Consider the following 226,256-nt stretch of genomic DNA (forward strand, 5'->3'; position numbering starts at 1 on the left):
AGGTTTGCTTAGAATGTTCGCCCCCGCCTTGCAAACCTTGTTGCGCCTTGTCTACCCGCCGCGCTGTTTGATGTGCGGCGGTCTTGTTGAGCAGGACTTCGGACTATGCGGCACCTGCTGGGGGAGCACCCCCTTTACCGCGGGGCTGTCCTGCACCACCTGCTGCGCGCCTCTGCCGGGCGAGTCTGATGAGCTTGAGTTCTGTGATGCCTGCCTGCAGAGACCTCCGCCGTGGACCCGCGCTGTGACGCCTCTGCTCTACCGCGACAATGCCCGCGTGCTGGTGCTCAGGATGAAGCACGGCGATCGTCAGGACATTGCCGCCGCCGGGGCGGTCTGGATGGCCCACAGGGCGCGCGGCGTGGTCGGACCCAGGACCATCGCCGTGCCGATCCCGCTTCACCTGCGCCGCCATCTGAAGCGCCGCTACAATCAGGCGGCCCTGTTGGCCCGGGGCATCGCGCGCGAGCTTGATATCGACTGGTGCCCCGATGCTCTGCGCCGTGTGCGCCATACGCCCAGCCTAGACGGCCTTTCGCGCGAGGAACGGTTCCTCACGCTGGGGGATGTGCTCGTGGCGAACCCGGCGCGCACGCGGCTACTGGAGGGGCGGCAGGTGCTGCTGGTGGATGATGTGATGACCTCGGGGGCGACGCTCTGGGCAGCGACCGAGGCTTGTCTTGATGCCGGGGCCACCGAAGTTTGTGTTGCGGTGCTGGCACGCGTTGCAAAGGATGCCTAGATCCCTTCTGATACTTTACGACATATGAAGGGCCTGACGATGCAACCGATCGAAATCTACACCACCCAACTTTGCGGTTTCTGCCACGCGGCAAAGCGCCTGCTGAAACAGAAGGGCGCCGAGTTCACCGAAATCGACGTGGGCGCCGAACCGGACCGCCGGGCCGAGATGACCCAGCGCGCCAACGGCGGGCGCACCGTGCCGCAGATCTTCGTAGGCGACACCCACGTGGGCGGCTGTGATGAGCTTTACGCTCTGGATCGGGACGGCAAGCTCGATACGCTGCTGGCGGGCTGATGCGGGCGGCGCTGCTTCAGATCACCTCGTCGGACGATCCGTCCGAGAACCTTGCCATGGTGCGCGAGGCGCTGCGCGGTGCGGTGGCCGAGGGCGCAGGATTTGTCCTGACGCCCGAGGTGACCAACTGCGTGTCCTCCTCGCGCCGCCATCAGGCCGAGGTGCTGCGCCCCGAGGCGGAGGATGTCGTCCTTGCCGGCCTGCGGGACGAGGCGGCGAAGGCGGGGATCTGGGTGCTTCTGGGTTCGATTGCGCTGAAATCCGAGCCGCCCGAGACCCGCTTTGCCAACCGGTCGATCATGATCGGCCCCGATGGCGGGATCGTCGCGCGCTATGACAAGCTGCACATGTTCGACGTGCAGGTGACCGAGACCGAAACCTACCGCGAATCCGAAGGCTTCGCGCCGGGGGATCGCGCGGTGATCGCCGATTGTGAGTTTGCCAAGGTCGGTATGACCGTCTGCTACGACGTGCGCTTTCCCGAACTGCACCGCAGCCTTGCCAAGGCTGGGGCGCAGATCCTCACCGTGCCGGCCGCGTTCTCTCCCGCTACCGGTCCCGGACACTGGGAGCCACTGTTGCGTGCCCGCGCCATCGAGACTGGCGCCTACGTGCTGGCACCCGCTCAATGCGGACAGCATTCGGTACGCGAGGGGCGCCCCCGTGCCACTCATGGTCATTCTCTGGCGGTCGATCCTTGGGGGAAGGTGCTGGCCGATGCCGGGGAAAGGCCCGGCATGCTGCTGGTTGACCTCGACCTTGCGCGCGTCCAGAAGGCTCGCAGCCAGATCCCGGCGCTTCAACACGATCGACCTTTCGCACCGCCGACATGACCGACAATCGCAATGCCATCGCCATCTCGCTGTTCAGTGAACTGCTCATGGCAGAACAGATGTTGCGCAACCGGCTGACACGAGTGCTGCCGAATCGCATGGAAATCTCGCATTTTTCGGTGCTCAATCACCTCGCCCGCGTCGCCGAGGAAAAGAGCCCGGCCCAGCTGGCGCGGAGCTTTCACGTCACGCGTGGGGCGATGACCAACACGCTCGCCAAGCTTGAGATGGCCGGTTACGTCCATATTCGGCCGGACTGGGATGATGCCCGGCGCAAGATGGTCGCTATCAGCCCCGCAGGAAAGCGCGCCCGCGAGGACGCGCTTCAGGCCATGGCCCCGGTGATCGAGGGCATGGTCGCCGAACTGGGCAACGACAAGGTCAAGGCGGCCCTGCCAGTGCTGCGCGAGCTGCGTATCAAGCTCGAGGCTGACTGAGCTTTACTGGGACGCCTCGGCGCTGTCTTGTTTGGCCTCAGGATGGTCTTCAGTCTCAGCTTCGGGTTCCGGCTCAGCCTTGGCCTCGGCAGAAAGGCTGTCGCGCATTTTCGCCGCCTCTTGTCCCAGCGCTTCGAGGTCCACGAGGGTCAGTGTGCCGTCCTGCTTGTGGATGTCGCCTCCGATCATGACGAAGGTCACGTCGTCGGGGGACACTCCGTCGATGATCCGCGCAGCGAGCCCTTCGCCCGAGCCCAGCCCGTCGGGCGAGATGGCAATGATGTCCGCAAGCCCGCCTTCGACCAGCTCTCCGGTGCCATCGGGTGCCTGCACCGAAACGCCGCCCAGCCGGGTTGCCCAGTCGAGCACCGCTTCCGCGGGTGGGGCAGGGTGATCGCCTGCATCCTTGCGACCGGCGGCAGCAGTCTTCCGCATGGTTTCAAACATGTCGACCGTTCCGTCCGGCAGCGCGTTCTCGACGGCAAGGCCCAGCCCGAGATCGGTTTCCGCCAGCAGCGCGGTATCATGGAAGGGTCTGTCGCCGGTGGCAGGGTCCAGCATCAGGGCCGCACCGCTGTCCGCCAGAGCCTGCAGGTCCTCTATCGGCGCCGCGCCCATGCCGACCACCTGAACGTTCGGTCCCAGCATATCGTCTGCGGCAATCGTGAGCACGTTGTGCAGACCGGCGGCTTCCTCGGTTTCGGCCATGTGAAAGGTCATTGGTAGCCCGAGCTTGTCCACGCTGGTCGCCTCGTCCTGCCAGACAGCGGGTTCCGACCGGTCAGGCCCACGTAGGGCCACCCCGAGGCCGATGCGCCCGAATTCCCAGCCTTCCTGCGTGGCGCGCAGATCCTCAAGATCCATTGCCGCGTCACTTTCGGCGGTTTGTGAATACCCGTAGGAGAAACGCCCCCGCACGCCGCTGTCGCGCATCGCGGTGATTTCGGCCCGTGCATATTCGGGTCCCTGCAGGTTGGTGGCGGCGTTGTTCACCCAGGTGATGCCGGAATTCACCGCCTGCGCGAGACCGAGCTTCACCGCAAGCGTCGCGGCCTCGGGGGTCCAGCCCCCGGCCATAGCATCAATGTCCTCTCCCTGCGCCAGCGAGGTCCACAGATGGCGGTGGGTGTCCACAAGCCCCGGCATCAGAAGCTGCCCCGACAGGTCGATGACCTCGGCGTTCGCACCGTCAACCTCTGGGCCCATCTCGATGATGCGGTCGCCTTCGACCAGAAGGTCCAGCCGTTCGGGCTCTGTCCATCCACCTTCCATGGTGACGACCTCTGCACCGGTCAGTAGGATACGTTTCGCATCATCCTCATCCTGCGCCAGCGCAACGGCGGGAGAGAGACCGAGCGCAAGGGCGACCGGAGCAAGCGTGGAGAGACGGTTCATGTAAAATGGCCTTTCAGGAGCGCGTTGCAGACCGAACCGGCAGGGGCAGTGGATGGTTCCCGCCGCCTCACTGCCGGGGCGCCGCTCCGGGATGCCATAAGCGGAGTTCAGCGCAGGGCGTCCGCCATGTTGGAGACGCCGAATTCCGTGATGGTCACGGTGACAACGCCTTCGGTGCAGAACGGATCCCCTGCGATCAACGCCTCGATCGCGGCGCGGTCCGGTGCAGTGGCGATCACGACACCGCCCGAGCGCGGGGTCTTGGGCCCGGAGACAAGGAAATGCCCCTCGGCAAAGCAGCGCTTCACAAACTCCATATGCGGGGGCAGCACCGGCTGCACCTCTTCGAAGGGCACCGCGTATTCGATGTCCACCACGAAGAGGACATTGCCATCGGGGATCACGCTCATGCCTGCTCTCCCGCGCCTTGCTCTTCCATGGCCCGGTCCCCGGGTGCCAGCGCGGCGGTGACGTAGTTCACCGACAGGTCGCGCTCCGAGATGCGCCAAGACCAGCTGACCGGGTTGAAGACATAGCCTTTGCGGTCCACCGGGGTCATTCCCGCCTGCCGAAGCAGGTCGTAAAGCTCGTCCGGGGTGATGAACTTGGACCACTCATGGGTGCCCTTGGGCAGCCAGCGCATGACCCACTCGGCCCCGACGATAGCCATCGCAAAGCTTTTCGCATTGCGGTTCAGCGTCGAACAAAGATGCAGCCCGCCTGGCTTCAGCAGCTCGCGGCAAGCGGTCAGGTAGGCCAGCGGATCTGCCACGTGTTCCACCACCTCCATGTTCAGCACCACGTCGAACCGCTCGCCACTGGCGGCAAGCGCTTCTGCGGTGGTGTGGCGGTAGTCGATGTCGATGCCTTCCTGCTCCGCATGAAGCTGCGCCACGGGGATGTTGCGCTCGGCCGCGTCGACGCCCACTACGATGGCGCCAAGCCGCGCCATGGGTTCGCACAGAAGGCCACCGCCGCACCCGATATCGACGATGCGCAGCCCCTCGAACGGGCGGTCCGCGTTCAGATCGCGCGAAAACTCACCGGCGACCTGCTTCGTGATGTAATCGAGCCGCACAGGATTCATCATGTGCAGCGGCTTGAACTTGCCATGCGGGTCCCACCATTCCGCAGACATGGCCTCGAACTTGGCAATTTCGGACGGATCGACGGTCACGCTCATCGGATCAATTTCCTCATGGTCTTTCGGGTCTTCATGCCAATATAGTTCGGTCATGGACAAGTTCTCGGGCCAAAAAAGCGCAGTGCATCACCTTTACCCGCCAATCGACCCGTTTGATCAACGCATGATCGACATGGGAGATGGGCACAAGATCTATATGGAGCAGTGCGGCAACCCGCATGGCGTGCCGGTGATCGTGCTGCATGGCGGACCGGGGGGCGGCTGCTCCCCCACCATGCGCCGCTATTTCGATCCGCGGGTGTTCCGCGTGGTGTTGTTCGACCAGCGCGGCTGCGGACGCTCGCGCCCCCACGCTTCGGTCGAGGACAACACCACCTGGCACCTCGTGCGCGACATCGAACGCATCCGCGAGATCCTCGGGATCGACAAGTTCGTCGTCTTCGGTGGCAGCTGGGGCGCGACGCTGTCGCTGATCTATGCCATCAGCCATCCGGACCGGGTGCGTCACCTCGTGCTGCGCGGCGTCTTCATGATGACCCGGGCGGAGCTTGACTGGTTCTACGGCGGTGGCGCGGGGCAGTTCTGGCCCGAACCCTGGGCGCGGTTTACCGACCTTATCCCCGAAGACGAACATGATGACTTGATCGGCGCCTACCACCGTCGCCTGTTCTCGGGGAATGCGAGGGATGAAACCCGCTATGCCCGAGCCTGGTCGTCGTGGGAGAATGCGCTGGCGTCGGTCTATTCCAACGGCAACGGCGGTGAGGCCCCCGGCGATTACGCCCGGGCCTTCGCCCGGCTGGAGAACCACTATTTCGTCAACGAGGGCTTCCTCGAGGAAGACGGCTGGATCCTGAACAACGTGGATCGTCTGCACGGCATCCCCGGTGCCATCGTGCAGGGACGTTACGACATGATCTGCCCGCCCCGCCGCGCGTGGGAGCTGGCGCAGGCCTGGCCCGACGCCGAGCTGCGGATGATCCGCAACGCCGGCCACGCCCTGTCCGAGCCGGGGATCAGTGCCGAACTTGTGCGCGTGATGGATCAGATCGCCAAGGCCACGGGTTTACAGGATGAGCAGGACGGTTACATTCGTCCGGTCTGATTTCGCAGCCCCAGAGCTCAGGAGAGCCCGAAGATGAGCGGCTTTGCCCGACGTCGCCTGATCCAGTCCGCCCTCGCGGCCGCCGTCCTTGGCGCGTCGGGGCTTGCCGCCGCACCCGCGCGGTCGGGTGGCACACTGCGCGCGGGGCTGAGCGGGGCGCATCCCTCGGACAGCTGGGATGCACGCAGGCACATGGGGCTTTTCATGCTGGCCGCCGGGCATGGCGCCGTCTTCGACACGCTGACCGAGGTCGCCGCCGACGGCAGCCTCCGTGGAGAGCTGGCCACCGACTGGCAGGCGTCCGAGGGCGCGCTCGTCTGGACCATGAGCCTACGCAAGGATGTTCGCTTCCACGATGGCACGCCCTTCGTGGCGGATGACGTCATCGCATCGCTGCGCCTTCACGTGGAACCGGGATCGGTGTCGGGGGCCCACCCGCTGGTGGCCGGCATTGCCCAGACCGAGCGTCTGTCGGATCATCGCCTACGCTTCACCCTTGCCGCGCCGAACGCGGATTTCCCCTGGCTGCTGGCCGATCCGCGGCTGGTGATCTACCCCTCTGGTCAGATGGTGCGCGCCATGGCCGAGGGTATCGGCACCGGCCTCTACCGGGTCGAACACTTCGAGCCGGGCCGCCGCTTCATCGGCCGCAGGGTCGAAGCGCATTACAAAGACGGTCAGGCGGGATGGTTCGACAGGCTCGAGTTCACCGCGCTGGGTGATGGCGCGGCACGGGTGTCGGCGCTGCGGTCGGGGCAGGTGGATACGGTGGACCGGGTGGGTGCGCACCGCGCTGCGCGGCTTGCCACGGACCCGAACCTGCGCTTGCAGGACATCGCCGGAAACCAGAGTGTCGGGTTTGCCATGCGTACCGCCACCGCGCCCTTCGATGCGCTGCACGTCCGCAAGGCGCTGCGCCACGCCATCGACCGCGAGGCGATCCTCGCGCAGGTGCTGAAAGGTCATGGCCGCATCGCGGCAGACAGCCCCATCGGCCCCGGAAACCAATACGCCGCCGAGCTCTCGCCTGCGCCCTTCGACCCGGATCTTGCCCGCCATCACCTGCGCATGGCCGGCCTCGAGGGTCTGAGCCTGCCCTTGTCGGTCTCTGACGCCGCCTTCGACGGGGCCGAGGAGGCCGCAGCTCTCTTCGCTGCTTCTGCGGCCACCGCCGGGATTGAGATCACCCCACAGCGCGAGCCCTCCGAGAGCTACTGGCAGGAAAGCTGGCAACGCCGCCCCTTCGCCGCGAGCGCATGGTCGGGCCGGGTGACCGAGGACTGGATTTTGTCAACTGCGCTGCAGCACGGTGCCCCGTGGAACGATACCCAATGGGGCATGGAGCAAAGCCCGCGCTTCCAGTCTCTCCTGTCCGAAGCCCGCTCGGAACTCAATGGCACCCGCCGCCGTGGGCTTTATGCCGAGATGCAGCAGATCCTGTGTGACGAGGGTGGCCTGTTGCTGCCGGTCTTTGCAAATCACCTGCAGGCCACCGGCGAGCGGGTGGCAACCCCGGCCACCATCGGCAGTGCCATGGCCATGGACAATGCCCGTTTCGCGGAACGTTGGTGGCGCGCCTAGAGGCTGCCGCCGGACCGCTTCCGGCGGGCGTATTTTTCAAGAGAAGAAGACTAGGCGTGTCGCCTCCTCCGGCGGCAGCGCATTAAGTTTGGCTTAACCTAGGTGGCCGATCCCGCCGCCGCGACCACTGCGAGCGGCCTGCTTCAGCACATCAGGGCGGCTTGCACTGATCGAGGGGGCTCGGGGCCTGTCCTCGATACAACGCTCGTTGGTTGAACACAGGCTGCAGGTCTTTCAGCTCCGGCTTGCCGCGTCTTGAGCATGTGGCTTTGACGTCTAAGAAGGATGTCCGTGGGCCTGCCGATAGCTGTCGGTCAAGGCGCATGGCCTTGTTTTCATCCTTCTGGCCAAGCACCGCCTCGGTTTTTTGGGTGATGACAGGATCACGGCGACCGGTGAAGAATGGTGTGGGCCCGTCAGCTGCATGTCATGCTCGGCGGTGCTTTCTTTTAACCTTCATGTGAACAAGCAAGCCATTGGCGGGTTTAACCTTGGTGTAACCCTGAGTGGCCACTAAGACTCGGTTTTGGTGTAATGAAGCAAGTCGACACCGAAATTTAACCTTGTTGTAACCAACTGGTTCGCGCCAAGGCTTTAACCTTGGCTTAACCAAGCGCAGTTTAACCTTCGTGTAACGAAAAGGGGCAGGCACCGAGCCCGCCCCTTCTTCTTTTACCAACTACGCCGGGGAGCGCGAGGGGCTGGCCCCTCGTCTTGGCGACATCACAGCACGTAGCGGCTGAGGTCCGTGGATTTCGTCAACTCTCCCAGATAGGTCTCGACGAAGGCCGCATCGACGACGATCTCCTCGCCAGCGCGATCCGGCGCGTTGAAGGAAAGCTCTTCGAACACCCGCTCCATCACCGTGTAGAGACGGCGGGCGCCGATATTCTCGATGCTATCGTTGACCTCGGCGGCGATGCGGGCCAGCGCGTGGATGCCGTCGTCTGTGAAGGTGACCGTGACCTCTTCGGTGGCCATCAGCGCCGTGTACTGGCGGGTGAGGGCGTTGTCCGTTTCGGTCAGGATGCGGACGAAATCATCCTCGGTCAGTGCCCGCAGGTTCACCCGGATCGGCAGGCGACCCTGAAGCTCCGGCAGCAGGTCCGACGGCTTGGCGATGTGGAACGCTCCCGACGCGATGAAGAGGATGTGGTCGGTCTTTACCGGCCCATGTTTGGTGCTCACGGTGGTGCCTTCGATCAGTGGCAGCAAGTCGCGCTGCACGCCTTCGCGGGACACGTCGCCGCCACGGGTTTCCTGCCGCGCCGCAACCTTGTCGATCTCGTCGAGGAAGACGATGCCATTCTGCTCGACCGACTCCACGGCGGCCTTCTTGACCACCTCGTCATCAAGCAGCTTGTCCGCCTCTTCCTGGATCAGGATCTCGTAGCTTTCGGCTACGCGCAGTTTCTTGCGGGTCGTGCGCCCGCCAAAGGCCTTCCCGAAGATGTCACCGAGGTTCATCATCCCCATCTGACCGGGCTGGCCGGGGATCTCCATTCCGCCAAGGGGGTTGGTGGTGTCGGCCACCTCGAGCTCGATCTCGGTGTCGTCCAGTTCGCCGTTGCGCAGCTTCTTGCGGAACATCTCGCGGGTGCTCTCGCGGGCGTCGGAGCCGGCAATGGCCTCGATCACGCGTTCTTCGGCGGCCTTGTGGGCCGAGGCCTTCACGTCCTCGCGCATGTATTCACGGGTGAGTGCAATGGCGCTGTCCACGAGATCGCGCACGATCTGTTCAACATCACGGCCCACATAGCCCACTTCGGTGAACTTGGTGGCCTCGACCTTGATGAAGGGGGCGCGGGCGAGTTTTGCGAGGCGGCGGGAGATCTCGGTCTTGCCGACGCCGGTGGGGCCTATCATCAGGATGTTCTTGGGATAGACCTCTTCACGCAGGTCGGGACCGAGCTGCTTGCGGCGCCAGCGGTTGCGCAGGGCCACGGCCACGGCGCGCTTGGCGTCCTGCTGGCCGATGATGAACCGGTCGAGCTCCGAGACGATCTCGCGGGGGGTCAGGTCAGTCATGGGGTGTCCTCTCAGGCCGAGATCTGTTCGACGGTCAGCTTGCCGTTGGTGTAGACGCAGATGTCCGACGCGATGGCCATGGCGCCACGGGCGATGTCCTCGGCGCTCTTGTCGCTGTCGTACATGCCGCGCGCGGCGGCGAGGGCGAAGTTGCCGCCCGACCCGATCGCCGCGATGTCATGCTCGGGTTCCAGCACGTCGCCGGCGCCGGTGATGACGTAGAGATCCTTGCCGTCGGTGACGATCAGCATCGCCTCGAGCTTTTGCAGATACTTGTCCGTGCGCCAGTCCTTGGCCAGATCGACGCAGGCGCGCTGAAGCTGGCCCGGCGTCTTCTCAAGCTTGCCCTCCAGACGCTCCAACAGGGTAAAGGCGTCGGCGGTGGAACCCGCAAAGCCGCAGACCACGTCATAGCCGCCGGGGGACAGGCGCCGCACCTTGCGGGCGGTGCCCTTGATGACGGTCTGGCCAAGGCTCACCTGTCCGTCGCCCGCGACCACCACTTCGCCACCCTTGCGGACGCCGATGATCGTGGTGCCATGCCAGCCGGGGAATTCCTTGTCGGCCATAGTGTCGTCTCCTGTGTTCGTGTCTGCCGCCATATGGGGGCGCATCAGCTGCGCCACAACCCGAGGGGTCAGATAGGTCGCCGCAGACATATGGGAAACGGGCGGCTCCGAAAAGCAGAAGGCCCCGCCGAAGCGGGGCCTTGCAGTCGTCCGAGGTGGACGAGAATTAAATGGATTCCTTGATCCAGCTTTCCAGCGAAGCCTTGGGCGCCGCGCCGGTGCGGTTCGAGATGACTTGGCCGTCCTTGAACATGAACAGCGCCGGAATGCCGCGAACGCCCAGTTGGGCGGCCATCACCTGATCCTTGTCCACGTCGATCTTGGCAACCTTGATCTTGCCTTCATACTGTTCGGACAGCTCTTCCAGAGCCGGGCCGATCTGCTTGCAGGGGCCGCACCATTCGGCCCAGAAATCGACCACTACGGGGATGTCGGAGTTCTTCACTTCTTCGTCGAATGTCGCGTCGGTGACGGGAACGGTGGCCATTGGGACTCTCCTGGAGGTTGGCAGCTTGTCTTGAGTGTCGGGGCGCAAACCTAGGTACGCCCCGAGGAGACGTCAAGCAGTCGTAGATCTTTCGAGGGCGGACGACACAAGATCGTGTGGCAAAGCCATCCATTCCTGCGTTGCAGTCCAGATTATCCCGGTTTCGATGCGCTTGTCGGGCCATACCTGCGCCAGTGCAGCGGCATAGGCGCCCATCTGCCGCAAGAGGCCGTCTGGCACGTCCTCGGGGCGTCGGGGCACCGTGCGGTTGGTCTTGAAATCCGCCGCGATCACGGTGTCCTCGGTGACGATCAGCCGGTCGATGATGCCGTTGATCCGGCCGACCGGCGTGATGTCGGCAGACACCGGGATCTCGGCCAGCGTGCCGGGGGCAAAGACATGCGCCAGCGGCGCGGCGGCCAGCACCGCAAGAGCCTCGGCGGCGATCTGGTCCGCGTGTTCCGGCAACTCTTCGGCCAGTGCCAGTACATGGGGCACCGTGGCGGCGCGCCGGTCCTCGGGCAGGGCGGCAAGATGTTCCAGCAGCAGGTGCAGGATGGTGCCGCGCAGCATCGCCTCTTCGGTGTCGTCCCCGGCCTCGCCCGCTAATGCCTTGGCGCCTCCAAGGTCGGACGGGGACCGCGCACCGGGCAGTGTCTCGGGCGCGTCTGCAGGCACCGAGAACACCTGCGGCAGGGGCGTGTCTGGCACCACCACGACCTCGGGCACATCAAGCGGCAGGTCGTCCCAGTCGGTGCCGATGCGCAGGCCTTCATCGCTGCCCCATTCGCCCCAGCGATACTCTTGCGCGGCGGCGCCGGATTTCTTCAGACCCTGTTCCACCTGCTCGAACCAAGACGCGCCGTCCTTGCCAAGATCGCCGGCGGCGCTGACCACAAGCCATTTCTCGGCCCGGGTGAGCGCGACATAGAGCAGGCGGTCCCGCTCCCGTTCGCTGGCGCGCTTCACCTCGTCTGCGGCGTCGATCTGGGCCTGCGGCTGATCGGCTGCCGAGCTTTTCCAGACCACGCCGCCCTCCGTGGGCAGCAGATCCTCACGGATGCGGGCATCGGGCTTGGCGCAGTCAGGCAGGATGACGATGGGCGCCTCGAGACCCTTGGCCCCATGTACCGTCATCACCCGGATACGCCCGCCGGCACTGTCGGGAGCGCGCTTGATCTCGAGATCATCGGTCTGCATCCATTCGAGGAAGCCGGTGAGCGACGGCACCTCTGTCTGCTCGTAGGCCAGCGCCTGCGACAGCAGCGCGTTGATGCCGTCCTCCGCCTCCTGCCCGAGCCGCCCGAGCAGGCGGGCGCGGCCCTTGTGTCGCGTAAGGATGCGTTCGATCAGGTCGAAGGGGCGCAGGAAATCGGTCTGGCTGCGCAGATCGTCCAGCATGGTCATGGTGGCGGGATAGGCATCCCTGTTGCGGCGCAACTCGGGCCAGAGGTGCCCCTTACGGTGATGCGACAGGGTAAAGAGCTGCTGTTCCGACAGGCCGAACAGTGGCGAGCGCAGGGCAGTGGCCAGCGACAGGTCATCCTCGGGCGTCGACAGGAAGGCGAGCAGCGCGCCGATGTCGCGCACCGCAAGCTCCGACATCACCTTGAGCCGGTCGGCCCCGGCGATGGGCAGATCGAGTTGCTTGCAGGCGCGGATGATCTCGGAAAACAGCTGCCCCCGCCCGCGCACGAGGATCAGAAAGTCGCCCGCGTGGATCGGGCGGGCGCGGTAGGTGCCGCTGTGACCGACCTCTTGCGGAAGCGGCGTGCCGATGGTGTCCGAGATGAACCGTGCGATGCGATTGGCCAGCACGACGCGGTGGTGCGTTTCGCCCACGCGGTCGACGGGTTCGAACCAGTCGCCATCGTCCTTTTCCGGCTTCGCAGGCTCGATCGCGGGCCAAAGGTCGACCCGGCCCGGCATGGCGGACTTGAAGGCGCGGTGCTTCTGATCCTCGGAGAACCCGGCCTCTTCGCGGCTTTCGAAAGTGTTGTCCACAAGCCTCAGGATCGGCTCTGCGGAGCGGAAGCTGTATTCCAGCATCATCCGGGACAGCGGCGCTTCGGTGCGCTGCAGGCGTTCCGCGAACTCGTCGCACATGCGGTCGAATTCGCGCGGATCGGCGCCCTGGAAGCTGTAGATGGACTGTTTCTTGTCGCCCACGACAAAGATGGTGCGTCGGACCTCGGCGCGGGCCCCTTCGCCGCTGGTGAATTCCTGCGCCAGCCGTTCGATCACCTGCCACTGCACTGGCGAAGTATCCTGCGCCTCGTCCACGAGGATGTGGTCGATGCCGCCATCCAGCCGGTAGAGCACCCATTCCGCGACCCTTTCGTCCGACAGAAGATCCCGGGCGCGGGTCACGAGGTCGTCGAAATCAAGCCAGCCACGGCGCTGCTTTTCCACCTCGTAGGCCGGCAGGAAGGCGGCCGCGAAACGATGCAGCGCCTCCTCGCGTTTCAGGGCGGCAAGGGCAAGGCGGGTGCTGCGAGCATCCTCGACCCGCATGGCCAGCTGATCGAGCTCATCGAGCGCCGGCCCCAGCGCGGTCTTCACGTCCTTGGTTGGAAAGCGGCTGCTGCGGGTGCCCTTCTGGGTCAGCACCGTCGCCTCGAGCGCCATGAGGCTCTCAAGGTTGCGCCCGGTGTAGGCTGCAAGCTTGACGGCGGCCCCCTTGTCGGTGCTCTTGCCCGCCTGCAGCAGCGGCAGAAGCTGCGCCACCAGCGCGTCCTCGGACCCGAGGAAAACGTCCCGCAGCACGGTCTCTTCGCTGGCATCAGCGGGGACGCCGTAGAGGGCCCGCAAGTCGGCAGAGCTGCGGGCGGGAACGAAAGCGTCCTTGTTCCGGCACAGATCGGCCATGAGCGCCGAGTAGTCTTCGGGCATCCAAGGCGCGAGCCCGGCCACCAGATGCGCCTGCGGGCCTTCGGACATGCGGTCGAGGATTTCGGCCCGCAAAAGCTGCGCGGCGCGGTCCTCCATCTCGTGAAACTGCGGGGACACTCCAGCCTCAAGCGGGAAGCGCCGCAGCAGCGAGGCGCAGAACGAATGGATTGTCTGGATGCGCAGCCCGCCCGGCGTCTCGATGGCACGGGCAAAAAGCGTGCGCGCCCCGGCGAGCCGCTCCTGCGGGAGCGGGCCGTCAAGGCCGAGTTGCCGCAGCTCATCGCGCAGGGCGTCGTCGTCCTTCATCGCCCAGTCGCCAAGGCGGCGGAACAGGCGGTTCTGCATCTCGGTCGCGGCGGCCTTGGTGTAGGTCAGGCACAGGATATGTTCGGGCATCACCCCATCGAGCAGCAGCCGCGCCACCCGGTCGGTCAGCACGCGGGTCTTGCCCGAGCCTGCGTTGGCCGACAGCCAGGTCGAGGTGTCGGGGCGCGCGGCAGTCACCTGCGCTTCGGTTGCCTCGTCGCGCTTCATTCGAGGATCTCCCGCTCTGCGGTGTCGATCACGTCCCATTCGCCGAAGCGCGAGAGGTGATCGTAGTTCGAAAAGTCACTGTCCCGGAGCAGGGCGGCGCGAGCAGTAAAGCCGCGTTCCGGTTCGAACCAGCGGGTGATGAGCTGCTCGAATTCGGCCCAGACCTGTTTCGCGGGCATCTCGTCAAGGGGCGCGGGCACCTCCTTGGGATTGGTCGCAACCGACACGAAGACGGCCCGTTCCGTGTGCCTCGGGGCGAGATCGGGGAAGGCGCCGTTTTCCACCATCGCGGCCTCGAGCAGGAGCTGCTTGTCGAAATGCCGCTGCTGGTCGGCGGTGGGGGCGGCTCCGGTCTTGTAGTCGTAAAGATGCGCAAGGCCCCGGTCGTCGATGTCGATGCGGTCTGCCTGTCCCTTGAGGCGGAAGCCAAGCGCGGGCAAGTCCGCGTGGCCGCGCACCTCGTAGCGGGCGGGCCGTGCGATGGCCTGCCGGGCGCGTTCGGTTTCGGTGAACCAGTCCGCGATGCGCCCCAGCCGCGCCTGCCACAGGTGGCGGATCGTGGGGAACGGCACCTCTTCGGGGTTGCCGACGATCTCGGCCCCCTTCGCCAGAAGCGCGGACACACTGAGCTGAGCGGGATCAGAGACGGAGTCCTTCACGAATTCCTCAAGCACCCGGTGGATGATGATCCCACGCAAAAGCGCATCGGGCGCCCGTTGCAGCGGGTTCAGCGGGTAGAGCCTGAGCACCCGGCGGGCATAGATGCTGTAGGGATCGCGGATGAGCGTCTTGATCTCGGTCACCGACAGCTGCCGTGGCCGCGCGGCAACGGGCGGCGCGGGGGACGGGCGCGGTGCAGGGGCTAGAGGGGTGGGCTTTTCCAGCGCGCGGACCAGCCGCAGGTAGTGCCTGCCGCGCTCGCGCATGGCCTTGAGTGCCTCGGGGCCGCCTTGATCCGGCAGGCCATTCATCAGGTTCGTCAGGCGGTTGAGCCAGCGCGACGGCACGGTTTCCGCGTCGTCGGATTTCAGCGCGCGGGTCAGCACCACCTCCTTGGCGGCGACAGCCTGCTGGAAATCATGCGCCGCGAGGCCGATGCGCCGTTCAGGCACCAGCAGCCCCGCCTTTTGCCGCATCCGGCGGTTCAGCCACGGATCCGCGCCGGGCAGTTCGGGCCACGAGTTCTCGTTGAGGCCGCCGAGGATCAGAAGGTCCGCGCCCATGACGCGGGCCTCGAGCGTGCCCCAGATCAGGATGCGCGGATGCGGGGCATCGCGGTCGCGCAATTCCTCGCGTTGCAGGATCGCGGCGAAGAGGTCGGCGTAGTCACGAGCGTCAAGGTCGGTGCCATGGGCGGCCTCCTCGCGCAGGCCCTCGACGGTGGCGCGGGCCGTGCGCCCGGCGGCCTCGCGCCAAAGCTCGGAGTCCGCACCACCGGGGCCGGCGGCGATGGCCTCGGCGCGGGCGATGTGATCCTCGAGCCAGTCCATAAGGGGCCGGGGGCCACGCACGGGCGGCTGGCAGAAGCAGGCGATGATCCACTCGGCCCAGGCCTCGCGGTCCGTCGCGGCGCCCCAGCCGCGCAGCTGGTCGGGCCGGGGGTAGGGCCACGACTTGTTGCGCATGTGCAGTTCCAGCTCATGCGTGGCCAGAAGGTGCGGCCCGCGATCCTCGCCGCTGTGGGTGAGCGGGTGCTTGAGCAGGGTCAGCAGCGCCTCGGCGGTCAGATCATGCTGAAACAGGGTCGAAACATGGCGCAGGAACCGGCCCGGAGGGGTCAGCTGCAACGGTGTGCCGGCGCTGTCATCGGGCAGGATGTTCCACCGGTCGAGCGCCGCGGTCACCTGCCGGGTGAGCATCCTGTCGGGGGTGATGAGCGCGGCGGTGACGCCGGTTTCCGCCGCCTCGCGCAGGCGCATGGCGATGGCGGTGGCCTCGTCACGGCGGGACTGTGCCTCGATCAGGGTGAGGCCGTCGGTGGCTTCGGCGAGGCTCGGCAAGGTCGGTCCCTCGGCGCGCCACTGGTCGGTGACCGGCGCGGGCCGCAGGGCGAGGGACACCAGCCGGTTGCGGCCCGGCGCGGGGGCGGCCTCGGTCGTCCAAGGGGTGATCTGCGATGGGGCCATGTGCAGATCGTGCATCAGCCGGGCAAAGCGGAACTGGGGGTGGTCCTCGCCGGTCAGCGCATCGGTGAGCCCGTTCCACACCGCATCCGGGGTGTCGAAATCGAAGCCCGGAAGCACCAGCGCCCCCTGCGGCAGGCGCGACACCGCCATCATCAGCCGGTGTGTCATCCCGCGCGAGCCGGTGGAGCCGGCGAGGATCACCGGGTGTTCCGGCGGGGCCTTGTCCCAGTCGATCAGTCTCTGTTCCAGCGCAAGACGGCGGAACGCATTGGTGTCGGGCGCGTCCTCGGCGTTCTCGAAATAGCGCTGCACGATCTGGAAGAACGACAGCGCGCGCTGCCAGTGACCGGATTCGTCACTCACGTCGAGGTCGGCAAGATCATCGGGCGACACGCCTTCGTCCTGCATCTCGTCCATCAGCGTGGCGAGGCTGTCCGACAGGTCGAACAGCGCCGTGCGCGGTGCCAGGTCAGGCTGCGCCTCGAGCAATTTCGACACGAGCCCGGTCAGCTCCAGCCGCCGGCGCAAAGGCGACACGGGCGCGGGCAGGTGCGCGAGCGCCAGCGGGTCCGCCACGCCGGTCAGAAGGCGGATGCGCGGCAGCAGCGTCGCCGGGCCGTCGTCGAACACCGCGCGGATGCGGCGCGCCATGCGGGTCGTGTTCACGATCAGCTCGACCCGGGCCATGGCCTCCGGCGGCTGGCCGGCCATGCGGGCGCGCAGGCCATCGACCAGAGCCTTGGGAAAGTCGACGCCGGGCGCGAGCGCAAAGACCCTTGGGTCGGTGGAGGGATCAAACATCGGCGCCGATCATCTCTTCGGCGAGCCGGATGCCCTCGGGATGGCCCACATCGGCCCAGCGGCCGGGGAAGGGCAGTCCGAACAGTCGCCCGCGCGCCGACATACGGTTCCACAGGACATTGAGCGAGAACGCCTCGTCCTCGATCTCGGGCAGTTCTTCGGTGCGGATGATCTGCGCGCCAGTGTAGACGAAATCGCCCTCGCGGAACAGCTGGCCATCCTCGGCGATGCTGAAATCCCCCGCGCCCTTGCGCCCCACCGCGCGGGCAAGCGGCACGCAAAGCAGCAGGGCGTCCATACGCTCTGGATCCCATGCGTCTGCAAGAAGTTGTAGCGGGTTTGGCCCTGACCACACCATGTCGGTGTTAAGTGTGAACACCGGCCCGTCCCCAAGCAGCGGCATCGCGGCCCTCAGACCGCCCCCGGTGTCGAGGATGCGTGGCTCTTCGTGGCTGACCGCCACATCACGCCCGGCAAGGTGCGCCTGCAGCTGGTCGGCACGGTAGTGGCTGTTGGCGACCCGGCGCAGGGGGCCGTAGCCGTCCGCGAGCGCGAGCGCGTGGTCGATGAGCGGCTTGCCGGCCACCTCGATCAGCGGCTTGGGGCGGTCCTTGGTCAGGGCGCCCATGCGGGTGCCGAGGCCGGCGGAGAACAGCATCAGGGAGTCTGGCATGGGGCCTTCAGTCTTTGCAGGATGGCATGGTCCGGGGCTGGCAGCGCGTGGCTCAGGATGTCCGATACCTCGCGCAGGGCGGGGAAGGACAGGTCGTGCATCAGGTGGCCCCAGACTCTCGGGATCAGGTCGATGTAGCCAGGCTTGCCCCGCGCCCGCGCCAGACGGGCAAACACCCCGAGAATGCGCAGGTTGCGCTGGGCGCCTAGCACCGCGAGGGCGATGCGGAATGGCATCTCGTCAAGGCCGGTGGCGTCCAGGTAGTGATGGATCACCGCCTCGGCGGTGATGGCAGACACATCGCGGCGGGCGTCCTCGATCAGTGAGACAAGGTCATAGCCCCGGTGCCCCACCAGCGCGTCCTGGAAATCCAGAAGACCGGCACGGGCAGCGCCGGTGCGCTCGGGCAGCCAGAGGATGTTCTCGGCGTGGTAGTCGCGCAGGATCATCACGTCTGCATCGGGGGCGTAGAGGCTCAGCGCCTCGCGGAGGGCGTCGGTCGCCTGCTGCACGACGCGGGGGGCCACAGGGTGGCCCGCATTCTCGGCGTAGCAGGTGAAGGCGAGGTCGGTCATCTGCGCAAGGTGATCCGGCGTTGCGGTGACAAGCCCCGGCGGCGGCGCGTGGCGGTGCAGTTCGACCAGCGCGTCGGTGGCGCAGAGATACAGTGGCAGTTCGGCCTTCACATCCTGCGACAGCCTTGCGATCAGCCCGTCGCCCAGATCTTCGAGCAGCAGCAGTCCCGGCGCTTCGGCAAGGATGCGCGGGGCGCTTAGGCCAAGGCCAGACAGGTGCCGCGCGAGGCGGGCGAAGAGGGCGGTGTCGCCCTCGGGATCCTCCATTAGGATGGCAGTGTCGCCTCCGCGCTCAAGGCGACTGTAGCGGCGGGCCGAGGCATCGCCCGCCAGCGGGGTGACCGCGGCGGCGTTCCATTGCGCGGTTTCGAGGAAGGCCATGGTCATGCGATCAGCTCCGGAAGAGTGTCCCAGCGGGCATCGGTCCAGTCCATCTCCAGCTCGCGGCTGTCGTCCTCTGTCCCTGCATCGAATGTGAGAGAGAGCGCTCGTTCGGGGGCCAAGTCGGCCAGTCGGTCGGGCCATTCCACAAGGCAGATGGCGGTCTCGAACGCATCGGCGAGTCCCAGCTCGACGCACTGGTCGGGATCGGACAGGCGGTAGAGATCCGCATGCCACAGCTCGCTCTTCGGCGTGTCGTAGACCTGCACGAGCGTGAAGGTGGGCGAGGGCACATCTTCGGGCGGGTCCTGCAGGGACTGGATCAGGCAGCGAGCGAAGTGGGTCTTGCCTGCGCCGATACCTCCCGACAGCAGCAGCACGTCACCGGGCCCGAGCGTACCGGCAAGGCGCGTGGCGAGGGCGCAGGTAGCCTCGGGGGAGGGCAGGGTGACGGACAGGCGCGAGGAAGTCATGCCCGCGAAGATACCTTGCGCCACGGCCGGCGCAAGCGGGATCAGGTGCAGCTTTCGCGCAGTTTGATCATGACGTCTGCCGGCGTGTCGCGCAGCGGGGAGAACCGTACCATCGTGGCACCGCCAAGCAGGGGCTCGGCCCGGCACAGAAGGGGTTTGCCAGAATTGGTGATGATTTCTGCATCCCAGGAGGCACGGTCTCGCAGGGTCAGCACGAACTCGCGCAGGTCGGCCCAGATCGGGCTTGGGTGACAGGCGACCTGCCAGTCGCGGGTCGACTCCATGATGCCGTACTGCACCGGATCATCATGGGGATTGCTTTCCCACAGGGCGCGGTAGGCCTTGTTGCAGAAGGTCATCGCACCCAGTTGCGAGAACACAGCGATGGCATCATCGAGCTGGTCGAGCACTGATCGCGTGATCTCGATCTCCTGCCGGAAGCGCCGGGTGAGTGAGATCTCGGAACTGATGTCCTCGAACAGGAATGCAATGCCGCCATCGGGATGGGGGCGGCCGGTCATCTTGTAGGTCAGACCTGACGGAAGGCTCCATGTCTCGGTGTATAGATCGTTGGAGGCGGCGGTGATGAGGTCACGCAGCTTGCTGCGCCACGAGCCGTAATCCTTGGGCTCGGGCATCATGTGCCGTTCGCGCAGGACGTCGAAGAAGCTCAGCAGGTTCGGCCGTCCGCTGAGAAACTCCGCCGGCAGGCCCGTCAGGTCCAGCAGCGCTGGGTTGAATAGCACCAGCCGCCGGTTGCGGTCGAACACCGCGAGGGCGATGGGCAGGTGCGCGAAGATGCGTGTGAGGGTCTGAAGGAAGTTGCGCTGGGTGGCTTCGGCATGGATGAGGGAGTCTATGCTCTGGGCAAAGTGCAGCCAGCCCTGCGGCACCCGGAAGGACTGCACCTCGAACCAGGCCTGGGTTCCGGTCTCGCGGTTTCCAACACTGGCACGGGTGGTGTGCATGTCCTGCGCTTCGTCCGGGATCAGGGCCAGTGGCGGCTGGGACTGCCCCCCTTGGTCAAGATCGCACACATCCGCGTAGGCCGCGTTCGACCAGATCACCGCATGTTCCGGGCTGGTGAGCCATATCGGGTTCGGCGCCCGGTCCATGACCGTGCGCAACAGCTCTGTCTCGCGCAGGTCGCAACGCATGCGAAGCCCTTCGCCAAGCCCGATAGGCGTGCCGGTCAGGGTCATCCGCAGGCCGTGATCTTCGGGGCGGTAGGACAGCACGCTCTGGGTGTCATCCACGGCCTGTGAGCTTCCGGGGGTTTCCGGCTGATGCATGGGAAGCTGGCCGAAAATCGGCTCGAGCGCGGTGGTAATGTCGGTCCAGTTGAGCTTATCCCCCGGGCTGCAGTCCAGGAGGCGCTGGGATTGCAGCGTGCTGACAACCAGCTGCCCGTCCTTCACCAGCATCTCGGTCCGGTCGCTGGTGGGGGCGCTGGGGCGGGGCGGCGCCTGAGCGCCGCGCCGCGCAACACCGAGCAGGAACCCTCCGAGCAGGGCGGCGGCACCGGCTCCTAAACCCGACGTGATCGCCATTACCATATCAACCAAAGCTTGCACCCTTAGTTTAGGATTCGCTTTTTTGATAGTATTGGAAAGTTAAGAGCTTGTTAAAAACTTGTTGCCGCGCGTGGGTTAGGGTCGTGTCCAGCGGGACGTCAGTCGTCGAACTTCCGGTTCTCTCCCAGTGCCTTGCGGGAGGGAGCCTCGACGCTGGACCGTGGCCAGACCACTTCGACGATGGCCCCTTGCCGCGTCCCTTTCAGTGCCTGCTGTGGGTCGGGCGAGCCATTGGCAAAGCCCACGTCGGCACCACTGCGTTCCAGCAGGGTCTTGGCGATGAAGAGCCCAAGGCCCATGCCTTCGTATTCCGGACGGGTGCGTTTGTCCGTCTCGCTGCGGCGGCGGCGCATCAGCGGATCGCCAAGGCGTCCGATCAGGTGCGGCGGATAGCCCTGCCCGTCGTCGATGATGCGGATGGTGATGCTGTGCGGGCTCCAGATCGCATCCACCCAGACGGTGCTGCGGGCGAAATCCACCGCGTTCTGGATCAGGTTGCGCAGCCCGTGGATGACTTCGGGGCGGCGCAGGACCTCGGGCGGCTGGCCATCGGCTCCGGCGCTGGCGCGGCAGGTGACCTCGATGGTTTTGCCGCGCCCCTCGTGGGGTTCGGCGGCCTCGCGGATGACCTCGGTGAGGGGCGCGCTGCGCATGTGCAGGTCGTCCTTCCCGGCGCGGCCCATGCCATGCAGGATGTCGCGGCAGCGGTCCGCCTGCGCCCGGATCAGCCGCGCGTCCTCCTGCAGGTCGGGGTGGTCGTCGAGCTCGTCGATGAGCTCGGCGGAGGCAAGCTTGATGGTGGCCAGCGGCGTGCCAAGCTCGTGCGCGGCGGCGGCGACGACCCCGCCGAGATCGCTCAGCTTCTGGGCGCGGGCGAGCGCCATTTGCGTGGCCGAAAGCGCATCGGACATGGCACCCATTTCGGCGGCCATGCGGCGGGCGTATACCGAGATGAACACGAGCGCGATGGTGATCGCCGTCCAGCTGCCGAAGATGAAGACGCGCGGCAGCTCCAGCGTTTCGCCATCGTTGGTGACCAGCGGCATGTGAAAGGTAGACATCACCGAGATCAGCAGGAAGGCGGTGACATTCAGAAGGACGGTGGACCGGACAGAAAGCACCGTGGCCGAGGTCACCACGGGCCCCAGCACCATCAGCGAGAATGGGTTGTTGAGGCCGCCGGTCAGGAATAGCAGGAAGCACAGCTGCAGCAGGTCGAACATGACCATGAGCAGGTTCTCGTATTCCGTGAGGCGCTTGTTCTCGGGGAAGACGAACATCGCCACGAGGTTGCCGATCACCGACACCCCGATGGCAAGGTAGCACCATCCCAGCTCAAGTTGCAGGTTGTAGAGCTGTTGGGCCACGAGGATGGCAATGAGCTGGCCGCCGATGGCGACCCAGCGCAGCAGGGTAATGGTGCGCAGCCGGATGGCATGGTTGCGCCGGCTGTCGTCCAGCAATCCGAGGTCGGTGGGGCTCATGCTGCGCGCTTTCGTCACTTGTGGTCCGTGTGCACGGATTGATAGGTCTGGGGCACAGCTTTCGCAATCAACTCGGGAAAATGCCGCCATGCGCTGGATCGCCGTCGCCGCCTCGTCTCTTGCCCTCGTGGCCGCCGTGGGCGGGGTCTGGGTCTACACCAGCATGGCGGGCGGCTCGGGCGACCGGTTCGAGCCCTGCCGCACCGCTGCCGTTGCGGGCGGCGCGGGGTCCATCGGCGGGCCGTTCGAGCTGCTGAACTCCGAAGGCGATACGGTGACCGATGCGGATGTGATCACCGAGCCGTCGCTGGTCTATTTCGGCTACACCTTCTGCCCGGACGTCTGCCCGCTGGACATGGTGCGCAACGCCCAGGCGGTGGATGCGCTGGCCGAGCGCGGTTACAGCGCGCAGCCGGTGTTCATCTCGATCGACCCGGAGCGGGACACCCCCGAGGTGGTCGGCGATTTCGCGTGGAACATCCACGAGAAGGGTGTCGGCCTGACCGGATCGCCCGAGCAGGTGAAGGCGGCAAGCCAAGCCTACCGGACCTTCTACCGCAAGCAGGAGGGGGATGACGAGTTCTACCTCGTTGACCATTCCACCTTCACCTACCTGGTGCTGCCCGGCGAAGGCTTTGTCGAATACTTCCGCCGCGACCTGCCGCCCGAGGAAATCGCAGACCGCGCGGCCTGCTTTATCGACGCAATGTGAGCTTGGCCGGGACGCCATCGGATTGTGATCCGGGGACATTTGACGCTCCCCGGGGGGCGTTATATCACTGCCGCGACAATAACCACGAACGGGGTAAGCGCGTGTCGGACACTGCGATCGAAGGGCTGGGCGAGGATCGCTCGTTACTGCTGGTCGACGATGACGAGCCGTTCTTGCGCCGTCTCGCCAAGGCCATGGAAAAGCGCGGCTTTGATGTCGAAACCGCGCAATCGGTCGCTGGCGGCAGTGCCATCGCCAAGGCGCGGCCCCCGGCCTTCGCTGTGGTCGACCTGCGGCTCGAGGATGGCAACGGGCTCGACGTGGTCGAGATCCTGCGCGAGACCCGGCCCGACAGCAAAGTCGTCGTGCTGACCGGCTACGGTGCCATCGCCACCGCGGTTGCCGCGGTCAAGATCGGCGCCACCGACTACCTGTCGAAGCCCGCGGACGCCACGGACATCACCAATGCGCTGCTGTCGAGCGCCGAGGCGCTGCCCGAGCCGCCCGAGAACCCCATGAGCGCCGACCGCGTGCGCTGGGAACACATCCAGCGGGTCTACGAGCAGTGCGACCGCAACGTTTCGGAAACCGCGAGGCGGCTGAACATGCACCGGCGCACCCTGCAACGCATTCTTGCCAAGCGCTCCCCGCGCTGAGCGCACCGCACAAACTTCTCTGAAAGAAATTTGCCCGCCCGCAGGGGCGTTAGGGCAGGGCCGCCAGAAGCGCCTCGTGCCGGGCGGTAAAGGCGTTCCGCGCCTCGACCGGCGGGCGCAGGTGTATGTCGAGCCCCTCTGTCAGCGCCGGCTCGGGCTGACCGAAGAACCGCTTCGCCTCTGCCGGTGAAAACCCCGCGATCTGCGTCGCCTCCATGTAGGCCGACACCATGTCCGCCCTCTTGATCCGTTTCTTCAGCGCGGGCGGGAGTGTGGCGGGCAGTCCGAAGCGCAGGTGAATCGCCGCCTCGAGCCGCTTGTCGAGCTCTTTGTAGGCTGGCCCAACAGCCGCCTTCACCGGCGATATCATGTCGCCGATGACGTATTCCGGTGCATCGTGGAGCAGCGCCGTCAGCTTCTCGGCCTCCGTGGCGCGTGGGTACATGCGGGAAAACAGCGCCTCGACCAGCAGGGAATGTTCGGCCACGGAATAGGCGTAATCCCCCATGGTCTGACCGTTCCAGCGTGCCACGAAGGCAAGTCCGTGGGCGATGTCCTCAATCTCGATGTCCATCGGGGTTGGGTCCAGCAGATCGAGCCTGCGGCCCGACAGCATGCGCTGCCATGCACGGGTCTGTTTTGTCATGGCTCAGACCTCGATCGACTTCGGCGCAGCCACGCCAGTCCGGTGCCGCGGCCCGGAGGGCTGGCCGCTGGCAGGCGCGTTTACGGCCGGGCGGGCCCCGCAGCGGCGGCGATGCTGGATGTCGGGATGGCTGGTCTGCAGGTCTTCCACCGGCATGCCTCGTCCTGGTGTGTTATCATTCTGTTCGGCCTGAAGTCTGATCCACGTTGCCGGTCTATTCAAGGGATGCTACCCCAACCCCAACCCGAAAATGGATGAACGGAGCGCCGAAATGGCTCAGGACTACATCGTCAAGGACATCGCCCTTGCAGCTTACGGCCGCAAGGAACTCGACATCGCCGAGACCGAGATGCCGGGCCTCATGGCCTGCCGCACCGAGTTTGGCGACAGCAAGCCGCTGAAAGGCGCGCGCATTGTCGGCTCTCTCCACATGACGATCCAGACCGCCTGCCTGATCGAGACCCTCGTGGCCCTCGGCGCCGACGTGCGCTGGGCGTCCTGCAATATCTTCTCGACCCAGGACCACGCCGCCGCTGCCATCGCCGAAGGCGGCACCCCGGTCTTCGCGATCAAGGGCCAGAGCCTTGAAGAGCATTGGGATTACCTCGACCGCTCGTTCCAGTTCGAGGACGGCCCGAACATGATCCTCGACGATGGCGGCGACGCGACGCTCTACATTCTGCTCGGCGCCCGTGCCGAGGCGGGCGAGGACATCATCCCCGTGCCGCAATCCGAGGAAGAGACCGTCATCAAGGCGCAGATCAAGAAGCGCATGGAGCAGTCCCCTGGCTGGTTCACGAAGGTCCGCGATCAGATCAAGGGCGTGTCCGAGGAAACCACCACCGGCGTGCATCGCCTGTATGAGCTGCAAAAGAACGACCAGCTGCCCTTCCCGGCGATCAACGTGAACGATTCCGTCACCAAGTCGAAGTTCGACAACAAGTACGGCTGCAAGGAATCGCTGGTGGATGGCATCCGCCGCGCCACCGACGTGATGATGGCCGGCAAGGTTGCCGTGGTCTGCGGCTACGGCGACGTGGGCAAGGGCTCGGCGGCTTCGCTGGCCGGTGCCGGCGCGCGCGTGAAGGTGACCGAGGCGGACCCGATCTGCGCGCTGCAGGCGGCCATGGACGGGTTCGAGGTCGTGCTGCTTGAGGATGTCGTTGCTTCGGCGGACATCTTTATCACCACCACCGGCAACAAGGACATCATCCGCATCGAGCACATGCGCGAGATGAAGGACATGGCCATCGTCGGCAACATCGGCCACTTCGACAACGAGATCCAGGTCGCCGCGCTGAAGAACCACAAGTGGACCAACGTCAAGGATCAGGTGGACATGATCGAGATGCCCTCGGGCAGCCGTATCATCCTGCTGTCCGAAGGCCGCCTGCTGAACCTCGGCAACGCCACCGGCCACCCGTCCTTCGTGATGTCGGCGTCCTTCACCAACCAGGTGCTGGCGCAGATCGAGCTGTGGACCCGTGGTGACGACTACGACAACAAGGTCTACATCCTGCCCAAGCATCTGGATGAAAAGGTCGCGCGGCTTCACCTTGACCGGATCGGCGTGAAGCTGACCACCCTGACGTCCGAGCAGGCCGCCTATATCGGTGTGACCCCGGAAGGTCCGTTCAAGCCGGAACACTATCGCTACTGAGGCAGGTCCGGGCCCGCAGATCAACGCCCCGCCATTCGGCGGGGCGTTGATCTGCGTGGTCAGGGGGCCGTTGGGCAAAAGCGCGGTAGGCCCATGGAGATCTGCGCAGAGTGCTTGCACTTTGTGACGAATGCGGGTGCCTTTGGCACAAGATGACAGGAAGGATCGAACCATGCGCATCATCATTCATGGAATAGGGGCCATCGGCGGTGTCGTGGGGGCCGCGCTGGTCGAGCAGGGCAATGACGTGCTGGGCATTGCGCGCGGCCGGATGCTCGAGGCGCTGCAGTCGGCCCCCCTGCGGTTGATCAGCCCCGGTCGGCGTATCGAGGTGACACTGCCCTGCGTGAGCCATCCTTCCGAGATCGATTTCCGGTCCGACGATATCGTCCTGCTTTGCGTGAAGGGACAGGATACCGAGGCGGCCCTGCGTGATCTTCGTGCGGCGGGGATGACGGACCAGCCGCTGTTCTGCCTGCAGAACGGCACCGCAAATGAACGGGTGGCGATGCGCTATTTTCCCAATGTCCACGGCGTTACCGTGATGATGCCGGCCACCTACATGGAGCCGGGCGAGGTCATCACCCATGGCGCCCCGTGCTTTGGACTGTTTTATGTGGGGCGTTTCCCGAATGGCATCGATGCCGCTGACGAAGCGCTTCAGGCGGTTCTCGATGCCGCGAATATCAAGACGATCCTGTCGGAAGATGTCATGCAGTCGAAATACGGCAAGCTGCTGATGAACCTTGGGAACATCGTCGACGCGCTGCTGCCGCTCGAGGCAGATCGCACCGGGTTCACGTCGCGGCTGACCGCCGAGGCCGAAGACGTGTTTCGCGCCGCTGGCGTCACCTGGGAGGATATGGGGCTCGAGAACGCGCAGCGCAAGCAGTTCATGGAGATCACCGATATCGAGGGCGTGCCCCGCGCCGGGTCTTCGACACGGCAGAGCCTGTCGCGCGGGGCCGGCAGCGTCGAGACCGACTATCTCAACGGCGAAGTTGCTTTGCTGGCGCGCCTGCACGGACTGAAAGCTCCGCTCAACGCCGCGCTTGTGGATCTGGCGGCGCGCCGCATGGCCGAAGGCCGAAGCGCCGGGGAGATGACGGAAGCGGAGCTTGCCACGCTCCTCGGCTAGCCGTGGGCGGCGCGGGCCTGCGTCACCCTGTGGCCTGAGGTGGCCGCAGACCGACCATGGGTTAGGGGGCGAGGCCTGCAGGCCGCCCCCGTCCCGGCAGTGTACGCCTCGCTTTGGGAGCGCGCTCTGCCAAGGACGGCAGCCAATGAGCAGCCCACGAGGTCAGCGCCAGCCCGTGACCGGGCCCGTCAGGCCAGGCTTGCCAGGACCGTCGCCACAGCAGCCGCAACGCAGGCTCCACCAAGAGCCCAACCAATCCGCCCGCGCCACTTGGACGCCCGACGGCACACTTCCTCTTCCGCCTGCCTGACCAGCGCGGCCTCCACGAGGGTTGGCAGACGGGGGCCAAAGCGGGCCAGAACCCGCGCGGTCTGCATGAGGTCACGGATGGCGGCGCGTGGGCCGATCGAGGTCTTGATGTAGTCCTCGACCACGGGTTTGGCGGTGTCCCAGATGTTCATGTGAGGGTTCAGCGACCGCGCCACCCCTTCGACTACGACCATGGTGCGCTGAAGCAGGATAAGCTCGGTCCGAGTCTCCATCCCGAACCGTTCGGTGACCTCGAAGAGGTAGGACAGCAGGCGCGCCATGGAGATGTGGGACGCGTCCATCCCGAAGATCGGCTCACCCACCGCGCGCAGGGCGCGGGCGAAGGCGTCCACGTCGCGGTCGGCGGGCACGTAGCCTGCCTCGAAATGAACCTCCGCCACGCGCTTGTAGTCGCGGCGAATGAAACCGTAGAGAATCTCGGCGTAGACCCGGCGCGTGTATTCGTCGATATGGCCCATGATCCCGAAATCATAGGCGATGATATCTCCGTTCGCGGCGACCTTGAGGTTCCCTTGGTGCATGTCCGCGTGGAAGAAACCGTCGCGCAGTGCGTGGTTCAGGAAAAGCTGCAGGACCCGTTCGCTCAGCGCGACGCGGTCATGCCCGGCGGCGTCGAGTTTTTCGTTGTCGCCAAGCGAGATCCCCTCGGCCCAGCTCATTGTCATCACGCGGCGCCCGGACAGGCCCCAGACGATGGAGGGCAGCTGGAAGCCGTCATCGCCTGCGGTGTTGGCGGCAAATTCACTGGCCGCGGCGGATTCGAGCCGCAGGTCCAGCTCGCCCATCACCACGCTTTCGAAATGCGCGATCACATCCCGCGGCCTCAGCCGGCGCGAGGCGGGCGACAGCGTCTCGATGGAGTGGGCCATGAAGTAGAAAGCATCGATATCGGTGCGGAACGCCCGTTCAATGCCGGGGCGCAGCACCTTCACCGCGACGAGCTGGCCATTGTCGGCCCGCCGGGCCCGGTGGACCTGCGCGATGGAGGCGGCGGCGACCGGGGCACTGAACTCCGAAAACACCTCGTCCACAGACAGTCTGAGTTCGGATTCGATCTGGGTCTTGGCCTTTTCGATCCCGAAGGGCGGCAGCTTGTCCTGCAGCACGCGCAGCTGGTTGGCGATCTCGATGCCCACCACGTCAGGACGGGTCGACAGGATCTGGCCGAACTTGATGTAGGCCGGCCCAAGCGCCGACAGAGCGCGCGGAGCAGGAGGCATGGTCGGGTCGCCCTCGATTCCCAGCCAGCGGAAGGGGTAGACCAGCGTGCGGAAGGCGATGCGCACCGAGCGCGGCGCCTCGAGCGCGTCAAGGATCACGCCCATGGCGCCGGTCCGCTCGAAAGTGGCGCCGGTTCGGATCAGCCGCCAGATGTTGTGGGGACCACGCATCTCAGATCTTCCAGCCTGAATGCAGGCAGGCGATTCCCATGGACAGGTTCCGGTACTTGGCCTGTTCAAAGCCCGCCGCGCGCACCATCCCGAGGAAGGTCTCCTGGTCCGGGAACTTGCGGATCGATTCCACCAGGTACTGGTAGCTGTCGCTGTCTTTCGCGATCACCTGCCCCATGCGCGGGATGATGTTGAAGGAATAGAGATCATAGACTTTCTGCATCATGTCATTCGGAATCTGGTTAAATTCCAGTACCATGAGCCGACCGCCGGGCTTCAGAACGCGAAACGCTTCGTTCAGCGCCTCCTGCGGTCGGGTCACGTTCCGGATCCCGAAGGAGATGGTGTAGACATCGAAGCTGTTGTCAGGGAAGGGCAGCGCCATCGCGTCGCCCACCACCCAGTCGAGGCTGCCCGACATGGCGTCCGCCTCTGCCCGCTGCCGACCGGCGACCAGCATCGGCTCGGTCAGGTCGAGCACGGTGGCGTGTCCCGATCCCGCGCGTTTGAGGAAACGGAACGAGATGTCGCCGGTTCCGCCAGCCACGTCGAGCAGCTTCTGCCCGGGGCGCGGTGCCAGCCAGTCCATCATCGCATCCTTCCAGATGCGGTGGATGCCAAAGGACATGGCGTCGTTCATCACGTCGTATTTCGATGCAACGGAGCCAAAGACACCCTGCACCTTGCCCGCCTTCTCGCTTTCAGGAATGTCAGTGAAGCCGAAATGCGTGGTCCGGGACGTGTCATCGGTCATCGGGCTGGCCCTTTTGGTCTTGTGATCGTGGCGTTGCATCTCCTTATAGAGCCCGCAGGCCGCGCTGCAATGCGGCCCATGGTCAAGGAGATGTCATGCCGGAACTGCCTGAGGTGGAAACCGTGCGCCGCGGCCTCGCCCCGGTGATGGAGGGAAACACCATTGCGCTTGCGCAGGTCAACCGCCCGGATCTGCGCTGGCCTTTCCCTGAGCGGATGGCCGAACGGCTGACCGGAGCGCGGATCGAGCGGCTGCGGCGGCGGTCAAAATACATCCTTGGAGATCTCGATACGGGCGAATCCCTGCTGATCCACCTTGGCATGACCGGCCGGATGCTGGTGTCGGGCGATGCGCTGGGGCAATTCGTGCATGATCATCCGGCGCCGGAAAAGCACGATCACGTGGTTTTCGACATGGCCGACGGCGCGCGCGTCACCTTCAACGATCCGCGCCGCTTCGGGGCCATGGACCTGCTGCCCACCGAAACCGCCGAGGCGCATCCACTGCTGGCCGCGATCGGGCCGGAACCGCTGGGCAATGATTTCCACGAGGCGCATCTCGTGGCTGCGCTGAAAGGGCGCAGCATGCCGGCCAAGAGCGCGCTTCTGGACCAGAAGATCGTCGCTGGCCTTGGCAACATATACGTGTGCGAGGCGCTGTTCCGGGCGGGTATCCATCCGGGACGTCGCGTCAACCGCATCTCGGAGCGGCGCATCGCGTCGCTGGTGCCGATCATCCGGCAGGTGCTGGAAGAAGCGATCGTCGCTGGCGGCTCCAGCCTGCGCGATTTCCGCCAGGCCGATGGAGAACTTGGGTATTTTCAGCACAGCTTCGACGTGTACGGCCGCGAGGGACAGCCCTGCCGGACCGACGATTGCGGGGAAACCGTGCGGCGGATGGTGCAGTCGGGGCGGTCCTCGTTCTACTGCCCGGCCTGTCAAAGATAGCTTGATCGGAGGGGCCAAGCTGGTAAGGCTGCGGTTTGACGCTAACGGACGGGAGCCCGAAGTCATGGCCTATGAGACGATCATCGTCGAAGTAGAGGACCACGTCGCAACAATTGCCCTCAATCGCCCTGATGCCCTGAACGCCCTCAACAGCCACCTGCTGGCCGAGCTGGCGCAGGCGCTGACCGAGGCCGATGCGAATGACAAGGTGCGCTGCATCATCCTGACGGGCTCGGCCAAGGCGTTCGCCGCCGGGGCCGACATCAAGGAGATGTCAGAAAAGACCTTCGTGGAGATGTTCCTCGGGGACTTCTTCGAGCCGGCCATCGAGGCCACGGCCAAGGTGCGCAAGCCGGTGATTGCCGCGGTGTCGGGCTATGCCCTGGGCGGTGGTTGCGAGCTGGCAATGATGTGCGACTTCATCATCGCGAGCGACACCGCCAAGTTCGGCCAGCCCGAGATCAACCTCGGCGTCATCGCCGGGATCGGCGGTACACAGCGCCTGACCCGTTACGTGGGCAAGTCCAAATCCATGGACATGCACCTGACCGGACGCTTCATGGATGCCGAAGAAGCGGAACGCTCGGGCCTCGTGAGCCGCGTTGTTCCGGCCAAGAAGCTGATGGAAGAGGCGCAGTCCGCTGCCTCCAAGATCGCCGAGAAGTCGATGATCGCCACCATGGCGGCCAAGCAGGCGGTGAACCGCTCTTATGAGACGACGCTCACCGAAGGCCTGCTGTTCGAACGTCGGCTGTTCCATTCGCTGTTCTCGACCGAAGACCAGAAAGAAGGCATGGCCGCCTTCCTCGAGAAGCGGACAGCCCAGTTCCGCGACCGCTAAGCTGCGTCCCATGGAATCACTCTCGGCCCGCCCCTCGAGGCGGGCCGTTTTCGTTTGGGTGGCATCGAAAATGCAGCGGCGTCTTTTCAGAAACGGCTGCCTGTTTCGACGGCAGATTCCCTTTGCGACTGCAGGGGCTTTGCAAACCGCCCTCATGCGTGTATATGCCGCCTCCACATGCGCGTGATGCCCGCTCAGGCAAGAATCGGTCCGGCTATAGGAGTTCGGGTCTGAGTGCGTTTGCGCCCTAAACAGATCCACCCCGAAGCCACTGGCTTCGACAGCCCAGATACAGGAACGATCATCATGGCAAACACCGTTCAGTCCAAAAAGCGCGCCCGTCAGAACGAAAAGCGCTTCGCCGTCAACAAGGCACGCCGTTCGCGCATCCGCACCTACCTCCGCAAGGTCGAGGAAGCGATCGCGTCGGGCGACAAGGAAGCCGCAACCACCGCTCTGCGTGCCGCTCAGCCCGAGCTGATGCGCGGCGTGACCAAGGGCGTGTTCCACAAGAACACCGCCTCGCGCAAGGTCTCGCGCCTGGCGTCGCGGGTCAAAGCACTGGGCTGAAAAGCCACAGTCCAAGATTCTGCCAAACGAGAGAGGCACCACAGTCTGTGGTGCCTCTTTTTGATTCCGGCACCAGATTTTGTCTTCAGAGATTCTTTTGGAGGATTCCTTTGAGTCAAGTTGCAAGATCGGTTGCCGCCGTTCACCCGAAATTGGTAATTTCTCCGAGCGAGTCACATTGCTTGGGGGGACAGGCAAGCGGACACGGAATCGACCATTCGTTCGGTTCCAGATCCGCAGTTCCGAGGTCTGCTGCTACGGACACCGGGAAAGGGCGTTAGGCCCTGTCGGTCCAACACTGATCATAAGCGCGGACGGCGCCACCCGTAACCCATGCATGGGGTGCATGGGTACGGTTGTCTTTTGTCCGCTTCAGGGGTGCATGCCACTCCCGCCCGAATCCGTCTGGACCGGGGTGGGACAGCTGTTTGCTCTGGATGGGTCTCGACCGGACGTCACGCGCAGGGGCGTCCGGAGCACACAGGACATGCGCACGGACAGAACATGCTTTTGGAGCGGGGACAGATGACGAAAGACCAGTGGGGCGCGTTGCAGGGTGAACTGAGCGACACGATCGGGGAAAACAACTACAAGACCTGGATCGAACCCATAGACTTTCATGGAATGGAGCCGGGCGGCGTTGCCGTCTTCAACGTTCCTACGAACTTTTTTGGCAGCTACGTGTCGCAGAATTATGGGGATATTCTGCTGGCCAAGCTTTCGCTTTTCGGAAACGAGGTGCGCCGCCTGAAATTTCAGGTCGCCAATGTCGACAACCGCCCGGCTCAGGCTCCCCGCCCGCAGCCCACGGCCGCTTCGACCCCGGCACCTCAGCAGGCCGATGTGCTGCCCGGCGCACCGCTGGACGGGCGGTTCACCTTTGACAGCTTCATCGTCGGCAAGCCGAACGAGCTGGCCCATGCCGCGGCCCGCCGCGTGGCCGAGGGCGGTGTGGTGACCTTCAACCCGCTGTTCCTTTACGGCGGCGTGGGCCTCGGCAAGACGCACCTCATGCACGCCATCGCATGGGAGCTGTCGCGCTCGCGCCCGGATCTCAACGTGCTCTACCTTTCGGCAGAGCAGTTCATGTACCGCTTCGTGCAGGCGCTGCGCGAACGCCGGATGATGGACTTCAAGGAGCTCTTCCGGTCGGTCGACGTTCTGATGGTCGATGACGTGCAGTTCATCGCGGGCAAGGATTCCACGCAGGAGGAATTCTTCCACACGTTCAACGCGCTGGTGGATCAGAACAAGCAGATCATCATCTCGGCCGACCGCGCGCCGGATGAGATCAAGGATCTCGAGAACCGCATCCGGTCGCGCCTGCAGTCGGGCCTCGTGGTCGACCTGCACCCGACGGACTACGAACTGCGCCTCGGCATCCTTCAGGCCAAGCTGCAGACCTACCGCGAACAATACCCGACGCTGGAAATCGGCGAAGGTATCCTCGAGTTCCTGGCGCACCGGATCTCGACCAACGTGCGCGTGCTCGAAGGGGCGCTGACCCGCCTCTTCGCCTTTGCCTCGCTGGTGGGACAGCCGATCACGATGGAGCTGACGCAGGATTGCCTGGCGGACGTCCTGCGGGCCTCGGATCGCAAGATCTCGATCGACGAGATCCAGCGCCGCGTGGCCGAGCATTACCACATCCGCCTTTCGGACCTCATCGGGCCAAAGCGCGTGCGCAACTTTGCCCGTCCGCGCCAGGTGGCGATGTATCTGTGCAAGCAGTTGACCGCCCGGTCCCTGCCCGAGATCGGCCGCCGCTTTGGCGGGCGTGATCACACCACCGTCATGCACGGGGTAAAGCGGATCGAAGAGCTGCGCAGCCAGGACAGCCAGATCGCCGATGACGTGGAATTGCTCCGCCGGTCGCTTGAGGCCTGAGTTGTCGGCACCACAATTCTTGACGGGGCTGCCTTCGGGTGGCCCCGTGGCCTTGACGCCACAGCGAAACAGTCGGATCAATCACGCAACACAAAGGCTTGAGAGCGGCCGTCGTCAGGCGCTAACCTGCGTCTCCGGTCAGCGGAAGAGGTGAGGGAATGAAGGTCAGCATCGAACGGGCAACACTGCTCAAGGCAGTGAGCCAGGCGCAATCCGTGGTCGAGCGCCGCAATACCATCCCGATCCTCGCCAACGTGCTTATCGAAGCCGACGGCGACACGGTCACGTTCCGCGCGACGGACCTCGATATCGAGGTGCTCGACCGCGCGCCTGCCATGGTCGAACGCGCCGGGGCCACGACCGTTTCGGCGGTCACCCTGCACGAGATCGTCCGAAAGCTGCCTGACGGTGCCATGGTGCAGCTGGCCGAGGACGGCGCGGCGGGTCGCCTGACCGTTGCGGCGGGCCGGTCGAACTTCAACCTCGCGACGCTGCCGAAGGAAGACTTCCCGGTCATGGCGTCGTCGGAATACACGACGAACTTCTCGGCCAAGGCCGAGGTGCTGCGCCGGCTCTTCGACAAGTCGAAATTCGCCATTTCCACTGAGGAAACCCGTTATTACCTCAACGGCGTCTACATGCACCTTGCGGACAGCGAAGAGGGGCGCGCCTTGCGCTGCGTTGCCACCGACGGTCACCGCCTGGCCCGCATCGACGCACCGCTGCCCGACAGCGCCGAGGGCATGCCCGGCGTGATCGTGCCACGCAAGACCGTGGGCGAGCTGCGCAAGCTGCTCGACGAGGACGACATGGACATCAATGTGTCGGTGTCGGAAACCAAGGTTCGCTTTGCCACGCCGAACATCACCCTGACCTCCAAGGTCATCGACGGCACCTTCCCGGACTATTCGCGTGTGATCCCCATGGGCAACACCCGCCGCCTCGAGGTGGACGCCAGCGAATTCGCCAAGGCGGTGGACCGGGTCGCCACCGTATCCTCGGAACGCTCGCGCGCGGTGAAGCTGCAGCTTGATGAAGACCGGCTGGTCCTGTCCGTGAACGCCCCCGACAGCGGCGCCGCGGAAGAAGAGCTTGCCGTGGCCTACGGTGACGAACCGCTCGAGATCGGCTTCAACGCCAAGTACCTGCTCGAGATCGCATCTCAGGTGGATCGCGAGAACGCGGTGTTCATGTTCAACTCCTCGGGCGATCCGACCCTGATGCGTGAAGGCTCCGACACCTCCGCCGTCTACGTCGTGATGCCCATGCGGGTGTGACGGTCCAAGGTGAGGGCGGCCTCGCGCCAGACAGTTTCGCAACGTGAAGAAGGCCGGGGCTCGTTCCCGGCCTTCGTCATGCACAAACCCCTCGAATTCCCTGCCGTTCGTCGCTAGGCCAAGTCCTCATGAGCTTGTCGCTGCAAACCTTGACGCTGTCGCATTTCCGGTCGCATCGCCGCGCCTCGGTCGAGGTGGACGCGCGGCCCGTGGCAATCTGGGGGCCCAACGGCGCGGGCAAGACCAACCTCATCGAGGCGGTGTCGTTGCTGTCGCCGGGCCGGGGCATGCGCCGCGCCTCGGCGCAGGAGATGACGCGCCGCCCTGAGGCCATTGGCTGGAAGATCGGCGCGCTGGTGGCCCGGACGGGCGCGATACAGGAGGTCTCGATCCGCTCTGAATCCGGCGCGTCCCGCGTGGTCGAGATCGACGGCAAGCCCGCACCGCAGGTGGCGTTGGGACGGCTGGCGCGGGTGCTGTGGCTGGTGCCCTCAATGGACCGGCTGTGGATCGAGGCGCCTGAGGGCCGGCGGCGGTTTCTCGACCGCATGACGCTGTCCTTCTTTCCCGACCATGCCGAGGCCAGCCTGACCTATGAAAAGGCCATGCGTGAACGCAACCGGCTGCTGAAAGAGCAGGTGCGTGACGCCCATTGGTACGCCGCGCTCGAGCGCCAGATGGCGACCAGCGGCGCGGCGATACAAGTTGCACGGCAGTCGGCGCTGGCGCGGCTTGCGCAGGCGCAGGATGGGGCTGAGACGCAGTTCCCTGCCGCGGATCTGGAACTGACCTCGACCGAGGCGGTCATCCCGGACACCGAGGACGGTCTGCGCGCAGCCCTTGCCGAGGGGCGCTTTCGCGACATGGCCGCCGGGCGCACCCTGGTGGGGCCGCACCGGTCCGACCTCTACGGGGTGTTCGCTGCCAAGGGCGTTCCTGCGTCGGACTGTTCCACGGGCGAGCAGAAGGCGCTGCTGATCTCGCTGATCCTTGCCAATGCACGGGCGCTTGCGGCAGATGGCGAGACGCCGATCCTGCTGCTGGATGAGGTCGCCGCCCATCTTGATGCGGGCCGTCGTGCAGCGCTTTATGACGAGATCTGCGCGCTTGGATCGCAGGCGTGGATGACCGGCACGGGCCCGGAACTTTTCACTGAGCTGGGCGCACGGGCGCAGCAGCTGGAGGTCACCGAAAAAGACGGGGAATCGGTAGTCGAAAAGCGGGCCTGAAAACCCTAAATATGGTGTCATAGGCGTGACATTCCCCCCAAATCCCCCTATAAAATCGTCAAACAAGACAGAGGATGGCTACATGGCCGAGCCCGCAGGCGCTCCGCAGGAATACGGCGCGGATTCCATCAAGGTTCTCAAAGGCTTGGAGGCGGTTCGCAAACGCCCCGGCATGTATATCGGTGACACCGACGATGGCTCGGGCCTGCACCACATGGTGTATGAGGTCGTGGACAACGGCATCGACGAGGCACTGGCCGGCCACGCGGACTTTGTCCGGGTGAAGATCCACGCCGACAACAGTGTCTCCGTGCGCGACAACGGCCGTGGCATCCCCGTCGACATGCACCAGGAAGAAGGCGTCTCTGCCGCCGAGGTCATCATGACCCAGCTGCACGCGGGCGGGAAGTTCGACCAGAATTCCTACAAGGTTTCGGGTGGTCTGCACGGCGTGGGCGTATCGGTGGTGAACGCGCTGTCCGTCTGGCTCGAGCTGCGCATCTGGCGCAATGGCAAGGAACACTACGCCAAGTTCAGCCATGGTGAGACGGTGGAACACCTGCGCGTCGTCGGCGATGCGCCGGGCGAAAGCGGCACCGAGGTGCGCTTCCTTGCCTCGACCGAGACGTTTAGCAACTTGGACTACGTGTTCGAGACGCTGGAAAAACGCCTGCGCGAGCTGGCCTTCCTGAACTCGGGCGTGCGCATCATTGTCGAGGACGAACGTCCGGCGACCCCGGTGAAGTCGGAACTGCATTACGACGGCGGCGTGAAGGAGTTCGTGAAATACCTCGACCGCTCCAAGCAGGCGTCGATGGAAGAGCCGATCTACATGATCGGCGAACGCGACGGCATCGGTGTCGAGATCGCCATGTGGTGGAATGACAGCTACCATGAGAACGTGCTGCCATTCACCAACAACATCCCACAGCGCGACGGCGGCACTCACATGGCTGGCTTCCGGGGCGCGCTCACGCGCTCGCTGACCCGTTACGCGGCCGAGCACAACCTTGCCAAAAAGGTCGCCTTCACCGGGGATGACGCCCGCGAGGGTCTGACCTGCGTTCTGTCGGTGAAGGTGCCAGATCCCAAATTCTCGAGCCAGACCAAGGACAAGCTGGTTTCGTCCGAGGTGCGCCCGGCAGTCGAGAACCTGATGAACGAGAAGATGATGGAATGGCTCGGGGAGCACCCGAACGAGGCCAAGCTGATCGTCTCGAAGATCGTCGAGGCTGCCCATGCCCGCGAGGCCGCCCGCAAGGCGCGCGAACTCACGCGCCGCAAGAACCCGATGGACGTCAACTTCCTTGCCGGCAAGCTCAAGGACTGCTCGGAAAAAGATCCGTCCAAGACCGAATTGTTCATCGTCGAGGGTGACTCGGCAGGTGGTTCGGCCCAGACCGGCCGCGACCGTGGCACGCAGGCGATCCTGCCGCTCAAGGGCAAGATCCTCAACGTGGAGCGCGCGCGGTTCGACCGGATGCTGGGCAGCCAGGAGATCGGCAACCTAGTGATGGCGCTTGGCACCGGGATCGGCCGTGACGAGTTCAACATCGACAAGCTGCGCTATCACAAGATCATCCTGATGACCGACGCCGACGTGGACGGCGCACACATCCGGACGCTGCTTCTGACGTTCTTCTATCGCCAGATGCCCGAGCTGATCGAGGGTGGCTATCTCTACATTGCCCAGCCGCCGCTCTTCAAAGTGGCGCGCGGGAAGTCCGAGGTCTACGTCAAGGACCAGGCCGGGCTTGATCACTACCTGATCGAACAGGGGATCGACGGCGCTCAGATGAGCCTTGGCAACGGCGAGGTCATCACCGGGCAGGACCTGCGCCGCGTGATCGAGGAAGCGCGCCAACTCAAGCGCGTGCTCGATGCCTTCCCGACCCATTACCCGCGTCACATTCTCGAACAGGCGGCGATTGCTGGCGCGTTCGAGCCGGGCGCGATCGAGGCCGACCTTCAGGGCGTTGCCGACAAGGTGGCGCAGCGCCTCGACCTCATCGCGGTGGAATACGAGAAGGGCTGGCAGGGCCGCATCACGCAGGATCGTGGCATCCGCCTTGCGCGCATCCTGCGCGGCGTCGAAGAGGTCCGGACGCTGGACGGCCCGATGCTTCGCTCGGGCGAGGCGCGCAAGAGCGGCAGCTTTACCGATGCGTTGCAGGCCATCTATTCCACCCCCGCGTTCCTGACGCGCAAGGATCGGCGCCAGTCGATCTACGGCCCGCTCGGCCTGCTCGAGGCGATCCTTGAGGAGGGTGAAAAGGGCCTGTCGCTGCAGCGCTACAAGGGGCTGGGCGAGATGAACCCCGGCCAGCTGTGGGAAACCACGCTGGATCCGGACGCGCGGACGCTGCTGCAGGTGCGTATCGACGACAGTGCCGAGGCGGACGACATCTTCACCAAGCTGATGGGTGACGTTGTGGAACCGCGCCGCGAGTTCATCCAGAGCAACGCTCTCAGCGTGGAGAACCTCGACTTCTAAACGGCTGTAGGCGGGACCGTTGCGCGATCTGCAGAACCACAGGGCAAGCAGAAGCGCCTCCAGGGCCGTGCGCATCATGAACTTCCTCGTGAGAGGGCCCTTCAGCTTCAGCGCCAGAGAGGCTGACCCTCAGGCATAGGTAGTCGATGTGGACATCCGGGTGACCCCGTTCTGCAGTGGTTCCCGGGATGGAACTGCTGGTTAGATTGCCCGGCGCAGCTCTCTTGCGGCGGCGCTTACCTCGGGCGACACGGGGTCGCGCGGATGGCTCAGCGTCAGTGGAACGATGTCCTTCATGCGCCCGAGGCGCGAGTGCAGGACTACGAGTTCGTCGGCGAGGAACGCGGCCTCTTCAATGTCATGGGTCACGAAGACGACAGTCACCGCGCGTTCGGGGGCAATGCGGACAACCTCGCTTGCATCTGGCTGCCGATCGACGGGTCGAGCTTGGAAAACGGCCTGTCCACCAGCAGGGTCTGCGGCTCAGGGGCAAGGCTGCGGGCCAACGCCACGCGGCTGCGCATGCCGCCCGACAGCTCGTGCGGGAAGGCATCGGCGAACTCGGCAAGCCCCATGAGGTCGAGCATCGCGCGCACCCGGCTGTCCTGTTCGGTGCGGGGCAGGCCCAGCGTCTCGATCCCGAAGCGGACGTTGGCCGCGGCGGAGCGCCAAGGCAGCAGCCGATCATTCTGGAACATGTAGGACATGGGCGCATGGGGCCGGTCGGGGCGCTGCTCCCTGCCAGAGACAAGCACCTGGCCCGCGTCGCTCGGGATCAGCCCGGCAATGATGTTGAGCAGGGTACTCCTGCACGACCCGGAGGCCCCGACGATGGCGACGGACTGGCCGGAGCCGACGACGAAGCGGATGTTCGACAGCACGTGAAGCAGCTCGTTGTCGCGCCGGGCGATCTACTTGCTGACGCCGGCGATGTCGATCCGGCTCATGTGTCCGCCCCCTTCACCACGTTGGCGAGGTTGAGCGCGTCCGCGAGGCCGCTGGCCTTCAGCGAGGCATTGACCGTGGCAAGGACATCCTGCCGGAACACTTCCACGTGGCGCAGCGCGACCTCTTCGGCCTTCACGCTGTCGCTGGTCTTCATGGCAACGATCAGTTCCACGTGGCCGCCCTCAATGTTGGACCGCGTGCCGGGGTCGCCAAAGCCGAGCGACACGAGGCGGCCCATCTCGCCTTAGATCTCGTCAAGGCGGTGCAAAGCTGGCCGTTGCCGGCACCTGCCGTGATGGTCATGTGGAATCCGCGGTTGCCCCCGAGGACGTAGTCGATCTGGTCCCCGATATCTTGGGACGGATGGTTGCGGCACATCTCTTCAAAATGTTCGAGCCGCGCGATATCGCAGCCGCCGGTCTCAGCGGCAAGGCGGGCAGCAAGCGGCTCTAGCTGAAGACGCGAGGCGAACAGCTCTTCTACGTCCTTCAGGGTCACCGACACGACTCGATAGCCCTGCCGGGGGAAGGGCCTGCACCAGTCCGCTTGCCGCGAGCTGTTGCAGCGCCACGCGGCAGGTCGTCTTGCCAAGGTCGAACTTTGCCAGGACCTCGGGTTCGCTGAGCGTCGAGCCGGGTCGGGCGCAGCACGAGATGATTTCGCGGCGAAGGGTTTTGAAGGCGGCATCTCCCTTGGGAGCCGTTGGCATCTTCGTCACCTCTCCGGTCGTGGCGTCTCTCCTGAGCTTCTCTTGAGTGTCTGTGAGTAGCCTACGGTTGGCATTCAAAGCATCCCAAGGAGAATGTGTCTTTGTTGGAGTATCTTTGCCTTTCTCTGTCTTTTGCTGAACTCAGTGATACGCAGCCAGGCGGAGTCACAGGTTCAACCGGGGAGGGCCGCCGGTTGGCGATGACATCAACGCATCGTCGGGCCTGCCCCAAAGGAGACTCCGACGAGGTCAACCGCACGGCTCCGCCTGATTCCCATGACCCCGGATTCGCTCTGTCCTCATCTGGGACGGCCCGCTCACTCTCGAAGCGCCCGACCCTGGACATGCGAAGGCCCGCCCCGCTGTCACCTTTGGCGCTGCACCTTTTGCCGTTGTGCCGGAAGGCCCTTGGCCCCGGAACGGCGCAGTATGAGACGCAGACGGTTGAACGCCGCGCTCGCACCGGCGGGCGAGATTTCTCCGACGAAGCCGTCGAGGTCCGGCCAGGCCCGGATGGCCTGATCAAGCACGGGATCTTCGCCTTCGCGGTACAGGCCTGCGCGTATCATCGTTTCTGATCTCGCATAGGCACCAAGAAGCTGTCGCGTCTGAAGCAGAACCTCGTTCTCCTCCTCGGTTGCGGCCTCGGGCAGGCTGCGGGACACGGATCGCAGCACATCGATCGCCGGGAATCGACCCCGTTCCGCGATATCGCGGCTGAGCACCACGTGTCCGTCGAGGACGCCGCGCAGGATATCGGCGATTGGCTCGTCCATGTCCGAGCCCGCGACAAGAACGCTGAACACCGCGGTGATGTCTCCCGAGCCCGGCAGGCCGGGCCCGGCGCGTTCGGCAAGCCGCATGATCTGGTGCGCGGTCGAGGCGGGAAAGCCTCTTAGTGCAGGCATCTCGCCGGCAGCGACGGCCACCTCGCGGTGGGCCTCCGCAAAGCGTGTGATCGAGTCGGCCAGGAACAAGACATGTCGTCCCTGGTCCCGGAAATGTTCGGCAATCGTCATGGCCGCAAGGGGGCACCGGCGGCGTTCCAGCGGTGAGCGGTCGGAGGTGGCGGCAACGACCACGGCGCGTGACATGCCTTCACGTCCCAGTACAGTGTGGACGAAATCATGTACCTCGCGCCCGCGCTCTCCGACCAGCGCGAGCACCACCACATCGGCGGACATGCCGCGCGCAAGCTGCGCCAGCAGTCGCGATTTACCCACGCCGGAGCCTGCGAAGAGGCCGACACGCTGGCCACGGACCACGGGCAGCAGCGTGTCGAAGGCAGCAAGCCCGGTTTCCAGCCGCTGTCCCAGTCCTCTGCGCTGCGCGGCAGGAGGGGGGCTCGTCCGGAAAGGGCGTCGATGCGGGCCCGGGCTGAGCGGGATCTCGTCCAGAGGCTTGCCATAGGAATCGATCACCCGACCGATCCAGCCATCGGATGGCGCGAGGGTCGGGGCGCCCAGCACCGCGACCCGGTCGCCCTGCGCCACGCCTTCAGCGCCTTCGTCGGGGAGCATCGCCACCAGGTCCTCTCGGATGCGCAAAAGCTCTCCGTCCAGCGTGTCGCCTGCCCGGTAGAGCCGCATGCGATCCCCGATGCAGGCAGTATGGGCAAGACCCTTCACCCACACCACCGTTCCGTCCACCGACCGTACGCGCCCGACCGCGCGCACCGGTTGGATCTGCGATAGCCGCGAGCGCAGCCCAGTGATGTCGCCTTCGTCCATGCGGTCGCCCCGTTCAGTACGTTCAAACCATTTCTAAAGGAATCACCGTTAAGCCTTGATTGAAGCCAATCGAGGGAGAAGCCCCGATGTTCCAGAACTTGGACGTTTTCAGAAATGCCATGAACCTCGCCCGCCACGCGGGCCTTCAGCAGGCCGTGAGTTCTCAGAATATCGCGAATGCCGATACGCCGGGTTATCACGCGCTCGAAATTCCGGATTTCGCGGAAACGCTGAAGGGCGAGATGATGACCCAGAAGGCGACGCGACCCGGCCACCTCAACGGTCGTATCGCCGATCCGCTCCCGAGCCCCAGTGAACGCCGCGACAGCGTCGATCCGAACGGGAACGCCGTCTCTCTTGAGACGGAGATGGTGGAGGCGGTCAATGCATCGCGGGCACACAACCGTGCGCTCAGCATCTACCGGTCCAATCTCAACATCCTGCGCGCCAGCCTTGGCCGCTGATCAAGGGGAGCAATGCCATGAGCGCCTTTTCCGAAAGCCTATCCGTCGCTGCGAGCGGTCTGCGTGCCCAGGCCAGCCGCTTGCGGGTCGTGTCCGAGAATATCGCGAACGTCGACACGCCCGGCTATCACCGCAAGACCATCCCGTTCGAGACAAGGGGCACCGGCTCCGACGCGGTGCAGCGGGTCGAGGCCGGCCAGGCCACGCTCGATCGCAGTGACCTTGCCCAGATCTACGACCCCCAGCACCCGCTCGCCAACGAGAACGGTGTCTACGAGGGCAGCAACGTCGATCTCATCATCGAACTGGCCGACGCCCGAGAAGCACAGCGCAGCTACGAGGCCAATCTCAAGATGTTCGAACAGACCCGGCAGATGTCCAGCAACCTCATGGACGTATTGCGCCGATAACCTCGCACACCACAGCGTGAAAGGAGACCAGAATGGACGTCCGATCGCTTTTTGCCGCACAGAAATACGCGGCACAGCGCCCCGCCACCGATCCCCAACCGGGGACAGGGGATATACAGCAGAAGTTCATCGAAGCTGCGGGGGATTTCATCTCCACGCTTCAGGATACCGAGGAGACCGCCGCCAAGGCGATGGTCGGCGATGCGGATCCCCATGCGCTTGTTCAGGCGCTGTCGCAGTCCGAGCTGGCGGTCGAAACCGTGGTTGCCGTGCGCAACAAGGTGGTTGAGGCCTACCAGGAAATCCTGCGGATGCCGGTATGAGCCATGCTGACCGAAGCAATCTTCTACGACACGCTCCGGCAGGGGCTGTGGATCGCCACGATTACGTCGGTACCCATCCTGACCGCGGCGCTGGTCGCGGGCATCGGCGTGGGACTCTTTCAGGCGCTGACCTCGATCCAGGAAATGACCCTGACCTTCGTGCCGAAGCTGCTCGCCATCGTTGCGGTGTTCTGGATGTCCATGAGCTTCATGACCGAAACGCTCGTCTCGTTCTTTCAGGATCGGATCATTCCGATGGTCACCGGAGGCTGACATGAGCATCACTGACTATACTACATTGTCGCGCCAGCAGGGCCTCACCCGCGAGATGCAGATGATCGCGAACAACATCGCGAACGCCGCCACCAGCGGTTATCGCCAGCAGGGGGTCGTGTTCTCGGAATACATACGCCAGACCGATGAGGCGGGCAGCGTTGCGATGTCCGCGGCCCATGTGCGGCAGACGTCCTATGCACAGGGCACAGTGACCCGCACTGGCGATCCGTTCGATCTGGCAATCGAGGGGGACGGCTTCTTTCTTGTGCAGGCGCCCCAGGGGGAACGCCTGACCCGCGCCGGCGCCTTCGCGGTCAGCGCCGCCGGCGAGCTGGTGACACCCGATGGCTACACCGTGCTCGACGCCGGAGGGGCGCCGGTGTTTGTCCCGTCCGGCTCGGGCGAGATCGCCGTGGCGCAGGACGGGACCATCAGCGCCGATGGGGCGCCCGTGGGACAGGTCGGCGTGGTTCAGCCATTCGACCAGGCATCCTTGATCCGTGAGGGGGGCGTGTTGTTCCGAGCGGATGACGGCTTTGAACCCGTTCCTGATCCCAAGGTGCTTCAGGGCTTCGTCGAAAGCTCCAACGTCAACCCGATCCTGCAGATTGCGCGGATGATCGAAGTGCAGCGCGCCTACGAAGCGGGCCAGAACTTCCTTCAGCGCGAGGACGAACGCGTCCGTGACACCATCAAAGCCATGATCAAGTAAGAGGAGCAGGCCATGCGCGCCCTCAAGATTGCCGCGACCGGAATGAGCGCCCAGCAGATGCGGGTCGAGGTCATTTCCCAGAACCTCTCGAATATGAGCACGACGGGCTACAATGCGCGCCGGGCCGAGTTTGCCGACCTTCACTATCAACAGGTGGCGCGCGCCGGGGCGATCAACGCCTCCGACGGCACCATGTTGCCCACCGGCGTCCAACTGGGGATGGGCGTGCGACCGTCAGCGGTCACGATGAAGCTGGCACAGGGGGCGTTGTCCGCGACAGGCGGTGATCTCGATATCGCAATCGAAGGGAAGGGATACCTCGAGGTCACGCTGCCGAACGGGCAGGCCGCCTATACCCGCGACGGGGCGTTGAAGCGTGACGGAGAGGGGCTCATCGTGACGAACGACGGTCTGGCCGTGTCTCCAGACATCACCATTCCCGATGATGCCATCAGCATTTCCATCAACCGCTCCGGGGAGGTCTATGCCTACTTTGATGACGCGGTCGGGGCGCAGCTGCTGGGGCAGCTGACCATGACTGGGTTCACGAACCCCAAGGGACTTGAGGCGATAGGCTCGAACTTGTTCACCGAAACCGAAGCTTCCGGCCCCGCGGTCCAGAGTACTGCCGGGCAGGATGGGCTGGGGACCCTGCGGCAGGGCTACCTCGAGGATAGCTCTGTCGATGCGGTCTACGAGATCACCGAACTGATCGAGGCGCAGCGGGGATACGAGCTTAACTCAAAGGTGATTTCCGCCGCGGATCAGATGCTTGGCGCGACCGTACAGGTGCGCTGATGCGAAAGTTCCCTCTTGTGATGCTTGCCTTGCTGTCTCAGCCGGCCTTCGCGGAAACCGTGGTTGCGACGCGCACCATCCGGGCTCTCGAGGTCATAGAACCCAACGCCATCCGCCTCGATCCGGCCCGTCTCGAGGGCGCTCACAGCGCGCTCGAGGAGGTGGTCGGCATGGAAGCACGGATCGCGATCTACCCCGGCCGGGCCATCATGAAGACCGCCATCGGAGTGCCCGCCCTGATCGACCGCAACCAGGTGGTCGAGCTGATCTTCGAACGCGCCGGGCTTCGGATCGTGACCGAGGGGCGCTCCCTTGATCGCGGAGGTGCCGGTGACCGTATCCGCGTCATGAACCTGTCCTCCCGAGCCACCCTTTTCGGCAAGATCACTGAAACCGGCACCATCATCGTCAATTGAAAGCTGCCCATGCGTCTGCGTCCTGCCCTTATCCTCATGCTTCTGCCAGCCATGGCCTGTTCCAGGCTCGACCACGTTGGCAAAGCGCCAAGTTTCACACCACAGACCCAAAGCGCTGAACGGGTCGCCATGGCCTATTCCGATGTCCCCACAATCGCGAGGCCAAGGCGCACAACGGATCAGGCATCGCTCTGGAGCCATCAGAAAAGTTCTCTGCTGGGGGACAGGCGGGCGATGCAGCAGGGGGATATCCTGACCGTCGTGATCGAGATCGACGATTCCGCGAATATCTCGAACACGACATCCCGGTCCCGGTCGGGATCCGAAAGCATGGGGATTCCGTCCCTTCTCGGGATCCCGCAGCGGATCGACCCTGAGCTTCCAGTGGGGGCAACGCTTGCCGATGCCGTGGATCTGAACAGCCAGGCGACCTCTTCGGGCAATGGGCAGGTCGCTCGAAGCGAACAGCTTACGCTGCGCATCGCCGCAACGGTGACGAATGTCATGCCGAACGGTGTGCTGGCCATTCAGGGGGCTCAGGAGGTCCGGGTCAATTTCGAGATGCGCGAGCTGCTGGTTTCCGGTTTCGTGCGACCCGAAGATATCAGCCGACAGAACGAAATTGGCTACGACAAGATCGCCTCGGCCAAGATCTCCTATGGTGGGCGAGGCCAGATCACAGATGTTCAGCAACCCCGGATCGGGCAACAGGTGCTCGACGTGATCCTGCCCTTCTGAAGAGGTTCCGATGAAGAAGCTTCTGCCAATCCTTCTTGCCCTGCTTGGCACCGGCGCTGGTGTTGGCGCCGGGATTTTACTCGCTCCTGCGCATGAAGCCTCTTCCGCAACGGAGCAGCACACCGCCGACGAGGGGGAAGGCAGCCACGCAGGGAACGGCGATGGGACCGATCATGCGGCAGCCGACGAGCACTCAGAAGGCGATGCCGGTCAGAACCAGTATGTGAAGCTGAACAACCAGTTCGTCGTACCGGTTATGGCGGGGGACGAGGTCAAGTCACTGGTGGTCCTGTCCCTGAGCCTTGAGGTCAGGCTGGGCGGTCAGGAACTGGTCTATTCCCTGGAGCCCAAGCTTCGGGACGTCTTTCTGCGGACGCTTTTTGATCATGCGAACCTCGGAGGGTTCGAGGGCAACTTCACCGAAATCCACAGGCTCGATCTGCTGCGGCGTGCCCTCTACGAGTCTGCCCGCAATGTCATGGGCCCCACCGTGTTGGATGTTCTGATCACCGAGATTGCGCGTCAGGATCAGTGACAGGCGGGCTGCGGACCCGGACGGCCCGCGGGAAGGCAGGGAGCGCCCTTCGGGCCGTGAAAGCGAAGAGCGGGTAATCCGGGAAGTTATGCGGCCTTTAGAGCAGTCTGCCGCAGCCCGATTGCATCGCCACCGACCTGCTTGAGGCCCTCCACGTTCATCCCTCAAAGCGGTTCAGACCGTATGCTGCATATGACAATGTTCGGAAACAGGGGCATGGCCTTGTCTGCCGTGTTGCATGATGTTGGGCATCTGGGCATCTGGGCATCTGGGCATCTGGGCATCTGGGCATCTGGGCATCTGGGCATCTGGGCATCCCGATCCCCTTCAGACTTTACAGGAACGTTGCAGTCGACAAGCTGGTCCACCCGGGGCCGCAGGTTGATTTGGCCCGCGCTCAGGTCGCGTATCTTGGGAGACCTGAGCAGCTCGACCCGGCTTTCCTTGGAACCCTCGCTCGCTTCAGCGCCACAAAATCCTTCCGGCGGCGCGTGGTCCGTGCGGCCGTTTTCCGCCGGGTCTTGGCGGAAAAGGCTTCCGATCCTTGCTGCTCTAAAGAGGTCAGTCGGCATGAAATGCGGGACCCTTCCAGTCGCTTGAGTGTTCGACGCTCGTCATTACCAGTGTCTTCGAGGACGTGATCAATCAATACCTGACTGAAACACTTGACAAATCGTGGTGCGCCCCCGATACCGGCCACATAGGCGCCAGCCGACCCCAGATCCTGCCCCGTGTGCCAACGCGATGCCCCACGATCCGGTCCGCAAGCGAAATCCCCAATACCCGAGGATGCTCCGTGCCGCTGGCGGTCGTCCTTCGTGATTTCGCCGCGGCTTGGAAACGAGGCACGGGCTGCAAGCGCGGCCCCTTGCCCATGGGACAAGGACATCTTTCATGACACTCGCAGGGACGCTGAGGGGCGCGACCGCGCTCGCGCTGGTTCTGGGTGGGGCACAGTCTGCCGGAGCGCAAGAAACCGCCGGGACGCAGGATGCGGACAGCACCTACCTCGGGCGGATCGTCATCGGCTACACCGAGGACGGCACCCCGCTTTATGCCGGTGAGAACACCACCCGGCTCGAGGGTACGGCCATAACCGCACAGGGTGGCACCGCAACGGTGGACGATGTGCTGCGGCAGGTGCCGGGGGTGTCGACCCGGCTCAACCCCGGGCAGCCGGGGGTCGCGGTGTCGATCCGCGGCCTGCAGGGGCAGGGCCGCGTCGCCATGGCGGTCGAGGGCGTGCCGCAGACCTTCCGCTTTAACGGCCATGCCTCTGAAGGGTATGCCAATTTCGAACCGCTGTTCCTACAGGGCATCGACATCACCCGTGGCGCGGTGGTCACCGCCGGGGGCAGTGGGCTTGCCGGTGCTGCCAACTTCCGCCTGATCGACGCCGAGGACGTTGTGCAGGGCAACGGCGCCGGTGGCGTTGCCAAACTGACCTACGGCGACAATGGTGACAGCTTTGGGCGGATGGCTGCGGCGGGGTACGTGGACGAGCGGTTCTCGATGCTCGCGGCCTATGCGCGCACCACCGCGGATGCCTACGAGGACGGCGCGGGCGATGAGGTGGCCAACACCGACCGTGACACCGAAAGCTACATGCTGCGCGGCAGTTACGAGCTGACAGACACACAGAGCCTCGAGCTTCTGGCGACCCGGCAGAATGCCGATTACGCCTCGAACTCCTATTTCCAGGAGATGACCACCGATCTGTTCAAGCTGGGCTACCGGCTGGATTACAGCCCGGCGATCAATCTTCGCGCCAATGTTTACCGTTCGGTCACCGACAACGAGTACACCGGATCCATCACCGGCACCGGCAGCTATGTCGGCCGGTCCATGGAAACGATCACCACCGGGCTCGACGTCACCAACGTGAGCGAGCTGAGCCTTGGCAACTGGATGCTGACCTCGACCAACGGGTTCGAGTATTACGAGGATGCGCTGGGCGGGGCCGATGGCGGCGCCAATCCGACCTATGGCGAAAGCAGCAAGCTGGGCGTGTTCACCGAGAACGTCTTCAGCAACGGCCCATGGGAAATCACTGCCGCCCTGCGCTACAGTGAATACAGCCTGCACGGCGAGCTGAACAATGCACTGGAAAGCGGGTCGGTGGACATCGACGGATCGTCCGTCGATCCCAAGCTGACCATCGCCTACCAGGCGAACGACTGGCTGCAGCCCTATGTTAGCGTCTCGCGCACCACCCGCGCGCCGTCTCTGCAGGAGACCCTTCAGGAAAGCTTCCACGGGTACGGGTTCTTCAACCTCTACCTCGGGCCGAACCCGGATCTCGAGACCGAGACCTCGGAAGGCGGAGAGATCGGGGTGAACATCGCTCATGACGGCCTGTTCTCCGCGGGTGACCGGTTCACCGCACGGGCGGCGCTGTTCAAGATGAACATCGACAACTACATCGCCTATGTTCAGGAAGACGGATATTATCCTTCGGTGGGTCCGGTCACGCTGTCTTACTACGACAACATCCCCGGCACCACGGTCACCAAGGGCTTTGAGCTCGAGGCCGCTTACGAGGCGGACCTGTGGTCCGGCGCACTGTCCTACACCAACTCGGACTCGACGCCGCCGTCGGGCTCCGAAGGCTACGAGTTGCAGCCGCCGGACACATTCTCGCTGACGCTCGCACGACACTGGCTGGACGGAGACCTGACCACCGGGGCGACCTACAGCCACACCTCGTCCGGCGTGTCCATCGACAGTGAAACAGGCAGTGACGACTATGGCCTGTGGGACGTGTTCGCCAGCTACAAGGCAGGCGACAACCTCTTCATGACCGCCAAGGTCGCCAACGTCGGGGACGAGGATTACACGCCCTGGGCCTCGACCAGCAAGGGACCGGGACGCAGCTACCACCTTGGCCTTCAGGTCAACTTCTGAACGGGCAGGCGGTGGGAACCGGAAGGCACGCCGGACCCTCGCCGTATAACGCGCGGCCAGCCTATCCCTCGGGTCAAAGCGCCGCGCATGACAGGGGCACGGAAAAGGGGCACCCCACGGGGTGCCCCTTTGGTCGTTCTGGCGGGCAGCGGATCAGACGAAGCGCTTGATCTCACCGGTTTTCAGGCGCCGCGAATAGCTGATCATCTCGCCCTTCACGATGGGCATCAGGAAGTAGAGCCCGACGATGTTGAACAGGGCCATGGAGAAGATCGCAGCATCCGAGAAGTCAATCACTGGGCCAAGGTTCATTGCCGCGCCGATGACGACGAAGATGCAGAACAGGATCTTGAATGACAGCTCCTGCACCTTGCCTTCGCCGAACATGTAGGTCCACGCCTTGAGGCCGTAGTAGCTCCAGCTGAGCATGGTGGAGAAGGCGAACAGGATCACGGCCAGCACCAGTACATAGGGGAAGAACCCGAAGGCCGAGCCGAACGCCGCTGATGTCAGTTCGACCCCCGACACGCCGCCTTCGGTGACGATCTGGCCCGAGTCCGCATCCCACAGGTAGAGGCCCGTCTCTGGATCAATCTGAAGCACGCCGGTGATGACGATCACGAGGGCGGTCATGGTGCAGATCACCACCGTGTCGATCAGCGGCTCGAGCAGGGACACGAAGCCTTCGGTGATCGGCTCCTTGGTGCGCACCGCCGAGTGGGCGATGGCGGCAGAGCCCACGCCCGCCTCGTTCGAGAAGGCAGCGCGGCGGAAGCCCTGGATCAGTGCGCCGACCATGCCGCCGGCGACGCCCGCGCCGGTGAAGGCGCCTGCAAAGATCTGACCGAAGGCCCAGCCGATCTGGTCGGCGTTCATCAGGATGATGATGATGGCGGTGCCCACGTAGAGGATGCCCATGAAGGGCACGATCTTTTCGGTGACCTGCGCGATGGATTTGAGGCCGCCAACGATCACTGCAAAGACGATGGCGGCAAAGATGATGCCGGTGATCCAGCCGGGGTAGTCACCGGCGATGCTGGCAATCTGCGCATGGGCCTGGTTGGCCTGGAACATGTTGCCGGCCCCCAGTGCGGCCAGCACGCAGAAGATCGAGAAGAACACTGCCAGCACCTTGCCAAGCCCGCCGAAGCCACGTTGGGCCATGCCCTTGGAGAGGTAGTACATCGGCCCGCCGGAGACGCTTCCGTCAGAGTATTCATTGCGGAATTTCACCCCGAGGGTGCATTCGGTGAACTTCGTGGCCATGCCCAGAAGGCCTGCGAGAATCATCCAGAACGTGGCGCCCGGCCCGCCAATGGACACGGCAACCGCGACGCCCGCGATGTTGCCAAGGCCCACGGTGCCAGACAGCGCCGTTGCCAGCGCCTGGAAGTGGCTGACCTCGCCCGCGTCGTTGGGGTCGGAATACTTGCCCGACACCAGCGCAATGGCATGTCCGAAGAAGCGGAACTGTACCACCGAGAAGTAGATGGTGAAGATCGTCGCCGCGATCACCAGCCATAGAACGATCCATGGAAAGTTGGTGCCCGGCAGTGACGAGAAGATGAAGCTCACGAAGGGGCCGGTCGCGGTTCCGAAGGCGGTATTGATGGCCTCGTCAACGCCCTGCGCCGCGGCGCGGCCCGTGTCGAGCATCAGCGCCAGAAGGGCCACAAGAGCCAGGGTGAGTGTCTTTGGATGGAACATGTATGTCTCTCTCCTTGGCTCAGGGAACGATGACGGTGGGAATGGGCGACAGTTGAGCAAGGCCCAGCGGCACCGACCCGAAGATTCGTGTCGCCATGGATTGCTGCCCTGATCGGCCGACAAAGATCAGTGTGGCTCCGGCCAATTTGGCTTCTTCGAGGACCAGCTCGATCACCTGCCCATAGCGGATGACGGCGGTGGCGCTGACCCCTGCCGTGTCGCAGGCTGCGAGCGCCGGGGCCATGACCACTTCGTCCGCCCGCGCGAGTTCCCTTTTCCGGCGTGAATGCCGCTCTTCGACTTCCTGAGGGGTCAGGAAGGAATAGGGCGACCATTCAAGCACATGCACCAGCACCAGTGACGCGCCTTCGGCCTTCGCCCGCGTGATGGCATAGTTTAGGACGCCGCTGTCGCTTGGCTCTCCTTCATAGGCCACGATGAAAACGTTTGAAGTCATTCGGACTATCCCCTTACCTTGCTCATCTCTTTTTTGGATGAAAGGCCGCGATCACCGCCGCGTACCGGCCAATGGTGAGCGCTCTGTCGGGGGGCTGTCACGAAAAATATGCAAATTGCCCGGAATTATTCCCGCGCTGGACGAGGTTTTGCCGCGATCCGCAGGCGCCGGGCGCATTTGTCCCTTTTGCTCTGCAGGAGCTGCGCTAAGCTTCCGGTCATCGCGGGGGGCAACCCTCGGGCGATCATGCAGTGCAGATTGGATACCGGAGAGACGCCATGGGCAAGAGAGACGAGCTGATCGAGAAATATGCCGAGGACCTGAAGTCCAAGTGCGGCATGGAGCCGGACATGGACCTGCTGACCAAGGTGACCATCGGCTGCGGCCCGGCGATCTACAACGCCGACAGCTCGACGGTGGCGTCGTCCCAGCCGGGTGAGCTCGAGACGGTGAAAGAGAAGTTCCTCGTCAAGAAGCTGGGCCTTGCAGATGGTCCCGAACTGATGGACGCGATCCACGCGGTTATCGAGACCTACGGTCAGTCCGAGCGCAACAAGTATCGCGCCGTGGTCTACTACATGCTGACCAAGCATTTCGGCAAGGAAGCGGTCTACGGCTGACCGGTCTTCGGAGCGCCCGGTTTCCTAACCGGGCGTTTCTTTTGTAAAGCGGGTTTTAGGCATTCGGCTTTTGCATCGAATGCGCGCCTCTTATATAACGTTTTTGGGGCCAGAACGGCCGAAACCGGATCTTTCCAAGCGTGGTGTGGGACCACTCATGGGGTGAGAACGGGGTTCGGCTGATGGCCGGACCCCGTGCCGCTGTTCCTGGAACGGCTGCTGCCGGATTGGTCATGGTAAACCAGCTTCGCTCAGTTGCTCTTGCTCAACCTTACTGTGGTCCGTCGGTCGTGTTCAGGCAGCAGTGTTGAGGCAACCTTTCCCAGCAGGCTGGGCAGCCAATCACACGCACTGCTGGCTTTGGCCAGCCGCGCCACGCCCCGGATGGCTTGAAGTCAGTCGAGGCCTGCCAATCCGCAAACGATGGCCCATTCCTCTTCGGTGACAGGCTGCACCGACAGGCGCGCGCGGTTGACCAGCACCATGTTGGCCAGGCGCGGGTCGGCCTTGATCTCGTCGAGGGTCACCGCGCGGGGCAGGGGGCGGATGGCCTTTATGTCCACGCAGTCCCACCGGGGATCATCGGCCTTGCTGTCGGGGTGGGACTGGGCGATCACCTCGACGATGCCGACGACCGCCTTCTCCTTCTGCGAATGGTAGAAGAAGCCGCGGTCGCCCACTTTCATCTCGCGCATGATGTTGCGCGCGTGATAGTTGCGCACGCCGTCCCATTCTTCGCCCTCATCGCCCTTGGCGACCTGGTCCTCCCAGGACCAGGTCGAGGGTTCGGACTTGAACAGCCAGTGGTTCATCCGATGACCTTCTTCCACGCGGTCAGCTCGACGCTCTCGAAGAGGTCCGCCTTGGCGTAGGGGTCGTTCGCCGCCCAGTCCTGCGCCGCGGTCATGTCTGCCACGTCGAGGATCACGAGGCTGCCGCACATGTCGCCGGCCTCGTCCAGAAGCGGGCCGGCCTGCGTGACGACGCCGGTCGCCTCGATATAGGCGAGGTGCGCGTCACGGTTGTCCTTGCGGGTCTGGAGCGCGCCTTTGCGGTCCTTGGCGATCAGGGCGATGAGCATGGTCATTCTTCCTTTAGCGGTCGGTTGAGAAGATAGGTTATGGCCTCGGCGACGCTGGTGTCCCCGGTCGACACTTCGTTCACCATGGCGCAGATCGGCAGGTCGACGCCAAGCTTCGCTCCCAGGCGAGTCACTGCCTCGGCGGTCTTCACGCCCTCGACAGTCAGCGCGTTGTCAAACGGCTCGCCGCGTCCCAGCGCAAGGCCGAAGCGGTAGTTGCGCGACAGCTCGGACGAACAGGTCAGCGCCAGATCCCCAAGCCCCGAAAGCCCGCCCAGCGTCTGCTGCTGCGCGCCAAGCCGCACCGCAAGGCGCGTCATCTCGGCAAAGCCGCGGGTCATGAGGGCGGCGCGGGCGCTGTCGCCTAGCCCTTCGCCGATGCACGCCCCGCAGGCGATGGCGATGACGTTCTTGAGCGCGCCGCCAAGTTCCGCCCCGGTGGTGTCGGTGGTGCGGTAGAGGCGCAGGGTGGTGCCGGACAGCTCGGCCTGGATCTCGGCCCCGGTGGCATCATCGCCGCAGGCCAGCGTCAGCGCCGTGGGCAGACCGCGCGCGATGTCGTCGGCAAAGCTGGGGCCGGTGAGCACGGCGGGGGTTGCCTCGGGCTTGGCGCTCGCGATGACGGCGGTGGGGCCGGTAAGCGTGGCAAGGTCGATGCCCTTACAGCAGGCCACGAGGCGTTTGCCGGCCAGTGGGGCGTCGATCTGAGCCAGCATCCCCGACAGCGCCTGCATCGGCACCGCCAGCAGAAGCGTCTGCGCCTGCGTGACCTCGGCAAGGTCTGTGGTGGCGGTCAGCCCCTCTGGCAGGCGAACGCCGGGCAGGCGCGGTGCCTCCTTGCGGGTGTTTATCGCCTCGACCGTGGCGGGATCGCGGGCCCATATGCGCACCGGGGTGCCCTTGCGCGCCAGCGTGATGGCCAGCGCCGTGCCGAAGGCCCCCGCGCCGATGACGCCGATCATGCCTTGGCCCCCTTCTTGCCCGATCCCAGAAGCGGCGCAGCAGAGCGGTCCAGCGGCCAGCGCGGACGGGCTGAAAGCGACATGTCCGACAGCTCACCGGCTTTCAGCAGCTCGCCCCCGGCATAGGCGATCATCGCGGCATTGTCGGTGCAAAGCCGCAAGGGCGGTGCGGTGAAGCGCACGTCATGGGCGGCGCAAAGCGTGGTCAGCGCCTCGCGGATGGCGCCGTTGGCGGCAACGCCCCCGGCGATAGCAAAGGCGGGCATATCGGGTGCTTCGGCAAGATAGAGCGCCAGCGCCCGGCGCGTCTTTTCCGCAAGCACATCGCGGATCGCGGCCTGGAACCCGGCGCATAGGTCGTTCCGGTCCTGCTCATAAAGCCCGCCTTGCGCGGCGACGATCTGATCGCGCATGCGCAGCAGCGCGGTCTTGAGGCCGGAAAAGCTCAGGTCGCAGCCTTCGCGGTCCAGCAGTGGCCGGGGGAAGCGAAAGCGTGTTTCGTCCCCCATCCGCGCCGCCTGCTCCACCGAGGGGCCGCCGGGCTGGGGCAGGCCCAGCAGGCGGGCGGTCTTGTCGAACGCTTCTCCGGGGGCATCGTCGATGGTGCCGCCAAGGCGGGTGAAATCCTGCGCGCCGCGCACGATCAGGAACTGGCAATGCCCGCCGGACACCAGCAGCATCAGGTACGGATAGCTCAGGGCGTCGGTGAGGCGCGGCGTCAGTGCATGGCCTGCAAGGTGGTTCACCCCGATCATCGGCTTGCCGAGGCCGGCGGCGAGCCCCTTGGCCATCATCACCCCCGAAAGCACTCCGCCGATAAGGCCAGGCCCGGCGGTGACCGCGATTGCGTCGATTTGCGGCAGGGCGATGCCAGCCTGCTCGATGGCCTGCTCGATGGCAAGATCCAGCTTTTCCGCATGCGCGCGCGCGGCGATCTCGGGGACCACCCCGCCGAAGGCTGCGTGCAGCTCCGCTTGCCCCATGACCACCGATGACAGCACCTCCTGCCCGCGCAGGACCGCGGCGGCGGTGTCGTCGCAGGAGCTTTCCAGCCCGAGGATCAAGGGATCGGCCATCTGGGGTGTCCGTTGCAATGGGTCTGGCAAGGAGCTAACACCTGCCAAGCCGCCTCACAATGCCGGAGCGTCCATGGCCCAGCCCCCCGTCCTGCTGCTGACCCGCCCGCCGGGTGCATCGCGTCGGATGCTCGAGGAGCTGGAGGCCGATGGGGTTTCCGGTTTCACCGCCATCGAAAGCCCCCTGCTGGGGATCGAGCACACCGGGCCTCTGCCAGATCTTGATGGCGTGGGCGGTGTCATCTTTACGTCCGCCAACGGTGTGCGGGCGTGGCTGTGCTTAGGCGGGCCGGTGCTGGGGCTGTGCTACACGGTGGGTGATGCCACGGCCGCCGCCGCCGCCGGGGCGGGGTTCGACCCTCGCAGTGCCGGGGGTGATGCGGACGCGCTTGTGTCGTTGATTGCCGCTGATGCGCCCGAGGTGCCTCTGGTCCATGCGCGCGGCACCCATGCACGCGGTCGGGTGGCGGAGCGCCTCTCGGCCCAGGGCATCGAAACGCGGGAAACAGTGATCTACGATCAGCCTGCACAGGAATTGAGCGCCTCCGCGATACAGGCCCTCGATGGTAGCGCGCCCGTGATCGTTCCGCTTTTCTCTCCCCGCAGTGCGGCCCAGTTTGCCAGCTGTGGACCGTTCCGCGCGCCGCTACAGGTTGCGGCGATGAGCGCAGAGGTGGTCGCGGCGCTTGGGGCGCTATATGTGTCAGGAATGGTTATTGCGGACCGTCCAAATGCAGCCGCCATGCGGCGCGCCGTGATAGGTCTGCTCGGGGACTCCGGGGCGCTTGTGCATCGTCACGGGTCTGTGAAAGGTTAGCATGGCACCGCAGACGTGCCGACTCAGGAATTGAAAGGGTGGAGCGTGGCCAAGAAGAAGACGCCGGTGGATGGAACCGAGGACAAGGCCGTGACCGACGCGGCGAAGACTCCCGAAGGCGGCGTGACGCCCGAGGTCAAAGGCGACGACACCCTGACAGGTGGGGCCGACACGGTATCGTCCTCTGCCGATGATGACGTGGCCGCTGGCGGTGCCTACACCGTGTCCGCTGCAAGCGACGACACGATCGCTGCATCCGGCGAGGACACTATCGACGACAGCGACACCCTGGGCGCCGAGGCCGATGACACCATCGCCGCCGCCACCGCCGAGCCCGATGGCGACGACCAGATCCACTCGGCCGGCGAAGCGTCGCTGATCTCGGAGGACACGGTCGGGTCGACATCCAGCGATATGCCCGGCTTTTCTTATGGAAAAGACACTGTCTCCTCGTCCACATCCAGTGCCACGGCCGCCACCCCCGTGGTCACCGAGAAGGCGGTCGAACGGCGCGGCGGCGTGCTGCCCATGGTCATCGGCGGCGTGATTGCCGCCGCCATCGGCTACGGCGCGGCCTCCTACCAGGCGGGCACATGGCCCTTTGGCTCGGACAACGGTATGCAGGCGGCGTTCGATGAGCAGACCGCCCGCATCGACGCGCTTGCCGAAGAGGTGCAGACCGCGACCGACACTGCCAATGGCATCGACCTCACGGACCTTGAAGGGACGGTCGAGGGACTGCAGGGCCAGTTCGACGCCGCCACCGGCACTTTCGACGAACTCTCCACCCGTCTCGACGCGCTGACACAGCGCATCGACGACATCGAACGCCGCCCGGTCGAGGAATCCGTGTCCCCCGAGGCCATGGCCGCCTACGAGAACGAGCTCAACATGCTGCGCGACGCCATTGCCGCGCAGCGGGCCGAGGTCGAGGAGATGACCCGGCAGGCGCTCGACGCCGAGGCCAATGCCGAAGGTCAGGCCGCGCTGGCCCGGTCCCGTGCGGCGCTCGCCGATGTGACCACCGCGCTTTCCGAGGGCACCCCCTACGCCGAGCCGCTGTCGGTCATGCAGGAAAACGGCACCACCGTGCCCGACGCCCTGTCCGGCCCCGCCGAAGAGGGCGTGCCGACGCTGGCTGCCCTGTCCGAGGATTACCCCGAGGCCGCGCGCGATGCGCTTTCGGCGGCCCGCAACGCCGAATCCGGAAACGAGAACACAGCCTCGCGCGTGGCGAACTTCTTCGAGAACCAGATCGGCCTGCGCTCGGTCACGCCGCGTGACGGAAACACCCCCGACGCGGTCCTGTCCCGTGCCGAGGCAGCGCTGAAGGGCGGTGATCTGCCCGGCGCGCTGTCGGAACTCGATACCCTCCCCGAGGTGGCGAAAGAGCCGCTCGCGGACTGGATGGCCCGGGCGCAGACCCGTGCCGATGCGGTCGCCGCGGCGGAGAGCGTCTCCCAGGAACTGAACAAGGAATAAGGGTCCCACAATGCTCTGGTCACTCCTGAAGATCATTCTATTCGTCGCAGTCGTGGCGGCCCTGACCCTTGGTGCCGGTTACATCATGGAAAGCCAGGGGGGCGTGCAGGTCACCGCTGGCGGCTACGAGATCAACCTTGGGCCGCTGCAGTCGGTGATTGCCGTCATCGCCCTCGTCGTGGCGCTTTATGTCATTTTCAAGCTGGTCGCCCTGCTGGTGGCCGTGCTGAAGTTCATCAACGGCGATGACACCGCGATTTCGCGCTATTTCGACCGCAACCGTGAACGCAAGGGCTATCAGGCGCTTGCCGAAGGTATGCTGGCCCTGTCCTCGGGCGAGGGCAAGCTGGCCATGGCCAAGGCGCAGAAGGCGGACCGCTACCTGCACCGTCCGACGCTCACCAACCTGTTGACTGCGCAGGCCGCCGAGATGAGCGGCGATACCCGCAAGGCCGAAGAAATCTACAAAACCCTGATCCAGCACGACGACACGCGGTTTGTCGGCATTCGCGGCATGATGAAGCTGAAGCTGGCCAAGGGCGACACAGACACCGCGCTGCAGCTGGCTGAACGGGCCTTCAAGCTCAAGCCGAAGCACCCCGAGATCCAGGACACACTGCTGCAGCTTCAGGCCGCCAAGCACGACTGGAAGGGGGCGCGGCAAACCCTCTCCGCCAAGCTCAAGGGCGGCGATATACCGCGCGACGTCTACAAGCGCCGCGATGCGGTTCTGGCGCTGTCCGAGGCCAAGGACATCTTTTCCGAGGACAAGCCGATCGAGGCCCGCGAGGCGGCGATTGCCTCTGCCAAGGGATCTCCCGACCTCATCCCCGGTGTCTGCATGGCGGCCCGCGCCTACATCGCGCGCGGCGAGCCCAAGAAGGCGGCGCGCCTGATCAAAAAGGCCTGGAGCGTAGAGCCCCATCCCGATCTTGCCGCCACCTTCGCCGAGATCGCTCCGAACGAGACCCCGGCAGAGCGCATGAAACGCTTCCGTGCCCTCACTGGCCTGCGCACCTCTCACCGCGAGACGCGCCTGCTTGGCGCAGAACTGGCGCTCGTGGCCGAGGACTTCCCCGAGGCGCGCCGTGCCATGGGCAACCTCGTGGACAGCGATCCCGACGCGCGCGTGCTGACCGTCATGGCGGCCATTGCCCGCGGCGAAGGCGCCCCCGAGCAGGAGGTCCGCGGCTGGCTGGCCAAGGCGCTGGTGGCACCGCGCGGTCCGCAGTGGGTCTGTGACGCCTGTGGCCATGCCCACGCGGAGTGGGAGCCCATCTGCGAGAACTGCGGCGGCTTCGACACCCTCAGCTGGACCACGCCGCCCCATTCCGACCGGCCTGCGCCGGGCTCGGATATGCTGCCGCTGATCGTCGGCGTTCTCGAGGAAGACAAGGGCGCAGCCCCTGCTGCGGACCCCGACACTGCCCCCGAGGTCCTGAGCCCGAACCCGCCGACCCCCGAAGGGAAAGCGGCGGCAGAGGCCACCCGGGCCGAGGTCGAGGATGCCGAGGAAGTCCCTGCGGACAATGCCGACGAGCCGAAGAAAGAAGCGGCAAAATAGCCCTTCCCTACGGGCGGCCTCGGTGCTATGAGGCCGCCCACCAGTGCCGGTGTAGCTCAGCTGGTAGAGCACGTCATTCGTAATGATGGGGTCGTAGGTTCGAGTCCTATCACCGGCACCACTGGTCCCCAGGCCACGATCCTCGGGTGGTCTTGCCTTCGCGGTCGAGGCTCTGACCTCATCCACACATTTTCATTTCATTGCCTTGCTGCCCCATGCAGGCCTGATGCGACTCGCGCGGGGGCTACCTCGATGCGACGATCCGGCACCCGCCCTGCAAGGCACGCGGCTGACCGATCAAAGATCCGGTGCCGTGCTTTCCATGAAGGCCCGCACCACATCGGTTGATGCGCGGGTGGCAAGGCAGAAGGCGTATTCGGGAAATTCGCCGGGGATCTCGTGGATAGGGACGCGGACCACGTCGTCGCTGCGCCCGGTGGCCGCGTCGAACATGAAGCCGATGCCAAGCCCCTGCGCCGCCGCCTCGTAGACCGCCTCACGCGATTCCAGCCAAAACAGCGGCTCCAGCGTCAGTTCATGTGCCCTGAGTGCCGCGTTCAGCTCGCGCTGGGTCTGGGACCGGCCGCTGCGAAACAAAAGTGGCTGATCCTGCAAATCCGCCAGCCTCAGCACGCGGTAGCGCGCAAGGGGGTGCGCGGCTGGTACGAGGGCCACCAACGATTGCATCAGAAGTGGGCGGCGTAGGATGGTGCTGCCCGAAGGCGCTTCGGTCAGGATGCCGAGGTCCACCTGCCGGTCACGCACCGCCGTCACCACGTCCTGCCAGTTGCCGAACGAGATATCGATGCGCACCCCGGGATAGCGCCGCCGGAAATGCGCCACGTGGCGCATGGCCGGGCCGGGCGCGCCGGCTGCGATGGACAGCTCGCCCACCTCCATGGCGCGGGAGGATAGAAGGATCGCGGCAGCATCGCGTTCGGTGTCGCGCAGCTCTGCGGTGCGTTGGAACAGCCGGTCGCCCAAGGGCGTCAACTCGGCCCCGGTGGAGGTGCGTTCGAACAGGCGCACCTCGAACCCCTCTTCCAGCGCCTTGATCTGCGCGGTGATCGCTGGCTGCGAGATGCCCAGGGACCGGGCCGCGCGGGAAAAGCTGCCGGTGGACGCCACCTCGTTGAAGGCGCGCAGCTGGGTTGGTGTGGGTCGTTTCATCGGCATGGGCCTTCGCGTCGCCTCGGGTTTTCCGGGCCATAACCTAAAGTGATAATGTGTCACGCAGGCTACAAGAAACTGGCCTAGGTCCGCCTCGACCGCTTAGCAGAAGAGGACGGGATCTTGGCCACAGTCACCCTCAGGGACATCCACAAGAGCTTTGGCGACACGGACGTGTTGCGGGGCGTCAGCCTCGACATCGCCGATGGCGAGTTCGTGTCCCTCGTGGGGCCGTCGGGCTGCGGCAAGTCGACCCTGCTGCGCATCATCGCCGGGTTGGAAAGCCAAAGCTCGGGGCAGATGGCCATTGGCGGCACGCCGGTGGATGGCGTGCGCGCCGCCGACCGCAACCTGTCCATGGTGTTCCAGTCCTACGCGCTTTACCCTCACCTGACCGTGGCCGAGAACATCGCCGTGCCCCTGCGCATGCGCCAGCTGAGCACCGCACAGCGCCTGCCGGTGGTGGGGTCGTTCCTGCCGGGGGCCAGTGCGGCGAACAACGCGATCTCGGCCCGCGTGGCCGAAGCGGCCGAGACGCTGGAAATCGGCGCGCTGCTGAACCGCAAGCCGGGGCAGCTGTCGGGCGGGCAACGTCAGCGCGTGGCGCTGGGGCGGGCGCTGGTGCGCAACCCCGCCGCCTTCCTGCTGGACGAGCCGCTGTCGAACCTCGACGCCAAGCTGCGGGTGCATACACGCCTGGAGATTGCGGAACTGCACAAGCGCCTGGGCGCGACCTTCATCTACGTGACCCACGATCAGGTCGAGGCGATGACCATGTCCGACCGCATCGCGGTGATGATGGGCGGCGAGATCCTGCAATGCGACACGCCGGACCGCATCTACGAAGACCCGTCCGACCTGCGCGTGGCGGAATTCATCGGCTCGCCCAAGATCAATGTGCTTCCGGCAGAACGGGATGCGACAGGGCGTATCAGCGTTCTCGGCGCGCGGCTGGCGATGCACCTTCCGGGGCCGCGCGGGCCATTGCAGCTGGGCCTGCGCCCCGAGGCAATCAGCATCGGCAATGACGCGCCCATGCTGATGTCGCGCAGCGTCCACCTCGAGAACCTCGGGCCGGAGTTGCTGCTGCATGTGGCGCTTGATGGCATGGACCAGCGGCTGACGCTGCGGGTGGACCCGTCCCTGCGCGGTCAGCTTGCGCCGCGTCAGGCCATCGGGCTGCGGTTCGACCCCGCCCGCGCGCTGGTCTTCGACGCCGAAGGTCGCCGCCTGCGGGCGGACGCCCCCGTGCGCGAGGCGGCCTTCGCATGACTGCCCTTGCCGCCTCCGTGACCGCCGCCCCGATGCCCGCCGCCCACGCGAACCCCGAGCTGCGCCAGAGCCGCGCCGCTTGGGCCATGACCGCGCCCGCGCTGGCGCTGATGCTGACCATCCTCGTGGCACCGGTGCTGCTGGCCTTCGGGCTGAGCTTTACCGACTATTCGCTGGGCAACCCGTCCTTCAACTGGGTGGGTTTTGACAATTACGAGCGGATCTTCACCCGCTCGACCTATGCCAAGATGCTCTGGGCCACCTTCGTATACGTCATCACCGTGGTGCCGCTGTCGCTGGGGCTTGGCCTCGGGGCGGCGCTGCTGATCCAGTCGGTGGGGCGGGGGGCCGCGTTCTACAAGGCGGTCTATTTCCTGCCTGTGATGGCGACGCTGCTAGCCATGACCATCGTCTGGCAGCTGATGCTGCACCCGTCCATCGGGGTGGTGAACCGCACGCTCGAGGCGATCTGCGCGCAGCCCGCGCTGCATGGCCTGCTGACCTTGCAGGCCTTCGGGGCCTCGCCGCAGGCCACATGGCTGGGCCGCGTCTGCACCGAAGGCCTGCCGGTCTGGCTGGGCGATCGGGACTATGCCCTTGGCATCGTGTGCTTCATCGGCATCTGGCAGGGTTTTGGCTTCAACATGGTGCTCTACCTTGCGGGCCTCACCGGCGTGCCACGCGATCTTTATGCCGCGGCAGAGCTCGACGGTGCCCGCAGCGCGTGGGAGCGGTTCCGGCTGGTCACTTGGCCCGCGCTGGGGCCGACCACGGTCTTCGTTGTCACCATCACCTGCATCCGCGCCTTCCAGTCCTTCGACACGGTGGAGGTGCTGTTCTCGCCCGGGGGCGGCCCCGGAAAATCCGCCTACGTCATGATGTTCGCCATCTACGAGAAGGGCATCAGCCAGAACCTCGTGGGCATCGGCGCGGCGATCACGGTGCTGTTCCTCGTCTTCGTCATGATCCTGACCCTGATCCAGCGCCGGATCACCGAACGCAAGGTGCATTACGCATGACCCGAGCTTCCCAGTTCCGCCTTTCGGAACTCCTCAAGCACGCGGTGCTGCTGCTGGGCGCGCTGGTGGTGCTGGCCCCCTTCGCGGTGATGATCAGCACCTCGCTCAAGTCCCCCGGCGAGATCGAGCGTGGCACGGGCGGCTTCTTCGGCGCCCAGGCGCCCATGGTGAACGAACGCTGCGCCATGGCGAATGCGCCCCGCCGCGATGACCTTGACGCCGCGCGGGCCGCCGATCCCGGCCTCACCGATGCCCGCCTGATGGAGGCACTGACCGCCGAGGTGCGCGAGGCCTGCACCACCAGCCCCATCGCCTTCAACTACGGCTCGGCCTTCTCCGAGGCGCCACTGCTGCGCTACCTGCTGAACGGGGTGATCGTCACCGGGTCGATCTTTTTGCTGCAGATGATCGTTGCACTGCCCGCCGCCTATGCCCTGTCCAAGCTGCGCTTCTGGGGCCGGGACGCTGTGTTCGGCATGGTGCTGTTCTGCCTGCTGATCCCGGTCCATGCCATCGCACTGCCGATCTACCTTGGCCTTGCCAAGATGGGGCTGACCAACACCTATGCCGCGCTGGTGATCCCTTGGGTGATCTCGGCCTTCGGGATCTTCCTCATGCGGCAGTTCTTCATGACCGTGCCCGATGACCTCGTGGATGCCGCCCGCATGGACGGCATGTCCGAGCTGGCCATCGTCTGGCGGGTGATGCTGCCCACCGCCATCCCGGCGCTGCTGGCCTTCGCCATCTTCTCGGTGGTGGCGCATTGGAACGACTATTTCTGGCCGCGCATCGTCGTCACCGGCGACCGCAGCCTGTTCACCCCGCCGCTGGGCCTGCGCGAATTCCAGGCCGGGTCCGACGGCAACCTCTACGGCCCGATGATGGCCACGGCGACGGTGATCGTCGTGCCGCTGCTGGTCGCCTTCCTGCTGGCACAGCGCCGTTTCATCGACGGCATCACCCTGTCGGGCATGAAGTGACCCCCTCTCCCTCTTTTTCGCAAATCAACCCACGGAGCGATCCAATGACCAGCCTTCCCACCCGTCTCGGCCTTGCCGCCGCCCTCATGTGCGGTGCCTCCACCGCCGCCCTCGCTCAGGACAAGGTGACGATCGAGTTCGCCTATCCCTACGCCGCGCTCTTCGACGTGACCTACGAGGCGATCCTGCCTAAGTTCTACGAGGCGCACCCGGACATCGAGGTCAAGTTCCGCGCTTCTTACGAGCAATACGAGGACGCCTCGAACACCGTGCTGCGCGAAGCCGTGTCGGGCAACCTGCCCGACGTGACGATGCAGGGTCTCAACCGCCAGCAGATCCTCGTGGAGAAGGGCATCGCCAACTCGCTCCAGCCGTTCATCGCCGATGAGGCCGATTTCCAGCAGGACGGCTACCACGAGGCGATGCTGTCGCTCTCGACCTTCGATGGCGATGTCTACGGCCTGCCGTTCTCGGTCTCGCTGCCGGTGGGTTATTACAACATGGACCTGCTGGAAGTGGCGGGCATCGACGCGCTGCCCACCACCTGGGACGACGTGGTGACCGCCTGCGAGGCGCTGAACGCAAGCGGCAGCGGCAATCCGATTTACTGGGACTGGGCGATCACCGGCAACTGGTTCTTCCAGGCGCTGATGTGGGATCAGGGCAAGCCCACGGTCGAGAACGCGCGCATCAACATGGACAGCCCCGAGGCGCTGGTGGTGCTCGAGACCGTGCAGAAGATCGTCGACGGCTGCGAGATGAAGAACCTCAGCAGCGACGAGGCGGTGTCGACCTTCGCCGCCGGTGATCTGCCGATGATGTTCACCTCGACCTCGAACGTGGGCCGTATGATGACCATCAAGAGCGACTTCGACTTCGTCACCGGCAACTTCCCCGGCATTGACGGCACCCCCGAAGGCCTGCCGGCAGGCGGCAATGCGGCGCTGATGACCTCGGCCTCGGACGATCCTCGTGTGCGCGAGGCGGCGTGGCAGTGGATCAAGTTCATCACCTCGGGCGAGGGCGCGGCAGAGGTGGCGCGGACCACCGGCTACATGCCTCCGAACAAGGCGGCGAACGACATCATCCTTGCAGATTTCTACGACCAGAACCCGCAGAAGAAGACCGCCGTGGACCAGCTGCCGCTGCTGTCCGACTGGCAGGCCTATCCCGGCGACAACGGACTTGCGATCACCCAGGTGATCTATGACGGGCTCGAGCGCATCGTCATCGGCGACGCCACCGACATGGAAGAGCTTCAGCAGGAGCTGGTCGAGGAAATCGACGACCTGCTTCCCAGCAGCTGATCAAGGCCCGTGCCGTCCGGCCCCACGCCGGGCGGCACCGATCCAAGGAAGACCCACATGAAATTCATCCATCTCACCGACACCCATGTGATCGGCGGCGACCGCACGCTTTATGGTGGCGATCCGGCGCAGCGGCTTGGCCTTGCGGTCGACAGCATCAACCGCGAACATTCCGATGCGGCCTTCACCGTTGTGACCGGCGATCTGACCCACTGGGGCGATGCTGATGCCTACGCGGCGTTCGAGGCGCAGATCTCGCGGCTGGCGATGCCGCTGGTGCTGATGGTCGGCAACCACGACGTGACCGAGGCGTTCTCGGCCACCTTCCCCGATGCCCCTCGCGACGAGGCCGGTTTCGTGCAGAGCACGCGCCAGACGCCGCAGGGCACCTGCCTGTTCCTCGACACGCACCAGCCCGGCACCCATGCGGGCCACTACTGCGCGACACGGCGCGCTTGGCTGGCGCGGCAGCTGAATCAGACCTCGGGGCCGCTGCTGATGTTCATGCACCATCCGCCGTTCGCCACCGGCATCGCGGCGATGGATGCGATCATGATGCAGGATCACGCCGTCTTCTGGGACGTGATCGAGCCGCACAAACACCGCATCCGCCACCTGTTCTTCGGCCATGTTCACCGCGCCATGTGGGGCAACTGGCGCGGCATCTCGTGGTCCTGCATGCGCGGGCTAAACCACCAGGTTGCGCTGGATCTGACCCCCGGCATGACGTCGATCCCCGGCGATCTTGGTGCGCCCGCCTATGGCGTCGCGCTGGTGGACGAGGATTGCGTCACCGTCCACCTGCACGAATTCGCCAGCACCGCGCCGCGCTTCACGCTGGACGCACCCGATGGCGGTGACAGCGCCGCGTATGCGCTGTCCATGCAGCACGACGGTTACGCCTTTCCATGACCGATCCCGCAGTGACGGTCGGTGACCGTTTCACACGGGCGCGCGCCCAGCTGGGCCGCGCCACCCGCATCCTGTGCGATCTCGACGGTTGCATCGTCTCCGGGGATCGGCTGCTGCCAGGGGCGAAGCGCTTTGCGAAAGCCATGGGTGACCGGCTGGTGATCGTGTCGAACAACTCCAGCGACACGCGCGAAACCCTGTCGCGGCGCCTCACTGCCCTTGGCCTTCCGGTCGCCCCCGCGGCCATCGTGCTGGCCGGCGAGGCCGCGCTCGAGGCGGCGCGGCAGGAGGCACCCGGTGGCAGGCTCTGCCTTCTGGCAAGCGACGCGCTGACGGGCATGGCGCGGGCCATGGGGTTCGATCCCATGGCAGAACGGGCTGAGGCGGTGGTGCTTTGCCGCGATACAGCGCTTTGCCTCGGGCGGCTGGAGATGGCGCTGCGCCACTTGTCGCGCGGTGTTCCGCTGGTGGTCGCCAATCCCGACCTGACCCACCCCGGACCGGATGGCCCCGCCATCGAAACCGGCGCGCTGCTGACCCTGCTGCAGGCCTGTCACGACCCGGTCCGCGTGGTACATGTGGGCAAGCCCGCGCCGCTGCTCTTTCGCCGTGCGCTGGGCGGCGTCGCCCCGGGCGATGCGGTGATGCTGGGCGACAACCCCGCCACCGACATCAGCGGTGCACGCGCCATGGGCATGGCGGCGATCCGGCTTGCCGCGCCGGGCGGTCCCTGCGGCTTTCCCACCCTGCAGGATCTTGCCTGAGGTCGCCGCCCGAACACCCCCGTTGCAAATGTCAGACATTTGCATGACACTGCCGGAAACGGGTCATGGCCACGCCTTTGGCCTTGCGAAGACACACCGGCGATAGGGGAGACTTGCCATGTTCGACGCCATTCTCATCGACAAGACGGACGACGCCCAGACGGTCACCACCAGTCAGCTGGCCCCCGAGCAGCTGCCCGAGGGTGATGTTCTGGTCGAGGTTGCCTACAGCACGCTGAATTACAAGGACGCGCTTGCGATCACAGGCAAGGGGCCGGTGGTGCGCAAGTTCCCCATGGTGCCCGGCATAGACTTCTCCGGCATCGTCCGGGACAGCAGCCACGAGGATTTCAAGCCCGGCGACCGGGTGGTTTTGAATGGCTGGGGCGTGGGGGAAACCCACTGGGGCGGCCTTGCGGGCATGGCGCGGGTCAAGGGCGACTGGCTGGTGCCCCTGCCGGACGGCATCTCGATGCGGCAGGCCATGGAGATCGGCACCGCCGGCTATACCGCGATGCTGTGCGTGATGGCGCTGGACCGCTGCGGCGTCAAACCGGGGGACGGACCCGTCGCCGTGACTGGGGCCGCTGGCGGCGTCGGGTCCGTGGCGACGACGCTGCTGGCTGGGCGGGGCTTCGAGGTGGCCGCTGTCACCGGCCGCGCCTCGGAGGCGGAGTTCCTGCGCGGCCTCGGCGCGTCTGAGATCGTGGACCGCGAAGAGCTGTCGGGCAAGCACCGCCCATTGGCCAAAGAACGCTTTGCCGCCGGCATCGACGTGGCGGGCAGCGGCGTGCTGGCGAACCTGCTGTCGATGATCCGCTACGGTGGCCGCGTCGCGGCCTGCGGGTTGGCGGCGGGGATGGACCTGCCGGCCACGGTCATGCCCTTCATCCTGCGCGGCGTCACGCTGGCGGGCGTCGACAGCGTGATGTGCCCGATGGAGCGGCGGCTCGAGGCGTGGCGCCTTCTGGCGCAGGAGCTGGACCTCGACAAGCTCGGCGCACTGTCGGTGGAGGTGCCGTTCTCCGAGGTGATCGACACCGCGCCCCGCTTCCTCGAGGGGCAGGTGCGGGGCCGTATCGTGGTGCCAGTCGCGCCGGATCTGGCCTGAGGCTGATCGGGGCTGAAACGCCCCCAAGTGCTATCTGAAGGGCACCGGATTTTCAGCTCTGGTCTTGGCCCCCGCCGCCTGCGCCGACATGGCTTGATCGAGGCCAATCCGCGCGGCCCGCGGAACGCAAGGGTGACAGCGCAAGATGCGGATGACACAGGAGGCTGACGAGGCCATTCCCCATGAAAAAGGCCCCCGCCCGAACTGCTCGGGCGGGGGCCTTCCTGTTCTTGGCGCTTACGCGAAGATCGCGTTCAGCGTGGCCGAGGGGCGCATCACCGACGCGGTCTTGTCTGCGTCACCGTGGTAGTAGCCACCAAGGTCCGCCGCGCTGCCCTGCGCCGCCGCCAGCTCACCGGTGATCGCCGCTTCGCCGTCGGCAAGCGCCTTTGCGATGGGGGCGAAGTGGGCGGCGAGGTCGGCATCGTCGGACTGTGCCGCCAACGCTTCGGCCCAGTAGCGGGCGAACCAGTAGTGGCTGTCACGGTTGTCGGGCTCGCCGACCTTGCGTGACGGGCTGCGTCCGTTGTCGAGGATGCCCTGCGTCGCGGTTTCCACCGCAGTGCCCAGCACCCGTGCCTTTTCGTTGTCCTTCTGGTCGGCGTAGAACTTGAAGCTCTCGCCCAGGGCACAGAATTCGCCGAGGCTGTCCCAACGCAGGTGGTTCTGTTCCTGCAGCTGCTGCACGTGCTTGGGGGCCGAGCCGCCAGCGCCAGTCTCGAACAGGCCGCCGCCGTTCATCAGCTTCACGATCGACAGCATCTTGGCCGAGGTGGCCAGCTCGAGGATCGGGAACAGGTCGGTGAGGTAGTCGCGCAGCACGTTGCCGGTGATGGCGATCGTGTTCTCACCCTTGGTGATGGTCTCGAGGCTGGCGATGGTCGCTTCGCGGGGGGCCATGATCTCGAACTTGTCGGCAACGCCCTTGGCCTCGAGGATCGGCTTGACGTAGGCGATCAGCTCGGCGTCATGGGCGCGGCTTGCGTCGAGCCAGAAGATGGCGCGGTAGCCGGTGGCCTTCTGACGGTCGATGGCCAGCTGCACCCAGTCCTCGATCGGCGCCTTGCGGGCCGAGGCCGAGCGCCAGATGTCGCCCGCTTCGACGGCGTGCGAATGCAGCACGGTGCCATCGTCGAGGATCATCTTCACGGTGCCCGCTTCGGGAATCTCGAAGGTGGTCGGGTGCGAGCCGTATTCTTCGGCTTTCTGAGCCATCAGGCCGAGGTTCTGAACCGTGCCCGCGGTGGCGGGGTTCAGCGCGCCGTTGGCCTTGAAGAACTCGATCGCCGCGTCATAGACCGGCGCGTAGGAGTTGTCGGGGATCACGCAGTTGGTGTCGTGTTGCGCGTTGTCCGGACCCCAGCCCTTGCCGCCGTCGCGGATCAGCGCGGGCATCGACGCGTCGATGATCACGTCGGACGGCACGTGCAGGTTGGTGATGCCCTTGTCAGAGTTCACCATGTACATGGGCGGACGGGTGTCGCGCACGTCTTCGATGGCCTTGAGGATCTCGGGCTCGTCCTTGACTCGCTCCAGCAGCGCACCGAGGCCGCCGTTGGGGTTCACGCCGAGTTCCTTCATCTTGTCGCCGTACTGCTCGAAGACCGGGGCAAGCCATGCCTTGACCGCGTGGCCGAAGATGATCGGGTCCGAGACCTTCATCATCGTTGCCTTCATGTGCAGCGAGAACAACGTGCCCTCGGCCTTGGTCTTCTCGATTTCCTCGGCGAGGAAGGCGTCAAGCGCGGCGGCGGACATGTAAGTCGCATCGACCACGGTGCCCTCGGGGTAGCTCACGCCATCCTTGAGGACGGTCTCACCGCCTGCGGTCTCGAGCACGATCTTCGCGGTCGCCGCCTTGGGCAGCGTCGCGGAGACCTCGTTCGAGAAGAAATCGCCGCCGGACATGGACGCAACGCGGGTCTTGGACTCGGAGGTCCACTTGCCCATGCGGTGCGGGTTGTCCTGGGCGAACTTCTTCACGGCAGCCGCGGCGCGGCGGTCCGAGTTGCCCTCGCGCAGGACGGGGTTCACCGCCGAGCCCTTGAGGGTGTCATACTTGGCGCGCGCCGCCTTCTCCTCGTCCGTGGACGGAGAATAGGGGTAGTCGGGAAGGGCGTAGCCTTGGGACTGCAGCTCCTTCACCGCAGCCACCAGCTGCGGCTCGGACGCCGAGATGTTGGGCAGCTTGATGACATTGGCCTCGGGGGTCTTCACCCACTCGCCGAGCCAGGCAAGATCGTCGGACTGCTTTTGCGCGTCGGTCAACACCTCGGGGAAGGTCGCGATGATTCGACCCGCAAGCGAAATGTCCTTGGTGCCGACGGTGATTCCCGCCGCCGAGGCAAAGCTCTGGATGATCGGAAGCAGCGAGGCCGAGGCCAGCTCGGGCGCTTCGTCTACCGTGGTATACACAATATCAGGAGTCTGTTTGTCAGCCATGTTTTCTAAAGCCCCTCCAAGGTCATGGGAAAACGCCGGGATCGGTCACCGGCAGCAGAATACAGGCTTGGCTGTAGCATTGCACGGCCCGGTCTTAAAGCGCCTATCGGTCGCCCTTGGCGGGTGTTTGCGCCGCAACTGGCTGAAAATCGCGCTGCCTTGCCCCCGATGTTGGCGCTTCCGATGGGTCGGGACACCTCCGGCGAGCGTATTATCCGAAGAGAAGAAACAGGGGGCCGCGCCTTTGCACTGCCATGTCATGCCGGTCAGCATCTTGCGTTTCTTCTCTTTCCAAATACGCACCCCTGCGCCCTCGACACCGGCGCGGCGCCCGTGGATCAGCCCTGCCTGCGCCGCCTTGTCATGCCGTAGGCAGGATCGTAGCCCACCACCGCAAGCCCGAAAAACAGCGCGAAACAGGCGGTGACCCAGCCAAGCGCGGGCAGGTTGAGCTCGAGGTAAAGCGCGAAGCGGATCAGCTCCACCGCGTGAGTGAACGGGTTCCAGGCGCAGATGTCGCGCAGAAGCTCGGAGCTTTCGGCCATCTTCCACAGCGGATAGAGCGCCGTGGACATGAAGAACATCGGGAAGATCACGAAGTTCATAACCCCTGCGAAATTCTCGAGCTGGCGGATGGTGGACGAGATCAGCAACCCCAGCGCCCCCAGCATCAGACCCGAGATCACCAGCGCCGGCAGCGCCGCCACGTAGCCCCAGCCGGGGAGGGTGATGCCGAAGCCCGCAGCCACGGCCAGAAACACGTAGACCTGAAGGATCGACACCGCGACCCCGGCCAGCAGTTTCGACAAGAGCAGCCACCACCGGGGCAGGGGCGAGGTCAGCAGCAGGCGCATCGACCCCATCTCCTGATCGTAGACCAGTGACAGTGACGATTGCATCCCGTTGAACAGCTGGATCATGCCGCACAGGCCCGGGACGATGTAGATCTCGTAGGTGATGTAGGTCTGGTAGGGCGGAATGATCGACAGCCCCAGCGCCGCCCGGAACCCTGCCGCGAAGACCACGAGCCACACGAGCGGGCGCACCAGTGCCGCAAGAAAACGCGAGCGCTGGTGGACGAAGCGCAGCGCCTCTCGGCGCACGATTGCCAGCATTGCCGTGATCCAGACCTTCATCGCGCCGCCTCCGTGCCGCCGGTCATCTGCATGAATACCTCGGACAGCGGCGCGCCGCGGTGCAGGCGTTCGGCGCTGTCATGGGCCAGCACGCGCCCTTGGTGCAGCACCACCACGTCGTCGCTGTCGCGAATCTCGTCCACCAGATGCGTTGCCCAGAGCACCGTCAGCCCGTTCCCCGCCAGCCCGTGCACGTGGTCCACGATGGCCTGCCGCGACTGGAAGTCGAGGCCAACGGTCGGCTCGTCCAGCAGCAGCACCTGCGGGCGATGGATCAGGGCGCGGGCGATCTCCATCCGCCGCCGGTGGCCGCCGTTGAGATTGCGAACCTTTTCGGCCGAACGCTCGGCCATGCCCAGCCGGTCGAGCGCATCGGCAGCGCGGGCGTCGGCCTCGCGCCCGGCGATGCCGTGCAACGCCGCGAAATAGCGCATGTTGCGCGCCACCGACATGTCCAGATCCAGCGTCGGCTGCTGGAACACCACCCCGATGCGCGACAGCGCCGCGCGGGGCGCGCGCGCCATGTCGTGCCCGGCCACGGTGATCTGCCCCTCGCGCGTGACGAACAGCCGGGTGAGCAGCGAAAACAGCGTCGATTTGCCCGCGCCGTTCGGCCCCAGCAGCGCGGTGAAGCCTGGCCTCAGGGCAAAGCTCACCCCGTCGAGGGCGCGCTTTGGCCCATAGCTGTAGCCAAGGTCGGTCACCGAAAGGGCAGTCATGCGGGCGAGGTCTCCGGTCATTGGCGCCAGCGCGCGGCGCGGCGCTCCCATGGTTGCAGGATCATCCATTCCACGGCCAGCATTACCGCGATGAAGCTGAAGGCGTAGACCAGCACCATGGTCACGTCGAAGAGCTGGAAATAGAGGTGGATCTGGAAGCCCACCCCGTTCGAGCGCCCGAGGAATTCCACCACCAACACGATCTTCCAGATCACCGCCACCCCGGATCGGGCCGACGCAGTGATGAATGGCATCAGCTGCGGCAACACCACGTGGCGCATCCGGCGCAGCCACGGCAGCCGGTAGGCATGGGCCATGTCCGACAGCCGCGGGTCGAGTGACCGGGCGCCCTCGCGGATGACCGTGGCGACATTGGGGATCTTGTTCAGGGTGACGGCGGCGATGGCGGCGGTCTCGGTGAGGCCGATCCATAGGTAGCACAGCACGATCAGCACCAGCGCGGGCAGGTTGAGGAAGATCACCAGCCACGCATCGAGCCAGCGGTCCACCGCCGGGTATCGCCCCATGACCAGCCCCAGTGCGATGCCGAGGCTCATGGCCAGCGCAAAGGCGGCGATAACCCGCATCAGCGTCCAGCCAAGGTGATAGGGCAGCTCTCCGCTGGCAGTGGCGCGGGCGAAGGGCGCTATCAACTCCCACGGTTGGGGCAGGACGCTGCTGTCGGCGGTCTGCGTGGCGGCGACGATCCAGACGAGGCCCAGCAACAGGATGGACAGCGCGGTGACCCCGAGGCGACCGTTCCGTCGACCGGACGCGCGCGCACCGGCGCGCGGCAGATGCTCTGCCGTCTGCTGCGTGTGCAACATGATCCTCCCTTCCTCCGGGACTGATGCTGACGGCAAGCGGCGGCAAAGGTCAACCGATGCGAAAGGCGCAGGCGACGGATGATACGAAACATGGTGGGGTGAAGAGTGTCTGTAACGACGGTCTCAGGGGCGCGCTGGTTGACCCACTCAATCGGTCGGGCTCGGACGTCCCGGGCCCGATGGGCGGGTCAGGTCACGCGGCCGGCCCTCCCACGGGGCCGCGTGACCGGGTCAGACGTCTTTTTCGCCGGGCCGGAGCGTCTGGCATTTCCAGCCGGTCACAAGGTAGCGGGGGTGCGTTTCGGTCCACTTGGCAAGTTCGGGCTGGGCGCCCATCATGCAGGCCATGGGGGTAACGTCGTTATAAAGAAGGCTGCGTTTCTGACACTGATCCGGTGCCGAGGACAAGCAAGCCATGAAGAGGAGTTCTATCATGATTGCCTCGCTGAGTAGGGATGTGATGCGATCCCAGCTTCTCCACGGAACGGCAAACAAAGCGTCGACGTTCCGCTCCGGTGGATGCTGCAATGCAGCATCTGGCAAAAGTTTTGCCCTTCGATCCGGCGTGTGACTAAATGATGTGCAGAGTTTAAAGGTTTTACTGCCGAATGTCGCGCTTCTTTCCCACGTCTCTCAAGGCCCGGCTGGGCGCCGGGGCTGCCGTTCTGGGAGGAATGACGCTGTTGCTGGCGGCGGTGCTGTGGCTTGGCATGGCGCAGGTGTCACAGCGCCTTGACGCGGCGCTGGCGGCAGAACGGCGGCTGGATCAATACGCGGCGCTGTCGACGCAGGTGTCCACCTTCATCGTCGTCGCCGCCGAGGTGATCCAGACCGCGCAATCGCCGAAAACCCGCGTCGACCGCACGGACAGCACCGCGCAGATGATCGAACGCAGCTTTAGCATCCTGCGCGCCGGACTGGACATGGAGGTGGCCGAGGCGCGTGGCCTTGATGCGCGCAGCCGCCGGGCCTCGCAGTCTCTGCTGATCGCGAGGATGGAGGCGCTGTTCGCCGGGCTGCGCGGGGCGCTGACCTCGGAGCTGACCGACGTACAGGCCCTGCGCGGCCACCTCGACCGCTTTGCCAGCGGATTCGAGCCACTGCTGGCGCAGGCGGTGAACGAGGAAAAGCGCCTGCGGACCGAGATCCTGTCGGGCATCGACGCGCTGCGTGGCTGGCTTGTCACCGCAGCCGCGGTGATGGCGGCGCTGGCGGTGGTTCTGGTTGCGGGGGCCCATCTTGGCCTTGTGCGGCCGCTGGTGCGGCGGCTGGACCTGCTTGGGGATGCGTCGCGGCGCATCGGGGCCGAGGATTTCGCCGTCGCCCTGCCGGAAGGGCGCGACGAGATCGGCCGTCTTCAGGCGCAAACCAACCGCATGGCCGCCACCCTTGCCTCCCGCGCCGATGAGGTCGCCCGTGACCGTGCGCATCTGAACGAGATCATTGCCGACCGGACCTGCGCTCTCGAGGCCGCCAACCAAAGGCTCGAGCGGACGGATGAGGACCGCCGCCGCTTTTTTGCCGACATCAGCCACGAGCTGCGCACGCCGCTCACGGTGATCCTGATGGAGGCGCAACTGGGCGCGAAGGGCGGCGATTTCGCCACTATCGAAAGCCGCGCCCGGCGCCTGAGCCGCCGCATTGATGACCTTCTGCGGGTGGCACGGTCGGAAACCGGGCAGCTTGCGCTTGATCCCGCGGCGGTGTCCCTGCCTTGGCTGCTGCAGGAGGCCGAGGCCGAGACGGCCGCTGAGCTTTCCAGCGCCGGGATGGAGCTGACCCGCGAGGCAAGGGACGCAACGGTGCTGGCTGATGCCAACTGGTTGCGGCAGGTGGTCGTGGGCCTCATCCGCAACGCCATTCGCCACGCCCGCGACGGTGGCACGCTGCATCTTGGCGTGCGGGCAGTGGGTGGCATGGGCGAGATCACCGTCACTGATGCCGGCCCCGGCATCCCGCCCGAGGACCAGGCCCGCGTCTTCGACCGTTTTGCCCAGGGGCAGCCCGGCAGCCAGGGGTTCGGCATCGGTCTTGCCCTGGCGCGCTGGGTGGTGGACCAGCAGGGCGGCACGATTACGGTGCAAAGCCCCGCAGACGATGGTCGCGGCACACGACTTGTGGTTCGACTTCCCCTCGTGGCCGGGTAACCTGTGGCGATGAACAACCCGCCCCGCCTTCTTGTCGTCGATGACGATCCCGAGATCTGTTCGGCCCTCGCCCGAGGGCTGGCCCTACATGGCTACGAGGTCGAGACGGTAAATCGTGCAGACCTTGCGCAGGACCGCCTGCTTCAGCCCTTCGACGCGGCCATTGTCGATGTCATGCTGGGCCGGGACAGCGGGATCGAGCTGGTACGCGCTGCCCGTGCCCGCGGCGCCGCGCTTCCGGTGGTGATGCTGTCGGCGCTGTCGGACGTGGACCACCGGGCCGAGGGGCTTGAGGCCGGCGCCGATGATTACGTGGTCAAGCCGTTCTCCTTCGACGAGCTTGTGGCCCGCATTCAGGTGCAGCAGCGCCGCGCCGCCGATCTGCGCCCGGCGCCTGCCCGGCTCGACCCCGCCAGCAGGAGCCTTGTCCATGGTGCGCGCGAGGTGCAGCTGACCGACCGGGAATATGCCCTGCTGGACCTGCTGGCGGGGCATCCGGACACGCCGATGCCCCGCGCGCAGATCTTCGATGCGCTCTGGGCCGGTGATTCCGGCTCTGAGAATGTGGTGGATGTCTACATCGGCTACCTGCGGCGCAAGCTCGCCCCTGCCTCCGATTTCGGCTTCGAGATCGTCACGGTGCGGCACAAGGGCTTCTGTCTCAAAGGGATCGCACCGCAGGGCGCTTGACCGCTTGACGGCAATTGTGCATCGCCCACCCTAATCCATAAAGCAGGAGTGAGCCATGGACCCCCGCCAACTCGAGATGACCGTATTGATGACGCCCGACATGGCGAATTTCAGCGGCAAGGTGCACGGGGGCGCGCTTCTGAACCTGCTCGACCGGGTGGCGTTTTCCTGCGCTTCGCGGTTCTCGGGGCGCTACGCGGTGACGCTGTCGGTGGACCAGGTGACGTTCAAGCAGCCGATCAACGTGGGCGAGCTGGTGACCTTCCGTGCCGCGGTGAACCATGCGGGCCGCACCTCCATGGAGGTGGGCATCCGCGTCGAGGCAGAGGACATCCGCAACGGCACCCGCCGTCACACCAACTCGTGCTATTTCACCATGGTGGCGGTGGACGATGACGGCAAACCCGCCGAGGTGCCCGAACTCAAGATCCTGACCGAGGTTGAGGACAAGCGTCACCGCGCTGCGGGTATGCGCAAGAAGCTGCGCCGCGAGTTCTCGGAAGAGATGCGCAAGGCGGCGGAGGGCTGATCTTCCCCTGATCGGGCCCATGGTTAACGTAGTGTTACCGACCAAAGTCTGAGGGTTTCACAGAATATAAGACTCGCGCGCGGCCCCTTCGGTTTGGCAGTCTGGTGTTGCTGACAACACGTCACAGACCAACCGGAGGAGGAACCCAAATGGCCTGGAGCAAGCCCGTTATCCGCGAAATCGAGTGCGGCATGGAAATCAACATGTACGGTCCGGAACACGACGACGGCGTCCTGTTCTGATCTGCTCGCGCGCGGGAGGGACCATATGACATTCCGCGCGCGGATACTCGGGGCAGCTGCCGGTGGCGGACTCCCGCAGTGGAATTGCGGCTGCCGAAACTGCAACGATGCCCGTGCCGGGGTGATCCCGGCCCAGTCGCAAAGCTCGCTCGCGGTTTCCGGCAACGGCACCGACTGGGCGATCCTCAACGCCTCGCCCGACATCCGCACCCAGCTTGCCGTCACGCCAGAGCTGCACCCGACCGGACTGCGCGAGATGCCGCTGCGCTCGGTGCTGGTGACCAATGGCGACATCGACCACGTGGCGGGGCTTCTGACGTTGCGCGAAATGCAGCCCTTCCGGCTGCTCGCGACCCCCGGCATCCACGAGGTGCTGGACGCCAATCCGATCTTTTCCGCGCTGCGCCCCGAGGTGGTCACGCGCGAGACCATCGCCCTCGATATGCCCTTCGAGCTGGCCCCCGGCCTCACGGCGACGCTGTTCGCGGTGCCCGGAAAGGTGCCGCTCTACCTCGAGGGCGATGAGGTGCAGACCGATCTCATGGGCGACCAGACCGTGGGGGTGGAGCTGACGGCGGGCGAGGATACCGCCTTCTACATCCCCGGCTGCGCCCTCCTGAACAATGCGCTGCGTAAGCGACTTCAGGGCGCGGCGCTGCTGTTCTTCGACGGTACGCTCTGGCGCGACGACGAGATGCTGCGCGAGGGGCTCGGCCACAAGACTGGCCGCCGCATGGGTCACATGTCCATGAGTGGTGAGGACGGCTCTCTAACGGCCTTCGCCGGGCTGGGGATCGCCCGCAAGGTCTACGTGCACATGAACAACACCAACCCGGTGCTGCGTCCTGCCTCGCCAGAGAGGGCTGAGGCGGAGGCGGCGGGCTGGATCATCGGTAAGGACGGGATGGAGGTGACCACATGACCCAGACACGCGAGGCCTTCGAGGCCCGGCTGCGCCAGATCGGCACCGAACGCTACCACGACCGCCACCCGTTCCACCACCGTCTTCACGGCGGCGACTGCACCCCCGACGAGGTGCGCGCCTGGGTCATCAACCGCTACCAGTACCAGCATTGCATCCCCCTGAAGGACGCCGCGTTCATGAGCCGGGTCGAGGATCCCGACCTGCGGCGCGCCTGGCGTAGCCGGATCGAGGATCACGACGGCACCGACACCAACGAAGGCGGTATCCGCCGCTGGCTGCGGCTGGCGGATGCGGTGGGCCTCGACCGCGATTACGTCGCCTCGCGGCAGGGCGTGCTGCCCGCGACCCGCTTCGCCGTGGAGGCCTATGTGCGCTACGTGCGCGACAAGTCCCTGCTCGAGGCGGTGGCGGCCTCGCTTACGGAACTCTTCGCGCCGAAGATCCACGCGGGCCGGATCGAAGGGCTGCTGAAGCATTACGATTTCGCCGACGACAGCGCCCTCAGCTACTTCCGCAACCGCCTGACCGAGGCTCCCAAGGACGTGGCCTTCGGCCTTGACTGGGTGCTGGGTCACGCGGACACCGCCGAAAAGCAGGACGCGGCGGCGAATGCGCTGATCTTCAAGACAGAGGTGCTCTGGGCCCAGCTTGATGCGCTCTGGGGCGCCTATGTCGAAGGCCGCATCCCGCCGGGCGCGTGGCAGCCGGGCGAAGGCCTCGCCAGCCCGAAGGCGGCATGATGGACCCGCACGCGATCCCGGTCCTGCCGCGCGGGGTGCGCCTGCACCACGACAGGGTGCGCGGCACTTGGGTGCTGCTCGCGCCCGAACGCGCCGTCACCCTCGACCAGACCGCCCACGCGATCCTGTCGGAGGTCGATGGCACCCGCAGCCTGTCGCAGATCACCGCCACGCTCGCCGCCCGCTACAACGCCCCCGAGGCCGAGATCGCAAAGGACGCCGCAGGCTTCCTAGGAGCGCTGTGCGACCGCCGCTTTCTCGACCTCGCGCAGGAGGACGCCCCCCCGCCTGCACGCTAGCCGGGCAGAGCCGCAGGCACCGCGGCCCGAGGGACCGCGCCGCCCCGTCTTCTTCTCTTTCCAAATACGCACCGGCCGGTTCTCGCCAAGGTGCGCCATGCCAAGGAAGGCAGAGCCATGACCCAGCCAAAGCCCCCCATCGCCATGCTGGCTGAACTCACCCACCGTTGCCCGCTGTCCTGTCCTTACTGTTCCAACCCCGTCGAGATGGCCCGCCAAGACAGCGAGCTGGCGACCCAGGACTGGATCCGCGTCTTCCGCGAGGCGGCGGATCTGGGCGTGCTCCAACTGCACCTGTCGGGCGGAGAGCCTGCCTCGCGCCGCGATCTCGAAGAGCTTGTCGCCGCCGCCCGAGACGCGGGGCTGTATACGAACCTCATCACGTCGGGCATCGGGCTCAGCGAACGGAGGCTGAGGGCGCTCGATGCGGCGGGGCTCGATCATGTGCAGCTCAGCCTGCAAGGCACGACCCCCGAGATGGCGGACGAGATCGGCGGCTACACCGGTGGCTTCAAGCGCAAGATGCAGGTCGCCGACTGGATCGGGCAGATCGGGTTTCCGCTGACGCTGAACGCGGTGCTGCACCGGCGCAACCTGCACCAGCTGCCCCGCGCCATCGAGATGGCGGTCGAGATGGGCGCCCGCCGGATCGAGGTTGCCACGGTGCAGTTTCACGGCTGGGCGCTGAAGAACCGCGATGCGCTGATGCCGACGCGCGAACAGGCCGCAGAGGCGACCCGCATCGTGACCGAGGCGCGGCAGGCCCTCAAGGGCACGCTGGTGATCGACTACGTGCCGGCGGACTACCACTCGGACTATCCCAAGCGCTGCATGGGCGGCTGGGGCTCGACCGGGCTCAACGTGACGCCGGAAGGGCTGGTCCTGCCCTGCCACGCGGCGCAGACCATCACGCACCTGACGTTCCAGTCCGTGCGCGACGCGTCTTTGTCCGGGATCTGGCACGATGGCCCCGCCTTCAACGCCTACCGCGGCACCGACTGGATGCCCGAGCCCTGCGCCTCGTGCGAGCGCAAGACCGTGGATTTCGGCGGCTGTCGCTGTCAGGCCATGGCGCTGGTGGGGGATGCGTCCGCGACGGATCCGGTCTGCGTGAAGTCCCCGCACCACGTGGACCTGCAGGCCCGGGCCGAGGCGCATGCCGCAGCCGAAGCCCCCCTGGTCTACCGCACCGCGCCGGGCCGGCGGGTGGAAGAACCTGCGCAGTAGCTACCGGCGCTTGCACCGCGTGGTGCGGGCGGGATGTGCGTATTTTCAAAGAGAAGGATGCCCAAGGCGCGCTCAGGGTGGGACGCGGTACGGGATGTGAGCGGTGGGTCTTGGCGGCCCGGTGGGGCGCTCATCTTCGCGAGTGTCTCATGCATGGTACCGGGCCGGGTTAGCGGTGATTTGGGGAAAGGTGGCAGTGGGATGCTTGGTGCCGTACCCCGCGGCATCTCCGGGAAAGATGTCAAAAGGCTGTCGTGGTCTGATCCGCGAGGGATTTTCCTGTCCTTCCGTGAGCCCGTCCGGAGAGAGCGGCAGATGCAACGTGGGTACATGAATGGGGAAATACGTGGCACGCCTCGTTGGCACTCGGAAGTTTCGTGCCCCTGGCACAGGAGGGACTGGCGCCTTTGCGCAGGAAAGCGACGATCCCAGAGGGGTGTTTTGCGACCACCACGGCAAGATGTCTTGCGACATGGGTCTGTGTTCCGGGACCGGGGTGGCTGGGCTAGGCTGATGGCATAGGGACAGATGAGGCGACAGGGACCATGGGCGAGGGGATCGGGCCATTCGGCAGGCTGTGTGACGAGGCGGGTCGATGACCGCCGCGCTGGATCTTCCCGGTGCATCGGTCACCGTGGCCGAGCTGCAGGCGTTGCGAGATCTCGTGGCTTCGGGAGGGAAGGGGGCAGGCCCGGGCACGGTGCTCGTGGCGGATGTACGGCCCTCGATGCTTTGTGGGCGGACGCGGGCTTTCCGGTCGGTTGCCGCTGCCGAGGTTCTGGCGATGGTCGGCTGGCAGGCGCTGGGCGCTGGCGGGCACATCGGGTTGATGACCGTGGGGACCGGGAGTGCGGTGATCGTCCCGCTCGGCGTTGCCGGGGACGGGGCCTGCGCCATGGACGAGGTGATCGCGGGGCTGGTGCGGGCGCATGAGGCGGCGCTGGCCCATGCCCTTGCGGGGCAGCTGGACGATGTGCCGCTGGAGCGTGGGCTCTCGGACCTCGAGAGCATCGCGCCAGAGGGGGCCACTATCGTCATCGCCTCGGGGTTCTCGGTGCCGGGGGCAGGGCTTGCTGCGCGACTGGCAGGGCTGGCGCGGCGCGGGCCATTGAAGCTTGTGCACGTGGTTGACGGCGCGCGAGCGGCGGGTGGCGCAGAGAAGGAGCTGTTTGGACAACCGGTGCAGGCCATCGACGCCTCTGCCCAGCCGCGCGATACGGCGGCGCACCTGGCTGCGCTTACCGCCGGACCGGACGTGACACGCCTTGCCGCAGACCTCTCAGGGGCGGCCCCGGGTGGGCAAGTCCGACCCTGAGGCCCGATACTTAGGGCTGCCTTGCCAGAGCGGCGGGCGCGGCGCACGGTTCGGGCAGGGTGCCTTGGGAAGGGGGTGGCCCTCGGAGGAGGAACAGCAATGGGAATTTTCGACAAGCTTTTTGGAGGCGGTGATCCCGGCACCGTGGCGAGCTATCGCCACGTGAAGATCCACCCTTCGGTCGATAACGGCATCAAGCCCGCGACCCAGGGATTTTCCGGCGGCACGCTCAAGTGCAAGTGCCCGAGTAACAAGGTGATCGTCACCGTCGAGGCGCAGACTGCCCACAATCACGTTTGCGGCTGCACCAAATGCTGGAAGCCCGATGGCGCGATCTTCAGCCAGGTGGCGGTGGTGTCGCGGGACAAGCTCAAGGTGACCGAGAACGGCGACAAGCTGTCCATCGTCGATCCGTCCGCCGCCATCCAGCGCCATGCCTGCACCGGCTGCGGCGTGCATATGTACGGCCGCATCGAGAACACCGGCCACCCGTTCCACGGCCTTGATTTCGTCCACACGGAACTGTCGTCGCAGGGCGGCTGGTCGCCGGCGGAATTCGCCGCCTTCGTGTCCTCGATCATCGAATCGGGGGTCGATCCGGCGCGCATGGACGAGATCCGCGGCCGCCTGCGCGAGCTGGGACTGGAACCCTACGATTGCCTGTCGCCGCCGCTCATGGATGCCATCGCCACCCATTTGGCCAAACAGAGCGGTGCGCTTCGATAACCCCTTGATCCTGCGGGGTCCGGCGCGCGATGCGAGGGCGCGCATGGCCGGATCCCGGTGCATTGAATACACGCCATGGTACGCTGCACCACAGCATACAATCCCGTTGCGCGAACGAAAGCTTGTGGTCTAGGCTCCTCCTCAGGGAGGACATTTCAATGAAAGACCTGACCGACGCGCGACCGCGCGGCGCGATACGCTCCGTGCTGATCGTGGATGACCACCCGCTCTACAGCGATGCCCTGGCCGCCGCGTTGTCGCTGGCCTTTCCCGAATGCCACTTGGAAAAGGTGTCGACCCTCGGGGCGGCGCTGACGCTGGTGACCGGGGGGCTTGAGCCCGACCTTGTCATGTTCGACCTCAAGCTGCCGGATGTCTCCGGCATCTCCGGATTCCAGTCGCTGCGCAAGGCGCTGCCGGGCAGCCCGGTGCTGGTGATCTCGTCGCTGACCTCGGTGCAGGTGGTGCAGGCGCTGATGGAAGAGGGCGCGGCCGGGTTCCTGCCCAAGGACGCCCCCGCCCCCGTGCTGCGCGAGGCCCTGCGCGAGATCGAGGCGGGCCGTCATTACGTGCATCCGGCCTACCGGACCGAACCGCGCCCCCTGCAGGATGCCTTTGACGGTCACCCAAAGCTCGCCGAGCTGACGCCGCAACAACAGAAGATCATGAAGCTTATCTGCGCCGGCAAGCCCAACAAGCAGATCGCCTACGAGCTGTCGCTCGCCGAGGCGACGGTGAAGGCGCATATCACCGCGCTGCTGCGCCGGCTTGGGGTGCAGAACCGCACCCAGGCGGCGGTGCTGGTCGAGAATTCCCAGCCCGCTACCGGCATTGGCGCCGGCGAGGCGGACGCCCGGGCCTTTCTGAGCCGCTGACGGCATGACGCGGGACGGGGGGGCTCCGCGCTACGTCAGCATCTCGGTCTCGCGAGAGGCCGATGCCCGCGCAGCGGTGGAGGAGACGCTGCGCGGGCTTGATCTGTCCGAGGCCTGCTTCCTGCTGGCCTTCGTGCCCGTGGGGCTTGACCTCGGGGAGGTGGCGGCGGCGCTGGATGCGGGCGCGCAGGGCGTGCCGGTGTTTGGCTGCACCACCGCAGGCACCATCACCACGCAAGGCTACGATTCCGAGGCGCTGCTGCTGCTGGCCTTCCCGCGCGAGCATTTCCGCTGTGCCTCCATGCTCATCACGCCGCTGAACCCGCTGTCCATGAAGACCATCACCCGCGACGTGCGCGCCCATGCCACCCGCTTCAGCCGAACCGCCGGGTGGAACCGGCTGGCGCTGATCCTGGCCGATGGTCTGTCGAAGCAGGAGGACCTGCTGGTCGCCACGCTTGAGGCGGCGCTGGGTGAGGTACCGGTGTTCGGTGGCTCGGCGGGGGACGACCTGTCGTTTCGCGACACGTTCGTGCTGCACGAAGGGCGGTTCCGCCGCGATGCCGCCTTGCTGCTTCTGCTCGAGACCGACCTCGAATTCCGCGGCCTCGGGTTCGACCACTTCCTGCCCACGGACACCCAGATGGTGGTGACCGAAGCGATTCCCGAACAGCGCCTCGTGCTCGAGATCAACGGCGCGCCTGCTGGGATCGAATACGCCCGCATCGTCGGCTGCCCGGTGGATGCGCTGAGCCCGCAGGTGTTCGCCGAGAACCCGATGCTGGTGCGGCAGAACATGAATTACCATGTGCGCGCCATCCACGGCGCGCCGGGGGAGCACGCCTTGAGCTTCCTGTGCGCCATCGACGACGGGCTGATCCTGACGCTGGGGCGGGGCAAGGAAATCCTCGAGACGCTCGAGGCGGGCCTCGGCGTGCAAGGGCGCCGCGGCGAGGCACCGGATTTCGTGCTGGGCTTCGACTGCATCCTGCGCCGCCTCGAGATCGAACAGAAAAACCTTGGCGACGAGGTGTCCGAGATCTTCCGTCGGCACCGGGTGCTGGGCTTCAACACCTACGGCGAACAGCATTGCGGGGTGCATGTGAACCAGACCTTCGTGGGTGTCGCCTTCTTCGAGCCGGGCCGGAGGGACTACGCATGATCGACCCCGACGAGCCGCTCGAACGGCAGGTGCAGCGGCAGGCGCGGATCATCGACGCGCTGATGCGCCGGTCCAACCGCCAGCACGAGGTGGGCGGCACCGCTTATGGCGCCTTCCAGTCGGCCATCGCCCTGCAAGGGCAAGTCTGGGCCAAGACCCGCGACCTCGAACGCACCACCGACGAGCTCCGCCATGCCCGCGACGAGGGCGAGCGCATGCGCAAGAACCTTGCCGATGCGTTGGCGGCGATGGAGGGGGGCGTGGCGCTGTTCACTGATGGGCGGCTCGAGGTGTGCAACGACATCTTCCTCAAGCTGCTGCCCGACGTGTCCGGCCGGTTGCAGCCCGGCACCGGGATCGAGCAGTGCTTTGGCGCGCTGTCGGGCAGCCGCCACGTGGTCACCGTCGAGGGCAACGTGGACGCGGCGCTGGCGCAGGCGCGCCGTGGCGGTGTGGGCACATCGGTGGTGTCGCTGGTGATCGCGCTGACCGGAGACCGCTGGTACCAGATCAACCTTCAGCGCACGAGCGACCGCAACATCGTGCTGCTGCTGACCGAGATCACCACCATCGTGCGCCGCAACCGCTCCGAGAAGGAGCACCTGATCGACCGGCAGGCCGACTACCTGCAGGCGGTGTTCGAGAACATGACCTCGGGGGTGTGCACCTTTTCGCCCGAGGGGGCGGTGATGATGTACAACCAGCAGTTCCGCATCCTGCTGGGACTGCCCTATACCATGCTGCAGAAGGGCACGGACCTGCACCAGCTTCTGGATTTCGTCGCCGGTCACAAGGTGATCGTCGATGCGGGCCTGTTCGAGATTGCCCAGTGGCTCGACCGGCTGGACCGGCAGGGGCGGCTGCGGCGGCGGATGCGTCACGCCACCGGCCGGATGCTCGACCTGCACGCGCACCGGCTGCCCGACGGCGGGGTGATGCTGGAACTCAAGGACGTGACGCTGGAAACCCGCGCCACGGAGATGCTGGAAAACCGCGTGGTGGAGCGCACCGAAGAGCTGACCCGCGCCAACGACCAGCTGCGCCAGCAGTTCGACGAGATGGCCCGCGTCGAAGAGGAACTGCGCCAGGCCAAGGAGAGGGCCGAGGCGGCGGTGTCCTCCAAGACCCGCTTCCTTGCCGCCGCATCGCATGACCTGCTGCAGCCGGTGAACGCGGCCAAGCTGCTCATCGCCACCCTGCGGGAAAGCACCGAGGGCACCGGGGTCGGCGGCATGGTAGAGCGGCTCGATGGCTCGTTCAGCTCGATTGAACAGCTGCTGCATTCGCTGCTGGACATCTCGCGGCTGGACTCCGCGGATCGGGCGCTCACGCCGTCGGACGTGGGCATCGGCAGCCTCATGCGCTCGGTCCGGGACGACCAGCTGCCGCTGGCGCAGCGCAAGGGGGTGACGCTGGACGTGGTGCCCAGCGGGGCTTTCGTGCGCTCGGACCCGGTGTATCTGCTGCGCTCGATCCAGAACCTCGTGGTGAACGCGCTGCAATACACCCCCGAGGGCGGGCGCGTGCTGGTGGGCTGCCGCCCGAGGCGTGGCCGGATCGAGCTGCAGGTCTGGGACACCGGCATCGGCATCTCGCGCAAGGACCAGAAGCGCATCTTCGAGGAATTCGCCCGCGCCGACAATGTGCCGCTTGGCTCCGGGGTGGGGCTGGGCCTGTCCATCGTCGACCGCACCTGCCGCCACCTCGGCCACAAGGTGCGGGTCCGCTCCAAGCCTGGCGTGGGGTCGGTGTTCTCCATCGAGATGGAACTGGCCGAGGGCCGCGTGGCCCAGTCCTCCGAGCCAGCCGAGGGCTGCGCCGGCCCGGTGGTGAGCGAGACCGAGATGGACCATATCGTCCTGCTGGTGGAAAACGACCCCGACGTGCTTTTCGCTTTCACCTCGAAGCTGGAGCAATGGGGCGCCAGCGTGCTGCCCGCCGGCTCGATCACCGAGGCGCTGGGGCATGTGCGTGACATCGGCATGGCTCCGGACATCATCCTCGCCGACTACCAGCTTGATGACGGAGAAACCGGCGACCGCGCCATCGCCGCCGTGCGCGAACTGACCGGGGTACGGGTGCCCGCGATCATCATCACCGCCGACCGCAGCACAGGCCTTGTGAGCAAGGGCGCGGTCGAGGGGTTCTCGGTGCTCACCAAGCCGGTGCAGCTGTCGCGCCTGCGCCCGCTCATCGACTGGAAGATCCGGTGGCAATCTCCCGAGGCGGCGGAATGAAGCGCGTCGTGGCGTCTCTCCGGCAAGGCCGGGGGACGCCCCCCGGACCCCCGCGTGGTCTTTGCCCCGCGTCGCCCCGGCGTGTCACATAAGAAGCCCTGACCGCAGGGCGCAGTACTCGCCCCCGCAGCAGGGCGCTACGGATGGCCGCACCCGGCGAGGCGCTACCAAACGTCCCTCTGCGGCGCGCTACAGACAAAAGTCGGCAATGACAGCCGCGCTGTCGGGGGTAGGCTGATCCACAGGGAGGATTTCACACATGCGCAGGACACTTGTCATTCTCGCGTCGCTCGCCTGCCTGTCGGGCCCGACGCTTGCCGCCACGACCGACGCCGGCCAGACCTACGATCTGCTGTTCCGGCAGGGCACGCTCGACAGTGTCGGGACCGACCGCACGCTGACCTACAGCCGCGAGGTCAGCAACACCGCGAGCGCCGAAGGGACGGAACGGGCGGACAACGACACCGGCACCATCGCGCTCAGCTTCGACGAGGGGGCGGGAGACAGGCCTCTGCAGGCTAACCTGCAGTTCCTGCAGGATGGCAAGCACCGCAACATGGGCAGCTTTCCGGCCAGTGTCGGCAACCCGATGATCATGGTATTCTATGAAAGTGTCATCCGCGACATGGCCCAGAGCGCCGGCGGCTCGCCATACTACATCCGCAACCGGGTGAAGGACGCGTTGGTGCAGCCCGCGCAGATCGAAACCGGCACGGCCGAGGTGGACGGCACCACGGTGGACACCCGCACCGTTACCCTGCGTCCGTTTGAAACCGACCCCAACCGCGACCGCATGGCCGGCTGGGCGGATCTTGAGCTCAGGGTCACCATGTCCGAGGCGGTGCCCGGCTGGTACGTCGCGCTGGAGGCCGAAGCGCCTGATGCCGAGGGAGACGGTCCAGTCTACCTGTCGACCATGCGCTTCGACGGGCTGAGCGCGCAATGATCCGCGTCGCCCTTCTTGCCGGCCTGTTCGCGGGCCTCGTGTCAGGCTTCGTGCCGGGGCCGGCGCTGGCGCAGGACGTGTCGGACAGGCTCAACGACTACCCGACGGAAAACCGCGCGGACTATGTCTTTGCCTGTATGGCCTCCAACGGCCAGACCCGCGAAGCGCTGCGGCAATGTTCCTGTTCCATCGACGAGATCGCGTCGATCCTGCCCTTCGAGGCCTACGTGCAGGCGGAAACGGTGCTTTCCATGCGCCTCACCGGGGGGGAGCGCATGGCGGTCTTCAACAGCGCCGCTGCCGCCAACACCCTTGTTGCGGACCTGCGCCGGGCACAGGCCGAGGCCGAGGTGATCTGTTTCTTCTGAAACCTCGCCCGACAGACACCAGACTGCGCCGCGCCCCCATCCCGGGCACGGCGCGCCCCTTCTTCTCTTCAACAATACGCCCGCCGGAGGCGTTCCGACCCCGCGGTCCGGCGCAAGGGTCAGACACGAGGGGGGGATGCAAGGGCCAGACGCAGAGGTGCGGACGGTCAGCGCCCCTGCATCAGCCCTCGACCTTGGGCAAGGTCTGCTCGAAGTTGTTCCCATCCGTGTCCCGCGCTTTGACGGTCAGCGCCTCGGTGCCATTGTCGGAATAGACGAAGCGGAAGGCCGGGTTCTCTGAGATCGAGATTCCCCCCTCCATCGAGAACAGCATCTCATCCCCCTGCCAGACCTCGAGATGGTCGATGAAATGCGCGGGGATCATCAGCTGGGTGATCTGGTCGCGCTGCAATCCTGAATAGTTGGGATGCCGGATCATGATCTGCGCTTCGCGGCGGGGTGTAGACATCGCGGCAGGAACCTCGTCCCCGAAGAGGCGCAGCTTCATCCGCCCCATCTCGGCCAGTGCCGTCTCGGGATCCTTTCCGGCCGGGGCGGAACAGCCCCCTGAGGCCTTCACGAAGGCCCCGTCCATGCGCAGCCCTTCCGGCGTCTCGGCAATGAAGCGGACGTTGGAATACTGGTTCACCCGCACCCGCAGTTCAAAATCAAGGGGCGCCATTGCAGGGCCGAAGGTGAATTCCCCGGCCACCGGCGCGGGGTTCTCGTCAATCACAAGGGTGGCGGTCTCGATGGGCGGGGCGTCCGGGGCCTGCACGATGTGGATCGGCACCGTCGCCGCGTCCTCGGCCCGGTAGGGGGCGTTCAGCGTGAACAGATCGCCTGCGGGGGCTATCTCGGCCTCGCCGACCACGTCGTAACGCAGGTCCTCCCAGGTGGGACCGTCGATCAGCGGGTTGTCTTGAGCGCCATGCAGCGGCAGCGCAAGGCTGGCGGTCAGTATGGCGGCGGTCAGGATGGTGCGGCCCATGCTTCCCTCCTTCGATGGACAGGGCACCATCATGCAACGAAATCGCCCACGGCCATACCGAGCACATGGTCGGTATGGATCGCGGGTCGGCGGGGCGCGAGCCTTGGGGGGATGGGGCCGCTCCCGAGGATGCGCCGGCCCGGAAAGGACCCGCCATGTTTGAAGTCGTCGTTACCCTTTGCGCGCTGTCGGGCGCCCCCTGTCGCGAGGCGCTGGTGCCCGGTTACGAGACCGCGACCCATTCCGCCTGCGAAGAGGCGCTGGCCACCCACCCGGTCGAGGCCGGCCAGTGCAAGCCGGTCGGCAAGGCGCTGGACGTGACCGAGATCGCCCCCGGCGTCTTCGTTCATGCCGGTGCCATCGCCGAGCCGGACGCGCAGAACCGGGGGGATGCCACCAACCTGGGTTTCATCATTGGCGGCAACGCGGTGGCGGTGATCGACAGCGGCTCGGCGGCGTGGATGGGCGAGGCGCTGTGGCGCGCCATCCGCGCCCGCACGGACCTGCCGGTGGCGTGGGTGATCCTGACCCACATGCACCCGGACCATGTGCTTGGGGCCTCGGTGTTCGCGGACGCCACTGTGGTCGGCCACGAGGACCTTCCACGCGCGCTGGCGGACCGGGCGGCGGGATACCTAGACAGTTACGAGCGGCAGATCGGGATGAAGGGCTTCCTCGGGACAGTCCTCCCCACCATCGATGAGTCGGTTGCGGATGCGCGGCAGATCGACCTTGGCGGGCGGGTTCTGAGCCTCCGGGCATGGCCGGTGGCGCACACGGGCACGGACCTCACGGTGCTGGACGAGTCTACCGGCACGTTCTTTGCCGGGGACCTGGTGTTTGACGGGCACCTGCCGACGCTCGACGGCTCCCTGCGCGGCTGGCAGCAGGTGTTGTCGGAACTTCAGGGGATGACCGCTGAACGCCTCGTGCCCGGCCATGGCGGTCCAGTGCTTGGCATGGCCGAGGCCATCGCGCCTATGCAGCGCTACCTGGATGTGTTGGCGCAGGACACGCTGGCGGCCATCGACAGCGGAGAAAGGCTGAGCGAGGCCGTGGGCCATGTCGCGGCCCAAGAGGCCAACCAGTGGCACTTGTTCGACGCCTACAACCCGCGCAATGCCACCGCCGCCTTCACGGAGCTGGAATGGGAATGACCCCCGAGGCAGCCCTCAGCCCTCGGTCCGAGCGGCCTCGGAAAGGATCTGAGCGATGGAATACAGCCGCTTTTCTAGCAGGGTCGGGGTTTCGCACAGGTAGGTGATGGTCTTCTGACGGTCGGAGAAGATCCGGCTGTCCCAGTCCAGCTGTTCTTCAATCGCATCGACGCGGTCGAAATCCGGCTCGGGCACGTCCATGGCGCTGTCCATCTCGGCCCGCGCCTCGTCGATACGCTTCGAGAGGGCGATCTGGCCAAGCGAGAAGTCCCCGATCCCGTCGATGATGCGGGTCCGCCGTTTCGACAGCGAATCGAAGACGCGGGCAAAGACCTCGCCCATCACCGCCTCGTCATGGGGGTTGGCGGCGGCGAACTCGGCCACCGCCGCGCGCGCCTCGTCCAGCGTCACCCGGCGCAGCGCCAGAAGCTGCGACAATTCATCCACGGCAGGCTCTAGCGTGTCCGGAACCGGGGTTTCGGGCAGGGGTGCGGGCCACATCAGACCGGGCGACAGCCTGTCCACCTTGCGCTGGATGCAGGGCCATTCCGGGTCGGAGAAATCTGCAGATGCGGCCGGCGTTGCACAAGCGATGACCAATGCAGCCAGCACATGAAATTTATGTTTATACATGCACTTTCCTCCCCTTCATGAGTGTGGAACAGGGTGCCTGCGGAGTCCACGCCGAGGAATACACACCATTGGATGTATTGTTCGGTATGCCGCTGCGCACCCATACTCCGGAGCAAGCGCCGGAGTGCGTTATTGAAACGAACGTACGAGAAAGTACATTGGAGGGAGACTGCATGCGTACCCGTGCAGCCGTGGCTCTGGAAGCCGGCAAACCGCTCGAAATCATGGAAGTTGAACTGGAAGGCCCGAAGGCCGGCGAAGTTCTTGTTGAGATCAAGGCCACCGGCCTGTGCCATACCGACGAATTCACCCGCTCGGGCGATGACCCCGAGGGCATCTTCCCGGCGATTCTCGGCCACGAGGGTGCGGGCATTGTGATGGAAGTGGGCGAAGGCGTCACCACGCTCAAGCCCGGCGATCACGTGATCCCGCTTTACACCCCGGAATGCCGCGAATGCGCCTCCTGCCTGTCGGGCAAGACCAACCTGTGCACCGCGATCCGCAACACCCAGGGCAAGGGCCTGATGCCGGACGGCACCACGCGCTTCAAGATGCTCGATGGCACGCCGATCCACCACTACATGGGTTGCTCGACCTTCGCGAACCACACCGTGATGCCCGAGATCGCCCTCGCGAAGGTCCGCGATGACGCGCCCTTTGACAAGATCTGCTACATCGGCTGCGGTGTCACCACCGGCATCGGCGCTGTGATCAACACTGCGGGTGTCGAGATCGGCTCGACCGCGGCGGTCTTCGGCCTCGGCGGCATCGGTCTCAACGTGATCCAGGGCCTGCGCATGGCGGGCTGCGACATGATCATCGGTGTCGACCTCAACGACGACAAGGCGGAGATGGCGAAGAAGTTCGGCATGACCCACTTCGTCAACCCGTCCAAGGTCGACAGCACCGTGCAGGAGATCGTCAACCTGACCAAGCGCGGCATCGACCAGATCGGCGGCGTGGATTATTCCTTCGACGCGACCGGCAACGTCAAGGTGATGCGCGACGCTCTGGAATGTTCGCACCGTGGCTGGGGCGTGTCGGTCATCATCGGCGTGGCACCGGCGGGCGCGGAAATCAGCACCCGCCCGTTCCAGCTGGTCACCGGCCGGGTCTGGAAGGGCACTGCCTTCGGCGGCGCCAAGGGCCGCACCGACGTGCCCAAGTTCGTCGACTGGTACATGGACGGCAAGATCGAGATCGACCCGATGATCACGCACAAGCTGACGCTGGACGAGATCAACCACGGGTTCGAGCTGATGCACGAAGGCAAATCGATCCGGGCCGTGGTGGAGTTCTGATGGAAACCGTCTCGGAAAACGCAAGCTTCGGTGGCGTTCAGGGCGTGTACAAGCACGCCTCCGAGGTGACGGGCTGCGACATGACCTTCGCGGTCTACATGCCGCCGCAGGCCAAGGACGGGCCCGTTCCCGTCCTGTGGTACCTGTCGGGTCTGACCTGCACCCACGAGAACGCCATGACCAAGGGCGGCTTCCAGGAGCATGCCGCGAAGCATGGCATCGCCATTGTCTTCCCCGACACGAGCCCGCGCGGCGAAGGTGTGGCCAACGATGACGCCTACGATCTGGGGCAGGGCGCGGGGTTCTACGTGAACGCCAAGCGTGACCCGTGGAAGCCGCATTTCCAGATGTACGATTACATCACCAAGGAACTGCGCGGCATCGTCGAGGGCATGGATGGCATCGGTGGCAAGCACGGCATCACCGGGCATTCGATGGGCGGCCACGGCGCGCTGACTATCGCGATGCGCAACCCGGACATGTACGACAGCCTCTCGGCCTTTGCGCCCATCGCCAACCCCACCGGGTCGGACTGGGGCCGCAAGCAGTTCAGTGCCTATCTTGGCGATGACGAAGGCTGCTGGGCCGAGCATGATTCCACCCTTCTCATGGAAGAGAAGGGCTGGAAGGGTGACCTACTGGTGGACCAGGGGGCAGCTGATCAGTTCCTCGACCTGCTGAAGCCCGAAGCGCTGTCCGCCGCCATTGCCCGGAAACGCCAGCCGGCGACCTTCCGGATGCAGGACGGCTACGATCATTCGTATTTCTTCGTGCAGAGCTTTGCGGGCGATCACGTCGCCTGGCATGCGGCACGGCTGAAGTGAGAAAAGGTTCCGGGCGCTGAAGGCTAACACTCAGCGCCCGGCACACCACCAGGCCCGAGGCCCCGCAAAAGCGGGCGCAGGGCAGCCGGGGAGGGGGAGACTCCCCGTAGAGGAGGACATTACAGATGCTCGACAAACTGCTCGCCACGGCCTGCCTGACGGTTCTGACCGCCGGTGTCGCCTTTGCGGACGATCACGGCGACATGGCCGGCGACCCCGAAAAGGGGGAACGGACGTTCCGCAAGTGCATGGCCTGCCACGCGGTTGGAGAGGACGCCAAGGTCAAGACCGGCCCGGTGCTGAACGGCATCGTCGGCAAGGACATCGCGTCGACCGAAGACTTCGATTATTCCGACGCGCTGATGGAGCTCGAGGGGGAATGGACCCCCGAGGCCCTCGCCGGTTTCCTCGAGAAGCCGCGTGATTATGCCAGCGGGACCAAGATGTCCTTTGCCGGCCTGCGCAAGGAAGACGAGCGCGCCGACGTGATCGCCTACCTGGCGCAATTCAACGCCGACGGAACCATGGAGGGCATGTAAGGCATCGCGATCTGAGGAGAGGATTTCCGGACCCGGCGGGAGGAAAAGAGGCGTCGGATCCGAACTGACCAACGGCACGTGAGCCGCCAGTGGAGGGCGGTGTGCCGGGGGCAAGCCAGGCGGGGAGGCCCGCCGTTTATCCAAGGGAGAAGGAAATGACGAAGCTGACGTTGATGACGTCGGGTCTGGCACTGTGTGCCGCGACCATGGCCATGGCCAACGACGATCTCATGACCCAGATGGACAACCCCGCGCAATGGGCGATCCAGACGGGCGATTATGCGAACCAGCGCTATTCCGAGCTTGATCAGATCAATGCCGAGAACGTGGGCGACCTGCAGGTCGCGTGGTCGTTCTCGACCGGGGTGCTGCGCGGCCACGAAGGCTCGCCGCTGGTGATCGGCGACATGATGTATGTCCATACGCCGTTCCCCAACACCGTCTATGCGCTCGACCTCAAGGAAGAGGGCAAGATCGTCTGGCGTTACGAGCCCAAGCAGGATCCGGACGTGATCCCGGTGATGTGCTGCGACACGGTAAACCGTGGCGTTGCCTACGCGGATGGCAAGATCTTCCTGCACCAGGCCGACACCAAGGTCGTGGCGCTTGATGCCATGACCGGCGAAGTGAAGTGGGAAGTGATGAACGGTGACGCCTCGAAGGGCGAAACCAACACCGCCACCGTCATGCCGGTGAAGGACAAGATCATCGTCGGCATCTCTGGCGGGGAATTCGGCGTTCGCGGCCATGTCACGGCCTACAACATGGAAACCGGCGAACAGGAATGGCGCGCCTGGTCCATGGGTCCCGACGAGGACATCCTTGTTGATCCCGAAAACACCACGCATCTGGGCGAGCCTGTGGGTGAAAACTCGGGCACCAACACTTGGGAAGGCGATCAGTGGATGATCGGCGGCGGCACCACCTGGGGCTGGTATTCCTACGATCCCGAAGCCGATCTGATCTATTACGGCACCGGCAACCCGTCGACCTGGAACCCGGCGCAACGCCCGGGCGACAACCGCTGGTCGATGACCGTGATGGCCCGTGACCCCGACGACGGCATGGCCAAGTGGTTCTATCAGATGACGCCCCACGACGAATGGGACTACGACGGCGTCAACGAGATGATCCTTACCGATCAGGAGATGGACGGCGAAGTGCGCAAGCTGCTCACCCACTTCGACCGGAACGGCCTTGGCTACACCATGGACCGCATCACCGGCGAACTTCTGGTGGCCGAGAAATACGACCCGGCGGTCAACTGGACCACCGGCGTGGACATGGACCCGGAGTCGGAAAACTACGGTCGTCCGGCGGTCGTGGCGGAGTACTCGACCGAGCAGAACGGCGAAGACGTGAACTCGACCGGCATCTGCCCGGCGGCGCTTGGCTCCAAGGACCAGCAGCCGGCGGCCTATTCGCCCAAAACCGAACTCTTCTACGTGCCGACCAACCACGTCTGCATGGATTACGAGCCGTTCCGGGTAAGCTACACCGCCGGACAGCCCTATGTGGGTGCGACTCTTGCGATGTACCCGGCGCCGGACAGCCACGGCGGCATGGGCAACTTCATCGCTTGGGACAATATCAACGGCGAGATCAAGTGGTCCCTGCCCGAGCAGTTCTCGGTCTGGTCCGGTGCGCTGGCCACTGCCGGTGACATCGTCTTCTACGGCACGCTCGAAGGCTACCTGAAGGCGGTCTCGGCCGAGACCGGCGAAGAGCTGTACCGCTTCAAGACCCCCTCGGGCATCATCGGCAACGTGATGACCTATGAACAGGGCGGCAAGCAGTACATCGGCATCCTGTCGGGTGTCGGCGGCTGGGCGGGTATCGGCCTTGCGGCCGGTCTTACCAACCCCAACGACGGCCTCGGCGCCGTGGGCGGCTACTCGGCCCTTTCCGACTACACCGCGCTTGGTGGTCAGCTGACGGTCTTCACCCTTCCCGACTGATCAGTTGTCATCAAGGGGCCGGCGCACTTCCCGCGCCGGCCCGCATCCCCCATTTCGTCATACCCAAGGACACCCCCCATGAAGTTCCACCTCACCCTTCTTGCGACGGCGGCCCTCCTGGCACAGACCGGCACGGGCCTGGCTGCGGACGACGTCTCGATGGACGATCCCAACATCGCCGTGGATTACGAGGAAGACGGGCGCTACTTCACCGAAGACGGCGTGCCCACCTTCAACGTGGCCGAAGACGGCACCGTGGACTGGCCAACCTTCTCGGGCTTCCGCCGCTACCACGCCGAATGCCACGTCTGCCACGGCCCCGATGGTGAAGGCTCGACCTATGCACCGGCGCTCAAGAATTCCGCACTCGACATGGATTACTACGATTTCGTCGACGTGGTGGTGAACGGTCGCAAGAAGGTCGGTGCCTCCGAGAATTCGGTGATGCCCGCCTTCGGCACCAACCCCAACGTGATGTGCTACCTCGACGACATCTACACCTATCTCAAGGCGCATGGCTCCGGCGCGATCGGCCGCGGTCGCCCCGCCCAGAAGGAAGCCAAGTCCGATGTGTTTGCCGAGAACGAAGATGCCTGCATGGGCTCCTGATCTGCGCCGCCTGACGTGCCTGCCAGGGCTGGTCCTGGGGGCCGCGCTAGCGGTCTTCGGGCCGCCGGGGCAGGCGCAGACCTCGGACCTCGTGTCGGACGATGCACTGAGGGTCTGCGCCGATCCGGCGGGTGATCCGGCCTCGATGCAGGACGGATCGGGCTACGAGAACGCACTGGCCGAACTGGTGGGCGAAAAGCTCGGGCTGCCGGTGCAGTACACTTGGTACCCGATGGCCACCGGGTTCATTCGCAACACCCTCAAGGTGGGCAAGTGCGACGTGGTGATGGGCTATGCCCAGGGCCACGAGCTGGTGTTGAACACCAACCACTACATGACCTCGACTTATGTGCTGGTGGTGCCCGAGGGCGATCTGTCCGGCGTCACGCAGCTGTCGGACGAGGCGCTGAAGGGCCGCCGCATTGGCGTGATCGCAGGGTCTCCGCCGGCAAACCACATGGCGCGGTATGGTCTGATCGGAGGGGCCAAGCCCTACAACCTCGTGGTCGACCGCCGTTACGAGAGCCCCGCTCAGGTCATGCTGGACGATCTGGCGACGGGCGCCATCGACGCGGCGGTGATCTGGGGGCCCATCGGCGGTTCGCTGGCGAAACGCGATCATCCGGAGCTGAAGGTCATTCCGCTTCTGAACGAAGCGGCCTTCCCCAAGCTCTTCTACCGCATCACCATGGGGGTGCGTCAGGGCGAGAAGGTCTGGCAGCGCAAGCTCAACTCGCTGATCCGCCGCAACCAGTCCGAGATCAACGCGCTGCTGGCCGATGCTGGTGTGCCGCTGGTGCGTGACATGGGCGACGGGATGCTTGAGGTGACGCAATGAACCGTGTGGCGGCGGTGCTGCTCGCGCTGCTGCCGCTCGCCGCCTTCGCGGCCCCGCCCGAGCCTGATGGTTACCGGATGGAGGACTACCGCGCCCCCGTACCCGCCACGCTGGAGGGCGCCAAGGTTGTGGACACTGCGGGTGCTTACGGTCTGTGGGAAGAGGGCGGAACGGTCTTTATCGACGTGCTGCCGCAGCCAGTGAAGCCCGCCAATTTGCCTGAAGGCACGATCTGGCGCGACAAGCCCCGCGACAGCATCCCCGGCGCAACCTGGCTTGCCAACACCGGCTACGGCGCGCTGGATCCCGCCACCGAAGCCTACTTCCTCGATAGCCTGTCTACCCTGACCGACGGAGACACGGCGCGCCCGGTGCTGTTCTTCTGCCTTGCAGACTGCTGGATGAGCTGGAACGCCGCCCGCCGCGCGATTGCCAATGGTTACAGCGCGGTGCATTGGCTGCCCACGGGCACCGATGGCTGGATTGCGGCGGGCCACCCTGTAGAACGCGTGACCCCGGCTGCCGCACCTTGACCTGAAAACCGCCCAAGCTGAAACGGACGGCCTGCCTCCGGCGGGGATATTTTCAGGTCAAAGGAAACAGGGCGCCGCACCGTGTCTTCTTCTCTTTCCAAATACGCCGGGGGAGCCTCTTCAGGAGACGGGGGCAGCGCCCCCTCTGCCCTCCGGGCTAGGGGAGATGGCCGGGATAGAGAAATGCGCCAAAGGCGCGCGGGCCGTCGGCGGTGGCGGGGCCTTGGGTCACCTTGAGCGTGGCGGCGTCGATGAGGCTCAGCGAATTGTCGAACCAGTTGGCAACCACGATGGTGCCGTCTTCGGTGGCCGCGATGCCTTCGGGGTATTCGCCCACGTCAAGCGTGGCGACAGGGCCGAGATCCTCGAGGCTGAGAACGCTCACGCTGTTCTGGTACTGGTTAGTGACAAAGGCGCGGCCAGCGGCGAAGGCGACGCCGTAGGGGCGCTCTCCCACGGGCACGGTGGCCAGAACCTCACCGACGCCAGGGTCGATCACCGTCACGTCGTTGCTGCCCACGTTGCCCACGAACAGCCGTCCGTCCGGCGCGAAGCTGAGGCCGAAGGGGCGGCTGCCCACGGCGGCGGTGTGCAACACCGCGAGGCTTTCCGTATCGAACAGACTCACCCGGTCTGCATCCCGTTCTGCCACGGCAAGGAGCAACCCGTCAGGCGATAGTGCCAGCCCCGCCGGGGCGGCGGCGGTTGGCAGGGTGGTAATCACCTCCAGCGCCACCGCATCGAGCACGAAGACCCGGGCATTGTACCAGTCGGACACGAACAAGCGATCCCGGGCTGCGTCCAGCGCCACGCCGATAGGGCCTCCGTCGAGCACCGCCTCGGCGGTGACTGTGCCGGTCAGGTCGTGGCGGCGCACTGTTTTGCTGTCCGGAGACACGGTGTACACCGCGCCGCCGGGATCCACCGCCACCCCCGCCGGTTTGCCGGGCACGGACCAGCGTGCGCGCTCAAGCCCTGTGTCGAGGTCGATCACGCTCACCGTGTCGGCGTTCTGGCAGGTGACGAAGGCGATGTCCGCAGCCGCGGGCACCGCCAGCAGGGCGGCAAGAAGCGCCCCGATCAGGTCAGGACGACGGCGCACCGAACATCTCGACCAGCGCATCGAGCCCCGCTTGGTACACGCCGGACACGGCTGCGATCGCTGCCTCGTCGTTCAGCTCTTCGGGGGGATCGTTGTTGGGATAGCCGCGGTAGAACGCCCCGCGCCATTCCACCACCGATCCGCCGCCATCACGCGGCTTGACCGTAAGATGGGACGAGTAGTTGGTTACGGGGAGCACCTCGACCGCGACCTCGGTGATGCGGTAGCTGTAGGTCATCTTGTCCGCGTCATACTTGTATAGCACCTCCGAGATCATCGGCCCCTCGGCCCCCTGTTCCGACAGGTACAGATCTCGCGTCGCGTCGATCTCGTTGCCGCCCTGGCCTTCTTGCGAGACCACCGCCGGGTGCCACGTCAGGTCCTGAAAATCGCCGATGGCGGCCCAGACCTCGGACGGCTCGGCCGCCACCTCGGTGGTCAGCGTGACCTTCTGGCGGGTCGGCCCGTGGGCCAGAGCCATTCCCGGAAGCAGCGCAAGCGCCGCCGTCATTGTCATAAAGGAACGTCGTTTCATTCTTCCTCCTCCCTGAAGAACGCGGTTTTCAAGATATACGCCATGCCCCGCCGCCAGCTGTCATCGGTGTTCGACCGGATGTCGACGACGCGGCCCCGCACCATGTCGCCGCTGGCGGCATCGCGCATCTGCAGGTTCATGGTCAGGATCAGGTTCGAGACCTTCTGAACCTCGCCCACCAGTGAATAATCGGCCCCCAGCCTTGTCGCCATACGGGTGTCGCAGCCGTAGCACTTGGCCGGGTTGACGATGCGCGCACGGTCCTCGGCCACCGGGGAAAGATCCACGAGCGTGTAGCCTTCGGCCTCGAACCGCTCGGTCACCAGCGCCTTGAGCATATCGATCCGGGCGGCCTCGGCGGGGTCCGCCCCCAGCTCAGCGGTTTGCAGGCTGGAGTCCAGAAGAGTGATCCCGAAGAAGGCGACAGACCCTTCCTGCGCCCGTGCAGCGGGTGCCGCGCAGAGTGTCAGGCCAAACAGGATCGCTTTGCCAAGCATCGGTGCCTTCTCAGAAAATAAGAGTCGCAGTGAATGGTGCCGCCGTTACCATCCTTCTCGCAACCGCTCCGGAAGTATAGGTTTCGCGTCTGGCGAAACGGGTCTCAGGATCGGGGCGGCCCGCAGGGAGAGCGGGCCATGGGAGGAGACGATGCCGATACCAATGAAGCCGCTCATGGCAGCGGCTGCCTTGCTGATGAGCAGCGCCATGGCGCAGGCGCTGGACGTACGCGCCGGGGTGCTGCGGGTGGATTACGACGCCCTGCTGCCGATCTCGCGCTACGATGTGCGCCCCGATGATCTGGCCTTCGCCGGGGCTGCCCTCGCGGACGAGGACAACGCCACCACCGGCAGCTTCCTTGGCCACACCTACGAGACGGTGACCCGCGCCGCGCCCCCCGAGGAGGCCGCCGCCGCGATGGAAGCGCTGCTGGCGGATGGTATTCGCTTCATCGCTGTGGACGCCAAGGCGTCCGAACTTACGGATCTTGCGGACAAGGCCGCCGAGGCGGGGGCGCTGGTCCTGAACACCCGCGCGCCGGACGTGGGCCTGCGCAGCGACCAGTGCCGCGCCAACCTGCTGCACATCGCCCCGAGCGATGCCATGAAGGCCGAGGCGGTGGCCCAGTTCGCGGTCTGGAAGCAGTGGAAGCGCTGGCTTCTGATCACCGGGTCGAACCCCGAGGACCGCGCGCTGGCCGATGCCTACCGCCGCGCCGCCACCAAGTTCGGCGCCACCATCGTCGAGGAGCGCGAGTTCGAGGACACGGGCGGCAGCCGCCGCACCGACAGCGGCCATGTCATGGTGCAGCGCCAGTTGCCGACCTTCATGCAAGGCACCGAATCCCATGACGTGGTGATCGCCGCCGATGCCACCGACTATTTCGCCGCCTACCTGCCCTATCACCTCTGGACCCCGCGCCCGGTCATGGGGAGCGCCGGGCTGCGCCCGGTCACCATCCACGCCGCCCACGAGGCCTGGGGCGCGACGCAGTTCCAGAACCGCTTCGAGGCGCTCACCCGCCGCCATGTGCAGGAGGAGGACTACAACACATGGCTTGCCCTGCGGGTTCTGGGCGAGGCGGTGACCCGCGCGAACACCACCGATCCGGCCGAGCTCGAGGCGTTCATCCTGTCGGATGCCTTCGAGTTGGCCGCCTTCAAGGGGCAGAAGGTCACCTTCCGTCCGTGGAATGGTCAGCTGCGCCAGCCGGTGCTGCTTCATGACGGGCGCATCACCGTGAGTGTCAGCCCGCAGGAGGGGTTCCTGCACCAGACCTCTCCGCTCGATACGCTGGGGCTCGATGAGCCTGAATCTGATTGCACCGCTTTCCAGTGAGGACCGACATGAAACACTTGGCTCTGACGACCGCCCTTCTGATGTCCGCAACCGGCGCCATGGCCGGCAAGGCCTTTGTATCGAACGAGCGGGGCAACACGATCACCGTGGTCGATACCGAAAGCTGGGAGGTGCTGACCGAGTTCGACGGTGGCAACCGACCCCGGGGCATCACCCTGTCGCCGGACGGATCGCTCCTTTACGTCTGCGCCAGTGACGATGACACGGTGCGGGTCTTCGACACCGAAACCTACGAAGAGCTCTATACGCTGCCCTCAGGCCCGGACCCGGAGCTGTTCGTCATCCACCCCTCGGGCAGCCCGCTTTATATCGCCAACGAGGACGACAACCTCGTGACCGTGACGGATACGGAAAGCCATTCGATCCTTGCCGAGGTGCCAGTGGGGGTGGAGCCCGAGGGCATGGCGATCTCGCCGGACAGCCAGTGGGTGGTGAACACCTCGGAGACCACCAACATGGCGCATTTCATCTCGACCGAGGATTACCAGATCAAGCACAACATCCTCGTGGATCAGCGCCCGCGCTATGCGCAGTACACCTCGGACGGCAGCCGCCTATTCGTCAGCTCCGAGATCGGCGGCACGGTATCGGTGATTGACGTGGCCGAGGATGGCACACCGACCCTGCGCCAGAAGATCGAATTCGAGGTGCCGGGGGTGCTTCCGGAATGGCTCCAGCCCGTCGGGGTGAAGATCACCGAGGACGCCAGTCGCATCTTCGTGGCGCTTGGGCCCGCCAACCGGGTGGCGGTGATCGATGGCGCGAGCCTCGAGGTGGTGGATTACATCATGGTGGGCCAGCGGGTCTGGCAGATGGATTTCACCCATGACCAAAAGTACCTCGTCACGACCAACGGCAACTCCAACGACATCACGGTGATCGACGTGGAGAAGGAAGAAGCCATCAAGTCCGTGCAGGTGGGGCAGCAGCCCTGGGGCGTGGCGATCACGCCGTACTAAGGAGCGCGTGGCCATCACGCCCTACTGAAGGTGCGCGTGGCGATCACGCCGTACTGACGAAGGGCGTGGCGATCTCGCCCTGCCGAGAAGAAGCAGCCGTGCCACACGTAACCATTCCAGGCGGGGCTGCCGCAACGTGAGGAGCGTCACCCCTCCTTTGGTCGGGTCGACAGCGCAGGGGGGCAGCACCCAGGATGCAAGAGCGGCCCACGTGGCCGCAGGGAGGAAAGACCATGAAGACACTTGCACTTGCCGCCATCGCTGCGGTCCTTGCCGGGCCGGTTCTGGCTGATGACCACGAGGTCAGCGAAGAGGCCAAGGCGACCATCGCCGAGATGATGACCGAGATGAAATGCGAGGTTGATCCGGACGACATCGAAATGACTGACGAAGGCGGATACGACCTCGACGACGTGATCTGTCAGGGGCAGGGCCAGTTCGACATCGAACTTGACGCGGAATTCCAAGAAGTGAACCGCCGCGCTGAGTGAGCCAGCAGCGCCGCCACGGGAGAGGCGGCGCATCCTTGGGAGGGGACCATGAAACGATTTCTGACCGCGCTTGCGGTAAGCGCCGTGGCCGCGACCGGCACCATGGCGCAGGATTTGCCGGTGATCCGGGCGGCGACGCTCAAGATCGGCACGGTGAATTGGGAGCTTCAGACCATCGTCGATCAGGGCTTTGACGAGGCCCACGGCTTCGAGCTGGAACTGCAGCCCTACGCTGACAACGGCGCCACGCGCATCGCGGTCGAGGGCGGCGAGGCGGACATGGCCGTGGCCGACTGGATCTGGGTCGCCCGCCAACGCGCGGCGGGCAAGGACTACACGGTCATCCCCTATTCCCGCGCCGTGGGTGGCGTGGTGGTGCCTGATGGGTCGGACGCGAAGACCCTCGCGGATCTCGAGGGCGGCAAGATCGGCATCGCGGGCGGGCCTCTGGACAAGTCATGGCTGATCCTGCGGGCCTACGCGGAGCAGGAGGAAGGCTTTGACCTCAAGGCCGGGACCGAACAGGTCTTCGGCGCGCCGCCACTGATCTTCAAATCCGCGCTGGGCGGGGATTACGCCGGCGCCATCAACTTCTGGCACTTCCTTGCCAAGATGAAGGCCGAAGGCATGCGCGAGCTGATCTCGGTTGAGACCGCCGCCACGGCGCTGGGCCTCGATCCGGACGTGCCGCTGCTGGGTTACTACTTCAAGGACAGCTTCCTCGCCGAACATGAGGGTCTCGCGCAGGCGTTTTTCGATGCCAGCCGCGACGCCAAGGAGCACCTGTCGGACCCTGCCGCATGGGAGGCGATCCGCCCGATGATGAACGCGGGCAGCGACGCTCAGTTCGATCAGCTCCGTACCGATTGGCTGGCGGGCGTGCCCGAACGTGCCCCCGTGGACTCCGAGGCGGCAGGCAAGCTTCTGGCGCTGATGGGCGAACTTGGAGGCGAAGAGCTGGTGGGGCAGGCTTCGGTCGTCCCGGACGGCCTTTTCGCGTCGGTGGAATGACCCACGGGAGTGTCTTCATCGGGCAGCCGGTGACGCCGGTGCGCCCCGCCGGGGACGGCGCCGCGGTGCAGGTGAACATCCTCGCCAAGCATTTCGGCCCCACGCAGGTGCTGCGCGACGTGCATTTCACCGTGGCGCGGGGGGAAACCGTGGCGCTTGTGGGGCCTTCGGGCATCGGCAAGTCCACGGTGCTGCGCATCGTTTCGGGGCTTGATACCCGGTTCGACGGCCATGTGCAGCGCCCCGGCACCATGGCGATGGTGTTTCAGGAACCGACCCTCCTGCCGTGGCGCAGCGCCCGGCAGAACCTCACGCTCATTCATGACGGGCTGACTGAGGCGCAGGCCGACGCCGCACTGGACCGGGTCGGCCTTGGCGGGCGCGGCGATGCCTTCCCGCGCGCGCTCAGCCTTGGCCAGCAGCGCCGCCTTGCGCTGGCGCGGGCCTTTGCCGGGCGGCCCGAAATGCTGATCATGGACGAGCCCTTCGTGTCGCTCGACCCGGAGCTTGCAGAGCAGATGCTGTCCCTCACCGAGGAACTCATCACCGAGGCCCGCCCGGCCACGATCTTCGTCACCCATGCCAGAGCCGAGGCAGACCGCCTTGCCAGCCGGGTGCTCGATCTGCGCGGCACACCTGCCACGCTTTCCCCTCATCTCATCTGAAAGGACATGCCCATGAAATCCATCGCTCTTGCCGCCGCCCTGTCGCTTGCAGCTATCCCCGCCGCCGCCCATGAGTTCGGCTTCGCCGGGGTGCTGTCGAACACCAACAAGGGCGAGATGCCTGGCATCACCCTGTCGGTGGGCCAGCCGCTGGCGGACGGGCCGATCACGCTCAAGTCCGGGATGCTCTACGAGCTCGAGATCGAGGCGGACGGCACCGGCGAGCTGGCGGTCGAGGGGCCGGGGTTTTTCCGGGCGATCTGGGTCAACGAGGTGGTGATCAACGGGCTGGAAATCCGGCCCTTCGGGCTTGAGAGCCTCGAGTTCGACGAGGAAGGCACCATGGAAATCGAGTTCCTCGCCATCAAGCCGGGACAGTACCACCTGAAAATCCCGGGCTCGACCGGGGAAAGCCAGCGGGTGGATATTACCATCCAGTAACGCGGGCTTTCGTCGCGACCTGTTGACGAACGCGGCGGCACGGGAAAGAACCGTGGCAACAGGGGCGGCCTTGCGGGCCGTCCTTCCCCGAAAGGAGAGCCCATGAAGTTCCGCTTCCCCATCGTCATCATCGACGAGGATTTCCGCTCCGAGAATTCCTCGGGCCTTGGCATTCGCGCCCTTGCCGGCGCGCTCGAATCCGAGGGCTTCGAGGTGCTGGGCGTCACCGGCTATGGTGACCTGTCGCAATTCGCCCAGCAGCAAAGCCGCGCTTCGGCCTTCGTGCTGTCCATCGACGACGAGGAATTCACCGCCGGCCCCGATCTGGACCCCGCGATCGAGAACCTGCGCCTGTTCATCGAGGAAGTGCGCTGGAAAAACTCCGAGGTGCCGATCTACCTCTACGGCGAGACCAAGACGTCGCGCCACATCCCCAACGACATCCTGCGCGAGCTGCATGGATTTATCCACATGTTCGAGGATACGCCCGAGTTCGTCGCCCGGCACATCATCCGCGAGGCCAAGGGCTATCTGGAGTCCATCCAGCCGCCGTTCTTCAAGGCGCTGCTGGATTACGCCGAGGACGGATCCTATTCGTGGCACTGCCCGGGCCATTCGGGGGGCGTCGCCTTCCTGAAATCGCCCATCGGCCAGATGTACCACCAGTTCTACGGCGAGAACATGCTGCGCGCCGACGTCTGCAACGCGGTCGAGGAACTGGGCCAGCTCTTGGACCACAATGGTGCTATCGGCGCGTCCGAGCGCAATGCCGCACGGATCTTCAACGCCGACCATTGTTTCTTTGTGACCAACGGCACGTCGACATCGAACAAGATGGTGTGGCATCACACCGTCGCGCCGGGAGATGTTGTGGTCGTGGACCGCAACTGCCACAAGTCGATCCTGCATTCGATCATCATGACCGGCGCCATTCCGGTATTCCTCAAGCCCACCCGTAACCATTGGGGCATCATCGGCCCGATCCAACGCTCCGAGTTCGAGCCCGAGGCCATCAAGGCCAAGATCCGCGCCAACCCGCTGCTTCAGGATTACGATGCGGACAAGGTGCAGCCGCGCATCATGACGCTGACCCAGTCGACCTATGACGGGGTTCTCTACAACACCGAAGAGATCAAGTCGCTGCTCGATGGATGGATCGAGAACCTGCATTTCGACGAGGCGTGGCTGCCCCACGCGGCCTTCCATTCCTTCTACGGCCAGTACCATTCCATGGGCCGCAAGCGGGGCCGCACCAAGAAGTCGGTGACCTATGCCACCCAGTCGGTGCACAAGCTTCTGGCGGGCATTTCGCAGGCGAGCCATGTCCTTGTGCAGGATGCCGAGGAGGTGCCGCTGGACCGGCATCTCTTCAACGAGAGCTACCTGATGCACACCTCCACCTCGCCGCAGTATTCGATCATCGCGTCGTGCGACGTGGCGGCGGCGATGATGGAGCCGCCGGGCGGTACCGCGCTGGTCGAGGAGAGCATCGTCGAAAGCCTTGAGTTCCGGCGCGCCATGGCGAAGGTCGAAGAGGAATACGGCGACGACTGGTGGTTCCAGGTCTGGGGCCCCGAGGATTTCGACCATAATCAGGATGGCATGGGCCGCACCCGCGACTGGGTGCTCAAGCGCACCGATGCGGAAGGGGTCGAACCCACCGGGTCGGACAGCTGGCACGGCTTCGGCGACATGGCGCCGGGGTTCAACATGCTCGACCCGATCAAGGCGACGATCATCACGCCGGGCCTGAACCTCGACGGACGGTTCGAGGACTGGGGCATCCCCGCGTCGATCGTGTCGAAGTACCTTGCCGAGCATGGCGTGGTGGTCGAGAAGACGGGGCTTTATTCCTTCTTCATCATGTTCACCATCGGCATCACCAAGGGCCGCTGGAACACGCTTCTGACGGCGCTGCAGCAATTCAAGGACGATTTCGCCCGCAACCAGCCGCTGTGGCGGGTGATGCCCGAGTTCTGCAAGACTCAGCCCCGGTACGAAAGCATGGGGCTGCGTGATCTGTGCGATCACGTTCACGCCCAGTATGCCAAGTACGACGTGGCGGTGTTGTCGACCGAGATGTACCTGTCGGACCTGACGCCCGCGATGAAGCCCGCCGACGCCTTCGCGCATATCGCGCGCCGGACCACCGAACGGGTCAGCATCGACGATCTCGAGGGTCGTATCACCACATCACTGGTGACGCCGTACCCGCCGGGTATCCCGCTGCTGATCCCGGGTGAGGTGTTCAATCGCAAGATCGTGGAGTACCTCAAGTTCAACCGTGAATTCGCCCGCGAATGCCCCGGCTTCGAGACCGATATTCACGGGCTGGTGCAGGAGAAGGGGCCGGACGGCAAGATGGAGTATTTCGCCGACTGCGTGGCCGATTAAGCGGTTTCTGGTGGGCAGGGGTTAGAGCTCTGCCCACGCTGGCAGTCGTTCGTGCATGGCGGTAGTTTCTGGTCTGACTTGCCCCTCTCAGGCGTAATCTTGCACGATTTTCGTCAGCTGCTGATCGGTCCTTTCCCTACCCGCGCGGAAACAAGGCGAAGCCGCCGCGCATCGCCGGCCCGCCCCCTGGGCTGGCGTTTTGGCTGATCTGGGTGAAATCTGTTTAGGTCTTCCGGACGTGGCCGGGATAAATCGAGAGGCTCGAACGCCGCATCGCCATCCCGCGGACCGGCGATGCGCGGCTACCGCTGGATCATGCAGGCCAGCGTTCAGGCAAGAAGAAGCGCCGCCCACTGGGGCGGCGCTTCTTCTTTGAACTTGGGACAGGCTCAGCCTCCGGGGCGCTCGGCCCATCCGGCAAAGATCTTCTCGAGCGCGACCACCGCGTAATAGAGAATGATCCCCAGCACAGCCAAGGCGATCAGCACCGCGAACATCAGCGGGTAGTTGCTGTTGGTCTGGCCCGACAGGAACAGCGCCCCGAGGCCCCGCCCGTGGGGCGAGATGATCTCCACGAGGTTGGTCCCGATGAAGGCCAGCGTCACCGAAACCTTCAGTGCGCCGAAGAACTCCGGCAGGGTCTTAGGCAGTGCGATCTTGCGGAAGATCGTCACCTTCGACGCCCCGAGCGAGCGCAGGATGTCGCGGTATTCCGGCTCGAGCGTCGACAGCCCGATCCCGACGGACACCGCGATGGGGAAGAACGAGATCAGGAAGGCCATCATCACGGTGTTGAAATCGTGCTGCCCGATGAAGAGCAGTGCCAGCACCGGCACCAGCGTCGCCTTGGGCACCGCGTTGAAGCCCACGAGCAGAGGGTAAAGCCCATCCCGCGCGATCCGCGAAAAGCCCATGATCATGCCAAGGCCCGTGCCCGCGACAACCGCAAGCGTGAGGCCGGCCACCGTGCGCCACAGGGTTTGCCAGCTGCCCGTCAGGAACAGCTCCCAAAACCGCGAATATGCCGCCGGCAGGTCCGAGGGCGAGGCCATGACATAGTCGGGCCAGCCGTTGACCCAGACCAGCGCCTCCCACAGGGCAACGAAGATGAGGATCGCCGCGATGGGCACGGCGACTTTCTGAAACCGCTCCATCAGTGCACCTCCGGTCCGGGCTGGCGCCCCTGGGCGATCTGGATCTGCTCGCGCAAGGTGGCCAGCATCTGCGCCGCTTCGGGCGTATAAAGCCCGTCGAGCTTGCGCAGACCCTCGCCGGGATAGTCCACGTTCATCACGTATTGCGTCGTCGCCGGGCGTCCCGACAGTACGAACACCTGATCCCCGAGGTACACGCTTTCGCGCAGGTCATGGGTGATGAGCACGGCGGTGAAGGGCTCTTTGGCGCGCAGTTCGTGCATGGTCTGCCACAGATCCTCGCGGGTGAAGGCATCGAGCGCGCCGAACGGCTCGTCCATGATGAGCACGTCAGGCTTGTGCACGATAGCCCGGCACAGAGAGGCGCGCTGGCGCATCCCGCCCGAGAGCTCGGAGGGGCGCTTGTCCTCGAATCCAGACAGGCCGACGAGGGCCAGCAGCTCTTCGGCACGGGCCACGCGGTCCTTCCTGGGCATCGACGGTGCGACGATTTCCAGAGGCAGGATGACGTTCTGCAGGATCGTCCGCCATTCGAGCATCACGGGGTTCTGGAACGCCATGCCCACGGTTTTGCGCGGCGAGGTCACACGCTTGCCATGCAACCAGACTTCGCCGCTGTCGGGCTTCATCAGGCCCGCGACCAGCCGCGTGAGAGTGGACTTGCCACAGCCGGAAGGGCCGACCACGGCGGCGAATTCGCCCTCGGGGACGTTGATGTTGAGATCGTCCAGAACGGGCAGGGGGCCGTTCGGGGTGCGATAGGCGTGAGTCACGCCTTTGATTTGAATGAGATCGGTCATGTCAGGCAGGCCCCGGCCCGCGCGGATGCGGGGCCGGGGCGGGGCCGCTTACTTCAGCATGCGCGCGTCGGCGTCAGGCAGGTATTCGCTGCTGAAATAAAGCGACGCATCAGGCTCGTTCTGGAACTCGTAGACGGATTTCGTCTGCTCGATCGCGGCGGTCATGCGGTCGTCGTCAATCCCGCCAAGTCCGTTCTCGGCAACGAAATCGGTGTAGACGTTGTCGTCGATCGCCATCTGCAGGCGCTCTTTCTCAAGCTCTGCATTGGCGGCGGGGTTGCGTTCAATCAGCGCCTCGATGGCGGCCTCGGGGTCTTCCATCGCGGCCTTCCAGCCACCGGCAATGGCTGTAAGGAAACCGGTCACCGCCTCGGGGTTCTCGCCGGCGAAGTCGGTGTTGACGATAATCGCGTTGCCGTAAAGCTCCACGCCGTGATCGGCCATCAGGAGGACGCTGATGTCATCCTCTTCCACGCCCAGCCGCTTGAGGTTAAGCGTCGACGAGAACGAGAAGCCGGTCACCGATGCCACCTGACCTTCTGCCAGCATCGGCTCGCGGGTGGGGAAGCCCACCGGCTCGACGGTGATGTCTTCCATGCTGAGGTCGTTCTCTGCGGCGAAGATCGGGAACTGCGCCCATGCGCCATCGGGCGGCGGCGCGCCCAGCACCTTGCCTGCGAGATCGGCAGGGGTTTCCACGCCCAGCGACTTGCGACCCACCACGGCGAAGGGCGGCTTGTCGTAGATCATCATGATCGCGGTCACCGGTGCGCCGGGGTTCTGGTCGAGGAACCGCATCAGGCTGTTGATGTCGGCAAACCCGACGGGGTAGGCGCCGGTTGCCACCTTCGGGATGGCATCGAGCGAGCCCGCACCTTCCGAGATCTCGACGGTCAGCTCCTGGTCGGCGAAGAGGCCATTATCGAGCGCGAGGAAATAGGGGGCTGCGGGGCCTTCGAATTTCCAGTCGAGCGCGAAGGGCATGTCGGTTTGTGCATGAGCGGTGCCGGCGACGGTGCAGGCTGCGGCAAACGCCGTGGCGATGAAACGTTGGTACAAGGGGTGCCTCCGATAACGTGACCCGGCGGGACCCTGCGGTCCCGGATTGTTGGTGCTGAGGTCCTCGGGTCGTTGCCCGGCCTCACGCGCGGCTGGCCGTCAGCCTGCCCGCACACGGGACATGCTGCGCGAAAAACAAGCAGGAGCGCAACGGTGCATCACTTGATTGGACGTAGCGGAGCGATAGATTTTCAGGCAACCGACCAAGGAATAATCATGCTCGACCAGCTGCCCCCTCGTATCGAGCCCGCGACCGAGCCTCTCGGGATGCTGGCCAGCCTCAAGGCCGCGCGCCAGAACGTGCTGCGGATCATCCCCGGCATCGCCTACACCCAGCCCATCGTCACTGGCAGCACTGGCGGCGCGCGCTGGCACATGGTGCAGGGCCCCGAGGGGATGAAGCGGATTTTCCTCGACAACGTCGTCAATTATCCAAAATCCGAGGTGATGCTGCGGATGTTGCGCCCGGCGGTGGGTGACAGCCTTTTCACCTCGGAAGGATCGCAGTGGCGCTGGCAGCGAAGGGCCATCGCGCCGGTGTTTGCCGCCCGCAATGTCGAGGCGCTGGCCCCCATGATGACCGCCACCGCCGAACGCGCCTGCGAAAGGCTCAGCCGCGGCGCGAGCGCCGAGATGGTGGCCGAGATGCTGTCCGCAACCTTCGACGTGATCTGTGATGTCGCCCTGTCCGGGCGGGAGCACTTCGATGCAGATGCCTATGGCGATGCGATCACCAAGTACTTCCTGACGGTAGGACGGGCCTCGCTGCTCGATTTTCTTGAGGTGCCGCATTGGGTGCCGCGCCCGGCCGAGCTGTTCGGCCGGGGAGCGGTGAAGACAATGCACTCCATGGTCTCCAAGGCCATCGAGGCGCGGCGGCGCGAGGCGACGGGCGGCGCGGACGATCTGCTCGATCACATGCTGGCGGCGAAGGACCCCGAGAGCGGGCGCACCATGTCGCCGCAAGATCTGCTGCACAACATGCAGTTCTTCATCGTCGCCGGGCACGAGACCACGGCCCTGTCGCTGGCCTGGGCGCTTTACCTGCTGGCACACGACCAACCCGCGCAGGCCCGCGCCCGCGACGAGGCGCGGTCAGTGCTTCAGGGCGGCCCCTGCGGCCACGGAGAACTGGACCGCATGCCGGGCATCACCGCCATCCTCGACGAGACCATGCGGCTTTATCCCCCCGTGGGGATGCTGGCCCGCAACGTGCGCCAGCCCGATACCATGTACGACCGTGAGATCCGCCCGCGCGAGACGATCTTCGTCAACACATGGGCGCTGCACCGTCATGACGCGTACTGGGACCGTCCTGATGAGTTCGACCCGACCCGCTTCACCGGCCCGCAGGAGCGGGACCGTTACCTGCACCTGCCGTTCGGAGCGGGCCCCCGTGTCTGCGTCGGGGCGAATTTCGCCATGATGCAGGCGGGGATCATCCTTGCCACGCTGCTGTCGCGTTACCGCTTCGCGCCAAAGGGGCCTAAGCCCACACCGATCATGCACATGACAGTCCGCCCAGACCCGGGGGTGGAGCTGACGGTGACGCCGCTTTAGCCGTTCGTGCCGGCTTTTCACCGTTTCGTTGCGGTTTTGCGCAGCGTTGGCTTGCCCAGAGTGACCTTTTTGTGAAAACAGCGGCCAGACAGCTGCAAGAGGGACACGCGGACATGTTCAAGACATCCATTCTGATCTCGGCTCTGACCGCGGGGGTGGCGCTGGCCTCACCGGCGCTGGCGCAGGAGTTCGTGGCCAAGATCGGCCACCTCGAAAGCACCGCCCAGAGCCGCCACGTGCACCTAGAGAAGGTGGCCGAACTGGTGAAGGAACGCACCAATGGCGCGGTGGAATTCCAGATCTTCCCGCAGGGTCAGCTGGGCAACCAGCGCCAGATGACCGAAGGCACCCAGCTTGGCACGCAAGAGGCCACGGTGGCCCCGGCGGCCTTCCTTGGCGGCTTCAACCCGGTGGTGTCGGTGCTCGACATTCCCTACCTCATCCCCGAAGGCGACGCCGCCCTGACGCTGCTTGACGGCCCGTTCGGCGAACAGCTGCTGGACAGCTTCTCGGAAAAGGGCCTTGTGGCGCTCGACCTGTGGCCCAATGGGACCAAGCAGTTCACCTCGAACCAGCCGCTGGATGACCTGGCTGCCTTCGAAGGCCAGAAATTCCGCGTCATGGACAGCTCGATCCTCATCGAGCAGTTCAACGCGCTTGGCGCATCCGCCATCGCGCTGCCGTTTGGCGAACTTTACACCTCGCTCCAGACCGGCGTGGTGGACGGCGAGGAAAACCCGCTCGACACGATCTTCAACATGAAGTTCTTCGAAGTACAGGATTACCTCGTGAAATCCGACCATGGTGCGATGGTGGACGTGGTGCTGTTCAACCCGATGTTCTGGGACAGCCTGCCGGATGAATACAAGACCGTCATCACCGACGCCTTCGCCGAGGTCATCCCCGAACTGGTCGCCCACAAGGCCGAGGCCGTGGATGCCGCGATGACCGCCATCGAGGAGGCGGGCACCAACACCCGCGTGGCCGATGATGCGGAACGCGCCGCCCTGCGCGAGGCGATGTTCGGCCCGGCCTCTGCCGCCTACGTGGAGATGGCCGGCGATGCGGGTCAGGCCGTGCTCGACACCTACGAGACGGAATACGAGACGCTGCAATAAGTGCCTCCGGCGGCGTCTTTCAGGGCGCTGCCAGCACGTGCCTCGGCGGTCTCCTGACGGATGCCGTCTGCCGATGCCCACCCCTGCGGCGCCTGTGATGGGCGCCGCTTGCATATGAAGGTCCGCAAGATGAAAGCCCTCGAAGTCCTGCGCACGGTGGAACGTACCGTGCTGGTCGTGCTCTTCCTGAGCATGGTGGCGCTTTACACCGGCTCTGTGGTGACGCGCGAGATCGGCGGAACCTTCGCCAGCCGTTTCGCGTGGATCGAAGAGGCGGTGCGGATCATGAACCTGTTCCTCGTGTTTCTCGCCCTCGGCCTTGCGCTTGAGCGGGTTAAGCACGTGGGCATCACCAACCTGCGAGACCGTCTGCCCGAGGGCGTGCTGACGTGGGTGCGCCGGGTGATGGACCTCACGGGGCTGGTGTTTTCCGTCTATGTCGCGTGGCTGGCCCTCGGGCTGGTGCAGTTCGTACTGCGCTCGGGACAAAGCTCGCCCACGCTGGGGGTGCCGATGGGGGTGATCTACATGGCGCCTATCGCGGGCTTCCTGCTGCTGGGGCTGCGCTACGGGCTCAGCCTCTTCGGCGTGATCGACAGGTTCTCGGCACAAAAGGAGTCCGAGGCATGATCGTGATCGTCGTCATCCTTGCGCTGGTCCTGCTGGGCCTTGGGTTCGAGATGCTGCTGGTGCTGGGCGTGCCTGCACTGGCCTGGAAGGAACTTGCACACGGCACCCTTCCCGATGCTGCCGTGGTGCAGAAGATCGTCGGCGGCATCGACCATTCGACGCTGCTGGCCATTCCGTTCTTCATTTTCGCAGCGCACCTCATGGGATCGGGGCAGATCGCCCGGCAGCTGGTGGGGGTGGTGAAGGCCCTGATCGGCCACACGCGGGGCGGCATCGGCCACGTGGTGGTGGGCGGTTCCATGGCCTTCGGGTCGGTGTCGGGCTCGGCCCCGGCGACCGTGGCCGCGATGGGCCGCATGGTCTACCCCGAGATGCGCGCGGCGGGCTGGTCAGACCGCACCTCGCTGGGCCTCTTGGTGGCAAGCGCCGAAACCGCGCTGCTGATCCCGCCGTCGATCACGCTGATCGTCTATGGCTGGATCACCGGCACCTCGATCTCGCGCCTCTTCGCGGGCGGCTTGGCGGTGGGGCTGGTACTGGGGCTGGCCTTTGCCGCCTACGTGTCGTGGCAGGCCCGCAAGCAGGGCGTGACCCGTGGCCCGCGTCTTGGCTGGGGCGCGCGGGGGCGGGCGATCTGGGACGCGAAATGGGCGCTGGGGATGCCTGTCATCATCCTTGGCGGTATCTATTCCGGCACCATCACGCCCACCGAGGCCGCCGCCGTGTCGGTGGTCTATGCCATCCTCGTGGAAACGCTGGTGTTCCGCGCGCTTGACCTGCGCGGCCTCGTGAAGGTGACCGAGGACAGCGCGATCAACACCGCCATCATCTTCGTGCTGCTGGCCATCGGCGGGCTCATCAGCTTCTTCGTGACGCTGGCGCAGATCCCGGCAGGCATCATCGCGATGCTTGAGGCGGCGAACGCTGGGCCGGTCATGTTCCTGATCGCGGTCAACGTCTGCTTCTTTATCGCGGGCATGTTCATTGACCCTAATTCGACCCTTTTGGTGCTGGTGCCGCCGCTCTATCCGGTGGCCATGTCCCTTGGCATCGACCCGGTGCATTTCGGCATGGTGGTCACGCTTAACGTCTGCATCGGGATGATCACGCCGCCCTTCGGCCTTGATATCTTTGTCGCAAGCTCGACGCTGGAGAAGCCGGTCAGCGACATCATCCGCGGCGTCTGGCCCTTTGTGCTGGTGAACATCCTCGTGCTGCTGATCATCACCTACGTGCCTGGCGTGTCGCTGCTGGTGCCGAACCTCATCTTCGGCTGACGGGAACGTTTGAGGGCCTCGCGGGTTGGGACGATGGCGGCAGGCCCCCTGCCGTGTCTCCCCATAGCCCGAGAGCCCCCCGATATGTTCGATGTGAAATCCAAGGCCGACCCGCGCGACGTGTCCTTCGACCTCGCCGCCGGCCGCCCCGACCGGCTGGGCGCGCGCCCGGATGCGGACGGTACGAATTTCGCCCTGTTTTCGGACCATGCCGAAAGGGTGGAACTTTGCCTCTTCGACGATGACGGTACCGAGCAGCTGGCCTGTCTCGACCTGCCCCGCAGCGAGGGTGGCGTGTGGTACGGCTACCTTCCCGGCATCCGGCCGGGGCAGGCCTACGGCTACCGCGTGCATGGGCCGTTCGATCCCGAGAACGGCCACCGCTTCAACCCCGCCAAGCTGCTGCTTGATCCCTATGCCATGGCGATGCGCGGATATCTCGAGTGGGACGAGGCGCTGTTTGGCTACCCGGTGGGCGGCAGCGACCTTGAACTCGATGACCGCGACTCCGCGCCCTTCATGCCCAAGGCGGTGGTCGCAGACCCCGATTTCGACTGGGAAGCCACCGAAACCCCGCAGGTGCCGTGGGACAAGACGCTGATCTACGAGGCCCACGCCAAGGGCCTGACCATGCGCCATCCCGGCATCATCGAGGCCGATCGCGGCACCTTCAAGGCGCTGGCGTCCGAGCCGATCATCGAACACCTGCAGAAACTGGGTGTCACCACGATCGAACTGCTGCCGATCCACGCCATGGTGCAGGACCAGCATCTGATCGAGAAGGGGCTGCGCAACTACTGGGGCTACAACACGCTTGGATTCTTTGCACCCAACCGCAGCTACCTTGCGGGCGAGGATGTGCGCGAGGTGCGGCAAGCGGTGAAGCGTTTCCACCAGGCGGGGATCGAGGTAATTCTCGACGTGGTCTACAACCACACCGCCGAAGGGTCCGAGCTTGGGCCGACCCTGTCGTTCCGGGGCATCGACAACGCGTCCTACTACCTGCTGGCCGACGAAAAGCGGCACTGCTTCGACACCACCGGCTGTGGCAACACGCTGAACGTGGCACATCCCATGGTGCTGCGCATGGTCATGGATTCCTTACGTTACTGGGTCGAGGTCTGCCACGTGGACGGCTTCCGCTTCGATCTGGCCTCGACGCTGGGGCGCGAGCCGGCGGGGTTCGAGCGCGAAGGCACGTTCTTCAACGCCATGCGGCAGGACCCGGTCCTGTCACAGGTCAAGCTGATCGCCGAGCCGTGGGACATTGGCGACGGCGGTTACCAGGTGGGCGGCTTCCCCTGGCCGTTCCGGGAATGGAACGACAAGTTCCGCGACGACACCCGCGCCTTCTGGCGGCGGGATCCGGGCAAGACCGGGCGGCTGGCGCAGAGGCTCATGGGCAGCCCGACGCAGTTTGACCATTCGCGGCGGCCTGCAACGTCCTCGATCAACTTCCTGTCGGCGCATGACGGGTTCACCCTGTGGGACACGCTCAGCTACGACGACAAGCACAACGAGGCCAACGGCGAGGACAACCGTGACGGCCACGACCACAACCTGTCGCACAACATGGGCGTCGAGGGGCCCACGGATGATCCCGCCATCGACGGTGCGCGACTGCGCCGGGCCAAGGCGATGCTGGCATCGCTGTTCGCCTCGCATGGCGTGCCGATGATCCTTGCGGGCGACGAGATGGGCCAGACCCAGGGCGGCAACAACAACGCCTATTGCCAAGACAACGAGATCACCTGGATCGACTGGGATGCCGCCCGTCCAGAGCTGGTGCAGGCGGTCAGCGACATGGTGGCCTTCCGCCGCGAGTGGGTGGGCCATCTGGCCCCCGGTGGGTTCTGGCCGCGCCCCGAGGCAACCGAAAGCCACTGGCTGCACCCCGAGGGCCGCGAGATGGACGAGGGCGACTGGAATGACGAAGGGCTTCAGGTCACCGGCCTGCTGCACCGGCGCGAGGATTGCCCGGATCTGCTCATCATCGTGAATGCCGGGGACGATTGCGACTTCGCCCTTCCCGAAGGCGACTGGCAAAGACGTATCGACACCGCTCGGGACGTCGTGACCTGCGACGAGGCCGCCTCGGGCACCGTGGGTGTCGCCGGGCAGGCTGTGACCATCTTCAGCCAGCCATCGGAGGATCTATGAGCGACGGCAAATGGGGCGCCATCCCTCAGGGTCAGGGGATCTGGCGCTTCTCGATCTGGGCCCCGGCAGCGCAGGAGGTGGCGCTGGTCCTCGACGACCAGCTTCTGGCGATGCAGGAGAGCGTCGGCCACTGGACGCTGCTCACCCGGGCCGAGCCGGACATGGCCTATTTGTTCCGCATCGACGGAGAGGACCGCGCCGACCCGGCTTCGCGCCGGCAGGTGCAGACGCTGAACGGCCCGTCAATGACGGTGGACGCGGCCGGCTTCGACTGGGGCGCGCCATGGCGGGGGCGCCCATGGAACGAGGCGGTGATCTACGAGATGCACATCGGCTCCTATACGCCCGAGGGCACCTTCGCCGCTGCCATCGACCGCCTGCCGGAACTGGCCGACCTTGGTATCACGGTCCTCAACGTGATGCCGGTGTCGCAGTTCGAGGGCAAATGGGGCTGGGGCTATGATGGTGTGCTCATCCGTGCGCCGCAGCCCACCTACGGCACCCCAGACGATATGCGCGCCTTCGTCCGTGCGGCGCAGGAACTGGGGATGTCGGTCATCCTCGATCTGGTGATGAACCACTTCGGACCGTGGCACAATTACCTGCCCGGCTACGCGCCCGAGTTCTACACCAAGACCCCGACGCCATGGGGGGCGGGCATCGCCTTTCACCAGCCGATGGTGCGGGCCTTCTTCCTCGAGGCGGCGCTGGGGTGGCTGGACGAGTATCGGCTCGATGGATTCCGGCTGGACGCGGTGCACCAGATCCGTGACCGGTCTGATCCGCATTTCCTGAAGCTGCTGCATGACACCATTCGCAGCACCGACCGGGGCCGGCCCATTCACCTTGTCACCGAGGACGAGCGCAACCTGCCGCATTTGCGTGATCTTGGCTATGACGCGGAATGGAACGACGATTGGCACAATGCGCTGCACGTCGCGCTAACCGGCGAAACCCAAGGCTACTACAAGCGCTTCGCCCCCGATCCGTTCGGAGACCTCGCCCACGCGCTGGCCAACGGGCAGGTCGACGAAGGACAGGACAACCCCATCGAAGAAACCCGAGGGGCGCCCGCCGCGCACCTGCCGTGGACCTCCTTTGTCAATTCGAACCACACCCACGACCAGATCGGCAACCGCCCCCATGGAGAGCGGCTGCTGACCCTCGTGGGCGAGGAAACAGGGCTGGTGCTGCACGCGGCGCTGATGCTCATGCCCTTCGTGCCAATGCTGTTTCAGGGCGAGGAAATCGGCTCTGAAGCGCCGTTCCCCTTCTTCTGCGATCCGCCTGACGAGGCCGCCCGCGAGGCGGTTCGCAAGGGGCGTGCGAAGGAACTGGGGCGGCTCGATTACGATATCACAGACATGCCCGACCCTACCGGCCCCAATGCCATGGACATGGCCTGCCCCTATCCGTCTTCGGACCCGGAGCGGGCCCGGCGCTGGCAGGCCCTGACGCGGCAACTTGCAAGCCTGCGTGCCAGCCACGTAGTGCCGCTGCTGGCCTCGGGCGATACCGGGCCGGGCAGTGTCACCCGCCACGGCGAAAATGCCTTCCACGCAAGCTGGGCCTTCAATGGCGGCACGCTGAACATGCTGCTCTGCCTCGGCGCGCCCGCCACCGGCGCCACCCGGCCGGACACTCCTGTCTTCTCGCGCGGCAACCCGCTGAGCGACGACTTTGCCATCGACGTCTGGATCACCTCATGAAACCGCTGTCCTCCACCTACCGCCTGCAACTGCGCCAGGGCGTGGACTTTGACCGCGCCGTAGAGCTTCTTCCGCATATCGCCGGGCTGGGGGTGAGCCACCTCTACCTGTCACCGATCTTTACCGCCGAGCCGGGGTCGACCCACGGCTATGACATTGCCGACCCGACCGAGATTGACCCCGAGCTTGGCGGGCGCGAAGGCTTCACCCGTCTGTCCCGCACTGCGCGGCATGATTATGGAATCTTGCTGGTGCTGGACCTCGTGCCCAACCACACGGTGCTGAGCCCTGAAAACCCGTGGCTGTTCGATGCGCTGCGGCACGGGGCCAAAAGCCATTATGCCGGGTATTTCGACATCGACTGGAGCCACGGCCTGATCCTGCCGATCCTGCCCGATCCCTTCGACGACATGGTCGCGGCAAAGGCGTTTACGGTGAACCGCGAAGAAGAGCGGCTGGAATGGGAGGGCGGCTGGCTGCCGCTGGCCCCGGGCACAGCAAGCCTTGACTGGGACGAGATGATGCGTGCCCAAAGCTGGCAGCTGCGTTTCTGGGAGCGTGAGCGGCGCAGACTGTCGCATCGGCGGTTCTTCAACGTGACCACGCTGATCGGGATGCGGATCGAAGAGCCGCAGGTGTTCGACGCCATGATGGCCCTGCCGATCCAGCTGGTGCAGGAAGGGCTGGTGCATGGCTTGCGCATCGACCACGTGGACGGCTTGGCGCAGCCCGGCGAATACCTCGGTCGCCTGCGCAAGGCCGTGGGCGACGGCGTGCCCATCTGGGTCGAGAAGATCCTCACCGGTGACGAGGACATGCCTGCGGACTGGTCCACGGAAGGGACCACCGGCTACGAGACATCGGACCGCATCTCCCGGCTGCTCACTGCCCCCGAAGGGCGCGAGACGCTCGACGCCTTCTGGCGCGAGGCTACCGGGGTGCAGGGTGACTACGAGGCGCTGTGCGTCGAGACGCGGGGCCTTATCCTCGACACCGACCTCGGCGCGGAGCTGACCGAAATGACCGCCCGCGCCGCCTCGGCCCTCGCGGAACGCGGCGAGCGGGAGCGTGACGCCGACGCCCTGCGCGGGGCAATCCGCGCGCTGCTGTGCAGTTTCCCGCAATACCGCAGCTATGTGACCCCGGACGGCGCCCGCGCCGAGGACGAGGCGCTGCTGAGCCAGACCTTTAGAGGTGCGGAAAAGCTGGGCTGCGATGACGGTGCGCTGACAGCGCTGCGCGGGCTGTTCGACGGTCCGGAAGGGCCGAAGACCCTGGCCTTCGTGACCCGGTTCCAGCAAGTGACCGGCGCCGTGGTGGCCAAGGCGCAGGAGGATACGGCGTTCTTCCGTTACACTCGCAATCTCGCCGAGTGCGAGGTCGGCTCCGAGCCTGACAGCCCCACGCTGAGCCCCGAGGACCTGAACGAGTGGGCACAGGCGCGGCTGACCCGCTGGCCCGTGGCGATGAACCTGGGTTCGTCGCATGACACCAAGCGGGCCGAGGACGCCCGCGCGCGGCTTGTCGCTATAACTCATCACCCCGAGGCGCTGCGGGCGCTATGGCAACACGCCGCGCCGCTGGCCTGCACCGGTGCGCCGCCCGCGCACCTGCGCTGGTACATCCTGCAATCGGCACTCGCACTCTGGGAGCCGGGGCGTGAGGATCTGGGCGACCGGCTGGCCGCGCATCTTGAAAAGGCGATGCGCGAGGCGCGGCAGCTGTCCACTTGGACGGACCCAGACGAAGCCGCCGAACGGCAGGCCGCCGAGTTCGGCCGCGCCCTTCTTGACAGCTGGGAGACGACGCGCCCGCAGGCGCTGCAAACGCTGGTGGAGGCCGGGCATCGGCTGTCTCTGGTCCAGTTTTGTTTGCGCTGCCTGCTGCCGGGCATCCCGGACATTTACCAGGGAACGGAGTTCGGCAGCTTTGCCCTCACTGACCCCGACAACCGTGACCCGCTGGACCCGGAGCAGGCGCTTTCGGACTTCGGGCAGGAGAAACTGGCCAAGATTCGCTGCCTGCTGCGCCTGCGCCTGCGCGATCCCGAGTTCTTCATGCGGGCCGATTGCACCATTACCGAGGACGGTTCGGAGATCGAGCTGTGCCGCAGGCTGGGCACCGCGTGGCTGAAGCTGCGCTTCCGCCGCGATGGCGGAGCGATCGGGGGCAATTCCCCCGTGGTCGTCGAAAGCGACGGGCTTGGTGCACCGTCATTCAAACGGATGACGGTCTAAGCGTCTGGAATGGTGGCCTCGGCCCCCTGCCGTGCGATGCTTGTCGCGATCAGGCGGGGGGTGTCGGCCCAGGACATGAAGGCGGGCAGCATCGGCCCGTCAAAGCCCGCGGCGGCCAGCCCTGCCGGCACGTCGTCTTCCATGTGTCCCGACTGCTGGGCGAAATAGGGCAGGCAGACCGCCTGTCCCATGCCCTGTGCCACATCCTTGAGGAAAGGTGGCTGTTCGATGAACCCTGTGCGAGTGGTGGTGAACCCCATGGCCGATTGCAGCGTGCGGGCAAAGGCATAGGCGCTGTCGGCGCTGGTGCGCGACACGTTGCTGCCATGGGCGGCCACGATCAGGCCGGTCTTCGACGCCTCCCACCCATGCTGGTCCAGAAGCGCGCCAAGCTCACGCTGCGCGGACACCGCAAGGTCCGGCTCCACCCCGAACGGTTCGAGCATTCGCAGCCCCATGGCCCGCGCTTTCTTGGCCAGAACCTGCCCGGTGAACCAGCCGCGGGCCATGAAGAAAGGGTAGATCACTGGCGATCCGAGCCGCGCCACCTCGGACTCGAGCCTCCCTTTGTCGGCAAGCGTGGCGCTGCCGACCTCCCAATCGTCAAGGCGTTCGGACACGCGGGCGGCAAGATCTGCCAGCGCGGCCTCCTGTTCGGGGGGATCGGAGGGGCTGCCATGAGAGACCAGGACGGCCGAGCGGCTGAACACTGCGCTCTGAGTCATAGGGGGCACGGGCTCCTTGCATTGGGGCGACGGGTCGACGCGGCGCGGCGCCCCGGGGATCACGAGGCTATAACGATTCGCACCGGAAGGTCGCTTTTGGTCATGTAATTATTTGGCGCGTTCGGACAAGCTGCCTTCTGGCGGTCGGCGGGAACCGGCTTCGCAGGACGGGCGTTTGACCTGAATGTCCAGACAGGAGGCATCGGTGCCAGATCTTCCCCGCATGTGCGTGATCCTCAACGAACGCTCCGGCGATCACGCCGAGGGCGAAAGCCGCCGCGACAGGATGCAGCGACTGATGGCCGAGGCCGGGATCGACGCCGAAGTGGTCAGCCCCGGCAAGGTCGACGACCTTGTGGCCACCTCCCGCGATGCCCTGCGCCGCACTGGCGCGGGCATGCTGGTGGCTGCTGGCGGCGATGGCACCATCGCTGCCGTCGCCGCCGCTGCCCACGACGAGGGTGTGCCCATGAGCGTCATTCCCCAGGGCACGTTCAACTATTTCGCCCGGGGTTTGGGCATTCCCGAAGAGATGGAGGGCGCCATCGAGGCGATGGCGGGCGGGCGGTTCATTGAGATGCCGCTGGGCGAGGTCAACGGCGAGGTTTTCCTCAACAACTCCAGCCTCGGGATCTACCCGCTGATCCTGCAGCGCCGAGAAGGCATCTACAGGCGTTGGGGACGGTCCCGCGTGGCGGCTTACTGGTCGGTGCTGCTGGCACTCTTCGGCTTCCGCCGCCCTCTCAGGCTTCGTATGACCATCGACGGCACCCAACACACGCTGCGCACAGCGATGGTCTTTGTCGGTAGCAGCGCCTACCAGCTTGATCTGTTCAAGCTCGACGGGGCGGATGCCGTTCGGAACGGCGGCTTTGCCATCTTCACCTCGAAGGGGCAGAGCAGCATGGATCTTGTCCGCACTGCGCTGAAGCTGGCGGGCGGCGCCGCACGGAAGGGCGAGGATTACGAATTCTGGACTGGCCGCGACATCCGCATCGAGATGAAGCGCAAGCGCGCCCTCGTGGCCCGTGACGGCGAGAAATCCCTGATGCAGCCCCCCATCCACATCCGCATGCGCGACCTGCCGCTGCGGGTGCTCGTGCCGCAAAGCGCCGAGATTTCCGAAACCCCCTCAAACAAGGACGCCGCCGCAGCAGAATGACCCGCGTTGCCCATATATCCGACCTTCACTTCGGTCGCACCGACCTTGAACTTCTCGACCCGCTGATCGAGGCGGTAAACGGTGCGAAGCCCGACCTCGTGGCCGTGACCGGCGATTTCACCCAGCGCGCCCGGCGCAGCCAGTACGAACAGTCGCGCGCCTTTCTCGAACGGCTGAACGCGCCGTGGCTGGCGGTTCCGGGCAATCACGATGTGTCGCTGGACAACCTCTTCCTGCGGTTCTTCCGCCCCTATGGCCGTTACCGTGAGCATATCACCCGCGAGATGTTCCCCGTTCACCATGCAGATGGGCTCGTTGCGGTGGGACTGAACACCGTGGACCGCTTCCGCTGGCAGCGAGGCAAGGTGCGCTGGCGGCAGATGCGCCAGGCGTGCAAGATCTTTTCGGAAACAGATCCGGACACCATCTGCATGGTGCTGGCGCATCATCCGTTCGAACAGGACGATGACGTCAAGAAAAGCCTCATGCGGGACGCGGACAAGGCGATCGAACGGTTTTCGGAATGCGGCGCGCATCTCGTGCTGTCGGGCCACCTGCATCGCTGGCGGGCCGAGCCTTTCCTGTCGCGCAAAAATGGCAGAAAGGTGCTTCAGATCCACGTGGGGACGGGGTTGTCGACGCGTCTACGCGGGCAGGAGAACGATTTCGCAATCCTTGATCTCGAAGGGTCCGAGGCGCGGGTGACGCGCATGGTCGCACGCGACCGCCGCTTCGCGAGCGCCGGCACGAGGCTGTTCCGCTTCGGCGAAACCGGTTGGCGGGAAGACGGTAAAGAAGACAGAGGTGAAGGCGACGGCCAGCGCGCCACCGGCTGATTGCCGGGCCCGACGCGAGGCTCAGAACTGGATGACGCCGGTCGCGAACAGCGGTACAAGAATAGCCCCGCCGATCACGGTGCTGCCAATCAGGGCAAACAGGCCATCGCGCGCCAGAAGCGCGGTGGCCAGAAGCACCACTGCACTGCCCAGCAGAGACGAAGAGAACGGCACGAGTTCAAGGAATGGCATCGCCGCGCCGCACAGGAAGCACAGCAGTTGAAGCCACTTGCGCGCCGGGGCCGAGGTCATCAGCCCGAACCGTGCGCGCGCCTTGCGGTCCAGCCAGTCACTCAGTTTGCGCAGCTTGCCGATGGCGTTGCGGGCTTTTTCGCCATCAATCCTGCGGCGCATCAGCAGGTCGGGCAGCCACAGGTGCCGCCGGGAGACCAGCATCTGCGCAGAGATGAAAGCAATCAGCAGTCCGCAGATCGTCGAGAAGACCGGAATGCCCGACAGTGGTGACACCACCAGCAGAGCGGGAACCATCAGCGCCGGGAGAAAGGAGCTTTCGCCGAACTCCTCAATCACCTCGCGCAGGCTGACGCTGTCGCGCTCGGCAATGCCCGCAAGACGATCGACGATCTCGCCGACCGGGCGGGGCTGTGCCTCCACATCCTGCATTGTCATCTGGTGATCTCCCATCTTCCACGGACCCAATGCACGGTGAGGCTGCCGGGTTCCAGCCACAATCGGCGTCCCTGAGCGATAGATGGGGCGCGGATGCCCACATGGAAGGGGGAGTGCGGTCGTGCTCCGTTCCGCCGCATTGTCGGCGCGGTGTGGGAATGGCCAGGGGGCGATAGACCGCCAAGATGGTCAGAGGGACCAAAAGCGCGAGATATGCGTGCGTGATGTGAGGTTTGCGGAGCCTCCAAGCCTGCGACGCGAACTGCAGGACGGCCGCAGCTTGGGCAGGAAGCCCGGATCGTCGGCATTAAAATGATCTTCAGAGCAGGTCGGGTTTGCCCGGAGCGCGCGGCGGAATACCTTGGCAATTACATTTAAGGTTTCTGAATCTCCTCAGGAACATTCCTCTCTGGAACGGAGTTCCAAAGTAATGAAACGTTCTTCCGTCGTGTCCGATCCCACTGTCCGCATCGCCGCGACGATCACCGCGACTGGCGTGGTGCTTTATACGCTCATGGTCGCGCAGGACGTTTTTGCGCCGCTGGTGCTGGCCATCGTCGTGGGGATCATCTTTGCCCCCCTCGCAGACCGGCTCGAGCGGCTGAAACTGCCGCGCGGACTTGTGGCGTTCAGCCTGATCGTGAGCATTTTCTTCCTTCTGGCGGCGCTGGCCTACCTGATCGAACCCTACATCACCGCAGTCATCGACCGGCTGCCGTCGATCAAGTACGAGATCCGCAAGCTTCTGTTCGAATACCGAGGCCTGATCCAGGGCTTTGATGCAATGAACCGCGAGGTCGAAGAAGCTCTTGGGGCTGCCGCCGACGCCGAGCGCGAGGCACTGTCGGACATGCCCAGCCTCACCGACGCGATCTTCCTCGCACCTTGGATCCTTGCCCAGGCGCTGATCTTTTTCGGGGCGCTGTTCTTCTTCCTGCTGACCCGCAACGACATCTACCACTGGGTGTCGAGCCGCATCGGCAGCGGGACCGACACGCCGATGATCCTGTCGCGCCTGCGCGCGGCAGAGGACACGGTGGCCCGCTACTTCGCAGCGATTTCGGTGGTGAACACGGGGCTTGGGTTCGGTGTCGGCGCTGCCCTGATGGCCATCGGAACGCCGGGCGCGGTGGTCTGGGGCATTGCCGCGACGCTGCTGAATTTCGTACTGTATCTGGGCCCGGTAGTGATGGCAGCGGGGCTGCTTCTGACCGGTATCGTGGCCTTTGACGGGCTGATGACCTTTGCGCCCATGGCCATTTACCTTACCTTGAATATGACCGAAGCACAGTTCGTGACCCCGGCTCTGGTGGGCCGCCATGTGCAGATCAACCCGTTCTTGGTCTTCGTGTCGCTGGTGTTCTGGCTGTGGCTCTGGGGGCCGCTGGGCGGCATCGTTGCCATCCCGGTGACGCTGGTGATGATGCGCCTTCTGGACATCGTGGGGGACCGGTCGGAAAGCCGCGCGGCCATCCGTACGGCCTGACCCGACATTGCCATGCAGGCTATCGATTGGGCGCCTTCGGGCGCCCTTTTTCATGCCCGCTGTCCGAGAGACATCCGCCCGTCACCCCATGTCCGCCGCTCGTCCGCCCAAGAAAAAGCCCCGCTCTCCAGGGAGGAAGAGCGGGGCGACCAGGTGCGTGTCACTGAGGGAAGTCGGGACAGGGACGTGACACGCTTAGGGACAGGACAACAGGCGTCCTTGAGAACAGAACCCATGCGCGGCGGCTCAGTTCCGATTAGCCGAAAATTTTCTGGTTCTTCTTGCGAATGCGCTCGATCTCACCGTTAAGCTGCGCGCCCAGAAGGGTGACCAGCGCACTCACGTAGAACCATGTGAGAAGGGCGACCACGGCACCGAGCGATCCATAGACCTCGTTGAGGCGATCGAAGTTCCGCACGTAGGTGGTCAGCGCCCAGGATCCCGCAGCCCAGCCCAGAAGGGCAAAGAGCGCGCCGGGCGTGAACCAGCGCATGCGCGCATCGCGGCGGTTGGGGCCGTAGCGGTAGAGAAGGGCGATGGCGAAGAACACTACCCCGAGCAGCACCAGCCACTTGACGATGACCACGGCAAGCTCGACCCCGCCGGGAAGCCTCAGCATATTGAGGGCGGCGGGGATGATGACCACCGCGGCGAAGGCGACCAGCGCTACCAGCACGAGCAGCGCGGTGAGCATCACCGCAACGGCCATGCGGCGGATGGCATTGCCCCGGTGAGGCGTGTCGTTGACGGCGTTCAGGCCCCGGATCAGCGCCGCGACCGAGGCGCGCGAGGACCATATCGCCAGCACGATCGACACGACCGAGGTCCATTGCAGGGTGGACCGGTTCGCTGTGATCAGCTGGCCCACTTGGTCCGAAAGCAAGCTGTAGGCATTTTCCGGCATCACTTCCTGCATCATCGCCATCTGATCGGAGATGACCGCCGGATCGGCCCAGTAACCCCAGATGGCGATCACGGCAGACACGGCGGGGAACAGCGACAGGAAGGCGTAGAATTCCACGCCGGCCGCGATCAGTCCGAGGTTGCGTTGGTCCATCTTTTGCCATGTGCCCCAAAGCGCATGCAGCCAGTCCCAGGCCGTAAGCTTGGCCGGGTCGCGGATCTCAGGAGTGAAGGGGGGCTCGGTCGTGTCCGGGCCGGTCGTGCCGGTATCAGTCATGGGCTGCGATCATGGGCCGCGCTTGCCAGCCCGTCAACGCAGGGTCGGGGCAACTGCGCTGATCGCTCCAATTAGCGGCAAATCTGCACCTCAACTGCTCTTTAAAGCGAATCCGGTGCTTTCAGACGGCAGGGAATGCCCCCTGCACCGTTTCTGCACTGGAGCACCTGAGATGCCTTATCCCGTAACGGGGCGCCCCGAGCGCCCTGCGGTCCTGTTCGCCCTGTCCTCATGGCAGTCTTCATGTCTGCGTGCGCAGCTGTGCAGATGTCTGTCCGCGGGTCTCGCGTTTGCCCTTGCGCTATGTTCGGTTCTGGCCGTGGTGCCGCCCGCAAGCGCGCAGGGCTATGCGCCCTATACCGTCGTCGGCGGCACCACGGCGTCCGCCCGGGGCGGCGTGCGGGTGATCGGCAATGACAGCGGTGGCCGTCTGCGCGCCCGGTTTGCCGAGATCCGCCAGATCCGGTCCCGCGGCGACCGGATCGAGATCCGTGGCAGCTACTGCATGTCCTCGTGCACGCTTTATCTCGGCGCAGGGAATGTCTGCGTCAGCCCGGCCACCCGCTTTGGCTTTCACGGCCCAAGCTACAAGCACCGCAAGATCGGGGCCAATCAGTTCGACTACTGGTCACGCCGGATGGCCACCTACTACCCGCCGCAAATCTCGAGCTGGTTCCTGACCCGGGCGAGGTACGTCAAAAAAGGCTACCTCGAACTCAGCGGTGCCGATCTGATCCGCATGGGCGTGCGCGCCTGCTGAGTGGGGCGGGCACGGCTTTGCCCGCGATTGTCTGGTTCCGGTCAGTCGGGCACAGTTGCTCGCTTCTGGTCGCCCGCTCTTTATCCTCTAGCCTGGTTCACTCGGCCTGAAACACTCGGTCTGCGGTCACCTGGCCTTAGACACTCGGCCCGAGTTACTCAGCATGGGTCTATCGGCCTTGGTCACTCGGTTTCGGCGGCAGTGTCCTGAGCATCGGGGCCTGCATCATCCGCCTCAGTGTCAGGGGTGGTCTGCGGGGCGTCCTCATCGGTGGTGAGCACGCCATTGATCCAGTCGCCGGTGACCACCTCTCCGGTGGCATAGGTCAGGGTGCCCTGACCTTGCCGCTTGCCGTCTTCGAAGGTGCCTTCGTAGACGTCGCCATTGGAATAGGTGGCGGTGCCTTGCCCGTTGAATTCGCCGTTTTCCCACATGCCGGTGTAGGTGAAGCCGTCGGGCAGGGTGATGGTGCCGGTGCCGTGGCGCTGATCCTCACGGAAGGCCCCGGTGTAGACAGCGCCATCGGGATAGGTCGCCGTGCCTTCGCCATGACGGCGGTTGTCCTGCCACTCCCCTTCGTAGCGATAGCCGTCGGGGTATGTGATGGTGCCCTGTCCCTCGTAATGCATGTCCGAGAAGCTGCCTTCGTAGACCGCGCCGCCGGGATAGGTGGCCCGGCCTTCGCCCTCGAACACGCCGTCGACGAAATCACCCTCGTAGCTCGACCCGTCGGGGTAGCTGGTCTTGCCGACGCCGTTGGGCAGATCACCGCTCAGCTCACCTTCGTATACAGACCCATCCGGGTAGACCACGCGCCCTTCGCTGGCGATGCGCCCGGCAACCCAATTGCCCTCGAGCCGGTAGCCGTCAGCCCCGATGAGAGCGCCCTGTCCATGGCGCTGGTCATTCTCGAAGCGGCCCTCGTAGACATCGCCGCTGGCATAGGTCTCGCGGCCCTGGCCCTCGCGGCGGCCATCGACGAAATTGCCCTCGTAGGTGTCGCCGTTGGGCAGCACGAGCTTGCCTTGGCCGTCCTGCTGGCCATCGCGCCACATGCCCTCGTAGACGAGCCCGTCCGCCATGGTCAGCGTGCCCTGACCCCCGCGCTTGCCATTGGCGACACGGCCCTCGTAGACTGACCCGTCGGGGTAGGTGATGGTGGCGTTGCCTTCTTCGAGCCCGTTAACCCAGTCGCCTTCGTAACGGTAGCCCTCCGGGGTGGTGAGCACGCCGCGCCCGTGATGGCGGGCGTTGCGGAACGTGCCTTCGTACCGCGCGCCGTTTCCGTACTGGATCGACCCGCGGCCGGTGATCTCGCCATTCTGCCAGCTGCCCTCGTAGATCGACCCGTCCACGTTGACGAGCCGCCCGACGCCGTGGGGCTTGCCCTTCTCGAACTGGCCTTCGTAAACCGCACCGCTGGGATAACGGGCGGTGCCCTCGCCGTTGATCTCGCCGTCAACCCAGGTGCCGGTGTACTCATAGCCGTTGGGCAGGGTGTAGGTGCCGGTGCCGTGGCGCAGCCCGTCACGGAAGGTACCCTCGTAGATGCCGCCGTCGTCGAACTGCTTGGTGGTCACCTCACCGTTCTGCGCGGCGAGCGTGCCGGCAAGTGCGATGAAGGCGGCGGCGATGGCCAACGTCCTTCCGGCCGGCGTCCTGCCTGCCCGATTGCCCGACCGTTTGCCCGCTGTGCTGCCTGCCCGTGTCATGCTGTCCTGTCCTTGCCGGATGGCTCTTGATTGCCTTTGAACCTACCCAAGGCACCGCGACGGGACAATCTCTTTCGGGTCAAATCGGGGTGGGGGTTCTTTCCCTCCGGCGAGGTTCTGCTATGTCGGCACGGGGTTGTGAATGAAAGGACAGGGCCCATGGCCGACCGTTTCCGTCTCACCATCGCGCAGCTGAACCCGACCCTGGGGGATCTCGCGGGCAACGCTGCGCTGGCGAAGGACGCGTGGGACAAGGCCCGCGAGGCCGGAGCCGACATGGTGGCCCTGCCCGAGATGTTCATCTGCGGCTACAACGCGCAGGATCTGCCGCTCAAGAACGCCTTCACGCTCGATTGCATGGAGGCGGTGCGCCAGCTGGCCGCCGACTGCGCCGAAGGTCCGACCCTTGCCATCGGCACCCCGTGGGTCGAGGGCACCGAGCTTTACAACGCCTATGTCATCTGCACCGGCGGCAAGCTGGTGACCCAGATCTTCAAGCACCACCTGCCCAACTACAACGTCTTCGACGAGCTGCGCATCTTCGACAGCGGCCCCGTGGGCGGCCCCTATGCCGTGGCGGGCACCCGCATCGGCAGCCCGGTCTGCGAGGATGCCTGGTACGAGGACGTGTCCGAAACCCTTGCCGAGACCGGCGCGGAATTCCTGCTGGTCCCGAACGGGTCGCCCTACTACCGTGACAAGCAGGAAATGCGGCTCAACCAGATGGTCGCCCGCGTGGTCGAAACCGGTCTGCCACTCATTTACCTCAACATGGTGGGCGGTCAGGACGATCAGGTGTTCGACGGCGGCTCCTTCGTGCTCAACCCCGGTGGCGCGCCTGCGCTGCAGCTGCCGGTCTTCGAAGAGGCCATCGCCCATGTGGACCTTGAACGCACCGCCGAGGGCTGGCGCGCGCTCGAGGGGGATTTCACCCGCCATCCCGACATGATGGAGCAGGATTACCACGCCATGGTGCTGGCCTTGCGCGATTACTGCCGCAAGACCGGCTTCGGCAAGGTGCTTCTTGGCATGTCCGGCGGCGTCGATTCCGCGCTGGTGGCGACCATCGCGGTGGATGCGCTCGGGGCGGAAAACGTGCGCTGCGTGATGCTGCCTTCGGAATACACCTCCGAACATTCGCTCGAGGATGCCAGGGCCTGCGCCAATGCCATCGGCGCGCATTATGACTTCGTGCCCATCGCCGAAGGGCGCGACGCCATTACCGCGACGCTTGCCCCCCTGTTCGGAGACCGCCCGGCGGATCTCACCGAAGAGAACCTGCAATCGCGGCTGCGGGGCCTGCTGCTGATGGCGCTGTCGAACAAGTTCGGGGAAATGCTGCTGACCACCGGCAACAAGTCCGAGGTGGCCGTGGGCTATGCCACGATCTACGGCGACATGGCGGGCGGCTACAACCCGATCAAGGATCTCTACAAAACCCGTGTCTTCGACATCTGCCGCTGGCGCAACGCCAACCACTGCGCCTGGATGAAGGGCAACGAGGGCGAGGTCATTCCGGTGCGCATCATCACCAAGGCTCCCTCGGCCGAGCTGCGCGAAGATCAGAAGGACAGCGACAGTCTGCCCGACTACCCTGTGCTGGACGGTATCCTGCAGATCCTTGTGGACGATGACGGCTCCATCGCCGATTGTGTGGCGGCAGGATATGACCGCGAGGATGCCAAGAAGGTGGAACACCTGCTCTACATCTCGGAATACAAACGCTTCCAGTCGGCGCCGGGTGCGCGGCTGTCGAAACGGGCCTTCTGGCTCGACCGGCGCTATCCCATTGCCAATCGCTGGCGCGACAATGGCTGAGCTTGGCGGGAGCGGGGTCGCTGGCAAGGCGGTGCTTTTCGTGGTGCCGCGCTTCCACACCAATCTCAGTTTTGCGGTGCGCGCGCTGGTGGCGGCTGGGGCGCGCGTGGCGGTTTTCGCCTCGAACTCCGGCGGGGCTGAAGATCATGAGGTGATCGTGCCCCGGGTCTTCAACAAGCAGGACACCGAGGCTCTGGAGCAGGCATGGGCGGACTTCGCCCCCGACATCGCCTTCCTGCGCAACAGCGCCGACCTTCGGGTGCCCGCCGCCCGCATCGGGCGCCGCCACGGCACCGCACTTTGGTCCTATGATCTGCACCCGTTCCACCGCAGCGAGCCGTTGTCCCGCAAGTTCTACCTCTGGCGCAAAGGGTTGCCGGTCAGACGCGTGACCGCAAGCCTCGGCCTGTCGGACACGGTGCCCGACCGCGGGGCGCGCTACCTGCCATGGCCAGTGGTGGGCGATCCGCCCCCGCCGATGCCGTCCCGTAGCGGTGACGGTCCTGTGCATGTGCTCTGCGTCGCCAAGCTGGGCCAGCGGCGCAAGATGCAGCATCTGGTCATCGACGGCATGCGCGAGGCCGGCCGCGCCGGCCGTGCCCGCCTGACGCTCATCGGCTCCGACCGGGTGCTTGACACCCCAGAGGATCGCGCCCATTTCGCCCGGCTGCAGGCCGAGGACGCCGCCGAGCCGTGGGTCGACCTGCGCGGCCCGATCCCCTTCGCCGAGATGCCGGACCTCTACGCCTCCTGTGACATCTGCATCCTTCCCAGCTTCGACGAGCCGCTGGGTTTTGCTCCGGCCGAGTCGATGGCCTATGGCTGCGTTCCGGTGATCTCGTCCGAGGCGGGCTCGGCGGGCTACATCAGGGGCGAGGCGAACGGCCTGATCGTCGACCCGCACCGCCCCGAGACTGTGGCGCAGGCGCTGACCCGCCTCATCGACGATGCGCCGCTGCTGGCGCGCCTGGGGCAGGCGGCGCGGGACACCGCGCTGGGAGAGCTTGGCCCAAAGCGCTTTGTGCAGCGCATGGCCGGGCTCATCGTAGAAGGCTGACAAGGGCGGAGGACCGATCAGGTCCACCATTCATCGATGCTGGCGATGTCGTCGTCGGACCAGCCGAAATGATGCGCGAACTCGTGCACGACCACATGCGTCACCAGATCCTCGAGCTCTTCATTCCCCCGTTCGTGCCATTCCGCAAGGATCGGTTCGCGGAACAGCGTCACCCGGTCGGGCCACGGTGCCGGGTCGCTGAAGGATTTCTCGGTCATGGGCACGCCGGTATAGACCCCTGTAAGATGGAGCGGATCGTCGATTTCCATCTCGTCCAGAAGGTCGTCATCAGGCCAGTCTTCGACCTCGAGCACGACCTCCGCCGCCGCGGAGCGAAACGGCTCGGGAAGGGCGGCGACGGCGCGGCGCGCCATGGCCTCGAAGGCGGCAAGATCGGGATCGCTCATGCCCCTGATATGGCCCGCTTCACAAGCCGCGAAAAGGGTCGTTTTCCGCCCACCTGGTCGCGAATGGATCAGCGCGGTGCGGGCCGTGCGCTAAAGCAGCGCCTCCCTTTCGTTAAGGACTGCCCGCATGATTTCCGTCCATACCGTCGCCGCGGCGTTCAGCCCCGTCGATTGCGACCGCCTGATCGACATTGCCCGCAACGCGCCCGCGTCGGACGCGCGCCTCGTCGGTCGCCAGCGCGACCACAACCAGCGCCGGTCGGATCTTGTCTGGATCGATGACGTGCCCGAGGCGGACTGGGTGATGGACCGCATCATCGACACCGTGCGCCTGGCCAACCGCGAGGTCTACGGCTTCGATCTCAACGCCTTCCATGAAAGCGCGCAGGTCGCCCGCTACGGCGCGGAACGGCAGGGGCATTTCGACTGGCATTCGGATATCGGCGACGGTCGGCTTGCCTCGCAGCGCAAGCTGACGCTGGTGGTGCAGTTGTCGGACCCTGGGGACTACGAGGGGGGCACGCTCGAGATCATGCCCTCGGCCAATCCGATCCCCGCCAGCCGCGACCGCGGCGCCGCCACGATCTTCCCCAGCTACCTGCTCCACCGGGTGACCCCAGTGGAGCAGGGTGAACGCCATTCACTCACCATCTGGGCGCACGGCCCGGCCTTCAGATAGCCCCTGCGTTTGTTCTCTTTCCAAATATTCCGGGGGATGAAATGGCACAGCCAAGAAGGGGGCAGCACCCCCTTCCGCCCTTCGAACTCTCGCAACGTCGGGCCGATGAACCGGACGTCGAGACACTGGTAACCCCGGGGGCCTGCAACCGTCGGCAAAGCAGAGCCCCCGTCCCCCCCATCCTTACCCGAGCATCAGCTGGTAGCTGTGCGGCACGTAGGTGAACCCGTCGCCATCGGCCACGGCGTAGCCGATCGCGGGGAAGGGCATGTGATAGCCGATGAACGGGATCTGCTCTTCGGCCAGCATTGTCAGCACTTCGCGGCGCGATTCCACGGCCTGCGCCTTGTCGGTGTCGAAGGACACTTCCCAGTCCGGGTGCTGAAGCGACCAGATGTAGTGGTTCGCGAGGTCTGCAATCAGCATGAGGCGCTGGCCGTCGCTTTCCAGCATGAAGCACATGTGCCCCGGGGTGTGGCCCGGTGCCATGCGCGCGGTGACGCCGCTGGTCAGCTCGTCACCGTCCGCGATGAACTCGAACGCATCCGACAGTGGCGCGATCTTGTTCTCGAAGGCGTCGCCGCCGGTTTCGGACCAGTAATCGTATTCCACCTGCCCAGTGACATGCTGGGCATTGGCGAAGGTCGGGCCGTCACCGGCGGTGAGGCCGCCTACGTGGTCACCGTGCATGTGGGTAATGACCACGTGCGTCACGTCCTCGGGGGCATAGCCGGCGGCCTCGACCGCGGCGATGATGGCATCGGGGGCAAGGCCGGTATCGAAGAGGATCAGCGCCTCGCCGGTATTGACCAGCGTCGGGGTGAAGAAGAACTGGGCCTTGTCGGTGGGGATCAAGGCCGCTTCGGAGGCGGCGGCGAACTCTTCGTCCGACGCGTTCAGGCCGAAGATAGAGTGCGGATCCTCACGGGTTGCGGTGCCGGCCATCAGCGCGGTGACCTCGAAACCTCCGACCATGACGCGGTTCACCTTCGGAACCTGCTGGCCTTGCTGTTCGGCGGACTGGGCGCTTGCGGTGCCTGCAACGGCGGCGGCAAAGGGCAGGGTCGCGGCCCCGGCAAGGGCGGCCCGGCGGCTGATGTGCTTTTCGGTCGTCATGAGTGGCGCTCCCGGTTGGTTGTACTCTGAAGCGCACATAGCGCTGCGCTGCCTCGGGGCCATCAAAGGCCCATGACTTTTGCGCGACATTAAGGGCTGGCGCGTAAGAGCCGCTGACACTGGAAGGAGAGGCACATGATTCCCGACACATCCGCGCCCTGCTGGCAGCGCGTGCTGACCAGCGAACACGACATCTCCGGCGCGATCCTCGCGACGAAGCTGCTGGTCACGCGCCTGCGCCGCGAGGTTCGCGCCCGCCCCGCGGCCCTCAACAGCAAGATCGCCGAGCTGCGCGCCTATTTCGAAAAGAACACGTTCGCGGTGAAGGACATCGCGCTCTTCTGAAAGGACAGCCCATGAAAAATGCAATGATGTCCGTGGCAGAGGCCGCCGCCCGGATCGACGACGGCGCGGTGCTTGTCATCGCCGGCTCCGAGGCGGCGCTGGCGCAGCTGCCCAGGGGCAACTGGATCGGTGGCACCTCGGTCTATTTCGTCACCGACACCGGTGGGCGTATGGATACGGAGAATGTCTTCGTCACCGAGATCGAGGCCGCCACCGATGCCCGCCCGGTGTTCTACCCTGCCAAAGATCTTCCCAGCCTCACCATGGGCCGCTACGACAACGGTCTGTCGGTCATCCTGATCCCCGCCTTCAGCGCGGCGCACGAGGCCTTCGCGATCCATGGGGCGGAATATCCGGGCCTCTTCGATCAGCCGCTCATGGGCTGGATCACCGGTGTGCCTCTGGACGAGACGGGACGGACCACGCCCAAGGTCTTCGACGGGGCCAGGGGGGAGATGCACGCGGATGGCGCGATGCTGCTGCACGTGGCGCTGCCCGAAACGAAGATGGCCGACCTCGACATCATCAATCTTTTCGAACCGGACACCGGCGCGGACGAGATCACCTTTGCGCACAGCGGTTTTGCCGCGCGCAGGGCGCTGATCAATGGCAAGGAACGGGATTTTGCCGCTTATCTCGCCGAGACAGCAATCGACACCCGCTGCCCTCTGGTTGCCGATTACGCGGGGGCCATGGTCAACGTGTCGGTCCAGTCGGTGGACGCCAAGGACGGGGTGACCTTCTATGCCCCGGTGATCGAAGGGCAGGTCTACCACATCGCAAAAGCCCCGGGTGATTACGCCTCGGATTTCGCGGTGCGGGCGCAAGGCCATGGCGCGCAGGAGTTGTCGTGCAACTGCATCCTCAATTACCTCTACGGAGAGCTCGACACCAAGACCACCGGAGGCTTCACCGGGCCCGCCACCTTTGGCGAAATCGCCTACGTGCTTCTGAACCAGACGTTGGTCCGGCTGGACCTGCGCGCGGTCGAGGCCAGCGCGGTGGCCTGACGGGGGCGGCCCCCATGCGGGGCCGCCGGCTACGGCTCAGGGGATTTGCGATGCGCCGCATTGGGGCAGCATGTCATCGACACTTTGCCGCCCGCACAGGGTCGTGCCCGGCAGAGTGACAGTGGCGCTAGCCGCCGCCGCGCCAAGGGCGAGGGCGTCCGGCGCGGTCATGCCGCTGGACAGGCCATAGGCGAAGGCGCCCACGAAACTGTCCCCGGCGCCGATGGCCGACAGCACCGCGACATTGGCGGCGCTGACCTGGGTCAGCCCCTCGGGGCCGGCCATGACCGACCCGTCGGCGCCGCGCGCCACGATGACGCGGGTGGCGGCCCCCCGGGAGACAAGCTCGGCGGCGAACTCCGCCGACTCGCGGCGGGTGACAAGGGGGCGCCCTGCAAGCTCTTCGGCTTCGTGGCTGTCCATGCGCAGCACCGCAGGGGCAGGGGAGGTTCCGGCGGCAAGATGGGCCAGCGCCTCGCCGGAGGTGTCAGCGATGACCTCGGCGTCGCGCTCGGCCAGCGCGGCGCAAAGCCGGGTGGTGAAGTCGGCGGCAACCCCCGGGGGCTGGCTGCCGCTCAGGATGACGATGCCGCCGCGCGGCACGGCAGCGGCGATGGCCTGCAGCGCCTCTGCCAGGTCCTCTTCGGCCCATGCGGGGCCGGGCAGCACGAAGCGGTATTGCTCGCCGCTCTGGCGGTCATGCACGGCAAAGCTTTCGCGGGTGTCGCCGGGCGCCTGCATCCGCACCAGCGGCAGGCCAAGGCTGGACAGCGTTTCCGACAGGCGCATTCCCACGGGACCGGCCAGCGCCACGAAGGCACGGGCGCGTCCGCCAAGTTCGGCCACCACGCGGGCGACGTTGATGCCGCCACCCCCGGGATCCACGGTGATCGGGGCACAGCGCAGCTTGGGGCCCGGGATGACCCGGTCGCTGCTGGTCGAGATGTCAAGCGCGGGGTTGAGCGTGATGGTCAGGATGTCTCTCATACGGTGCAGAATGTCAGCTTGCCGCAGCCGCGCCAAGAGCCGTGAACTGGACAAAGCGCCGCGCTTGTGGGAAGTGCCAGCTGCGTATGCAGGAGCCTGAAATGACCGTTACCCGATTTGCCCCTTCGCCCACAGGCCACATTCACGTGGGCAACCTTCGCACGGCACTGTTCAACTACCTGATCGCCCGCAAGGCCGGCGGCACCTTCATCCTGCGCATCGACGACACCGACGCCGAACGCAGCAAGGAAGAATATGTCGACGGCATCAAGCGCGATCTGGAGTGGCTGGGCCTTACCTGGGACAAGACGGAGCGGCAGAGCGCGCGGCTCGAGCGCTACCACGAGGCAGGCCAGCAGCTGCGCGACATGGGCCGCTTCTACGAGGCGTGGGAAACGCCGACCGAACTGGACCTCAAGCGCAAGAAGCAGCTCAACATGGGCAAGCCGCCGGTCTACGACCGCGCCGCCCTGTCGCTGTCGGACGACGAAAAGGCTGCCCTGCGTGCCGAGCGTGGCGATGGCGTGTGGCGCTTCAAGCTGAAGCAGGAACGTATCGACTGGACTGACGGCATCCTCGGGCCGATCTCGATCGATGCGGCCTCGGTGTCCGACCCTGTGCTGATACGTGCCGACGGTCAGCTGCTCTATACGCTGGCCTCGGTGGTCGATGACATCGACATGGGCGTGACCAACATCGTGCGCGGGTCCGACCACGTCACCAACACCGCAACGCAGATCCAGATCATCGAGGCGCTTGGCGGCACGGTTCCCGGCTTTGCCCACCATTCGCTGCTGACCGGCCCGCAGGGCGAATCCCTGTCCAAGCGCCTTGGCGTGCTGTCGCTGCGTGACATGCGCGAAGCGGGCATCGAGCCTGAGGCGCTTCTGTCGCTGATGGCGCGGCTTGGCTCGAGCCAGCCGGTGGAGCTGCGTACCTCGCTTGATGAGATCGCGGAAGGATTTGACCTGTCGCAGTTCGGCTCTGCGCCGACGAAATTCGACGAACAGGATCTCTACCCGCTGACCGCCCGCAAGCTGCACGAGCTGCCGTTCTCCGAGGTCGCGGACGAGATCGCCGAGCTTGGCGTGCCCGCAGACAAGGCCGAGCTGTTCTGGCAGGTCGCCCGCGACAACATCACCACTCGTAAGGACATCGCCCCGTGGTGGGCGCTGTTCCGTGACGGGGCAGAGCCGCTCATCGCCGACGAAGACCGCGACTTCATCGCCGAAGCCATGGCCCTGCTGCCTGACGGTCCCTACACGCAGGACACCTGGGGTGAATGGACCAAGGCTGTGAAAGAGGCGACGGGCCGCAAGGGCAAGGGCCTCTTTATGCCATTGCGCAAGGCGGTTACCGGCCTCGAGCGCGGGCCCGAAATGGCCGACGTCATGCCGCTGATGCAGCAGATCCCGGCGCGCAAGCTCGCCGCGGGCTGAACGCCTTTTCCGAATGCAGTTTCAAAAGCGCCGGGCCATTTGGTCCGGCGCTTTTGCATGTCCGGATCGGGACTAGCTGCGCGCCACCGCGTCGCGATCATCGCGCAGGCTCAGCACCTCCTTGGCATGGCGCAGGGCATAGCCGCGCATCGACTTCGCTTCGTTGGCCATCTCGGGCCAGTCGGACCCCTCGAGCTGCCCCAGCGCCTCGACCGCGAGGCCGATGACCTCGGGGTGTTCTCGCCCGGCGCGGATGAGTGATGCAAAGCCGTCCTCGATCAGGTCGGCGGGGTGGAGCACTGGCACCTCGATGCGAGGAAACTCAGGTGGTGGATTGCCGGGATGGCGCAGGTCCGACAGCACCCGGCTCAGCCGATGGATCACATCAATGGCGGTGCCCGGGTCGTTGATTCCCGGCGACAGGGCGCGCACGGCTATCTCGTTCAACACGATCACCCCGAAGCGGGCGTCCTGTTCGGCGGTGCGGATCTCTCCGAAGGTGAAGGCGTTGGCCAGCTGCTCCGGGTTCGCATCTCCAAGGACGTGACCAATGACCGCGCCCTTCACCACATGTCGTCCCGGTGAGGTGGCCAGCACGATATGTGCCGAGGCGTCGCCCAGCATGTCGTTCAGCGCGGCCATGTCGATCAGCTGGACGTAGCCGCCCCTCGGCGCCCGGACCGGCACCGTGCCCGAGGGCATTTCAGCCCCGGCCGCCAGCGGCACGCCGCCAAGCGCGGGACGCTCGAAGATGCGAGCGAGAGTCTCGCGGGCCTGTGCCTCGACCTTGGACAGGGTGTCATCCATGCTGCCAAGGCTGCTTAGGTGGTCAATCCAGCGGATGATGGCAAGGATGATGAGCGCAATCACCACCACCGTCACACCAAAGATCACCACCGCCGCGCTTTCCGAGTAGAATCCGGCGCGGAACATCACGATCGCTGTCAGCGAGAACAGGAAGGCTCCGGTGAAGGTGGCCAGAACGGTCTGCGTCGTGGTGTCGTTGAGGTGCAGCCGGTAGGCGCGGGGGGTGGCGGAATTGGCCGCGGTCTGGAACGCCTGCACCATCACCGACAGAGAGAAGGTGGTGACCGTCAGCATGGTCGACGCAAGGATGCTGAGGATCGGCATCACCGCGTCGCTGCCGAACCGGTCCTGCAGATCCTTGGGGATCAGCCCTTCGAACAGTGGTGCCACCAGCGCCGTGACAAAGGCGACCAGCGCCCCCAGCAGGATGCGGGCCACGAGGTTGCGGCTGACCCGCTTGAGCAGCATCAGCAGCTTGCGGGGCCTCACGCGCGGATCCTCCGCGCACCAAGCGCATCGAGCCGGGTATCGACGAAGGCGCGCTCGTCGTCGCTCAGGATCTGGGCGCGGGGATAACGGGGAGCGTCGCGGTCATCAAGGAAATGCGCCTCCCACCCGCTGGTGGTGGCGAAGAACCGGTCGGCACCCTCGGGGCCGAACTCCTGCAGGTAACCCTGCACCACCACATCGAGGTAGCTCAGCAGCACCGGCGTGTCGGCGCGTGGGGCGATGCGGCGGTCTGGCGCAATCGAATAGATCGCCAACTCGGTGGCGCCGGGGGCCTCGTGGTGGATCGCAGAGCGCGCATCGAGCCGTTCATAGGCGGCCTCGCGCAGGTCGAGCGCCGCCCAGCCATCCTCGGGGACCGGGGCGATCAGCCCCTCGATGGTGCAGTCAGGGTCCGGAACGGCGGTCAGGTAGGCCAAAGGAGAGGAGGGGACCGACTGCCACGCCCGGCGCCAGCCAGTGGCCTTGGCGGGGTAGGGAGGGGTGAAACCATGGGTCTTGCGGTTCACGAGCGAGCCGTAGCCAAAAAAGAAGGATTCCCTTATGGGTGTTTTGGCCCCTGTTTCGTTCGCGCTTTTGTAATTGATGCAAGTCAAATCATTCATATCCAGATCATGTATATCTGCCGGGGTCCCAGCATGTGATTCAAAGAGGTTGGCCCGTGCGCGTTACGAAAAGAACCAATATCGCCATCCGCGTCCTGATGTATTGTGCCGCGAACTCCGACCGTCTGGTGACCAAAGCCGAGATTGCGGAGCGGTGCAACGCCTCGGAAAATCACTTGGCGCAGGTCATCAACCAACTCGCGCAGCTGGGGTTCCTGCACACGCAGCGGGGCCGCAAGGGCGGACTGTCGCTGTCGCGCGGCGCCGGTGAGATCCGCGTCGGCGATGTGTTCCGCGCCCTCGAGGCGCCGGTGCCGCTGGCTGAGTGCTTTGCCGACGTGGACAACACCTGCCCGCTCATTGACGCCTGCCGCCTGCGGGTGGCGCTGACCGAAGCCGCCAACGCCTTCTACGCGACGCTCGATCCCATCACACTGGATTCGCTAATGTGCGACAATGCCGCCCTGATGGACATTCTCGCGCCGAATGGCGGGTGCCGCACCGCCGTCCCCGAGCGGGCGCTTGCAGCAGGCTGAGTTTCATCGTACCCTTGGATCACCGTGATGGGAGAACCGGTGCCGCTGATGTGGCCCGGTGCCGAAGGAGCAACCGCCCCGGAAACTCTCAGGCCACAAGGACCGTCATGGTGACAAGACTCTGGAGAGAGGTGCCCCGCGCACCCGCCGAAGGGATAGCGATCTCAGGCTGACGGACAGAGGGGGCATTCGGGCGCGGGTTACCCGCGCGGAATGTCCGGGGGCTTGGCCAGACGCCACATCCGGGCGAAAGGGATGTGAAGGGCGTATGGACGAGCTGAAATCGACACCACTCCATGATCTGCACGTGGCGCTTGGCGCCAAGATGGTGCCGTTCGCCGGGTACGAGATGCCGGTGCAATACCCCATGGGCGTGATGAAGGAGCATCTTCACTGCCGCGCCGCCTGCGGGCTGTTCGACGTCAGCCACATGGGGCAGGTGTTCCTGCGTCCCCATTCCGGCGACGTGGCCGATGCCGCGCTGGCGCTGGAACGGCTGGTGCCGGTTGACGTGGTGGGTCTGAAACCGGGCCGCCAGCGCTATGCCATGTTCACGAACGAGGATAGCGGCCTGCTCGATGACCTGATGGTCGCCACCTGCGCTTGGGACACCGGGCTGTTCCTCGTGGTCAATGCCGCCTGCAAGGAGGGCGACATCGCGCATCTGAAGGCGCATGTGTCGGACCTTTGCGCCGTGGAGGTGATCGAGGATCGCGCCCTGATCGCCCTGCAGGGCCCCGAGGCCGAAGCCGCCCTGGAGCGCCTTGTGCCCGGCGTTGCCGACATGCGCTTCATGGACAGCCGGGCGTTCGGAGACCTATGGATCTCGCGCTCGGGCTATACCGGCGAGGACGGTTACGAGATTTCGCTGCCCGCCGCCGATGCCGAAGCCTTTGCAAGGCAGCTTCTGGACATGGATGCGGTAGAGCCCATCGGGCTCGGGGCGCGGGATTCGCTGCGGCTCGAGGCGGGGCTGTGCCTTTACGGTCATGACATCGATGCGGGAACGACCCCGGCAGAGGCCGCGTTGCTCTGGGCGATCCAGAAGGTGCGGCGCGCCGATGGCGCTCGGGCCGGGGGCTTTCCCGGCGCAGACCGCATCCTGTCGCAGATCGCCACGGGGCCGGCGCGCTTGCGGGTCGGGTTGCGCCCCGAGGGGCGCGCGCCCATGCGCGAAGGGGTCGTCCTGTTCGACGCGACCGAGGGCGGGGCAGAAGTTGGCCGGGTGACATCCGGCGGCTTCGGCCCCACGGTGGGCGGGCCGGTGGCCATGGGTTATGTGGGCACCCAAAACGCCAAAGCCGGCACGACGCTTTACGGCGAGGTGCGCGGCAAGCGGTTGCCCGTCCTCGTGACGGCTCTGCCCTTCGTGAAACAAAGCTACAAACGCTGACAAAGACACGCTGACAACAAGGAGCCAGCGCGATGAAATACACCGAGGAACACGAATGGCTGGAGGTCGAGGGCGACCTCGTGGTTGTGGGCATCACTGCCCACGCGGCCGAGCAGCTGGGCGACGTGGTGTTCGTGGAACTGCCCGAGCCGGGCACCACGGTAAGCAAGGACGATGAGATCGTGGTGATCGAGTCGGTGAAGGCCGCGTCCGACATCCTCGCTCCGCTCGATGGCGAAATCATCGAGGTGAACGAGGCGCTCGTGGATGACCCCGGCAAGGTCGGTGAGGATCCCGAGGGTGAGGCCTGGTTCTTCAAGATGAAGGTCGAGGACATGTCCGCGATGGACGAGCTGATGGATGACGCCGCCTACAAGGCGTTCATCGGCTGATCCCGGTGGCACGGGGGCAGGGGGCTCTGCCCCCGTCCGCTGCGCGGACTCCCCCGGCGTATTTTGAAAGAGAAGAAACAGCGGGGCGCGGCCCCGGACGGAGAGGGTTTGCCCATGGCATTCGAGCCAACCGACTACCAGCCTTACGATTTCGCCAACCGCCGCCATATCGGCCCCTCGCCCGCCGAGATGGATGAAATGTTCGCCGTGCTCGGGGTCTCGGGCCTTGATGAGCTGATCGACCAGACCGTCCCCAAGGGCATCCGTCAGGCCGAGCCGCTGGATTTTGGGGCGGCGCTTTCGGAGCGCGAGATGCTCTGGCGGCTTGAGGAGGTGGCGGCGAAGAACAAGGTTCTGACCTCGCTTATCGGGCAGGGCTATCACGGCACGATCACGCCCCCGGCGATCCAGCGCAACATCTTTGAAAATCCGGCGTGGTACACCGCCTACACGCCCTACCAGCCCGAGATCTCGCAGGGGCGGCTCGAGGCGCTGCTGAACTACCAGACCATGGTGAGCGACCTGACCGGGCTGCCGGTGGCCAACGCGTCGCTGCTGGACGAGGCGACCGCCTGTGCCGAGGCGATGACCATGGCGCTGCGGTCGTCGAAGTCGAAGGCCAAAGCGTTTTTCGTGGACGAGGGGTGCCATCCGCAGAATATCGCGGTGATGAAGACCCGCGCCGCGCCGCTGGGGATCGAGGTGATCTTCGGCGCGCCGTCCGAGTTGGATGCTGAGGCGGTGTTCGGGGCGATCTTCCAGTATCCCGGCACCCATGGTGGACTGCGAGATGTGTCGGCCGAGATGACGGCGCTGCACGAAGCTAAGGCGGTGGGCATCGTTGCCGCCGACATCATGGCCCTGTGCCTGCTGAAGGAGCCGGGCGCGATGGGGGCCGACATTGCGGTGGGCTCGACCCAGCGTTTCGGTGTGCCTTTGGGCTTTGGTGGCCCGCATGCCGCTTACATGGCCTGCCGTGATGAGATGAAGCGCGCCATGCCGGGCCGTATCGTCGGGGTGTCCGTCGATGCCCATGGCAATCGCGCCTACCGTCTTGCCCTGCAAACCCGCGAACAGCACATCCGGCGCGAGAAGGCGACGTCCAACGTCTGCACTGCGCAGGCGCTTTTGGCGGTGATGGCGGGGTTCTACGCGGTGTTCCATGGGCCCAAAGGGCTTCGGGCCATTGCCGAGCGTATCCACCTCAAGACCGTGCGGCTGGCCGAGGGGCTGGAGGCGGCGGGCTATGTTGTCGGCCCCGAAGGGTTCTTCGACACGATTACCGTGGAGGTGGGGCTGCTGCAGCGCGGCATCCTGCAGGCGGCGGTCAAGGAGGGCATCAACCTGCGCAAGGTGGGGCGCACCAAGGTGGGCATCACCCTTGATGAAACCACGCGACCCGCGACCATCGAGGCGGTGTGGCGGGCCTTCGGCCTTGTGCGCAGGGACGAGGGAGGCGCGCAGGGCTGCCGCCTGCCCGACGCGCTGCTGCGACAGAGCGACTACCTTGGGCACGAGATCTTCCAGATGAACCGGGCCGAGACCGAGATGATGCGCTACATGCGCCGTCTGGCGGACCGGGACCTTGCGCTGGACCGTGCGATGATCCCGCTGGGGTCCTGCACCATGAAGCTCAATGCAGCCGCCGAGATGATGCCGGTGAGCTGGCGCGAGTTTGCCGCGCTGCATCCCTATGCGCCGAAGGATCAGGCCAAGGGCTATGCGGAGATGATCCGGGATCTGTCGGACAAGCTATGTGCGATCACCGGCTATGACGCGATCTCGATGCAGCCCAATTCCGGCGCGCAGGGGGAATATGCGGGGCTTCTGACCATCGCCTCTTGGCAGCGCGCGCGGGGCGAGGGGGCGCGGGATGTGTGCCTCATCCCGGTCAACGCGCACGGGACCAACCCGGCCTCGGCCCAGATGGTGGGCTGGAAGGTGGTTCCGGTGAAATGCGACGCCGAAGGGTCCATCGACCTTGCGGATTTCCGCGCCAAGGCCGAGCAGCATTCGGATCGGCTGGCCGCCTGCATGATCACCTACCCGTCCACGCACGGCGTCTTCGAGGAGACAGTGCGCGATGTCTGCGCCATCACCCATGAGCATGGAGGGCAGGTCTATATCGACGGCGCGAACATGAATGCCATGGTGGGTCTGTCGCGGCCGGGCGACCTTGGCGGGGATGTGAGTCACCTCAACCTGCACAAGACCTTCTGCATTCCCCATGGTGGGGGCGGTCCCGGCATGGGGCCGATCGGGGTGAAGGCGCATCTGGCAGAGCATCTGCCGTCCGATCCCCTTGGCGGCGAGGCTGGGCCAGTTTCGGCGGCGGCCTTCGGGTCTCCGTCGCTGCTGCCGATTTCCTGGGGGTACGTTCTGATGATGGGCGGTGATGGGCTGACACAGGCGACGAGGGCGGCGATCCTGAATGCCAACTACATCGCGGCGCGGCTGTCGGGGGCATATGACGTGCTCTACAAGGGCGGCAAGGGGCGCGTTGCCCATGAGTGCATCCTTGACGTGCGGCCCTTCGAGAAAAGCGCAGGCGTCACGGTGGAGGATATCGCCAAGCGCCTCGTGGATTGCGGGTTCCACGCGCCGACCATGAGCTGGCCGGTGGCCGGCACGCTGATGGTAGAGCCGACCGAAAGCGAGACCAAGGCGGAGCTCGACCGGTTCTGCGATGCCATGCTGGCGATCCGCGAGGAGATCCGGGCCATCGAGGACGGAACGATGGACCGCGAAAGCAACCCGCTCAAGCGTGCACCGCACACGATGGAGGATCTCGTGCGTGACTGGGATCGTCCCTATGGGCGCGAGCAGGGGTGTTTCCCACCGGGGGCATTTCGTGTCGACAAGTACTGGCCACCGGTCAACCGGGTGGACAACGCCTATGGTGATCGGAACCTCGTGTGTACCTGTCCGCCGATGTCGGACTACGCGGACGCGGCGGAGTAAGTGGCATTTGTGGCGCGAGGGAGGGGGGATCGCTCGCGCCAAGGGGTGATGCCTTCGGGGGAAGGGATCACGCCCTGGCCTTGGAGGTCGTGAGCAGGAGACGGCGCGCGAGCGGGACGAAGAGCCTTTGCCATGCGGCCCAGCAGCGGGGTCCCTTCGGGAGCGAGAGGCGCTGCCTCTCGCGCTCTCCGGGATATTTCAAGTCAAAGGAAGCTGGGGGGTCAGGCCGGGGTGGTCTCCTGATCGTCCTGCAGGGCGGTCTCTGCGGGGCTGTCCAGCAGGAAGGAGAAGGCGTCGCGCAGGCGGGTCCATGTGGCCTTGTCGCAGGCGCTGAGCAGGTAGCCGTCGCGGTTGGCGGCGTTGTAGTCGCTGCCGTCGAGCATCGCCGTGTGGCCTCCGGCGCGTTCCGCCAGAAGCGCGCCCGCCGCGTGGTCCCACGGAGTGAGGCCAGTGGCGAGCACGAAGTCCGCGTGGCCCTGCGCCAGCATGCGGAATTCGTGGCAGGAGCAGCGCAGCGACAGCAACCGTTCGAACCGGGGCATGAGCGCGGCCATCTCGGCCTGCTTGTCCTCGGGGAGCATGTAGAGCGGCAGGTAGCCCTGCAGCTCTTCGAGGGGGCCGCCCCTGGACGTGGTCAGCGGGCGGGCGTGGCGCTTGGTGGGCAGGATCATCTCGGCCGGGCCGTCACTGCCGCCGGCGATGAAATCGTCCAGCAGTGGATCGTAGAGCAGGCCGTAGACCGGCACGCCGAAGCGCAGCACCGACAGGATCACGCCGAAGGTGGCAAGCCCATGGGCATAGTTCCAGGTGCCGTCCACCGGATCTATGGTGATGGCAAGCTCGGCATCGGCGACCTTGTCCAGCACCTCGGGGTGCTCGGCGACGTTTTCCTCGCCGACGATCAGCGCATTCGGAAAGAGGCGAAGCAGGCCGCGGGCGATCATCGCCTCGGCGGCGCGGTCCGCTTCGGTAACGAGATCCTGGCGCGAGGTCTTCTGCGCGATGTCCGACGCGTCGAGGCGGCGGAAGCGGGGCAGGATCTCGGCTCTCGCGGCGCGGCGCACGAGGTTCATGATCGAGTTGCGCTGCGCGAGGCTCAGGGTCGAGATCGGCATCGGCAGGGTGTCGGGCATGGGGGGTATCCTCGTATCGGTTCGGCGAAAGGGGTCGGCCAAGGCTTGCCAGCCCCGGCCACCAATCGCAAGGCGGGGTCACTCCCGTGCGCGGAGAACCCGCGCCGGGCGCACGGCAAGTGGACGCCATGCAAAGCCGAGGCCGGCCAGAAGCGTCGCGATGATGCCGCCGATGATGATGCCGAAGGCCGAAGGCCACATCACCGCAAAGCTGGTTTCCATGACGAAGTGGCTCACCGCCCAGCCCCCGAGGATGCCCGCACCAAGCGCCACCACCCCCGCTGCCGCGCCCAGAAGGGCGGACCGCAGGGCAAAGCTTTGCAGGATGCGGGCGCGCGAGGCGCCGAGGGTCTTGAGCACCGCCGCCTCGTAGGTGCGGGCGCCTTCCCCGGCCGAGGCCGCGCCGATCAGCACGAGGAACCCGGTGAGCAGCGTCGCCCCGGCCCCCCAGCGGATTGCGGCGCCGATGCCTTCGAGCAGTTCGGCCACGCGGTCGATGGCGTCGCGCACGCGGATGGCGGTGATGTTGGGGTACTCGCCCGCAAGGTCGCGCAGGATCTGGCTTTCGGCTTCGGGCTCGGCATAGACCGTCGAGATGAAGGTGTGCGGCGCCCCCTGCAGGGCGGCGGGGTTCAGCGTCATGACAAAGCCGATCCCGGCGGTCGAGAAATCCACGTCACGGAAGCTGGTGATCGTCGCGGTGATGTCGCGGCCCAGCACGTTGAAGGTGATCTCATCACCAAGCGCGAGCCCGATCTCCTCGGCCTCCTCGCGGGCAAAGCTGATCTGGGGCGGGCCATCGTAATCCTCGGGCCACCATTCACCGCTCGTGACGATGGTGCGCTCGTCGGGAGTGGCGGCGTAGGTGATGCCGCGGTCGCCGCGCACGACCCAGTGATCGCCTGCCACCTCGCGCGCATTGGTCCCGTTGATCTGGGTGATGACGCCGCGCAGCATGGGGGCGGTGTCGATGCGGCTGACGGCGGGATCGTTTTCCAGCCGTTCCATGTAGCCGTCGATCTGGCCGGGCTGGATGTCGACGAAGAAATAGGACGGCGCGACCTCGGGGAGATCGCGATCGATGGCGTTGCGCAGGTTGCCGTCGATCTGGCCGATAGCCGCCAGCACCGACAGGCCGAGGCCCAGCGACAGCACCACGGAGGCGGCGGTCTCACGCGGGCCGCCGATGGCCCCAAGCGCCCATCTCAGCACCGGGCGCCCACGGGCAGCAGGTGTCAGGCGGTGAGCCAGCGCGCGGATGCCGGTGGCCGCGATGGCAAGGATCACCAGCGCGCCGAGGATGCCCCCTGTGGTCCAGAGCGTGATCTGCGCATTGCCCGAGAACAGCATCGCCACGCCCACCAGCAGCGCCAGCAGCAGCACCGTCGCCACCACGAAGCGGGTGGCGGGCAGGGCGCGGGCGCTGTCCAGTGCATCGCGGAAGAGGGCGGCGGCGCGGACCTCCTCGGTGCGGGCGAGGGGCCAGAGGGTGAAGAGGAGCGCGGTGAGGATGCCGTAGATCGCCGCTTCGAACAGCGGACCGGGGTAGAGCCGGAACAGCGTCGGGATCGGCAGCGAGTCCGCGATGATCGGCGCGAAAAGCAGCGGGATGGCCGCGCCCAGTACGAGGCCGATGGCGATGCCGATGAGGCTCAGAACGCCGATCTGGATGAAGTAGGTCTGGAAGATCACGGCACGGCTGGCACCGAGCGTGCGCAACGTGGCGACGACGGTGGTCTTTCGCGCGAGGTAGGCGCGTACCGCCGCCGACACCCCGATGCCTCCCACCGCAAGGCCCGAAAGCCCCACGAGTACGAGGAAATTCGCCAGCCTGTCGACGAAGCGGGCCACCCCCGGCGCACCGTTGCGGCTGTCGCGCCAGCGGATGCCGGTGTCTTGGAACCGCTCTTCGGCATCGGCGCGCAGCGCGTCGAGGTCGGTGCCCTCGGGCAGGGTCATGCGGTATTCCGTCTCGAACAGGGACCCGGCAGACAGCAGGCCGGAGCCGCGCAGCGCCTCGGTGCGGACCATGGTGCGCGGCCCGAGGCTGAAGCCTCCGCCGGCGTCATCAGGCTCGGTGACGATGATGGCCGACAGGGAAAACTCCTGCGTGCCAAGGCGGAAGCTGTCGCCGGGGGACAGGCCAAGCCGGTCCGCCAGCACCGGCGCCATCACTGCGCCAGGCAGCTCGCCCCCGTCCAGCGCCTGCGCCAGCGGCATGGCCGGGTCGAGCTGCATCTCGCCCAAGAGGGGATAGGCGTCGTCGACGGACTTGATCTGGGTGAGGCCGCGCTCCGGCCCCTCGGGGCCGTCGGCCACCGCCATGGAGCGGAAATCGGTGATCTCGGACACCCCTGTCGATATGCTCTCGAGCCAGGCGCGTTCATTGTCCGAGGCGAAGCGGTAGGTGAACTGCGCCTGCGCGTCGCCGCCGAGCAGGATGGCGCCCTGGTCGGCCAGCCCCGCTTGAATGGCGGTGCGCACCGACCCGACGCCGGCAATCGCCGCAACGCCCAAGGCAAGGCAGGCCAGGAAGATCCGGAAGCCCCTGAGACCCCCGCGCAGTTCGCGGCGGGCAAAGCGGGACGCAATGCGCAGGCTCATTCCGCGTCCCTCGCCTTCGCGGCATCGACCCGGCCATCGGTCAGGCGAACGACCCGGTCGCAGCGCTGTGCAAGGGAGTTGGAGTGGGTGACCAGCACCAGTGTCGCGCCATGGCGATCGCGCAGGCCGAAGAGCATGTCCATGATCGCATCGCCGTTCTTGCCATCAAGGTTGCCCGTCGGCTCGTCCGCGAGCAGGATGTCCGGCCTCGGTGCTGAGGCTCGGGCCAGTGCCACGCGCTGCTGTTCACCGCCAGACATTTGCGCCGGGTAATGGTCCGACCGATGCCCGAGGCCCACGGAGTCGAGTTCTGCCTGAGCGAGATCGAAGGCATCCTTGTGGCCGGCAAGCTCAAGCGGTGTCGCGACGTTTTCCAGCGCGGTCATGGTGGGGATGAGGTTGAAGCTCTGGAACACCACCCCCATGTGATCCCTGCGGAAGCGGGCCAGAGCGTCCTCGTCCATGTCGGTCAAGTCCTGCCCAAGGACGCCGACACGGCCGGAGGTGGCATGTTCCAGCCCGCCCATGACCATCAGCAGAGAGGATTTCCCGCTCCCGGACGGACCGATCAGCCCAATCGTCTCGCCCCGTGCAACGGTCAGCGAGATGCCATGGAGGATTTCGACCATTCCGGCATTGCCGCGCAGGCTGAGCGTGACATCTTCGAGCGTGACGGCGGGATCAGGCATAGGGGTGTCCGGAATTATGATGTGTTTGCAGAAATATGGGGCCTTGGCCCTTGGCAACAAGGTCGCGATTGCGGCGCTTTTGATTTGTGCGGCAACCGGCGCCGCCCGGGCAGAGACCGTGACGGTCCTCGCGTTCGGTGATAGCCTGACCCAAGGGTACGGCCTGCCCGATGGCGATGGCTTCGTGCCGAGCCTTCAGGCATGGCTGGATGATCAGGGGCGCGAAGTGACGGTCATCAATGGTGGCGTGTCCGGTGACACCACCGCTGGCGGGCTGTCGCGGGTGGACTGGTCACTCGAGCCGCAGGTCGACGCGATGATCCTGACCTTGGGTGGAAACGACATGTTGCGCGGCCTGCCCCCCGAGATGACGCGCGAGAACCTCGATGGCATCCTTGAGATTGCTGAGGGCAAGGGCGTCGAGGTGTTGCTGGTCGGCCTGCAGGCTCCTGGGAACTACGGCCCTGATTACAAGGCCGAGTTTGACGCGATCTTCCCAGATCTGGCCAACGAGCATGAGACGCTTTATGCGCCCAGCTTCTTTGCTGGCATTCTGCCCGACGGTGGCACGCCTGAGCAGGCGGCAGGGATGATGCAGGCAGATGGCATTCACCCCAATGCCGAGGGGGTCGACCTCATCGTCGAGGCGCTGGGACCGTCGGTTCTCGAACTGGTCGATGCAGTGGACGCCGGTTCGGACTGACCGGCGTTGCGTTACTGCCGTCGTCGGTGCCGGCTGTCCTGGCAGGCTGCTTCGGACGATTGGCTGTTCTTGCTACGACTACGCTCCGGGAGGGGGGCGTAGGGCTTATCTTGATTGTATCTGGCCAGATTGTTGCGCTGTTTCAGTCCTTCAGCGCGCGGTGTTGACCGGGGCCATCGCCAGCATGGGGGCCGAGCGCATGCTGTTGCCCAGCACAGGAATCAGCCCGAAGCTGAGCGCGGTGGCGAAATAGATGCCGACTGCAGACAGAAAGGACACGTCAAGGGCAAGCCAAAGCAAGGCTGCGCCAAAGAAGCCGAGAACACTACCGATGAAAAGTCCGATGATTGCCATGTGGGTCTCCCGCGCTTTCATGCACCATGACGGTGATGTCCTAAGCCTTCATTAATTTCGGGAGATTCGGGCGTGAATAAGGCAGGGTCACGATGGTCTGGGCAAAGTTCGCGGGACATTGGCTTGGGCCGCAGAACGACTAAGGCCCCGGCGCATGGCCGGGCCAGGGCCTTTAAGCATGGCCGTCTGCTGGAAACTTAAAGTACGGTAACGGGCGTCCCGATCGGCACCCTCTCGTAAAGATCGGTAACATGCTCATTGAGCATGCGGATGCACCCGTTCGACACGGAGCGACCGATGGATTGAGGTTCGGTGGTTCCGTGGATGCGATAGAACGTGTCGCGCCCGTTTTGGAAAAGGTACAACGCACGAGCGCCCAAGGGATTTTCAGGACCGCCGGGCTGGACATAGTCGTTGTCCTTGAAACGCCGGTATGCACCGGGATCGCGTTCGATCATCTCGTTTGTCGGACGCCAGGTCGGCCATTCCTTCTTGACCTCGATGACTGCATCGCCGGTGAACTCGAGGCCCGCGCGCCCCACCCCAACGCCGTAACGGATCGCCTGACCGGGCTGGTCCACGAAATACAGGAAATGTGCCCGGGGCAGAATGAGGATTTGGCCCGGGGCGAGGTCATTCTTGACCCGCACGGGCTGCGGGCGATAGCGGGGGGCAACCTCGAATGCGAGGGCGGGGGAGGCCACGGCAATGCCCGCTCCGGCTGAGGCGGTGGCCATAAATCTGCGTCTCGTGATCATAGGTGTACTCAAATATCCTGGTGCAAGCCTGTTCATTGTCTTCAGCCACAACGCGAAAGCAATGCGAAGTTTCCCAGAAAAACTCTCACGTTGACGTGGGGATGGTGCTTTTTTACAAGAAAGTCTCTTAAAAAGCGGGTCAGATGGCCTTGCCAGGCCTGCCGTCGCCCTGCCGCATCCAGCGTCCCGAGGGCTGGAAACCGAGGTCCGATTCACTGCATCCATGGTGCGTGGCCAAACGATGAGGGGCTCTGCGCCTTCGTGCTCGCCGCGCGGGACGCACTGGTCGGTTTGCAGCCCGCCGCGAATGATCTTCTGCACTGGCCGGGCGATGCGGCGAGGTGAAGCATGGCCACCAGGCACCGCCGGGGGCATCTGCGGCCGGACGATTAAATACCTCAGGCGCAGCAAGACATGAGCGGGAGCCAGGCCTAAAGCCCTGCTTCGTCTGAACCGGCTGTCCCGCAGAGGCGGCATCCCCCGAAGCTACCCGCGTTGGAGGGCAGGACGGGATTGGGCCCCCACCTGCGACGTCCCAAGCGACGGCTCACTCCCGCGGGGCTCCGGCATTGCGACCGGCAAGCATGACGCTGATCGTGTAGGCGGTCTGAGGGTTGAGGCCAGCCATGATCGCCGCAGCCGCGTCCGGGCGCATCTGGCCCAGGAAACCAGCGGCGAACTCGGGGTCCATCTCCTCGAACAGCGCGGCGGCCTGCTTGGGTTTCATCGAGGCATAGACCTCGGTAAGCCGGTCCACGTCCTCCTGTGCGGCGGTCTTGGCGATTGTAAGCGTCGCACGCAGCTTCTTCTCGGCCTCCTCCATAGCCACCAGCCTACGCTCGATCTCTTGCTCGGCGACGGCAAGGGCCTGCATTCGAGAGGCAATGGCTGCCTCGCGTTCTTTGATACGGTCCTCGCGATCCTTCAGGGCCTTCAGAAGGGGGCTTATTTCTCCATCTTTCGGCGGTGCTGTCGAGCCGTCTTCCTGGGGCTGATCAGAGGTTTGCCCGGCCTCCGCGGGCGGGGAGGTTTCAAGCGCAACGGCACTCGAGGCATGGATCCCGACCCGTGCCACCGCCGATGCCACAAGCAGGCCGCCAATGACGGCAAGCACGCCCTTCCCACGCTTCTTCGGTTTGCGGGCGGGGCGTTGTACCTGCACCGGCGTGTTTGCCTCAGCCTTTTTCATCGAGATGCCTCCCGTCCCGGACGGCGGAAGAACATTGGCTCCGCGTCCTCGTGTTCTGTGGCAGCCGGTCTCCCGCTCTCCGGCAGATCGTGCATTGAGGCCAGCATCAGCTCGAGCCGCTTGGCGACCCCCTCGGCACGGGTTGTCAGCGCCTCGAGCGACTTCGAGGATTCGCCTGCGGTGGCCTGCGCCGCCCCAAGTGTCCTGGTCAGGTCATCGACCTGTGCAGAGAGCACGGCGACCGCGCCTCCGACGCCCTTCTCCAAGTCGGTGAACCTCGAAAGTCGGCGAGACAGGATGAAGCAGTAGAAGCCTGCGCCAAGCGCGCCGGCAGCGAGTAGAATGTCTGCGATGACCTCCATAAGGGCCCCCTCGTCAGTTCAGTACGAATTCGATGATCAGCAGGTCCCGCACGCGGTCTTCGCCCGCCACGAGTTGGAGGCGTCTGAGGATTTGCGACCGGATGCTAATCAATGCCCCGGGTGCCTCTATGTCGGCGGGTCGCAGCGCCCGAAGATAGCTGTTGAGCACATCCATGATACGGGGCTGCAGGTCGGCCACAGTCTGAAGATGCTGGGGACGCACTTCTATGCTGGCCTGGAACCGCAGGTGATGCAGGTCCGCGATGGTTCCCATTGAGATGACCAGCGGCGGCAGCTCGACGAAGGCCACGGCGGTGTCCGGAACTGTGAACGGCTCTGAATGATCCGCGCCTTCCTCTGCATGGGAATCAGCGCCCTGGCCGTCGCCCGCTTCCTGGGCCGCCCCGCCGCCGCCGAAAGGCAGCATCCCGGTGAACGCGGCAAAGAAACCGCCTCCTCCCCCAATAAGCGCGAGCACAAGGCCGATGATGAGCGGCAGTTTCGAAGATTTCTTCGGCCCGGCCCCGTCACTGTCCGGCGCGTCTGTCGTGGCATCCGTCATGGGCGCACCCCTTCTTCAATCCGGGATCGTTATAGCCGTACAGGGACTAACCGATTGTTAAGCCTGATGGTCCAAAGATGCAGCTACCGAGCAGAACGGTCGGAACGGAGGTTGGTCTTGTCACAACTCATGCAAATTTGGGATGGTCTTGGCGCCAGGCGGCGCATCGTCGTACTTGGCGCAACCGCTGCCATGGTCCTCGCCGTCCTGGCCATGGCCCGCATGACGGGTGCGCCGACAATGTCGCTTCTCTATGCAGGGCTGGAGAACGGCGCCGCCGGCGAGGTGGTCGAGGCGCTCGAGCAGCGCGGCGTCCCTTACGAGGTCCGGGCGGGCGCGATCTTCGTGCCCGAAACGCAGCGGGATGCCTTGCGCATGACGCTGGCCAGCGAGGGGCTGCCCGCCAACTCCAATCAGGGGTACGAGCTTCTGGACGGGTTGTCCGGATTCGGCACCACGTCTCAGATGTTCGATGCCGCCTATTGGCGGGCCAAGGAAGGCGAACTGTCTCGTACCATCGTGGCGAATCCCATGATCACCTCTGCGCGGGTGCACATCGCAAATTCCACCGCCAACCCGTTCCAGCGCGATGTGACCCCCTCCGCTTCGATTTCCGTGACCACCGCGGGCGAGGTGATATCCGCGACCCAGGCGCGTGCCCTGAAATACCTCATCGCCTCCGCGGTGCCCGGCCTCGTGCCCGAGAACGTGGCGGTCATCGACGGCCAGGGAGGGTTGATCGGGGCTGAGGATGAGACCGGCAGGGGGCCGACCGCCGATGACAAGGCCGCCATGCTGCGCGACAGGGTCCAGCGGCTCGTCGAGGCACGGGTCGGCCTGGGAAACGCGGTCGTCGAGGTCAGCGTGGACACGGTCACCGAAAGCGAAACCATTCGTCAGCGCGAGATAGATCCCGAGGGGCGGGTCATCATCTCGACTGATTCCGAGGAGCAGACCAGTCAGTCGCAGGACAGCGGCGATGGTGACGTCACGGTAGCGTCGAATCTGCCGGATGGAGAGGCGGGCGGTGATGAAAGCTCCTCGAGCCAGAGTGCCGAAACCCGTGAGCGGGTAAATTACGAGGTTTCAGAAACGATGCGCGAGGTGACCCGCGTTCCCGGGGCGATCAAACGGTTGACGGTCGCGGTGCTGGTCAACGGCACCTACGTGGCGGGTGACGACGGGACTCAGGACTTCGTACCGCTTCCCGAGGAGCAGCTGACCGATCTGCGTGATCTCGTGGCCTCCGCCGTGGGGTTCGAGGATGAGCGTGGCGATGAGATCACCATCCGCTCGATGCCTTTCGAACGTCCCGAGGGTCTGGGGACTGGTCCGATCGAACAGGATTGGTTTGCCACGCGCCTTGATCCGATGCTGCTGATCCAGATGGCTGTTCTCGCGCTCGTGGCGCTGGTGCTCGGCCTCTTCGTGGTGCGTCCGATCCTGACCTCCCCGGGCCGGGAGGCGCTTGCTGCCGGGGAGGGGGCGCTTGCCCTGCCGCCCGGAGACCGACCGGCAGGCGCCCTTGATGGAGAGATCGACATGGGAGGAGATGACTTCACCCCCCTTGGCGAACTCGGCGGTGGTGAAGGGTTCGGAGGCATGGGAATGGTCGATTTCGATGCTCCCGTAGAAGAGGATCCGGTCGACCGGCTTCGGGCCCTGATCGAAGAGCGCAAGGCAGAGACCGTGGAGATCCTGCGTGACTGGCTCGACGAGAAGGAGGAGGCACGATGACGGGGCTAGCCGATTTTCTCGAGGACTTCGGCGTGGTGCACCACGCGACAAGTGCCCCGGCCACGGTGTTGCATGACGATACGGAGCTGGAGACAGCGAAACTCGAGGCGTTCGATGGTGGTTACCGCGCCGGCTGGGAGGACGCGATCAAGGCTCAGAAGGACGACCATGCAAGGATTTCCAGCGATTTCGCGCAAAATCTTCAGGATCTTTCTTTCACGTACCACGAGTCCTACGGCCAGGTGATGAACGGAGTCTCCCCGTTGCTCGAGGACGTCGTGGGCAAGCTGCTGCCGGGCATGGTGCGCGAAACGCTGGGTTTGCATGTGGCCGAACAGCTTCAGGCCATGGCCCGCGAGATCGGAGCGCTCGACGTGCTCATTGCCGTGGCACCGGGCTACGCGGACGCGGTGAGGCCACTCCTCGAGACGGACTTCGGCTTCCCTGTGCAGCTCGTCGAGGATGAGACGCTCGCCGAGGGGCAGGCGGACATAAGGTTCGCCGAAACGGAAAGACAGATCGACCTCAGCGGACTCGTGAGCGACGTCGCGCAGGCGGTTCAGGGTTTTGTGCATGACAACCGGAGAAAGACCGCAAATGGATGACCAGACTGACACCGCGCGTCCCGAAGCATCGACGCCATTCACGTCGGTGCCGATTGAGATCACCGTTTCGGTGGGGCGCGCCCGCCCGCTCGTGCGTGATCTGCTGAAGCTTGGAGAAGGATCGGTGCTGACGTTGGACAAGCGGCTTGAAGATCCGGTCGAATTGTATGTCGGGGATCGCCTCATCGGGATTGGCGCGCTCGAAGTCGTCGACGGGGCCGAGAACGGGCAGCTTGCGGTTCGCCTGACCGAGGTCGTGGACCTCAAGAAACCGAGTTGATCATGCGCCTGTCCGCAGCCCTGCTGGCCCCCGTGATCCTCGGCATATTGGCCGGCCCGGCCGTCGCACAGGGGATCACGCTTGATCTTGGAAATGACGGTGGGGCGGTCACGATGGCCAGCGTGCAGCTGATCGCGCTGATCACCCTGCTCAGCCTCGCGCCGGGCATCGCCATCATGGTGACCTGCTTTCCCTTCCTGGTCACGGTGCTGGGAATCCTGCGGCAGGCCATAGGTCTGCAACAATCTCCACCAAACATGCTGATCGTCAGCCTGGCTCTGTTCCTGACCTATTTTGTGATGGAGCCCACGTTCACCGCGGCCTGGGACAATGGAGTGCGCCCCCTCGTGGAAGAGCAGATCGAAGTGGAAGACGCATTCAACCGGACGCTCGAGCCGTTTCGCGGCTTCATGGCCGGTCGCACGGATCCGAACACATTCGCGAACATGGCGGATTTGCGACCCGACGCTCGGGGGCTCGAGCTGGCACCGGAGGCGCCGCTTTCTGTCCTGATCCCGAGCTTCATGTTGTCGGAGATCGCCCGCGCCTTCCAGGTCGGCTTCCTGATCTTCCTGCCGTTCCTCATCATCGACCTGGTGGTGGCGGCAGTGCTCATGTCCATGGGCATGATGATGGTCCCGCCTGCCATCGTATCACTGCCATTCAAGCTGGCTTTCTTCGTAATCGCCGACGGCTGGTCATTGCTCGCCGGATCCTTGGTGCGCAGCTATTTCTAGGCGCGTCACTCGTCGTCGTTGGGCACATCCGCATGCAGGTGGCGTTCACCGCGGGCACGGGCAAGAGCGATCTGCTTCTCGCGTTCGCGGAATCGATCCTTGTCTGCATCGGAGGTCTCGGCGATGCACAGGTGGCAGGAGACACCATGTTCGTATTCGGGACGCTCGCGATCCTCGGGAAGGATCGGCCGACGGCAGGCATGGCAGAGCAGGTGCGGACCTTCGCGCAGCCCATGGCCCACGGACACCCGCCCGTCGAAGACGAAACACTCGCCGTCCCAGGCGCTGTCTTCCTGCGGGACGTCCTCGAGGTATTTCAAAATCCCGCCCTTGAGGTGGAATACGTCCTCAACGCCTTGTCCGAGCAGCCAGTTGGTCGATTTTTCGCAGCGGATCCCGCCGGTGCAGAACATCGCGATACGCTTGTTGTGGAAGCGGTCCTTGTTGGCCTCCCACCATGCGGGGAAATCGCGGAAGCTCGCGGTCTGGGGATCGACGGCACCCTCGAACGTGCCGATGGCCACCTCATAGTCGTTGCGGGTGTCGATCAGAGCCACATCCGGAGAGCGGATCAGTTCATTCCAGTCGGCGGGATCAACATAGTGGCCGACCCGGGCGCGCGGATCTACATCGGGCTGGCCCATCGTGACGATCTCGCGCTTCAGCCGGACCTTCATCCGGGCAAAGGGCCGCTCGGCCGCTTCAGACAGCTTCCATTCAAGATCGGCACAGCCGGGCAGGGCGCGGATGTGCTCCAGGATCGCCGCGATGCCGTCCGCGGATCCGGCAACGGTACCGTTGATTCCTTCGTGGGCAATCAGCAGCGTGCCAGTGATCGCGTTGTCTCGGGCACAGTCCAGCAGCGGCTGGCGTAGCGCGTCCGGCGCATCGAAGCGGGTGAAGTGATAAAGGGCGCAAACCGTATACATGAAAGGCGGGATACGGCGGAAGGCATTGACTGCGCAAGAGGGCCAAGGGGAAACGCCGAAATTGCCGCACCGCGCGATGCAAGAGCCGGTGCTCAGCCAGGTGAAAACGTTTTTCAACTTTTCAGTGAGCGCATCTGACCTAAACTCCCGAGGAAATCACAAGGTCCGGCACAGTTGTCCGCGACCGGGTTCAGGGGGTGAACATGGCTTTCTTCGACACGATCTTCACTGCGGTGAATGATTTCACCTGGGGATGGGCGCTCGTGCCCTTCCTCGTTATCTTTGGTGTCTTCTTCACCATCGCCAGCGGTTTCGTGCAGTTCACCTATTTCAGGCGCATGTTTGGCGTGCTCAGGAAAGGCGGCGAGACGGACGACCCCACCAAGATCTCAGCTCGCGAGGCGTTGTTCGTCTCGGTCGGGGGCCGGGTCGGCGGCGGCAACATCGCGGGGGTCGCCGTGGCGATCACGGCCGGGGGGCCGGGGGCCGTGTTCTGGATGTGGGCCATCGCGCTCATCGGCATGTGCTCGGGCCTGATCGAGGCGACGCTGGCGCAGGTCTACAAACGCACCACCCCCGAGGGCGACTACCGGGGCGGTCCTGCACGGGCGATCATCCATGGGCTCGGGGCGAACTACCGCTGGCTCGCGATCATCTACGCGGTCTGCCTGATCGCCTCGTTCGCCATCGGCTTCAACGCGTTCCAGGGCAACACCGTTGCCGGGGCGGCGCAGGACAGCATGGGCATTCCGCGCGTCGCGACGGGGGCGTTGCTGGCGGTCATTACCGGCCTCATCGTCTATGGCGGCATCCACCGCATCGCAAAGGCCGCGGATGTGATTATTCCGGTCATGGCCTTCGGCTACATCGGTATGGCGCTGCTCATCATCCTGCTCAACCTGACCAGCCTGCCCGGCGTGATCTGGGACATCGTCGCCAACGCCCTTGGCTTCCGTGAGGCGGTCGCCGGCGGTGTGGGCGCTGCGATCTCGAACGGGCTGCGGCGCGGGCTGTTTTCGAATGAGGCGGGGCTTGGGTCTGCGCCCAACGTCGCGGCCACGGCATACAACCTGCACCCGGTGAGCCAGGGCATCACCCAGAGCTTCTCGGTCTTCATCGATACCATGGTGATCTGTACCTGCACCGCCTTCGTCATCCTGCTGGGGGATGTCTACGTCCCGGGGGCCGAGAACATCGACGGCGTGGCCCTCACGCAGCAAAGCATGGTCGACCATGTGGGCAACTGGGCGCAGTACTTCCTGACCTTCGCCATCCTTCTGTTCTCGTTCAGTTCAATCATGTACAACTATTATCTGGGTGAGAACGCGCTGACCTTCATGACGGACAAGCCCATGGCGCTGCACGTGCTGCGTATCGCCATCGTGGGCATCGTCTTCCTTGGGGCGACGGCACCGGGGGCAACTGCGGTGTTCAACTTCTCCGATCCGATGATGGGCATTCTCGCTATCGTCAACCTTCTGGCATTGCTCATGCTTTTCCCGATCGCAATGCGTCTCGTCCGGGATTTCGGCGAGCAGGTGAAGGCGGGTATCGGCAAGCCGGTCTTTGATCCGGCGAAGTTCCCGGATCTGGACGTGGACGCCACCGCATGGCCGGACGCGCCGTCGGCAAAGGCGGTGACACCGGCGGAGTGAGACTGCGCTTGCGGGTTTGTTAACTGAATTGGGTCTAGATGGCCGGGACCTATGTCCGAGGCCAGCTCATGCCGTCCAAGCAGACCCGCGCGCAGTCTCTCGCCGAATTTGAGAGGCGCAACAGCCCCGAGGGGCTGTTGCGGCGCTACGCCGCCGGTCGGGTCCGGCACTTCCTAGCGCGGCAGACGGCGACATTGGCGGGGGCTATTGCCTTGGGGGCATTGGTGTCGGTCGAGATCGGGCTGCTCGTCACTGTCCTCGCTTTGCTCGGCGAGGCCATGGATTGCGCGCTTCTCGCGCGGGTGCCGTTACTGCTGGATCGGGGGGTTGCCGTCGGGCGGCTTCTGAAGGCCACCGCCCTTACTGCCGGGATACAGGCGCTGACCATCGGTGCGACGGTCATCGTCGCGCAATATGCCGTCGAGGGTGGCGAAGCGTCTCTGTTCAGCTTCGCCTTTCTGTTAGCGGCTGTGCTGAACGCGGGCGTGGTGCGGCACTATCATGACCTTGCCATGCGTGTGCGCACGGCGATCTACGTAGCCACGGCGGTGCTTGGGTTCGCGGTCGAGGTTCAGGTGGGCGAAAGTGGCGAGGGGCTGATCTATAACGCCTTCGGTCTCGGAATGACGGGATTCATTTCGTTCATCTTCCTGCGCTTTCTCAACGAGGCGGAGCGACGGCGCAACGTGGACAACCGCCGCCTGCTCGAGGGGCAGGAGGCGGTGGCGCGGGCCAACAACGAATTGCGGGTCTCGCAGGCGGAGGCGCGGCAGTTGGCAATGGTGGCGCGGCACGCCAATGATGCGATCATGTTGCTCGACGCCCGACTCGAGATCATTTGGGTGAACGAAGGGTTCACGCGGATGAAGGGCTACTCCCTCGGCGAGGCCATCGGCTCCACCCCCACTGACCTGTTGTCCGGACCCGAGAGCGATTTCGACGAGCTGAAAAAGCTGTCCGCGCTTGCTCTGAGCGGTGCGCCGATCCGGCGCAAGATTCTGAATTACACCCGCAGCGGCGACAAGATTTGGGTCGAGGCCGCCTTTGCGCCGATCCTGAGTGCGGAAGGTGCGGTCGAGAGGCTGATCGTGATCGAGCGCGACATCACCGGCCACCTTCTCCGAGAACAGGAGCTCGCCGATGCAAAGGAGCGCGCCGAATCCGGGGCTCGCGCCAAGGCAGCTTTCCTTGCCACCATGAGCCACGAGATCCGCACGCCCATGAACGGGATCATCGGCATGGCAGACCTGCTGGCCGAACGACCGCTGGCGTCGGACCAGAAGCTTTACGTGGCGACCATCCGGAATTCGGCCGAGGCCCTGTTGAAGATCATCAACGACATCCTCGACTATTCTAAGCTCGAGGCGGAGAAGGTCGCGCTGGTCAAAGAACCGTTCTCGCTCGCGGCCTGCATCCGTGACGCGGCGGGTATCCTGAAACCGCAGGCACGTGAAAAAGGGCTGTTCCTCGACATTTGCCACGAAACCCCGCTGCCCGAGGCGGTGTGCGGTGACAGTGGCCGATTGCGGCAAATCCTTATCAACCTCATCGGAAACGGGCTCAAGTTCACCACCGCCGGAGGCGTCACGCTCACCACGCGGGTCCGCAGTTCGGATGACATCGTCGATTTGCGCGTTGTCGTTCAGGACACCGGCATCGGTGTGGGTCCGGAACTCGCAGGCCGCATTTTCGAGCAGTTCGAACAGGCCGACGCGCAAACCACGCGGCGCTTTGGCGGGACCGGGCTTGGCCTTGCCATCTCGCGGCAGCTGGCGGTGAAAATGGGCGGCGATCTCAGGCTCTTGCAGGGAAAAGGGCCCGGCGCCTGTTTTGAACTTACTCTGCGCCTCGACAAGGCGGGAATGGCGGTGCCGCAGCTTAGCGACCCACAGCCGGTGGATCATCAGCTCGCCCCCATGCGCCTGCTGCTGGCCGAGGACAATGCCACCAACCGGCTGCTGGTGAAGCGATTTCTAGAAAACCAGATGATCGCCATTTCGGAAGCGTTGAATGGCCATGACGCGGTTGAAAGGGTGCGGCTCGACCGGCCCGAGGTGGTGCTCATGGACATGTCCATGCCGGTGCTCGACGGGCTGTCGGCCACGCGCCGGATCCGCGAGATGGACGGCCCTCAGCCTTGGATTATCGCTCTGACCGCCAATGCCTTCGACAGCGACCGAGAGGCCTGCCTGCGCGCCGGAATGGATGATTTCCTTGGCAAGCCCCTGAGGAAAAGCACGCTGCTGTCGGCACTTGCGCGGGCGCAGGAAAACGGGGCCACCCAGAAAGCGCTTGGACCTCCGGGCCGGGATGACGTATCAGGATCCCCGACCGCATCGGATGGGGCTGAACCTTGGACATCGCCACGAGAGTCTGGAACCACAAGTGGAAGATCGACCCGATCGTCCGCTCGTTGATCGATACCGATTTCTACAAGCTTCTCATGTGCCAGTCGGTCTTCCACAACCGGCCGAACGTGAAGGTTACCTTCAGCCTGATCAACCGCTCCAAGGATGTGCCTCTTGCCAAGCTGATCGACGAGGGAGAGCTGCGTGAACAGCTTGACCACATCCGGTCCCTGTCGCTGACCCGGGGCGAAAGCACCTGGCTGCGCGGCAACACCTTCTACGGCAAGCGGCAGATGTTCCGCCCCGATTTCATGGAGTGGTTCGAGAACCTGCGCCTGCCGCCCTATTTCCTCGAACGCGTGGGCGACCAGTACGAGCTGACCTTCGAAGGCTCGTGGCCCGAGGTCATGCTATGGGAAATTCCCGCCCTCGCGGTGCTGATGGAGCTGCGCAGCCGTGCCGTGCTCAATGACATGAAGCGGTTCGAGCTGCAGATCCTCTATGCCCGCGCCTCGACCAAGCTGTGGGAAAAGATCGAACGTCTGCGCGACACGCCGGGCGTCAGGATCGCCGATTTCGGCACCCGGCGGCGGCACAGTTTCCTGTGGCAGGACTGGTGTGTGCAGGCCATGTGCGAAGGGCTGGGTGAGAATTTTACCGGCACCTCCAACTGCCTCATCGCCAAGAACCGCGATCTTGAGGCCATTGGCACCAATGCGCACGAGCTGCCGATGGTCTACGCTGCGCTTGCGGAAAACGACGAGGCGCTGGCCCGCGCGCCTTATGACGTGCTTGCCGACTGGCAACAGGAGCATTCGGGCAACCTTCGCATCATCCTGCCGGACACTTACGGCACCAAGGGATTCCTCGATCGGGCGCCGGACTGGCTGGTGGGTTGGACGGGCATCCGCATCGACAGCGGCGCCCCTGAAGAGGGCGCCGAAGCCGCCATCGCCTGGTGGAAGGCACGCGGTGAGGATCCGACGCAGAAGCTGGTCATCTTCTCGGACGGGCTGGACGTGGACAAGATCCTTGAGCTCAAGGAGAAATTCCGCGACCGCGTGCGGGTGTCCTTCGGCTGGGGGACGTTGCTCACCAACGACTTCCGCGGCCTCACGCAGGACGACCGGCTGTCACCGTTCAGCCTTGTCTGCAAGGCGGTCAGCGCCGATGGCAACCCAACGGTCAAGCTGTCGGACAACCCCAACAAGGCGATGGGCCCCGCGGACGAGATCGAGCGCTACAAGCGCGTCTTCAACGTCGGCGAACAGCAGCGCCACGAGGTCGTCGTCTGAGAGTGCAGGCAATCGCGGCAGCGGGTCCGCTTGGGCTGGCCTTGCCGCGGTGTGCAAGCTAGAAGGGCGCGGCAAGTTCAGGATAGGTGGCAACATGGCTGGCATCGAACCGCAGCCCGGCATCATGGAAATCGCGCTTTACGTCGGTGGCAAATCCACCGTCGACGGGGTCTCCAACGTCATCAAGCTCAGTTCCAACGAGAACCCCTGGGGCCCGCCCCCCATGGCGCAGAAGGCCGTGCGCCGCGTGGTGCATGAGATGCATCGCTATCCCTCCACCGATCACGCCGAGCTGCGTGCCGCGATTGCCGAGGTCAACGGCCTCGACGCCGCGCGGATCGTCTGCGGTGTCGGCTCGGACGAGGTGCTGCAGTTCCTTGCGCAGGCCTACGCGGGCCCGGGCGACGAGGTGATCTACACCGAGCACGGTTTTGCCATGTACAAGATCCTCGCCCACGCGGTTGGCGCGACCCCCATCGAGGTGGCCGAGACCGAGCGCGTGGTCAGCGTGGACAACATCCTTGCCGCCTGCACCGAGCGTACAAAGCTGGTGTTCATCGCCAATCCCAACAACCCCACGGGAACGATGATCGGCCTCGCCGAGATCGAGCGGCTGGCCATGAACCTTCCGCCGCAGGCCATCCTCGTGCTGGATGGCGCCTACGCCGAGTATGTCGAAGGCTATGATGGCGGCGCACGCCTCGTGGACAGCCGCGATAACGTGGTGATGACGCGCACCTTCTCCAAGCTGTACGGGCTGGGCGGCATGCGCGTGGGCTGGGGCTATGCCCCGCAGGCGATCATCGACGTGCTGAACCGTGTGCGCCAGCCGTTCAACCTGTCGAACATCGCGCTGAAGGCCGCCGAGGCCGCGGTGCGCGACACCGCCTTCGTTCAGAAGTCGCGCGAAGAGAACAGCCGCCTGCGCGCCTGGCTGGCCGAGGCGCTGGCCGAGCATGGCGTGCCGTCGGATGCCTCCACGGCGAATTTCGTGCTGGCCCGGTTCGGCAGCGCCGACGAGGCGGCGGCCTGCGATGCTTACCTGCAATCGCAGGGCATCATCGTGCGCCGAGTGTCGGGCTACGGCCTGCCTGCCGCGCTGCGGATCACCGTGGGGGACGAAGCGTCGTGCCGCCGGGTCGCCCATTGCATCGGTTTGTTCAAGGCAGGTGCCCGATGAGCTACCCCAAGGTTGCGCTGATCGGCCTTGGCCTGATCGCGTCGTCCATGTTCTGGGCGATGCGCCGCGCGGGCATGGACAGCCATGTCACCGGCTATGCCCGCAGCCAAGACACGCGCGATACCGCCCGCCGCATCGGCCTGTGTGATGAGATTGTCGACACCGCCGAAGACGCGGTCCGCGGCGCGGATCTCGTGGTGCTTGCGGTTCCGGTTGGGGCCATGGGCCGGGTGGCGCAGGCCATCGGCCCGTGCCTGAAGCCCGGCTGCAGCATCACCGACGTGGGCTCGGTCAAGGCGGCGGTGATCGAGCAGGTGCGCCCGCATCTGCCCGAGGGCGTGAATTTCGTGCCCGCGCACCCCATGGCCGGGACCGAGCATTCCGGCCCCGAGGCAGGTTTTGCACAGCTCTTCGACAACCGCTGGTGCCTGATCGTGCCCGATGGCGCATCGGATGAGGCGACCGAACGGCTCGAGGCCTACTGGCAGGCGCTGGGGGCCAACACCGAACGCATGGACGTGGCCCATCACGATCAGGTCTGCGCCGTGGTCAGCCACATTCCCCACCTCATCGCCTACACGATGGTAGGTGTCGCGGACGATCTGAGCCGCGTGTCGGACCAGGAGGTGATCAAGTTCTCGGCCGCCGGTTTCCGCGATTTCACCCGGATCGCCGCGAGCGATCCGACCATGTGGCGCGACGTGTTCATGAACAACAAGGACGCCACGCTCGAGATCCTGGGCCGGTTCACCGAGGAGCTCTTCGCGTTGCAACGCTGCATCCGCACCGGCGACGGCGACACGCTTCACGATTATTTCACCCGGACACGCGGCATTCGTCGCGGTATTGTCGAGGCGGGGCAGGACACCGATGCCCCGGACTTCGGACGCGGCGGCAAGAAGGACTAGGGCATGACACGGACACGATCGACGGCATTTCTTGCAACGGTTGCGATCCTGTCCCTTGCCTTGCCCGTGCTGGCCGATGCGCCCGGTGTGTCGCCGAGGCCTCCACTGAAGCAGGTCATCGCGGACGCGCCCAAGCTGGCGCTTCTGCGGCCCGAGGCCCGTCCGATGGCGCTTCAGCAGTCGTTCGAGGATACGCTCGCGCAGGAGCTTCGCGCCGCCGGGGTGCCTGGCTTCGTCCCTGAAGACGCGGCGCTGGATATCGCCAGGGCGCGCGCCTATGCCGCCCGCTCGCCTCAGGCAACGGCGCTGTCGCTGCGTCCGCTGCTACGGCCCAAGGCGATGGTGCAGAAGGCCATGGCCCGCCAGCGTGAGCGTGCCCGTGGCGCCGTCTGCGGGTCGAGCGACATTCAGGGCGAGGTCATCGGCTACGTGCCGGGCCGCATCAACGGCTGCGGCATTGAGGACGCGGTGAAGGTACGCGCGGTGTCCGGTGTGGAGCTCAGCCAGCAGGCCACCATAGACTGCACCACCGCCCGTGCCTTGCGGCAATGGGTGGACAAGGGGCTCAAGCCCGCCGTGGGCCGTACCGGCGGTGGCGTCACCGGCTTGCGCGTCGCGGCACATTACGCCTGCCGGGGCCGCAACAACCAGCCCGGCGCGAAGATCAGCGAACATGGCAAGGGGCGCGCCATCGACATTTCCGGCGTCTTCCTGCGCGACGGGTCCGAGATCAGCGTGCTTGGCGACTGGCACAACGGACGCCGGGGCAGGGCGCTTCAGCAATCCCACCGCGCCGCCTGCGGGATTTTCGGCACAACGCTTGGGCCGGGGTCGGACGGCTATCACGAAGACCACCTGCATTTCGACACGGCGCGTTATCGCAGCGGGTCCTACTGCCGCTGACCTCGCAGATTCGGGCGAAAGTAAGGCGGCCGGCCCCGCTCTATTGATCCGGGCCTCAAGACAGCCTTGCGCAAGTCTGCGCATTGTTGCTCAAGACGCTGATAGTTCAGGGTAAATGTGGTGAAACTATTGCATTTCGCCCGATTTTGGACAAATTTCGATTTCAGCGGTGGGGGCCGCTGAACCGGAGAAACCTGCACATGCGTGCCCTCGTGACGGCCCTTGTGGCCACCCTGAGTGCCACGCCTCTTTTCGCAGATATTGCCTGGCAGACCGAGCGCATGGCGCCCGGCTCTCTCATGGTGATGGAAGATGAACGGGGCGGGGTCATCAGCCACGTGGCGCGTGGCGTGCAGCAGGGGTTTTTCCGCTTCGATACCTATGACGGCAAGGGCAACGTTCCGGTCTACATTGGCAGCTACTACACCAATGACCGGGGCGAGGTGGTGCGGAGCATATCGGCGGATGGAAAGGTGACCCGCTTCGATCCGCACCGATGCGCCCGGACCGTGGGGGCATGCAGTTACGTCATCATCCATTCCGACGGGTTTCGTGAGACCCGCAAGCGGGTAACGCAGGAAATCGCGCTGGGGCTGGCGTGGAAGGAATGGGGACTGGACGGGCTGGTAGCCACGGGCGCGCTCGAGCTCGACGAGCTTGGCGCTGCCAAGACAGGCTGGCGCAAGGACCACCAGAGCGGGCAGAAAACCCGGTCTCGGCGGCTCATGATGGCGCTGCGCTGAACGACACCCATGGTCAGGCCGGCCCGGACACCCCGGTCGGCGTGCCGGAAAAGGTAGGGTAACAAGTGTGCCGGGGCGGGAGAAATCCTGCCCCGGTTTTTTATCTCGCCGGTGTCGGCCAGATGTCAGCTCAGGAGCAGGACCGGCCTAGCTGCCCGCGCCAATCAGCGCGCGGATCACCGCCTTGGCATCCTCGGACGCCCATTCCGCATCGCCGGTCAGTCGCCCCACTTCCTGCCCCTCGGGGTTCAGGATGACGCTGATGGGCAGGCCAAGCACACCCATCTGACGCGCCAGTTTCGAGCCCGGATCGCGGTGCAGCGGCAGGTTGTCCACCTCGATCTCGTCGAAGAACTCTTCCATCGCGGGCGGCGGGTTGCGCCCGGTGGCGATGGTGACGACCTCGAAATCCTCGCCGCCCAGTTCGGCCTGAAGCTCCGACAGGGCGGGCATCTCGTGGCGGCAGGGGGCGCACCATGTGGCCCAGAAGTTCACAAGCACCCATTTGCCCTGCCAGTCCGACAGGTTCAGGGGCGCATCCTCGAAGGTCGAGAAATCCGCTGATCCTGCGTCCTTGGGCTCAGAATGGAAGTTCAGCTTCTTCATGTCGCCGGCCCGCAGGGCCTCGGCCTCGGACACATCCGCAAGGGCCGGATTTGCAAGCGCCGCGGTGGCGGTATAGAGGAGCGCAATCGCCAGTTTTCTCATTGTCCCTCCCGGAGACACGCACATGTCGGACAAGACCTCGAACCAGATGTGGGGCGGCCGCTTTGCCGCAGGGCCCGATGCCATCATGGAAGCGATCAACGCCTCCATCGGCTTCGACAAGCGGCTTGCGGCGCAGGATATCGCCGGCTCGAGGGCCCATGCCGCCATGCTGGCTGCCACGGGCATCATCAGTGATAACGACGCGAAGGTGATCCGGGAAGGCCTCCTCACGGTTCTGTCAGAGATCGAGGCGGGGGAGTTCACCTTCTCGACCGCACTCGAGGACATCCACATGAACGTGGAAGCGCGCCTCAAGGAGATCGTCGGCGAACCTGCGGGCCGCCTGCACACCGCCCGGTCACGCAACGATCAGGTCGCCACGGACTTCAAGCTCTGGACCCGCGACCAGTTCGACGCGTTCGAAAGCGGCCTTCTGGCGCTCATCACTGCGCTGGTGGACCAGGCCGACCGCGGCGCCGACTGGGTGATGCCGGGCTTCACCCACCTGCAGACCGCGCAGCCGGTGACCTGGGGCCACCACATGATGGCCTACGTGGAGATGTTCGCCCGCGATCTGTCCCGCGTCCGGGATGCCCGCAAGCGCATGAACGAAAGCCCGCTTGGCGCGGCAGCGCTAGCCGGCACCGGCTTTGCCATCGACCGCCACATGACCGCCGAGGCGCTCGGCTTCGACCGGCCCGCGGCGAACTCGCTCGACGCGGTGTCGGACCGTGATTTCGCGCTGGAGTTCCTGAGTGTCGCCAGCATCTGTGCCATGCACTTGTCGCGCTTCGCCGAAGAGCTGGTGATCTGGTCCTCGGCCCAGTTCCGCTTCGTGGTGCTGTCGGACCGCTTCTCCACCGGCTCCTCGATCATGCCGCAGAAGAAGAACCCCGACGCGGCCGAACTCATCCGGGCCAAGATTGGCCGGATCTTCGGCGCCAACGTGGCGCTGATGACGGTGATGAAAGGTCTGCCGCTGGCATATTCCAAGGACATGCAGGAAGACAAGGAACAGGTCTTCGACGCCGCTGACAACCTGATGATCGCGCTTGCCGCGATGGAGGGCATGGTCAAGGACATGAACGCCAACGTCCCCGCGCTCGAAGCAGCGGCCTCGGCGGGCTTCTCCACCGCGACGGACCTTGCGGACTGGCTGGTGCGGGAAACCGGCCTGCCGTTCCGCGAGGCGCACCACGTCACCGGCGCGCTGGTCGCCATGGCCGAAAGCAAGGGTTGCGATCTGCCGGACCTGTCGCTCGAGGACATGCAAACGGTCAGCCCCGCGATCACGGCGGGTATCCATGACGTTCTGGGTGTGCATAACTCGGTGGCGAGCCGCCTGAGCCATGGCGGCACCGCGCCGGTTCGCGTCCGCGAACAGGTCGCCCGCTGGAAGGAGATCCTTGCATGAGGCACGCCGCTGCTGTCGCCGTCCTTTCACTGCTTGCCGCCTGTGGCGCCGATGGCGATCCCATCGCGCCCGAACGCGACTCTACCGACCGCCCGTTCAATATCGAGATAAGCGGCGAGGTCGGCATGGGCATCTCGAGCCGCCGGTGACACCGGCGCTGCGCCATCTCTGGCTCTGCATGGCGCTCTGGGGCGCCGTGCATCCAATGGTACATTTCGGGACGTGGTTCGCGCAGAACGGCGTTTCCCTGACCGGCCTTCTTGCAGCGTGGCATGTCAATCCGGCGACCACCGCCCTTACCTGGGATCTCACCATCGCGGCGATCACCCTGACGCTGTGGATCGTCGCCGAGGTTGCCGTGCGCCGCAACTTTCAAGCGCTTCTCGCGATCCCTGCCACCTTCCTCATCGGTGTCAGTTGCGGCCTGCCCCTCTACCTGTGGTTCCGCACCCGCCCGGTCTGACGCGCCGCCCCCATGCTTCTTCTCTTTGAAAATACGCCGGGGGAGTCTCAACAAGAGACGGGGGCAGCGCCCCCCTCTGCTCCTGCCACGGGCGCAGGTGGCGATCGTGACCATCAGGCCCTCCAAGCCGCCCCCTTCCCGAACCTCCCCGAACACGCTAAGGCACCCCCGATAACTCCCGGAGGCCCCCCATGGACCATTTCCTCTACCGTGACGGTCAGCTTTACGCCGAAGACGTGCCCGTGGCCGAGATCGCGGCTGCCGTCGGCTCGCCGGCCTACATCTACTCGACCGCCACGCTGCTGCGCCACTTTACCCTCTTCGACGAGGCGCTGTCCTGGGGGCCGCACCTTGTCTGCTACGCCATGAAGGCCGCCTCCAACCAGGCGATCCTGAAAACGCTGGCCGAGGCGGGCGCGGGCATGGACGTGGTCTCGGGCGGCGAATACGCGCGTGCCAAGGCGGCGGGCGTGCCCGGTGATCGCATCGTCTTCTCCGGCGTCGGCAAGACGCGCGAGGAAATCCGCACCGTGCTCGAGGGCGGCATCCGCCAGTTCAACATCGAAAGCGAACCAGAGATGCGCGCCATCTCCGAGATCGCCGCGTCCATGGGCGTGACCGCCCCCGTGACCATCCGCGTGAACCCGGACGTGGATGCGAAGACCCACGCCAAGATTGCCACTGGCAAGTCCGAGAACAAGTTCGGCATCCCCATCGCCAAGGCCCGCGAGGTCTATGCCGAAGCTGCTCGCCTACCGGGCCTCAAGGTGGTGGGCATCGACGTGCACATTGGCTCGCAGCTCACCGAGCTCGAGCCCTTCGCCATGGCCTACCGCAAGGTGGCCGAACTGACGCAGGAGCTGCGCGAAGACGGGCACGAGATCACCCGCCTCGACCTCGGCGGCGGCCTCGGCATTCCCTACACCCGCTCCAACGAGGCTCCGCCGCTGCCGGTGGAATACGGCGCCATGATCGAACGAGAGCTGGGCCACCTCGGCTGCGAGATCGAGATCGAGCCGGGCCGCCTCATCGCCGGCAACGCGGGCATCCTTCTGTCCGAGGTGATCTACCTCAAGGAAGGCGAGGGGCGGAATTTCCTCATCCTCGATGCTGCGATGAACGACCTCATCCGCCCGGCCATGTATGACGCCCACCACGACATCGTGCCGGTAATCGAACCGCAGGCCGCAACCGAACAGCAACCCTACGACATCGTCGGCCCGGTCTGCGAAAGCGGTGACACTTTTGCCAAGGGCCGCATGATGCCGCCGCTCGGGCCGGGGGATCTCGTGGCCTTCCGCTCGGCAGGCGCTTACGGCGCGGTAATGTCTTCGGAGTACAATTCGCGGGCACTCGTCCCGGAGGTGCTCGTTCACGGAGATCAATTCGCTGTCATACGCCGCAGACCGAGCTTTGAGGAAATGATAAACCGCGATAGCCTTCCCGAATGGCTGCAGGCTGACTGACGGGACGCTCCCGCGGATCCGCTTGCCATACGCAGACCCCGCAGGAGACGCACATGCCCAAGCAGGCGCGCCCCGAACAGGCCAGCCCCACCAGTTCCGGTCCCACCAGTTCCGAGGGTGATATTCTTGCTCCGGTGAAATGGCCCCTGCGCCTGACCCTGTGGGGTATGACCGCCGAACGCATCACCCGCGCCTTCTGGCCGCTGTGGTCCATCGTCATCGCCGCGCTGGCGGCGCTGATGCTGGGACTTCAGGACCTCGTCATGGTGGAATGGGTCTGGGGTACCGGTGCCGTGGCGCTGGCGGGGGCCGGCTGGGCCGCGTGGCGCGGCATCAGGATGATGCGCCTGCCGACGCGGGCGCAGGCGATCTCTCGCCTCGATGGGTCGATGACCGGCAACCCGATCCAGGCCGCGCTGGACGATCAGGCCATCGGTGCCGCCGACATGGGCTCGCAGGCCGTGTGGGACGCGCACCAATCACGCATGCGCAAGCGGCTTGCGGCGGCGAAAGCCGTCCAGCCCGACCTCAGGGTCGCCCGCGCCGATCCCTTTGCCCTGCGCTACGTCGCGCTGCTGGCGCTCGCGGCGGCGCTGATCTTCGGCTCGGTCCTGCGGGTGTCGTCGGTCACCGCCATGGGCCCGTCGGGCAGCGATCTGGCCTCGGGCCCCGCGTGGGAAGGCTGGATGGAGCCGCCGGGCTACACCCGCATGCCGGCCGTCTATCTCAATGACATCACCGCCCCCGGCATCGACGTGCCCGAGGGCGCGCAGATCACCCTGCGCATGTATGGCGAGGTCGGCGCGCTCAGCGTCGAGGAAACCGTCTCGGGGCGTGATCCGAACCCGGATGTGGCGCAGGACACGGCGCAGGAATTCGCCATCGCACGGTCCGGAAGGCTTGCCATCGACGGGCCCGGCGGCCGTGCGTGGGACATCTCGGTCACCGCCGACACGCCGCCCACCATCCGCCGCGAGGGGGAAATCGAATCAAGCTACGAGGGCGATGCCCAGATCCCCTTCGCTGCCACCGACGATTACGGCGTGGTGGCGGGCACCGCCCGGATCGAGCTGGCGCTTGACGAGGTGAACCGCTCCTACCTTCTGGCGGCTGAGCCCGAGGCGCGCGAGGCGATCGAGGTGCAGCTGCCCATGCCGATCGCAGGCGACCGTACCGAATTCACCGAAGCGCTGGTCGAGAATTTCTCCCAACATGCGTGGGCCAATCTGCCCGTCACGATCTCCATGCGCGTGGAGGACGAGGCAGGGCAGGTTGGCGAAACCGCCCCCGAGGTCATCACCCTTCCGGGGCGCAGATTCTTTGATCCTCTGGCCGCTGCGGTGATCGAGCAGCGCCGCGCCTTGCTCTGGACCCGTGATAACGCGCCCGACGTGGCGCAGATCCTGCGGGCGATCAGCTACCTGCCCGACGATGCCTTCCGCTCGGCGGTGCCTTACCTGAAGCTGCGCCACATCCTGCGGCAGGTGGAGGGTGACTTCACCACTGAGGCGCGGGACGAGGTGGTTCAGGCCATGTGGGATCTTGCCATCGAGCTGGAAGAGGGCGATCTGGCCTCCGCTCAGGAAAGGCTGCAACGGGCGCAGGAGCGTCTCGAAGAGGCGATGAAGAATGGCGCCTCCGAACAGGAGATTGCCGAGCTGATGCAGGAGCTGCGCGAAGCGACGGACGACTACCTCCGCCAGCTGTCGCGGCAGGCCCAGCAGCAGGGCGACCAGAACCCCGAGATGTCGCAGTCTCAGGACATGGTCGAGATGAGCCAGAACGACCTTCAAGGCATGATGGACCGCATTCAGGAGCTCATGGAGGAAGGCCGCATGGACGAGGCCGCCGAAGCGCTGCGTCAGCTTCAGGAAATGATGGAGAACATGCAGGTCACCCAGGGCCAGCAGGGCCAGTCGTCCGGCGAGCAGGCCATGGAAGGCCTTGGTGAGACGCTGCGCGAACAGCAGGGTCTGTCGGACGAGGCGTTCCGCGAGCTGCAGGAGCAGTACAATCCCGGCCAGCAAGGGCAGCAGGGCCAACAGGGTATGCAAGGCCAGCAAGGTCAGGGTCAGCAGGGCCAACAGCAGGGACAGGGCGAGGATGGTCAGCAGGGTCAGGGGGGGCAACAGTCTCTCGAGGATAGCCTTGCCCAGCGGCAGCAGCAGCTGCGCAACGAGCTGAACCGCCAGAGCCAGAACCTTCCCGGTGCCGGCACCGAGGCCGGCGAGGCCGCGCGAGATCAGCTTGGCCGCGCCGGAGAGGCCATGGACGGTGCCGAAGAGGCGCTGCGTGACGGTGATCTTCCCGGTGCCATCGACCGGCAGAGCCAGGCCATGGAAGCGCTTCGCGAGGGCATGCGGTCTCTTGGCGAGGCGATGGCTCAGCAAGGCCAGCAGCAGGGCGAGGGCCAGCAAGGCCAGATGGAAGGCGGAGATCCGGGCCAGCAGCGCGACCCGCTGGGCCGCAACGCGGGGGCCAACGGTCAGCTTGGCAGCGATGAGAGCATGGTGCAGGACGAGGACGTCTACCGTCGCGCCCGAGAACTGCTGGACGAGATCCGCCGCCGTTCCGGCGACGGCGAACGTCCCCAAGAGGAACTCGACTACCTCGAGCGACTCCTCGAACGGTTCTGATGCGGCTCCGCATGTGCGGGGCGGCCCTCAGCAGATGTGGGTCGGGCGGGAAGCTTCAGGCTTTGGCTCCGCATGCGTGGGATGGCCTCGTGCGGCCTGGCCTTGGTTTGCTTCACCTCGCTGACTGATGCAAAAGCGGCACGGGCTGACGCCTCTTGGCGTTTTCACGATAAAGGCGCTGGCGAAACGCGGCACCGGTCCGCGTTTTTCCGCTCGGAGCGGAGGCGTGGTTCGCACTGACGCTCGGAGCCTGGCATATGGCATTTGTCGTCTGACACCATTCGGCGCGTCCACGAGGAAAGCTGGTGCCGTCGTCCTGCGGCGCTCCGCGTATCGGCTGGTCAGTGTGGGTTCTGAGGTTCGATACCTGCTTGGCAGCTGTGATCTTGCATGTCCCGATGTTTCGATGTTTCGATGTTTCGATGTTTCGATGTTTCGATGTTTCGATGTTTCGATGTTTCGATGTTTCGATGTTTCGATGTTTCGATGTTTCGATGTTTCGATGTTTCGATGTTTCGATGTTTCGATGTTTCGATGTTTCGATGTTTCGATGTTTCGATGTTTCGATGTTTCGATGTCTCGATGTCTCGATGTCCCAGTGTCCAGCCTCGCGCGGCATCCGTCCTCCGAATGCGCTCCGGATGCTATGCAGGATCACGGCCCACATCTCTGACATGAGTCAGCTATTGCTCTTGGTAGCCCTCTCTGACAAAAGTCAGAAAAATTGCGCCGGAGCCGTCATGTCTAACACCTCATCTTCCGACCTGCTTAACAATGCCGTAGCCCGCACACGTCGGTTCCACCGCGCGGTGACCACCGAGGCCGGGGTGCTCGACGACAGCTTCCTTGGTCGTGGCCGACCGCTGGGACCGGCGCGGGTGCTCAACGCCATCGGACATGGCCGTCGCGACGTGACCGAGATCCGTGGTTATCTCGGGCTCGATTCCGGGCTGATGAGCCGCCTGCTGCGCGGTCTGGAGGATGAGGGCCTTGTCACCGTCAGCCCCGATCCGCAGGATGCCCGCCGTCGCCTTGCTGCGCTCACCACGAAAGGGGCGGAAGAGTTCGCCGCCTATGATGCGCTGTCCGACGATCAGGCGGCGCGGATCCTTGCCCGCTATCCCCGCCCCGAGACGCTTCTGGCAGCCATGGACATCGTTGCCACCGCCCTTGGAATCGAGCGCACCGAGATCATCGAGACCGACCCCCGCGATCCCCGTGCCGTCGCCTGCCTGAGCGCCTATTACGAAGAGCTGGGACAGCGGCTGAAGACTGGATTCGACGTGTCGCTGTCCGCCGATCCCGAGGCCACGGCCATGATGTCCCCGCGGGGGGCCTTCCTTGTGGCGATCAGCGACGGCATGCCCATTGGCTGTGTCGGGCTCAAGGGCACCGACAAGGGCTATGCCGAGGTCAAGCGCCTGTGGACCGCGCCCTCCGCCCGGGGGATGGGGCTGGCAAAGCGGCTGATGGCCGTGCTCGAGGACAGGGCGCGCGATCTTGGCATCGGGCTGCTCCGGCTCGACAGCAACAGCGCGCTGCCCGAGGCCATCGCCATGTACCGCAGTGCCGGATGGACAGAAATCGACCGCTTCAACGATGATCCCTACCCGGACCACTTCTTCGAAAAGGCGCTTTAGCCGCGATCTCTGCCCAAGGTTCCCGGCCCAGCACTCCCGCCCGACAAATCCGGCCCGGTTGTGTCGCCTTGCAGAGCGCGCAAGGCTGGGTGCCACGGGGCCGAAACCATCCACAGCCCCCTTTGTTTTTCGCGCCGAATCCTGTATGGGGGGCGCTTCCTCAGCCAAAGGATCGACGCCATGGCCGCAGATGCGCCCATCACCCAGGACCTGGTGACCATTCCCCGCAAGCTGCCCGATGGCGGCAAGGTGAACCTCGTTGGGCTCACCCGCACCGCCATGCGCGACGCGCTCATTGCCATGGGCACGCCGGAAAAGCAGGCCAAGATGCGGGTGAACCAGCTGTGGCAGTGGATCTACCACTGGGGCGTGCGCGAGTTCTCGGCGATGACCAACCTCGCCAAGGACTACCGCGCCAAGCTCGAAGAGCATTTCGAGATCACGCTCCCCGAGATCGTGTCCAAGAACGTCTCGACCGACGGCACCCGCAAGTATCTTGTCCGCATCGCCGGCGGCCACGAGGTCGAGGTGGTCTACATCCCTGAGACCGATCGCGGCACCCTGTGCATCTCGAGCCAGGTGGGCTGCACGCTGACCTGTTCGTTCTGCCACACCGGCACGCAGAAGCTGGTGCGCAACCTGACCGCCGGCGAGATCGTCGGGCAGGTGATGCTGGCGCGCGATGACCTTGACGAATGGCCCGCCCCGGGCACCGGCACCGGCGACAAGGGCCCGCGCCTTCTGTCGAACATCGTGCTGATGGGCATGGGCGAGCCGCTCTACAACTTCGACAACGTGCGTGATGCCATGAAGATCGTCATGGACGGCGAGGGCATCGCCCTGTCGCGCCGCCGGATCACGCTGTCGACCTCGGGTGTCGTGCCGGAAATCGCCAAATGTGCCGAGGAAATCGGCTGCCTGATGGCGGTGAGCTTCCACGCCACCACCGACGAGGTGCGCAACAAGCTGGTGCCGATCAACAAGCGCTGGAACATCGAAGAGCTGCTGAACGCCCTGCGCGAATACCCGCGCCTGTCGAACTCCGAGCGGATCACTTTTGAATATGTGATGCTCAAGGATGTGAACGACACCGACGCCGATGCGCGCCGCCTCGTGAACCTAATCAAGGGCATCCCGGCCAAGATCAACCTGATCCCCTTCAATGAATGGCCCGGCGCGCCCTACGAGCGGTCGGACTGGGAGCGGATCGAGCGTTTTGCCGACATCGTGCACAAGGCCGGTTACGCCTCGCCCATCCGTACCCCGCGCGGCGAGGACATCATGGCCGCCTGCGGTCAGCTTAAGTCCGCGACCGAGCGCGCCCGCAAGTCCCGCGCCCAGATCGCGGCGGAAACCGGCACCGCCTGATCCGGCCTGCCTTCCATCAACGGAAGGCACCGGCGACACCCGCCGCGAGCGGCCTCGCGGCGGCAGGCTGCGCGGGAGCGGGCCACCGAGAGAACACGCCAGAGGCGCCGCGAAATCTTCGCCGGCGCCTCTTGACCTTACAGTGACTGGAAGCCTTATCTGACCTGTCATCCCCCTGATGCGTGGGGTGAACAGGAGAAAGATCATGGCCAGCGATGCAATCCGTTTCGAAGTGACGGGCCTCAATTGCGGCGGTTGCGCGGGGCGCGCGCAGAAGGCGCTCGCCGCCGTGCCCGGCGTGTCCGACGCATCTGTGAATCTTGCCAACCGCATGGCGACGGTCACCGGCGACACCGGCAGCAGCACCCTGCGCGATGCGCTGGCCAAGGCGGGCTATCCGGCGCGCGAATCCCGTGTGACCCTCGGGATCGAGGGGATGAGCTGCGCCTCCTGCGTGGCGCGGGTGGAAAAGGCGCTGAATGCGGTGCCGGGGGTGCTTGCGGCGCATGTGAACCTTGCCACGGAAACTGCAGACGTGACGGTGCTTGCAGGCAGCAGTGATCCCGCCGAACTGGCCCGCGTGGTGACCGAGGCCGGCTACACCGCCCGCCCCGCCGGTGACGACAGCGCCGAGGTGGCGGCCCGTAAGGATGCCGAAGGCCGGGCGCTGAAGCGTGACCTTATCGTCGCCGCCGCGCTCACGCTGCCGGTGTTCCTCGTTGAGATGGGGGGGCATCTCATTCCTGGCCTGCACATGCGGCTCATGGAGAGCATCGGACAGACGACGCTCTGGGCTTTTGAATTCCTCCTGATCACTACCGTTCTGGCGGTCCCCGGACGGCGGTTCTACCGCGTCGGGGTGCCGCTGCTGTTCAAGGGCGCGCCCGACATGAACACTCTGGTGGCACTCGGGACGGCTGCGGCCTGGGGCTATTCCACCGTGGCTTTGCTGCTGCCGGGCGTCCTGCCGGAGGCAGCGCGGGCGGTTTATTTCGAGGCGGCGGGGGTGATCGTCGCCCTGATCCTGCTGGGCCGCTTTCTCGAGGCGCGGGCCAAGGGCCGCACCGGCGCCGCCATCCGCAAGCTCATCGGCCTGCGCCCCGACACCGCCCGCGTGGACCGGGGCGGCACCGTCATCGAGCTGCCCACCGCCGAGGTCCAGCCCGGCGACGTGGTCCATGTCCGCCCCGGCGAGCGCATCGCGGTGGACGGGGAGGTGCTGACCGGTGACAGCCGCATCGACGAGAGCATGATCTCAGGCGAGCCGGTGCCCGTGCGCAAGGGGCCGGGGGATATGGTCACCGGCGGCACGGTCAACGGAGGCTCTGCCATCAGCTTTCGCGCCACGGCGGTGGGCAGCGACACCATGCTGGCGCGCATCGTCGCCATGGTCGAACAGGCACAGGGTGCGCGGCTGCCGATCCAGGCGCTGGCCGACCGGGTGGTGACGTGGTTTGTGCCCGCCGTCATGGGCGTCGCCGCGCTGACCTTCCTTGCGTGGCTGGCGCTGGGGCCTAGCCCGGCGCTGACCCATGCGCTGGTGGCGGCGGTGTCGGTGCTCATCATTGCCTGCCCCTGCGCCATGGGGCTTGCGACGCCCACCTCGATCATGGTCGGCACGGGCCGCGCCGCCGAGCTGGGCGTGCTGTTCCGCAAGGGTGACGCGCTGCAACGGCTCGAGGCCACCGGCATCGTCGCCTTCGACAAGACCGGCACGCTGACCGAAGGCCGCCCGTCGCTGGTGCGCATCGTCACGGCGGAGGGCGTGGACGAGGCGGCGCTTCTCACCCGCGTGGCCAGTGCCGAGCAGGGGTCCGAGCACCCCATCGCCCGCGCGCTGGAGCAGGCCGCCGAGGGGCCGCTGGTGCAGCCCGCCTCGGTCGAGGCCATCGCAGGCCACGGGCTTGCCGCCGAGGTGGACGGCCGTCGTCTGCTGATCGGTGCGGCCCGGCTGATGACGCGCGAGGCCATCGACATCGCGCCGCTGGCCGCCGCCCATGACGAGGTGGCAAAGGCCGGGCAGACCCCGGTTCTGGTGGCCGAGGACGGGCGCATCGTGGCGGTCTTCGGCATTGCCGACGCGGTCAAGCCCGGCGCCCGCGCCGTCGTTGCCGCGCTGCATGAGCAGGGCCTGCGCACGGCGCTCATCACCGGGGACACCGTCGCCACCGCTCAGGCCATCGCCGCGCAGCTCGGGATCGATCATGTGGAGGCCGAAGTGCTGCCCGAAGGCAAGCTCGACGCGGTGAAGCGCCTGCGCGCCGCCCATGGCCCGGTGGCCTTTGTCGGGGACGGCATCAACGATGCCCCCGCACTGGCCGAGGCCGAGGTGGGTATTGCCATCGGCACCGGCACCGACATCGCCATCGAAAGTGCCGACGTGGTGCTGCGCTCGGGCGATCCGCGCGGCGTGGTCGAGGCGCTGCATCTCAGCCGTGCGGTGCTGCGCAACATCCGCCAGAACCTCGGCTGGGCCTTTGGCTATAACGTGGCGCTGATCCCGGTGGCGGCGGGGGCGCTTTACCCCGCGACGGGGATGCTGCTGTCGCCGATGCTGGCGGCGGGGGCCATGGCGCTCAGTTCCGTCTTCGTGCTGTCGAATGCGCTGCGCCTGCGCCGGCTTGCCCCGGCACTGGCGCAGCCCGAATCGGCGGCCCCTGCAACAAAGGAAAGCCTCGCATGAACATCGGAGACGTTGCCGCCCGTTCGGGCCTGCCCGCCAAGACCATCCGCTATTACGAGGACATCGGCCTCGTGACCCCGAAGCGTAGCGAAAACGGCTACCGCGCCTTCGCCGAAGCGGATCTGCACAAGTTGGCCTTTCTCGCACGGGCGCGGGCGCTGGGGTTCAGCATCGAGGATTGCCGCGCCCTTCTGGGACTTTACGAGGATGACGCCCGCGCCAGCGCCGATGTGCGCAAGCTGGCGGTGTCGCACCTTGCCGAGATCGAGGACAAGATCGCCCAGCTGCGCGAGATGCAGGCCACGCTGCAGGTGCTGGTCGATGCCTGCCACGGCGACAACCGCCCTGACTGCCCGATCCTCGCAGGGCTGTCGACGACCCCGCGCGGCGGCTGATGCGGCGATGTCTTGGGGCCGACAAGCCAATCTGCCAATACCGGCGATGACCTTGGCACGCTCGCCGTCAGTACCTTGCGATGGGCAAGCCGGCGCTCGCGCAGTGGCCTTCGATCCTTAAGCAAAAGGGGCAGGGGGTACGCGGGCTGATGAATCGCGAGGCTCGCCGGCACACGGGCGCCCCGAGGGCTCGGCGGCGTCTACCGCGCCACCACCACCTTGCGGCCACGATGTTCCAGTAGCTCGAAGGGCGTGTCGAAGACTTCGCGCAGAGTGGGCTCGGTCAGCAGCTCGTGGCTGGTGTCCTGTGCCACGATCCGCCCGTCCTTCATCGCGACGATGTGGTCGGCCCAGCCCGCCGCCGCGTTGATGTCGTGCAGCACGATGACGATGCTGCGCGCCCCGTCCCGCGACAGCCCGTGCAGCCGCGCCATCAGGTCCCGCGCATGGCGCGGATCGAGTGCGTTCAGAGGTTCGTCCAGCAGCATCCATGGCGTGTCCTGCGCCCATGTCATGGCGATGAACGCCCGCTGGCGTTGACCGCCCGACAGAGTGGCGATGGTGCGCTCTGCGAGGTCGGTCAGAGAAAAGGCGGTTAGTGCCCGTTCGACCATGTCACGATCTTCGGCCTTTGGGCGGCCCTGATGATGCGGCCAGCGGCCAAAGCTTACCAGGTCGCGCACGCTCAGGCGGCTGACCAGCACCGGCGATTGCTGCAGCAGGGCGACAACGCGGGCGCGCTCCTCGGGGCGCACGGCCAGCGGGTCGATGCCGTCAATGCGCACGGACCCGGCAGAGGGCGTCTCCAGCCCCGACAGGCAATGCAGCAGCGTCGACTTGCCCGCGCCGTTGGGGCCGATGAGGGCGGTGATCCCGCCCTTCTCGATCCGGGTCGAGACATCGTGCAGGATACGGGTGTCGCCCGCAGCGTAGCTCAGGTTGGACACCTCGATCATCGGCGCGCCTTTTTCTGAAGGACGAGGGCAAGGAACAACAGCCCTCCAAAGAATTCCACGATCACCGCCAGCGCCGATTGCGCGCCCATCAGCCGCTCGAACACGAACTGCCCGGCAACGAGGATCAGCGCCCCGATCAGCGCGGCGGCGGGCAGCAGCACCGCGTGGCGGTGCGTGTTCGTCAGGCGGCGGGCAAGGCTTGCGGTCAGCAGGCCAAGGAAGGTGATCGGCCCCACGAGGGCGGTGGACACGGACACCATCGCCGCCATCAAGAGCAGAGCCATCATCACCACACGGTCATGGTTCAGACCGAGCCCCCGCGCGGTTTCCCGGCCCAGCCCCGCCACGTCTAGCGCCGGCGCCATGCGCAGCGCCGCGGCGAGCGAGGCCAGAAGCACCATGGCAGACACCGCAAGCTGGCCGTTGTCCACGTTGCCGAAGCTGGCAAAGATCGCCTGTTGCACCACGGCAAATTCCGACGGATCCATCATGCGCTGCACCATCTCGGCCAGCCCGCGCAGCAGCACGCCAAGGATGACGCCGGTGAGAATCATCTTGGTGATGTCCCGGGCATCGCGCCGCAACAGCAGCCCGAAGAGGGCGGCGGAACAGACCGCAAGCGCCACGAGCTCCATCAGGAAACGCAGGCCCCCGGGAATCTGCGCCGCGCCGACACCGCCAAGCGCCACCACAAGCAGCGTCTGAAGCAGCACAAAAAGCGCGTCGAACCCCACGAGGCCCGGCGTCAGCAGCCGGTTGCCCGCAACGGTCTGGAACAGCACCGTGGCCGCGCCGGTGGCGGCCCCGACGCAGACCAGCGCCCCCAGCTTGGCGGCGCGCAGTTCGAGGATGAAGCCGTAAGGCGCGCGGATCTGCCACGCGAGGAAGCCCGCGCAGATCATCAGCAGCCCGAGGCCAAGGAAGAGAACACGACGCTCAGCCATGGCGACGCCCCGGCGCGGCATGCAGCAGCCACAGGAAGACGGCGGCGCCGAAGACGGCGATGACCGTGGCGGCGGGGATCTCGAAGGGGAAGCGCACGATGCGGCCGATCACGTCTGCGGCCAGCAGCAGCGCACCGCCGCCCACGGCGATCAACGGCAGATTGGCGCGCAGGTTGTCGCCGCGCCAGCGCGCGACGATGTTGGGGGCGACAAGCCCCACGAAGGGGAAGGCACCCACGGTCACCAGCACCAGCGCGGTGATCACCGACACCACCACCAGCCCCAGCATCCGCGTCTGCGCGTAATCGAGGCCAAGGCTGCGCGCCTGCGTCTCGCCAAGCCCCAGAATGGTGATGCGGTCGGCGATGACATAGAGAAGCCCGGCCAGCGCGGCGATGGCCCAGAGCCATTCGTACCGCCCGATCATCACGCCGGAAAACTCGCCAAGCCGCCATGCTCCCAGCGATTGCATGAGGTCCGCGCTCCAGGCGATGTAGACACCCACGGCGCCAAGCACCCCGCCATAGACGATGCCGACGATGGGCAGCAGCATCGGGTCTTCACGGGGCAGGCGGGCGGCAAGGGCAAGATAGCCCAGCATCCCCACCATCGCAGCGGCGGCGGCCACCAGCATCTTGCCGGCGACGGCCATGCCCGGGACCAGCAGCATCACTGCCAGAAGGCCTAGCATCGACGCTTCGGGCGCGCCGGTGAAGGACGGCTCGACCATGCGGTTCTGAACGACCTGCTGCACCACGACCCCCGCTAGGGCAAGGCCCGCGCCCGCCAGCAGCGCCGCGGCGGTGCGGGGAATGCGGCTGACCACCATGAGCCAGACGGGATCGTCCCCCATGGAGGCAACCCCGATAAGCAGACTGGCCACGACAAGCGCGGCCAGCAGGGCAAGTGTGATCAGCCAAGCCTTCAAGGTATCAGCTTTCGCTTGCCGAGGTCTCGAAGGCGGCCAGCACTTCGTCCAGCGTCTGGATCAGCGACGATGCGCCACCGCCCGAAATGTACATGGGGCCGGGGGACAGGTAGACGATGTGGTCGTTCTGTGCCGCGCGGGTGCTGGCGACGATCTGGTTGTCGAGCGTGGCACGCGCCGCTTCGCCATCGGCCTGAATGGCCGCGCCGCGGTCGATAACGAAGATCCAGTCGGGGTCGGCCTCGGCGATGAACTCAAAGCTGATGGCCTGGCCGTGACGGTCCGCTTCGAGGCCCGGATGCGCCTCGGGCATGCCAAGCGCGCCGTGCAGCCAGCCAAAGCGGCTGTCGGCACCGAAGGCCGAGATCTTGCCGCCGTTGGTCAGGATCACCAGCGCGTCACCTTGGGTTTCGGCGGCGGCGCGCACGGCGGTGACCTTTTCGTCAAGCTCGGCCGCCAGCTCTTCGGCCTCGGCTTCCATGCCGAAGAGGGTGCCGTAGGAGATGACCGTCTCGCGGGTCTCGGCCACCATGTCGCGGCCTTCGTTGGTCATGTCGATGGTGGTTGCGATGCGGCTCAGGCCGTCCACCACGGCCGAGGACCGGCCACCGGCGACGATGAGGTCAGGCTGCAGCACGGCAAGCGCCTCGTAATCGGGCTCGAACAGGGTACCGACGGTTTGGGCATCGGGCTGCGCTTCGTCGATGCCCTCGATGTAGAGCGGTGCGGGCAGGCCGGCGATAGGCTGACCCAGCGCGGTGATGGTGTCGGCGGCAGGCGCGTCGAAAACCACGACCTTTTCGGGGGCGGCGGTCAGTTCGACCGGGCCGGTGGCGGTGTCGATGGTGACGACCTGGTCGTCCTGGGCAGCCGCCGCAGAGGCGGAGAGACCGGCAACAAGCCCGGCGATGAGCAGATGGCGCATGATACGGCTCCAGTGATCTGGTTGGGCGCGTGGCGTGGCATCTGCCGGCTTCGCTGGGATGTGATCGTGATGCCAATTGTTCCCGGCAGCTGCAATGTGTAATCTGACATAAATTATCAACTTTCGGAGTACGCCTTGATGTCAATGAAAGAAACGGGGGTCTTCGAGACTTCGAATGCCTCGAAATACCTGCAACAGCTGTGCAAGCACTTCGCGCACAAGGTTGAGGTGGAGTATGACGAGACCTCGGGCCGTGCCGAGTTGTTCTCGGGGCCGGCCATCATGAGTGCCACGCCCGAGCGGCTGACAGTCACGATCACCGCCGAAGACGAAGATGGTCTTGAAAAGGCGCGCGGCGCGATCGACCGGCACCTTGAGAAGTTCGCCTTCCGCGAGGACTTCAAGACAATGAGCTGGACTGCTGCCTGACGGGTACTGCCCGATCAGGCGCTTGCAGGGCCTTCGGTGCCCGGTGGATAAGGCCCCCTTGCGGGGCCTTTGTCATGCGTGGGTCTTCGAGTGCCGTCCGGGCCGCGAGGGATCGGTGCCGGGGCCGAGTCGCTTTTGGGGCTGCGGTGCTTCGGCGCGTGACCTTCCGTAACCTATCGGAAACTTTGCCGGTGAAAACTTGCATGGGCCCTGCGGCGTAGGGCGCGCGCAATCGCACATAACCGACATGGCGGTAGGGCGACCGGAGCGCCTATAGTATCAATTAAAATCAATAGCTTGTGGCCATTCAGAAGCCGGAACTCCATGCGCGGTCCTGCGCCATGGATGCCGCAAAGCGTCGCGAATGGGTCGCAAACGAAACGCTTGCTATCTGCAGCGGCGCACCCTAAGTGCAGCGGCGGGACACCCTTCCCCAACGAAGGGCATCTATCTGTAAGGTTAGGCTACATAATGGCTGATAAGCACCCCACCGCACGCCCGGCGAATCCGCGTTTTTCGTCCGGCCCCTGCGCCAAGATCCCCCATTTCACTGTCGATATGCTGGCTGATGCCGCGCTCGGTCGGTCGCACCGTGCCAAGATCGGCAAGGAAAAGCTCGCCGCTGCCATTGAAGGCACCCGCGAGATCCTCGGCATTCCCGCCGACTACAAGATCGGCATCGTTCCCGCGTCCGACACAGGCGCCGTCGAGATGGCGATGTGGTCGCTGCTGGGCGAACGCAAGGCCACCATGGTTGCATGGGAAAGCTTCGGCGCAGGCTGGGTCACCGACGTGGTCAAGCAGCTGAAGATCGACGCTGAGGTCAAGACCGCCGATTATGGCGACATCGTCGACCTTGCCACCGTCGATTTCGACACCGACGTCGTCTTCACCTGGAACGGCACCACCTCGGGCGTGCGCCTCCCGAACGGCGATGCGATCCCCGCGGACCGCGCTGGCCTGACCATCTGCGACGCCACCTCGGCGGCCTTCGCGCAGGACCTGCCCTGGGACAAGCTCGACGTGACCACCTTCTCCTGGCAGAAGGTGATGGGCGGCGAAGCGGCCCACGGCATGCTGATCCTGTCGCCCCGTGCGGTCGAGCGTCTCGAGAACTACACCCCTGCATGGCCCTTGCCGAAAATCTTCCGCCTGACCAAGGGCGGCAAGCTGATCGAGGGCATCTTCAAGGGTGAGACGATCAACACCCCCTCCATGCTCGCGGTCGAGGATTACCTCGTCGCACTGGACTGGGCGAAGAAGATCGGCGGCCTGAAGGCGCTGCAGGAACGCGCGGACACCAACGCCAAGGTGCTGTGGGACTTCTGCGACCGCAACGACTGGATCGCGAACCTTGCCAATGATCCGGCAACCCGGTCGAACACCAGCGTTTGCCTCAAGTTCACCGACGATCGCATCCAGGACGGCCCCGCCTTTGCCAAGGCCGTGGCCAAGAAACTGGAAGATCACGGCGTTGCGCTGGATGTCGGTGCGTACCGCGATGCTCCGGCTGGCCTGCGCATCTGGTGCGGTGCGACGATCGAGGCATCGGACGTCGAGGCGCTGACCCTCTGGCTCAAGTGGGCCTTCGAGGAAGCCCTCGAAGCGCAGACCGCCGCCGCCTGATCCGCTGACCACACCCAATTGCTGAGCGGTGGGCCTTTTGGCCCACCGGACACTCCCCGTATATCCGAAGGATACCCGAAAATGCCCAAGGTTCTCGTTTCCGACAAGCTTTCCGAAACCGCCGTCCAGATCTTCCGCGATCGCGGCATCGAGGTCGACTACCTGCCCGACGTCGGCAAGGACAAGGAAAAGCTCGCCGAGATCATCGGCCAGTATGATGGCCTCGCCATCCGCTCCGCGACCAAGGTGACGCCGTCGCTGCTCGAGCATGCGACCAACCTCAAGGTCGTGGGCCGTGCCGGCATCGGCACCGACAACGTCGACAAGGAAGCGTCTTCCAAGAAAGGCGTGATCGTGATGAACACGCCCTTCGGCAACATGATCACCACCGCCGAACATGCTATTGCGATGATGTTCTCGGTCGCGCGCCAGATCCCCGAAGCCGACGCCTCGACCCAGGCGGGCAAATGGGAAAAGTCGAAGTTCATGGGCGTCGAGCTGACCGGCAAGACCCTTGGCGTCATCGGCGCGGGCAACATCGGCGGTATCGTCTGCGACCGTGCACGCGGCCTCAAGATGAAGGTCGTGGCCTATGACCCCTTCCTCTCCGCCGAGAAGGCCGAGGACATGCAGGTCGAGAAGGTCGAGCTTGACGAGCTTCTGAAGCGCGCCGATTTCATCACCCTGCACGTGCCGCTGACCGATGGCACCCGCAACATCCTGTCCGCCGAGAACCTCGCCAAGACCAAGAAGGGCGTGCGGATCATCAACTGTGCCCGTGGCGGCCTCGTGGACGAGGCGGCTCTGGCCGAGCTGCTGAAATCCGGCCACGTCGCCGGTGCCGCCTTCGACGTGTTCGCGGAAGAGCCCGCCAAGGACAACGTGCTCTTCGGTCTGCCGAACGTGGTCTGCACCCCGCACCTTGGCGCATCGACCACCGAAGCGCAGGAGAACGTGGCCCTTCAGGTGGCCGAGCAGATGTCGGATTACCTGCTGACCGGTGCCGTGACCAACGCGCTCAACATGCCGTCGGTGACCGCCGAGGAAGCCAAGGTCATGGGCCCCTGGATCAAGACCGCCGGCCATCTGGGCAACTTCATCGGCCAGATGACCGATGACGAGCCGATCAAGTCGATCAACATCCTCTACGATGGCGAAGCGTCCACGATGAACCTGCAGGCGCTGAACTGCGCGCTGATCGCGGGCATCATGAAGACCGTGAACCCCGAGGTGAACATGGTCTCCGCCCCGGCGCTGGCCAAGGATCGCGGCATCAAGATCGCCACGACCAATCAGGCGCAGTCGGGCGTGTTCGAAGGCTACATCAAGGTGACCATCACCACCCCGACCAAGGAGCGTTCGATCGCGGGCACCGTGTTCTCGGATGGCAAGCCGCGCTTCATCCAGATCAAGGGCATCAACATCGACGCCGAAGTGGGTGAGCACATGCTCTACACCACGAACGAGGACATCCCCGGCATCATCGGCAAGCTCGGCACCATGCTGGGCGAGCACAAGGTGAACCTTGCGAACTTCACTCTTGGCCGGTCGATCCAGGGCGGCGAGGCCATCGCGATCTCGTACCTCGATGAGGCGATTGCCGAGAGCGCGGTCAAGGCGCTCAAGGACACCGGCCTCTTCCGGCAGGTGAAGCCGCTGCAGTTCGACATGAACTGATACTGTCTCTACTAAATTCAGAAGGGGCGTCCGGATACGGGCGCCCCTTTTGCGTTCCCGCCCATGATGTCTGGCCCGAAAGGTGGCTTTCGGGCTGTGCAGGCATTAGGTCAGTCGGGGATGGCCTGCCGCCGCCTTGAAGGAGGAGACATGGAAGGAGGACACAAGGTCCGCTGCCTGATGCTCGACGTCGATGGCGTGCTGGTACACGGCTGCCCGGAAGGCAACCGTGGCTGGAGCACGCGTCTGCAGGAGGATCTCGGCCTGTCTCCCGAAGAGCTGGAGCAGGGGGGTTTCGTCCGGGACTGGCCCGAGATCGTCGTGGGCCGCATGGGTCTTCGCCCCGCGCTTGAACGGTTCCTGTCGGAGGTCGGATCGTCCGTCAGCGCCGAGGCCCTGCTAAGTTACTGGTTCGCGAAGGACTCCCGCATCGACATGGCGGTTCTGGACGATTGCCGCGCGGCACGGGCGGGCGGCCTCGCGGTTTACCTGGCCACCAACCAGGAGCATCTGCGTGCGGCGTATCTCATGCAGGACATGGGGTTGGGCGCGGAGGTGGAAGGCATCTTTCATTCTGCGCAACTGGGCGCGCGCAAGCCCTCTCCGGAGTTCTACGCAAAAGCCGAACGCCTGAGCGGTCTCCCGGCGCCCGAGATTTTGCTGGTGGACGACACCGCCGCCAACGTTGACGCCGCGCGCGCGGCGGGTTGGCAGGCGGTGCACTGGGACGGAAGAGAGCCGCTGGCCGAGATCCTGCGCCGTTGCGGCGCCGTCTGCTAGCGCGAACAATCCGCCCTGCCGGGGTTGCTGCGCGGCGCTTCCGGCGCAAGTAATAGGGCAGGACAAAGGACTTATTCCATGCAACCCATTTTCGCCGTGGGCGACATCCACGGCCAGATCGACGAGCTTCACAAGGTTCTGGACCAGATTGACGCGGATGACGCGGCGGGGTCCACCGTCGTGTTCTGCGGCGACCTCGTGGACCGTGGCCCGGACAGCCGCGCCGTGATCGACACCCTCATGCAGGGGCAGGCGGACGGCAAGCCGTGGGTCGTGCTCATTGGAAACCACGACCGCTACCTGCTGCGCTATCTCGAGGATGCCGCGTTTCAGGATCCGCAGACCTCGCGTCCGCTCTATTACACCGACCCGCCCATCGGTGGCGACAAGACGCTGCGCTCCTATGGGGTCGACACCCAACCGAGCCGCTGGCCGGAGGACGTGCAGGCCGACGCCCGCGAGGCGGTGCCGCAGGCCCATCGCGACTGGCTTGCCGCGCTGCCGCGCATCCACGAGACGGACGATCAGATCTTCGTCCATGCCGGGCTGCGCCCCGGGATCGCGCTCGGGGATCAGGTCGAGGACGACCTGCTGTGGATACGCGAACCGTTCCTGAGCGACCGCACCGATTGGGGCCGCCTCGTGGTGCACGGGCACACGGCGCTTGACCGTCCGCAGCTATATAGCAACCGGCTCAACCTCGATGGTGGGGCGGGCTACGGGCGGCCGCTGGTGCCGGCGCTGCTATTCGGCGACGAGACCTTCGTTCTGGAGGGGCGCGGTCGCAGCCGTCTTTAGGTCCGCCTGCAGCGCGCACCACGCGTCATACTGCGCAAGGAAGACCTGGCCCGACAGCTCATGCAGGAAATGCGAGCGCTGCAGCCGGTCCATCACGGGGCCCTTCACCTCGGTAAGGTGCAGCGCGATGCCCAGCTCGGATAGGCGGCGGTTGAGCTCTTCGAGGGTCTCGAGCGCGCTCATGTCGATTTCGTTTACGGCGGGGCACATCAGCACCACGTGGCGCAGGTTGTCGCATTCCGCGACCCGGCCCAGCACGTGATCCTCGAGAAAGCGGGCGTTGACGAAGTAGAGGCTTTCGTCGACGCGCAGGGTGAGGACACCAGGAATTGTCTCGACCTTGTGGCGTTTCACGTTGCGGAAATGCTGGGTGCCGGGGACCAGCCCGACTTCGGCCACGTGGGGTTTCGAGGTCTTGTAGAGGTGCAGGAAGATCGACAGCATCACGCCTGCCGACACACCCACCTCGACCCCCACAAGCAAGGTCAGCACGATGGTGGCGGTGACGGCGATGAAATCGACCATGGAATAGGCCCATGTCTTTTTCAGGATCGACAAATCGACGAGGCCCAGCACCGCGACGATGATCGTCGCCGCCAGCGTGGCGTTGGGCAGATACGCAAGCAGCGGCGTCAGCACCAGCGTCGCAAGGCCGATGCCGATGGCGGTGAACGCTCCTGCGGCTGGCGTCGCTGCCCCGGCGTCGAAGTTCACCACCGACCTTGAAAAGCCGCCCGTCACCGGAAAGCCCCCCGACAGCGCCGAGCCGATGTTCGAGGTGCCAAGGCCGATCAGCTCTTGGTCGGGGTCGATGCGCTGGCGGCGCTTGGCGGCAAGGGTCTGTGCCACCGACACCGATTCCACGAAGCCGATGATCGAGATCAGCACCGCCGGTAACAGCAGCGTCTGCCACATGCCAATGTCGAAGGATGGCGCCGACAGCGGTGGCAGGCCGGTCGGGATCTCGCCCACCAGCCGTACGCCTTGCGCCCCAAGATCGAAGCCCCATGCCAGCAGCGTCGTCACCACCACGGCGGCCACCGGCCCGGCCTTGGCCAGCACATCCGCAAGGTGCGGGCCAAGGCCGGCGCGCCGCAGCAGCGGCTTCAGCCCCTTGCGGACCCAGAACAGGAAGGCGGTTGCCCCCACGCCGATGGCAAGTGTGATGGGGTTGGTCTGGTCAATATGTTCGGCGAGCGACAGGCCGAGGCTCACCAGCGTGTGCCCCTCGGCCTTGATGCCGAAGATATGCTTGAGCTGCGAGGCGGCGATCAGCACGCCCGACGCGGTGATGAACCCCGCGATCACCGGATGGCTGAGGAAGTTGGCCAGAAAGCCCAGCTTCAGCACCCCCAGCAGGGTCAGGAACACCCCCGAGATGAAGGCCAGCGTCACCGCGGCAAGCGCGATGTCGGCGGCTTCGGTCAGGCCAAGCTGCCCAATGGCCGCCGCCGTCATCAGCGACACGACCGCCACCGGCCCCACCGCAAGCGCCCTGCTGGTGCCGAAGATCGCATAGGCCACCAGCGGCACGATCGACGCATAGAGCCCCATCTCCGCCGGAAGCCCCGCAAGCAGCGCGTAGGCCAGAGACTGCGGGACCAGCATTACCGTCACGATCACCGCCGCCACCGCGTCCTTGGTGGCTGTCTCGCCATCATACTGGCGGGCCCAGCCGAGGATCGGCAGGTAGCGGGAAAGCGAAGGGCGGGACATGGCGTCTATCCTGTAAGAGGTCGGGCCGCCGCCGGACCAGGCCCGGTGCCTGCCGTGGCGGCGAAATGGCAGGAATAGGAGCAGGGATGCCCCGGCCACTGATTATATATATTCAATTTGTGGAATTTTTTAAGTGTCAATCCGAGGCCGTCATGGTCCCTGCGTCATTGCGGCTGCACCGAGCAGCAGCCCCGGTAGGTCCCATCGCGTTTTCCTGTCAGCGTCACGAGCGCCTCGAGGCCAAAGAGCCGGTCCGACATGCCGTCCGAGCAGGCCTGAACCGGCTTTATGGCGATTGAGGCTTTCTGCCCGGGGCCGCTGGCATGGGCCACATGGCCTGCGCCGGGCACCGGCTCGGGCGAACTGGCGGAAAGCTCGAGGTTGTTGCCCTCTATGTCTGACCAGCTGAAGGTACCGCCGGGGGTGTGGATGAGGCTCCAGAACGGCTCGGTGCCGTAGCAGCTGAAGGCGGCACCCTCACCGATGGTGCTGCCCTGCTGCCGCGCCATGTAGCGCATGTTCACCCACCCCGCCTGTTCGCGAAGGTTTACCCGACCCCAGCTGCCGTCATCGCTGAGGGCGGTGACCTCGGTCCGGGTCTGGGCAAAGGGCAGCGCGCCGAGGATCTCGGCCCCGGCCTCGGGGGCAGCGCGTACGTTCAGGACATCGTCCGAGGCAACGTCGGTCACGTCGTAGAGCGCGGGCAGGGGGCTGCCCGAGATCACCGCGGTGGCGCAGGCGCCAAGGGTCATGGCAGTAATGGCGGTCAGGATGGTTGGGCGTGGCATGGGATCAGGCTCCTTTTGCGGAATGCAGACAGGCACAGCATAGCGCAGCCGGGCCCGTTCGGCGCAGTCCGGACTCCCAGCCTCAGCGCCGTGCGCCCCAGCTCGCCGAGGCGTGCTTACGGGTGTAGAATTCGCCCATCAGCCCGATCATGATCAGCACGATGGACACGTAAAGCGCATATTCCCAGTCCGAGTTGCGCGGGTTGTAGTCGACGAAGGCGTAGCCGCGCGACTGGTCGATGGCGTGGAAGAGCGGATTCCAGTCGAACATCACCAGCATGTAGCTGGGCAGCGTGTTGGCCACGAACATCTTGCCCGAGGCGATCATGTTGGCCCGCTGGTAGACCGTGGACAGGATCTGCACCGGGGTCGGGAACCACGGCTTGGCCGCAAGGAACACCATGCCGATAGCGGCCCCTGAGAACCACGCCAGCAGGATCATCGCCATGCAGCCGATGGGATCGTGGATTTCCTGCATGACGAAGGGATTGAACGCCACGTCGTAGATGAACAGGATGAAGATCAGGCTCAGCACCTGGATATAGAGGGTCGACAGCATGGCCGAGGCGATGGCGATGGCCGTGTTCATCGGCGCATGCTGCATCATCGGGCTTGCCGGGCCTTCCGAGGAGACCACCGCCCCCAGCGTCTTGGTGTGGGTCATGTAAAGGAACACGCCGGTCATGATGTAGATCATGAAATCCCCGCGCAGGGCGGTGCTGCGCATCCCGAGGATCTGGAACATGAAGTAGAAGGCCAGCACGAAAATGATGGTCTGCAGCATGTTCATGAACAGCGCCATGAAGGCGTTGCCGTGGGTCTTGCGCACCGCCCGCACCGAATTGTGGTAGATCAGTTCGGCGATGTAGACCGCAGATCCCAGCCGCGAGCGCGGCTTCGTGGTCTGAAACATGGCGTTCTGCTCCGCTGTCCTCGCGAGGATGGGTCTTTTGTTGCCCATCTTGATTACTGGAAGCATAAGGAATCACAGGTTTCAAATCAACAAATCCGCGAACAGCGGTGGAGGAAACGCTTTTGCATTACGAAACGCTTGTCACTGTCATGCGGAAACTGGCGCTCGAAGCGGGCGACAAGATCATGGAGATCTACGAGTCTGACGATTTCGAGGTAAAGACCAAGTCCGATGCCAGCCCGGTCACTGAGGCGGACGAGGCGGCGGACGCACTTATCTCGGCCGGCCTGCGCGGGGCTTTCCCTGACATGCCGCTGGTCACAGAGGAACAATCGGACAGCCACAACCTTGACGCGATGACGTTCCTCATTGTCGATCCGTTGGACGGCACCAAGGAATTCGTCAATCGCCGCGGTGATTTCACCGTCAACATCGCGCTCGTCGAAGACGGCGTTCCGGTGCGCGGCATCGTCTATGCCCCGGCCCGTGGCCGTATGTTCTACACCACCTCGACCGGCACTTCGGTCGAAGAGACTGGTCCGTTCGACAAGGACACCGTGGGCGAGACGACCCCGATCAAGGTCTCCGAGGCCGATAACTCGGCGCTCATGGTTGTCGCCTCCAAGTCGCACCGGGACGAGGCCACGGACGAGTACATCAACAAATACTCCGTCGCCGACAGCACCAGCGCCGGCTCGTCCCTGAAATTCTGCCTCGTGGCGACCGGCGAGGCGGATCTTTATCCGCGCCTTGGCCGCACTATGGAGTGGGACACCGCCGCCGGTCATGCGGTGCTGAACGGCGCAGGCGGCAAGGTGGTGCGGTTCGACGATCACACGCCACTGGCCTACGGCAAGCCCGAGTTCGCCAACCCCTATTTCATCGCCTACGCCCCGGGCGTGGAGCTGAAAGAGGCCTGATCGGCCATGGTGGCGCTCCCGGTCAGCGTGGTGATCGTGAGCCGGGGGCGCCCCGACGCGCTGCGCCTGTGCCTCACCGGCGTGGCGCAGCTTGACCATCCGGCCTTCGAGGTGGTGGTGGTCGCATGCCCCGAGGGCATCGCTGCCGCGCATGGGATGCCCCATGCGGACCGGCTGAAACTTGTTCCCTTCGATGAGGCAAACATCTCGGCCGCCCGCAATGCCGGGATCGTGGAGGCGGCGGGCGAGGTTGTCGCCTTCATTGATGATGACGCGGTGCCCGAACCCACATGGCTGGCGAGGCTTTGTGCGCCGTTCGAGGACCCGTCGGTCATGGCTTCAGGGGGCTTCGTGCGCGGGCGCAATGGCATCGACTTCCAGTGGCGCGCCCAGACCGTGACATGCCGTGCCGAGGATTCTCCGCTGCACATGGGCGAGGCGCCTCAGGTCTTCGACCCAGAGCCAGGCCGTGCCATCAAGCTGCAGGGCACCAACATGGCCCATAGGTGGGACGCGCTTCTGCGGATGGGAGGGTTCGATCATGCCTTCCGATTCTATCTGGACGAAACGGATCTCGACCTACGGCACGCGGCGCTTGGCCACCGCGTCGCAGTGGTGCCGCTGGCCGAGGTGCATCACGGCTATGCCGCAAGCACCCGGCGCGCTGCCGACCGAAGCCCGCGAGATCTGACCGAAATCGGGGCCTCGTTCGTCATCTTCCTGCGCCGCCATTGTCCGGAAACGGACCACCACGGAGCGCTTGCGCGATTTCGCGCCGAGCAGCGCAATCGCCTTCTGCGGTACATGCGGCGCGGGCCGCTCGGCCCTGATGACGTTCTGCGGCTCATGCGCGGTTTCGACCGGGGGGTGGCCGAGGCCATGGCCCGCCCGCTTTTGCCACTGGCGCCGCTGACCCCAGCGGGGGCTGGCTTCCATGGCTTTGCGGGGCGCCCGGGGGCACCGCGCGCGGTGCTGTCGGGACGTGTCTGGCAGCGCAGCGCCATGCGCCGCAGGGCTGCGGCGCTGGTGGCGGAGGGGCAGATTGTCAGCCTCTTCCGATTTTCCCACACGCTTCTGCGGCATCGGGTGCAGTTTCACCCGGACGGGTTCTGGGAGCAGATCGGCGGCCTCTGGGGACGCAGCATCCGCAGTGAAACCGGGCTGCGTGCGCCGTCTCTGCGCGGTCGGTTGCAGGACGAGCGGAACAGAGTGCGCAGGCAACGGGGAGAGGATTGATTGTTCTGCAACTATGGGGTGTATTCGGGTGGTCGAACCCAAACCACACCGGCAAGGTCTGTTCCCTGCCACGCGGCAACATGCTAGGCCATTCGGAATAGGGTGCGCGAGCACCATCAAAGTTTTCAAGGAGCTGATAAGAATGGGCAACAAGGTGACGAAGGCCATTTTCCCGGTCGCCGGGCTTGGCACGCGCTTCCTTCCGGCAACGAAGTCTGTACCGAAGGAAATCATGACCCTCGTGGACCAGCCGCTCGTGCAATACGCGATTGACGAAGCGCGCGCCGCGGGGATCAAGGAATTCATCTTCGTGACCTCGCGCGGCAAGGGCGCCCTTGAGGATTACTTCGATCACGCCCCTCACCTGGAGGCGGATCTGGCCAGCAAGGGCAAGGACAAGCTGCTCGAAGTGCTGAAATCCACCTACATGGACTCGGGCGAAGTCGCCTACATCCGCCAGCACAAGGCGCTTGGCCTCGGCCACGCGGTCTGGTGCGCCCGCCGCCTGATCGGTGATGAGCCCTTCGCGGTCATCCTGCCTGATGACGTTATCGCCGCCGACAAGCCCTGCCTTCAGCAGATGGTTGAAGCCTACGAGGAAACCGGCGGCAACATGGTTGCGGCGATGGAAGTGCCAGCGGACAAGGCGTCGAGCTACGGCATCCTCGACGTGCAGGAAGAAATGGGCAACCTCGTGTCGGTCAAGGGCATGGTCGAGAAGCCCAAGGAAGGCACTGCGCCGTCCAATCTTGCAGTGATTGGCCGTTACATCCTGTCGCCCAAGATCCTCGAGAACCTCGAGGACAAGCAGACCGGCGCCGGCGGGGAGATCCAGCTGACCGACGCCATTGCCAAGCAGATCGGCGATGCACAGAACGGCGTTTACGGCTACCGCTTCAACGGTCAGCGCTACGACTGCGGTTCCAAGGCGGGCTTCCTGCAGGCGACCGTGGCCTTCGGCCTGTCGCGGGATGATCTGCGCGACGACCTCGAGACCTACCTCCATGAGGTCCTCGCGGCCCGCAAGGCGGCGCAGTAAGAGCGCATGGCTGATCATGTACTGGTAACCGGGGGGGCGGGCTATATCGGCTCGCACGCCTGCAAGGCCCTGAAGGCCGCGGGCTTCGTACCCGTGACCTTCGACAATTTCGTCACCGGCTGGCGGGACGCGGTGAAGTTCGGCCCCCTCGAGGAGGGATCGCTGTCCGACCGGGCGCGGCTGGACGAGGTGTTTGCCACCTACAAGCCGGTGGCGGTGATGCATTTCGCCGCCCTGAGCCAAGTTGGCGAGGCGATGTCCGAACCGGGCCGCTATTGGCGCAACAACGTCGAAGGCTCTCTGACCCTGATCGAAGCCGCCTGCGCTGCCGGCTGCCTCGACTTCGTCTTTTCCTCGACCTGTGCCACCTACGGCGAACATGACAATGTCGTGCTGGACGAACACACCCCGCAGGAGCCACTCAACGCCTATGGCGCCTCCAAGCGCGCGGTCGAGAACATCCTGCGCGATTTCGGTGCCTCGCATGGGCTGAACTCGGTGATCTTCCGCTACTTCAACGTGGCGGGTGCGGACCCCGAGGGTGAGGTGGGCGAACACCACCGCCCCGAAACGCACCTCATTCCGGTGATGCTCGAGGCGATCGACGGCACCCGCCCCGCGCTGACGATCCACGGCACCGATTACGACACACCCGACGGCACCTGCATCCGCGATTACGTGCATGTCTGCGATCTTGTGGATGCGCATGTACTGGGGCTGACATGGCTGCGCGACGGCAAGGGCAGCCGGGTGTTCAACCTGGGCACTGGCGACGGGTTCTCCGTGCGCGAGGTGATTGACGCATCGCGCGGCGTCACCAATCGTGAGGTGCCGCATTCAGAAGGCCCGCGCCGTGCAGGGGATGCGACCAAGCTGGTGTCGGGCTCGACCCGCGCTGCGGCCGAGCTGGGCTGGACCCCGGGCAGGTCGACCATGCCGCAGATGATTGCGGACGCATGGAACTGGCACCGCACCGGCCACTACGAAAGCTGAGGCGGTGACCGCCCGGCTGCTCGACCTGACGCGGCTGGTGTCGCGGGCCGGGCGGCCGTTCACCGGGGTCGACCGGGTCGAATACGCTTACCTGGCCCGCCTTGCGTCCGATGGGCCGTTCTACGGTCTGGTGCGGACCGGGCTCGGGTTCCTGCTGCTCGATGCCGCCGGCTGCGCTGCGCTGAAGCGGCTGCTGGACAGTGGTGATCTGCCTGCGCCCGACCTCCTGTCGCGGCTTCGGCGCCGCGATGCGGGCCGGGCCGGTGCTGAACGGGCACTACGCCGGGTGGCCGTCGGACGCTGCCTGCCGCGCGGCCTTGGGCGGCTATTGGGGCGGCATCTTCCCCAAGGCGCGGTTTACATCAGCGTCGGGCACACGCGGCTGTCCGACGTGCTGCTGTCGGGGCTGGGGACGCATCGCAAGGTGGTGCTGCTGCATGACACCATCCCGCTAGATCATCCTGAATTCGCGGGGACCGGCATTACCGAACGGTTCAAGGAATTCCTCGCGCGGACCGAAGCGCATGCGGACGTGGTGATCTGCAACTCTCGCCAGACCGAAGCGGACCTGCACCGCCACATGGCCGCCGTACCGCGCTGCGTTGTCGCCCCTCTGGGGATCGACGTGCCCAAGCCGGGCCGCGCGCCCGCCGGGCCGTGGGACGGGATGCCATGGTTTGTCATCCTTGGCACCATCGAGCCGCGCAAGAACCACGCCCTGCTCCTGCGGCTCTGGCGGGAGGGGCTTGTTCCGAATGACGCGCACCTGCTGATCTGCGGCGCACGAGGGTGGAACAATGCCGCGGTGTTCGACGCGCTCGACCGGGGCATCCCCCACGTGCACGAGCTGCCGGGCCTGCCGGACGGGGCCATCGCGGCGCTGCTGAAGGGCAGCGCGGGACTGCTGTTCCCGAGCCTTGCCGAAGGTTACGGCCTTCCCCCCGCCGAGGCGGCGGCGCTAGGGGTGCCGCTCTTGTGCAACGACCTGAAGGTGTTGCGAGAGGTGGTTGGGGATATTCCCGTTTACGCCCCGGCAGCGGATGCGTATCTTTGGGCCAGTGAGATAACAAGGATGGCCGAGGAGAGCCGGGCAGACCCGGCGCGTGCGGTAACGCGGTCGAACAGCTATGCCCCACCGAACTGGGATGCGCATTTCAAGACCGTCTTAACCGAGATCTGATAGCCACGGGACAGATCCGGGCCGGGACGCCGGCCCCATTGAGGGCAGGCTTTGGGTGCATGGCGGTCATATCGGCTGAGGCTTCAGCGCAAGCGCTGGCGCGTCAGGGCGCTGCGCAAATCGCGTGAACTGACGCCGGTGTCCGACCGCACGGACCAGTTGCGCCGGTCCGACATCTTCGTCTTCTGCACCGCCCGGAACGAAGCGATCCGCTTTCCCTATTTCCTGAAATACTACCGGGACATGGGTGTGAACCACTTCTTCATCGTGGACAACGACAGCACCGACGGCACGCTGGCCTACCTCGCGCAGCAACCGGACGTATCGGTCTGGAGCACGCGGGGCAGCTACAAGCGGTCGCGGTTCGGGATGGACTGGATCAACTACCTGCTGCGCAAATATGCCCACGGGCATTGGGCGCTGACAGTCGATCCCGACGAGTTCTTCCTTTACCCATTCTGCGACACGCGGCCCCTGAGGGCGTTGACCGACTGGCTCGATGCCTCCTCGATCAAGAGCTTCTCGGCCATGCTGCTCGACATGTACCCCAAGGGGCGCATGGATGCGCAGCCCTACCAGGTGGGGCAGAATCCCCTGGAAATCGCCTCGTGGTTCGACAGCGGCAACTACACGATCAGCCGCAACAAGCGTTTTGGCAATCTGTGGATCCAGGGCGGCCCGAGGGCGCGGGTGTTCTTTGCCGACCGTCCCGAACGGGCGCCCGCGCTCAACAAGGTGCCATTGGTGCGCTGGGACAAGCGCTACACCTATGTCAGTTCCACCCACATGCTACTGCCGCGCGGGCTCAACCTTGTCTATGACGAGTGGGGCGGGGAAAAGGCGTCGGGGCTTTTGCTGCACACCAAGTTCCTCGATACCTTCTCGGCCAAGGCCGCCGAAGAGCTGGAGCGCAAGCAGCATTACGCCGGATCGTCCGAATACCTCGCCTACCACGCGGTGGTGAAGGACAACCCGGACCTGTGGTGCAAGTGGTCCGAAAAATACATCAACTGGCGCCAGCTCGAGATCCTCGGGCTCATGTCCAAGGGCAACTGGGCATGACTGTCGGGATCATCATGCTGGTCCACACCGCCTTCGACCGGGCCGAACAGGTGGCGCGGCACTGGCTGAAAGCCGGCTGCCCGATAGTGATTCACGTGGATCAAAAGGTCAGGGGCAAAGCCTACGAGCGCTTCGTCATAAACCTGTCCGATGACCCGCTGGTGCGGTTCTCAACGCGGCACCGCTGCGAGTGGGGCAGCTGGGGGCTGGTGGCCGCCAGCCAGGACGCGGCCGAGCTGATGCTGGCCGAGTTCGAGGGCGTCCGGCATGTATACCTGACCTCCGGCTCCTGCATGCCGCTGCGCCCGGTAGAAGAGCTGATCGCCTATCTCGACGAACGCCCGCGCACGGACTTCATCGAAAGCGCCACCACCGCCGATGTGCCTTGGACCGTGGGCGGGCTCGACGGTGAACGGTTCCAGCTGTTCTTTCCGTTCTCCTGGCGCAAGCAGCGTTATCTCTTCGACCGGTTCGTGGACATCCAGCGCGCCCTTGGCGTCCGCCGCCGCCTGCCGCAGGGCATCGTGCCGCACATGGGCAGCCAGTGGTGGTGCCTCACCCGCCAGACCCTGTCGGCAATCCTGTCGGACCCGGACCGCCGCGCCTTCGACCGCTATTTCCGCCGGGTGTGGATCCCGGACGAAAGCTATTTCCAAACACTTGCGCGGCTTTACTCCACCAATATCGAAAGCCGGTCGCTGACCCTGTCGAAGTTCGACTTCCAGGGCAAACCGCATATTTTCTACGACGATCACCTGCAGCTGCTGCGCCGGTCCGACTGCTTTGTCGCCCGCAAGGTCTGGCCGCACGCGGGCAGGCTTTATGATGTCTTCCTGTCGGACGCCGCCGCCCAGCAGAACCGGCAGGAGCCGAACCCAGGCAAGATCGACCGCATCTTCGCTCGTGCCGTAGACCGCCGGACCCGGGGGCGCACCGGTCTCTACATGCAGTCACGCTTTCCCAACTGGGGGTGGGAGAACGGAGTGACGGCGGGCAAGTATTCTGTTTTCCAGGGCTTTTCCGAACTGTTCCGCGATTTCGAAGGCTGGCTGGCCCGCACCACCGGAACGCAGGTGCATGGCCACCTCTACGGGCCCGACCGGGCGCATTTCGCCGGAGGGCAGACCGTTCTCAACGGCGCGCTGCCGGACAACGCGGCGCTGCGCGATGCCAACCCGCGTGCCTTCCTTGCCAACCTGCTGTGGAACACGCGCGGCGAAAGGCAGTGCTTTCAGTACAGCCCGCACGACACGCCCGATGTCATCTGGCACATCGCCCGTGATCCCAACGCGCAGGTCAGCGTGATCTCGGGGGCATGGGCAGTGCCGCTGTTCCAGTCCAATGCCAACTTTGCCGACCTGCGTGCCGAGGCAGCCCGCCTGCAGAAGATCGAACATGGCATGCTCGACCAGCTCCGCTCGCCAGAGGCCAAGGCGCGCATCCGGATCTGGACCATGGCCGAGTTCATCGAAACCCCGATGGAGCCGCTTCAGGTGATCATCGACGAGATCGGCCAGCGGTCCCCTCAGCGCCTTGCCGAGGCGCCGGTGCTGCAGGACCTCAAGGGCTTCGGGCAGTTCCTGCAGAACCTCAAGAACCAGGGGATGCATCCCTATCTCATGGGCGATTTCCCGGTGGAGCCCGAACCTAAGGCGGCCAATCAATCGCGCCGCCGCCCGTATCTCGTGAAGAAGTAGGCATCCTATGTCCGACCGTTTCGACAGTTTCGTTGTCTTCGCCGAGATGCGCACCGGCTCGAATTTCCTCGAGGCGAATATCAATGCCTTTGACGGGCTGACCTGCCATGGCGAGGCGTTCAACCCGCATTTCATCGGCTATCCCAATTCGACCGACATCCTAGGCCTCACCCAACCCGAGCGCGACTATGACCCCGAGGCGCTGCTGCGGCGCATCCGCGAAGCGACGGCGGATGGTATCGGCGGCTTCCGGTACTTCCACGACCATGACCCCCGGGTGCTGGGTACCATCCTGAAGGACGACCGCTGCGCCAAGATCATTCTCACCCGCAACCCGGTGGACAGCTATGTCAGCTGGAAGATCGCGCAAGCCACAGGGCAGTGGAAGCTTACCAACGTGTCGAAACGCAAGGATGCAAAGGCCGAGTTCGACGGGCCAGAATTCGAGGCCCATCTCGAGGCGCTGCAATCCTTCCAGGTGCTGCTGATGAATGCGCTTCAGACCTCGGGGCAGACCGCGTTCTACGTCGCCTACGAGGATCTGCAGGATGTTGCCGTCATGAACGGACTTGCACGCTGGCTGGGCGCGCGCTCGCAGCTTGATAGCCTCAACAGTGCGCTCAAGCGTCAGAACCCTGAGCCAATCTCGGAAAAGGTCGCGAATTTTTCACAGATGGAGGCAGCGCTGGCCCGGCTCGACCGGTTCAACCTGACCCGTACCCCGAATTTCGAGCCGCGCCGTGGCCCGGTGGTGCCAACCTACGTGGGCGGGGCAAGGACGCCGCTGCTTTACATGCCGGTCCGTTCCGGCCCCGAGGATGCGGTGACCCGCTGGCTGGCGACGCTCGACGGGGTGGGACAGTGGGCGCTGGTGCGCGATTTCAGCCAGAAGAGCCTGCGCCAGTGGAAGCGCGAGCGGCCTGGACATCGCAGCTTTACCGTGGTGCGCCATCCGCTGGCCCGCGCGCATGACGTGTTTTGCAACCGCATCCTGACGCTGAAGAAGGGCAGTTTCCGCGGCATACGCAAGACCCTGCGTCGTGCCCACAATCTGCCCATCCCCGAGGGCGAGCCGGGGGCCGAATACACGCTGGAGCATCACCGTGAGGCCTTCACCGCCTTTCTGTTGTTCCTAAAGGCCAACCTCGCGGGGCAGACTGCGGTGCGCATCGACGGCCACTGGGCGAGCCAGGCGCAGGTGATACAGGGCATGTCGGAGCTGACGCTGCCCGACATGATCGTGCGCGAGGATGAGATGGCCAGCTACCTTCCCGCGCTGGCCATGCAAGTGGGGCACGAAGGTCCGCCGGACCCCGAGCCGGTGCCAAGCAGCGCTCCCTACGGCCTTGCCCAGATCTACGATGACCAGATTGAGACCGCTGCGCGCGAGGCCTATCAGCGCGACTACATCATGTTCGGCTTCGACGACTGGGCCTAAGACCTTGTGGCGCTTGCCGGGTGGCGGTCCCGCGCGTTAGGCTCGGGGCGATCATGCGGGAGGCACCATGCCGGAAGGCTCCATTGGCGCCCGGCCAGGGCGCAAGTACGATCAGGTGATCGAAGGCGCGCGCGAGGTGTTCCTGCGTGACGGCTTTGAAGGGGCCAGCGTCGATGACATCGCGCGCGCGGCGGGGGTGTCGAAGGCCACGCTCTACAGCTATTTTCCTGACAAGCGGCAGCTGTTTTCCGAGATGGTCGGCGTGCTCTGCCGTCGGCAGGCGGAGCAGGCCAACATGGAGATCGACTTCAGCGCTCCGCCTGCGGCAGTGCTGCCACTGGTAGGGCGGCGTCTGATGCGGTTCATCCTGTCCTCCACGGGCCAGCGCCTCTTCCGCATCTGTGTGGCCGAGGCCGACCGCTTCCCCGAGCTTGGTGCAGAATACTATCGCTGCGGGCCGCAGATGGTTCAGACGCGACTGCGCGATTACCTCCTCAAGGCCGCAGCGCGCCGTGAGGTCCGGTTTGATGACGCAAACCTTGCCGCCGCGCAATTCGCCGAGCTCTGCCGGGCCGAGCTTTGGGCGAAGGCGATCTTCGGCGTCCAGGCCAGCGTCACCGATGCCGAGGTCGCGCGAACCGTAGATGGCGCGACCTCGATCTTCCTGGCCCGCTACGGCTGCTGATCAGTCGAGGCGACGCACCAGCAGCTGGTTGCCCGGCCCGCGTTTCGTCTCGAACACCTTCAGCTCGGCCACGAGGTCCGACAGCTTGCGCTTGCCGAAGGTGCGGGTGTCGAAATCGGGGTTGGCGGCGGTGATGAACTGGCCGAGCTGGCCAAGGGTGTACCAGTCGTCATCCTGCTCGATCGCATCCATGGCGGTGAAGATGAGGTTGCGTGCCTCTTCCAGGCCCGCCACCGGCTTGGGTGCCTGATTGCCGGGCTTCTGCTCGGGTGCGCCGTCGAGGTTCTCGAGGAAGATGAAGCGTTTGCACGCCTTGCGGAAGGCATCGGGGGTTTTCTGCATCCCCATGCCGTAGACATCGAGCCCTTGTTCGCGGATGCGGCTGGCCAGCCGGGTGAAATCGCTGTCCGAGCTGACCAGCACGAAGCCGTCGAAGCGGCCGGTGTGCATGAGGTCCATGGCGTCAATCACCAGCGCGATGTCCGATGCGTTCTTGCCCACGGTGTTGGCAGGCGAGTGCAGTGGCACCAGGCCGAACTCGGCCGCGATCTTGGACCAGCCGGCCATCTGCTGGCTGGAGAAGTCGCCATAGAGCCGCCGAACGCTGGCTTCGCCCAGCGACGCAAGCTCGTCAAAGATGGCGCGGGCATATTTCGGCGACGTGTTGTCGGCGTCGATGAGGACGGCCAGAAGCCGGTTGTCCTGGGTCACGTTGGAACTCCGTTGATTAGTCCGCCACCAGCGTCTTGTACATGACAAGCGCGTCCACGTAGCCCGTTTCGGGGTGGTCGAACGCGGCTGGAAGGCGACCGACGATCTCGAACCCGGCCTTTTCCCAAAGGCCGACCGCACGTGTGTTGGTCGAGACGACAAAATTGAATTGCATGGCGCGGAACCCGGAGTCCCGCGCGGTCTGAAGGGCATGGGCCAGCATCGTCCGGGCGATGCCCTTGCCCCGGGTCATGGGATCGGTGACGAAACCGCAGTTGCAGACATGGCTGCCGCCGCCCTGCTGGTTGCGCACGATGTAGTAGGAGCCGTGCAGCCTGCCGTCCACGATCGCCGAGAACACCCGCCGTTCGCCGCCGGTCCAGTAGGCCAGCGCGTCCTCGCGGCTGATGTCGCGGTCAATGGTGTAGGTGTCGCCGGCGCGGAACACCTGTTCGAGGATCGCCCCGAGGGCAGCGCCATCGTGCGGTTCGTACGGGCGGACGTCGGGGGTCGTCATCAGGTCTGGCCTTCGGTCTCGATGCGCAGCGTCTTGCCGCAGTGCTTGCAGTGTACCGCATCCTGATCGTGCAGCGACAGGGCGCATTCGGGGCAGGTGTATCTCACCTTGATGGGCCGGAACAGCACCTGCGCCAGCCGCAGGAACAGCGTCACGCCGGCAATCATCACGATAACCGAGATGGTCTTGCCCAGCGGCCCGGTCAGGGTGATGTCGCCGAAGCCCGTCGTGGTCAGCGCGGTGATGGTGAAATAGAGCGCATCGGCGTAGTTGCCGATGTCCGGGTTGATGCCGTGCTGGGTGGCATAGACCAGGCCGGTCATCACAAAGATGAACACCATCAGGTTTATGGCGGCGACGAAGACGTCCTGATGCTGGCGAAAGAACGGGAAATCCGCCCTCAGCCGTTTCATCAGCTGGTATGTGTGCAGGAAGCGCAGCGTTCGCAACACCCGCAAAAAGCCCAGTCCCTCGTCCGCCAGCGGCGCAAGAAACGATGCGATGGAGACGATGTCGGCGATGGTGACCGGACGGATCAGGAACTTCATCCGGTTCGGCTCGATGGCCAGCCGTGCGAGGAAATCCAGAAGGATGATCGCGCCAAAGGCAAGATCTACGATCTGCACGATGTCATTCATGTCGATGAACGATGTGACAACCACGAAGACGATGGTGATCACGTCGAAGCCCAGCAGCCAGTACCGAAAGCGATGCGCGCGGTGGCTGTCGCCTTGGTAAAGCTCGCGCAGAAGGGCGAGGCGGCCTTGGGTCATGCGTGCGGATATCCTGCCATAGATCAAAGGCATACCCCGGCATGTCCGCTTCGGGCAAGCAGGAAGGTTGGCTGCCTTGGGGGCGTCCGTCTTCTCAGGTTAAAGCGATGCAGCAAGATTGGAACAGGGGGCTCAGAGGCTTGTCGGGCACGGGGATGGTCTGTGACGCGCATTGCCTGCCTTTGGCACCGCACGTAGGCGCGACTGTTTCCCTCCAGAGTGACTGTGGTGAGGTGACGGAGCGTTCTGGCGTGATGGGAGACTTTGCAGGTATCGGCCGCGATCTCTCCATTGCCTGAGCTTTCACGTGAAACTATTTGCCTGAGCCTGAGCCTGAGCCTGAGCCTGAGCCTGAGCCTGAGCCTGAGCCTGAGCCTCAGACCTGCACGCGGTTTCGCCTTGGATTTGCCTTCTGCTGCGCCGCGCCCGCGGTGCCAGCCCCGGGGCTTGGGCGTCTTCCTAAGCCATCAACCGAAGAGCACCTGTCCATAACTGCAAGGCCCCCGCCAATGGGGCAGGGGCCTGTTCGTTTTCGTCAGAAGGCGGGGATCACTCAGCTGTCAGAAGCGGCGGCTTCTTCGAAGACAGGCGCAGCTTGTCCGGTCCCTCGATGGTGAGCGACAGCTCGCCATCCTTGACGCCGACCTTGACCACGCCGCCCTTGGTGAGCTTGCCGAACAGGAGCTCTTCGGCCAGAGGCTTCTTGAGGTTCTCCTGGATCACGCGGCCGAGCGGGCGGGCGCCCATGCGGTCGTCGTAGCCCTTTTCGCCAAGCCATTCTGCCGCGGGGCGAGTCAGCTCGATGGTGACGTTGCGGTCCATGAGCTGGGCTTCGAGCTGCAGAACGAACTTCTCGACCACCGACAGGATGACCTCCTTGGGCAGCGGCTGGAAGCTGATGACCGCGTCCAGACGGTTGCGGAATTCCGGCGTGAAGGTCCGCTCGATTGCGGCGGTGTCCTCGCCTGTCCGGCGCTCCCGGCCGAAGCCGATTGCGGCCTTGGCCTGTTCCGCGGCACCCGCGTTCGAGGTCATGATGAGGATCACGTTGCGGAAATCCACGGTACGCCCGTTGTGGTCGGTGAGCGAGCCATGGTCCATCACCTGCAGCAGGATGTTGTAGACATCCGGGTGCGCCTTCTCGATCTCGTCGAGCAGCAGCACGCAATGCGGGTGCTGGTCCACGCCATCGGTCAGCTGACCGCCCTGGTCGAAGCCCACGTAGCCCGGAGGCGCGCCGATCAGACGGCTCACCGCGTGCTTTTCCATGTACTCGGACATGTCGAAGCGCAGCAATTCCACGCCCAGCGTGCTGGCAAGCTGCTTGGCCACCTCGGTCTTGCCGACGCCGGTGGGGCCGGCAAAGAGGTAGTTGCCGATCGGTTTTTCCGGTTCGCGCAGACCCGCACGGGCCAGCTTGATCGCGGAAGACAGCGCCACGATGGCATCGTCCTGTCCGAAGACCACGCGCTTGAGCGACCCTTCGAGATCCTTGAGCACCTCCGCGTCGTTCTTGGAGACGTTCTTCGGGGGAATGCGGGCGATCTTGGCCACGACATCCTCGATCTCCTTGGTGCCGATGGTCTTGCGACGCTTGGATTCGGCCACGAGATGCTGCGCCGCGCCCGCCTCGTCGATCACGTCGATCGCCTTGTCGGGCAGCTTGCGATCATTGATGTAGCGCGCGGACAGCTCCACGGCGGTCTTGATCGCCTCCGCCGTGTATTTGATCGAATGGTGCTCTTCGAAATAGGGCTTGAGACCCTTGAGGATCTTTACCGTATCTTCGACCGAAGGTTCGGACACGTCGATCTTCTGGAACCGGCGGCTGAGCGCGCGATCTTTCTCGAAGTGCTGGCGGAATTCCTTGTAGGTGGTCGAGCCCATGGTGCGCAGCTTGCCCCCCTGAAGTGCGGGCTTCAGCAGGTTCGATGCGTCCATGGCACCGCCCGAGGTGGCGCCGGCGCCGATCACAGTGTGGATCTCGTCAATGAAGAGCACCGCGTCGGGGTGTTCCTCAAGCTCGGTCACCACGGCCTTCAGGCGTTCCTCGAAATCACCACGGTAGCGGGTGCCCGCCAGCAGTGCGCCCATGTCGAGCGAGTAGATCGTGGTCTTGGACAGCACCTTGGGCGTGTCGCCCGACACGATCTTGCGCGCCAGCCCCTCGGCGATGGCGGTCTTGCCCACGCCGGGATCGCCCACCAGAAGCGGGTTGTTCTTGCGGCGGCGGCACAGCACCTGAATGCAGCGTTCGACCTCGGATTCGCGGCCAATAAGCGGGTCGACATCCCCCTTGCGGGACTTGGCGTTGAGGTCCACGCAGTACTTCCCGAGCGCCGACTCCTTGTTGTCGGCAGGCGCTTCGGACTGGGTCTGCTTGGTCTCTTCCTCGGCGTCCGAGGCGCCCTGCACCGGGCGCGCTTCGCCGTAGGCCGGGTTCTTGGCTACGCCGTGGGCGATGAAGTTCACCGCATCGTAACGCGTCATATCCTGCTCCTGCAGGAAATATGCGGCGTTCGATTCGCGTTCGGCAAAGATCGCGACCAGTGCGTTGGCACCGGTCACTTCCGTGCGGCCAGAGGACTGCACGTGGATCGCTGCGCGCTGGATGACCCGCTGGAACGCGGCGGTGGGCACCGCCTCTGAACCTTCGATGTCGGTGACGAGGTTGGACAGATCCTCGTCGATGAACTCGACCAGCGTTGTGCGCAACTCTTCCGTATCCACGGAACAGGCTTTCATCACGCGGGCTGCATCGGGTTCGTCAATGAGAGCGAGCAGGAGATGTTCCAGCGTCGCAAATTCATGGCTGCGCGAATTCGCGAGAGCCAGGGCTGCGTGAATGGCCTGTTCCAGGGTGTTCGAGAAAGACGGCACGGCGGCGCTCCTCTTGTCTGTGTCGGGCGTGGTGGACCCAACATTGCCTTCCATAGTTAAAGTTTGGTCAGTACCGGCGTTCCATCAAGAAGTTTCTTTGCCGACTGCGCTCACATTTACCCTATGGCTGGCAACGTGGCGTGAAAATCAGCGGCTCAGAACCGGTCTTTCCTGCCCCTGATCTCGGCAAAGACGGCCGCATCAGAAGCGTCTTCCATGCCGAGAATCCTGCGGATTTCCGGGGATGAGGGTCTCAGGAAAGGGTTGGTGGCCAGTTCCTCGGACAGCATGCAGGAGGCGGTCGGTTGCCCCTCTGCCCGGGCTTTGGCAATGGCGTCTGATCTCAATTTAAGCGCCTCGTTGCCCGGTTCAATGGTCAGGGCGAACTTCGCATTCGAAGATGTGTATTCGTGCCCCGAGCAAACCAGCGTTTCCGGAGGCAGGTGCGACAGCTTGTGGAGGCTGTCCCACATCTGCGTCGGCGTGCCCTCGAACACCCGCCCACACCCGAGGGCCATGAGGCTGTCGGCGGTAAACACCGCTTCTGCCTGCGGAAAATGGAACGCCACGTGGCCCAGCGTATGGCCGGGCACGAAGATCACGGTGCAGGAGGTGCCGCCGACCTCGATCACGTCGCCGCCTTCGACGGCACGGTCGAGGGACGGCAGCTTGTCCTGTTCGGCGCGCGGGCCGATGACGGTGCAGCCATAGCGGTCGACGAGTTCGGCGACCCCGCCCACGTGGTCGTGATGATGGTGGGTGATCAGAAGGGTATCAAGGCTCCAGCCGCGGGTCTCGAGCGCATCGATGATGGGGCCGGCCTCGGGGGCGTCGATCAGCACAATGCCGGACGGGCCCTCGACGAGGTAGGCGTAATTGTCGCTCAGACAGGGGATTGTGACGATCTGCATGGACTTTTCCTTGCGGGCTTTGCCAGACTGTCCCCCAAGAGTGACCCAACCGGAAGGCCGCCGCAATGCACCTTGATGTGCACAGCCTGCGCAATTTCTATTACCGCAGCGCCCTGGGGCGCGCCGCGCAGCGCATAGTGCGTGACCAGGTGCTGCGCTACTGGCCGCATTGCGGGGCACAGACCGTGGCGGGCTACGGCTTTGCGGTGCCGCTGCTGCGCCCCTATCTGGGCGACGCGCGGCGGGTGGTCGGGCTGATGCCCGCGCCGCAAGGGGTGCTGCACTGGCCGGCGGGGATGCCCAACGTGTCGGTGCTGTGTGAGGAAACCTTCTGGCCGCTCGAGACCGGCCACGTCGACCGGCTGATCATGATGCACGGGCTGGAAACCTCGGAAAGCCCGTCTGAGCTGCTGGATGAATGCTACCGCGTGCTGGGGCCGGGGGGAGAGGCGCTGTTCATCGTGCCCAACCGGTCGGGCCTCTGGGCGCGGTCTGATCGCACGCCTTTTGGCTACGGGCGGCCCTATTCGTTGAGCCAGCTAGATGCGCAGCTGCGGCGCCATGATTTCATCCGTCAGTCTCATGTGTCGGTGTTGTTCCAGCCGCCGTCATCGCGGCGGTTCTGGATGCGCACCGGCCCCGTATGGGAGCGGATCGGCCGCGCGATTCCGGCGGTGATGGCGGGCGGGGTGCTGATGGTGCATGCGACCAAGCGCTACCCGCCGCAGCGCAAGGGCCTGGGAGACAAGGTTCGGGTGCCCAACCCGCTCGAGGTGCTGTCCCCCAAGCCGGCGAAGGAGCCGAAGGCGGTCTGACCGTCAGCCGGTCGCCAGCCTAATGAAGCTGATGCTGGTGTTCGAGGTGATCTCGGGTGGGGGCAGGCGCGTGTCGAAATCATGCAGGGTGTTGCCGGTTGCCGGGTCGATGGTCTCACCTGCTTCGCCGAGGTCATAATGCCCCAGCACAACGCCTCCAAAATATTCGACGGTCGCCTCGGTGCCGGTGATCCCGGCCTTCGCGGCCTCATCGAAGTCGAGGCTCACGCCTTCGGGGATGAGCACAACCCAGCGGTCGTATTCCTCGAATTCCGTGCTAGCCGTTGAAACCGCTGCAATTTCGTCGAGCACGACAACCAACCCCTCGATGTCCTCCGCGATGACGTAATCGACGACATCCACCAGTTCGGCATGGGTGTCCGCCTGGACGGCCTGCGGTGTCTCGCCGTCCTCGGTAGAGCTCTCGGTCACGTGGATGGTGATGTCTTCGATCGCGTGGCCCGGGTCTTGGGGCAGGGCGTGTTCGATGGGATCGTGATGGATCGCGTCACTCTGCCATGTGTCGATCGGATCCAGAAGGTCCGGGGTGGGGATGTCAGCGGTGCTCACGTAAGGCATTCTCCCCGGCGCGTCCTCGTCTTCGGAATGATCCTGATACCCGTCGTCGGCATCGTCATCGGTCGCGCTTGCCTGATTCAGCACGATGGCCGATGCGAGGCCGCAAATGCCGACCAATCCGAGGATGTGCAGCATCACACATTGACCTTTTCTTGATTTTTCCTGGCATGTAAGCAACTTTTGCGAGCATTTTCGGCGTGAACCCGGCGGGAATGTGTCAGGAACTGGGTTTTGAAATCCTGAATATGTGCCACCCCTTACGGTAGAGCGAGGGCTTCCGTCCTGCAGCTGTGGGGCGGTGCGGGCGGCACACTGCAAGAATCGCGCGCGAGGGCTTCAAGTTTGCGCCACGCTGCCTCGGGTCCAGGCATGATGATCTGCAATCACGCAAAAATTAAAAAATCGTGAAAAACCGTGTGGTTTCAAGGAAGTGTCCGGCGTGTTAGCGCAAGATCCCGGGCCCAAGCCCAAAAAACACGGCGGATCAACAGGTTTGAATCGTTGCAAGCGTGTTGCGGGGTCCGGGATGCTCTGCTACATCCGCGCTGATTTCGACGTCTTGAAATACTTCAAGGCAGGGACAACGCCTCCGGATGCCGGGTCGCCCCCGTGCGTCACGGAGGTATTACGATGGAAGGGTGGACGTGTCAGAACCAGCTTCGATCTCCGGCGGCATCGCATCGCGCTATGCCAAGGCGATCTTCGAGATCGCCAAAGAGAACAACAGCGTCGATACGCTCGAAAGCAACGTCAACGACCTGGCTGCGGCCATCTCGGACAGCCCCGACCTTCGGGACCTGATCGACTCGCCGATCTATTCGCGCACCTCCATGCGCGCGGCGATCATGGCCGTCGCTGCCAAGATGAACCTCATGCCCGCATTGACCAACGCGCTTGGACTGATGGCCGAAAAGCGCCGTCTGTTCGTGTTGCCGCAGGTCCTCGACGGGCTGCGTGCGATGATCGCCGAGGACAAGGGCGAGATGACCGCCGACGTGACCAGCGCCACCGCGCTGTCCGACGCGCAGGCCGCCAAGCTTGCCGAGACGCTCAAGGCAAGCGTCGGCAAGGAAGTTAAAATCAAGACGACCGTGGATGAGAGCCTGATTGGCGGCCTCGTCGTCAAGCTGGGCTCGAAGATGATCGACACCTCGGTCGCCTCCAAGCTCGACTCCCTCCAGAATGCAATGAAAGAGGTCGGATAAATGGGTATCCAAGCAGCCGAGATTTCGGCGATCCTGAAGGAGCAGATCCAGAACTTCGGCGAACAGACCGAAGTTGCTGAGGTTGGCCGCGTGCTGTCCGTCGGTGACGGTATTGCCCGTGTGTACGGCCTCGACTCGGTGAAAGCCGGCGAGATGGTCGAGTTCCCCGGTGGCATCATGGGCATGGCGCTGAACCTCGAATCCGACAACGTCGGCGTCGTGATCTTCGGCTCCGACCGTGACATCAAGGAAGGCGACACCGTCAAGCGCACGAACTCCATCGTGGACGTGCCCGCCGGTGAAGCCATGCTCGGCCGCGTGGTCGACGGCCTCGGCAACCCGCTGGACGGCAAGGGCCCCATCGCCACCTCCGAGCGTCGCATCGCCGACGTGAAGGCACCGGGCATCATCCCGCGCAAATCCGTGCACGAGCCCATGGCAACCGGCCTCAAGGCCGTTGACGCGATGATCCCGATCGGCCGTGGCCAGCGCGAGCTGATCATTGGCGACCGTCAGACCGGCAAGACCGCGATCGCGCTCGACTCGATCCTGAACCAGAAGTCGTACAACGACGCTGCAGGCGACGACGACAGCAAGAAGCTCTACTGCATCTACGTCGCCATCGGCCAGAAGCGTTCGACCGTGGCGCAGCTGGTGAAGCGTCTCGAGGCAACCGGCGCCATCGACTACTCGATCGTCGTCGCAGCGACCGCGTCGGACCCCGCGCCGATGCAGTACCTCGCGCCCTACACCGCGACCGCCATGGCGGAGTACTTCCGCGACAACGGCAAGCACGCCCTCATCATCTACGATGACCTCTCCAAGCAGGCCGTGGCCTACCGCCAGATGTCCCTGCTGCTGCGCCGTCCGCCGGGCCGCGAAGCCTACCCGGGCGACGTGTTCTACCTCCACTCGCGCCTGCTCGAGCGTTCGGCAAAGCTGAACGAAGATCACGGTTCGGGTTCGCTGACCGCTCTGCCGATCATCGAAACGCAAGGCGGCGACGTGTCGGCCTTCATTCCGACCAACGTGATCTCGATCACCGACGGCCAGATCTTCCTCGAGACGGAACTGTTCTTCCAGGGCATCCGTCCCGCCGTGAACACCGGTCTGTCGGTTTCGCGTGTGGGTTCGTCCGCTCAGACCAAGGCGATGTCCTCCGTGGCAGGCCCGGTGAAGCTGTCGCTCGCCCAGTACCGCGAGATGGCCGCCTTCGCGCAGTTCGGTTCCGACCTCGACGCCTCGACCCAGCGCCTGCTGGCCCGTGGTGCCCGTCTGACTGAGCTGATGAAGCAGCCGCAGTACGCTCCGCTGACCAACGCGGAAATCGTCTGCATCATCTTCGCCGGCACCAACGGCTACCTGGACAACGTCCCGGTCTCCGAGGTCGGCAAGTACGAGGCGGCGCTCCTGGCGTTCCTGCGCGGTTCGCGCAAGGACATCCTCGACTGGATCGAAGCCGAGGATCCCAAGATCAAAGGTGAACCCGCGGACAAGCTGAAGGCAGCGCTGGACGAATTCGCCAAGACCTACGCCTGAGCGCCCTGAAAGGACAGGATCATGCCTAGCCTCAAGGACCTCAAGAACCGGATCTCGTCGGTCAAATCGACCCGCAAGATCACGAAGGCCATGCAGATGGTGGCCGCCGCAAAACTGCGGCGGGCACAGGATGCTGCCGAACAGTCGCGGCCCTACTCCGAGCGCTTCAATGCGGTGCTCGGGGCGCTTGCCGCGTCCGTCGGTGGCAGTGCAACGGCTCCGAAGCTCCTTGCCGGAACCGGCAAGGACGATGTGCACCTGCTGATCGTGATGACCGCCGAGCGCGGCCTTTGCGGCGGTTTCAACTCGTCCATCGTCAAGAAGGCGCGGACCTCCATTCAGGAGCTCAAGGCAGCTGGCAAGACGGTCAAGATCCTGACTGTCGGCAAGAAGGGCCGCGAGCAGCTCAAGCGGGATTACGGCGATCTCTTCGTCGGTCACGTGGACCTGAGCGAGGTGAAGAAGCTCGGCTATGCCGACGCCCAGAACATCGCAAAAGATGTGCTGGCTCGCTTCGACGCGGGCGACTTCGACGTGGCGACGATCTTCTACGCGAAGTTCGAATCGGTGATCAGCCAGAAACCCCAGGCGCAGCAGATCATCCCGGCGGCCTTCGACGCGCCCGAAACCGAAGAGGGTGGCTCCGGCCCGCTCTACGATTACGAGCCCGACGAGGAACGCATCCTGGCAGACCTGCTGCCCCGTGGTGTCGCAACCCAGATCTTCTCGGCTCTGCTGGAGAACGCGGCCTCGGAACAGGGTGCCCGGATGAGCGCCATGGACAACGCGACGCGCAACGCGGGCGACATGATCGACAAGCTGACGATCGAGTACAACCGTTCGCGTCAGGCTGTCATCACCAACGAACTGATCGAAATCATCTCGGGCGCCGAGGCGCTCTAAGAACCGGAGACGATAAATGGCAAACGCAAAAGGCAAAGTGACCCAGGTCATCGGCGCCGTGGTCGACGTTCAGTTCGACGATCACCTGCCCGAAATCCTGAACGCTCTGACCACCGAAAACGACGGCAAGAAACTGGTTCTTGAAGTTGCTCAGCACCTTGGTGAAAGCACCGTCCGTACCATCGCGATGGACTCCACCGAAGGTCTGGTCCGTGGTCAGGCAGTGACCGACACCGACGGCCCGATCTCGGTTCCGGTCGGCACCGCGACCCTTGGCCGGATCATGAACGTGATCGGTGAGCCGGTGGACGAAAAGGGCCCCGTCGAGGCGGACGAATACCGCCCGATCCACGCCCCGGCACCGGATTTCGCGGACCAGTCCACCGAGGCCGAAGTCCTCGTGACCGGCATCAAGGTCATCGACCTGCTGGCCCCCTACTCGAAGGGCGGCAAGATCGGCCTCTTCGGCGGCGCCGGCGTGGGCAAGACCGTTCTGATCCAGGAGCTCATCAACAACATCGCGAAGGTGCACTCGGGTCTGTCCGTGTTCGCCGGCGTGGGTGAACGGACCCGTGAAGGCAACGACCTTTACCACGAGATGATCGAATCGGGCGTTCTGACCCCGGACAACCTGGTCGATTCCAAAATCGCCCTGGTCTACGGCCAGATGAACGAGCCTCCGGGCGCCCGTGCCCGTATCGCGCTGACCGGCCTGACCATGGCCGAGCAGTTCCGCGATGCGACCGGTACCGACGTTCTGTTCTTCGTCGACAACATCTTCCGCTTCACCCAGGCGGGTTCGGAGATGTCGGCACTTCTGGGCCGTATCCCGTCCGCAGTGGGCTACCAGCCGACGCTGGCAACCGACATGGGCGCGATGCAGGAACGCATCACCTCGACCAAGAACGGCTCGATCACCTCGATCCAGGCCGTCTACGTTCCCGCGGACGACCTTACCGACCCGGCACCTGCCACGACCTTCGCCCACCTCGACGCGACCACGGTTCTCAACCGTGCGATCTCGGAACTGGGCATCTACCCGGCCGTGGACCCGCTCGACTCGACCTCGCGTCTCATGGACCCGCAGATCATCGGTGAAGAGCATTACCAGGTGGCCCGCGACGTTCAGGGTATCCTCCAGCGCTACAAGTCGCTGCAGGACATCATCGCCATCCTCGGGATGGACGAACTGTCGGAAGAGGACAAGCTGACCGTGTCCCGTGCACGGAAGATCCAGCGTTTCCTCAGCCAGCCGTTCGACGTTGCGAAGGTGTTCACCGGCTCCGACGGCATCCAGGTGCCGCTCGAAGACACGATCTCGTCCTTCAAGGCGGTCGTGGCGGGTGAATACGACCACCTGCCGGAAGGTGCCTTCTACATGGTTGGCGGCATCGGCGACGTGCTGGCCAAGGCCGAGAAGATGGCCGCGGAAGCTGCCTGATGACTGTTGGGGGGCTGGTTTCCAGCCCCCTCGAACCAACCGGAGGCCCTAATGGCTGATACGATGCAATTCGACCTCGTGAGCCCCGAGCGCAGGCTGCTGTCCGCACAGGCGTCGCTGGTCGCGATCCCCGGTTCCGAGGGCGACCTCGCGGTGGGTCCGGGCCACGAGCCCATGATCACCACGCTGCGTCCGGGCATCCTCACGGTCGACACGGACAAGGGCCAGCGCGAATTCGTGGTCACCGGCGGTTTCGTCGAGATCGGCGAAAGCGTGTCTGTCCTGGCCGAGAAGGCCGTTCCGCACGAGGACATGGACCAGGCAACCTATGACGGCCTCGTGGCCGAGGCAGAGGCCCAGTACAAGCAGGCCAAGGAAGCCCAGCCCGAGAACGAGCCCGGCCCCGTGGACGAAGCGGCAAAGCTGCTTCAGGACATGGTGGCGATCGGCGGTCACATCGGGCTTGACCCGAAGTCGCCGAACTTCTGATCCGGCTGGCATCTGCCACCCGCTCACAGGCTTCAGACAGGCCCCGTGCGATAGCGCGGGGCCTGTTCGCTTTTCCCGACCCGCGCCTCCCCGTGCTTGACCTGCCAAGCGTTTTGGGGAAACCCTCCGGTACCGCATTCTGATCCGGGAGTTTGCCAGTGCCCAGCCGTTTCCCTGCCGCCATGATGGCGCTTGTGTCCGCAGCCGTCCTCGGCTGTCCTGCCCTCGCGGATGACGCCCCGCTCGAAGACCTTTTGCGCCGCGACCGGCTTGACTGGATCGAGGCTGCCAAGGCCGAGGGGCGCAGCGGACTTGCCCGCAAGACGCGGCCCGTGGATGCCCGCCCGGCTCTGCTGGGCGAGATTGTCGTCACCCGGATAAAGGGGCAGGGGGTCGAGACGCGCTCGACGCCGGCGGTGCAGGGCGACATGGTCGTGCGCAACCGCTGCTATGCCAGCGGCAACGAGGAGATCCTCGTCAGCGCCGAGAAGTTCCCCGGCCGTTATGGCGATCCGATGGGCCCCGCCGACGAGGTGGGTTACCGCGAATACCGCCCCTCGGGAACGGAAATGATCTATGCCATCGTCCCCGAAGCCGACGGCAGCTTTGCCATCGAGGCCCCATGGGGCGAGTTGCAGCGTGTCGTACCCGGCGATGCCATCGTACAGATTCCCGAGGATCCCACCGACACCTACCGCATCGAACGCCGCGCCTTCGACTGCACCTACGAGCTCATCACGCCTGCGGGTGACTAGGCCCGGCACCTCCTTTATCGCGGCGGGCAGGCCTGCTCGCCGTAGCACCATCAGGGACCACCCATGCGCAAGATGCTCGCCGCCCGGATCGGGATCGACCAGGGAAACACCGAGGTGTTCTCGGAGTTCGCCAGTGGCGGCGACATGTGGACCGGGGACGGCACGCGCGAGCGGCGCAAGGCCGTGACCTTTTCCGAGCGCTACCGAGAGCCGCCCACGGTGCAGGTGGCGCTGTCGCTGTGGGACATGGACCAAGGGGCGAATATACGTGCAGACGTTCAGGCGGAAAATGTCACCGCCACTGGCTTCGAGCTTGTGTTCCGGACCTGGTGCGACAGCCGCGTCGCCCGGGCGCGCATGTCCTGGCTCGCCATTGGCGAGCTGCCGAACGATGACGACTGGGATCTCTACTGATCTTCACCACTTGAGCAGGATCAAGGACGCGCGAGGCCCACGCGGACATTCTGCCCTCACGTGAAGGAGGTCGATGACATGGAAGCTCTCAGCATCAGGACGGTGGCTCAGGTGATCTTGCTCGCCCGCGAGCTGGACCGCGGCGAAGGCGAACTGCGCGGCCTCGTCGATCGCATGACCGAAGAGGAGCAGGCCGCGCTGGTTGCAATCATGTGGATCGGGCGCGATGCCTTCGACGCGGATGAATGGGACGAGGCCTATGCCACGGCCATGGCCGAAGCGTCTACGCCGACCGCAGATTACCTCATCGGTACGCCACATGTTGCCGACCACCTGGAGGCCGGCCTCGAGGCGCTTGGCTACGACGTGCAGGACGAAGAAGACGCGCTGCTGCGCCGGGGTAGCTGAGGCAGGGCAAAGTCAATGTCTCAGGGTCTGCGCAGACAGGGCACCGGTAGCTGTTCTGTCGCCCGGCCCCGCGCTGAGCTCATGCTTGAAATGTCCGACAGGGGGCCTTCGTCTGGTGCTGCAGGTCCGAGTGCAGGTCGCGCGAAGTTAGCGCAGTCCACGCCCCTTGGTGATCGCATCCGCGCCAAAACGCTGGCGGATCGCATCCGTGGCTCGTTCGGCCCGCGCCCGCCGTGCCGCTTGCGGGTCGAGCAGGTCGCCCAGCCTGTCAGCCTGATCCGCCGGGACAAGTTCGGATAGCCCTGCACCGATAAGCCGGTAGGGCCCACGCGGGCCGACCTGATCAAACATTTGGCGGGCTTCGCGGTAGATGCGGTCGGCCATCTGGGTGGCATCGCCCAGCGTGTGGCGCTTGCTCAGCAGTTTGAAATCCGCGCGCTTGAGCTTGAGAGTCACCACCCGCCCCGCAAGACCCTTGGCCTTGGCGCGGTCAGCGACTTTCTCGCACATGCGCCACAGGTTGCCGTCAAGGATGCCCTCGTCACCGGTGTCCTCGTTGAAGGTGGTCTCGTTCGAGATCGATTTGACTGGAGCGTTGCGGGTGACGCGCCGCATGTCCTCGCCACGCGCGAGGTGCCAGAGCCGGTCGCCCATGCCGCCGAAGCGATGGATGAGGTCGCGCCGCTCCCAGCGCAGCAGGTCCTCAAAGGTCCGGATGCCCGCCCGGTCCAGCTGTTCCTGCGTGGCCTGGCCCACGCCCCAAATCATCCGCACCGGTCTGGGGCGCAGAAATGCCTGCGTCTCTGCCTTGCCGATCACCGAAAAGCCGTGCGGCTTGTCGAGATCGGAGGCGATCTTGGCAAGAAACTTGTTGTGCGACAGGCCGATCGATCCAGTCAGCCCCAGTTCGTCGCGCATGCGTTTCACTAGTTTCGCCAACATGACCGCCGGGGGGTGGCCATGCAGCCGCGCCGTCCCGGTAAGATCGAGAAATGCCTCGTCCAGCGACAGCGGCTCGATCGAGGGCGTCAATTCCTCCATGAAGCCGCGAATGGTTTTCGAAACCTCGGCATAAAGCGCGCCGCGCGGCTTCAGGATCACTGCGTCAGGGCAAAGGTCCAGCGCCTTGAACATGGGCATGGCCGACCGCACACCCCTGATGCGCGCCACGTAGCAGGCGGTGGACACCACGCCGCGCCGTCCGCCACCGATGATGACGGGCTTGTCGGCGAGTTCGGGGTTCTCGCGCTTTTCGACACTGGCATAGAACGCATCGCAATCCATATGGGCGATGGACAGCTCCCACAACTCATCATGGCGCACGATGCGTGGCCGCCCGCAGGCGGGGCAGCGCGTGCCTTCGTCAAAGCTGGTCAGGCAATCGCGGCAGAGCGCGGGCATGGCTGGCAATTCCAGTATCGGTGACTATGTGGGCAGTATATATCCCAAGCCGTCCGGGGGCCATCTCATGAGCTACGAAGGTGCGAAACTGATGCTGTTTCTCGGAGACGAATTGCTCGTCATCCGGCGCGATCACACGCCTGGCATTCCTTGGCCCGGCTACCTCGACTTTCCCGGGGGCGGCAAGGAAGGCGACGAGGCCCCCGAGGACTGTGCTCTGCGCGAAACGCGCGAGGAGGTGGGGCTGTCGGTGACGGCGGACATGCTGCAGTGGAAACAGATGCACGGGACGTCATGGTTTTTTGCAGCGAGGCTGCCGGCGGATCGGGCACATGACATCGTGTTCGGGGACGAAGGGTATGGCTGGATGACCATAACGCCCGCAGAATATGTCGCGCGGGACGACGCGATACCGCATTTCAAGATGATGCTAGAGGCCTACATCGCGTTCGCCGAGGCTCGCAGGCGCGCCGATCACTGACGGCGCGCCGGTGCAGGGCGCTCAGGCGGCCTGCCTTTGCAGCCAGCGCAGCAGGTCCAGCGGTCCACGCGGACGGTTGGGCGGCGGCATCTGCGGCTCGCGGGTCGCCTCGGGATGCTTTTGGGACAGGGTGCGCGACTGCAGGCCGATGCCGGATTTGCGGGTGCGCATGGCGTCGGCAATAAGTCCACGCTCTACCGTGGCTTCGTCGGTGTCGAGCGTCGCGGGATAACTGCTTGCGACGCGGAGGCGACCTTCATCGGTGTGGAAGGTCACGAGGGCCTGAAAGGAATTCTCGGCGGCATTGTAGGTCAGATTGCCGACCTGAGCGCTGCTCTGGATCATCGGATGTCTCCTGACTTTGTTTGATCTGCTAACGCGAAAATATCCACAGACGTTCCCGAAACACGTTTTACGGTTTCGTGAGCGGCGGCGTGATCTTGCCGACGCAGTCCCGGTGAGGGCGGCGTTTCAGGGGATGTCTCGAAGGGAAAAGCGGCGGCAGGACAGGCGCGGCGTTGGCCGGTTTCCTTGCCAGAGGGCGCGCGCCCCGTTGGCGCGCGCCGTTCTTCAGAAGGCAGATTTCAGGCGTCAGGCGCCAAGTTCGGCCTGGATCGCGAGCGCGGCATCACGCGGGTTCTGGGCCCGCCAAACCGGGCGACCCACGACGATGTGGTCGGCACCGGCGCCGATGGCAGCAGCCGGGGTCGCGATACGCTTCTGGTCATCGTCTGCAGCGCCTGCCGGGCGCACGCCGGGAGTGACGATGAGGCGGCCGTCGGCGCTGCCCAGGGCACGGATGCGCGCGGCCTCGTTCGGCGAGGCGATGATGCCGTCGGCCCCCGCATCGAAGGCCCGGTCGGCGCGCTCGACCACGAGGTCGGCGATGTCGCCGCCGCGCATCATGCCGTCATCGAGATCGCTCCGGTCGAGCGAGGTCAGGATGGTCACGGCGAGGATCTTGAGGTCGGTCCCGGCAGCCCCCGCCTTGGCAGCGCGCACCACATGGGGATCACCGTGAACGGTGAGAAAGTCGAGGTCGAACTGCGCGAGGCCGCGCACTGCGTTCTCGACGGTCTGGCCAATGTCGAACAGTTTCATGTCGAGGAAGATCCGCTTGCCGTGCTCCTGCTTGAGCTCGTTGGCAAGGGCAAGGCCGCCGCCGGTAAGCATGCCGAGGCCGATCTTGTAGAACGACACGGCATCGCCCATCCGCTGAGTCAGGGTCAGCGCTTCGATGGCATTGGGCACGTCGAGGGCGACAATGAGGCGGTCAGTGGTGTTGGCATCGGACATCGGGACACTCCTGCAGGCTGGCTTGGCCCGTCATGGGGCGCGTGTCCTCCGGCGTCAAGCACCAGCCGAGCCGCGCGGCAAATCCCTTGCCAAGGGATTTGGGGGGGTGGCCCCGAAGCGGGGATCAGCCGGTGCGGTCCAGCAGGCGCAATGCGGCGAGAACACCCTCAACGAAAGACAGATCCTGCACGCCGGTGCAGTATTTGGGTACGCACCTCAGTTTTTCGATCGCGCAGGCAGGGATGCGACGGCGCATCGCGACTTTCTTCAGGGACACCCGGGGTGGGGCGACCAGCAATCTCTCGATCAGCAAGGCCGGAACTCAATGACGCGATCTCCGCTTTCGCCCCTTCAGGTTCCGGCCCGTCGAGTCCGCCGCGCCTGGCCTCGGCAGTATGCTTTCCGCGGTCATCCCTCTTCCCGTTGTGAGAAGATACATACCGGGAACATTCGCAACATTCGGTGCCCACGTTTGCGTGATCACAGGTCTTGAACAGCTGCGTCAGCTCACCCATCTTAGAACCGAGGCCCGAACCCTCCACGTGCCGCCTCGCGGGCGTGGGACTTTCATCCGGGCGCTTATTCGAAGGAGAATACCATGAACTTGGATAAGTTCACTGAACGGTCGCGTGGATTCGTGCAGGCTGCGCAGACCATTGCCATGCGGGAAAGCCATCAGCGTCTGGCGCCCGAACACCTGCTCAAGGCATTGATGGACGATGATCAGGGGCTTGCCGCGAACCTCATCACCCGTGCCGGTGGTCAGCCGTCGCGCGTGACGGATACGCTTGCCCAAAAGCTCAAGAAGATCCCCGTGGTTGGCGGCGACAGTGGTCAGGTGTACCTTGATGCCGCGACCGCCCGTGTCCTCGACGAGGCCGAGAAGATCGCGACCAAGGCCGGTGACAGCTTTGTCCCGGTGGAGCGCGTGCTCATGGCGCTTGCCATCGAGAAATCCGGCGCGAAGGACGCGCTGGAGGCAGGCAAGATCACGCCCCAGAAGCTCAACGAGGCCATCAACGATCTGCGCAAGGGCCGCACTGCGGACAGCGCCTCGGCAGAGGATGGTTACGAGGCTCTGAAGAAATACGCCCGCGACCTTACCGAGGCTGCCGAGGAAGGCAAGATCGACCCGATTATCGGTCGGGATGAGGAAATCCGCCGCTCCATGCAGGTGCTGTCGCGCCGGACCAAGAACAACCCGGTGCTCATTGGTGAGCCCGGCGTCGGCAAGACTGCCATCGCTGAGGGTCTTGCCCTGCGGATCGTCAACGGCGATGTGCCGGAAAGCCTGCGCAACAAGCGGCTGATGGCGCTCGACATGGGCGCGCTCATCGCCGGTGCGAAGTACCGGGGCGAGTTTGAGGAGCGTCTGAAGGCCATCCTCAAGGAAATCGAGGCTGCCGCTGGCGAGATCATCCTCTTCATCGACGAGATGCACACCCTTGTTGGTGCGGGCAAGGCGGACGGGGCCATGGATGCCTCGAACCTGCTGAAACCGGCGCTCGCGCGGGGTGAACTGCACTGCGTCGGCGCGACCACACTTGATGAATATCGCAAGCACGTCGAGAAGGATCCGGCTCTTGCCCGCCGCTTCCAGCCCGTGATGGTGCAGGAGCCGACGGTCGAGGACACCATTTCGATCCTGCGCGGCATCAAGGAAAAGTACGAACTGCACCACGGCGTGCGGATCAGCGACTCTGCGCTGGTGGCGGCATCGACCCTGTCGCAGCGCTACATCACCGACCGGTTCCTGCCGGACAAGGCCATCGACCTTATGGACGAGGCCGCGTCGCGCCTGCGCATGGAAGTGGACAGCAAGCCGGAAGAGCTCGACCAGCTCGACCGGAATATCCTGCAGATGCAGATCGAGGTCGAGGCGCTGAAGCTCGAGGACGACCAGGCGTCGAAGGACCGTCTGGAAACGCTCGAACGGGAACTGGCGGAGCTGGAGGAACGCTCGGCGGAGATGACCGCGCAGTGGCAGGCCGAACGGGACAAGCTTGCCTCGGCCCGTGACCTCAAGGAACAGCTGGACCGGCTGCGCGCCGATCTCGAGATCGCCAAGCGCGAGGGCAACTTCGCCAAGGCCGGTGAGCTGCAGTACGGCAGGATCCCCGAGCTGGAAAAGCAGCTTGTGGAGGCCGAGGAGGCCGAGGGCGACATCATGGTCGAAGAGGCTGTGCGTCCCGAGCAGATCGCCGAGGTCGTGGAACGTTGGACCGGCATTCCCACCAGCCGCATGCTGGAGGGCGAGCGCGAGAAGCTGCTGCGCATGGAAGACGGGCTGCACAAGCGGGTCGTTGGACAGGGGCAGGCGGTCAAGGCCGTGGCCAATGCCGTGCGCCGTGCGCGCGCCGGGCTCAATGACGAGAACCGGCCCTTGGGTTCGTTCCTCTTCCTCGGGCCGACCGGCGTGGGCAAGACCGAGCTGACCAAGGCGGTGGCCGAGTTCCTCTTTGACGACGACAGCGCCATGGTGCGCATCGACATGTCCGAGTTCATGGAGAAACACAGCGTCGCCCGCCTGATCGGTGCGCCTCCGGGCTATGTCGGCTACGACGAGGGCGGTGTCCTGACCGAGGCGGTGCGTCGGCGTCCCTACCAAGTGGTGCTGTTCGACGAGGTCGAGAAGGCGCATCCGGACGTGTTCAACGTGCTGCTGCAGGTGCTGGACGATGGCGTGCTCACCGATGGTCAGGGCCGGACGGTGGACTTCAAGCAGACGCTGATCATCCTGACCTCTAACCTCGGAAGCCAGGCGCTCAGCCAGCTTCCCGAGGGGGCGGACAGCGCCGGTGCTCGGCGTGACGTGATGGATGCGGTCCGGGCGCATTTCCGGCCCGAGTTCCTCAACCGGCTCGACGAGACGATCATCTTCGATCGGCTCAAGCGCGAGGACATGTCGGGGATCGTGGATATCCAGCTTGTCCGGCTGTTCAAGCGGCTGGCGGATCGCAAGATCACGCTTACGCTCGATGCAGACGCGCGCAAGTGGCTGGCCGAGGAAGGCTATGATCCGGTGTTCGGGGCACGTCCGCTCAAGCGGGTGATCCAGCGGGCCCTTCAGGATCCGCTGGCCGAGATGCTGCTGGGCGGAGACATCCGCGATGGCGATATCGTAACGGTCAGTGCCGGGGCCGAGGGCCTGCTTATCGGTGAGCGGGTCGGGGCCAGCACCCGCCCGCGCCCGGACGATGCCGTGGTGCACTGAGAGAGCGCAAAGGTCGTGCACTGAGCGCGCACCAGCGTCGAGCACTGCCTCGCGCTTCAAGCGCTTTGAGACAGGTTCCAAGCGCGACTGACACAGGAAAGGCCCGCCCCATGGCGGGCCTTTTTCTTTGCGAGCGGTGCCGCGATCAGTCGGTGAAACTGCCGCCTGCACTTGTTGTGACATGGCCCCGGTCAGGGGGCATAATGGGGCAGGTCTGTGGCAACGACGGTGTCCGCTGGGGCTGCATGCTGCCAAAGGCCGCGGCGTGGCCCTGGTCGGGGGATGCCGGCAGGTCGGGCATGGCGGCGAAGGGCCTCGCATGGCGGACCTGCAACGTTTGCCCATTGCTCGCAACCGGATCGCTGTTAAGGATCTCTCAAACGCCGCGCCAAGCCGCGCGCATCACACGGGATCCGCTGGAGCCGCCACCCCATGTACGCCCTGCAGTTCGTCGCCCTTCTGTTCATCTTCATCATCGGCGCTGCCGTGTTGGCGGTGCTGGGGCTTTACATCATCGACAAGACGCAAGCCGGTGACGCCATCCGCCGCAACTACCCGGTCATCGGACGCTTCCGCGGTCTGTTCACCAAGCTCGGGGAATTCTTTCGCCAGTACTTCTTTGCCATGGACCGTGAGGAAATGCCCTTCAACCGGGCGCAGCGCGACTGGGTCTACCATGCCACCAAGGGCAAGGATAACACCGTCGCCTTCGGGTCCACCCGCAATCTCAACATTCCCGGCACGCCGATTTTCGTGAACGCGATCTTCCCGCCGCTGGATGATGAATTCGCCTCGACCGAGCCCATGGTGATTGGCCCGCATGCGCGGACGCCGTATGTTGCGAAGTCGATCTTCCACATCTCGGGCATGAGCTATGGCGCGATCTCGAAGCCCGCGGTCGAGGCGCTGAGCAAGGGCGCGGCGAAGGCGGGGATCTGGCTCAACACCGGGGAAGGGGGGCTGTCGCCCTATCACGAGGTGGCCGATTGCGATCTCGTCTTCCAGATCGGCACCGCCAAGTTCGGCTTGAGGGACGAAAACGGGCGGATTGACGATGACAAGCTGCGCAACGTTGCCGCCAAGCCAAACGTCAAGATGTTCGAGCTGAAGATGGCCCAGGGGGCCAAACCCGGCAAGGGCGGCATCCTGCCTGGCGAGAAGGTCAACGAAGAGGTGGCGCTGATCCGGGGGCTTCGGGTTGGGCAGCCGGGCATTTCGCCCAACCGCCACCCCGAAATCGACACCTTCGGAGAGCTGCTCGACATGGTCGGGCATATCCGCGAGGTCTCGGGCAAGCCGGTGGGCTTCAAGACGGTGATCGGCTCGTCCGATGCATGGGAAGAGCTGTTCCAGCTGATCGTGGAGCGCGGCCCCCAAAGCGCACCGGATTTCATCACCATCGACGGCGGCGAAGGCGGCACCGGCGCCGCGCCCATGCCGCTGATCGACCTCGTGGGCATGCCGATCCGCGAGGCGCTGCCGCGCATGGTCGACCTGCGCGACCGCTATGGTCTCAAGGATCGCATCCGCATCGTCGCTTCGGCCAAGCTGGTGAACCCCGCCGACGTGGCATGGGCAATCTGCCTTGGGGCGGATTTCGTGACCTCGGCGCGGGGCTTCATGTTCTCGATGGGCTGCATCCAGGCGCTGAAGTGCAACCGCAACACCTGTCCTACCGGCATCACCACTCACAATCCGCGCCTTCAGAAGGGCCTGGTGGTCGAGGACAAGTATATCAAGGTCGCCAACTACGCCAAGGCGGTGATCAAGGAGGTCGAGACCATCGCCCATTCCGTCGGCGTGTCCGAACCGCGCCAGATGCGGCGGCGCCATGTGCGCATCGTTCAGCCCGACGGCGCGTCAATCCCGTTCAACAAGATCCGGCCAAGTTACAGTCCCAACACCTCAAAGTGAGGCGAGTTTCCTTTGGGTGTAACGTTTTCCCGCTTACCTTCTCGGATACGGGCAGGACGCGACAGGAGGACGCAATGGCATTCAGATGGACACCGGATCTCACGGAAAAAGACGTCACGGACGAGGCCGCCTGGCTGAACCGCCGGCAGATCATGGCGGGCCTTGGCGGCCTTGCCGCTGCCGGTTTCGCCGGTGGCGCCCACGCTGCCGAAGGGCTCGAGCCCAACAGCTGGGAAGAGATCACCAGCTACAACAACTACTACGAGTTCGGCACCGGCAAGGATGACCCTGCCCGTTATGCCGGTGACCTGACCATCGCGCCATGGACGGTGAAGATCGACGGGCTGGTGGACCGCCCCGGCAATTACACCTTCGAGGACATCATGTCGAAGATGACCCTCGAAGAGCGCATCTACCGGTTCCGCTGTGTCGAGGCATGGTCGATGGTCGTGCCCTGGACCGGGTTTGAACTGGCGGATCTTCTGGGCCTTGCGGGTGTGCAATCGGGGGCGAGGTATGTCGCTTTCGAAACCGTGCTGCGCCCCGAAGAGATGCCCGGCGTCTCGCGCCGCGTGCTCGACTGGCCCTATGTCGAGGGCCTGCGCCTCGATGAAGCAATGAACCCGCTCACCATCATGGCCACTGGTATCTATGGCCGGGATATCCCGCGCCAGAACGGCGCGCCTCTGCGGCTGGTGGTGCCGTGGAAATACGGCTTCAAGTCGATCAAGTCGGTGGTCCGGATCTCTGTGGTGGACAGTGAGCCACCGACCGCATGGAACAAGTCGAACCCCAGCGAATACGGCTTTTATTCCAACGTGAATCCGCAGGTGGATCACCCGCGCTGGAGCCAGGCCACGGAGCGCGAGATCGGCGGCGGGCTCTTTGCTTCGCGCAAGCCGACGCTCATGTTCAACGGCTACGAAGACGAGGTCGCCGGTCTCTACGAGGGCATGGATCTTTCGCGCAACTTCTGACCCGCGGTGGCGATGCCACGCCGATCGAAGGACGATTACATGAACGACGGTGTTTCCGGCGCTTCCGCGCCGCGGCTCGTGCGGATGCGCGACGGCCTCAACGGCGGCCTACGGCGGGTGCCCGCCTGGGCGCTCTATTTCCTCGCGCCACTGCCAGCGCTTTATCTCTTGTGGCAGGGCTCCACTGGCGGGCTCGGGGTCGAACCGATCTCGGCGCTCGAACACGCGCTGGGGGAGCTGGCTCTGCAACTCCTGATCGCGGGGCTGTACATCACGCCGCTGCGCCGTTTCCTGGGGATCAACCTGATGCGGTTCCGCAGGGCGGTGGGGCTGATCGCGTTCTTCTATGTCTTCCTTCACCTGCTCACATGGCTGGTCCTCGACGTGCAGGTGCCGGCGCTGATCTGGCAGGATATCGTCAAGCGGCCTTATATCACCGTGGGCATGGGGGCCTTTGCCCTGCTGGTCCCGCTGGCGTTGACCTCCAACAACCTCTCCATCCGCCGTCTTGGTGGCAAACGCTGGCGGCAGCTGCACCGGCTGGTCTACGGTGCGGCCCTGTTGGGCGGGCTCCACTTTGTGATGCTGGTGAAGGGCTTCCAGATCGAGCCACTGCTTTACATGGGGGCGATCATCGTTCTGCTTGTGCTGCGGTTGCCGTCACCGCAACGCTTGTTCGCCCGATCGGCCTGACCTCAGAACAGCTATCGGGGCGTATCAGCCGATCGGAACTGCCGGAAAGCTGAGCATGACAGAGAAATTTGGAAGAAAAATGACAAGTCTTGAAAAAAGGGGTTGCGAGTCGGTTGGTGTAACCGTAGAAGCCCCTTCACCGGCGGCGCTGAGGTGCTGACGGGACGCTGGATGGGCCGCTGAGACGGACCT

The 226,256-nt window shown here is 65.2% G+C and carries 216 protein-coding genes, 1 tRNA gene and 1 riboswitch; of the genes, 139 read left to right on the top strand and 78 right to left on the bottom strand.

Annotation, left to right across the window (positions count from 1 at the left end; genetic code table 11):
* The first annotated feature begins 13 nt into the window (after positions 1-13).
* Genes IEX41_RS14985 through IEX41_RS15000 form a run of 4 tightly spaced genes read left to right on the top strand, consistent with a single transcriptional unit; the run spans position 14 to position 2,309 of the window.
* The gene (locus IEX41_RS14985; protein ID WP_188791066.1) at positions 14-742 is read left to right on the top strand and encodes a ComF family protein; all 729 of its coding nucleotides are present in this window, start codon (positions 14-16) and stop codon (positions 740-742) included.
* A 39-nt stretch (positions 743-781) separates the two neighbouring features.
* On the top strand, positions 782-1,039 hold the full coding sequence (grxC, locus tag IEX41_RS14990) for a glutaredoxin 3 (protein WP_188791067.1): 258 nt from the start codon (positions 782-784) through the stop codon (positions 1,037-1,039).
* Positions 1,039-1,872 (top strand): carbon-nitrogen hydrolase family protein, encoded by an 834-nt coding sequence (locus IEX41_RS14995; protein ID WP_188791068.1) that lies wholly within the window; start codon positions 1,039-1,041, stop codon positions 1,870-1,872. Before grxC ends, IEX41_RS14995 begins: the two co-directional genes overlap by 1 nt.
* Positions 1,869-2,309, top strand: coding sequence for a MarR family winged helix-turn-helix transcriptional regulator (locus tag IEX41_RS15000; protein WP_188791069.1), 441 nt, complete (start codon positions 1,869-1,871; stop codon positions 2,307-2,309). The genes IEX41_RS14995 and IEX41_RS15000 overlap by 4 nt, the downstream gene beginning before the upstream one ends.
* Positions 2,310-2,312: 3 nt before the next feature.
* Here the strand turns inward: IEX41_RS15000 and IEX41_RS15005 are convergent, their stop codons facing one another.
* From IEX41_RS15005 to ubiG, 3 genes are all read right to left on the bottom strand, one after another.
* Positions 2,313-3,704 carry an amidohydrolase family protein gene (locus tag IEX41_RS15005; RefSeq protein WP_188791070.1) on the bottom strand — a complete coding sequence of 464 codons (1,392 nt, stop codon included), beginning with the start codon at positions 3,702-3,704 and terminating at the stop codon, positions 2,313-2,315.
* A 107-nt stretch (positions 3,705-3,811) separates the two neighbouring features.
* Positions 3,812-4,114, bottom strand: a complete 303-nt coding sequence (locus IEX41_RS15010) for a YciI family protein (RefSeq protein WP_188791071.1) — start codon at positions 4,112-4,114, stop codon at positions 3,812-3,814.
* Entirely contained in the window at positions 4,111-4,887 is a 777-nt protein-coding gene (ubiG, locus tag IEX41_RS15015) for a bifunctional 2-polyprenyl-6-hydroxyphenol methylase/3-demethylubiquinol 3-O-methyltransferase UbiG (RefSeq protein ID WP_188791280.1), read from the bottom strand. The genes IEX41_RS15010 and ubiG overlap by 4 nt, the downstream gene beginning before the upstream one ends.
* Positions 4,888-4,939: 52 nt before the next feature.
* On the opposite strand from ubiG, the gene pip reads away from it, so the two are divergent.
* Both pip and IEX41_RS15025 read left to right on the top strand, forming a co-directional pair.
* Complete coding sequence (gene pip / locus IEX41_RS15020) at positions 4,940-5,953, top strand: prolyl aminopeptidase (RefSeq protein WP_188791072.1); 1,014 nt, start codon at positions 4,940-4,942, stop codon at positions 5,951-5,953.
* A gap of 33 nt (positions 5,954-5,986) precedes the next feature.
* On the top strand, positions 5,987-7,534 hold the full coding sequence (locus IEX41_RS15025) for an ABC transporter substrate-binding protein (protein ID WP_188791073.1): 1,548 nt from the start codon (positions 5,987-5,989) through the stop codon (positions 7,532-7,534).
* Positions 7,535-8,257: 723 nt separating this feature from the next.
* Here IEX41_RS15025 and hslU read toward each other — a convergent pair.
* The 10 genes from hslU to regB form a co-directional block, all read right to left on the bottom strand.
* Positions 8,258-9,562: an ATP-dependent protease ATPase subunit HslU gene (hslU, locus tag IEX41_RS15030; RefSeq protein ID WP_188791074.1), complete on the bottom strand. Its 1,305-nt coding sequence runs from the start codon at positions 9,560-9,562 to the stop codon at positions 8,258-8,260.
* Between the two features lie 11 nt (positions 9,563-9,573).
* Positions 9,574-10,131, bottom strand: coding sequence for an ATP-dependent protease subunit HslV (gene hslV / locus IEX41_RS15035; protein ID WP_188791075.1), 558 nt, complete (start codon positions 10,129-10,131; stop codon positions 9,574-9,576).
* A gap of 166 nt (positions 10,132-10,297) precedes the next feature.
* Positions 10,298-10,618 carry a thioredoxin gene (trxA, locus tag IEX41_RS15040; protein ID WP_188791076.1) on the bottom strand — a complete coding sequence of 107 codons (321 nt, stop codon included), beginning with the start codon at positions 10,616-10,618 and terminating at the stop codon, positions 10,298-10,300.
* Positions 10,619-10,690: 72 nt separating this feature from the next.
* Positions 10,691-14,044, bottom strand: coding sequence for a double-strand break repair helicase AddA (gene addA, locus IEX41_RS15045; protein WP_188791077.1), 3,354 nt, complete (start codon positions 14,042-14,044; stop codon positions 10,691-10,693).
* The gene (gene addB / locus IEX41_RS15050; protein WP_188791078.1) at positions 14,041-16,971 is read right to left on the bottom strand and encodes a double-strand break repair protein AddB; all 2,931 of its coding nucleotides are present in this window, start codon (positions 16,969-16,971) and stop codon (positions 14,041-14,043) included. Before addB ends, addA begins: the two co-directional genes overlap by 4 nt.
* Positions 16,964-17,644: a nucleotidyltransferase family protein gene (locus IEX41_RS15055; RefSeq protein ID WP_188791079.1), complete on the bottom strand. Its 681-nt coding sequence runs from the start codon at positions 17,642-17,644 to the stop codon at positions 16,964-16,966. The genes addB and IEX41_RS15055 overlap by 8 nt, the downstream gene beginning before the upstream one ends.
* The gene (locus tag IEX41_RS15060; RefSeq protein WP_188791080.1) at positions 17,629-18,606 is read right to left on the bottom strand and encodes an aminoglycoside phosphotransferase family protein; all 978 of its coding nucleotides are present in this window, start codon (positions 18,604-18,606) and stop codon (positions 17,629-17,631) included. The genes IEX41_RS15055 and IEX41_RS15060 overlap by 16 nt, the downstream gene beginning before the upstream one ends.
* Positions 18,603-19,073: a tRNA (adenosine(37)-N6)-threonylcarbamoyltransferase complex ATPase subunit type 1 TsaE gene (gene tsaE / locus IEX41_RS15065; protein WP_188791081.1), complete on the bottom strand. Its 471-nt coding sequence runs from the start codon at positions 19,071-19,073 to the stop codon at positions 18,603-18,605. The genes IEX41_RS15060 and tsaE overlap by 4 nt, the downstream gene beginning before the upstream one ends.
* A gap of 41 nt (positions 19,074-19,114) precedes the next feature.
* The gene (locus IEX41_RS15070; RefSeq protein ID WP_229673258.1) at positions 19,115-20,623 is read right to left on the bottom strand and encodes a PAS-domain containing protein; all 1,509 of its coding nucleotides are present in this window, start codon (positions 20,621-20,623) and stop codon (positions 19,115-19,117) included.
* 122 nt (positions 20,624-20,745) lie between these two features.
* The gene (gene regB, locus IEX41_RS15075) at positions 20,746-22,131 is read right to left on the bottom strand and encodes a sensor histidine kinase RegB (RefSeq protein ID WP_188791082.1); all 1,386 of its coding nucleotides are present in this window, start codon (positions 22,129-22,131) and stop codon (positions 20,746-20,748) included.
* An 88-nt stretch (positions 22,132-22,219) separates the two neighbouring features.
* On the opposite strand from regB, the gene IEX41_RS15080 reads away from it, so the two are divergent.
* Together IEX41_RS15080 and IEX41_RS15085 are read left to right on the top strand one after the other, a co-directional pair.
* Positions 22,220-22,843 carry an SCO family protein gene (locus IEX41_RS15080; protein ID WP_188791083.1) on the top strand — a complete coding sequence of 208 codons (624 nt, stop codon included), beginning with the start codon at positions 22,220-22,222 and terminating at the stop codon, positions 22,841-22,843.
* A 101-nt stretch (positions 22,844-22,944) separates the two neighbouring features.
* A complete protein-coding gene (locus IEX41_RS15085) occupies positions 22,945-23,499 on the top strand; it encodes an ActR/PrrA/RegA family redox response regulator transcription factor (protein WP_188791084.1) in 555 nt (184 codons plus the stop codon).
* A gap of 49 nt (positions 23,500-23,548) precedes the next feature.
* Here the strand turns inward: IEX41_RS15085 and IEX41_RS15090 are convergent, their stop codons facing one another.
* Positions 23,549-24,145 carry a YfbR-like 5'-deoxynucleotidase gene (locus IEX41_RS15090; protein WP_188791085.1) on the bottom strand — a complete coding sequence of 199 codons (597 nt, stop codon included), beginning with the start codon at positions 24,143-24,145 and terminating at the stop codon, positions 23,549-23,551.
* A 271-nt stretch (positions 24,146-24,416) separates the two neighbouring features.
* Here IEX41_RS15090 and ahcY point away from each other — a divergent pair, with 271 nt between their 5' ends.
* The gene (ahcY, locus tag IEX41_RS15095) at positions 24,417-25,805 is read left to right on the top strand and encodes an adenosylhomocysteinase (protein ID WP_188791086.1); all 1,389 of its coding nucleotides are present in this window, start codon (positions 24,417-24,419) and stop codon (positions 25,803-25,805) included.
* A 172-nt stretch (positions 25,806-25,977) separates the two neighbouring features.
* A complete protein-coding gene (locus IEX41_RS15100; protein WP_188791087.1) occupies positions 25,978-26,943 on the top strand; it encodes a ketopantoate reductase family protein in 966 nt (321 codons plus the stop codon).
* Between the two features lie 188 nt (positions 26,944-27,131).
* Here the strand turns inward: IEX41_RS15100 and ubiB are convergent, their stop codons facing one another.
* Positions 27,132-28,664, bottom strand: a complete 1,533-nt coding sequence (ubiB, locus tag IEX41_RS15105; RefSeq protein WP_188791088.1) for a 2-polyprenylphenol 6-hydroxylase — start codon at positions 28,662-28,664, stop codon at positions 27,132-27,134.
* A 1-nt stretch (position 28,665) separates the two neighbouring features.
* A complete protein-coding gene (ubiE, locus tag IEX41_RS15110; protein WP_188791089.1) occupies positions 28,666-29,418 on the bottom strand; it encodes a bifunctional demethylmenaquinone methyltransferase/2-methoxy-6-polyprenyl-1,4-benzoquinol methylase UbiE in 753 nt (250 codons plus the stop codon).
* A gap of 95 nt (positions 29,419-29,513) precedes the next feature.
* On the opposite strand from ubiE, the gene mutM reads away from it, so the two are divergent.
* From mutM to gyrB, 7 genes are all read left to right on the top strand, one after another.
* The gene (gene mutM, locus IEX41_RS15115; RefSeq protein ID WP_188791090.1) at positions 29,514-30,365 is read left to right on the top strand and encodes a bifunctional DNA-formamidopyrimidine glycosylase/DNA-(apurinic or apyrimidinic site) lyase; all 852 of its coding nucleotides are present in this window, start codon (positions 29,514-29,516) and stop codon (positions 30,363-30,365) included.
* A gap of 64 nt (positions 30,366-30,429) precedes the next feature.
* Positions 30,430-31,206, top strand: coding sequence for an enoyl-CoA hydratase (locus IEX41_RS15120; RefSeq protein WP_188791091.1), 777 nt, complete (start codon positions 30,430-30,432; stop codon positions 31,204-31,206).
* A 306-nt stretch (positions 31,207-31,512) separates the two neighbouring features.
* Positions 31,513-31,776 carry a 30S ribosomal protein S20 gene (rpsT, locus tag IEX41_RS15125; protein ID WP_188791092.1) on the top strand — a complete coding sequence of 88 codons (264 nt, stop codon included), beginning with the start codon at positions 31,513-31,515 and terminating at the stop codon, positions 31,774-31,776.
* A gap of 525 nt (positions 31,777-32,301) precedes the next feature.
* A complete protein-coding gene (gene dnaA, locus IEX41_RS15130; protein ID WP_188791093.1) occupies positions 32,302-33,663 on the top strand; it encodes a chromosomal replication initiator protein DnaA in 1,362 nt (453 codons plus the stop codon).
* Between the two features lie 158 nt (positions 33,664-33,821).
* Positions 33,822-34,940 carry a DNA polymerase III subunit beta gene (dnaN, locus tag IEX41_RS15135; protein WP_188791094.1) on the top strand — a complete coding sequence of 373 codons (1,119 nt, stop codon included), beginning with the start codon at positions 33,822-33,824 and terminating at the stop codon, positions 34,938-34,940.
* Positions 34,941-35,068: 128 nt separating this feature from the next.
* A complete protein-coding gene (gene recF, locus IEX41_RS15140) occupies positions 35,069-36,169 on the top strand; it encodes a DNA replication/repair protein RecF (protein WP_188791095.1) in 1,101 nt (366 codons plus the stop codon).
* An 82-nt stretch (positions 36,170-36,251) separates the two neighbouring features.
* The gene (gyrB, locus tag IEX41_RS15145; protein WP_188791096.1) at positions 36,252-38,663 is read left to right on the top strand and encodes a DNA topoisomerase (ATP-hydrolyzing) subunit B; all 2,412 of its coding nucleotides are present in this window, start codon (positions 36,252-36,254) and stop codon (positions 38,661-38,663) included.
* Between the two features lie 201 nt (positions 38,664-38,864).
* On the opposite strand, the gene IEX41_RS21580 is transcribed toward gyrB, so the two are convergent.
* The 6 genes from IEX41_RS21580 to IEX41_RS15170 all read right to left on the bottom strand — a co-directional run bounded on the left by IEX41_RS21580 (position 38,865) and on the right by IEX41_RS15170 (position 42,050).
* Positions 38,865-39,047, bottom strand: coding sequence for a hypothetical protein (locus tag IEX41_RS21580; protein WP_229673260.1), 183 nt, complete (start codon positions 39,045-39,047; stop codon positions 38,865-38,867).
* Positions 39,044-39,544, bottom strand: a complete 501-nt coding sequence (locus tag IEX41_RS15150) for an ATP-binding cassette domain-containing protein (protein WP_229673262.1) — start codon at positions 39,542-39,544, stop codon at positions 39,044-39,046. Before IEX41_RS15150 ends, IEX41_RS21580 begins: the two co-directional genes overlap by 4 nt.
* A gap of 62 nt (positions 39,545-39,606) precedes the next feature.
* Positions 39,607-39,849 (bottom strand): hypothetical protein, encoded by a 243-nt coding sequence (locus tag IEX41_RS15155; RefSeq protein ID WP_188791292.1) that lies wholly within the window; start codon positions 39,847-39,849, stop codon positions 39,607-39,609.
* Positions 39,774-40,115, bottom strand: coding sequence for an FCD domain-containing protein (locus IEX41_RS21915; RefSeq protein WP_373285643.1), 342 nt, complete (start codon positions 40,113-40,115; stop codon positions 39,774-39,776). Before IEX41_RS21915 ends, IEX41_RS15155 begins: the two co-directional genes overlap by 76 nt.
* Positions 40,033-40,320 (bottom strand): GntR family transcriptional regulator, encoded by a 288-nt coding sequence (locus tag IEX41_RS21920; protein ID WP_188791098.1) that lies wholly within the window; start codon positions 40,318-40,320, stop codon positions 40,033-40,035. The genes IEX41_RS21915 and IEX41_RS21920 overlap by 83 nt, the downstream gene beginning before the upstream one ends.
* A gap of 365 nt (positions 40,321-40,685) precedes the next feature.
* Positions 40,686-42,050 carry a FliI/YscN family ATPase gene (locus IEX41_RS15170; protein ID WP_188791099.1) on the bottom strand — a complete coding sequence of 455 codons (1,365 nt, stop codon included), beginning with the start codon at positions 42,048-42,050 and terminating at the stop codon, positions 40,686-40,688.
* Between the two features lie 86 nt (positions 42,051-42,136).
* Between IEX41_RS15170 and IEX41_RS15175 the strand changes: the two genes are divergently transcribed.
* The 10 genes from IEX41_RS15175 (at position 42,137) to IEX41_RS15220 (ending at position 49,626) form a co-directional block, all read left to right on the top strand.
* A complete protein-coding gene (locus IEX41_RS15175; protein ID WP_188791100.1) occupies positions 42,137-42,514 on the top strand; it encodes a FlgB family protein in 378 nt (125 codons plus the stop codon).
* A 17-nt stretch (positions 42,515-42,531) separates the two neighbouring features.
* The gene (gene flgC, locus IEX41_RS15180) at positions 42,532-42,924 is read left to right on the top strand and encodes a flagellar basal body rod protein FlgC (protein WP_188791101.1); all 393 of its coding nucleotides are present in this window, start codon (positions 42,532-42,534) and stop codon (positions 42,922-42,924) included.
* 32 nt (positions 42,925-42,956) lie between these two features.
* Entirely contained in the window at positions 42,957-43,247 is a 291-nt protein-coding gene (gene fliE, locus IEX41_RS15185; RefSeq protein ID WP_188791102.1) for a flagellar hook-basal body complex protein FliE, read from the top strand.
* A 3-nt stretch (positions 43,248-43,250) separates the two neighbouring features.
* A complete protein-coding gene (locus tag IEX41_RS15190) occupies positions 43,251-43,520 on the top strand; it encodes a flagellar biosynthetic protein FliQ (RefSeq protein ID WP_188791103.1) in 270 nt (89 codons plus the stop codon).
* A gap of 1 nt (position 43,521) precedes the next feature.
* Positions 43,522-44,235, top strand: a complete 714-nt coding sequence (locus tag IEX41_RS15195) for a flagellar hook-basal body complex protein (protein ID WP_188791104.1) — start codon at positions 43,522-43,524, stop codon at positions 44,233-44,235.
* A gap of 12 nt (positions 44,236-44,247) precedes the next feature.
* Positions 44,248-45,033, top strand: a complete 786-nt coding sequence (gene flgG / locus IEX41_RS15200; protein WP_188791105.1) for a flagellar basal-body rod protein FlgG — start codon at positions 44,248-44,250, stop codon at positions 45,031-45,033.
* Positions 45,033-45,449 carry a flagellar basal body P-ring formation chaperone FlgA gene (gene flgA / locus IEX41_RS15205; protein WP_188791106.1) on the top strand — a complete coding sequence of 139 codons (417 nt, stop codon included), beginning with the start codon at positions 45,033-45,035 and terminating at the stop codon, positions 45,447-45,449. Before flgG ends, flgA begins: the two co-directional genes overlap by 1 nt.
* A gap of 9 nt (positions 45,450-45,458) precedes the next feature.
* Complete coding sequence (gene flgH, locus IEX41_RS15210) at positions 45,459-46,187, top strand: flagellar basal body L-ring protein FlgH (RefSeq protein WP_188791107.1); 729 nt, start codon at positions 45,459-45,461, stop codon at positions 46,185-46,187.
* 10 nt (positions 46,188-46,197) lie between these two features.
* Complete coding sequence (locus IEX41_RS15215; RefSeq protein WP_188791108.1) at positions 46,198-46,722, top strand: flagellar basal body-associated FliL family protein; 525 nt, start codon at positions 46,198-46,200, stop codon at positions 46,720-46,722.
* Between the two features lie 894 nt (positions 46,723-47,616).
* A complete protein-coding gene (locus IEX41_RS15220) occupies positions 47,617-49,626 on the top strand; it encodes a TonB-dependent receptor domain-containing protein (RefSeq protein WP_188791109.1) in 2,010 nt (669 codons plus the stop codon).
* A 153-nt stretch (positions 49,627-49,779) separates the two neighbouring features.
* Here IEX41_RS15220 and IEX41_RS15225 read toward each other — a convergent pair whose 3' ends face one another.
* Positions 49,780-51,333 carry an alanine/glycine:cation symporter family protein gene (locus IEX41_RS15225; protein ID WP_188791110.1) on the bottom strand — a complete coding sequence of 518 codons (1,554 nt, stop codon included), beginning with the start codon at positions 51,331-51,333 and terminating at the stop codon, positions 49,780-49,782.
* 19 nt (positions 51,334-51,352) lie between these two features.
* Positions 51,353-51,790 carry a universal stress protein gene (locus tag IEX41_RS15230; protein WP_188791111.1) on the bottom strand — a complete coding sequence of 146 codons (438 nt, stop codon included), beginning with the start codon at positions 51,788-51,790 and terminating at the stop codon, positions 51,353-51,355.
* A 278-nt stretch (positions 51,791-52,068) separates the two neighbouring features.
* On the opposite strand from IEX41_RS15230, the gene IEX41_RS15235 reads away from it, so the two are divergent.
* Positions 52,069-52,410: a DUF2853 family protein gene (locus IEX41_RS15235; RefSeq protein ID WP_188791112.1), complete on the top strand. Its 342-nt coding sequence runs from the start codon at positions 52,069-52,071 to the stop codon at positions 52,408-52,410.
* A 395-nt stretch (positions 52,411-52,805) separates the two neighbouring features.
* On the opposite strand, the gene IEX41_RS15240 is transcribed toward IEX41_RS15235, so the two are convergent.
* The 4 genes from IEX41_RS15240 to tsaD are packed head-to-tail and all read right to left on the bottom strand — an operon-like array spanning position 52,806 to position 55,529.
* Complete coding sequence (locus tag IEX41_RS15240; RefSeq protein ID WP_188791113.1) at positions 52,806-53,222, bottom strand: EVE domain-containing protein; 417 nt, start codon at positions 53,220-53,222, stop codon at positions 52,806-52,808.
* Complete coding sequence (locus IEX41_RS15245; RefSeq protein ID WP_188791282.1) at positions 53,219-53,491, bottom strand: YciI family protein; 273 nt, start codon at positions 53,489-53,491, stop codon at positions 53,219-53,221. Before IEX41_RS15245 ends, IEX41_RS15240 begins: the two co-directional genes overlap by 4 nt.
* 2 nt (positions 53,492-53,493) lie before the next feature.
* Entirely contained in the window at positions 53,494-54,453 is a 960-nt protein-coding gene (locus IEX41_RS15250; RefSeq protein WP_188791114.1) for an NAD(P)H-dependent glycerol-3-phosphate dehydrogenase, read from the bottom strand.
* The gene (tsaD, locus tag IEX41_RS15255; protein ID WP_188791115.1) at positions 54,450-55,529 is read right to left on the bottom strand and encodes a tRNA (adenosine(37)-N6)-threonylcarbamoyltransferase complex transferase subunit TsaD; all 1,080 of its coding nucleotides are present in this window, start codon (positions 55,527-55,529) and stop codon (positions 54,450-54,452) included. The genes IEX41_RS15250 and tsaD overlap by 4 nt, the downstream gene beginning before the upstream one ends.
* Positions 55,530-55,602: 73 nt before the next feature.
* Between tsaD and IEX41_RS15260 the strand changes: the two genes are divergently transcribed.
* From IEX41_RS15260 to IEX41_RS15275, 4 genes are all read left to right on the top strand, one after another.
* The gene (locus IEX41_RS15260; RefSeq protein ID WP_188791116.1) at positions 55,603-56,346 is read left to right on the top strand and encodes a uroporphyrinogen-III synthase; all 744 of its coding nucleotides are present in this window, start codon (positions 55,603-55,605) and stop codon (positions 56,344-56,346) included.
* Between the two features lie 45 nt (positions 56,347-56,391).
* The gene (locus IEX41_RS15265; protein ID WP_188791117.1) at positions 56,392-57,828 is read left to right on the top strand and encodes a COG4223 family protein; all 1,437 of its coding nucleotides are present in this window, start codon (positions 56,392-56,394) and stop codon (positions 57,826-57,828) included.
* Positions 57,829-57,838: 10 nt separating this feature from the next.
* Positions 57,839-59,392 (top strand): heme biosynthesis protein HemY, encoded by a 1,554-nt coding sequence (locus tag IEX41_RS15270; RefSeq protein ID WP_188791118.1) that lies wholly within the window; start codon positions 57,839-57,841, stop codon positions 59,390-59,392.
* A gap of 45 nt (positions 59,393-59,437) precedes the next feature.
* Positions 59,438-59,513, top strand: a tRNA-Thr gene (locus tag IEX41_RS15275).
* 176 nt (positions 59,514-59,689) lie between these two features.
* Here the strand turns inward: IEX41_RS15275 and IEX41_RS15280 are convergent.
* A complete protein-coding gene (locus IEX41_RS15280; protein ID WP_188791119.1) occupies positions 59,690-60,562 on the bottom strand; it encodes a LysR substrate-binding domain-containing protein in 873 nt (290 codons plus the stop codon).
* 123 nt (positions 60,563-60,685) lie between these two features.
* Between IEX41_RS15280 and IEX41_RS15285 the strand changes: the two genes are divergently transcribed.
* The 7 genes from IEX41_RS15285 (at position 60,686) to acuI (ending at position 67,927) form a co-directional block, all read left to right on the top strand.
* Positions 60,686-61,834: an ABC transporter ATP-binding protein gene (locus IEX41_RS15285; protein ID WP_188791120.1), complete on the top strand. Its 1,149-nt coding sequence runs from the start codon at positions 60,686-60,688 to the stop codon at positions 61,832-61,834.
* Positions 61,835-61,866: 32 nt separating this feature from the next.
* Positions 61,867-62,853, top strand: coding sequence for a carbohydrate ABC transporter permease (locus tag IEX41_RS15290; protein WP_188791283.1), 987 nt, complete (start codon positions 61,867-61,869; stop codon positions 62,851-62,853).
* Entirely contained in the window at positions 62,850-63,833 is a 984-nt protein-coding gene (locus tag IEX41_RS15295) for a carbohydrate ABC transporter permease (protein WP_188791121.1), read from the top strand. The genes IEX41_RS15290 and IEX41_RS15295 overlap by 4 nt, the downstream gene beginning before the upstream one ends.
* An 86-nt stretch (positions 63,834-63,919) precedes the next feature.
* On the top strand, positions 63,920-65,140 hold the full coding sequence (locus tag IEX41_RS15300) for an extracellular solute-binding protein (RefSeq protein WP_373285649.1): 1,221 nt from the start codon (positions 63,920-63,922) through the stop codon (positions 65,138-65,140).
* Positions 65,141-65,197: 57 nt separating this feature from the next.
* Positions 65,198-66,052: a phosphodiesterase gene (locus IEX41_RS15305; protein WP_188791123.1), complete on the top strand. Its 855-nt coding sequence runs from the start codon at positions 65,198-65,200 to the stop codon at positions 66,050-66,052.
* Positions 66,049-66,816 (top strand): HAD-IIA family hydrolase, encoded by a 768-nt coding sequence (locus IEX41_RS15310; RefSeq protein ID WP_188791124.1) that lies wholly within the window; start codon positions 66,049-66,051, stop codon positions 66,814-66,816. The genes IEX41_RS15305 and IEX41_RS15310 overlap by 4 nt, the downstream gene beginning before the upstream one ends.
* 118 nt (positions 66,817-66,934) lie before the next feature.
* Complete coding sequence (gene acuI, locus IEX41_RS15315) at positions 66,935-67,927, top strand: acrylyl-CoA reductase (NADPH) (protein WP_188791125.1); 993 nt, start codon at positions 66,935-66,937, stop codon at positions 67,925-67,927.
* A gap of 237 nt (positions 67,928-68,164) precedes the next feature.
* Here the strand turns inward: acuI and IEX41_RS15320 are convergent, their stop codons facing one another.
* From IEX41_RS15320 to IEX41_RS15340, 5 genes are all read right to left on the bottom strand, one after another.
* Positions 68,165-70,369, bottom strand: coding sequence for an NADP-dependent isocitrate dehydrogenase (locus IEX41_RS15320; RefSeq protein ID WP_188791126.1), 2,205 nt, complete (start codon positions 70,367-70,369; stop codon positions 68,165-68,167).
* 338 nt (positions 70,370-70,707) lie between these two features.
* On the bottom strand, positions 70,708-71,505 hold the full coding sequence (pedC, locus tag IEX41_RS15325) for a lanthanide ABC transporter permease protein PedC (protein ID WP_188791127.1): 798 nt from the start codon (positions 71,503-71,505) through the stop codon (positions 70,708-70,710).
* The gene (gene pedB, locus IEX41_RS15330; protein WP_188791128.1) at positions 71,502-72,224 is read right to left on the bottom strand and encodes a lanthanide ABC transporter ATP-binding protein PedB/LutE; all 723 of its coding nucleotides are present in this window, start codon (positions 72,222-72,224) and stop codon (positions 71,502-71,504) included. The genes pedC and pedB overlap by 4 nt, the downstream gene beginning before the upstream one ends.
* Before the next feature lie 17 nt (positions 72,225-72,241).
* Positions 72,242-73,051, bottom strand: coding sequence for an ABC transporter permease (locus tag IEX41_RS15335; protein ID WP_188791129.1), 810 nt, complete (start codon positions 73,049-73,051; stop codon positions 72,242-72,244).
* 231 nt (positions 73,052-73,282) lie between these two features.
* Positions 73,283-73,486 (bottom strand): hypothetical protein, encoded by a 204-nt coding sequence (locus tag IEX41_RS15340; protein ID WP_188791130.1) that lies wholly within the window; start codon positions 73,484-73,486, stop codon positions 73,283-73,285.
* A 173-nt stretch (positions 73,487-73,659) separates the two neighbouring features.
* Between IEX41_RS15340 and IEX41_RS15345 the strand changes: the two genes are divergently transcribed.
* The 15 genes from IEX41_RS15345 (at position 73,660) to IEX41_RS15415 (ending at position 87,479) form a co-directional block, all read left to right on the top strand.
* Entirely contained in the window at positions 73,660-75,198 is a 1,539-nt protein-coding gene (locus IEX41_RS15345; RefSeq protein WP_188791131.1) for a sensor histidine kinase, read from the top strand.
* Between the two features lie 9 nt (positions 75,199-75,207).
* Complete coding sequence (locus IEX41_RS15350; RefSeq protein WP_188791132.1) at positions 75,208-75,888, top strand: response regulator transcription factor; 681 nt, start codon at positions 75,208-75,210, stop codon at positions 75,886-75,888.
* A 55-nt stretch (positions 75,889-75,943) separates the two neighbouring features.
* Positions 75,944-76,417, top strand: coding sequence for an acyl-CoA thioesterase (locus IEX41_RS15355; protein WP_188791133.1), 474 nt, complete (start codon positions 75,944-75,946; stop codon positions 76,415-76,417).
* Between the two features lie 149 nt (positions 76,418-76,566).
* Positions 76,567-76,659, top strand: a complete 93-nt coding sequence (pqqA, locus tag IEX41_RS15360; protein ID WP_076694518.1) for a pyrroloquinoline quinone precursor peptide PqqA — start codon at positions 76,567-76,569, stop codon at positions 76,657-76,659.
* Positions 76,660-76,684: 25 nt separating this feature from the next.
* Entirely contained in the window at positions 76,685-77,581 is an 897-nt protein-coding gene (gene pqqB / locus IEX41_RS15365) for a pyrroloquinoline quinone biosynthesis protein PqqB (protein WP_188791134.1), read from the top strand.
* Positions 77,578-78,324, top strand: coding sequence for a pyrroloquinoline-quinone synthase PqqC (gene pqqC / locus IEX41_RS15370; protein WP_188791135.1), 747 nt, complete (start codon positions 77,578-77,580; stop codon positions 78,322-78,324). Before pqqB ends, pqqC begins: the two co-directional genes overlap by 4 nt.
* Positions 78,321-78,623: a pyrroloquinoline quinone biosynthesis peptide chaperone PqqD gene (gene pqqD / locus IEX41_RS15375; protein ID WP_188791136.1), complete on the top strand. Its 303-nt coding sequence runs from the start codon at positions 78,321-78,323 to the stop codon at positions 78,621-78,623. Before pqqC ends, pqqD begins: the two co-directional genes overlap by 4 nt.
* Positions 78,624-78,740: 117 nt before the next feature.
* Positions 78,741-79,850 (top strand): pyrroloquinoline quinone biosynthesis protein PqqE, encoded by a 1,110-nt coding sequence (gene pqqE / locus IEX41_RS15380; protein WP_188791137.1) that lies wholly within the window; start codon positions 78,741-78,743, stop codon positions 79,848-79,850.
* Positions 79,851-80,445: 595 nt separating this feature from the next.
* The gene (locus IEX41_RS15385; RefSeq protein ID WP_188791138.1) at positions 80,446-81,165 is read left to right on the top strand and encodes a DUF58 domain-containing protein; all 720 of its coding nucleotides are present in this window, start codon (positions 80,446-80,448) and stop codon (positions 81,163-81,165) included.
* Between the two features lie 99 nt (positions 81,166-81,264).
* Entirely contained in the window at positions 81,265-81,891 is a 627-nt protein-coding gene (gene gfa, locus IEX41_RS15390; protein ID WP_188791139.1) for an S-(hydroxymethyl)glutathione synthase, read from the top strand.
* A 158-nt stretch (positions 81,892-82,049) separates the two neighbouring features.
* Positions 82,050-82,766, top strand: coding sequence for a LuxR C-terminal-related transcriptional regulator (locus IEX41_RS15395; RefSeq protein ID WP_188791140.1), 717 nt, complete (start codon positions 82,050-82,052; stop codon positions 82,764-82,766).
* 4 nt (positions 82,767-82,770) lie between these two features.
* Positions 82,771-83,928, top strand: a complete 1,158-nt coding sequence (locus tag IEX41_RS15400; RefSeq protein ID WP_188791141.1) for an FIST N-terminal domain-containing protein — start codon at positions 82,771-82,773, stop codon at positions 83,926-83,928.
* Positions 83,925-86,165: a hybrid sensor histidine kinase/response regulator gene (locus IEX41_RS15405; protein WP_188791142.1), complete on the top strand. Its 2,241-nt coding sequence runs from the start codon at positions 83,925-83,927 to the stop codon at positions 86,163-86,165. The genes IEX41_RS15400 and IEX41_RS15405 overlap by 4 nt, the downstream gene beginning before the upstream one ends.
* A gap of 259 nt (positions 86,166-86,424) precedes the next feature.
* Positions 86,425-87,111 (top strand): hypothetical protein, encoded by a 687-nt coding sequence (locus IEX41_RS15410; protein ID WP_188791143.1) that lies wholly within the window; start codon positions 86,425-86,427, stop codon positions 87,109-87,111.
* Entirely contained in the window at positions 87,108-87,479 is a 372-nt protein-coding gene (locus IEX41_RS15415) for a hypothetical protein (protein ID WP_188791144.1), read from the top strand. Before IEX41_RS15410 ends, IEX41_RS15415 begins: the two co-directional genes overlap by 4 nt.
* Before the next feature lie 181 nt (positions 87,480-87,660).
* Here the strand turns inward: IEX41_RS15415 and IEX41_RS15420 are convergent, their stop codons facing one another.
* Positions 87,661-88,470 (bottom strand): quinoprotein dehydrogenase-associated SoxYZ-like carrier, encoded by an 810-nt coding sequence (locus IEX41_RS15420; RefSeq protein WP_188791145.1) that lies wholly within the window; start codon positions 88,468-88,470, stop codon positions 87,661-87,663.
* 155 nt (positions 88,471-88,625) lie between these two features.
* On the opposite strand from IEX41_RS15420, the gene IEX41_RS15425 reads away from it, so the two are divergent.
* Complete coding sequence (locus IEX41_RS15425; RefSeq protein WP_188791146.1) at positions 88,626-89,627, top strand: quinoprotein relay system zinc metallohydrolase 2; 1,002 nt, start codon at positions 88,626-88,628, stop codon at positions 89,625-89,627.
* Between the two features lie 15 nt (positions 89,628-89,642).
* On the opposite strand, the gene IEX41_RS15430 is transcribed toward IEX41_RS15425, so the two are convergent.
* Positions 89,643-90,260: a hypothetical protein gene (locus IEX41_RS15430; protein WP_188791147.1), complete on the bottom strand. Its 618-nt coding sequence runs from the start codon at positions 90,258-90,260 to the stop codon at positions 89,643-89,645.
* Positions 90,261-90,433: 173 nt separating this feature from the next.
* Between IEX41_RS15430 and IEX41_RS15435 the strand changes: the two genes are divergently transcribed.
* The 7 genes from IEX41_RS15435 to IEX41_RS15465 all read left to right on the top strand — a co-directional run bounded on the left by IEX41_RS15435 (position 90,434) and on the right by IEX41_RS15465 (position 96,862).
* Complete coding sequence (locus IEX41_RS15435; protein WP_188791148.1) at positions 90,434-91,561, top strand: S-(hydroxymethyl)glutathione dehydrogenase/class III alcohol dehydrogenase; 1,128 nt, start codon at positions 90,434-90,436, stop codon at positions 91,559-91,561.
* Entirely contained in the window at positions 91,561-92,385 is an 825-nt protein-coding gene (gene fghA / locus IEX41_RS15440) for an S-formylglutathione hydrolase (protein ID WP_188791149.1), read from the top strand. Before IEX41_RS15435 ends, fghA begins: the two co-directional genes overlap by 1 nt.
* 125 nt (positions 92,386-92,510) lie before the next feature.
* Positions 92,511-92,924, top strand: a complete 414-nt coding sequence (locus IEX41_RS15445) for a c-type cytochrome (protein ID WP_188791150.1) — start codon at positions 92,511-92,513, stop codon at positions 92,922-92,924.
* A gap of 155 nt (positions 92,925-93,079) precedes the next feature.
* Entirely contained in the window at positions 93,080-94,882 is a 1,803-nt protein-coding gene (locus tag IEX41_RS15450) for a methanol/ethanol family PQQ-dependent dehydrogenase (protein ID WP_188791151.1), read from the top strand.
* Positions 94,883-94,960: 78 nt separating this feature from the next.
* On the top strand, positions 94,961-95,491 hold the full coding sequence (locus IEX41_RS15455) for a c-type cytochrome, methanol metabolism-related (protein ID WP_188791152.1): 531 nt from the start codon (positions 94,961-94,963) through the stop codon (positions 95,489-95,491).
* A complete protein-coding gene (locus tag IEX41_RS15460; RefSeq protein WP_188791153.1) occupies positions 95,472-96,329 on the top strand; it encodes a substrate-binding domain-containing protein in 858 nt (285 codons plus the stop codon). The genes IEX41_RS15455 and IEX41_RS15460 overlap by 20 nt, the downstream gene beginning before the upstream one ends.
* A complete protein-coding gene (locus IEX41_RS15465; protein WP_188791154.1) occupies positions 96,326-96,862 on the top strand; it encodes a PQQ-dependent catabolism-associated CXXCW motif protein in 537 nt (178 codons plus the stop codon). Before IEX41_RS15460 ends, IEX41_RS15465 begins: the two co-directional genes overlap by 4 nt.
* A gap of 157 nt (positions 96,863-97,019) precedes the next feature.
* Here the strand turns inward: IEX41_RS15465 and IEX41_RS15470 are convergent, their stop codons facing one another.
* From IEX41_RS15470 to IEX41_RS15480, 3 genes are read right to left on the bottom strand one after another with little or no spacing between them, the layout of a single operon-like run.
* Positions 97,020-97,985, bottom strand: coding sequence for a YncE family protein (locus IEX41_RS15470; RefSeq protein WP_188791155.1), 966 nt, complete (start codon positions 97,983-97,985; stop codon positions 97,020-97,022).
* Positions 97,948-98,499 carry an SRPBCC family protein gene (locus IEX41_RS15475; RefSeq protein WP_188791156.1) on the bottom strand — a complete coding sequence of 184 codons (552 nt, stop codon included), beginning with the start codon at positions 98,497-98,499 and terminating at the stop codon, positions 97,948-97,950. Before IEX41_RS15475 ends, IEX41_RS15470 begins: the two co-directional genes overlap by 38 nt.
* Entirely contained in the window at positions 98,496-98,996 is a 501-nt protein-coding gene (locus IEX41_RS15480; protein ID WP_188791157.1) for a DUF3280 domain-containing protein, read from the bottom strand. Before IEX41_RS15480 ends, IEX41_RS15475 begins: the two co-directional genes overlap by 4 nt.
* A gap of 151 nt (positions 98,997-99,147) precedes the next feature.
* Here IEX41_RS15480 and pedA1 point away from each other — a divergent pair, with 151 nt between their 5' ends.
* The 7 genes from pedA1 to IEX41_RS15515 all read left to right on the top strand — a co-directional run bounded on the left by pedA1 (position 99,148) and on the right by IEX41_RS15515 (position 106,317).
* Complete coding sequence (gene pedA1, locus IEX41_RS15485) at positions 99,148-100,335, top strand: lanthanide ABC transporter ABC transporter substrate-binding protein PedA1 (RefSeq protein ID WP_188791158.1); 1,188 nt, start codon at positions 99,148-99,150, stop codon at positions 100,333-100,335.
* A gap of 8 nt (positions 100,336-100,343) precedes the next feature.
* Complete coding sequence (locus IEX41_RS15490) at positions 100,344-101,315, top strand: YVTN family beta-propeller repeat protein (RefSeq protein ID WP_188791159.1); 972 nt, start codon at positions 100,344-100,346, stop codon at positions 101,313-101,315.
* A gap of 233 nt (positions 101,316-101,548) precedes the next feature.
* Complete coding sequence (locus tag IEX41_RS15495; protein ID WP_188791160.1) at positions 101,549-101,806, top strand: PepSY domain-containing protein; 258 nt, start codon at positions 101,549-101,551, stop codon at positions 101,804-101,806.
* 48 nt (positions 101,807-101,854) lie between these two features.
* Positions 101,855-102,817, top strand: coding sequence for an ABC transporter substrate-binding protein (locus IEX41_RS15500; RefSeq protein ID WP_188791161.1), 963 nt, complete (start codon positions 101,855-101,857; stop codon positions 102,815-102,817).
* Positions 102,814-103,482, top strand: coding sequence for an ABC transporter ATP-binding protein (locus IEX41_RS15505; RefSeq protein ID WP_188791162.1), 669 nt, complete (start codon positions 102,814-102,816; stop codon positions 103,480-103,482). Before IEX41_RS15500 ends, IEX41_RS15505 begins: the two co-directional genes overlap by 4 nt.
* 12 nt (positions 103,483-103,494) lie before the next feature.
* The gene (locus IEX41_RS15510) at positions 103,495-103,923 is read left to right on the top strand and encodes a cupredoxin domain-containing protein (RefSeq protein ID WP_188791163.1); all 429 of its coding nucleotides are present in this window, start codon (positions 103,495-103,497) and stop codon (positions 103,921-103,923) included.
* A gap of 102 nt (positions 103,924-104,025) precedes the next feature.
* Positions 104,026-106,317 (top strand): arginine/lysine/ornithine decarboxylase, encoded by a 2,292-nt coding sequence (locus IEX41_RS15515; RefSeq protein WP_188791164.1) that lies wholly within the window; start codon positions 104,026-104,028, stop codon positions 106,315-106,317.
* A 389-nt stretch (positions 106,318-106,706) separates the two neighbouring features.
* On the opposite strand, the gene IEX41_RS15520 is transcribed toward IEX41_RS15515, so the two are convergent.
* From IEX41_RS15520 to IEX41_RS15530, 3 genes are read right to left on the bottom strand one after another with little or no spacing between them, the layout of a single operon-like run.
* Positions 106,707-107,471 carry an ABC transporter permease gene (locus IEX41_RS15520; RefSeq protein ID WP_188791165.1) on the bottom strand — a complete coding sequence of 255 codons (765 nt, stop codon included), beginning with the start codon at positions 107,469-107,471 and terminating at the stop codon, positions 106,707-106,709.
* Positions 107,471-108,271, bottom strand: coding sequence for an ABC transporter ATP-binding protein (locus IEX41_RS15525; protein ID WP_188791166.1), 801 nt, complete (start codon positions 108,269-108,271; stop codon positions 107,471-107,473). The genes IEX41_RS15520 and IEX41_RS15525 overlap by 1 nt, the downstream gene beginning before the upstream one ends.
* A 48-nt stretch (positions 108,272-108,319) precedes the next feature.
* The gene (locus tag IEX41_RS15530; protein WP_188791167.1) at positions 108,320-109,330 is read right to left on the bottom strand and encodes an ABC transporter substrate-binding protein; all 1,011 of its coding nucleotides are present in this window, start codon (positions 109,328-109,330) and stop codon (positions 108,320-108,322) included.
* Positions 109,331-109,546: 216 nt separating this feature from the next.
* Here IEX41_RS15530 and IEX41_RS15535 point away from each other — a divergent pair, with 216 nt between their 5' ends.
* From IEX41_RS15535 to treY, 7 genes are all read left to right on the top strand, one after another.
* A complete protein-coding gene (locus IEX41_RS15535; RefSeq protein WP_188791168.1) occupies positions 109,547-110,890 on the top strand; it encodes a cytochrome P450 in 1,344 nt (447 codons plus the stop codon).
* A 113-nt stretch (positions 110,891-111,003) separates the two neighbouring features.
* Positions 111,004-112,008, top strand: coding sequence for a TRAP transporter substrate-binding protein (locus IEX41_RS15540; RefSeq protein ID WP_188791169.1), 1,005 nt, complete (start codon positions 111,004-111,006; stop codon positions 112,006-112,008).
* A gap of 129 nt (positions 112,009-112,137) precedes the next feature.
* Complete coding sequence (locus tag IEX41_RS15545; protein WP_188791170.1) at positions 112,138-112,638, top strand: TRAP transporter small permease; 501 nt, start codon at positions 112,138-112,140, stop codon at positions 112,636-112,638.
* A complete protein-coding gene (locus tag IEX41_RS15550; RefSeq protein WP_188791171.1) occupies positions 112,635-113,915 on the top strand; it encodes a TRAP transporter large permease in 1,281 nt (426 codons plus the stop codon). The genes IEX41_RS15545 and IEX41_RS15550 overlap by 4 nt, the downstream gene beginning before the upstream one ends.
* An 84-nt stretch (positions 113,916-113,999) precedes the next feature.
* A complete protein-coding gene (glgX, locus tag IEX41_RS15555) occupies positions 114,000-116,075 on the top strand; it encodes a glycogen debranching protein GlgX (protein WP_188791172.1) in 2,076 nt (691 codons plus the stop codon).
* Positions 116,072-117,784, top strand: coding sequence for a malto-oligosyltrehalose trehalohydrolase (gene treZ / locus IEX41_RS15560; RefSeq protein ID WP_188791173.1), 1,713 nt, complete (start codon positions 116,072-116,074; stop codon positions 117,782-117,784). The genes glgX and treZ overlap by 4 nt, the downstream gene beginning before the upstream one ends.
* Positions 117,781-120,021: a malto-oligosyltrehalose synthase gene (gene treY, locus IEX41_RS15565; RefSeq protein ID WP_188791174.1), complete on the top strand. Its 2,241-nt coding sequence runs from the start codon at positions 117,781-117,783 to the stop codon at positions 120,019-120,021. Before treZ ends, treY begins: the two co-directional genes overlap by 4 nt.
* Here treY and IEX41_RS15570 read toward each other — a convergent pair.
* Entirely contained in the window at positions 120,018-120,746 is a 729-nt protein-coding gene (locus IEX41_RS15570; RefSeq protein ID WP_188791175.1) for a CbiX/SirB N-terminal domain-containing protein, read from the bottom strand. The genes treY and IEX41_RS15570 overlap by 4 nt on opposite strands.
* A 205-nt stretch (positions 120,747-120,951) precedes the next feature.
* On the opposite strand from IEX41_RS15570, the gene IEX41_RS15575 reads away from it, so the two are divergent.
* Positions 120,952-121,908: a diacylglycerol/lipid kinase family protein gene (locus IEX41_RS15575; protein WP_229673265.1), complete on the top strand. Its 957-nt coding sequence runs from the start codon at positions 120,952-120,954 to the stop codon at positions 121,906-121,908.
* Positions 121,905-122,744 (top strand): metallophosphoesterase family protein, encoded by an 840-nt coding sequence (locus IEX41_RS15580; RefSeq protein WP_188791177.1) that lies wholly within the window; start codon positions 121,905-121,907, stop codon positions 122,742-122,744. Before IEX41_RS15575 ends, IEX41_RS15580 begins: the two co-directional genes overlap by 4 nt.
* A 21-nt stretch (positions 122,745-122,765) precedes the next feature.
* On the opposite strand, the gene IEX41_RS15585 is transcribed toward IEX41_RS15580, so the two are convergent.
* Positions 122,766-123,374 carry an exopolysaccharide biosynthesis protein gene (locus IEX41_RS15585; RefSeq protein WP_188791178.1) on the bottom strand — a complete coding sequence of 203 codons (609 nt, stop codon included), beginning with the start codon at positions 123,372-123,374 and terminating at the stop codon, positions 122,766-122,768.
* Between the two features lie 430 nt (positions 123,375-123,804).
* Between IEX41_RS15585 and IEX41_RS15590 the strand changes: the two genes are divergently transcribed.
* Positions 123,805-124,860: an AI-2E family transporter gene (locus IEX41_RS15590; protein ID WP_188791179.1), complete on the top strand. Its 1,056-nt coding sequence runs from the start codon at positions 123,805-123,807 to the stop codon at positions 124,858-124,860.
* 256 nt (positions 124,861-125,116) lie between these two features.
* On the opposite strand, the gene IEX41_RS15595 is transcribed toward IEX41_RS15590, so the two are convergent.
* Entirely contained in the window at positions 125,117-126,040 is a 924-nt protein-coding gene (locus tag IEX41_RS15595; protein ID WP_188791180.1) for a YihY/virulence factor BrkB family protein, read from the bottom strand.
* 172 nt (positions 126,041-126,212) lie between these two features.
* Between IEX41_RS15595 and IEX41_RS15600 the strand changes: the two genes are divergently transcribed.
* A complete protein-coding gene (locus tag IEX41_RS15600; protein ID WP_188791181.1) occupies positions 126,213-126,800 on the top strand; it encodes a hypothetical protein in 588 nt (195 codons plus the stop codon).
* Positions 126,801-126,982: 182 nt separating this feature from the next.
* On the opposite strand, the gene IEX41_RS15605 is transcribed toward IEX41_RS15600, so the two are convergent.
* Positions 126,983-128,512, bottom strand: a complete 1,530-nt coding sequence (locus IEX41_RS15605) for an MORN repeat-containing protein (protein ID WP_188791182.1) — start codon at positions 128,510-128,512, stop codon at positions 126,983-126,985.
* Between the two features lie 159 nt (positions 128,513-128,671).
* Here IEX41_RS15605 and IEX41_RS15610 point away from each other — a divergent pair, with 159 nt between their 5' ends.
* Positions 128,672-130,330 (top strand): NAD+ synthase, encoded by a 1,659-nt coding sequence (locus IEX41_RS15610; protein WP_188791183.1) that lies wholly within the window; start codon positions 128,672-128,674, stop codon positions 130,328-130,330.
* Complete coding sequence (locus tag IEX41_RS15615) at positions 130,323-131,387, top strand: glycosyltransferase family 4 protein (RefSeq protein WP_188791184.1); 1,065 nt, start codon at positions 130,323-130,325, stop codon at positions 131,385-131,387. The genes IEX41_RS15610 and IEX41_RS15615 overlap by 8 nt, the downstream gene beginning before the upstream one ends.
* 17 nt (positions 131,388-131,404) lie before the next feature.
* Here IEX41_RS15615 and IEX41_RS15620 read toward each other — a convergent pair whose 3' ends face one another.
* On the bottom strand, positions 131,405-131,794 hold the full coding sequence (locus IEX41_RS15620) for a metallopeptidase family protein (protein WP_188791185.1): 390 nt from the start codon (positions 131,792-131,794) through the stop codon (positions 131,405-131,407).
* Between the two features lie 127 nt (positions 131,795-131,921).
* Between IEX41_RS15620 and IEX41_RS15625 the strand changes: the two genes are divergently transcribed.
* Entirely contained in the window at positions 131,922-132,473 is a 552-nt protein-coding gene (locus IEX41_RS15625; RefSeq protein ID WP_188791186.1) for a 2OG-Fe(II) oxygenase, read from the top strand.
* Positions 132,474-132,656: 183 nt separating this feature from the next.
* Here IEX41_RS15625 and IEX41_RS15630 read toward each other — a convergent pair whose 3' ends face one another.
* On the bottom strand, positions 132,657-133,589 hold the full coding sequence (locus IEX41_RS15630; RefSeq protein ID WP_188791187.1) for an MBL fold metallo-hydrolase: 933 nt from the start codon (positions 133,587-133,589) through the stop codon (positions 132,657-132,659).
* Positions 133,590-133,724: 135 nt separating this feature from the next.
* Between IEX41_RS15630 and IEX41_RS15635 the strand changes: the two genes are divergently transcribed.
* Entirely contained in the window at positions 133,725-133,934 is a 210-nt protein-coding gene (locus IEX41_RS15635) for a hypothetical protein (RefSeq protein ID WP_188791188.1), read from the top strand.
* An 11-nt stretch (positions 133,935-133,945) separates the two neighbouring features.
* Positions 133,946-134,944, top strand: a complete 999-nt coding sequence (locus IEX41_RS15640) for a DUF6976 family protein (RefSeq protein WP_188791189.1) — start codon at positions 133,946-133,948, stop codon at positions 134,942-134,944.
* 36 nt (positions 134,945-134,980) lie between these two features.
* Here IEX41_RS15640 and IEX41_RS15645 read toward each other — a convergent pair whose 3' ends face one another.
* Positions 134,981-135,931 carry a 1-phosphofructokinase family hexose kinase gene (locus IEX41_RS15645; RefSeq protein ID WP_188791190.1) on the bottom strand — a complete coding sequence of 317 codons (951 nt, stop codon included), beginning with the start codon at positions 135,929-135,931 and terminating at the stop codon, positions 134,981-134,983.
* A gap of 101 nt (positions 135,932-136,032) precedes the next feature.
* Here IEX41_RS15645 and gltX point away from each other — a divergent pair, with 101 nt between their 5' ends.
* Positions 136,033-137,370, top strand: coding sequence for a glutamate--tRNA ligase (gene gltX, locus IEX41_RS15650; RefSeq protein WP_188791191.1), 1,338 nt, complete (start codon positions 136,033-136,035; stop codon positions 137,368-137,370).
* Between the two features lie 72 nt (positions 137,371-137,442).
* On the opposite strand, the gene IEX41_RS15655 is transcribed toward gltX, so the two are convergent.
* Together IEX41_RS15655 and IEX41_RS15660 are read right to left on the bottom strand one after the other, a co-directional pair.
* Positions 137,443-138,666, bottom strand: a complete 1,224-nt coding sequence (locus IEX41_RS15655) for a DUF2254 domain-containing protein (RefSeq protein WP_188791192.1) — start codon at positions 138,664-138,666, stop codon at positions 137,443-137,445.
* On the bottom strand, positions 138,663-139,229 hold the full coding sequence (locus IEX41_RS15660) for a gamma-glutamylcyclotransferase family protein (RefSeq protein ID WP_188791284.1): 567 nt from the start codon (positions 139,227-139,229) through the stop codon (positions 138,663-138,665). The genes IEX41_RS15655 and IEX41_RS15660 overlap by 4 nt, the downstream gene beginning before the upstream one ends.
* A 116-nt stretch (positions 139,230-139,345) precedes the next feature.
* Here IEX41_RS15660 and IEX41_RS15665 point away from each other — a divergent pair, with 116 nt between their 5' ends.
* The 4 genes from IEX41_RS15665 to gcvP all read left to right on the top strand — a co-directional run bounded on the left by IEX41_RS15665 (position 139,346) and on the right by gcvP (position 144,571).
* The gene (locus tag IEX41_RS15665) at positions 139,346-139,825 is read left to right on the top strand and encodes an RrF2 family transcriptional regulator (RefSeq protein ID WP_188791193.1); all 480 of its coding nucleotides are present in this window, start codon (positions 139,346-139,348) and stop codon (positions 139,823-139,825) included.
* Positions 139,826-139,843: 18 nt separating this feature from the next.
* Positions 139,844-139,940: riboswitch (glycine riboswitch) on the top strand.
* Positions 139,941-140,093: 153 nt separating this feature from the next.
* Positions 140,094-141,218, top strand: coding sequence for a glycine cleavage system aminomethyltransferase GcvT (gene gcvT / locus IEX41_RS15670; RefSeq protein WP_188791194.1), 1,125 nt, complete (start codon positions 140,094-140,096; stop codon positions 141,216-141,218).
* A 32-nt stretch (positions 141,219-141,250) separates the two neighbouring features.
* A complete protein-coding gene (gcvH, locus tag IEX41_RS15675) occupies positions 141,251-141,610 on the top strand; it encodes a glycine cleavage system protein GcvH (protein ID WP_188791195.1) in 360 nt (119 codons plus the stop codon).
* Between the two features lie 114 nt (positions 141,611-141,724).
* Complete coding sequence (gcvP, locus tag IEX41_RS15680; RefSeq protein WP_188791196.1) at positions 141,725-144,571, top strand: aminomethyl-transferring glycine dehydrogenase; 2,847 nt, start codon at positions 141,725-141,727, stop codon at positions 144,569-144,571.
* 221 nt (positions 144,572-144,792) lie between these two features.
* On the opposite strand, the gene IEX41_RS15685 is transcribed toward gcvP, so the two are convergent.
* The 3 genes from IEX41_RS15685 to IEX41_RS15695 all read right to left on the bottom strand — a co-directional run bounded on the left by IEX41_RS15685 (position 144,793) and on the right by IEX41_RS15695 (position 148,997).
* Complete coding sequence (locus IEX41_RS15685; RefSeq protein WP_188791197.1) at positions 144,793-145,704, bottom strand: inositol monophosphatase family protein; 912 nt, start codon at positions 145,702-145,704, stop codon at positions 144,793-144,795.
* A 78-nt stretch (positions 145,705-145,782) separates the two neighbouring features.
* Positions 145,783-148,308: an ABC transporter permease gene (locus IEX41_RS15690; RefSeq protein WP_188791198.1), complete on the bottom strand. Its 2,526-nt coding sequence runs from the start codon at positions 148,306-148,308 to the stop codon at positions 145,783-145,785.
* Positions 148,305-148,997: an ABC transporter ATP-binding protein gene (locus IEX41_RS15695; protein ID WP_188791199.1), complete on the bottom strand. Its 693-nt coding sequence runs from the start codon at positions 148,995-148,997 to the stop codon at positions 148,305-148,307. Before IEX41_RS15695 ends, IEX41_RS15690 begins: the two co-directional genes overlap by 4 nt.
* 16 nt (positions 148,998-149,013) lie before the next feature.
* Here IEX41_RS15695 and IEX41_RS15700 point away from each other — a divergent pair, with 16 nt between their 5' ends.
* The gene (locus IEX41_RS15700) at positions 149,014-149,700 is read left to right on the top strand and encodes an arylesterase (RefSeq protein WP_188791200.1); all 687 of its coding nucleotides are present in this window, start codon (positions 149,014-149,016) and stop codon (positions 149,698-149,700) included.
* 150 nt (positions 149,701-149,850) lie between these two features.
* On the opposite strand, the gene IEX41_RS15705 is transcribed toward IEX41_RS15700, so the two are convergent.
* The 5 genes from IEX41_RS15705 to IEX41_RS15725 form a co-directional block, all read right to left on the bottom strand.
* Positions 149,851-150,054: a hypothetical protein gene (locus tag IEX41_RS15705; protein WP_229673267.1), complete on the bottom strand. Its 204-nt coding sequence runs from the start codon at positions 150,052-150,054 to the stop codon at positions 149,851-149,853.
* Between the two features lie 197 nt (positions 150,055-150,251).
* Positions 150,252-150,812: a L,D-transpeptidase gene (locus IEX41_RS15710; protein WP_188791201.1), complete on the bottom strand. Its 561-nt coding sequence runs from the start codon at positions 150,810-150,812 to the stop codon at positions 150,252-150,254.
* Between the two features lie 547 nt (positions 150,813-151,359).
* Positions 151,360-152,001, bottom strand: coding sequence for a MotE family protein (locus tag IEX41_RS15715; protein WP_188791202.1), 642 nt, complete (start codon positions 151,999-152,001; stop codon positions 151,360-151,362).
* Positions 151,998-152,363: a hypothetical protein gene (locus IEX41_RS15720; protein WP_188791203.1), complete on the bottom strand. Its 366-nt coding sequence runs from the start codon at positions 152,361-152,363 to the stop codon at positions 151,998-152,000. The genes IEX41_RS15715 and IEX41_RS15720 overlap by 4 nt, the downstream gene beginning before the upstream one ends.
* A gap of 13 nt (positions 152,364-152,376) precedes the next feature.
* Positions 152,377-152,925, bottom strand: a complete 549-nt coding sequence (locus tag IEX41_RS15725) for a flagellar basal body-associated FliL family protein (RefSeq protein ID WP_188791204.1) — start codon at positions 152,923-152,925, stop codon at positions 152,377-152,379.
* A 117-nt stretch (positions 152,926-153,042) separates the two neighbouring features.
* Here IEX41_RS15725 and fliF point away from each other — a divergent pair, with 117 nt between their 5' ends.
* From fliF to fliP, 4 genes are read left to right on the top strand one after another with little or no spacing between them, the layout of a single operon-like run.
* On the top strand, positions 153,043-154,662 hold the full coding sequence (gene fliF / locus IEX41_RS15730) for a flagellar basal-body MS-ring/collar protein FliF (RefSeq protein ID WP_229673274.1): 1,620 nt from the start codon (positions 153,043-153,045) through the stop codon (positions 154,660-154,662).
* Positions 154,659-155,267: a FliH/SctL family protein gene (locus tag IEX41_RS15735; RefSeq protein ID WP_188791206.1), complete on the top strand. Its 609-nt coding sequence runs from the start codon at positions 154,659-154,661 to the stop codon at positions 155,265-155,267. Before fliF ends, IEX41_RS15735 begins: the two co-directional genes overlap by 4 nt.
* Positions 155,260-155,547 (top strand): FliM/FliN family flagellar motor switch protein, encoded by a 288-nt coding sequence (locus IEX41_RS15740; protein WP_188791207.1) that lies wholly within the window; start codon positions 155,260-155,262, stop codon positions 155,545-155,547. The genes IEX41_RS15735 and IEX41_RS15740 overlap by 8 nt, the downstream gene beginning before the upstream one ends.
* Positions 155,548-155,549: 2 nt before the next feature.
* On the top strand, positions 155,550-156,284 hold the full coding sequence (fliP, locus tag IEX41_RS15745) for a flagellar type III secretion system pore protein FliP (protein WP_188791286.1): 735 nt from the start codon (positions 155,550-155,552) through the stop codon (positions 156,282-156,284).
* A 5-nt stretch (positions 156,285-156,289) separates the two neighbouring features.
* Here the strand turns inward: fliP and trhO are convergent, their stop codons facing one another.
* Positions 156,290-157,213: an oxygen-dependent tRNA uridine(34) hydroxylase TrhO gene (trhO, locus tag IEX41_RS15750; RefSeq protein WP_188791208.1), complete on the bottom strand. Its 924-nt coding sequence runs from the start codon at positions 157,211-157,213 to the stop codon at positions 156,290-156,292.
* A gap of 203 nt (positions 157,214-157,416) precedes the next feature.
* On the opposite strand from trhO, the gene IEX41_RS15755 reads away from it, so the two are divergent.
* The 7 genes from IEX41_RS15755 to IEX41_RS15785 all read left to right on the top strand — a co-directional run bounded on the left by IEX41_RS15755 (position 157,417) and on the right by IEX41_RS15785 (position 166,245).
* Positions 157,417-158,868: an alanine/glycine:cation symporter family protein gene (locus IEX41_RS15755; RefSeq protein ID WP_188791209.1), complete on the top strand. Its 1,452-nt coding sequence runs from the start codon at positions 157,417-157,419 to the stop codon at positions 158,866-158,868.
* 38 nt (positions 158,869-158,906) lie between these two features.
* Positions 158,907-161,285: a response regulator gene (locus IEX41_RS15760; protein WP_229673276.1), complete on the top strand. Its 2,379-nt coding sequence runs from the start codon at positions 158,907-158,909 to the stop codon at positions 161,283-161,285.
* Positions 161,222-162,511 (top strand): nicotinate phosphoribosyltransferase, encoded by a 1,290-nt coding sequence (pncB, locus tag IEX41_RS15765; protein WP_188791210.1) that lies wholly within the window; start codon positions 161,222-161,224, stop codon positions 162,509-162,511. Before IEX41_RS15760 ends, pncB begins: the two co-directional genes overlap by 64 nt.
* Positions 162,512-162,605: 94 nt before the next feature.
* A complete protein-coding gene (hisC, locus tag IEX41_RS15770) occupies positions 162,606-163,691 on the top strand; it encodes a histidinol-phosphate transaminase (RefSeq protein WP_188791211.1) in 1,086 nt (361 codons plus the stop codon).
* A complete protein-coding gene (locus IEX41_RS15775) occupies positions 163,688-164,599 on the top strand; it encodes a prephenate/arogenate dehydrogenase family protein (RefSeq protein WP_188791212.1) in 912 nt (303 codons plus the stop codon). Before hisC ends, IEX41_RS15775 begins: the two co-directional genes overlap by 4 nt.
* 3 nt (positions 164,600-164,602) lie before the next feature.
* Positions 164,603-165,502 (top strand): extensin-like domain-containing protein, encoded by a 900-nt coding sequence (locus IEX41_RS15780; RefSeq protein ID WP_188791213.1) that lies wholly within the window; start codon positions 164,603-164,605, stop codon positions 165,500-165,502.
* A 200-nt stretch (positions 165,503-165,702) separates the two neighbouring features.
* On the top strand, positions 165,703-166,245 hold the full coding sequence (locus IEX41_RS15785) for a hypothetical protein (RefSeq protein WP_188791214.1): 543 nt from the start codon (positions 165,703-165,705) through the stop codon (positions 166,243-166,245).
* Positions 166,246-166,392: 147 nt separating this feature from the next.
* Here the strand turns inward: IEX41_RS15785 and IEX41_RS15790 are convergent, their stop codons facing one another.
* Positions 166,393-166,953 (bottom strand): TlpA family protein disulfide reductase, encoded by a 561-nt coding sequence (locus IEX41_RS15790; RefSeq protein WP_188791215.1) that lies wholly within the window; start codon positions 166,951-166,953, stop codon positions 166,393-166,395.
* A 22-nt stretch (positions 166,954-166,975) separates the two neighbouring features.
* On the opposite strand from IEX41_RS15790, the gene argH reads away from it, so the two are divergent.
* The 9 genes from argH (at position 166,976) to cueR (ending at position 179,018) form a co-directional block, all read left to right on the top strand.
* Positions 166,976-168,367 carry an argininosuccinate lyase gene (gene argH / locus IEX41_RS15795; protein WP_188791216.1) on the top strand — a complete coding sequence of 464 codons (1,392 nt, stop codon included), beginning with the start codon at positions 166,976-166,978 and terminating at the stop codon, positions 168,365-168,367.
* On the top strand, positions 168,364-168,516 hold the full coding sequence (locus tag IEX41_RS15800) for an argininosuccinate lyase (RefSeq protein WP_188791217.1): 153 nt from the start codon (positions 168,364-168,366) through the stop codon (positions 168,514-168,516). Before argH ends, IEX41_RS15800 begins: the two co-directional genes overlap by 4 nt.
* Positions 168,513-168,830: a DUF2834 domain-containing protein gene (locus tag IEX41_RS15805; RefSeq protein WP_188791218.1), complete on the top strand. Its 318-nt coding sequence runs from the start codon at positions 168,513-168,515 to the stop codon at positions 168,828-168,830. Before IEX41_RS15800 ends, IEX41_RS15805 begins: the two co-directional genes overlap by 4 nt.
* A gap of 191 nt (positions 168,831-169,021) precedes the next feature.
* Positions 169,022-170,296, top strand: coding sequence for a diaminopimelate decarboxylase (lysA, locus tag IEX41_RS15810; protein WP_188791219.1), 1,275 nt, complete (start codon positions 169,022-169,024; stop codon positions 170,294-170,296).
* A gap of 53 nt (positions 170,297-170,349) precedes the next feature.
* On the top strand, positions 170,350-172,932 hold the full coding sequence (locus IEX41_RS15815) for a TIGR02302 family protein (protein ID WP_308421512.1): 2,583 nt from the start codon (positions 170,350-170,352) through the stop codon (positions 172,930-172,932).
* A gap of 740 nt (positions 172,933-173,672) precedes the next feature.
* A complete protein-coding gene (locus IEX41_RS15820; RefSeq protein ID WP_188791220.1) occupies positions 173,673-174,572 on the top strand; it encodes a bifunctional helix-turn-helix transcriptional regulator/GNAT family N-acetyltransferase in 900 nt (299 codons plus the stop codon).
* Between the two features lie 180 nt (positions 174,573-174,752).
* Entirely contained in the window at positions 174,753-175,940 is a 1,188-nt protein-coding gene (rlmN, locus tag IEX41_RS15825; protein ID WP_188791221.1) for a dual-specificity RNA methyltransferase RlmN, read from the top strand.
* A 205-nt stretch (positions 175,941-176,145) separates the two neighbouring features.
* Complete coding sequence (locus IEX41_RS15830) at positions 176,146-178,623, top strand: heavy metal translocating P-type ATPase (protein ID WP_188791222.1); 2,478 nt, start codon at positions 176,146-176,148, stop codon at positions 178,621-178,623.
* Complete coding sequence (gene cueR, locus IEX41_RS15835; protein ID WP_188791223.1) at positions 178,620-179,018, top strand: Cu(I)-responsive transcriptional regulator; 399 nt, start codon at positions 178,620-178,622, stop codon at positions 179,016-179,018. The genes IEX41_RS15830 and cueR overlap by 4 nt, the downstream gene beginning before the upstream one ends.
* A 200-nt stretch (positions 179,019-179,218) precedes the next feature.
* Here cueR and IEX41_RS15840 read toward each other — a convergent pair whose 3' ends face one another.
* Genes IEX41_RS15840 through IEX41_RS15855 form a run of 4 tightly spaced genes read right to left on the bottom strand, consistent with a single transcriptional unit; the run spans position 179,219 to position 182,771 of the window.
* A complete protein-coding gene (locus IEX41_RS15840; protein WP_188791224.1) occupies positions 179,219-179,974 on the bottom strand; it encodes an iron ABC transporter ATP-binding protein in 756 nt (251 codons plus the stop codon).
* Complete coding sequence (locus IEX41_RS15845) at positions 179,971-180,918, bottom strand: iron chelate uptake ABC transporter family permease subunit (protein ID WP_188791225.1); 948 nt, start codon at positions 180,916-180,918, stop codon at positions 179,971-179,973. Before IEX41_RS15845 ends, IEX41_RS15840 begins: the two co-directional genes overlap by 4 nt.
* Positions 180,911-181,846: an iron chelate uptake ABC transporter family permease subunit gene (locus tag IEX41_RS15850; protein WP_188791226.1), complete on the bottom strand. Its 936-nt coding sequence runs from the start codon at positions 181,844-181,846 to the stop codon at positions 180,911-180,913. The genes IEX41_RS15845 and IEX41_RS15850 overlap by 8 nt, the downstream gene beginning before the upstream one ends.
* A 4-nt stretch (positions 181,847-181,850) precedes the next feature.
* The gene (locus IEX41_RS15855; protein WP_188791227.1) at positions 181,851-182,771 is read right to left on the bottom strand and encodes a siderophore ABC transporter substrate-binding protein; all 921 of its coding nucleotides are present in this window, start codon (positions 182,769-182,771) and stop codon (positions 181,851-181,853) included.
* A 144-nt stretch (positions 182,772-182,915) separates the two neighbouring features.
* On the opposite strand from IEX41_RS15855, the gene IEX41_RS15860 reads away from it, so the two are divergent.
* The 5 genes from IEX41_RS15860 (at position 182,916) to IEX41_RS15880 (ending at position 188,081) form a co-directional block, all read left to right on the top strand.
* A complete protein-coding gene (locus IEX41_RS15860; RefSeq protein ID WP_373285650.1) occupies positions 182,916-183,200 on the top strand; it encodes a DUF2218 domain-containing protein in 285 nt (94 codons plus the stop codon).
* A gap of 471 nt (positions 183,201-183,671) precedes the next feature.
* Positions 183,672-184,826, top strand: coding sequence for a phosphoserine transaminase (locus IEX41_RS15865; protein ID WP_188791229.1), 1,155 nt, complete (start codon positions 183,672-183,674; stop codon positions 184,824-184,826).
* Positions 184,827-184,907: 81 nt separating this feature from the next.
* The gene (serA, locus tag IEX41_RS15870; protein ID WP_188791230.1) at positions 184,908-186,503 is read left to right on the top strand and encodes a phosphoglycerate dehydrogenase; all 1,596 of its coding nucleotides are present in this window, start codon (positions 184,908-184,910) and stop codon (positions 186,501-186,503) included.
* Positions 186,504-186,653: 150 nt separating this feature from the next.
* Positions 186,654-187,283, top strand: coding sequence for an HAD-IA family hydrolase (locus IEX41_RS15875; RefSeq protein ID WP_188791231.1), 630 nt, complete (start codon positions 186,654-186,656; stop codon positions 187,281-187,283).
* 78 nt (positions 187,284-187,361) lie between these two features.
* Positions 187,362-188,081, top strand: coding sequence for a metallophosphoesterase family protein (locus IEX41_RS15880; RefSeq protein WP_188791232.1), 720 nt, complete (start codon positions 187,362-187,364; stop codon positions 188,079-188,081).
* Here IEX41_RS15880 and IEX41_RS15885 read toward each other — a convergent pair.
* From IEX41_RS15885 to IEX41_RS15895, 3 genes are all read right to left on the bottom strand, one after another.
* The gene (locus IEX41_RS15885; protein ID WP_188791233.1) at positions 188,028-189,797 is read right to left on the bottom strand and encodes a SulP family inorganic anion transporter; all 1,770 of its coding nucleotides are present in this window, start codon (positions 189,795-189,797) and stop codon (positions 188,028-188,030) included. The two genes, IEX41_RS15880 and IEX41_RS15885, sit on opposite strands and share 54 nt — an antisense overlap.
* A gap of 164 nt (positions 189,798-189,961) precedes the next feature.
* Complete coding sequence (locus IEX41_RS15890) at positions 189,962-190,585, bottom strand: COG3650 family protein (protein WP_188791234.1); 624 nt, start codon at positions 190,583-190,585, stop codon at positions 189,962-189,964.
* An 82-nt stretch (positions 190,586-190,667) separates the two neighbouring features.
* Complete coding sequence (locus tag IEX41_RS15895) at positions 190,668-191,498, bottom strand: ABC transporter permease (protein ID WP_188791235.1); 831 nt, start codon at positions 191,496-191,498, stop codon at positions 190,668-190,670.
* 122 nt (positions 191,499-191,620) lie between these two features.
* Between IEX41_RS15895 and cysQ the strand changes: the two genes are divergently transcribed.
* From cysQ to IEX41_RS15940, 9 genes are all read left to right on the top strand, one after another.
* Positions 191,621-192,418 (top strand): 3'(2'),5'-bisphosphate nucleotidase CysQ, encoded by a 798-nt coding sequence (cysQ, locus tag IEX41_RS15900; RefSeq protein WP_188791236.1) that lies wholly within the window; start codon positions 191,621-191,623, stop codon positions 192,416-192,418.
* Between the two features lie 6 nt (positions 192,419-192,424).
* Positions 192,425-193,654 (top strand): glycosyltransferase family 2 protein, encoded by a 1,230-nt coding sequence (locus IEX41_RS15905; protein WP_188791237.1) that lies wholly within the window; start codon positions 192,425-192,427, stop codon positions 193,652-193,654.
* 142 nt (positions 193,655-193,796) lie between these two features.
* Positions 193,797-194,693, top strand: a complete 897-nt coding sequence (gene galU / locus IEX41_RS15910; protein WP_188791238.1) for a UTP--glucose-1-phosphate uridylyltransferase GalU — start codon at positions 193,797-193,799, stop codon at positions 194,691-194,693.
* Between the two features lie 6 nt (positions 194,694-194,699).
* Entirely contained in the window at positions 194,700-195,686 is a 987-nt protein-coding gene (gene galE / locus IEX41_RS15915; protein ID WP_188791239.1) for a UDP-glucose 4-epimerase GalE, read from the top strand.
* A gap of 4 nt (positions 195,687-195,690) precedes the next feature.
* A complete protein-coding gene (locus IEX41_RS15920) occupies positions 195,691-196,866 on the top strand; it encodes a glycosyltransferase family 4 protein (RefSeq protein ID WP_229673278.1) in 1,176 nt (391 codons plus the stop codon).
* Between the two features lie 75 nt (positions 196,867-196,941).
* Positions 196,942-197,928 (top strand): glycosyltransferase family 2 protein, encoded by a 987-nt coding sequence (locus tag IEX41_RS15925; RefSeq protein ID WP_373285651.1) that lies wholly within the window; start codon positions 196,942-196,944, stop codon positions 197,926-197,928.
* Positions 197,925-199,625 carry a DUF5927 domain-containing protein gene (locus IEX41_RS15930; RefSeq protein ID WP_188791242.1) on the top strand — a complete coding sequence of 567 codons (1,701 nt, stop codon included), beginning with the start codon at positions 197,925-197,927 and terminating at the stop codon, positions 199,623-199,625. Before IEX41_RS15925 ends, IEX41_RS15930 begins: the two co-directional genes overlap by 4 nt.
* A 7-nt stretch (positions 199,626-199,632) precedes the next feature.
* Positions 199,633-201,063 (top strand): nodulation protein NodH, encoded by a 1,431-nt coding sequence (locus tag IEX41_RS15935; RefSeq protein ID WP_188791243.1) that lies wholly within the window; start codon positions 199,633-199,635, stop codon positions 201,061-201,063.
* A 67-nt stretch (positions 201,064-201,130) separates the two neighbouring features.
* Entirely contained in the window at positions 201,131-201,748 is a 618-nt protein-coding gene (locus IEX41_RS15940) for a TetR/AcrR family transcriptional regulator (RefSeq protein WP_188791244.1), read from the top strand.
* On the opposite strand, the gene IEX41_RS15945 is transcribed toward IEX41_RS15940, so the two are convergent.
* The 5 genes from IEX41_RS15945 to gloB form a co-directional block, all read right to left on the bottom strand.
* A complete protein-coding gene (locus IEX41_RS15945; protein ID WP_188791245.1) occupies positions 201,749-202,459 on the bottom strand; it encodes an NYN domain-containing protein in 711 nt (236 codons plus the stop codon).
* A gap of 16 nt (positions 202,460-202,475) precedes the next feature.
* The gene (locus IEX41_RS15950) at positions 202,476-202,976 is read right to left on the bottom strand and encodes a GNAT family N-acetyltransferase (protein WP_188791246.1); all 501 of its coding nucleotides are present in this window, start codon (positions 202,974-202,976) and stop codon (positions 202,476-202,478) included.
* Positions 202,976-203,749 carry a potassium channel family protein gene (locus IEX41_RS15955; RefSeq protein WP_188791247.1) on the bottom strand — a complete coding sequence of 258 codons (774 nt, stop codon included), beginning with the start codon at positions 203,747-203,749 and terminating at the stop codon, positions 202,976-202,978. Before IEX41_RS15955 ends, IEX41_RS15950 begins: the two co-directional genes overlap by 1 nt.
* 549 nt (positions 203,750-204,298) lie before the next feature.
* On the bottom strand, positions 204,299-206,629 hold the full coding sequence (clpA, locus tag IEX41_RS15960; protein ID WP_188791248.1) for an ATP-dependent Clp protease ATP-binding subunit ClpA: 2,331 nt from the start codon (positions 206,627-206,629) through the stop codon (positions 204,299-204,301).
* A 155-nt stretch (positions 206,630-206,784) separates the two neighbouring features.
* Positions 206,785-207,540, bottom strand: coding sequence for a hydroxyacylglutathione hydrolase (gene gloB / locus IEX41_RS15965; protein WP_188791249.1), 756 nt, complete (start codon positions 207,538-207,540; stop codon positions 206,785-206,787).
* Between the two features lie 65 nt (positions 207,541-207,605).
* Between gloB and IEX41_RS15970 the strand changes: the two genes are divergently transcribed.
* A complete protein-coding gene (locus IEX41_RS15970; protein WP_188791250.1) occupies positions 207,606-208,355 on the top strand; it encodes a class I SAM-dependent methyltransferase in 750 nt (249 codons plus the stop codon).
* A 3-nt stretch (positions 208,356-208,358) separates the two neighbouring features.
* On the opposite strand, the gene IEX41_RS15975 is transcribed toward IEX41_RS15970, so the two are convergent.
* Positions 208,359-209,069, bottom strand: a complete 711-nt coding sequence (locus IEX41_RS15975) for a hypothetical protein (RefSeq protein WP_188791251.1) — start codon at positions 209,067-209,069, stop codon at positions 208,359-208,361.
* A gap of 509 nt (positions 209,070-209,578) precedes the next feature.
* Here IEX41_RS15975 and IEX41_RS15980 point away from each other — a divergent pair.
* From IEX41_RS15980 to IEX41_RS16015, 8 genes are all read left to right on the top strand, one after another.
* The gene (locus IEX41_RS15980) at positions 209,579-210,139 is read left to right on the top strand and encodes a F0F1 ATP synthase subunit delta (protein WP_229673280.1); all 561 of its coding nucleotides are present in this window, start codon (positions 209,579-209,581) and stop codon (positions 210,137-210,139) included.
* Positions 210,140-211,678 (top strand): F0F1 ATP synthase subunit alpha, encoded by a 1,539-nt coding sequence (gene atpA / locus IEX41_RS15985; protein WP_188791253.1) that lies wholly within the window; start codon positions 210,140-210,142, stop codon positions 211,676-211,678.
* Between the two features lie 21 nt (positions 211,679-211,699).
* On the top strand, positions 211,700-212,581 hold the full coding sequence (locus IEX41_RS15990; protein WP_188791254.1) for a F0F1 ATP synthase subunit gamma: 882 nt from the start codon (positions 211,700-211,702) through the stop codon (positions 212,579-212,581).
* Between the two features lie 16 nt (positions 212,582-212,597).
* Positions 212,598-214,022, top strand: coding sequence for a F0F1 ATP synthase subunit beta (atpD, locus tag IEX41_RS15995; RefSeq protein WP_188791255.1), 1,425 nt, complete (start codon positions 212,598-212,600; stop codon positions 214,020-214,022).
* A 51-nt stretch (positions 214,023-214,073) separates the two neighbouring features.
* Positions 214,074-214,511: a F0F1 ATP synthase subunit epsilon gene (locus IEX41_RS16000; protein WP_188791256.1), complete on the top strand. Its 438-nt coding sequence runs from the start codon at positions 214,074-214,076 to the stop codon at positions 214,509-214,511.
* A gap of 158 nt (positions 214,512-214,669) precedes the next feature.
* On the top strand, positions 214,670-215,266 hold the full coding sequence (locus IEX41_RS16005) for a hypothetical protein (protein WP_229673282.1): 597 nt from the start codon (positions 214,670-214,672) through the stop codon (positions 215,264-215,266).
* Between the two features lie 63 nt (positions 215,267-215,329).
* Positions 215,330-215,680, top strand: coding sequence for an H-type lectin domain-containing protein (locus IEX41_RS16010; protein ID WP_188791257.1), 351 nt, complete (start codon positions 215,330-215,332; stop codon positions 215,678-215,680).
* A 78-nt stretch (positions 215,681-215,758) separates the two neighbouring features.
* Positions 215,759-216,088 carry a DUF3775 domain-containing protein gene (locus IEX41_RS16015; RefSeq protein WP_188791258.1) on the top strand — a complete coding sequence of 110 codons (330 nt, stop codon included), beginning with the start codon at positions 215,759-215,761 and terminating at the stop codon, positions 216,086-216,088.
* A 147-nt stretch (positions 216,089-216,235) separates the two neighbouring features.
* Here the strand turns inward: IEX41_RS16015 and IEX41_RS16020 are convergent, their stop codons facing one another.
* On the bottom strand, positions 216,236-217,489 hold the full coding sequence (locus IEX41_RS16020) for a DNA polymerase IV (protein ID WP_188791259.1): 1,254 nt from the start codon (positions 217,487-217,489) through the stop codon (positions 216,236-216,238).
* 67 nt (positions 217,490-217,556) lie between these two features.
* On the opposite strand from IEX41_RS16020, the gene IEX41_RS16025 reads away from it, so the two are divergent.
* Complete coding sequence (locus IEX41_RS16025) at positions 217,557-217,970, top strand: NUDIX hydrolase (protein ID WP_188791260.1); 414 nt, start codon at positions 217,557-217,559, stop codon at positions 217,968-217,970.
* A 21-nt stretch (positions 217,971-217,991) separates the two neighbouring features.
* Here IEX41_RS16025 and IEX41_RS16030 read toward each other — a convergent pair whose 3' ends face one another.
* The 3 genes from IEX41_RS16030 to IEX41_RS16040 all read right to left on the bottom strand — a co-directional run bounded on the left by IEX41_RS16030 (position 217,992) and on the right by IEX41_RS16040 (position 219,579).
* On the bottom strand, positions 217,992-218,315 hold the full coding sequence (locus IEX41_RS16030) for a hypothetical protein (RefSeq protein ID WP_188791261.1): 324 nt from the start codon (positions 218,313-218,315) through the stop codon (positions 217,992-217,994).
* Between the two features lie 246 nt (positions 218,316-218,561).
* A complete protein-coding gene (gene pyrF / locus IEX41_RS16035) occupies positions 218,562-219,266 on the bottom strand; it encodes an orotidine-5'-phosphate decarboxylase (protein WP_188791262.1) in 705 nt (234 codons plus the stop codon).
* A gap of 124 nt (positions 219,267-219,390) precedes the next feature.
* A complete protein-coding gene (locus tag IEX41_RS16040; protein ID WP_188791263.1) occupies positions 219,391-219,579 on the bottom strand; it encodes a hypothetical protein in 189 nt (62 codons plus the stop codon).
* 285 nt (positions 219,580-219,864) lie between these two features.
* On the opposite strand from IEX41_RS16040, the gene clpB reads away from it, so the two are divergent.
* From clpB to msrQ, 4 genes are all read left to right on the top strand, one after another.
* The gene (clpB, locus tag IEX41_RS16045) at positions 219,865-222,480 is read left to right on the top strand and encodes an ATP-dependent chaperone ClpB (RefSeq protein WP_188791264.1); all 2,616 of its coding nucleotides are present in this window, start codon (positions 219,865-219,867) and stop codon (positions 222,478-222,480) included.
* A gap of 432 nt (positions 222,481-222,912) precedes the next feature.
* Positions 222,913-224,394: an FMN-binding glutamate synthase family protein gene (locus IEX41_RS16050; RefSeq protein ID WP_188791265.1), complete on the top strand. Its 1,482-nt coding sequence runs from the start codon at positions 222,913-222,915 to the stop codon at positions 224,392-224,394.
* Positions 224,395-224,468: 74 nt separating this feature from the next.
* Positions 224,469-225,371 (top strand): protein-methionine-sulfoxide reductase catalytic subunit MsrP, encoded by a 903-nt coding sequence (gene msrP / locus IEX41_RS16055; RefSeq protein ID WP_188791266.1) that lies wholly within the window; start codon positions 224,469-224,471, stop codon positions 225,369-225,371.
* Between the two features lie 84 nt (positions 225,372-225,455).
* Positions 225,456-226,064: a protein-methionine-sulfoxide reductase heme-binding subunit MsrQ gene (gene msrQ / locus IEX41_RS16060; protein ID WP_188791290.1), complete on the top strand. Its 609-nt coding sequence runs from the start codon at positions 225,456-225,458 to the stop codon at positions 226,062-226,064.
* Positions 226,065-226,256 lie beyond the last annotated feature (192 nt).

This window comes from Salipiger pallidus (assembly GCF_014643635.1).
Lineage (GTDB): Bacteria > Pseudomonadota > Alphaproteobacteria > Rhodobacterales > Rhodobacteraceae > Salipiger > Salipiger pallidus.

Bases quoted from the DNA above. Each gene is read 5' to 3' on its own strand.
- IEX41_RS14985 (WP_188791066.1), top strand. From the start codon at position 14: ATGTTCGCCCCCGCCTTGCAAACCTTGTTGCGCCTTGTCTACCCGCCG.
- grxC (WP_188791067.1), top strand. From the start codon at position 782: ATGCAACCGATCGAAATCTACACCACCCAACTTTGCGGTTTCTGCCAC.
- IEX41_RS14995 (WP_188791068.1), top strand. From the start codon at position 1,039: ATGCGGGCGGCGCTGCTTCAGATCACCTCGTCGGACGATCCGTCCGAG.
- IEX41_RS15000 (WP_188791069.1), top strand. From the start codon at position 1,869: ATGACCGACAATCGCAATGCCATCGCCATCTCGCTGTTCAGTGAACTG.
- IEX41_RS15005 (WP_188791070.1), bottom strand. From the start codon at position 3,704: ATGAACCGTCTCTCCACGCTTGCTCCGGTCGCCCTTGCGCTCGGTCTC.
- IEX41_RS15010 (WP_188791071.1), bottom strand. From the start codon at position 4,114: ATGAGCGTGATCCCCGATGGCAATGTCCTCTTCGTGGTGGACATCGAA.
- ubiG (WP_188791280.1), bottom strand. From the start codon at position 4,887: ATGAGCGTGACCGTCGATCCGTCCGAAATTGCCAAGTTCGAGGCCATG.
- pip (WP_188791072.1), top strand. From the start codon at position 4,940: ATGGACAAGTTCTCGGGCCAAAAAAGCGCAGTGCATCACCTTTACCCG.
- IEX41_RS15025 (WP_188791073.1), top strand. From the start codon at position 5,987: ATGAGCGGCTTTGCCCGACGTCGCCTGATCCAGTCCGCCCTCGCGGCC.
- hslU (WP_188791074.1), bottom strand. From the start codon at position 9,562: ATGACTGACCTGACCCCCCGCGAGATCGTCTCGGAGCTCGACCGGTTC.
- hslV (WP_188791075.1), bottom strand. From the start codon at position 10,131: ATGGCCGACAAGGAATTCCCCGGCTGGCATGGCACCACGATCATCGGC.
- trxA (WP_188791076.1), bottom strand. From the start codon at position 10,618: ATGGCCACCGTTCCCGTCACCGACGCGACATTCGACGAAGAAGTGAAG.
- addA (WP_188791077.1), bottom strand. From the start codon at position 14,044: ATGAAGCGCGACGAGGCAACCGAAGCGCAGGTGACTGCCGCGCGCCCC.
- addB (WP_188791078.1), bottom strand. From the start codon at position 16,971: ATGTTTGATCCCTCCACCGACCCAAGGGTCTTTGCGCTCGCGCCCGGC.
- IEX41_RS15055 (WP_188791079.1), bottom strand. From the start codon at position 17,644: ATGCCAGACTCCCTGATGCTGTTCTCCGCCGGCCTCGGCACCCGCATG.
- IEX41_RS15060 (WP_188791080.1), bottom strand. From the start codon at position 18,606: ATGACCATGGCCTTCCTCGAAACCGCGCAATGGAACGCCGCCGCGGTC.
- tsaE (WP_188791081.1), bottom strand. From the start codon at position 19,073: ATGACTTCCTCGCGCCTGTCCGTCACCCTGCCCTCCCCCGAGGCTACC.
- IEX41_RS15070 (WP_229673258.1), bottom strand. From the start codon at position 20,623: ATGGCGATCACGTCGGGTTTAGGAGCCGGTGCCGCCGCCCTGCTCGGA.
- regB (WP_188791082.1), bottom strand. From the start codon at position 22,131: ATGAGCCCCACCGACCTCGGATTGCTGGACGACAGCCGGCGCAACCAT.
- IEX41_RS15080 (WP_188791083.1), top strand. From the start codon at position 22,220: ATGCGCTGGATCGCCGTCGCCGCCTCGTCTCTTGCCCTCGTGGCCGCC.
- IEX41_RS15090 (WP_188791085.1), bottom strand. From the start codon at position 24,145: ATGACAAAACAGACCCGTGCATGGCAGCGCATGCTGTCGGGCCGCAGG.
- ahcY (WP_188791086.1), top strand. From the start codon at position 24,417: ATGGCTCAGGACTACATCGTCAAGGACATCGCCCTTGCAGCTTACGGC.
- IEX41_RS15100 (WP_188791087.1), top strand. From the start codon at position 25,978: ATGCGCATCATCATTCATGGAATAGGGGCCATCGGCGGTGTCGTGGGG.
- ubiB (WP_188791088.1), bottom strand. From the start codon at position 28,664: ATGCGTGGTCCCCACAACATCTGGCGGCTGATCCGAACCGGCGCCACT.
- ubiE (WP_188791089.1), bottom strand. From the start codon at position 29,418: ATGACCGATGACACGTCCCGGACCACGCATTTCGGCTTCACTGACATT.
- mutM (WP_188791090.1), top strand. From the start codon at position 29,514: ATGCCGGAACTGCCTGAGGTGGAAACCGTGCGCCGCGGCCTCGCCCCG.
- IEX41_RS15120 (WP_188791091.1), top strand. From the start codon at position 30,430: ATGGCCTATGAGACGATCATCGTCGAAGTAGAGGACCACGTCGCAACA.
- rpsT (WP_188791092.1), top strand. From the start codon at position 31,513: ATGGCAAACACCGTTCAGTCCAAAAAGCGCGCCCGTCAGAACGAAAAG.
- dnaA (WP_188791093.1), top strand. From the start codon at position 32,302: ATGACGAAAGACCAGTGGGGCGCGTTGCAGGGTGAACTGAGCGACACG.
- dnaN (WP_188791094.1), top strand. From the start codon at position 33,822: ATGAAGGTCAGCATCGAACGGGCAACACTGCTCAAGGCAGTGAGCCAG.
- recF (WP_188791095.1), top strand. From the start codon at position 35,069: ATGAGCTTGTCGCTGCAAACCTTGACGCTGTCGCATTTCCGGTCGCAT.
- gyrB (WP_188791096.1), top strand. From the start codon at position 36,252: ATGGCCGAGCCCGCAGGCGCTCCGCAGGAATACGGCGCGGATTCCATC.
- IEX41_RS15155 (WP_188791292.1), bottom strand. From the start codon at position 39,849: ATGGGCCGCCTCGTGTCGCTCGGCTTTGGCGACCCCGGCACGCGGTCC.
- IEX41_RS21920 (WP_188791098.1), bottom strand. From the start codon at position 40,320: ATGCCAACGGCTCCCAAGGGAGATGCCGCCTTCAAAACCCTTCGCCGC.
- IEX41_RS15170 (WP_188791099.1), bottom strand. From the start codon at position 42,050: ATGGACGAAGGCGACATCACTGGGCTGCGCTCGCGGCTATCGCAGATC.
- IEX41_RS15175 (WP_188791100.1), top strand. From the start codon at position 42,137: ATGTTCCAGAACTTGGACGTTTTCAGAAATGCCATGAACCTCGCCCGC.
- flgC (WP_188791101.1), top strand. From the start codon at position 42,532: ATGAGCGCCTTTTCCGAAAGCCTATCCGTCGCTGCGAGCGGTCTGCGT.
- fliE (WP_188791102.1), top strand. From the start codon at position 42,957: ATGGACGTCCGATCGCTTTTTGCCGCACAGAAATACGCGGCACAGCGC.
- IEX41_RS15190 (WP_188791103.1), top strand. From the start codon at position 43,251: ATGCTGACCGAAGCAATCTTCTACGACACGCTCCGGCAGGGGCTGTGG.
- IEX41_RS15195 (WP_188791104.1), top strand. From the start codon at position 43,522: ATGAGCATCACTGACTATACTACATTGTCGCGCCAGCAGGGCCTCACC.
- flgG (WP_188791105.1), top strand. From the start codon at position 44,248: ATGCGCGCCCTCAAGATTGCCGCGACCGGAATGAGCGCCCAGCAGATG.
- flgA (WP_188791106.1), top strand. From the start codon at position 45,033: ATGCGAAAGTTCCCTCTTGTGATGCTTGCCTTGCTGTCTCAGCCGGCC.
- flgH (WP_188791107.1), top strand. From the start codon at position 45,459: ATGCGTCTGCGTCCTGCCCTTATCCTCATGCTTCTGCCAGCCATGGCC.
- IEX41_RS15215 (WP_188791108.1), top strand. From the start codon at position 46,198: ATGAAGAAGCTTCTGCCAATCCTTCTTGCCCTGCTTGGCACCGGCGCT.
- IEX41_RS15220 (WP_188791109.1), top strand. From the start codon at position 47,617: ATGACACTCGCAGGGACGCTGAGGGGCGCGACCGCGCTCGCGCTGGTT.
- IEX41_RS15225 (WP_188791110.1), bottom strand. From the start codon at position 51,333: ATGTTCCATCCAAAGACACTCACCCTGGCTCTTGTGGCCCTTCTGGCG.
- IEX41_RS15230 (WP_188791111.1), bottom strand. From the start codon at position 51,790: ATGACTTCAAACGTTTTCATCGTGGCCTATGAAGGAGAGCCAAGCGAC.
- IEX41_RS15235 (WP_188791112.1), top strand. From the start codon at position 52,069: ATGGGCAAGAGAGACGAGCTGATCGAGAAATATGCCGAGGACCTGAAG.
- IEX41_RS15240 (WP_188791113.1), bottom strand. From the start codon at position 53,222: ATGAACCACTGGCTGTTCAAGTCCGAACCCTCGACCTGGTCCTGGGAG.
- IEX41_RS15245 (WP_188791282.1), bottom strand. From the start codon at position 53,491: ATGCTCATCGCCCTGATCGCCAAGGACCGCAAAGGCGCGCTCCAGACC.
- IEX41_RS15250 (WP_188791114.1), bottom strand. From the start codon at position 54,453: ATGATCGGCGTCATCGGCGCGGGGGCCTTCGGCACGGCGCTGGCCATC.
- tsaD (WP_188791115.1), bottom strand. From the start codon at position 55,529: ATGGCCGATCCCTTGATCCTCGGGCTGGAAAGCTCCTGCGACGACACC.
- IEX41_RS15260 (WP_188791116.1), top strand. From the start codon at position 55,603: ATGGCCCAGCCCCCCGTCCTGCTGCTGACCCGCCCGCCGGGTGCATCG.
- IEX41_RS15270 (WP_188791118.1), top strand. From the start codon at position 57,839: ATGCTCTGGTCACTCCTGAAGATCATTCTATTCGTCGCAGTCGTGGCG.
- IEX41_RS15280 (WP_188791119.1), bottom strand. From the start codon at position 60,562: ATGAAACGACCCACACCAACCCAGCTGCGCGCCTTCAACGAGGTGGCG.
- IEX41_RS15290 (WP_188791283.1), top strand. From the start codon at position 61,867: ATGCCCGCCGCCCACGCGAACCCCGAGCTGCGCCAGAGCCGCGCCGCT.
- IEX41_RS15295 (WP_188791121.1), top strand. From the start codon at position 62,850: ATGACCCGAGCTTCCCAGTTCCGCCTTTCGGAACTCCTCAAGCACGCG.
- IEX41_RS15300 (WP_373285649.1), top strand. From the start codon at position 63,920: ATGTGCGGTGCCTCCACCGCCGCCCTCGCTCAGGACAAGGTGACGATC.
- IEX41_RS15305 (WP_188791123.1), top strand. From the start codon at position 65,198: ATGAAATTCATCCATCTCACCGACACCCATGTGATCGGCGGCGACCGC.
- IEX41_RS15310 (WP_188791124.1), top strand. From the start codon at position 66,049: ATGACCGATCCCGCAGTGACGGTCGGTGACCGTTTCACACGGGCGCGC.
- acuI (WP_188791125.1), top strand. From the start codon at position 66,935: ATGTTCGACGCCATTCTCATCGACAAGACGGACGACGCCCAGACGGTC.
- IEX41_RS15320 (WP_188791126.1), bottom strand. From the start codon at position 70,369: ATGGCTGACAAACAGACTCCTGATATTGTGTATACCACGGTAGACGAA.
- pedC (WP_188791127.1), bottom strand. From the start codon at position 71,505: ATGAAGGTCTGGATCACGGCAATGCTGGCAATCGTGCGCCGAGAGGCG.
- pedB (WP_188791128.1), bottom strand. From the start codon at position 72,224: ATGACTGCCCTTTCGGTGACCGACCTTGGCTACAGCTATGGGCCAAAG.
- IEX41_RS15335 (WP_188791129.1), bottom strand. From the start codon at position 73,051: ATGTTGCACACGCAGCAGACGGCAGAGCATCTGCCGCGCGCCGGTGCG.
- IEX41_RS15340 (WP_188791130.1), bottom strand. From the start codon at position 73,486: ATGATAGAACTCCTCTTCATGGCTTGCTTGTCCTCGGCACCGGATCAG.
- IEX41_RS15345 (WP_188791131.1), top strand. From the start codon at position 73,660: ATGTCGCGCTTCTTTCCCACGTCTCTCAAGGCCCGGCTGGGCGCCGGG.
- IEX41_RS15350 (WP_188791132.1), top strand. From the start codon at position 75,208: ATGAACAACCCGCCCCGCCTTCTTGTCGTCGATGACGATCCCGAGATC.
- IEX41_RS15355 (WP_188791133.1), top strand. From the start codon at position 75,944: ATGGACCCCCGCCAACTCGAGATGACCGTATTGATGACGCCCGACATG.
- pqqA (WP_076694518.1), top strand. From the start codon at position 76,567: ATGGCCTGGAGCAAGCCCGTTATCCGCGAAATCGAGTGCGGCATGGAA.
- pqqB (WP_188791134.1), top strand. From the start codon at position 76,685: ATGACATTCCGCGCGCGGATACTCGGGGCAGCTGCCGGTGGCGGACTC.
- pqqC (WP_188791135.1), top strand. From the start codon at position 77,578: ATGACCCAGACACGCGAGGCCTTCGAGGCCCGGCTGCGCCAGATCGGC.
- pqqD (WP_188791136.1), top strand. From the start codon at position 78,321: ATGATGGACCCGCACGCGATCCCGGTCCTGCCGCGCGGGGTGCGCCTG.
- pqqE (WP_188791137.1), top strand. From the start codon at position 78,741: ATGACCCAGCCAAAGCCCCCCATCGCCATGCTGGCTGAACTCACCCAC.
- IEX41_RS15385 (WP_188791138.1), top strand. From the start codon at position 80,446: ATGACCGCCGCGCTGGATCTTCCCGGTGCATCGGTCACCGTGGCCGAG.
- gfa (WP_188791139.1), top strand. From the start codon at position 81,265: ATGGGAATTTTCGACAAGCTTTTTGGAGGCGGTGATCCCGGCACCGTG.
- IEX41_RS15395 (WP_188791140.1), top strand. From the start codon at position 82,050: ATGAAAGACCTGACCGACGCGCGACCGCGCGGCGCGATACGCTCCGTG.
- IEX41_RS15400 (WP_188791141.1), top strand. From the start codon at position 82,771: ATGACGCGGGACGGGGGGGCTCCGCGCTACGTCAGCATCTCGGTCTCG.
- IEX41_RS15405 (WP_188791142.1), top strand. From the start codon at position 83,925: ATGATCGACCCCGACGAGCCGCTCGAACGGCAGGTGCAGCGGCAGGCG.
- IEX41_RS15410 (WP_188791143.1), top strand. From the start codon at position 86,425: ATGCGCAGGACACTTGTCATTCTCGCGTCGCTCGCCTGCCTGTCGGGC.
- IEX41_RS15415 (WP_188791144.1), top strand. From the start codon at position 87,108: ATGATCCGCGTCGCCCTTCTTGCCGGCCTGTTCGCGGGCCTCGTGTCA.
- IEX41_RS15420 (WP_188791145.1), bottom strand. From the start codon at position 88,470: ATGGGCCGCACCATCCTGACCGCCGCCATACTGACCGCCAGCCTTGCG.
- IEX41_RS15425 (WP_188791146.1), top strand. From the start codon at position 88,626: ATGTTTGAAGTCGTCGTTACCCTTTGCGCGCTGTCGGGCGCCCCCTGT.
- IEX41_RS15430 (WP_188791147.1), bottom strand. From the start codon at position 90,260: ATGTATAAACATAAATTTCATGTGCTGGCTGCATTGGTCATCGCTTGT.
- IEX41_RS15435 (WP_188791148.1), top strand. From the start codon at position 90,434: ATGCGTACCCGTGCAGCCGTGGCTCTGGAAGCCGGCAAACCGCTCGAA.
- fghA (WP_188791149.1), top strand. From the start codon at position 91,561: ATGGAAACCGTCTCGGAAAACGCAAGCTTCGGTGGCGTTCAGGGCGTG.
- IEX41_RS15445 (WP_188791150.1), top strand. From the start codon at position 92,511: ATGCTCGACAAACTGCTCGCCACGGCCTGCCTGACGGTTCTGACCGCC.
- IEX41_RS15450 (WP_188791151.1), top strand. From the start codon at position 93,080: ATGACGAAGCTGACGTTGATGACGTCGGGTCTGGCACTGTGTGCCGCG.
- IEX41_RS15455 (WP_188791152.1), top strand. From the start codon at position 94,961: ATGAAGTTCCACCTCACCCTTCTTGCGACGGCGGCCCTCCTGGCACAG.
- IEX41_RS15460 (WP_188791153.1), top strand. From the start codon at position 95,472: ATGCCTGCATGGGCTCCTGATCTGCGCCGCCTGACGTGCCTGCCAGGG.
- IEX41_RS15465 (WP_188791154.1), top strand. From the start codon at position 96,326: ATGAACCGTGTGGCGGCGGTGCTGCTCGCGCTGCTGCCGCTCGCCGCC.
- IEX41_RS15470 (WP_188791155.1), bottom strand. From the start codon at position 97,985: ATGCGCTGGTCGAGATGTTCGGTGCGCCGTCGTCCTGACCTGATCGGG.
- IEX41_RS15475 (WP_188791156.1), bottom strand. From the start codon at position 98,499: ATGAAACGACGTTCCTTTATGACAATGACGGCGGCGCTTGCGCTGCTT.
- IEX41_RS15480 (WP_188791157.1), bottom strand. From the start codon at position 98,996: ATGCTTGGCAAAGCGATCCTGTTTGGCCTGACACTCTGCGCGGCACCC.
- pedA1 (WP_188791158.1), top strand. From the start codon at position 99,148: ATGCCGATACCAATGAAGCCGCTCATGGCAGCGGCTGCCTTGCTGATG.
- IEX41_RS15490 (WP_188791159.1), top strand. From the start codon at position 100,344: ATGAAACACTTGGCTCTGACGACCGCCCTTCTGATGTCCGCAACCGGC.
- IEX41_RS15495 (WP_188791160.1), top strand. From the start codon at position 101,549: ATGAAGACACTTGCACTTGCCGCCATCGCTGCGGTCCTTGCCGGGCCG.
- IEX41_RS15500 (WP_188791161.1), top strand. From the start codon at position 101,855: ATGAAACGATTTCTGACCGCGCTTGCGGTAAGCGCCGTGGCCGCGACC.
- IEX41_RS15505 (WP_188791162.1), top strand. From the start codon at position 102,814: ATGACCCACGGGAGTGTCTTCATCGGGCAGCCGGTGACGCCGGTGCGC.
- IEX41_RS15510 (WP_188791163.1), top strand. From the start codon at position 103,495: ATGAAATCCATCGCTCTTGCCGCCGCCCTGTCGCTTGCAGCTATCCCC.
- IEX41_RS15515 (WP_188791164.1), top strand. From the start codon at position 104,026: ATGAAGTTCCGCTTCCCCATCGTCATCATCGACGAGGATTTCCGCTCC.
- IEX41_RS15520 (WP_188791165.1), bottom strand. From the start codon at position 107,471: ATGGAGCGGTTTCAGAAAGTCGCCGTGCCCATCGCGGCGATCCTCATC.
- IEX41_RS15525 (WP_188791166.1), bottom strand. From the start codon at position 108,271: ATGACCGATCTCATTCAAATCAAAGGCGTGACTCACGCCTATCGCACC.
- IEX41_RS15535 (WP_188791168.1), top strand. From the start codon at position 109,547: ATGCTCGACCAGCTGCCCCCTCGTATCGAGCCCGCGACCGAGCCTCTC.
- IEX41_RS15540 (WP_188791169.1), top strand. From the start codon at position 111,004: ATGTTCAAGACATCCATTCTGATCTCGGCTCTGACCGCGGGGGTGGCG.
- IEX41_RS15545 (WP_188791170.1), top strand. From the start codon at position 112,138: ATGAAAGCCCTCGAAGTCCTGCGCACGGTGGAACGTACCGTGCTGGTC.
- IEX41_RS15550 (WP_188791171.1), top strand. From the start codon at position 112,635: ATGATCGTGATCGTCGTCATCCTTGCGCTGGTCCTGCTGGGCCTTGGG.
- glgX (WP_188791172.1), top strand. From the start codon at position 114,000: ATGTTCGATGTGAAATCCAAGGCCGACCCGCGCGACGTGTCCTTCGAC.
- treZ (WP_188791173.1), top strand. From the start codon at position 116,072: ATGAGCGACGGCAAATGGGGCGCCATCCCTCAGGGTCAGGGGATCTGG.
- treY (WP_188791174.1), top strand. From the start codon at position 117,781: ATGAAACCGCTGTCCTCCACCTACCGCCTGCAACTGCGCCAGGGCGTG.
- IEX41_RS15570 (WP_188791175.1), bottom strand. From the start codon at position 120,746: ATGACTCAGAGCGCAGTGTTCAGCCGCTCGGCCGTCCTGGTCTCTCAT.
- IEX41_RS15580 (WP_188791177.1), top strand. From the start codon at position 121,905: ATGACCCGCGTTGCCCATATATCCGACCTTCACTTCGGTCGCACCGAC.
- IEX41_RS15585 (WP_188791178.1), bottom strand. From the start codon at position 123,374: ATGACAATGCAGGATGTGGAGGCACAGCCCCGCCCGGTCGGCGAGATC.
- IEX41_RS15590 (WP_188791179.1), top strand. From the start codon at position 123,805: ATGAAACGTTCTTCCGTCGTGTCCGATCCCACTGTCCGCATCGCCGCG.
- IEX41_RS15595 (WP_188791180.1), bottom strand. From the start codon at position 126,040: ATGACTGATACCGGCACGACCGGCCCGGACACGACCGAGCCCCCCTTC.
- IEX41_RS15600 (WP_188791181.1), top strand. From the start codon at position 126,213: ATGCCTTATCCCGTAACGGGGCGCCCCGAGCGCCCTGCGGTCCTGTTC.
- IEX41_RS15605 (WP_188791182.1), bottom strand. From the start codon at position 128,512: ATGACACGGGCAGGCAGCACAGCGGGCAAACGGTCGGGCAATCGGGCA.
- IEX41_RS15610 (WP_188791183.1), top strand. From the start codon at position 128,672: ATGGCCGACCGTTTCCGTCTCACCATCGCGCAGCTGAACCCGACCCTG.
- IEX41_RS15615 (WP_188791184.1), top strand. From the start codon at position 130,323: ATGGCTGAGCTTGGCGGGAGCGGGGTCGCTGGCAAGGCGGTGCTTTTC.
- IEX41_RS15620 (WP_188791185.1), bottom strand. From the start codon at position 131,794: ATGAGCGATCCCGATCTTGCCGCCTTCGAGGCCATGGCGCGCCGCGCC.
- IEX41_RS15625 (WP_188791186.1), top strand. From the start codon at position 131,922: ATGATTTCCGTCCATACCGTCGCCGCGGCGTTCAGCCCCGTCGATTGC.
- IEX41_RS15630 (WP_188791187.1), bottom strand. From the start codon at position 133,589: ATGACGACCGAAAAGCACATCAGCCGCCGGGCCGCCCTTGCCGGGGCC.
- IEX41_RS15635 (WP_188791188.1), top strand. From the start codon at position 133,725: ATGATTCCCGACACATCCGCGCCCTGCTGGCAGCGCGTGCTGACCAGC.
- IEX41_RS15640 (WP_188791189.1), top strand. From the start codon at position 133,946: ATGAAAAATGCAATGATGTCCGTGGCAGAGGCCGCCGCCCGGATCGAC.
- IEX41_RS15645 (WP_188791190.1), bottom strand. From the start codon at position 135,931: ATGAGAGACATCCTGACCATCACGCTCAACCCCGCGCTTGACATCTCG.
- gltX (WP_188791191.1), top strand. From the start codon at position 136,033: ATGACCGTTACCCGATTTGCCCCTTCGCCCACAGGCCACATTCACGTG.
- gcvT (WP_188791194.1), top strand. From the start codon at position 140,094: ATGGACGAGCTGAAATCGACACCACTCCATGATCTGCACGTGGCGCTT.
- gcvH (WP_188791195.1), top strand. From the start codon at position 141,251: ATGAAATACACCGAGGAACACGAATGGCTGGAGGTCGAGGGCGACCTC.
- gcvP (WP_188791196.1), top strand. From the start codon at position 141,725: ATGGCATTCGAGCCAACCGACTACCAGCCTTACGATTTCGCCAACCGC.
- IEX41_RS15685 (WP_188791197.1), bottom strand. From the start codon at position 145,704: ATGCCCGACACCCTGCCGATGCCGATCTCGACCCTGAGCCTCGCGCAG.
- IEX41_RS15690 (WP_188791198.1), bottom strand. From the start codon at position 148,308: ATGAGCCTGCGCATTGCGTCCCGCTTTGCCCGCCGCGAACTGCGCGGG.
- IEX41_RS15695 (WP_188791199.1), bottom strand. From the start codon at position 148,997: ATGCCTGATCCCGCCGTCACGCTCGAAGATGTCACGCTCAGCCTGCGC.
- IEX41_RS15700 (WP_188791200.1), top strand. From the start codon at position 149,014: ATGATGTGTTTGCAGAAATATGGGGCCTTGGCCCTTGGCAACAAGGTC.
- IEX41_RS15705 (WP_229673267.1), bottom strand. From the start codon at position 150,054: ATGGCAATCATCGGACTTTTCATCGGTAGTGTTCTCGGCTTCTTTGGC.
- IEX41_RS15710 (WP_188791201.1), bottom strand. From the start codon at position 150,812: ATGATCACGAGACGCAGATTTATGGCCACCGCCTCAGCCGGAGCGGGC.
- IEX41_RS15715 (WP_188791202.1), bottom strand. From the start codon at position 152,001: ATGAAAAAGGCTGAGGCAAACACGCCGGTGCAGGTACAACGCCCCGCC.
- IEX41_RS15720 (WP_188791203.1), bottom strand. From the start codon at position 152,363: ATGGAGGTCATCGCAGACATTCTACTCGCTGCCGGCGCGCTTGGCGCA.
- IEX41_RS15725 (WP_188791204.1), bottom strand. From the start codon at position 152,925: ATGACGGATGCCACGACAGACGCGCCGGACAGTGACGGGGCCGGGCCG.
- IEX41_RS15735 (WP_188791206.1), top strand. From the start codon at position 154,659: ATGACGGGGCTAGCCGATTTTCTCGAGGACTTCGGCGTGGTGCACCAC.
- IEX41_RS15740 (WP_188791207.1), top strand. From the start codon at position 155,260: ATGGATGACCAGACTGACACCGCGCGTCCCGAAGCATCGACGCCATTC.
- fliP (WP_188791286.1), top strand. From the start codon at position 155,550: ATGCGCCTGTCCGCAGCCCTGCTGGCCCCCGTGATCCTCGGCATATTG.
- trhO (WP_188791208.1), bottom strand. From the start codon at position 157,213: ATGTATACGGTTTGCGCCCTTTATCACTTCACCCGCTTCGATGCGCCG.
- IEX41_RS15755 (WP_188791209.1), top strand. From the start codon at position 157,417: ATGGCTTTCTTCGACACGATCTTCACTGCGGTGAATGATTTCACCTGG.
- IEX41_RS15760 (WP_229673276.1), top strand. From the start codon at position 158,907: ATGGCCGGGACCTATGTCCGAGGCCAGCTCATGCCGTCCAAGCAGACC.
- hisC (WP_188791211.1), top strand. From the start codon at position 162,606: ATGGCTGGCATCGAACCGCAGCCCGGCATCATGGAAATCGCGCTTTAC.
- IEX41_RS15775 (WP_188791212.1), top strand. From the start codon at position 163,688: ATGAGCTACCCCAAGGTTGCGCTGATCGGCCTTGGCCTGATCGCGTCG.
- IEX41_RS15780 (WP_188791213.1), top strand. From the start codon at position 164,603: ATGACACGGACACGATCGACGGCATTTCTTGCAACGGTTGCGATCCTG.
- IEX41_RS15785 (WP_188791214.1), top strand. From the start codon at position 165,703: ATGCGTGCCCTCGTGACGGCCCTTGTGGCCACCCTGAGTGCCACGCCT.
- IEX41_RS15790 (WP_188791215.1), bottom strand. From the start codon at position 166,953: ATGAGAAAACTGGCGATTGCGCTCCTCTATACCGCCACCGCGGCGCTT.
- argH (WP_188791216.1), top strand. From the start codon at position 166,976: ATGTCGGACAAGACCTCGAACCAGATGTGGGGCGGCCGCTTTGCCGCA.
- IEX41_RS15800 (WP_188791217.1), top strand. From the start codon at position 168,364: ATGAGGCACGCCGCTGCTGTCGCCGTCCTTTCACTGCTTGCCGCCTGT.
- lysA (WP_188791219.1), top strand. From the start codon at position 169,022: ATGGACCATTTCCTCTACCGTGACGGTCAGCTTTACGCCGAAGACGTG.
- IEX41_RS15815 (WP_308421512.1), top strand. From the start codon at position 170,350: ATGCCCAAGCAGGCGCGCCCCGAACAGGCCAGCCCCACCAGTTCCGGT.
- IEX41_RS15820 (WP_188791220.1), top strand. From the start codon at position 173,673: ATGTCTAACACCTCATCTTCCGACCTGCTTAACAATGCCGTAGCCCGC.
- rlmN (WP_188791221.1), top strand. From the start codon at position 174,753: ATGGCCGCAGATGCGCCCATCACCCAGGACCTGGTGACCATTCCCCGC.
- IEX41_RS15830 (WP_188791222.1), top strand. From the start codon at position 176,146: ATGGCCAGCGATGCAATCCGTTTCGAAGTGACGGGCCTCAATTGCGGC.
- cueR (WP_188791223.1), top strand. From the start codon at position 178,620: ATGAACATCGGAGACGTTGCCGCCCGTTCGGGCCTGCCCGCCAAGACC.
- IEX41_RS15840 (WP_188791224.1), bottom strand. From the start codon at position 179,974: ATGATCGAGGTGTCCAACCTGAGCTACGCTGCGGGCGACACCCGTATC.
- IEX41_RS15845 (WP_188791225.1), bottom strand. From the start codon at position 180,918: ATGGCTGAGCGTCGTGTTCTCTTCCTTGGCCTCGGGCTGCTGATGATC.
- IEX41_RS15855 (WP_188791227.1), bottom strand. From the start codon at position 182,771: ATGCGCCATCTGCTCATCGCCGGGCTTGTTGCCGGTCTCTCCGCCTCT.
- IEX41_RS15860 (WP_373285650.1), top strand. From the start codon at position 182,916: ATGAAAGAAACGGGGGTCTTCGAGACTTCGAATGCCTCGAAATACCTG.
- IEX41_RS15865 (WP_188791229.1), top strand. From the start codon at position 183,672: ATGGCTGATAAGCACCCCACCGCACGCCCGGCGAATCCGCGTTTTTCG.
- serA (WP_188791230.1), top strand. From the start codon at position 184,908: ATGCCCAAGGTTCTCGTTTCCGACAAGCTTTCCGAAACCGCCGTCCAG.
- IEX41_RS15875 (WP_188791231.1), top strand. From the start codon at position 186,654: ATGGAAGGAGGACACAAGGTCCGCTGCCTGATGCTCGACGTCGATGGC.
- IEX41_RS15880 (WP_188791232.1), top strand. From the start codon at position 187,362: ATGCAACCCATTTTCGCCGTGGGCGACATCCACGGCCAGATCGACGAG.
- IEX41_RS15885 (WP_188791233.1), bottom strand. From the start codon at position 189,797: ATGTCCCGCCCTTCGCTTTCCCGCTACCTGCCGATCCTCGGCTGGGCC.
- IEX41_RS15890 (WP_188791234.1), bottom strand. From the start codon at position 190,585: ATGCCACGCCCAACCATCCTGACCGCCATTACTGCCATGACCCTTGGC.
- IEX41_RS15895 (WP_188791235.1), bottom strand. From the start codon at position 191,498: ATGTTTCAGACCACGAAGCCGCGCTCGCGGCTGGGATCTGCGGTCTAC.
- IEX41_RS15905 (WP_188791237.1), top strand. From the start codon at position 192,425: ATGGTGGCGCTCCCGGTCAGCGTGGTGATCGTGAGCCGGGGGCGCCCC.
- galU (WP_188791238.1), top strand. From the start codon at position 193,797: ATGGGCAACAAGGTGACGAAGGCCATTTTCCCGGTCGCCGGGCTTGGC.
- galE (WP_188791239.1), top strand. From the start codon at position 194,700: ATGGCTGATCATGTACTGGTAACCGGGGGGGCGGGCTATATCGGCTCG.
- IEX41_RS15930 (WP_188791242.1), top strand. From the start codon at position 197,925: ATGACTGTCGGGATCATCATGCTGGTCCACACCGCCTTCGACCGGGCC.
- IEX41_RS15935 (WP_188791243.1), top strand. From the start codon at position 199,633: ATGTCCGACCGTTTCGACAGTTTCGTTGTCTTCGCCGAGATGCGCACC.
- IEX41_RS15940 (WP_188791244.1), top strand. From the start codon at position 201,131: ATGCCGGAAGGCTCCATTGGCGCCCGGCCAGGGCGCAAGTACGATCAG.
- IEX41_RS15950 (WP_188791246.1), bottom strand. From the start codon at position 202,976: ATGACGACCCCCGACGTCCGCCCGTACGAACCGCACGATGGCGCTGCC.
- IEX41_RS15955 (WP_188791247.1), bottom strand. From the start codon at position 203,749: ATGACCCAAGGCCGCCTCGCCCTTCTGCGCGAGCTTTACCAAGGCGAC.
- gloB (WP_188791249.1), bottom strand. From the start codon at position 207,540: ATGCAGATCGTCACAATCCCCTGTCTGAGCGACAATTACGCCTACCTC.
- IEX41_RS15970 (WP_188791250.1), top strand. From the start codon at position 207,606: ATGCACCTTGATGTGCACAGCCTGCGCAATTTCTATTACCGCAGCGCC.
- IEX41_RS15975 (WP_188791251.1), bottom strand. From the start codon at position 209,069: ATGCTGCACATCCTCGGATTGGTCGGCATTTGCGGCCTCGCATCGGCC.
- atpA (WP_188791253.1), top strand. From the start codon at position 210,140: ATGGGTATCCAAGCAGCCGAGATTTCGGCGATCCTGAAGGAGCAGATC.
- IEX41_RS15990 (WP_188791254.1), top strand. From the start codon at position 211,700: ATGCCTAGCCTCAAGGACCTCAAGAACCGGATCTCGTCGGTCAAATCG.
- atpD (WP_188791255.1), top strand. From the start codon at position 212,598: ATGGCAAACGCAAAAGGCAAAGTGACCCAGGTCATCGGCGCCGTGGTC.
- IEX41_RS16000 (WP_188791256.1), top strand. From the start codon at position 214,074: ATGGCTGATACGATGCAATTCGACCTCGTGAGCCCCGAGCGCAGGCTG.
- IEX41_RS16010 (WP_188791257.1), top strand. From the start codon at position 215,330: ATGCGCAAGATGCTCGCCGCCCGGATCGGGATCGACCAGGGAAACACC.
- IEX41_RS16015 (WP_188791258.1), top strand. From the start codon at position 215,759: ATGGAAGCTCTCAGCATCAGGACGGTGGCTCAGGTGATCTTGCTCGCC.
- IEX41_RS16020 (WP_188791259.1), bottom strand. From the start codon at position 217,489: ATGCCCGCGCTCTGCCGCGATTGCCTGACCAGCTTTGACGAAGGCACG.
- IEX41_RS16025 (WP_188791260.1), top strand. From the start codon at position 217,557: ATGAGCTACGAAGGTGCGAAACTGATGCTGTTTCTCGGAGACGAATTG.
- IEX41_RS16030 (WP_188791261.1), bottom strand. From the start codon at position 218,315: ATGATCCAGAGCAGCGCTCAGGTCGGCAATCTGACCTACAATGCCGCC.
- pyrF (WP_188791262.1), bottom strand. From the start codon at position 219,266: ATGTCCGATGCCAACACCACTGACCGCCTCATTGTCGCCCTCGACGTG.
- clpB (WP_188791264.1), top strand. From the start codon at position 219,865: ATGAACTTGGATAAGTTCACTGAACGGTCGCGTGGATTCGTGCAGGCT.
- IEX41_RS16050 (WP_188791265.1), top strand. From the start codon at position 222,913: ATGTACGCCCTGCAGTTCGTCGCCCTTCTGTTCATCTTCATCATCGGC.
- msrP (WP_188791266.1), top strand. From the start codon at position 224,469: ATGGCATTCAGATGGACACCGGATCTCACGGAAAAAGACGTCACGGAC.
- msrQ (WP_188791290.1), top strand. From the start codon at position 225,456: ATGCGCGACGGCCTCAACGGCGGCCTACGGCGGGTGCCCGCCTGGGCG.